The organism is Oerskovia jenensis (assembly GCF_016907235.1).
GTDB classification, from domain to species: Bacteria; Actinomycetota; Actinomycetes; order Actinomycetales; family Cellulomonadaceae; genus Oerskovia; species Oerskovia jenensis.
Genome location: NZ_JAFBBO010000001.1, coordinates 1,378,135 through 1,608,820, shown reverse-complemented (window position 1 = coordinate 1,608,820; position 230,686 = coordinate 1,378,135). Strand labels below are relative to the sequence as shown.

Here is a 230,686-nt window from a genome sequence, read left to right as displayed (position 1 = left end):
CCGCCAGGTCATGTCCAACCAGCTCGCGTGCCTGCGCGGCTGCGGGCTCGTCGAGGCGATCCCCGACGGTCGCCGTACCTGGTACCGCCTGGCCGACAGCCACCTCGCGCCCGCCCTCGACGACCTGCTCCGCCTCGTCGTCACGGTCGACCCGACGTGCTGCTCGCCCGACGGGTGCACGTGCTCATGACCTCGGTGTCGATCGGTCCTCGGCCGCCCCTAGGCCTCGCCCCCGCCCCCGCCCGCAGGGCCCTCCTCGAGCGCCGCGTGCGCTGGATCGTCTCGGCGACCATCGCCTACAACGTGGTCGAGGCGGTCGTCGCGATCACCGCCGGGCGCATCGCGTCCTCGGCCGCGCTCGTCGGGTTCGGCCTCGACTCGGTGGTCGAGGTGCTGTCCGCCGCAGCCGTGGCGTGGCAGTTCGCGGCCCCCGACCCGCACCGCCGCGAGCGGACCGCGATGCGCCTCATCGCGGTGTCGTTCTTCGGCCTCGCGGTCTTCGTGAGCGTCGACGCGGTGCGCACCCTGCTGGGAGCCTCCGAGCCCGACCACTCGACCGTCGGGATCGTGCTCGCGGCCGTGAGCCTCGCGATCATGCCGTTACTGTCCTGGTTCGAGCGTCGCACGGGCCGTGAGCTGGGCTCGGCCTCGGCCGTCGCGGACTCGCGCCAGACGCTGCTGTGCACCTACCTGTCCGCGGTGCTGCTCGTGGGCCTGCTGCTGAACTCGACCCTGGGCTGGACGTGGGCCGACCCGATCGCGGCCCTCGTCATCGCCGCCGTCGCGATCAAGGAGGGCGTCGAGGCCTGGCGCGGCGACGCGTGCTGCTCGCCCGTCGCGGCGCTGCACGCCGACGGTGCTGCGCCGCACCCCGCGCCCGACGCTCGCCACGAGCGTGGGGAGGCTGCGCCGTCGGGCACGGACGCTCGCCCGGGCAGCGCGACGCCCGACGGCGACGGCTGCTCCTGCTGCGCCGACTGACGCCCGCGCGACGGCAGGCCGCGCCCGGCTCCGATGGCGGCCCCGGACGACCCGACCTACGGTCGAGGAGGACCCGCCCGGACCGGACGGCGTCCTCCGAGTACCGACGACGGAACGAGGCGTGTGGTGGCAACACTGACCGTGTGGAAGTTCGAGACTCCCGAGGGTGCGCAGCAGGCGGAGGACGCCCTGCTGGCGCTGCAGAAGCAGGAGCTCATCCAGGTGCAGGACGCGGCGATCGTGTCGTGGGAGGAGGGGAAGAAGAAGCCCAAGACACATCAGTCGAACAACACGACGGGCATCGGCGCGCTGGGCGGCGCGTTCTGGGGCCTGCTGTTCGGGATCATCTTCTTCATCCCGCTCATCGGCGTCGCGATCGGCGCGGCGTCCGGGGCGCTCGCGGGGTCGCTGACCGACGTGGGCATCGACGACGACTTCATCGACTCGGTGCGGTCCAAGGTGACGCCGGGGACGTCGGCGCTGTTCGTCATGACGTCCGGTGGGGTCATGGACCGCGTGCACGACGCGCTCAAGGCGCAGGGCATCCACGGCGAGCTCATCCAGACGAACCTGTCGGCCGACGAGGAGGCCAAGCTCCGCGCGGCCTTCGACGACGCGGTCTGAGAACCTCCGCACCCGCGAGACGTACGGCCCCGGTCCATCGCGGACCGGGGCCGTCGTCGTGCCGCCGCCGCCACCGCCGCCGTCACCGCCGCCGCCGACGGGGCGGTGAGGCGGCCCGACCCTCACGCAACCTGCACGCCGGCGGGCCCGGCGCCCCGCCGGATCGGGCGTAGCGTCGAGACATGTCCGGAAACGCGACGCACGGACGGGCCGGGACGCTGCGCGGCAGGGGCGCGGCACCCGGGGAGGCGGGCCAGGGCCGGCCGACCTCGCGTCGGCGACGTCCCGACCGAGGACGAGGGGCGTCGTCGCCGAGCGGCGAGTGACGAGGACCCCGTGGACACCGAGCCCCCCGCCTGCCGCTGCCGGGAGCGGGGACCGGGAGGCCCGGGAGGCCGGGCCGGCCCCCGCGCTAGGAGCGCACGAGCGTGATCGCCTGCGCGCGGTCGCGGACCCCGAGCTTGGTGAAGATCGCGTTGATGTGGGTCTTGACGGTCGTCATGCCGACGACGAGCCGCTCGGCGATCTCGGTGTTGCTCAACCCCTGCCCCACCAGCTCCAGGACCTCGCGCTCCCGGGCGGTCAGGGCGGGGAACCGGCGGGACAGCGGCAGCGAGGCGGCCGGGGCCGAGACCGTCCCCACGTGACGTCCGGTCAACGACCCGACGAGCACCTCGCTGACCGCGGGGGCCAGGAGCGTCTGACCGAGCGCGACCGTGCGGATCGCGTTCGCGACCTCTGCCCGCCCGGCGTCCTTGGTGAGATAGCCGCGGGCCCCGGCACGCAGTGCGCCGAGGATCGAGGCGTCGTCGGCGTGGGTCGTCAGGACGAGCACGGCGGTGGCGGGGTGCTGGGCGAGGATCCGGGTCGTGGCCTCGACCCCGTCGACCCCCGGCATGCGCAGGTCCATGAGGATCACGTCGGGGTGCAGTGTCGCGGCGAGCCTCACGGCCTGCCCGCCGTCGGAGGCCTCGCCGACCACCTCGAAGTCGGGGACGAGCGAGAGGACCGTGACGAGGCCGTCCCGCACGATCGCCTGGTCGTCGACGACGAGGAGCCGGATGCGCTCGTCGTTCATCGCAGGGCCACGGCGACGCTGACCGTGAACGACTCGGCCCGGTCGTCGACCTGGACCGCGCCGCCGAGCGGGAGGGCGGCGACCCGGTCGCGCATCCCGGTGAGCCCGTGACCAGCACCTGTCTCGGCGAGGGACGAGCGCGGGCCGGGCGAGCGGGGAGTGGTGAGCGTGAGGTGCACGCGAGCATCGTCCCAGACGATCGTCGCCCGGACGGGCATCCCGGGGGCGTGCTTGCGCGCGTTGCTGAGCCCTTCCTGCAGCGCGCGGTGGACCACTGCGGACTGCGCGTCGTCGAGCGTGCGAGGCGCTCCCGTCTCGACCAGGCGCACGGTGCCGCCGAGGTCCCGATGATCGGCGAGGAGCGAGTCGAGGTCGTCCTCGGGACGTGCGAGGGGTGCGAGGGTGCTGACCACGGAGCGTGCCTCGCGCAGGCCCGACGCGGCCAGCCGTCGTCCGGCCGCGACGCGGGACGTCGCCCCGGCCACGTCCCCCACCTCGAGCAGGGCCTCGATCGCGTCGAGCTGCACGACGAGGCCGCCCAGGCTGTGCGCCAGGACGTCATGGATGTCCCGCGCGATCCGGGCGCGCTCCTCGAGGGCCGCGGAGCGGACGCGGTCGTGCGCGGCGACGAGCCGCTCGGCCGCGAGGAGCTGGGCGCCGGCGGCCGCGAGGCGCGACTGCCGACGGCTGAACCCCAGGGTCGCCGCGAGCACGAACACCGCGACCATCCCGAGGACGAGCACCGCGGGGACGTCGCCGCGGACGACCAGGAAGACTCCCTGGAGCACGACCGCCGTCGCGGCGATCCCGATCCCGTAGCCCAGCGGGCGGGCGGGTCGGCCGATCGACATGACGACGGCCGCGAAGGCGGGTGCGATCGTCAGGCCACCCGTGGGGACCACGACGAGCGCGCCGCAGACCGTCATCACGACCTCGGCGGCAGTGGTCGTGCCGACGCGTCGCAGCGGGACGAGCACGCGGACGACCCAGGCCGCGACCGCGACCAGCCCCAGCCACAGGACCAGGGGCGCGGGAGCCTGAGCGGGGGGCCCCACGAGCTGGGTCACCAGCACGTAGGCGACCACCGCCGCCCCGACCAGGTTGAGGATCTGCCCGGTCCGGCTGTGCCCGGTGTCGGCCGCGAGGACCTGTCGCCGGAGGGCGTCGGAGGCGGCGCCACGAGGCGCTGCGGGGGAGTCCTCGGTGAGGGGGGTCGTCGTCACGGGACCATCATGCGACCTGCGCGGGCGCGCGGAGGGGCGTGCCCAGGAGGTCGGACGGTGTGCGCTCACGAGCGAGACGACCCGCCCGGGTGGTGACGACCAGGACACGTGCCGCCCGGTTGGCCGCGAGCAGCAGCAGGATCACACCGGCCGAGGTGGCGAGGTGAGCTCCGGCGGCGCCCGCGAGCGTGCCGGTCACCAGGCGTGCCACGATCAGCGCGATCCACAGGGCGAGGGCCACCCACCCGGCACGAGCCTCGAGCGTGGCTCCCGCGGCCGACGCGCGGGCCCGACGGCGGGCCGTCACCCCCGGGGCCGGTGCGGCGGCGGGGTCGATCGTCCGGAACGAGGTCATCGCACCGATGACCGTTCCCACGCCGACCGAGACCACGAGCTCGCTCGTGACCACGACCAGGTCGAGCGCGGTCGGTCGGGCAGCGACCACCGACGAGAGGGACAGCAGGCCGACCGCACCGAGGACCGCGGGGAGCGTCCACAGGCGCGCGGAGACCGCCCGCCAGGTCGTCTGGCGGTAGCCGAGCCAGCAGAGGACGGCGACGGCGATCAGTGCGGGCTCGAGGTTCTCGGGGTTCACGGAGGGCTCCTGGGGTGAGGCGGGGACGACGTCCTCAGCCTGCTCGGGCCGAGAGTCCGTGCCCACGACCCGTGGGTGGAGATCCGGGTGGAGATCCCGGGAGCTGCCGGGTGGAGGTCGTCTCGGCGGCCGCGTCCGGGCAGAGCGAAGCCCGGTCGATCAAGGGGGGTGACCGACCGGGCTCCGCGTCCGTGGGGGCGTCAGGCCTTGAGCATGCTCGCCCGGGTGATGACGCCGTCCTGGACCTCGAAGGTGGCGATGGTCTCGCCCGACCCGTTCGAGGTCGACACGATCTCGCGTGCGACCACCCATCGCTCACCGTACGCCACGGAGGCGTCGATTGTGCAATGCACATCGCCGGTTGCAAAGCGGGGGCCGTAGAAGGCGCGCAGCGCGTCCTGGCCGACGATCGGCTCGGGTGTCACGCCCACGACCACGACGTCCTGGGCGTAGGTCGCGAGGAAGCGTTCGAGGTCGTGCGCGTTGAACGCGTCGACCTGCTCGGTGACCACGGCGTGGGCGGTCGGGTTCTGCGTCATGCGGGTCCTCGTCTCGGGTGGGGAGTCGTGCGCCGTGCGGGCGAGGGGTGCCCGACGGCGGTGCGCGCCGCGCGCGCCCAGGTCCGGCCGGCCGGGGTGCGGCCGGGGACCGGTGGGTCAGTCGATGCGGACGCCGCCGTTGATGTCGTACGTGGCGCCCGTGACGAACCCGGCCCGCGGGGAGGCGAGGGACGCGATGACCCATGCGACGTCGTCGGGCGTGCCGAACCTGCCCAGCGGGATCGAGGACGTGAGGGCCTCGCGACCCGCGTCGTCGAGCTGGTTGGTGATGTTGCTCGTGACCGGGCCGGGCGTGACCGCGTTGGCGCGGATGCCCTCGTCGGCCAGGAGGCGCGCGAAGCTGCGCGTGATCGCGAGGAGCGCGCCCTTGCTCGCGGCGTAGTGGACGCCGGTCTTGAGCGCGCCCTGCTGGCCCGCGATCGAGGCGACGTTGACGATGCTGCGGTCGACCGGCTCCTCGCCCTCGGGGGCCGCGGCCGCCCGCAGGAGGGGGAGCGCGGCTCGCGTCAGGACGAACGTGCCGCGTGCGTTGGTCTCCATGACGGCATCCCACTCGTCGAGCTCGATGTCGTCGAGCGCACGGTAGGGGCACATGCCGCCGTTGTTGACCAGGACGTGGAGCCTGCCCCACTGCCGGTCGACCCGCGTGACGAGCTTCTCGACCGACGCGACGTCGCGCAGGTCGAGGCGCGAGACGTGACAGCTCGCGCCCAGCTCGGTCGCGAGGTCCGCGGTCGTGCGGGCCCCGAGCTCGTCGTGGGCGTAGGTGAGCCAGAGGTCGTATCCGTCGCGGGCGAGCTGGAGGGCGGTCGCGGAACCGATCCCGGAGCTGGCGCCTGTGATCAGCGCAAGTCGTCGAGCCATGACTTGAACGCTATAGCAAATTACGCCGACCGCAAGCATCCTGTCCGCGGACACTGGCCGTCAGTTGCTAGATGCTATAGCATTTCGGCTCATGAACCCCGACACCGTCGTCATCACCGACTGCGACCTCCCGGGCACCGCGTGCGAAGACACCGTCACGGCCGCCGGCCTCGGTGTCGTGCGCGGGACGGCCCGCACGGAGGACGACGTCATCGCCCTCGTCCGCGACGCCGCGGCCGCAGGTGCCGCCCCGTCCGCCCTGGTCGTCCAGTGGGCGCCCCTCACCGCCCGCGTCCTCGACGAGATCGAGGGCGTGCGCTTCGTCAGCCGCATGGGCATCGGCTACGACATGGTCGACGTCGCCGCCGCGACCGAGCGCGGGATCGCCGTCGCCAACACCCCGACCTACTGCATCGAGGAGGTCGCGTCCCACACGGTCGCGATGGTCCTGGGCCTCAGCCGCGGGCTCGTCGGCTACGACCGCGCCGTGCGCGACGGCGTCTGGGCCGCGACCGCCCCGCGCCCCATGGCCGCTCGCCTGTCCGCGACCACCGTGTCCGTGATCGGGTACGGCCGGATCGGGTCGCTCGTCGCGCGCAGCTGCGCCGCGCTCGGCTACCGCGTCCTGGTCCACGACCCCTTCGTGCCCGACGTCGAGGTCGCCGCGGCCGGCTACCTGCCCGTGACCCGTGAGCAGGCCGTGACCGAGGCCGACGTGCTGAGCCTGCACGCCCCGCTCAGCGAGGCCACGCGCCACCTGCTCGACGCCGCGTCGATCGCGACCATGAAGCCCGGCGCGGTCGTGGTCAACACGTGCCGCGGCCCGCTGATCGACGAGGACGCGCTCGCCGACGCGCTCGAGGGCGGGCACCTGGGCGCCGCGGCCCTCGACGTGTTCTCGCACGAGCCGCTGCCCGCCGACTCGCGCCTGCGCACGCTCGACCAGGTGCTGCTCAGCCCGCACGCAGCGTGGTTCTCGCCCGAGGCCATGGCCGACCTGCCCGTGCACACCGCGCGCAACGCGATCGACTTCCTCGCGGATCGTCCCGTCGGCTCGATCGTCAACCCCGACTACGCGCGCGCCCTGGCACGCTGACCTTCCCGTCCTCCGACCCCTGGAGCAACCCCGTGCAGCACCTGCAGCTCATGCGCCTCGGCCTTCCCGGCCAGGAGCGCCCCGTCGTCCGCACCGCCGACGGCACCACGTACTCGCTCGACCCCCTGACCCGTGACGTCGACGGTGCGTTCCTCGCGGACGACGGCGTCGCCAGGGTCCGCGCGGCCCTCGACGCGGGCGAGCTGCCCGTCGTCGCGGACGCCGACGCGCTGCGCGTCGGGGCCCCGGTCGCCCGCCCCACGGCCGTCGTGTGCGTCGGCATGAACTACGCCGCGCACGCCGCCGAGTCCGGCTCCGAGCCGCCGACCGTCCCGATCATCTTCTGGAAGCACTCCAACACCGTCGTCGGCCCCGACGACGACGTCCTGCTTCCCCCGGGCGCGCTGAAGGTCGACTGGGAGGTCGAGCTCGCGATCGTCATCGGGAAGAAGGCCCGCTACCTCGCGTCCCCCGCGGACTCGGCCGCGCACGTCGCCGGGTACACGGTGTCCAACGACGTGTCCGAGCGTGACTACCAGATGGCCGTCTCGGGCGGCCAGTGGTCCAAGGGCAAGAGCTGCGAGACCTTCAACCCGATGGGTCCCGCGCTCGTCCCGGCCGACCAGGTCGACGCCTCGAACCTACGCCTGCGCTCGTGGGTCAACGGGGAGATCCGTCAGGACTCCTCGACGGCCGACATGATCTTCGACGTCGACTTCCTCGTGTGGCACCTGTCGCAGTACATGGTGCTCGAGCCGGGGGACGTCATCAACACCGGGACGCCCCAGGGCGTCGCGCTCTCGGGCCGTTTCCCGTACCTGGTCGACGGCGACGTCATGGCCGTCGAGATCGAGGGCCTGGGACGCTGCGAGCAGAAGGTCCGCGACGCGGTCGTGTGATCCTGTCCTGCGCCCGCCGAGATGCTGCTCGTGGTCGCCCCGCCCACCACGGCGGCGACCACGAGCAGCATCTCGGCGCGGGGATCAGCCCGCGAACGGCAGGACCGGCAGGCCCCGCACACCAGGGACGACCCGGAAGACCGACCCCGCGTCGAGCTCGGGCTCGAACGGCTCGCCGATCATGAGCCGTGACGTCGTGATGAACAGCTCGTCGAGGTCCGCACCGCCGAACGTGCACGCCGTGACGTGCGAGGCGGGCAGGTCGACCACGGTGGTCAGCGTCCCGTCCGGCGCGTAGCGGTGCACCGCGCTGCCGCCCCACAGCGCGACCCACACGCCGCCCTCGGCGTCGACCGTGAGCCCGTCGGGCAGGCCGTCCGCGCGCGGGATCTCGACCAGGACCCGCCGGTTCGCGAGGGGCTCGTCCGCGCCGGCGTCGTAGTCGAACACGTCGACCCGGGACGTGAGCGTGTCCACGTAGTACGCCAGCGTGCCGTCGGGCGAGAAGCCCAGCCCGTTCGAGCACGTGACGCCCGACAGCACGAGGCGAGCGGCGCCGTCGGGCTCGACGCGGAACAGGGCGCCCGCGCCCGACCGGTCGTCGAACGGCATGGACCCCGCGTAGAACGCGCCGTCCGGGGTGGTCGAGCCGTCGTTGAGGCGGACCGTCGGGTCGCTCCAGAGCTCGGGGAAGGGGCGCACGGGGGAGTCGGGCGCCTCGTCGTCCACGAGCGCGAGCCCACGCTCCAGCCCGACGACGTAGCCGCCCCGGGAGCGCGGGCGCACCATGGTCGCGTAGTCACCCACGTGGCGGCGGGACACCGTGGCGTCGGGCTGCAGGGTCAGGAGGTCGCCGGCCATCATGTCGACGAACCGCAGCCCGCCCCAGGTCGGGGACCACACGGGCCCCTCGCCGTGGTGGGCGACAGGACCGGTGATGTTCTCGGCACGCATGAGGCTATTGTCCCGGACCGTCGAGGGGGACGTGCGCAGCCGCCGAGGGGGACGGCCCGGGCCCCGAGGGGGACGCGAGGCGTACCCTTGGCCCCATGACAACGCGCAACTGGTGGTGGCTGCCCTCGCAGCCGTGACCAGTCGTGTCCCCGAGCTGCCCTCCGTGCAGCCCGGGTCGGCCCTCCGTCGCCTCCGGCGAACGAGGGCGGCTCCTGACCCCAGGAGCACCATGACCCTCACCAGCGCGGCCACCGCCGCAGCCACGACCCCAGCCCAGGGGACCCGCCCGCCCGAGGCGGGCTCCGCCGTCGGGACCCTCGACGCAGCCCGTGCCCGCAGCCTCGAGGTCGAGGCGCGGATCGCCGCGAACCCCGCGGAGTTCCGCGTCCTGACGGGCGAGCGCCCGACGGGCGCGCTGCACATCGGGCACTACTTCGGGACCATCGCGAACCGCGTGCGGCTCCAGCAGGCGGGCGTCGAGGTCTTCCTGATCCTCGCCGACTACCAGGTCATCACCGACCGCGACGAGGCAGGCGACCTGCGCGCGACCGTGCGCGAGATCCTGCTCGACTACCTGGCGGCCGGGATCGACCCGGACCGGACCACGGTCTTCACGCACAGCGCCGTCCCCGCGCTCAACCAGCTCCTGCTGCCGTTCCTGAGCCTCGTGAGCGTCGCCGAGCTCGACCGCAACCCGACCGTCAAGGCAGAGACCGCGGCCACGGGCGGCCGGGCCATGAGCGGGCTCATGCTCACCTACCCCGTGCACCAGGCCGCCGACATCCTGTTCTGCCACGGCAACCTCGTGCCCGTGGGGCAGGACCAGCTCCCGCACCTCGAGACGACGCGCACGATCGCGCGCCGCTTCAACCAGCGGTACGCCGCCGCGAGCCCGTACTTCCCGGAGCCCGACGCGCTGCTCGCGCCCTCGCCCACGATCCTCGGGACCGACGGGACCAAGATGAGCAAGAGCCGCGGGAACACGCTGCCGCTCGGGGCGGGCGAGGACGAGACGGCCCGGTGGGTCAAGCGGGCCAGGACCGACGCCGAGCGGGCCATCACCTACGAGCCCGAGACCCGACCCGAGGTCGCAAACCTCCTGACGATCGCGTCGCTGTGCACGGGGCGCACGCCCGAGCAGGTCGCGGACGAGGTCGGCGACGCGGGAGCCGGGAGGCTCAAGGCGCTCGTGACCGAGGCGCTCGTCGAGCACCTGCGCCCGATCCGCGCGCGGCGGGCGGCGCTCGCAGCAGGTGACGGACCCGACGTGCTCGACCTCCTCGCGCGCGGCAACGCGCGGGCCAACGAGATCGCGGACCGCACGCTCGACGACGTGCGCGAGCTCATGGGCATGGTCTACCGCCGAGGGTGACGTGGCTGGCTGCCGGGGGTGACACGAACGCTCGCCGAGGGTGACATCAGATGTCACCCTCGGCGAGCGTGTCGGTCACCCTCGGCGAGAAGGGGCTCAGCCGGGTCCTCGTCTCACTCGGCCCCGAGGCGCGACCGCAGACGCGCGAGCTGCGCCCACAGCTGGTCCGGGACCCGGTTGCCGAACGTGTCGAAGAACTCGCTCGTGAGCTCGGTCTCCGCGAGCCACGAGGCGGCGTCGACCTCGAAGAGCGCCTCCAGGTCGCCTTCCGGCAGGTCGAGCCCGTCGACGTCCAGCGCACCGGGCGCCGGCAGCAGCCCCACGGCGCTCGTGACGGCCCCCGCGTCGGTCCGCAGGCCGCGCGAGCGGTCGACCTGCTGCGCGATCCACTCGACCACCCGCGAGTTCTCCCCGAACCCGGGCCACAGGAACGAGCCCTCGGCGTCCTTGCGGAACCAGTTGACCTGGAAGATCTTGGGTCGCTTCTCCGGGTCGAGGCCCGCGCCGACGCTCAGCCAGTGCGCCCAGTGGTCGGCCATGTTGTAGCCGCAGAACGGGAGCATCGCGAACGGGTCGCGGCGCAGCTCGCCCAGGGCCCCCTCGGCGGCCGCGGTGCGCTCGGACGAGATGGTCGCGCCCATGAACACGCCGTGCTCCCAGCTGTACGCCTGCGCGACGAGCGGCACGTTGGTCGCGCGCCGACCGCCGAAGACGATCGCGTCGATCGGGACACCCGCGGGGTCCTCCCAGGAGTCCGCGATGGTCGGGCACTGCGCGGCCGCGACCGTGAAGCGCGAGTTGGGGTGCGCGGCGGGGGTGTCGGCTCCGGGGGTCCAGTCGTTGCCGAGCCAGTCCGTGAGGTGCGCGGGCGCCTCGGGGGTCAGGCCCTCCCACCAGACGTCGCCGTCGTCGGTCAGGGCGACGTTGGTGAAGATGGTGTCGCGGTCGAACGTCGCGACCGCGACGGGGTTGGTGTCGATCCCCGTGCCGGGGGCGACGCCGAAGAACCCGGCCTCGGGGTTGATCGCGCGCAGCGTCCCGTCGGGTCCGGGGCGCAGCCACGCGATGTCGTCCCCGATGGTCTCGACCTTCCACCCGGGGACGGTCGGCTGGAGCATCGCGAGGTTCGTCTTGCCGCACGCCGAGGGGAAGGCCGCGGCCAGGTGGTAGGCGCGTCCCTCGGGGGACGTGGCCCGGATGAGCAGCATGTGCTCCGCGAGCCACCCCTCGTCGCGGGCCATGGCCGAGGCGATGCGCAGCGCGAAGCACTTCTTGCCGAGCAGCGCGTTGCCGCCGTACCCGGAGCCGAAGGACCAGATCTCGCGGGTCTCGGGGAAGTGGGCGATGTACTTGGTGTCGTTGCAGGGCCAGGGCACGTCCTCGGTGACCGCGCCCGTCTCGTCGATGAGCGGTGCGCCCACGCTGTGCACGGCGGGCACGAACGGCGCCCCTGCGTCGATCAGCGCGAGGACGTCGCTGCCGACCCGTGTCATGACGCCCATGCTCACGACGACGTAGGGGGAGTCGGTGACCTGGATGCCGGCCTGCGAGAGGGGGCCGCCGACGGGGCCCATCGAGAACGGCACGACGTACATCGTGCGACCGCGCATCGACCCGTCGAACACGCCGCGGAGCTCGGTCCGCATGGCGTCGGGCTCGCGCCAGTTGTTGGTGGGGCCCGCGTCGGCCTCGTCGCGCGAGCAGATGAAGGTGCGCGACTCGACGCGGGCCACGTCGCTCGGGTTCGAGCGGGCGAGGTAGCTGCCGGGGCGCAGCTCGGGGTTGAGGGGCAGGAGCGTGCCGGCGTCGACCATGAGGTCGACGAGCCGCTGCTTCTCGGCCGCGGAGCCGTCGCACCACACGACCGCGTCGGGCTCGGTGAGCTCGGCGATCTCCCGGACCCAGGCGCGGGGGTCGCGGTCGGCGCCCCGGGAGCCGGCGCCAGGGCCGAACGCGGCACCTGCCATCGCGGTGGTGAGCACGTCGGGCAGCTCCTCGGTGAGGGCGGCGTGGCGGGTGCGGCGGGGATTGGCGGTCGCGGTCATGAGGGTCTCCGGTCCTGGGTGGTCGTCGGGTCCACCCGGTGGGTGTCGGTGCTGCTGTTTCCACCCTCGACCCGGATCACCTCGGTTTTCCACCTGAGAGGCTGTCAAGAATGGCGGATCTTGACATAGAGTCAAGGAATGGCCGTCGACGAAGACCGCAAGATCCCCACGACCCCTGAGATCGCCGCTCCGGCGGGCACCGACCTCATCACGCTCGGACGCCGGATCCGGTACTTCCGGACCGGCCGGGGGCTCACGCTCGACGCCCTCGGTGCGCGGGTGGGGACCACCGCGAGCCTCCTGTCGCTCATCGAGAACGGGAAGCGCGAACCGCGGCTCTCGCTGCTCCAGGCGCTCGCGGGCGCTCTCGACGTCGCGGTGGGGGACCTGCTCGCGGACGAGCCGCCGTCGCGCCGGGCCGCGCTCGAGATCGAGCTGGACCGTGCGCAGCGAGGCCCGCTGTTCGCGACGCTCGGCCTCCCGTCGGTCAAGGCGTCGCAGAAGCTCCCGATGCCCGTCCTGGAGAACCTCGTCGGCCTGCACGGCGAGCTCGCACGCCGCGCGTCCGAGGCCATCGCGACGCCCGAGGAGGCGCGCCGCGCCAACACCGAGCTGCGTCTCGAACGGCAGTCCCGCAACAACTACATCCCCGAGCTCGAGGACCTGGCCGAGGAGATGACACGCCGTGCGGGCTACCGGTCGGGCGCCCTGACGCACCGGACGGTCGCTCGCATGGCCGAGCAGCTCGGCTTCACGCTGCTGCACGTCGACGACCTGCCGCACTCGACCCGCACGGTCACGGACCTGCGCAACGGCCGCATCTATCTCCCGCCGGCCTCGATCCCCGGCAGTCACGGGCTGCGCTCGCTCGGCCTCCAGGCGATCGCCCACCGCGTGCTGGGGCACCAGCGCCCGACGTCCTACGCGAACTTCCTGCGCCAGCGCGTCGAGATCACCTACTTCGCGGCGTGCTGCCTCATGCCGCAGTCGGCGGCCGTCGAGTTCCTGGAGCAGCGCAAGAAGGAGAAGGACCTCGCGGTCGAGGACTTCCGCGACGCGTTCGGCGTCTCGCACGAGGCCGCGTCGCAACGCTTCACGAACCTCGCGACGTCCCGCCTGGGCATCCCGGTGCACTTCATGCGCGTCGGTGACGACGGTGCCCTGTACCGGGGATACGCGAACGACGGCCTGCCGTTCCCGGCCGACGTCACGGGCGCGATCGAGGGCCAGCTCGTGTGCCGCCGGTGGGCCGCGCGCGAGGCGTTCACGCGCCGCGACCGCGCCACGGAGTCCTACCAGTACACCGACACCCCGGCGGGCACCTTCTGGTGCAGCACCCAGACGGGCACGACGACGACCGGCGAGTTCTCGATCACGGTCGGGGTGCCGTTCGCGTCGGCCAAGTGGTTCCGGGGGCGCGAGACGACAGCGCGTCGTGCCTCGACCTGCCCCGACGAGGCCTGCTGCCGCCGGCCCGCGGCCCAGCTCGCACGCAACTGGGAGGAGGTCGCCTGGCCGAGCGCGCGCATGCACCAGTACGTCCTGTCGGCGCTGCCGTCCGGGGCGTTCCCCGGCGTGGACGCCTCGGAGGTCTACGCGTTCCTCGAGAAGCACGCGCCGCGTGAGGGGTGACCCTCCTCGTCGTGGTGCGTGACGTCGTCGGGCGCGGTGGCCGTCCGGGTCAGCTCGGCGACCTGACCGAGCACCTCGGCGGTCTCGATCTCGACGCGCAGCTCGATGCGGTCGAGTCCCAGGGCCGCGGCGTCGGCGACCGTCCCGAGCAGCACGCGCAGGTCGGCGACGGCGGCGGAGACGGCCTCGACCGTGGTCGCGCGTTCGGCCCGCGCGGTGACGAGCCCGAGGCTCAGGCCGAGGTCGTCGACGACGTCGGGGCCCGCTGACAGGAGCGTCGACGCCGCCCTGGCCAGGGCGCCGACGTGCTGCCCCAGCTCGCGGGCCGGCAACCGCGCGGAGGCGAGATCGGTCACGCGGTCGTCGAGCTCGCGTGCGACGAGGGTCGACGACGCGTCGCGCAGGTCCTCGACGTAGGTGCGGTGGCCCGTGCCCTCGGCGAGGGGGCGCTGGGTCCGGTCGAGGGCCCAGGCCGGGTCGCGCCCCGCGGCCTGCAGGAACGCGTCGAGGTCCACGGCGTCGAGCACCTCGTCGTCGTCGCCCGCGAGCCAACGTTCGACCCGGGCGAGGTGAGCAGGGTCGTCGACGTCGAGCCCGACGGTCGCCAGCACGTCGAGCCAGGTGCCGGTGATCGGGTCGTACAGCGGCACCAGGTCCTCGTCCCCGGGGCCGAAGGCCCTGACGTGGCGCCCGTGGTGCGGGTCGTGCAGGAGCACCCACTGCTCGCCGTCGATGGACACCGGGCCGGACTCGGTCATCTCGAGCGCGACGCGGGTGGCCCACTCGTCGTAGGTCTCGCCCCAGGTCTCGCCCGTCATCGGGTCGCGGAGCGTGATCGGCGACCGCAGGCGTGCGGGCAGCCACAGGAGGGGGTGCCACATCGCGGCCGGTCGCAGGCCGGGCCAGCGGCGGTGCCCGGCGGGCACGGTCCACGGCATGGGCAGCGGGCTGGCCGTGAGCGGGGAGAGCAGGAGCTCGCCGTCGTACAGGCCCGTGAAGGCGCGCCACAGGTGCAGCCGCCCCGCCGTGTCGAGCACCGACGCGGGCAGCAGGAGATGTTCCCCGGGCCCGACGTCGAGCGCTCGGCGCCTGTGCTCCACGTTCGTCCTCTCCTCGCCTGACGGTCTCGGGCTGCCTATGCCGGACGAGCACGGGCCAGCCTGCGTCGCCGGGAGGCGCGCCCTCGGAACGAGTGTGACGGACGTCACAGTGCCGAAAGGGCTCGGAGGCCCGAATTTCGCGAGCACGCCGCACACACACGTGCCATGCAGACCATCACCGTCACCGCCGACGTCGACGTCGATGTCGCCGCCGCCGTCCGAACGACCGTCCACGACCGCGCGAGCGACGAGCTCGATCGCACCACGACCGACGTCGCCCGACGGGTGCGCGCGGGGGACCTCACCGAGCGTGAGGCCCGGATGATCGTCTTCGAAGCGGTGTTCCGCACGGGCATCGTGCGCTCCGAGACCACGCGCTACTGCCATCGCCACGGCATCGCCCGCTTCCTGCACGACGACATGGTCGACGCGGCCGTGGACTTCTACACCCGCAAGATCCTCGACCTGCCGAGCGGCGACGGGACCGAGGGGGACTCCCGAGGGCGCAACGGCACCAAGTTCTTCGACCTCGAGGTCTTCGCGGGCGGTGCGAGCGCAGCCGGCTCGATCCGCCAGGCACTCGGTGACTACACGCTCATGCACCGCACCCTGCTGCGCAGCGTGCGCTCGGCCCGCAAGGTCGGACAGATCGTCTCGACCGACCTCCTGGAGGGCACGATCGACAGCGAGGGACGCCTCGCGGGGCTCGTGCACGAGCTGCCCGTGGTGCCCGACCTGGCGGTCCAGGTCCTCGACGCGGGGCGCGACGAGGACCTCGACCGTCTCTACGCCGCGCACGAGAGCGCTGCCACCCGCCAGCGCGGCGTGCTGCGCATGCACATCGACGCCGCGGCGATCCGCGACGCGTTCGACCTGCCGACGCTCGAACGTCCTCTCGACCCGGACGTCCGGGCCCGCATGCTCGCCTGGATCGAGGAGGACGAGGAGCTCGCCCTGCGTTCGGTCCTCGTGATCGGCACCTCCCCGTCGGACCCGCGCGTCACCACGCTCTCCGGCCTGTGGGCGTCCTACGAGGACGAGCACCTCGAGACGGTCGCCACGCACGAGTACGGGCAGAAGATCGCCCACCTCCTCGTGCGCGACGTCCTGGCGGACCGTGCCCGCCCCGGGCGGCCCGCACTGTCCCGCACCCGGGTCGCGGTCAAGCAGGCCGTCGCGGGGTGCGGTGTCGACGCGGCGTGGGTCACCGAGCTCACCGCGGTGTTCGTCGAGCACGAGCACGAGGCCCGTTCCGCCTGGGACCCGGACCGGGGGACCGGTGAGTCGACCCGCGACACCACGCGCTACCTGGACGCTCTCGCGGCCGCCGCCGCGCTGCCGGGTTCGCCCCTCGGTCGCACGCCCCTCGACGTCCGCAGCCTGCTCGCGGACGTCGTCGCCGCCGCACGACAGACGACGAGGATCGCCGAGGCCGGCTGACCGGCCGCCGCAGCCGCGCCGGACGACGGCCGACCTGGCTGCATAGGAAGCAGGACCGTCGACGCCTCGACAGAGGCACCGAGAGGAGCACCCCATGGCTGCGACCCCCGCACGCCCGAGACCCAAGACCATCGCCGAGCGCTGCGCTCCCCTGACCAAGGAGCTCGCGCGTCGACGCGCAGGCGCCCCTCTCTACCCCGGCGACGTCCACGAGCAGATCGCCTCGCTCGTCGACGAGCTCGTCATCCAAGGACTGACCCGTGCCGAGGCTGCGGGACTCGTGAACCGCGCGGCCCAGAAGGCCACCGCGGCATGAACCACCTGCGGCGACCGTGGGAGCCCCCGGACGCCGACCCGCACGACGCACTCGACCGGTGCGACCAGTGCGACGCGTGCGGCGCGACGGCCTGCGTCCGCGTGACCGTCGCCGGTCGGAGCCAGCTCCTCTTCTGCGACCCGCACTACCGCGCGCACGAGGGCGCGATCGTCGCCGCCGGGTACGCGGTGCGCGACGAACGACGCACCCTCGACGAGGACATCGCCCTCGCGCTCGCCCTGGCACGAGCGCTCGACAGCGCGGCCTGAGCGACACCCGGGCCGACCCGCCCGTCTCCGGGCCCGCCCGACGGCTCCCGCTCGGGACCGGACCGTGCGAGCGGGCGGGACCGTGCGAGCGGGCAGGACCCGGCGGGCACGGCTCCGGGCGCCAGGGATCACCCCCACCAACCGCACGAGCCGACCGACAGTCCCCGACGACAGCCCCGGCGGACGCGGGGGCTGGGGACCTGGGTCCCTGACGACAGGTCGCCCGAACCGGCGACGACGACGATGCCAGCGATGGCGTGGAGGTGCGGGCGTGGACGAGATGGACGAGATCGTCCACGAGTTCTTGGTCGAGTCCTACGAGAACCTCGATCAGCTGGACCAGGACCTCGTGGCGCTGGAGAGCGACCCTTCGTCGCGCGTGCTGCTCAGCAGCATCTTCCGCACCGTGCACACCATCAAGGGGACGAGCGGCTTCCTCGGGTTCGGCAACCTGGAGCGGGTCTCGCACGTCGGGGAGTCGCTGCTGTCCGAGCTGCGCGACGGCCAGCGCCTCATGGACCCGCAGGTGGCGGACGTCCTGCTCGCGCTCGTCGACACGCTCCGCGCCATCCTCGCCAAGGTCGAGGCAGGGGTCGGGGACGACGTCGACGTCGAGCCGATGGTCGACCAGATCGTGGCCGTGCAGGAGGGGACGGCGACCGCCGAGGGGCCGACGGCGGCGGGCGAGCCGGCCGTGACCGAGACGGCCGTGACCGAGCCGGTCCCGGCCGAGGCTGCTGCGACCGACCCCGGGGAGGCCGAGGCCGGAGCGCTCGAGGCCCCCGACGCCGTCGACCCGCTCCCCGCGCCGGCCCCCGCCGTGACGACACCCGCGCCCGCCGCTGCCGCCGCACCCAGGAGCGAGGAGATCGAGCTGCCCGGCCGGAACGCGGCCGACGGCTCCATCCGGGTCGACGTCGACCTCCTCGACTCCCTCGTGCGGCAGGTCGGCGAGCTCGTGCTCGTGCGCAACCAGTTCGACCGCATCGCCGGAGCGGGCGAGGACCAGGAGACCAAGCGGTCCGCGCAGCGTCTGAGCCTCATCGCCTCCGAGCTGCAGGAGGGCGTCATGCGCACCCGCATGCAGCCCATCGAGCACGTGTGGTCGAAGATGCCGCGCATCGTGCGCGACCTCGCGAAGATGCTGGGACGCGAGGTGCGCGTCGAGATGACCGGTGGCGACACCGAGCTCGACCGTTCGCTGCTCGAGGCCGTGAAGGACCCCCTGACGCACCTGGTGCGCAACGCCGTCGACCACGGGATCGAGGCGCCCGACCAGCGGCGCGCCGCGGGCAAGGCCCCGCAGGGGCTCGTGTCGTTGCGCGCGTACCACTCGAACGGGCAGGTCGTCGTCGAGATCACCGACGACGGTGCGGGCATCGACCCCGAGAAGGTGGGTCGCTCGGCGGTCTCGAAGGGGCTGCGCAGCGCCAACGAGATCGCGGCGATGTCCTCCTCCGAGGTGCTGGACCTGCTGTTCCTGGCCGGGTTCTCGACCGCCGCGAAGGTCACCAACGTCTCGGGTCGCGGCGTCGGGATGGACGTCGTACGGACCAACATCGAGGCGATCGGTGGGTCGGTCGACGTCGAGTCGACCGTCGGCAAGGGGACCACGTGGCGGATGCGCATCCCGCTCACGCTCGCGATCCTGCCCGCACTGACGGTCACGTGCTGCGGCTCGGTCTACGCGATCCCGCAGGTCAGCCTCCTCGAGCTCGTCGCACTCGGAGGGAACGACACGCGGATCGAGCACGTCGGCACCGCCCCGGTGTTCCGGCTGCGCGGGACGCTGCTCCCGCTGGTCTCGCTCGCCGAGGTCCTGGACCTGGCCGCCGAGTCGGAGGGCCGCGTCATCGCGGTCGTCGAGGCCGACGACCAGCGGTTCGGCGTGATCGTCGACCGCGTCCTCAACATGGAGGAGATCGTCGTCAAGGGACTCGCCAGCCGCCTCAAGCAGATCGGCATGTACTCGGGTGCCACGGTGCTCGGTGACGGCGGGGTCGCACTCATCCTCGACCTTCCCGCGATCGCCAGACGAGTGCTCAGCACCGAGATCGCGGACCTCGCCAAGGTACGCCGACAGACCGCGGTGCAGGCGGTGAAGGCACCCCAGCAGGTGCTCGTGGTCGCGGCCGGGGAGCGTCGCGTGGCGATCCCGCTGTCCGCGGTCACGCGGCTCGAGCGGATCCGCACGGACCGGATCGAGCAGGTGGGGACCCGAGAGGTGCTCCAATACCGGGGCGCGCTCGTCCCGCTGATCCGGCTCGACCGCGTGCTGGGTGCCGTGGGTGGCCCGACCGGTGACGAGCTCGACGTCGTCGTGTACACCCGAGGTGGCCGGAGCATCGCGATGGCCGTGTCCGAGATCCTCGACATCGTCGAGGACGACGCCCGCCTGCACAGCGACATCGACGACCACGGCCTCGTGGGATCGACCGTCCTCGACGAACGCGTCACCGAGCTGCTCGACGTCCACAGCGCCGTGCGCGCCGCCGACGCGGGATTCTTCGACGACGACCACGACACCCACCGCGACCCGGACGGCACCGCCGACCGGGCTCCCCTCGACGACGACCTCCTGGCAGGTGTGCGATGAGCACCAGACTCGTGACCTTCACGCTGGGCGACCGGCTCTGCGGCATCCCCGTCGACCGGGTCCAGGAGGTCCTCCCGAGCCGTCCCCGCACGCGGGTACCGCTCGCCCCCGACGACGTCGCCGGCCTCGTCAACCTCCGGGGACAGGTCGTGCTCACGGTCGACCTGCGTCGTCGCCTGGGGATGCCGCCGCACGACGGCGAGCAGATGATGGCCGTCGTCTTCGTGGGCGACGAGACCGTGAGCCTGCTCGTCGACCGGATCGGCGACGTCCTCGTGGTCGACGAGGACCAGTTCGAGCTCCCTCCCCAGACTCTCTCCGAGGCACTGCGTGCCGTGATCCTCGGCACGTACAAGCTCTCCGACCGGCTGCTGCTCGCTCTCGACGTCGATGCCGTCGCGTCGTAGGTCGCCATGAGCAGATCGAGCAGCGCCCCCCTCACCCACCACGCAGCACAGGAGTTCGCATGTCCACGCCCCTGACCCCCTCGGCCGCTCGTGCGCGCCGGTTCCGATTCACCGATCTCTCCGTCCGGACGAAGATCATCACGGCCCTCGGCGTGCTCGCTGCCGTCCTCCTGGGATGCGTCGGGTTCGCCGTGCAGGGCCTGCGGGCGAGCTCGAACGACATCGAGAGGGTCGAGTCCGTCGGGAGCACGAGCCTGCAGTACCTGGCCGACATCGACCACAACACCCAGGTGGCCTGGCGCCTGACCTGGCAGTACGCCATCCAGGTGCCGCTGCGCAGCGCGCTCGTCTCGCAGATGGGCGCCGTGGACGCGACCATCGACGAGGCGATCGTGAGCTACGACGACGTCCTGGGGACGAGCGTGGATCCGAACTGGGAGTCCTTCAAGACCGAGTGGGCGCAGTGGCAGGACTACCGCGACGAGACGCTCCTGCCGGGCGTGGCGTCCGGGACGGCCGCCGCCGACGTCGAGTCCCGCAACGAGGAGATGATCGAGACGTACGTCGCGTCGCTCGACCGGGCGGTCGACGCGGCCAACGCGTACGCGAAGTCGGTCGCGGACGACGCCGAGGAGCGTGCTCAGCAGACCAACCTCCTCATGATCGTGCTGACCGCGGTCGGCCTCGGGATCGCACTCGTCGTCGCACTCGTGGTCGCGAACGGGATCCGCCGCTCGGTCGAGGAGGTGCGGAGCTCGTTGGTCGCCCTCGCCGAGGGGGACCTGACGGTCCGGGCCGACGTGGACAGCCGCGACGAGATCGGCCAGATGGCGGTGTCGCTCTCCGCCGCGCAGACGAGCCTGCGCGAGCTCATCGGTTCGGTCGCCGGCACGGCCCAGGAGGTGGCCGGTGCCGCGGAGCGGCTCTCCGTCGCCGGTGCGCAGTTCTCGGCGTCGTCGGAGGAGACGGCGGCGCAGTCGGGGGTGGTGGCTGCGGCTGCTGAGCAGGTGTCGCAGAACGTGCGGACGGTGGCTGCGGGGGCGGAGCAGATGGGGGCGTCGATCCGGGAGATCGCGCAGAACTCGAACGAGGCGGCGAAGGTGGCCAATCGTGCGACGGATCGTGCGGCGTCGACGAACGTGACGGTGCAGAAGCTGGGGACGAGTTCGCAGGAGATCGGTGATGTGGTGAAGGTGATCACCTCGATCGCGGAGCAGACGAATCTGTTGGCGTTGAACGCGACGATCGAGGCGGCTCGTGCGGGGGAGGCGGGCAAGGGGTTCGCGGTGGTGGCTTCTGAGGTCAAGGAGCTGGCGCAGGAGACGGCGAAGGCGACGGAGGACATCGCTCGTCGGGTGGAGGCGATCCAGGACGACACGTCGAGTGCGGTGGGGGCGATCGGTGAGATCGCGGACATCATCGGGCGGATCAACGACTATCAGCTGACGATCGCCTCGGCGGTGGAGGAGCAGACCGCGACGACGACGGAGATGTCGCGTGGTGTGTTGGAGTCCGCGACGGGTGCTTCGGAGATCGCGGGCAACATCACGGGCATCGCGACCGCGGCGTCCTCGACCGCGGAGGCGATCCAGCAGATGAACGACTCCATCGCCGAGCTCGCCCGCATGAGCGCCGACATGCAGTCCGGCGCATCGAAGTTCGTCTACTGACGCAGGACGAGACCCCACCAGCCAGGATCTGACGGAAGGGACAGCACGTGAACCGGGAGAGCCACGCAGGCGACGACCTCGCAGGGACGATGCAGCGCGACACCACGCCACAGGGGTGGTCCGCGGTGCAGCCCGAGCCCTCCGTCGGTTCGGTCGATCTCCTGGAACCGTTGCTGGACGACGCCGCGACGGCCCCCGACGACCCCGTCGCGGAGACGGGCGAGGAGGAGCGAGCGACGGCCACCCGGCGCGGCGGCATCCGCTCCGTCCGTACCAAGATCCTCGGCCTGGTCGCCGCGCTCGTGGTGGCCATGATCGTGCTCGGCACGGTGGCGGTCTCGACCACGGTCTCGCTGCGGGACCGGGCCGAGCGGATAGCGACGATCCAGAGCACGCTCAACGCGCGCGTCATGGCCCTCCAGAGCTCCGTGTGGTCCTACCGTCTCGCGACGGGCGGGCTCGGGGACTTCATGGGGGACCCCGACGAGGCGGGTGCCCAGTTCGTGATGATCGACGGCGCTCATGGTGTCGTGCTCTCCGAGATGTCCAAGTTCAGGGCCATCTACACCGAGATCGGTGAGCCGGTCCCGGACCAGTACGGCTCGTTCGAGCTGTCCATGACCGAGTACATCTCGATCGTCGAGGACACTGCGCTCCCGGCGTTCGAGGCCGGGAACGTCACGGCCTACCGGTCGGCGGGCACGGACCTCGACAGGGTCGGGGAGCAGGTCGGGGGTGCGCTCGACCGGCTCCAGTCGTACATCGACGACATCCTCGCGGAGGAGACCGCGGGCGCCGCCCGTGAGGCGTCCACCGCGATCATCACCCTGGTCGTCGTCATCGCCGTCGGAGCGCTCGGCGGGCTCGCCCTGGGCTGGGTGGTCTCGAACCGGATCAGGGCGGGGATCGTGGGCGTCCAGCGCACCATCGAGGCGATCGCGGACGGTGACCTGACGCACGAGCCCGAGGTCACGGGCAAGGACGAGCTCCGCGACATGGCGCACGCCCTCTCGGTGGCACAGGCGTCGCTCCGCGCGACCCTGTCGGGCGTCCTCGAGTCGTCGGTGACGATCGCGTCGAGTGCTGAGTCGTTGGCGGGGGTGTCGTCGCAGTTCTCGGCGTCGTCGGAGGAGACGGCGGCGCAGTCGGGGGTGGTGGCTGCGGCTGCTGAGCAGGTGTCGCAGAACGTGCGGACGGTGGCTGCGGGGGCGGAGCAGATGGGGGCGTCGATCCGGGAGATCGCGCAGAACTCGAACGAGGCGGCGAAGGTGGCCAATCGTGCGACGGATCGTGCGGCGTCGACGAACGTGACGGTGCAGAAGCTGGGGACGAGTTCGCAGGAGATCGGTGATGTGGTGAAGGTGATCACCTCGATCGCGGAGCAGACGAATCTGTTGGCGTTGAACGCGACGATCGAGGCGGCTCGTGCGGGGGAGGCGGGCAAGGGGTTCGCGGTGGTGGCTTCTGAGGTCAAGGAGCTGGCGCAGGAGACGGCGAAGGCGACGGAGGACATCGCTCGTCGGGTGGAGGCGATCCAGGACGACACGTCGAGTGCGGTGGGGGCGATCGGTGAGATCGCGGACATCATCGGGCGGATCAACGACTATCAGCTGACGATCGCCTCGGCGGTGGAGGAGCAGACCGCGACGACGACGGAGATGTCGCGTGGTGTGTCGGAGTCCGCGACGGGTGCTTCGGAGATCGCGGGCAACATCACGGGCATCGCGACCGCGGCGCAGGAGAGCGCGGCGACCATGCAGAGGATGAGCGTCGCCGTCGACGAGCTCGCCCAGGTCTCGGTCGAGCTGCGCACCCGCGTCGCCCAGTTCCGGATCTGAGGAGAGCTCATCAGCACGCCCGTGCCCGACCTGGGACCTGCGCGGTACCAGGAGCACTACCAGCACGACCCCCGGGATACCCGTCCCGGGGAGCCCGTCTCGGGCACGCGCCTGCGTGTCCGACCCGCAGGGACACAGAGGTCCCCGCACGTACGAGAGGCGAGTCGATGAGCGAGCAGAAGAGCGCACCGCGCAGGTTGTGGGCAGACCGCCCGGTGCTGGTCAAGATCCTGGTGTCGATCCTCGTCATGGTGGCCGTGACCGTCGTGGTCACCGTGGTCGCGCTCAGCTCGATCCGGTCGCTGCGGGCGGACGCCGCCGCGATGCACAGCGGGAACGTCGTGCCCCTGCAGCAGCTCACCGAGATCCAGCGCGCCTACCAGGGCGACCGCGCCCGCGTCATCCAGTACGGCATCGCCGACGAGGAGACCCGCGCGACCCTGGTCGACGAGCTCGCCGAGCGTCACGTCGACCTCGACGCGCAGATCGACGCCTACCGGGCGAACGCGGTGAGCCAGGCCGACGTCGACGCGATGGTCGCCGCTCTGGACGCCTACTACTCCGCGGCCCAGGACGAGCTGTTCCCGCTCGCGGACGAGGGGGACGCCGAGGGCTTCGCGACCTACTTCAACGAGACCATCAGGCCCCTGACCACCGGCGTCATGGACGCCATGCAGGTGGAGACCGCGTCGCAGGGCGAGGCGGCAGCCGTTCTCGCCGAGCAGACCGACCAGCACGCGAACCAGGCCGCGGTGCTCACGATCCTGGTCGCGGTGCTCGGCACCCTCGCCGCGCTGGCGCTGGGGTACGTCGTGGCCCACGGCATCGTGCGTCGGATCGGTGCGGTGTCCTCGAGCCTGTCCGCGGCAGGCGACGGCGACCTGACCGTCTCGTCCGGCGTGACCGGGCGCGACGAGCTCGGCACCATGGCGGAAGCTCTCGAACGTACGCTCGCGGGTCTCCGTGGCCTCATCTCGGGCGTGGTCGAGTCGTCGGTGACGATCGCGTCGAGTGCTGAGTCGTTGGCGGGGGTGTCGTCGCAGTTCTCGGCGTCGTCGGAGGAGACGGCGGCGCAGTCGGGGGTGGTGGCTGCGGCTGCTGAGCAGGTGTCGCAGAACGTGCGGACGGTGGCTGCGGGGGCGGAGCAGATGGGGGCGTCGATCCGGGAGATCGCGCAGAACTCGAACGAGGCGGCGAAGGTGGCCAATCGTGCGACGGATCGTGCGGCGTCGACGAACGTGACGGTGCAGAAGCTGGGGACGAGTTCGCAGGAGATCGGTGATGTGGTGAAGGTGATCACCTCGATCGCGGAGCAGACGAATCTGTTGGCGTTGAACGCGACGATCGAGGCGGCTCGTGCGGGGGAGGCGGGCAAGGGGTTCGCGGTGGTGGCTTCTGAGGTCAAGGAGCTGGCGCAGGAGACGGCGAAGGCGACGGAGGACATCGCTCGTCGGGTGGAGGCGATCCAGGACGACACGTCGAGTGCGGTGGGGGCGATCGGTGAGATCGCGGACATCATCGGGCGGATCAACGACTATCAGCTGACGATCGCCTCGGCGGTGGAGGAGCAGACCGCGACGACGACGGAGATGTCGCGTGGTGTGTTGGAGTCCGCGACGGGTGCTTCGGAGATCGCGGGCAACATCACGGGCATCGCGACCGCGGCGCAGGAGAGCGCGGCGACCATGCAGAGGATGAGCGTCGCGGTCGACGAGCTCGCCCAGGTCTCGGTCGAGCTGCGCACCCGCGTCGCCCAGTTCCGGATCTGAGCGCCGGTGAGCGACAGCACTTCGGCCGCGCGCCCGGTCGGGCACCTCACAGGGTGCCCGACCGGGCGCGCAGCCCTGCCCTGCGCACGAGGAGGTCGCACGTGATCCGCGTGCTCGTCGTGGACGACTCGGTCGTCATCCGGCGCCTCGTCACGCAGACCCTCGAACGGGATCCCGAGATCACGGTCGTGGGGACCGCCGCCGACGGCCGCCTCGCGCTGGCCAAGGTCGAGCAGCTCGAGCCCGACCTGATCACGCTCGACATCGAGATGCCTGTGCTCGACGGCATCGAGACGGTGCGCGCGCTGCGCGCCGCGGGGCGCCGCATGCCCGTGATCATGTTCTCGACGCTCACCGAGCGCGGAGCGGGGGCGACGCTCGACGCGCTCACCGCGGGCGCGACGGACTACGTGACGAAGCCGAGCGGCACGGGCTCGGTGCAGTCCGCGCTCGAACGCGTGGGACTCGAGCTCGTCCCCAAGATCAAGGCGCTCGTGCCGCAGGCGCGCAGGCCCCTCGCGGGGCGCCTCGGTGCGCCTGCGGCCCCCGTGGTCACGACCCGTCGCGCCGCCCCCGACCGCCCGGTCCGGGCCGTGGTCGTCGGCTCCTCGACCGGGGGGCCCGACGCGTTGCGGAGGATCTTCTCGGCGATCCGGGAACCCTTGTCCGTGCCGGTCCTCCTGGTCCAGCACATGCCGCCCGTCTTCACCCGCCAGCTCGCGGAGCGTCTCGACCGCGAGGGCCCGACGACCGTGGTCGAAGCCGTCGGGGGCGAGATCCTCGCCCCGGGCCACGCCTACCTCGCGCCCGGTGGACGACACCTGGAGGTCGTGCGCCGCGGTGCGAGCCTGGCGGCCACCGTCACCGACGGACCACCCGTCAACTTCACCCGTCCGTCCGTCGACGTGCTGTTCCGGTCCGCGGTGCAGGTGCTCGGGGGCGACCTGCTCGCGCTCGTGCTGACCGGCATGGGCTCGGACGGCCGCGACGGCGCCGGAGCGGTCGCGGGGGCCGGCGGGCACGTGATCGCCCAGGACGAGCAGTCGTCCGTCGTGTGGGGGATGCCTGGTGCCGTGGTCACCGCAGGGCACGCCCACCAGGTCCTCCCGCTCGACCACCTCGCCCGCGCCGTCGTCTCGGCGACCGAAGGAGCACGCGCATGACCGTGTCCACCCAGTCGTTCGCGTTCGTGAGCGACCTGGTCCGTCGGCACAGCGCGATCCAGCTCGCGCCCGGCAAGGAGTACCTCGTCGAGTCGCGCCTCGGCCCGCTGGCCCGGGAGAAGGGCCTGCACGGGATCGACGCCGTCGAGCAGTACGTGCAGCGATACGTGCGCACCGGCTCGAGACTGGAGGTCGTGCGCGTGGTCGAGGCCATGACGACCAACGAGACGTCGTGGTTCCGCGACACGTCACCGTTCACGGCCCTGCGCCGGGTCGTCCTGCCGGCCCACGGCGACGCCGATCTCTCGATCTGGTCCGCTGCGTGCTCGACGGGCCAGGAGCCCTACAGCATCGCGATGGTCCTGGCCGAGTACGGGCACCACCGCTTCCGGATCCTCGCGACCGACATCAACGCGCAGGTGCTCGACCGTGCCCGCGGCGGCCGGTACAGCCAGCTCGAGGTCAACCGTGGCCTGCCCGCCCCGATGCTCGTCCGCCACTTCCGGCGGGCGGGCGCGGAGTGGGAGGTCGATCCCGCCCTGCGGCGGAACCTGACGTTCGAGAAGCACAACCTGCTCACGCCGCCTCCGGGCGTCGGGACGTTCGACGTGGTCTTCCTGCGCAACGTCCTCATCTACTTCGACATGCCCACCAAGCAGTCGATCCTCGCCCGGCTCCGTAGCCGGGTGAGACCTGGCGGCTACCTGATCCTGGGTGCCGCCGAGACGACCGTCGGTGTCGATCCCGCGTGGGAACGCGTCGACGGCGCACACGGCTCCATCTACCGACTCCGAGGAGGCAGCGCATGAGAGCGCTGGTGATCGACGACTCGCGCGTGATGCGCCGCATCGTCGCGTCGACGTTGAAGGGTCTCGGCTTCGAGATCGCCGAGGCGGGGGACGGGCGCGCAGCGCTCGACCTGCTCGAGGCCGGTGAACGCTTCGACCTGGCGTGCGTCGACTGGAACATGCCCGTGATGGACGGCCTGGAGCTCGTCCAGGAGGTCCGCAAGCGCCGGGACTGGCGCGACCTCACGCTCATGATGGTCACGACCGAGTCCGAGCAGAACCAGATCGTGCGCGCCCTCGCGGCCGGGGCGCACGAGTACCTCATCAAGCCGTTCACCCCTGATGCGCTCGAGGCGAAGCTCGACATGCTCGGGCTGCTGCCGCAGAAGGAGCTCGCATGACCGACACCACCTCGACGCTCGCACAGAGCGTCGTCCCGATGGCGCAGGACCTGTTCACCGCGATGGTCGACGGCGAGCCAGGGTTGCTCCTGCCCATGGAGGCCCTCGAGGAGCCGATCCTCGACCCCCTGTACGCCTGGGTCGACATCGTCGGCCCGGCGGTCTCGCGCACCCTGGTCGTCACGGCCCGCGAGACCGCGGACCGTCTGGCTCGCTCGCTCCTGCTCAAGGAGGACGACGAGCCCGTGACGCTCGAGGACGTCCAGGACGCGCTCGGGGAGGTGGCGAACGTCGTCGGCGGGAACCTCAAGGCCATGCTGCCGGAGGGGTCGTCCCTGACGCTGCCCGAGGTCGGCCACGTCGAGCCGACCGCTGCCCGACCCGCCGACCACGAGCAGGCGCTGCTCTGGTGGGGCGGCCCGATCCTCATCCAGCTCTGGACCTCGACGAACGGAGAAGACCTGTGAGAGTCCTCGTCGCCGACGACAGCCGCGTCATGCGGCAGATCGTCCTGCGCACGCTGCGTCAGGCCGGCTACGGCGACTGGGACGTCGTCCAGGCCGGGGACGGCGCGGAGGCGCTCGCGCTGACGCGCTCCGAGGAGCCCGACCTCGTCCTGTCGGACTGGAACATGCCCGAGATGAACGGGATCGACTTCCTGCGCGCCCTGCGTGCGGGAGGTTCGAGCGTCCCGTTCGGCTTCGTCACGTCGGAGGGTTCGCCGCAGATGCGCGAGCTCGCCGAGAGCGAGGGGGCGCTGTTCCTCATCGCCAAGCCCTTCGACGCCGGCACGTTCGAGTCGGCGCTGCGTCCGCACTTCCGCTGACCGCACCACCTGCGCACCCCCCCAGCGCACCACCCACCGATCGACCCCGGAGGACCGAACTCGTGACCACCACGCCCCTGCCCCAGCTCAAGGAGATCAAGGACCTGTACGCAGGGTTGGTCGGCCGTGCGTGCACGGCCGTGCCCGCCGGCGGGCTCATGACGCCCGAGACGAAGGGGCTCGTCGTGGCCACCTACCTGAGCAACCGCGGTCAGGTCGAGGCCGTGGTCGCGGTCGACGTCCCTCTGGGGGCGTACCTCGGGGCCTCGATCGGACTCATGCCCCCCGGTCCCGCGAAGGACGCCGCGGCGGACGGGAGGCTCAGCGACGTGCTGCTCGAGAACGTCTCCGAGGTCCTCAACGTCACGGCCGGGCTGTTCAACACCCAGGACGCACCGCACCTGGTCCTGGCCGACGTCTTCGACTCGACCCGGGCCGCGTTGCCGGGTACGGCCACGTCGTTCCTGCGCAGCACGGGGCGTCGCCTCGATGCCACGGTCGACGTCGCGGGCTACGGCGGGGGCGCCTACACGGTCGTCCTGCGGTAGCCGTCCACGCCTCCCGCGCGCAGAGAGGCCCGTCCGGGTGACCGGACGGGCCTCTCTGCGCGTGCGAGGAGCGTGCAGGCTGGGGTCAGAGGGGCGCGAGCTCTCGACGCAGGTCCAGGCCCTGGCCGTCGAGGATCGTCTGGATCGCGGCACCCGTGTCCGGGTGCACCAGGACCGGTGCCATGAGGTTGACGCTCACGACACCGTCGCGTGCGCTCGCGACGACGAGGACCACGGGGTCCAGGTCGGACGCCCCGATGAGTGCGAGGTCACCCGCGGGGATCGCGGGCGCGTAGCCGGGTACGAAGCGGCCCGGGTCGACGACGAGGAGCTCGACGCCGGGGACGTCGAGCGCCGCCAGCGTGAAGACGCCGTCGGACTGCTCCTCGAGCAGCTCGAAGCGACGGGCCGACAGACCCGGGGGCGAGGTGACGAAGGTGATGGTGGTCATCAGCGGAGGTAGTCCATGAGGGTGGGCTGGAGGATGTTCGAACCGATGCTCAGGGTCGCCTGGTAGGCGACCTGCTTGAGCTGGAGGTCGATCGCGATCTCGGCGATGTCGGCGTCCTCGATCCCGGCACGCTGCGTCTTGAGCGCGAGCTGGGAGTCGGCGTTGGTGTCCGTGGCGCGTTCGAGCTGGTTCTGGCGGGCGCCCACGGTGGTGTGCTGGGTCAGGACGGCGGACAGCCGGGAGTCCACGGCCCCGAGGTGGCTCCTGACGTTCGTCCCGGCCCGTAGGTCGGCCACGACCGTGTCGAGGAGGGCGAAGACGGAGTCCGGTCCGGTGCCGAAGACCGCGGTGCCGTCGATGTCGACCTGCACGGTCGAGTCGGCGCCTATGCGCCGCTCGACGGTGCTGCCGGGGACACCGGTGAAGGTGTAGTCGTCGCGGAACGCGACGCCCTCGTCGGACGTGCCGGCGAACACGCTGCGTCCCAGGAACGTGGTGTTCGACTGACGCAGCAGCTCCGAGCGCAGCTCGTCGAGCTCGATCGCGATGGCCTCGCGCGCGTCGGGCGACGCCGTGTCCGAGGCGCCCTGCATGACCAGGTCGCGCACGCGTTGGACGACGTCCGTGACGGACTTGAGCGCCGAGTCGAGCGTCGAGAGCCAGCCGTCACCGTTCTCGATGTTGCGCTGGTACTGCTTCTCGGTCGCGAGCTGGTTGCGGACGGACAGGGCGTCGGCCGCCGCGGACGGGTCGCTCGACGCGCGGACGAGCTTGCGCCCGGACGTGCCCTGCTCCTGGAGCTCGGCCATCCGGGCGAGGTTGGCCTGCATGCTTCGTGTGACGAACGAGGCCTGCATCTGGTTGGTGATGCGCACGGTTCTCCCCTAGGAGGCAGGTCGGGCGAGCGGGCTGGCTGGCCGACGAGGCGGACGGTTCTGGAGGATCACAGGCCCACGCGGCCCGTGCGGTTGATGAGCTGGTCGAGCATCTCGTCGACCGCGGTGAGAACGCGCGCGGCACCCTGGTAGGCGTGCTGGTACTGGACGAGGTTCACCGTCTCCTCGTCGAGCGAGACGGCCGAGTTCGACAGGAGGTCGGAGAACGCGGCGGTCGACGCGATGGTCGCGAGCTTCGCGTCGTACGTCGCCGAGCTCGCCTTCACCGCGATCTGCGCGACGTGTGCCGACCAGGCGGCGTCCGGACCGTCGGCCGCGACGCCCAGGCGCGAGATCTTGTCGGCGATCGACCCGTCGAGCGCGCCGTTGGTGCCACCGCCGGCGGCGATCTGGGCGGGGTCGGTGATCGCGACCTTGATACCCGAGGCCGGGGGCTTGCTCGCGTCGAACACGAAGAAGTCGCCCCCCGTCGCACCGGTCGTCGTCCGGCCCGTCGTGTGGAGCGCGTTGACCTGGGTGGCGAGCTTCGTGGCGAGGGCGTCGTAGCCTGCCGCGGCCTGCGCGTACACGCCACCGGAGGACGCGGGGGCCAGGGCTGACAGGTGTCCTGCGAGGTCCCCGCCCTCCAGGGCGACCTGCGCACCCGCACGGTGCGCCCACTCGAGCCGCACGGGATCCCCCGTGGTGCCGTCCATCGACTGGGAGCCGACCAGCTTGACCGGGTTCGCCGTGGTGCCGTCGACCAGCAGGTTGCCTCCCAGCAGGACGCTGACCGTGCCGTCCGGGCTCGTGCTCGCCTGAGCCCCGGCGAGCTGCGCGAGCGAGGCCGTCACCTGGTTGCGGTGGTCCACGAGCTCGTTGGAGGACACGCCCTGACCCGCGGAGTCGCGGATCTGCGCGTTGAGCGCCGCGACCTTGTCCGCCATCGCGTTGATCTCCGTCACGAGGGCGGACGCGCTCGCGCGGGACTGCTGCCACTGCCCGGCGACCTCGGCGCGACCCGCGACGAGGCGGTCGACGATGCCCACCGCGCGCTCGATGACCACGCGCGCCTGGGCCTCCTTCCCGGGAGAGTTCGCGACGTCCTGCCAGCCGCTCCAGAACGACTGCAGGGTCGCGGACAACCCGGTGTCCGAGGGCTCGCCGTGGATGTCCTCGACCGCGGTGAAGGCCGTGGCGCGCACCACGGAGTACCCCTCGCTCGACGCCGTCTGCCGGACGCGCGACTCGAGGAAGAGGTTCCCGAGCCGGGCGACGCCGTCGATGCTCACGCCCTGGCCGTTGCGCACGGGCTGGGCGAAGCGGGCCAGACCCATCTCGGTCAGCGGCGCGACGGACGACTGCTGGACGCGCTGACGCGTGTAGCCGTTCGTGTTGAGGTTGGCCACGTTCTGGCCGGTCACGTCGAGACCGGCCTGTGCGGCGTTCAGTCCCTGGCGGGCGGTGTTGAGGATGGCGAACGAGCTCATGGGGCGCGGTTCCTTACAGGATCGTGTCGAAGAGGCGGGCGACGGTGGACTGCGCGGTGGCGGCGCCGGTCGCGTCGTAGGTACGCGCCTCACCGCCGAGCGTCGCGAGGGTCTCCTGCGTCGAGCGCGAGGCGTGGTTGACGATCTGGGTGTTGGTGTCGCGCACGGTCTTGATGCGCACCGTCAGCTCGGTGAGCCCCGTGAGGTGTCCCTCGAAGATCTCGCGCCAGGGACCGGTGCTCGGCGCGGAGGCCGCGATCTCACGCAGCGTCGCGTCGGGCGACAACCCCCAGGAGGAGGCGACCGTCTCCGAGGCCACGGTGCGCACGAGGGTCGCCTCGCGCACCTTCTCCATGACCGTCTCGACCTCACGGTTGGCGTGCGCGAGCCAGCGGGTGCGGCCGGCCGTGAGGAGCAGCTGCTCCTCCTCGAGCTTGAAGAGCAGCATCTCCAGCAGCTCCCGCTCTCGCCACAACAGGGTCGACAGCTCCTGAGGGCCCAAGGCGGCTCTCCCTTACGTGCGCGGTGGTCGGTCGGGGCGGCAGGCGCGAAGCCCGCTCGGTGAGCACTGTCGGCCGCCGCCGCCCGGATGTGGCGACTGATCGTCGACCGATCCGCATGGGTGTTCATGACGCGGTCGTGACCGCGTGCCTCACAGCGTCCGTCCCGGGGTCCTGCCGGGTCGGACGACCGCAGGTGCCCAGCAGATGCCCAGCAGAAAGGTGCTTCGGCGTGAACCTCACCGAGCGCAACGCTCTCGTCGTCGACAACCTTGCCCTCGTCGGCTTCCTCGTGTCGGACCTGTGCGCCCGAGCGGACCATCTCTCCCGTGAAGACCTCGCATCGGTGGGTGCGATCGCCCTGACGACCGCCGCCACGGCCTACGACCCCGACCGGGGCGTGCCTTTCGGCGCCTACGCCCGGCGGCGCATCGTCGGTGCGCTCTCGGACGAGCTGCGCTCCCAGGACTGGGCACCGCGCTCGGCCCGCCGACGGATCAAGGAGCTCGGCACGGTCGAGGCGGCCCTCACCGCGTCGCTGGGACGGCCGGCCACCGACGTCCAGGTCGCCGAGGCGATGGGGGTCACGGTCGCGGACGTCCGGGGGATCCGAGACGATGCCGGACGCTCGATCGTCGCGGTCGACGACACCATGTACGAGCACGTCGTGCTCGACGCCCCGAGCCCCGAGGAGCAGGTGCTCGCGACCGAGGAGCGGCACGTCGTGCGCGAAGCCGTCGCGGCGCTCCCGGACCAGCTCCGGTACATCGTCGAGGAGGTCTACTTCGCCGGCCGCACCGTGGGGGCGCTCGCCGAGGAGCTGGGCATCGGCCACTCGACCGTGTCGCACGCGCGGATCGAGGCGGTCCGCCTGCTGCGCGAGGGCCTCGAGGCGCACTACTCGGACCGGGAGGTCCGAGGCTCCGCGGCTCCCTTGTCCGCGCGCCGCCGCGAGTACCTGGCCGAGGTGGGGGACAGGGTCGCGGGCGGAGCCACGCGCCGCGCCGCCTGGCCCACCCCCGCAGCCTCCTGACCCGGAGGACGAGCGCGACGGAGCGGGAAGAATCTCACCCGGTCGGCTCCTGACGGCCGTGCCGTGACTGCCGACAGTTCTGGTCGACCGGCCCATGGATGGGCTGGGGGACCATCTTTCTCGCCCGTCTCACGGAGGACTCATCATGGGCTTCAGCGTCAACACCAACGTCTCGGCACTGAACACGTTCCGCAACCTGACAAACACGCAGAACAGCCAGAGCAAGTCGCTCGAGAAGCTGTCGTCGGGTCTTCGTATCAACCGTGCGGCGGACGACGCCGCGGGTCTGTCGATCGCGGAGGGCCTCAAGGCTCAGGTCAACGGCTACTCGGTCGCGGCTCGTAACGCGCAGGACGGCATCAGCGTCGTGCAGGCTGCTGAAGGGGCGCTGGGCGAGTCCCAGTCGATCCTGCAGCGCATGCGTGACCTGGCCGTCCAGGCGGCGTCGGACACCAACAACGCCGACGCGCGCACGGCGATCAAGTCCGAGCTCGACGAGCTCGCGAACGAGCTCACCCGCGTCGTGCAGTCGACCAACTTCAACGGCATCAACCTGCTCACCGCAGCGGCCACGGACCTCACGGTCCAGGTCGGGGCCGAGGGCGCCGGCAGCGGCAACACCATCACGATCGCGCTCGCAGCCAACGACCTCGAGACCATCATCGGGGCCGGGATCTCCGCCGCCGGTGGTGGGTCGTCGCTGACGGTCGCCACGGCGGCGAACGGTCAGGCCGCGATCGAGACGATCGACACGGCGCTCAAGGCTGTGTCGACGGCTCGTTCGAACTTCGGTGCGACGCAGAACCGCCTCGAGTACGCGATCTCCAACATCAACGTCGCCGCGGAGAACCTGACCTCTGCGGAGTCGCGCATCCGCGACGTCGACATGGCCAAGGAGATGATGAACTACTCGCGCACCAACATCCTGTCCCAGGCCGGGACCGCGATGCTGGCCCAGGCCAACCAGTCCAACGCCGGAGTCCTGCAGCTCCTCGGCTGAGACTGACAGCCACCCGGCGGGCCCCTGAGGGGACCTTCCGACGACGGCGCCGCACCGGAGAACCGGTGCGGCGCCGTCGTGCGTCCCGGGACGGGCACGGGGGCCACTGCCGACGTGCGCGCCGGGAGCCGGACGCCGGTCCGGCGCCGATTCACCCGGGCGCCCCTCACGGCGGTGCCCGTGATGCCGACAGTGATGGATGACCGGCCCATGGATGGGCTGGGGGACCATCTTTCTCGCCCGTCTCACGGAGGACTCATCATGGGCTTCAGCGTCAACACCAACGTCTCGGCACTGAACACGTTCCGCAACCTGACGAACACGCAGAACAGCCAGAGCAAGTCGCTCGAGAAGCTGTCGTCGGGTCTTCGTATCAACCGTGCGGCGGACGACGCCGCGGGTCTGTCGATCGCGGAGGGCCTCAAGGCTCAGGTCAACGGCTACTCGGTCGCGTCGCGCAACGCGCAGGACGGCATCAGCGTCGTGCAGGCTGCTGAAGGGGCCCTGGGCGAGTCCCAGTCGATCCTGCAGCGCATGCGTGACCTCGCGGTCCAGGCGTCCTCGGACACCAACAACGCCGACGCGCGCATCGCGATCAAGTCCGAGCTCGACGAGCTCGCGAACGAGCTCACCCGCGTCGTCGACTCGACCAACTTCAACGGCATCAACCTGCTCACCGCAGCGGCCACGGACCTCACGGTCCAGGTCGGGGCCGAGGGCGTGGCCGGTGGTGGCAACACCATCACCATCGCCCTCGCGGCCAACGACCTCGAGACGATCCTCGGGGACGCGGCAGGAAGCATCTTCTTCGCCACGGGCGCCGCTGCGGGCACCGCCCCGGGGACCGGCCTGGGCGTCGACACCGCGGCCAACGCCCGGACGTCGATCGAGACGATCGACACGGCGCTCAAGGCTGTGTCGACGGCTCGTTCGAACTTCGGTGCGACGCAGAACCGCCTCGAGTACGCGATCTCCAACATCAACGTCGCCGCGGAGAACCTGACCTCTGCGGAGTCGCGCATCCGCGACGTCGACATGGCCAAGGAGATGATGAACTACTCGCGCACCAACATCCTGTCCCAGGCCGGGACCGCGATGCTGGCCCAGGCCAACCAGTCCAACGCCGGAGTCCTGCAGCTCCTCGGCTGAGACTGACAGCCACCCGGCGGGCCCCTGAAGGGACCTTCCGACGACGGCGCCGCACCGGAGAACCGGTGCGGCGCCGTCGTGCGTCCCGAAGTCACCCCCCACGGCGAGGCCCCCGCTGCCGACAGTGATGGATGACCGGCCCATGGATGGGCTGGGGGACCACCCTTTCTCGCCCGTCTCACGGAGGATTCACCATGGGCTTCAGCGTCAACACGAACGTCTCTGCACTGAACACGTTCCGGAACCTGACGAACACGCAGAACAGCCAGAGCAAGTCGCTCGAGAAGCTGTCGTCGGGTCTTCGTATCAACCGTGCGGCGGACGACGCCGCGGGTCTGTCGATCGCGGAGGGCCTCAAGGCTCAGGTCAACGGCTACTCGGTCGCGGCTCGTAACGCGCAGGACGGCATCAGCGTCGTGCAGGCTGCTGAAGGGGCGCTGGGCGAGTCCCAGTCGATCCTGCAGCGCATGCGTGACCTCGCGGTCCAGGCGGCGTCGGACACCAACAACGCCGACGCGCGCATCGCGATCGGCTCCGAGCTCGACGAGCTCTCCAACGAGCTCACCCGCATCGTGCAGTCGACCAACTTCAACGGCATCAACCTCCTCACCGAGGACGCCGACAACCTGACCGTCCAGGTCGGGGCCGAGGGTGACGGCGACGGCAACACCATCACCGTGGCCCTGGCCACGAACAACCTGCAGACCATCATCAAGGACACCATCTACGACGACGCGGGCGGCGCCGGCGGCACCGCACTGAGCGTCGTGGACTCCGCAGCCTCGCGCACGGCGATCGAGACGATCGACACCGCGCTCAAGGCCGTCTCGACGGCTCGCTCGAACCTCGGTGCGACGCAGAACCGCCTCGAGTACGCGATCTCCAACATCAACGTCGCCGCGGAGAACCTGACCTCGGCCGAGTCGCGCATCCGCGACGTCGACATGGCCAAGGAGATGATGAACTACTCGCGCACCAACATCCTGTCCCAGGCCGGGACCGCGATGCTGGCCCAGGCCAACCAGTCCAACGCCGGAGTCCTGCAGCTCCTCGGCTGAGACTGACAGCCACCCGGCGGGCGGCGGCGTCCGCACAGGTCGCCGCTCGCCGGGTGCTCTTCCGCCACCGATCTGACCCTGGCTGAACCCAGCCGACCCAACGTCCTGGAGGCACTTCCCGTGGGCATCACTCTCTCCGGTCTCACGTCGAGCGGGCTCGACGTCAAGGCCCTGGTGGCGGACCTCATGAAGGTCGAATCGATCCCTCAGCTCAACCTCCAGGCCAAGGTCAAGCTCCAGCGCACGGAGATCACCGCGCTCCAGGACCTCAACACGCGCCTCGCCGCGCTCGCGAAGTCCGCCAAGGACCTCACGTCCCCCAACGCCCTCGCCCAGTTCAAGGCGACGAGCTCGTCGGACGGCGTCGCGGTGACCGCCAAGCCGGCGGCGGGCGCCGGCACGATCGAGCTCGTCGTCGACTCGGTCGCCGCCGGGCAGAAGTCCGTGACCGGTGCCATGCTCACGGCCCCCGGCACGAAGTTCACGATCACCGACGCCAAGGGGGCGCACACCGAGATCACGTCGGCCTCCTCGTCGCTCGACGACGTCGTCACGGCCCTCAACAAGGCCGACGCGGGGGTCCGGGCGGTCAAGGTCTCCGCAGGCACCGACCCCGGCACGGGCGAGAAGCTCTACCGCCTCCAGCTCACGTCGACCGAGACCGGTGCCGAGAACGCGTTCTCGTTCCACGCGGGCACGGCGGCCGAGGTCAGCGGCGGCACCGCCACCAACCTCCTCACCGCGCCGGGCGCCGCGACCGTCACCGCGGCCGCCGACTCGTCGGTGCGTCTGTGGGCGGGCACGCCCGCCGAGCAGACCGTGACGTCGTCCACGGCCGTCCTGACCGACCTGCTCCCCGGAGTCGACGTCACGGTCGCCAAGGTCTCCACGAACCCCGTGACCATCACGGTCAACGAGGACGCCGAGGCGCGGTCCGCCACGGTCAAGGGATTCGTGGACTCGGTCCAGTCGATCCTGTCGCGCATCTCCGCACTGACCAAGGTCACGATCGCCGCCGACGGTTCGACGACGGGGGCGGCGCTGGCCGGAGAGTCCGTGGTGCGCAGCGCGCGCCAGACCCTGCTCGACGCCGCGTCCTACCCGATCGACAACGTCTCGCTCTCCTCGATCGGGATCGAGATCACGCGGTACGGCGAGGTCGTCTTCGACCCCAAGAAGCTCGACGCGGCCCTGGCCGACGACCCGGACAAGGTCACGGCCACGTTCAACAAGGTCGCAGGCCGCGTCCAGGAGGCCGCCGAGTCGTTGTCGGACAAGTACGACGGCCAGCTGACCACCTCGATCCAGAACCGCGAGACCAACGCGAAGCGCATGGACGAGCAGATCACCCGCTGGGACACCCGGCTCGAGCAGCGCTACAACCGGCTCAGCGCGCAGTTCACCTCGATGGAGGTGCAGCTCGCGAAGCTCGACTCCCAGCAGCAGTGGCTGACGGGACAGCTCAACGCCCTGAACCCGTCCAAGCGCTGACCCTCCCGCGAAGGAACCCCCGTGACACACCTCGCCCAGAGCGCCTACGGGCGTGACGCCATCCTCACCGCGTCGCCCGCCCGGTTGCTGACCATGCTCTACGACCGGCTCGTGCTCGACCTGCGCCGGGCCGAGGTCGCGCAGGGCGAGGAGCGTTGGACGGCAGCCTCCGAGCAGCTCCTGCACGCGCAGGCGATCGTCGCCGAGCTCATGGGTTCGCTCGACACCTCGGTCTGGGACGGAGGCGAGGACCTCCTGGCCGTGTACGTCTACGTGCACGAGGCCCTGGTCGCGGCCAACGTCCACCGGGACATCGCCCGCACGCACGAGGTGCTCGAGCTGGTCCTGCCCCTGCAGGAGACGTGGCGCCAGGCGGCCGAGGTGCTCCCCGCAGGGCACGACAGCGCCTCGTCCGTGCGTGGTGGCGGAGTGACCGGTGTCGCCTGACGTGCAGTCGGCGCTCGTGCTCGCGAACACGGTGACGCCGACCACGTCGACTGCGCCGACCACGTCGATCGCGCCGGCCGACCTGCCCACCGTGCCGCACGACCTGCACACCGCGCCGGGCGCGCTGGGTGCGTCAGACCTCTCGGTCACTCCCGAGGCGCGCAGCGCCCCCGGTGCACCGGGGGCCGTCGCACCGGCTCCGGACCCGGCTCCGGCTCCGGTGGATCCTCACGCCGACTGGTCCCGCGTGCTCGACGAGCTCGCCGCGATGTCGGCGCAAGCGGGCCCCGACGCGGGGATCGACGTGATGAACAGGCTCGTCCGCTGGAGCCCTCCGACGGACCTTGGACGTCTGCCCGCCGTGCTGGTGGACCGAGCGCTCGAGGTCCTCGCCGGCCACGCGCACGTCGTCGAGCACCTGCACGAGGCCGTCGCGGAGAACCGCCGACACGTCCGAGCGCTGTCCGCCGTGCCCACCGTGCACGACGCCCCGGCGGCCGCCTACCTCGACGTCCAGGCCTGACCCCCTCCGAGCGCACGCCCGGCCCGGGCGGCGACGGCTGACCTCCGACGGCCCTGCATAGGGCTCGAAGTGACACGACGACGCATCACTTCGCCCGCGAACCGGGGCGGTGTGCGCGACGCACGACGGCCGCCCGGCGGCCGAGAGTTCACGGTGAGCACGGACGGCTCACCTCGCAGGCCATGGGACGGCCGACACCTTCGACGTGGGGATACCGCGAACGTGTTCGACTCCGTGACCTCCTTGGCGCTCCAGAGCGCGCTCGACGGGCTCTCCGCCCGCCAGCGCGTGATCGCGGAGAACGTCGCCAACATCAACACCCCCGGGTACACCGCGAAGCGGGTGCAGTTCGAGGAGGCGCTGGCCGCGTCGGTCGCCTCGGGCGAGGGGCGCGTGGCGTTCAGCGTGTCGCGCTCGCTCGAGCCCACCCAGCTCAACGGTTCGAACGTCAACCTCGACACCGAGACGCTGAGCAACATCGACACCGTGCTGCGCTACCAGTTCGCGACGCAGGCCGTCGGCGGCGAGGCGAACTCGCTGCGCACGGCGATGAGGACGAGCTGAGATGACGTTCGACGCGATCGGTATCGCCAGCACCGGACTGACCGTGCACCGCAAGTGGCTCGACGCGGTCGCCGACAACCTGTCCAACGTCAACACCGTGACGTCGACCGACGACGCCGCGTTCCGCGCCCGCTACGTGACCGTCCAGGAGGGCGGGAACGACACCCCCGGCGCGTTCGTCGCGGGCGCCGCCTGGGGCAGCGAGGAGGGACGGCTCACGTACGAGCCCGACCACCCGCTCGCCGACGAGGACGGCTACGTGCGCTACCCGGACATCGACATGTCCGAGCAGATGGGCAGCCTCATCCTGGCCCAGCGCGGGTACCAGGCGAACGCGGCGGTCGTCGACCGCGCCAAGACGGCCTACGAAGCAGCACTCCAGATCGGGAAGTGAGCCCCATGCCTGTGTCTCCCATCGAGCCCACGACCGCGACCGGCTACCTGTCGGGCGCCGAGGCCGCGTCGGCGCTGTCCGCGCTGTCGCCGACGGAAGCCCCCGCGTCGACCGGACGGGTGGGCGCGAGCGCCTTCGCCGAGGTCCTCGGCGGTGCCGTCGACAACACCCAGCAGCTGCAGGCCGCCTCGAACGAGCTGACGATCGCCGCGGTCTCGGGCGACCTGGCCGACATCCACCAGGCGACGATCGCCTCGACGCGGGCGGCGGCCACCCTCGAGCTCGTCGCGACCGTGCGCAACAAGGCGGTCGACGCGTTCAACGAGATCATGAGGATGCAGGCCTGACATGCCGGAGAAGATCAAGTCGTCGTTCGGGCGCGCGTTCGGCGCCGTCCGCGACTTCACGATCGCGCAGCGCACGCTCGCGGTCCTCGCCCTCGCGATCCTCGCGGTCGCCGTGGTCGCCCTCGTGTCCTGGGTGTCGCGACCGAGCTACGCGCCCCTGTACTCGGGCATGTCGAGCGCGGACGCCTCGGCGATCGTGGACCAGCTCAGGTCCCAGGGCGTTCCCTACCAGCTGTCCGACGGCGGAGCGACGGTGCTCGTGCCCGAGGAGCAGGTCTACGAGCAGCGGCTCACGGCCGCCGCGGCGGGACTGCCCGCCGACGAGTCGACCGGCGGGTACTCGCTGCTCGACGAGATGGGCGTGACGTCGAGCGAGTTCCAGCAGGACGTGACGTACAAGCGTGCGCTCGAGGGCGAGCTGGCTCGCACGATCGGCGCCATGGACAACGTCTCGACCGCGACCGTGCAGCTCGCCATCCCGGAGGCCACGGTCTTCGCCGCGGAGAAGGGCACGCCGACCGCGTCGGTGTTCGTCGCCCCGACCCGCGGGAAGTCGCTCGCGCCCGAGCAGGTCGAGGCCATGGTCCACCTGGTGTCGGCGTCGATCGACGGCATGTCGCCCACCGACGTCGCGGTCGTGGACCAGAGCGGGGCGGTCCTCTCGGAGGTCGGTGCGGGCACCCGGTCGTCGGGCAAGCAGGCCACCGAGTACGAGGAGCGCACGGCCCGATCCGTGCAGGCCATGCTCGACCGGGTCCTGGGCGCGGGGAACTCGACCGTCGCGGTGACGGCCGAGATGGACGTGTCGAGCTCGGAGCGCCTCGAGGAGAAGTTCACCGCTCCCGAGAACGGGCCCGTGCTCAACGAGTCGACCACGACCGAGGAGTACTCCGGCACCGGCGGAGGCGGAGCAGGCGTGCTGGGGCCGGACAACATCGCGGTCCCGAACGGCGGGACCGGTGACAGCACCTACACCTCCCAGGACGCGACGCGCAACAACGCGGTCGACAAGACCACCGAGACGACGACGCGGCCCGCAGGAGCCCTGACCCGCCAGACCGTGTCGGTCGCGCTGAACGCCGACGCGGCGGGCGCGGGCAACACCGCGGCGATCACGAGCCTCGTGGCGGCCGCGGCCGGCATCAACCTCGAGCGGGGGGACGTCGTCGAGGTCGAGCGTCTCGCGTTCGACACCGGTGCGGCCGAGGCGGCCTCGGCCGCGCTCGCCGCCGCCGAGGCGGCCGCCGCCGCCGAGAAGCAGGGCCAGATGCTGCGGACCGGCGCGATCGTGACGGGCGTCCTCCTGCTCCTCGTCCTGGGGCTCGTGGTCTGGTCGAGGGCTCGCCGTCGCCGCGAGCGCCGTGAGACGGTCGACATCGCCGACCTCGAGCTGCGCCCCGTGCACGACGGCGTCGACGAGTTCGGTCCGATGCACGGTGGCCGTGACGACGGTGACGGCCTGCTCGAGCCGGTGCCCACGCGCCCCGAGATCCAGCCTCCGACGCCCCGGTTCTCGAGCCTGGACCAGCGTCGGGCCGAGGTGGACGCGCTCGCCGGGGCGGACCCCGACAAGACGGCCGAGTACCTGCGGGTGCTCCTCGCCGAGGACCGGGCGGTGCGGCGATGACGGTCACGACGAACGCGCCGGGCACCGGCGTCCAGGACACGCTCGTGGGACCGCCCGGCGGGACCGGGGCGAACGTCACGCAGACGATCACGGTCGATGCCGTGGACTCCGGGGAGTCGCGCCTGCCGGTCGAGACGATGCGCCGGATCGCGGCCATGTCCGGGGTCCAGAAGGTCGCGCTCGTGCTCATGCAGATGACGCAGGAGCGTGCCGCCACGGTCATGTCGCTGTTCTCCGAGGAGGAGACGGGCGAGGTCGCCGCGGAGATCATGCGCACCCAGGTCGTCGATCCCGACCTCGCGGTCGCGGCGCTCGACGAGTTCTACGACATGGCGTTGTCCGGCAGCCCGCGACCGCGTGGTGGCAAGGACCTCGCGGTGGGTCTGCTCGAGGCCTCGTTGGGGGCCGACAAGGCGGCCGACGTGGTCGAGCGCCTCGTGGCGAGCATGCAGGGCAAGGCCTTCGAGTACCTGGACGGGACCGAGCCGGGGCAGATCATCTCGCTGCTCGACGGCGAGCACCCGCAGACGGTGGCGCTCGTGCTCGCGCACCTGAGCGCGACCGTGGCGTCGTCGGTGCTGGCCAACCTGGCCGACGACTACCGGACCGACGTGGCGCAGGCGCTGGCCACGATGGGTACGGCGTCCCCGGAGGCGGTCAAGCTCGTCTCGGACCAGTTCCGGGCCCGCATGGGCGCGAGCATCGTGCCGCGTCAGCCGGTCGAGATCATCGGTGGGGTCCAGCCTCTCGTGGACATCATCAACCGCTCGGACGTGGCGACGGAGAAGGCGCTCCTCGAGGGCCTCGAGGCGCGCGACCCGGCCCTCGCCGACGAGGTGCGTTCGCGCATGCTGACGTTCGAGGACATCGCCTCGTTCGAGGCGCGCGACGTCCAGATCATCCTGCGCGGCGTGGAGATGGCCGTGCTCGCGCTCGCGATGAAGGGCACGACCGCGCGGGTCGTGGAGGCCGTGACGACCAACATCTCGGCGCGCAACCGCACGCTCCTCGACGAGGAGATCGCGGGGCTGGGTGGCGTGCGCGTGAGCCAGGTCGAGGAGGCGCGGGCCGAGATCGTCCGCATCGTCCGTGACCTCGAGGCCGACGAGAAGATCACGATCCACCGTACGGACGGTGACGAGCTTGTCTACTGAGGCGGCGTTCGTCCCGAACGCGGTGCCGGTGCTGCACAGCTCACGGGTCCAGGAGGTGGAGTCGTCCGCGTCCGCTCGTGGTTACGCGGCGGGGTACGCAGCGGGTGCGCGTGCCGCGCAGGAGGGGGTGGACCGGCTGCGGGCCTCCCTGGAGGAGGAGCACGCGCGCCGGGCCGCCGAGCAGGTCGAGAGCATCCGGCGCACGGTCACGCTGCTGCACGAGGCGGTCCGAGCGCTCGCCGGTCGCACCGTACCGGTCGTCGAGGCCGCCCAGGACGCCGTGCTGGGTGGGGCACTGGGTCTCGCCGAGGCGATCGTCGGCCTGCAGCTGACCGACCGGGCGCACGCGGCGCACGCGGCGCTCGCCCGGGTGACGTCGACTCTCGAGGGGGCCGTCGTCGAGGTGCGGCTGCATCCCGAGGACGTCCGGCTGCTCACCGAGGCGGGGGTCGAGGAGCCTGCGCTCGTGCCCGACGCGACGCTCCGTCGAGGGGACGCCGTCGCGGAGCTCGAGCACGGCTTCCTCGACGCCCGCATCGGGACGGCGGTCGAGCGTGCCCGGGCCGAGCTCGCGGTGCTCGTCGAGGTCGCGCAGCGCAGCGAGGGGGCGGGTCTCGACGAGGCTGCCGGGCGTCGTGCCGCCGACGCCCGACCGGACGCCCGGAGGGTGGGGGCATGACCGCGATCGACGTGGCCGAGAAGACCCCGGCCCACGCGTCGGCGGGACGCGCCGCGCCGGCCGGGTCGTCGGTGCCGGACGCGTCGTCGACGCCGGTGCAGCCGCCCGCTTCGGGGTCGCACGGGGCGCACGAGGCGCCCGGGGCCGCGGCCGACCACCCGGGGAGAGCGACGTGGCGCCCGGCCGCGCTCGACGAGCTGGCTGCGGCCGCGCGCCCCGAGCGGGTCGGCGTGGTCACGTCGGCGGTCGGTCTGAGCGTCGAGGTCGCGGGGCTGCGGTGCGCGCTGGGGGACCTGGTGCACATCGGCGAGGCGCCGCGCGTCGTCGCGGCCGAGGTCGTGGCGACGTCGCAGGGGCTGGCCCGGTGCATGCCGCTCGGCAGGCTGACCGGGGTGGGCGCGGGTGCGCCCGTGCGCACGAGCGGCACGGGCATCCTCGTCCCCACGGGACGCGGCCTGTTCGGCCGGGTCATCGACGCGCTCGGGCGGCCGGTCGACGGCCTGGGTCCTCTCGTGAGCGACGTCCGCGTACCGGTCGACAACGAGGCGCCCTCGGCCATGGACCGCGCCCGCATCGACACGCCGCTCCAGACGGGGGTCCGGGTGCTCGACTCCCTCGTGACGCTCGGTCGGGGGCAGCGCATCGGCCTGTTCGCGGGTTCGGGAGTCGGCAAGTCCTCCCTGCTGTCGATGGTGGCACGCGGGACGGACGCCGAGGTGTCGGTCATCGCCCTGGTCGGCGAGCGTGGTCGTGAGGTCCGCGAGTTCCTCGAGGACGACCTCGGCCCGGAGGGGCTGGCGCGGTCGGTCGTGGTCGTCGCGACGTCGGACGAGCCGGCCATGATGCGCCGTCGGGCCGCGTTCACGGCGACCCGGATCGCCGAGGCGTTCCGCGACGAGGGGGCCCACGTCGTCCTCATGATGGACTCGCTCACGCGCGTGTCCATGGCGCAGCGCGAGATCGGGCTGTCGGTCGGCGAGCCGCCTGCGACGCGCGGCTACCCGCCGTCGACCTTCTCGCTCATGGCGAACCTGCTCGAGCGGGCGGGCACGGGCGTGCGTGGCTCCGTGACGGGGATCTACACGGTCCTGGTCGACGGTGACGACCACAACGAGCCGATCGCCGACCAGGCGCGTTCGATCCTCGACGGGCACGTGGTGCTCGACCGGGCCATCGCGGTGTCGGGGCACTACCCGGCCGTGGACCCCCTCGGGTCGATCTCCCGCGTCGCGTCCCGCGTCACGACCCCCGAGCAGAGGTCGCTCGCGCTGACCCTGCGCAAGGTGCTCGCGGCGCGCCGCAAGGCGCAGGACATCCTCGACATCGGGGCCTACAAGAAGGGCACCGACCAGCTCGTCGACGCCGCGCTCGCCCACGAGCGCGAGATCGACGGCTTTCTCCAGCAAGCCATGACGGACGGCACACCGGCCGAGGAGTCGTGGTCGCGCCTCGCGCGACTGACCGAGGCCCTGATCGACGGGGAGGCGTGATGAACACGAAGTTCCGGCTCGCGGGGGTGCTGCGGCTGCGGCAGCTCGAGGAGGACACGGCCAAGGCGCGGCTCGCGCGCGCCCACGCGGACCTCGCGCAGACCGTGGAGGAGGCGGGCGGGCTCTCGGCGTACCTCGAGTCGTCGCCCGACCGCGCGACCACGGGGGCCTCGCTCGCCGCGATCGCGGCCTCGCGGGCCGCGACGAGCGCGATGTTCGCTGCTCTCGAGGCCGAGGCCCGTCGCAAGGCGAGCGAGGTCGACGCGGCGTTCAGCGGGCTCCAGGGGGCCCGGACCGCGCGGCTCGGGCTCGAGAAGCTGGCGGACCGTCACGACGAGGACGTCGCGCGCGCCGAGGGCCGCGCCGAGCAGGTCACGCTCGACGAGGTCGCCTCGTCGACGTGGCGACCGACCACCGGAAGGACCACCGGAGCATGAGCATGACCCAGGCCCTGACTCGCGTCGGGGAGATCCGCACCGAGATCGCGACCCTCCAGGAACCTGCTGCGGCACGCGGTGCGTCGTCGTCGGGAACGGCGGGTACCGCCGCGGGCGCGGGCGCGGCGAGCGCGACCGACTTCGCGTCGGTGCTCGCGGCCGTGGGCGCGGGGGACGCCAAGGGCTCGTCCGACCTGTTCGGCAGCCTGATGTCCTCGCTCTCCGGCACCGGCACCGGCACCGGGTCGGGGTCGCTCGATCTCGCGGGCCTGTTCTCGTCGCTCTCCGCGACGGGGAGCGCGACCGCGGTCGGGGCGGGCGCGGCGCCGTCGGCGGGCATCGCGGCCACCGGCACGACGCCCTCGGGCAGCGCCGGGGCGATCCTCGAGACCGCCAAGCAGTACCTGGGCGTGCCGTACGTCTGGGGCGGGGAGAGCCTGGCCGAGGGCGGTCTCGACTGCTCCGGGCTCGTCCAGCTCGTGTTCGGCGCGCACGGCATCGACCTGCCGCGGGTCGCGCGCGACCAGATGCGTCAGGGCACCGAGGTCGCCTCGCTCGCGCAGGCGCAGCCCGGCGACCTGATCGTGCAGCGGGGTGGCAAGCACATCGGCATCTACCTGGGCGACGGGCAGATGATCCACTCGCCCAAGCCCGGCCAGACGGTCGAGATCACGTCGGTCACCGATGCCTCCGTGACCACGATCCGTCGCGTGCTGGGCGCGGGGGTGTCGGCATGACCGCCGTGACGGCCTCGCTCGGGGCGATGCTCGCCCCGGCCGCCGCGCCGGGTGCGCGGCGTGGTGCGGGGGACTCGTCGGACGCCTTCGGTCGCTCGCTCGCCGCGGCGTCCGAGGAGGCTGCCGGGCCGGGGGACGCACCGACCTCCGGTGAGGGGTCGAGCGTCGTGGGCACCGTGCCCGACGGCGCCGCTCACCCGGTCCGGCCCGGTCGGCCCGGGACGTCGGGCGGCCAGGCGAGCCCCGGGGCGTCCCCCGAGGCGGCCGTGCCCGGTGCGGCCGTGCCCGGTGCGCCGGCGGGCGTCGTCGCGGGGACCGGTGACCCCGACGGTCCCGGTGAGAGCACCGGCGTCGAGGGGGACGTCGCGCCCGACGAGCAGCCGGTCCCCGTCGTCCCCGTCGTCCCCCCGCTCGTGCCGCCGGGCGCGGCCGAGCTGCCGGTTCCCGTCGGCCTGCCGGGGGACCCCGGTGCCGCCGGCGTCCCCGGTGCGGTGACCGACGTCGTCGGGCCGTCCCCTGCTGGTCCGGAAGAGCAGGCCGTCGTGCCCGTGCCACCGGCAGGCAGCGCGGCGCTGCCCACGGACGGGTCCGCGGAGCTCCTCGGGCACGTCACGGCGCAGGGCACCGGGCTGCGCGGGGACCCGACGGGGACGCCCGCGGCGGGCGGGACGGCGGCCTCCGCCCAGCCGGTCGGCACCGCCACCGTGCCTCCCGCCCCCGCCGGGCAGCCGTCCGGCGGGGGAGCGGGGGGCTCGTCCGACGGTGCCCGACAGTTCCCCGGCGCACCGGTGACGGCGGTGCAGGGCCCCCCGCAGGGTCCCGGAGAGGTTCCCGCCGGCACGGTCTCGGGCGCCGCGTCCGAGACCGACGGGGGAGCCGACGGCGCCCCCGCGCCGACGACGGCGCTCGGCCAGGTCGTCCCCGCTCCCGTGCCGGTGGCGCCGACCCCGGTGAGCACCGCCGTCGGGCCGGTGGTCGCGGCCACGCCGCCCAGCCCCCAGGCGGCGCCCACGCTCCACGCCCAGGTCTCCGGGCCCGTGTTCCAGCTCCTCGCCGCGGGCGACGGCGACCACGTGCTCACGTTGTCGGTGACCCCCGACAACCTGGGCCCCGTGACCGTCCGTGCCCACATCGCGGGCGGTGACCTGCGCATCGAGCTGTTCGCCCCGCACGACGCGGGCCGTGAGGCCCTGCGCGCTCTCGCGGCCGAGCTCCGCCGTGACCTCGCGGGCATCGCGCCCTCGGCGTCGCTGTCGGTCTCGGACGCGAAGGAGGCGCCGGCGCAGGGGAGCGGCCACCAGGCCGGGCCCGGCAACGGCTCCGCGGGGGACGCAGGATCCGGTACCGCCGCACGCCCCGGCGACCAGCACCCCTGGCAGTCCCGACCCGGCACCCGTCCCGGCGTGCCCGGGGCGACCACCGACCCGACCATCCAGCCGACAGTGGACGACAGGACGCCGGGGGCCGCCCGGCGCCTCGACGTCCTCGTCTGAGAGAGGAACGACGTGCCGGTCACCCCCGTCACCGGCCCGATCTCCGCCCCCGTGGAGACCGCGCCCCGCACGCAGAACGTGCGTGCCCCCAAGCAGGAGTACGACAGCGAGCTGTTCCTGGGTCTGCTCGTGACCCAGCTCCGCAACCAGGACCCGTCCAGCTCCATGGAGACCAGCGAGATCGTCGCCCAGACGACGTCGCTGGCCATGATGGAGTCCCTCAGCGCCATGCGGACCCTCGTCGAGGACTCCGCGGTGCGACAGCAGGAGGCGTTCGCGCTGCAGATGCGCGACGCGGCCGCCACCCTGCTCGGCAAGAAGGTGTCCTACCTCGACGCGGACGGCGTCGAGCACACGGGCATCGCCACGGCGGTGTCCTACAAGGACGCCGTCCCCACGGTGACGATCGGCGACAAGAGCATCGCGCTCGACAAGGTCTCGGGCGTCACCGGCACGGTCAGCACGGATGCCACCGAACCCCCACCCGCCACGGACGGCGCAACCGACAGCCAGGCCGGCGCAGCCGCCTGACCCGAAAGGACTCTCGTGCTCCGTTCTCTCAACACCGGAATCTCCGGCCTGCGTGCCCACCAGAACATGCTGGACGTGACCGGCAACAACATCGCCAACGTCAACACGACGGGCTTCAAGTCGTCCCGGACGCAGTTCCAGGACACGCTCTCGCAGCTCGTCGCCGCAGGCGTCGCCCCCGACCAGCAGGTCGGTGGCGCCAACCCGGCGCAGATCGGCCTCGGCGTCACGACCGCGGCGATCACGACGCAGTTCACCCAGGGTGCGTCCCAGCCCACGGGCGTCCCGACCGACCTCATGATCGACGGCGACGGGTTCTTCGTCGTGGAGAGCGGCGGGCAGCAGCTCTACACCCGCAACGGGGCGTTCGACTTCGACGCCAACGGTCGGATGGTCAGCGCCGACGGCGCGTTCGTCCGCGGCTGGACCGCCGTGGGCGGGGTCGTCAACACCAGCGGCCCCCTCGGCCGGCTCACGATCCCCGTGGGCGACGTCGCACCGCCCGAGGCGACGACGAGGATCGCGCTCGGCGGCAACCTGCCCGCCGACGCCAAGGACGGCACCAAGGTCGTGCGCGACATCGAGATCTTCGACGAGCTCGGCACGTCGACCAAGATGTCGCTCGAGTTCAGTGCGACCGGCGGCAAGTGGTCCGTGAGCGCGCTCGACACCGCGACGGGCACGGTCGTCGAGGGACCGCAGGCGCTGACCTTCACGGACGGTGCCCTCACGGGCGGCGGCTCGCTGACGGTCGCCGGCGTGGCCATCGACCTCGGCACCGTGACCTCCTACGCGGGCCTGTCGAACATCGCGGTCTCGGCCAAGGACGGGGCGGCGGCAGGAGCGCTCACGTCCTACTCGGTCTCGGGGAACGGCTCGATCGTCGGTACCTACTCGAACGGCAAGACGGCCGTGCTCGGACAGGTCGCGCTCGCGACGTTCACCAACATGGGCGGACTCGAGAAGGCGGGCGGCTCGACCTACGCGGCCACGCAGTACTCGGGAGACGTCCTCGTCGGCGGCGCCGGCGACCAGGGCATGGGGTCCATCCAGGCCGGCTACCTGGAGATGTCGAACGTGGACCTCTCGCAGGAGTTCACCAACCTCATCGTGTCCCAGCGCGGGTTCCAGGCGAACTCGCGCGTCATCACCACGTCCGACGAGGTACTGACCGAGCTCGTCAACCTCAAGCGGTGACGCCCACCGCGCGCGGGGCGGCGCGCGGTCACCACGGCGCCCCCGGGACAGCACGTCCCGGGGGCGCCGGCATGCTCCGGGCGGCCTGACCGGTTCAGCCACCCTGCCCGTTCACGAGAGCCCGAGGGCTGCCGAGAGTACGGATCAGCGGGGTTCGGCCGATCGGCGGCGCACCGCCCCCGAGAGGCACGGTTCGACGCCCCTCACCCTCTCCGACCGACCCGACCCGAAGGTGGAACCGTGATCGTCCTCACGCGCTTCAGCTCCGAGCGCATCGCGATCAACGCGGACCTCGTGGCCCGTGTCGAGACCAACCCGGACACCCGGGTCACGCTGATCGACGGTTCTCGATACATCGTCACCGAGTCGATGGAGGACGTGATCCGACTGGTCGAGGACCACAAGGCTCGCGTCCTCCTGCTCGCGCAGTCCATGTCCATCACCGGTGAACGGACGCCGCTCGGCATCGTGCCGACCCGGACCGAGACGGAGGCCGACGACCGCGCCCCGGTCGCCGTGACCCCGCTCCCCGCCCCGAGGAAGTAGGCCCCATGGATCCCGCAACCATCATCGGCATCCTGTTCGCGTTCGGTGCGCTCGTCGCGATGGTGCTCCTCGAGGGCGCACAGATCACGTCGATCCTGCTGCCCGCGCCGATCATCCTCGTCTTCGGCGCCAGCATCCTCGTCGCCGTGGCGTCGGGCACGGTGCGCGACGCGCTGCAGGCGATCAAGGCGCTGCCGAGGGCCTTCGTGAGCAAGCCCGCCCGTCCGGCCGCCGCGATCGAGGAAGTGGTGCGGGCGGCCGAGATCGTGCAGAACGACGGCGGCCTCCTGGCGCTCGAGGCGGAGTCCCAGAAGACCGACGACCCGTTCCAGCGCAGCGCGCTCCAGTCCTTGGCCGACGGCGCGGACGCCGACCAGCTCCGCACCCTGCTCGAGGAGAGGATCGAGACCAAGAGCCGAGAGGACGCGATCGCGTACGACTTCTACAACGCGATCGGCGGCTACGCCCCGACCATCGGCATCGTCGGGACCGTCGTGTCGCTCACGCACGTCCTGGAGAACCTGTCGGACCCGGCCGAGCTCGGCCACATGATCGCGGCGGCGTTCATCGCGACCCTGTGGGGCATCCTGTCCGCGAACTTCATCTGGCTGCCCATCGGCGCCAAGCTCAAGCGCATCTCCGACCTCGAGATCCAGCGGCTCGACGTCCTGCTCGAGGGGTACATGTCGATCCAGGCCGGTTCCCGTGCGCGCGTCATCGACGAACGCCTCAAGACCATGGTCCCCGACTGGTCGCTGCCGCCGGGCAAGGCCGCCTGATGAGCCGCCGCGGTGGGCACGGCCGGGGCAGGCGAGGCGGCGGCGGGGGCGGCGGTGGAGGGCACGACACGAGCGGCAGCGGTCGCTGGATGGTGTCCTACATGGACATGGTCACCGTCATCATGTGCCTGTTCATCGTGCTGTTCGCGATCAGCTCGGTCGACCAGGACAAGTACCAGGAGCTCAAGTCCTCCCTCGCGGCGGGATTCGGCACGATCGAGGACGCGGACGTCGTGGAGGCGGTCATCGACAACCCGGCCACCGAGCCCCCCGACGACGTCGAGACCGACCTCGAGAAGGCCATGGCGGAGGTCACGGACCTGACCGCGCTCCGCGACGCGATGGCCAGGAGCCTCGACGCCTCCGGCAAGACCGAGACGGTACGGTTCGAGATCGACGAGCGCGGCCTGACCGTCCGCCTGGTGTCCGCCGACACGTTCTTCTCTCCCGGCAGCGCCGACCTCACGGACGAGGCACGAACCGTCCTGCAGATCGTGGGCCCCGTGCTCGCCCCGACGCCCTACGAGATCCAGGTCGAGGGCAACGCCGACTACAAGGCGACGGTGGGCTCGCGGTACCCGACGAACTGGGAGCTGTCCTCCTCCCGTGCCACCGCGGTCCTGCGCCACCTCGTCGAGCAGAGCAGCCTCACCGAGCATCGCATCGCGGCCGTGGGCTTCGGGTCCGCCCGCCCGCTCGCGGCGGGGACCGAGCCCGACGCGCTCGCCGCCAACCGTCGCGTCGACATCATGGTCCTCTCGGCCCAGCCCGAGGCCGTCCGCGCGCTCATCCCCGAGGTCCTCGGCGGCACGCTCACCGCAGCGGACGTCCCGGCCGCGGAGGAGGCGCAGCGCGCGGCCCTGGCGAGCGCGGCCGAGGCAGCACGGGCGGCGGCCGAGCAGGACTGACTCTCGACCGGGCTCCGGCCGGCGCGCAGGCTCTGCGGCGCGTGCGTGCATAGGAGACCGACGTGAGCACGACGACACCCGTCAGGGTCCAGGGTCCCGCCGAACGGCGCAAGGTCGAGGTCTACGACTTCCGTCGTCCGACGACGCTCGTGCGTGAGCACCACCGCATCCTCGAGATGGCGTTCGAGAGCTTCGCGCGCCAGTGGGGCACGCAGCTCACGGCGCGCGTGCGGGTCGTCTCGCAGGTGAGCCTGGCCGCGGTGACCATGCGCACGTACGACGACTACGTCGCCGACCTGCCGGTCACGACCGCGGTCGTCGTGTGCGAGATCGACGGCATCAACCCGCGCGCCGTGCTGCAGTTCCCGCACACCGACGCCCTGACGTGGATCGCGCACATGCTCGGCGCCGGCCCCTACATCCCGGCGATCGACCGCAAGTTCACCGACGTCGAGCGCGCGCTCGTGACCTCGCTCGTCACCGAGACCCTGCGCGACCTGCGGCACTCGATGGGCCGGCTCCTGGAGACCCCGCTGAAGATCGGCTCGATCCAGCACAACTCGCAGTTCGTGCAGGCCGCGCCGACCGCCGAGCTCATGATCGTGGCGGAGTTCAACCTGCGCGTCGGGGACGGTCCGTGCACGGCGACCCTGGCCCTGCCCGCGATCGCACTGCTGCCTCATCTGGGCGAGGCGAACCCGGCCGACGACCCCGCCGACGCCGCCGCCCGCACCAGGCGGCACCTCGCCCGGTCCCTGGTCGACGTCACGGTCGAGCTGTCGAGCGCGGTCATGACTCCCGTCGAGGTCGTCGACCTCGCCGTCGGCGACGTCATCCGCCTGCCGCACAACCGCTCCCGCCCGCTCGACGTCATCGTCGACGGCCACGTCCTGGCACGCGGTGCGGTCGGCTCGTCCGGCTCGCGCCTCGCCTGCCGCATCGTCACCACCGAGGAGAACTGAAGCATGAGTACCGCCACCACCGCCGACCGCACGGCCGTCGAGGCCGCGGCGGAGGCCGCCCGGGCGCTCGTCGAGCTCATCCCGACGAGCACCCCGCTCTCCGCCGCGATCTCGGGCGGGGCACCGGTCGGCCCGCAGGCAGTGACCGCCGTCGTCGCCTCGTACGTCGGGGACACGGGCACCGACATGGCGCTCGCGCTCATCGACGAGTCCTCGCTCGCCGACGCGTCCGAGACCCCGACGCTCGACATGACCGATCTCCTGCGCCCGGCGCTCGAGGCGGCCGGCGCCACGACCGGCGTCGGGGTGCTGGGCGACGTGCGCGTCGCCGACGCGACCGAGCTCTTCGAGGACGAGGGGGCCGTCGTCTTCGAGCTCTCCGTGGGGGGCGGGCCGACCGCAGGGTGGTTCGTCGTCCGCACGCGCAAGACCCTGCGCGGCCTGCCCGACGAGGCCATGACGGGCAGCAGGCTCGCGCGCATCTCCAACGTCGAGATGAGGCTCGCGGTCGTCGTCGGGCACACCCGCATGCCCGTGCGCGAGGTGCTCAACCTCGAGCCCGGTGCCGTCGTCGAGCTCGACCGCTCGGCCGGAGCGCCCGCCGACGTCCAGCTCAACGGCCGGACCATCGCCAAGGGGGAGGTCGTGGTCGTCGACGGCGGCGACTACGGCGTGCGGATCACCAAGATCCTCGACGCGGACGACTGAGCCCGTGGACGTCACCACCGTGCTGCGGGTCGCCTTCTCGTTGGCGGTCGTCATGGGGCTGCTGTGGCTGTCGTACCGGGTCGCCGACCGGAGCAGGCGTACGGCTCCCGGGGGTCGTGGCGCGCAGCTCACCGTCGTCGCCCGCCAGGGACTGAGCCAGAAGAGTGCCGCGGTGCTGCTCGACTCGGGCGGTACCCGGTACCTGCTGGGGGTCACCGAGTCGTCGGTCACGGTGATCGACCAGGGGCCTGCCCCCGTGACCACCGCAGCGGTCGTCCCCGCGAGCCCCAAGCACGCCGTGCGCGACGTCGCGGGGGCGCGCACCGGACCGTTCAACGTGGTGAAGTCGACGACCGGGCAGCAGTCCGTGGCCGACCCGCTCGGTGGAGCCGAGGTCGCTCCCGCGGCAGGGGTGGTCCAGGCCGCCGCCGTCGGCCAGGTCGACGCCGACGGCCCGGCAGAACGGGTCCGGCGTGCCGATCCTGCCGGGCCGGGACCGACCTTCGACGAGGCCGTCCTGGCCGCGCAGGTCTGGCTCGACGAGGCGCCCGTCCCGCGGGCCGCCGCCCCGACGCTGGTCACCACCACGACCGGCGGCCCGGCCGGCACGGCCGGCATGGTGCCCGCTGTGCCCGCGTTCGCGAGGGTCGCTGCGCCGTCGGGCGTGGGCTCGGACGTGCTCGACCCGACCACGGTGCGCTCGCTCCTGGCTGTCGACACCTGGCGACAGGCCGCCCGCGCGGTGTGGGGGCCCCGGCGATGACCGTCGTCGCCCCGGCCCGCCGGGTCCCGCGCGGTGCGGTGACCCTGGCCGTCGCGCTGCTGCTCGTCGCGCTCGTCCTCGTCGCGACCGTGCTGCTCGCGCCGTCCGCGAGCGCGGCCCCGACCGACCCCACGGCACCCACGGCCCCGGTCGACCCGACCGCCCCCGACGGTGGCAGCAGCTTCTCGGTCGAGATCAACGGACCGAACGGTGAGCCGTCGTCGTCGCTCGTGACGCTCGTGGGCATCACGCTGCTGTCGCTCGCACCGACGCTGCTGCTCATGATGACGTCGTTCACGAAGGTCTTCGTGGTGCTGTCCCTGACGCGCAACGCGCTCGGCACGGGGACCGTCCCGCCCAACATGGTCCTCGCGGGGCTCGCCCTGTTCCTGTCGATGTTCATCATGTGGCCCGTGTTCGGCGACATCAACGACGCGGCCGTCCAGCCCTACCTCGAGGGCACCACGACGTTCAGCCAGGCGCTCGACGCGGGCGCGGCCCCGCTGCGCGAGTTCATGCTCGCCCACACGCGCGAGGAGGACCTCGCGCTCATGACGCGCGCGGCCGACCTCGACAACCCGGCCACCATGGCCGACGTCCCGCTGACCACGCTCGTCCCGGCGTTCGTCATCTCCGAGCTGCGCGCCGCGTTCATCATCGGCTTCGTGATCTTCGTGCCGTTCCTCGTGATCGACCTGGTCGTGGCCGCGGCGCTCATGAGCATGGGCATGATGATGCTCCCGCCCACCATGATCTCGCTGCCGTTCAAGCTCCTGCTGTTCGTCCTGGTCGACGGGTGGGCGCTCATCACGACCTCGCTCATCGGCTCCTACGGGGTGGGGTGACATGGAGACCTCGGCCGTCCTGGACATCGCCACGCAGGCGATGATCCTTGCCGCGAAGCTCGCGGCCCCCGTGCTCATCACCTCGCTCGTCGTGGGGTTCTCGATCTCGCTCGTGCAGTCCGTGACCCAGATCCAGGAGGTCACGCTCTCGTTCGTGCCCAAGGCGGCCGCGGTCGCGGTCGCGCTCATCGTGTGCGGCAACTGGATGATCGGTGAGCTCGTCTCGTTCACGCACGCGATGTTCGACCTCATCCCGTCGCTGCTGGGCGGCGGCTGACGTCTGTGACGTTCGACATCGACCAGGCGTGGCTCCAGGCGACCCTGCTCGCCGGGGTCCGCCTGGCCGCGTTCATGATGCTCGCGCCGCCGTTCTCCCACCAGGCCATCCCGCGCCAGGTCCGCGCCATCCTCGCGGTGTCCCTGGGCCTCGTGGTCTCGGGCCGGGTCGCCCCGACCTACGAGGCCGTGGGCACGGGCACGTTCTTCGCCCACCTGATCGCGGAGGCCACGACGGGGGCCATGCTGGGCGCGCTCGTCATGATCGTCTTCTCGGCCGTGACCGCGGCCGGCTCGCACCTCGACCTGTTCGGGGGCTTCTCGATCGGTATGGCCTTCGACCCGCAGACCAACGTGAGCGGCTCGCAGTTCACGCGCCTGTTCGCCCTGGCCGCGGTCGTCCTGATGTTCACCTCGGACGCCTACCAGCTCGTGATCCTCGGCCTCGCACGCTCGTACGACGTCGTGCCCGTGGGGGCGTTCGCGGAGGTGCCCGCGGAGTCCTTCATCGACGCGCTCACGGGTTCGTTCGTCGCGGGGCTCCAGATCGCCGGGCCCATCGTCGTGGTCCTCTTCCTGGCCGACGTCGGCCTCGGTCTCGTGACCCGGGTCGCGCCCGCCCTCAACGCGTTCGCGCTCGGGTTCCCGCTCAAGATCTTCCTGACCCTCTCGCTCGTCGGGACCGTCCTCATCGCACTGCCCCACGCCCTGTCCGCACTGACCGAGCAGGCCCTGAAGCTGATGGGAGGCGTGGGCTGATGGCGGACACGTCCGAGGAGAGGACCGAGCAGGCCTCCGAGCGCAAGATGAAGGAGGTCCACGAGAAGGGCCAGCTCGGCCGGTCGCAGGACCTCACGGCCTGGGTCGGCATCGCGGTCGCAGGGGCCCTGCTGCCCCTGACGCTCAGCAGGGCGGCCGGGGCGGCGACCGAGCAGGTCCTGTCGATCCGCACCGTGATCGACAACCCCGAGCCGGCCGTGGCCGTGGTGCTGCTGCAGGAGGCGCTCGGCTCGATCCTGCCCACGATCGGGGTGCTGCTCGGGGCGGTCGCGCTCGCGGCGATCATCGGCTCGGTCGTGCAGGGCGGCCTGCATCTGAAGAAGTTCCGCGGCGAGTTCCAGCAGTTCAACCCGGTCAGCGGGTTCAAGCGGATCCTCGGGCCGCAGGCGCTGTGGAACGGCGTCAAGGCCCTGCTCAAGACCACCGTCGTCGGGGTCGTGCTCTACGTCGTGATCCAGTCGCTCATGCCCGTCCTGCTGTCCGCGGGCGGGCTGCCCGTGGCGTCGCTGCTCGAGGCCGCGGGGTCGGGTGTGCGGGCGCTGCTGCTGTGGGCGACCGCGGCGGGGATCTCGCTCGCGCTGCTCGACGTGCTCGTCGTCGCCAAGCGCAACCGCAAGAAGACCCGCATGACGAAGAAGGAGCTCAAGGACGAGCACAAGAACAGCGACGGCGACCCCATGGTGAAGTCGCAGCGCCGGTCGATGGCCCGCTCGCTGTCGCGCAACCGGATGCTCGCCGCCGTGGCGGACGCCGACGTCGTCATCGTCAACCCCACGCACGTCGCGGTCGCGATCCGCTACGAGGCGGGCAAGTCCGCGCCCCGTGTCGTCGCCAAGGGTGCGGACCACCTGGCGGCGCGCATCCGCGAGAAGGCCGAGGAGGCGCGCGTGCCCATGGTCCGCGACGTCCAGCTCGCCCGCGCGCTCCACAAGGTGTGCGACGTCGGGCAGGAGGTGCCGGTCGAGCTGTACATGGCCGTCGCGCGCGTGCTCGCGTTCGTCATGGCCCTGACCCGCCGCGGTGCCGCGGTCTCCTCGGTGCCGCACCGGCTGGGTCGTCCGGCGATCGCGCCGGGGGAGTGGCCGCCCGACGACGACCCCGCGCACGCGGGCGACCCTCCGGCGACCGCACGGCCGGACGGCGCGGCCGGTGCGAGGAGCGCGGCCGGTGGACCGCCCCCCGGCGCGCGCGACGACGTCGGGCCCGGGCGTACGGCGTGACGCGTCCGAGGACGAGGTGCGCCGCGCCCTCGCCCGACCTGCGCCACCGGCGGCCCGTGCTGCCGTCGCCGCGACGTGCATAGGGCCTCGCGGCAGCACCTGCCACCGCTCCGGACCGGGAAGGACCAGGGTTCCGCGTGAAGAACCGCTCCCTCGCCGCGATCGCCGTACCTCTCGGCGTCGTCGGCATCGTGCTGCTGCTCGTCGTGCCCATCCCGGCAGGGATGCTCGACGTGCTGATCATCGTCAACATCCTGCTCTCGCTCGTGATCCTGCTGACGTCGATGTTCGTCACCAAGCCGCTCGACTTCTCGGTCTTCCCGTCGCTGCTGCTGGTCGCGACGCTGTTCCGCCTGGGCCTCAACGTCGCCTCGACCCGCCTCGTGCTGGGCAACGGGTACGCGGGCGAGGTCATCAGCGCGTTCGGCCACGTCGTGGTCAACGGCAACCTGGTCATCGGGATGGTCGTGTTCCTCATCCTGGTGGTCATCCAGTTCCTCGTGATCACCAAGGGTGCCGAGCGCGTCGCGGAGGTCGGGGCGCGATTCACGCTCGACGCGATGCCCGGCAAGCAGATGGCGATCGACGCCGACCTCAACGCGGGCCTCATCTCCGAGACGGACGCCCGCGCGCGGCGTGCCGAGGTCTCGGCCGAGGCCGACTTCTACGGCGCGATGGACGGCGCCTCGAAGTTCGTCAAGGGCGACGCGATCGCGGGGGTGGTCATCACGATCATCAACCTGGTCGGCGGGATCATCATCGGCGTCGCCATGCACGGCATGCCGATCGGCGAGTCGGTCGACACGTACTCGATCCTGACGATCGGCGACGGCCTCGTGACCCAGGTCCCGGCGCTGCTCATGGCCGTGGCCACGGGCATGATCGTGACCCGCTCGAACTCGGGCGAGGGCGACGTCGGGTCGCAGGCGTCGAGCCAGCTCGTCCAGTCGCGCCAGGCCGTGGCGATCGCAGGCGTCGCGTCGTTCGCGATGGCGTTCATCGAGGGCATGCCCAAGCTGCCGTTCATCGTGCTCGGGATCGGGCTCCTCGTCGCGGCACAGCAGATCAAGGCGCGTCAGGAGCGGGTCGAGGTCGCGCGGGCCGCAGCCGAACAGCTCGAGAAGGGCGCGGCAGCGTCGTCGGACGGCACCGAGAACCTCATCGAGCAGATGCGCGTGCACGCCCTGGAGATCCTGCTGGCACCCGACCTGGTCGACCTCGTCACGGGAGCGCACGACGACCTCCTGGGGCGCGTGCGCGCCCTGCGGCGCAAGATCGCGATGGACCTGGGGGTCGTCGTGCCGCCCGTGCGCACGCGCGACTCGATCGAGCTCGTCGCGTCGACCTACGCCGTACGCATCGCGGGGGTCGAGGCGGGCCGCGGGCAGGCGCCCGCGGGCAAGGTCCTCGCGCTGGGCGACAACCTCGCGTCGCTGCCCGGGCAGGCCACCGTCGACCCGGTGTTCGGCATGGAGGGCAAGTGGGTGCCCGTCGAGATGCGTCACAGCGCCGAGATGGCGGGCGCCACGGTCGTGGACCGCGTCTCGGTGCTCGTGACCCACCTGTCCGCGATCATCTCCGCCAACGCAGCGCGGCTGCTCTCGCGCGAGGACGTGCGCGTGCTCACCGACGAGGTCAAGCGCACCAACCCTTCGGCGGTCGACGAGCTCACACCGACCCTGCTGTCCCTCGCCGAGGTCCAGCGGGTGCTCCAGGGACTGCTCGAGGAGCGCGTCGCGATCAACGACCTGCCGCGCATCTACGAGGCGCTCGCGCTCGCGGCCAGGCGTTCCACCGACGCCGAGCACCTCGTCGAGTCGGCACGCGCCGCGCTGGGCCCCGCGATCCCCGCGCGCTACACGGTCGACGGCACGATCCGGGTCCTGACGATCGCCCCCGTGCTCGAGCAGGCCATGCTCGCGGGCCGGCAGCCGGGTGGCGAGCACGGCACCGTGATCGTCGTGGACCCGGCCAGGCTCGACGCGTTCCGCACCTCGGTCGCGGACGTCGTCGAGGCCGCCCGCGGCGCGGGCCACGACGTGGTCCTGGTGTGCGCACCGTCCTTGCGTCCGGCCGTTCGTCGCCTGGTGGCGACCCAGGTGGCCGACGTGGCGGTGCTCTCGTACACCGAGGTCACCTCGGGCAACGCCCTCATCGAGACGGTCGGGGTGGTGAACGATGCCCCGGCGATTGCGGCTCGCGGGTGACACCCTCGAGGCGATCCTCGACCAGGCGCGGCGGGAGCACGGCCCCGACGTGCGCATCGTGTCCGCAGAGCGGATCATCACCGGTGGCATCAAGGGGCTCTTCGGCCGGCAGCACTACGAGGCCGTGGTCGAGGTCGCGTCCCCGGTCCCGCCCCGCGCGACCGAGCACGCGGTCCAGTTCCCGGCCGCCCGCCGGGCGGGCATCGCCGCGCTGCTCGACGACGCCGACGACGCCGACCGGCTCGAGCCGTCCCGTCCGCAGGACCTCGAGGTGTCGACCGGGGGCGACGGGTTCGCCGCGATGCTCGACGAGCTGATCGCCGAGACCGCACTCCCCGAACCCGCCCGCGGTCCGAGGGAGACCGGTCCGTCGAGGGCCCCCGGGGACCTCGTCGCGCTCGTCGGGCTGGGTGGGGACGCCGTCGCCGTGGCGCGAGCGATGCGCGGGCGCCTCGGTCTCCTGACGGGCACGGCAGGGCTCGCGCTCGACGGCGAGTCCCCCCGGGTCGTCGACCGGCGCGGCGCGACCGAGGCACGGGCGCGCGGTGTGCACGCCGGCACCGCGACCGCGGTCGCCGTCGGCGTCGCGACCGACCTCGTCGACGGGCTCAGGGTGCTCGACGAGATCGCGCCCGAACAGGTGTGGGTCGTCGTCGACGCCTCGCGCAAGCACGCCGACACCGCGGCCTGGGTCGATGCCCTGCGCGGGGTCGTGCACGTGCACGCCATGGTCGTGGTCGGGCGATCGGCGACCCGGACCCCGGAGACCGTCCAGCTCCTCGGGCTGCTCGAGGGGTGGGACGCGGGCTGAGGGGCGGACGGCCCGCATAGGTGGTCGCGGAAGGTCAGGACGACATGCGTGAACGTCAGGAGGACGTCGATGCTGGTGCTGGGGCGCAAGGTGGGCGAGCGGATACTCGTCGGCGAGGACATCGTCCTGACGGTGGTCTCCGCAGGACGTGACGGTGTGCGGATCGGGATCGAGGCTCCCCGGGACGTGCGCATCCACCGCGCGGAGATCGTCGACCAGGTGGCCGAGGGCAACCGTGCCGCGGTCGCGGGCGACGGGAGCGCCGACGAGGTGCGCGCCCTGCTCGCGCTGCGCCCGGCCTCCTGAGCCCTCGACGCCTCCAGGGTCCTCGACGACGCGCCGCAGCACCCGCCGAGCCTCAGGAGCTCTCGGCAGCCGTGCGTGAGGCGTCGGCGCTCGTCCCGACCGGTCGTTCGCGTCGGCTAGGCGCGCGGGACCCCCGCGCCCTGGCGGCTGTGACGGCGTTCGCCGACCTTCCTGACCCGACCCCGCGACCTGTCCGACCCGTCACGCGAGCGGTGCCGGTCGCCTCGGTCGTCGTCCCGCCCCTGCCCTCGTTGCTCGTCCCGTCCGTGCCCGTCGCCGCGCCGATCGTCGTCGTCGTCCCGGTCGTCGTCCTCGTCGTCGCGCTCGTGCCACTCGCCGCGGCCCATGTCGTCGTGGTCGTGCCAGCCGCTGCCGTTGCCGTGGCGACCGCCCTCGGGCGGGGCCGGCGACCGGTTCGTCCCGGCGCCCGGGACAACGGGCGCGGCGGGCGCAGGGGGAGCCACGGGCACGGCGGGGGCGACGGGCGTCTCCTTCGCGGTGGGAGCCGGGGGCTGCTGCACCGGGGGTGCGGTGGGCGTGGGGGAGACGACGGGGACGGGGACGACCGCTTCGGGGTCCTTGACCTTGCCACCTCCGACGAGGTTGTCCCACAGACCGGCGATGGGCATCGTGAGGCGGTCGACGAACGAGACGTTCGACGTGCTCGTCCCGTCCGCGGGGCGCTCCTCCGCCGGGGCGACCGCCGCTCCGACCACGATGGTCACGGTCGACAGCAGGGCGGCGGTGCTCCACCGCAGGGAACGTCGAGGGATCTCGGCGCGGCCGAGGACCGTGACCGGTCGGCGGGCGTGTCGAGGGGGCCCCGACGGTCCGGCGTGCGTGGTGGCCACGAGCCCGGCCGGCGCCCTCACGACCCGCACCGGGGCGACGTCCTCCGGGGCGACGGCGAGCGGTGCGACGGTCGACGGAGCCCCGAGCGGGCGGACGGTGGCCGCGGTCGGTCCGGGAGCGACCGGGACGCCGGCGGTCGCGTTCTCGCGCACCGCGAGCAGGGTCGCGCGCTGCGCCGCGAGGCGCTGCCGGTAGGGGGCCACGGCGAAGACGCCCTGGGCGGCCGACCGGTGGACCGCTCGCATCGACTCCGCACGCACGGTGGGCGTCCAGCTCCGAGGATCGACGCTCCGTCGCCCCGCTGCGACGTCCCGCAGCAGGGCCTGCTGGGCGGTCGTCACGGCGTCGTGCGCTGCCGGGCGATCGGCGGGGGCCACCCGATGGGTCCGCACGACGCGTCGTGCCTCGCGGGCGAGCTCGACGGCGCGCGAGGCCACGAACTCGGCGATCGCGAGCTCACGGGCGTGTGCGGGCAGGGCGGCGAGACCGGAAAGTGCGTCGACCTCGATGGGGCGGCGCGCAGGACGGGCGTCAGACATACAGCGTTCTCTCCTGCCCACGGGCGTGCAGGCTGGTACGGCCGTGGACACGGCGGTGGTGCGGCGGTGCGGGCACACCTCGGCGCGACGTGCTCGCACCGTGGGGCGCCGTGCCCGCGCTCGAAGCAGCGGGGCACGGGCGGGGGACCGTGTTCACGCCGTCTCCAGGAGGTCGGTACCGATGCCCATCGCGCGCAGGCGGGTGGCGGCCAGCTCGCGGACCCGGTCGATGTGCGCCGCGGTGCTCCGGCGAGGCAGGCCCAGGGTCCGCGAGATCCACACGACCGTGTCCTGCCCCGGAAGCGGGCCGCTGCCGTACGCCTCGGCCATCCACAGGGCGGCGACCCTGCCCCGTGTCGGGTTCTCGGCCTGGGCCGCGTCGACCACCGAGCGCACCAGGGTGGGGGCCTCGACCGGGTGCAGCACGCAGTCGAGGTCGTCCTGGACGAGACGGTGGGAGTCGAGGTCCTCGTCGAACGAGAGCGCGCCGGACAGGGCGAGCTCGTCGGCCTCGGTGACGACCATCCCCTGACGCACGACGTCGGAACGTTGAGCGCCGAGCCGGTCGTTGGTCGCCTGCACGGCCTCCTGCACCGTCGGGACCGTGCCACGCAGGGCTGCGAGCTCGGCGCGGGTGCGGGCCAGCTCGCGGCGACGCCGCTGGGCCGAGACCATGCCCGACGCGGGCGCGGTCGTGTGATCCACGAACGACCGGACCTTGGGGCGCGCGGTGTAGACGACGATGGCCAGGAACGAGCGCATGGTGGCGAGGTAGGTCGGGTCCTGCCTCGACCGCTCGAGCATCTCCCAGACGGTCTCCGTGACGATCGCCTCGACGTCCTCGAGGTGCTGGGCGACCGGCACCGAGTTCGTGCGGCACAGCCTGGCGGCGATACGTCGCCAGTGGTCGCGGTGGCCGGCGATGAAGGTGGAGACCTCCGCGTCGTAGCGGGCGTCGTCGTCGAGCCCCACGATGCGCGCGACGTCCGAGCGCATCGCGTCGGAAGGCGCTTCGTGGTCGTCGTCGAGGGGCGGCTCCTCCGCGGCACGCAGGGAGCGCGCTTGACGTGCCCGGTCCGGGCACGTGCCGGATGGGGGCCGCACGTTCATGCCCTCAGCATGCGGCCGCTTCGCACTACTTTCACGTCTGAACACGGTTTTCACACCGGAGTTCACCCTCGCTGGTGCTATAGGTGGTGCCATGCTGGGACTTGCCGCGGCACGGGGTCCATAATTCACCCGTGCGGGCGGCGATTCGTGTCGTCCGCCCCTTCTGTGCCGGTGCCGGTGATGGATACACTTCCGCGTCGGCGATCGCTCGCCGACCTGGGCGCGGACACGCAGACGAGCAGGAGGTGGAGCATGGGCGGCTGGACCTGCGCACCGTCCTCGACGACGGGTCGTGCCTCGGACGGACGCCCGAAGGGCTCGTGCTCGTCGGACCGTCCGCGCCCCCCGGTTGACGACGGTCGACGACGCACCGAGGCGAGCCCGCGATGACGACCTCGGCCCCGTGGGACGACACCACCTGGGCGGCGTGGGCCGTCGGGCTGGTCGAACCCTTGATCGATCCGTACGACCGTGTCGCCGACCTCGAGGCGATGCGGGCCCAGGCTCTCGAGCATCGGCTGCGTGCGCTGTCGCTCCTCGCGGGGGCGCTCACGGACCTCCTCGACTCGCTCCCGGACAGCGACCCCTGGCGGCACGTCGACCCCACGACGTTCGGGACCTACCGCGACGGTCTGGACCTCGTCCCGACCGAGGCCACCGAGATCCGGGAGGACATCGGTCTCGCGGCGCTCGCCCGCCCGCTGGGGCGCGAGGGGGCACAGCTCATGAGCGACGCCGAGCACGGCTGGGAGAACGTCGCGCACCGGGCCAACGAGCTCGACGACCCGGTCCCCGTGCTGGCCCGCGTGGTCGCCTGGGCGTCCTGGCGGCGCCGCGTCTACGTCGGCGAGGACACGTACCCGGTCCTGGTCGTCTTCTCCTGGCTCCGCAGGGCGGCGCTCGTGGCGGCCGGCCTGCAGATCGACGACGGCGAGTCGCACGAACGGACGAGGGCTGCGGCCAGGATCGTCGACGACCTCGTCTGACCCGTCCGGCGCGCGGGTCGGTGGCCCTCTGCGGGGCCCACGCCCCCATGCCCCGCACCCGCGTGCCGCCCGTGCGGCGGACGCCTCCGTGGTCAGCGCAGCCGCGAACCCTCACGGCCGGCGGGTGTCACCACCGGTCGCTGCGAGCCGAGGCCGGGTCGACGTGGTCGGCCACGATGAGCCCGAGATCGATCCCCTTCGCGAGCGCGTCCTCCCGGCGACGCACCCCCAGCTTGCGGTAGACCGACCGGAGCTGGCTCTTGACGGTGTTGATCGAGACGGTCAGGCTCAGCGAGATCTCGGCCGCGGTCGCGTGCCGCCGCAGGCTGTCGAGCACCACGATCTCGCGATCCGTCAGTGCCTGCGGGAAGCCCACCATCGCGGCGAACCTCTCCGGGACGGGGCCCGCGGCCGCGAGGACCCGCTGGGCCGTCCTGTCCTTGCTGCGCGCGGCCAGGTCGACGAGGGCCCCGAGCTCCCGGCGCGGTGGGAGGACGAGGGCGAAGAGCAGCTGGCGGTCGTCGGCGACGGCCGCGAACTTCCCGAGCGCGTCGCACGCATGGGACTCGTCCGTGCCGTTCACGAGCGCGGCCGCGAGGAGCAGCGAGTGCGCGACCCGCAGGCGCGGGGACGCGTCGACCGGCGGGGTGTGCTCGACCAGGACGTCTCGCGCGACCTGCCAGGACTCGGTGAGCAGCGCGAGGTGGGCGCGCAGGAGCGGGGCGCTCTCGGACGACGGCGAAGCGCCCCGGAGGGTCGAGTGGACCGCCCCCAGGCGTCCCCGGGCGAGGTCGAGCAGACCCGCGGCATAGCCGAGCTGGTCGCTGTCCCGGACGGAGATCCGCTGCCGGCCACGCTCCGACTCGATGTACCGTCGCAGCCGCTCGGCGCCGAGCGCCGGCTCGAACGTCAGGAGGTCGACCGACGCCTGGGCCAGTGCGAACTGCGGACGAGACTCGAGGGTCGAGAGGGAGGGGCGCATCGCGTCCAGGTGGACCTGCGCGCCCCGCGCGTCGAACCGTTCGATGCGGACGAGCGCGTGTGCCAGGTGGTAGAGGTCCTGGCTGCGCCGTGGGGCGCTCTCCTCGTACCGCGACGCGTCGACGACGGCGAGGTCCCGCCGGGCCTCGGGGATGTTGCCGTGGACGGCGTGCGCGACAGCGCGCAGCGTGAGGCCGTGCAGCATGGACGGGTCACCCTGGGCGTCCCCCGAGGAGTCGGCGAGGTCGTCCAGGACCAGGAGGGACTCGCTCACGGCCCCGCCGCGGAGCATCGAGCGCGCGATCTCGGCGCGCAGCCGCGGCAGGTCGCGCGCCATGGTGCGACGTTCGGTGACCCGGAGCTCGTTCAGCATGCGGTTCGCGCGACGGGCCGGGTAGAGCGCGCGCTCGGCCGAGCCCGTCGACCGCAGCGTGAGGCTCTCGAGGACCTCGAGCGCCACGCGCTCGCCCGGGGTCGCGGGGCGCGGTGCGACCCGCAGCCCTGCGAGCGCCGCGTGGTAGAGCTCGATCGCCTCGTCCCGCCCGCCGGGGATGGCGTCGTAGTGACGGGCGAGCGCGCCGGCGAGCAGGGGCCAGGGGCGCAGCTCGGCGACCGGGACCGCCCGCAGGACGTCGAGCTGCGCGATCGTGCGTTCCTCGAAGACCTGGGTCCAGTAGCGGGACACCGCGGCCGAGGCGATCGAGAGGTCGCCTGCCGTCACCGCGTGCCGGACGGCCTCGACCGGGTAGCCGTGCTGGAGGTACCACCGAGCGGTCGCCGCTTCGACCACGCGGGACGCCTCCGGGTCCTCGACCCGGAACGTCTCCAGGAGGAGGGACCGCACGACGGGGAAGAGCACGAAGACGAGTCCCGTGGGTCGCCGTTCCCACGTGCCGAGGCCGCGTGCCTCGAGGTCCGACAGGAGCTCGGGAGCGTCCGGGTCGAGCGTCAGGGCCACCGCGAGGTCCCCGGTCAGGATCTCGGGGACGACGCACCGCGTGAGGAACGCCTCGAGCCGGTGTCGTGCAGGGCCCTGGAGCTGCTTGTCGACCGCAGCCCGGAGCAGCTCGTCGGCGACCTGCACGTGGGCCGGGGTGCCGTGCGAGCCGGCGAGCTCGGCGGCGAGCATCGCGACCCTCAGGTACAGGGGTTGTCCGCCCGTGCTCACGTGCGTCGTCGTCGGGTCGAGGTCCGCGCCGACCTGGCGCAGCATCCGCGCGGTCTCGTCGAGCGTGAGCGGGAGCTGGTCGGCGGTGATCACGGTGCGGCTCAGCTCGAGGCCCACGACGGGGGCCTCGAGCATCGAGCTCGTGGTCGTCGCGAGCGCGACCGACAGGTTCGGGCAGGCGCGCAGCAGGGTGAGGACGTCCTCGTGCACCTCGTCGTCCCGCACGTTCTGGTAGTCGTCGACGACGACGAGCACCTCGCCGCGGACCGTGAGGAACGCCTCGGCGAGCCGAACGGTCAGGGCGGCGGTCGTCAGCTCGTCGAGGCCGATCGTCGTCTCCGAGCGCAACAGCCCGGACTGGGTGGCCCGACGAGCGACGGTGCGCCAGAGCTCGGTCCGGGTCGTGCCGGGTGCCGTCGCGATCCAGACCCCTTCCGCTCCCCGCCGTCGGGCCCACTCGGCCAGGAGCGAGGTCTTCCCGCCGCCCGAGGGGCCACGGACGACTCGCAGGGCCGCGTCGGCGTCGAGCCGGTCCACGAGTCGCTCCCGCACGAGCTCGAGGTGAGGCGGGCGAGGTGCGCCGTGCAGACGGACTGGCGTCGCGCTCACTGCCCCCATGCTGCCTCCTGCCCTCTTCCGCTGAGGTGCCCGGACAGCCTGCCGTCGGCTGCGTCGCCTCTGGCACTGGAGCCGGCACCGCGCCGCTCTCCGATACGCCACTTTAGGTGACCGGGAGTGATTTCGCGGGCTACGTGGTCCGCGACACCCGGTGCGGGTCCACCCGACCTCGGGTGTCGCGTGGACGTCCTGCCCGGGAGGTCCGTCCCCTGCGGGGTGGTCCACCGCCTGGGGCTGCGGCCTCGCGGCCCCGTCCGCGGACGGACGGTTCGGAGGTCGTGCGCCCGTGGCGCGCAGGCGGGCGAGGGAGAGCGCCGGTGCCGCGAGCCGGGACGCCCGCGGTCCGGGCGCCACGACCCGGGGCCGCCGGCACGCTGCGTGGACCGGGTGCCCTGGGACCTGCTCAGACCTCCTGCCGAGGGCCACCCCATCGGTCGACCGCGGGGAGCAGCCGCTCCAGGACGTCGCCCGTGCGGAGCCCGTCGTGCTCGAACTCGTTCGTGACGAGCGCCTGCACGTTCCCCACCCGGGAGGCCGTGTCGAGCGAGAGGTGCGCGTCGACGAACATGTCGTCGTAGTAGACCGCGGCCGCGACCGGGACCTCGTTCGCCGCGAGCACGTCGAGGTCGTAGAGCTCGGTCCAGTCCTCGCGGCGCGCCAGCTCCTCGGCCGCGCCGCGGAAGTCCCGCAGTCCCGCGATCTCCTCGAACATCCAGGGGTAGATCATCTCGCCCGTGAAGAGCAGCGGCCGGGCGCTCGGGTCGAACTCCGGGTGCTCGGCGCGCACGCGCTCGGCGGCCCAGCGCGTGGCCCCGTGGCCCGACGCGTAGATCGACTCGTGCAGCACCGCGTACAGCGGGTTCGTCAGGTACGACGTCAGGTCCCTGACCTCGCTGAGGAACGTGTCGCTCAGATCGTCGTCGCCGTGGTCGAACGCCTCGTCCAGCAGCCAGTGGACGCGCTCGAAGCCCGGCTTCATGCCGAAGTCCGTCCCGAGCGTCTGGAGGCGGCGCACGGAGAGCATGTCGCCGTCGGGCAGGACGACGTCACCCACCGCGATCCGGTCCGCGATGCGCGCGAGGCGTGCGACGTCGTCGGGGAAGCGCGCCGCGAAGCGGGCGTTCTTGGCCGCGGTGCGCGGGTACGTGCGTCGGTAGACCTCGGTCGCGTCGGCGTCCAGGCCCGCGAGACCGCCCGTGACGTAGCAGGCCGTGAGACCCTCCGGTGCCCGCGAGAGGTAGGTGAGCGTGAGGAACCCGCCGTAGCTCTGGCCGAGCGAGGCCCAGCGGCGACCACCGAACAGGGTGCGGCGCAGGTGCTCGGCGTCGGCGACGATCGAGTCGGCCCGGAAGTGCGAGAGGTGCTCGGCCTGCGCGGGCGCGTCGCCGAGCGCGGCGAGCGCACGGCCCCGCACGGCCGAGCTGCGGCCCGTGCCGCGCTGGTCGAGCAGGATCACCCGGTGGGTCGCGAGCATGGTGCCGACCCAGCCCTCGGGGCCCGTGGGGCGCGGTCCCTTGCCTCCCGGGCCACCCTGGAGGAACACGAGCAGCGGCAGGTCCTCGCGCCGGCGGACCGGGTCGACGAGCTCGCGCGCGAAGATCGTGATCCGGCGCGTGTCCCGCTCGTCGAACCAGTCGAGGGGCACCTCGACCTCGTGGTCGGTCACGTGCATCCCGGGGACGGTGTAGCTCACGGAGGTCATGGCGACGAGCCTAGCCACTGGAGACCCCGGACATGTCAGAACCAGCGTGACCTCGAGGTCACGCTGGTTCTGACAGGCGGTGGAGGCGAGAGGAGCTACTTCTCGACGTCCTCGTCGACCCAGTCGAGGGTCTTGCTCACGGCCTTCTTCCAGTTGCGGTAGAGGCGCTCGCGCTCGCCCTCGTCCATGGACGGGGTCCAGCGCTTGTCCTCGGCCCAGTTGGCGATGACGTCCTGCTCGCCCTGCCAGAACCCGACCGCGATGCCCGCGGCGTACGCGGCGCCGAGCGCCGTGGTCTCCGCGACCTTGGGCCGCACGACGTCCACGCCGAGCTGGTCCGCCTGGAACTGCATGAGCAGCTCGTTCTGGACCATGCCGCCGTCGACGCGCAGCTCGGTGAGGTCCACGCCCGAGTCCGCGTTCATGGCGTCCAGGACCTCGCGGGTCTGGAACGCGACGGCCTCGAGCGCGGCGCGCGCGATGTGGTTCTTGTTGACGTAGCGCGTGAGGCCCACGAGGGCGCCACGGGCGTCGGAGCGCCAGTGCGGTGCGAACAGGCCAGAGAACGCGGGCACGAAGTACGCGCCACCGTTGTCGTCGACCTTGCGGGCGAGCCACTCGACGTCGGGCGCGTCCGAGAACATGCCCAGGTTGTCACGCAGCCACTGGATGAGCGAGCCCGTGACGGCGATCGAGCCCTCGAGCGCGTAGCGGGCAGGCTGGTCGCCGATCTTGTAGCAGACCGTGGTCAGCAGGCCGTTCTCGCTCATGACCTTCTCGGTGCCCGTGTTGAGCAGCATGAAGTTGCCCGTGCCGTACGTGTTCTTGGCCTGGCCGACCTCGAAGCACGCCTGCCCGAACGTGGCCGCCTGCTGGTCGCCCAGGATGCCCGCGATCGGGACGCCGGGGAGGAGTCCGCCGGGGCGCCCGTTCCCGTAGACCTCGGAGGACGACTTGATCTCCGGGAGCATCGAGAGCGGGATGCCCATGTCGGCCGCGATGTCCTCGCGCCAGGACAGCGTGTCGAGGTCCATGAGCATGGTGCGCGACGCGTTGGTCACGTCGGTCACGTGCACGCCGCCGTCGACGCCGCCCGTCATGTTCCACAGGACCCAGGTGTCGGTGTTGCCGAAGACGAGGTCGCCGGCGTCGGCCGCCTCGCGGGCACCCTCGACGTTGTCGAGGATCCACTTGACCTTGGGGCCGGAGAAGTAGGTCGCGAGCGGCAGGCCCACGATCGCCTTGTACTTCTCGGGGCCTGCGTCGCCGCCGAGGTCGTCGACGATCTTCTGCGTGCGGGTGTCCTGCCAGACGATCGCGTTGTAGACGGGCTTGCCCGTCCTGCGGTTCCACACGACCGCGGTCTCGCGCTGGTTGGTGATGCCGACCGCGGCGATGTCGGTGTACGTGACGTTGGCGCGGGTCAGGGCCAGGCCGACGGCCTCGCGGACGTTGTTCCAGATCTGCTCGGGGTTGTGCTCGACCCAGCCGGCCCGGGGGAAGATCTGGTCGTGCTCGAGCTGGCCGGAGGAGACGATCTCCCCGGAGTGGTTGAAGACGATGGCCCGGGAGCTGGTGGTTCCCTGGTCGATGGCGAGAACGTAGTCGGCCATGGTGTGTCAGTCCTTCACGTCGGTGTGCTTGAGCGGGTGTCGCGCGGTGCGCGACGGGTGCTGCGGGCGTCGTGCCGGGGAGTCCGAGCTCGACGGCGGGTGGTCCGCGTGACCGGGGCGGGTGGCCCCGCCCCGGTCACGCGGGGAGGAGCAGGGTCAGCCCCAGGCTGCCCCGAGGAGTCCGGCGAGCACGCCGCCGACCAGGGGGCCCGCGACCGGGACCCAGGAGTAGCCCCAGTCGCTCGAGCCCTTGCCCCTGATGGGGAGCAGGGCGTGGGCGATGCGCGGACCGAGGTCACGAGCAGGGTTGATGGCGTACCCGGTGGGCCCACCGAGGGACGCACCGATACCGACCACGACGAGCGCGACCGCGAGCGGGCCGAGCCCCGACGGGGTGTTGCCCGACGCGACGACGAAGAACACGAGCACGAACGTCGCGATGACCTCGGTGAGGAAGTTCCAGCCGTACGAGCGCAGCTCGGGGCCGGTCGAGAAGACCGCGAGCTTGGTGGCGGCGGGTGCCTCCTCGTCGAAGTGCTTCTTGTACGCGAGGAACGCGAGCACGGCACCGATGATCGCACCGATCATCTGGGCACCGAAGTAGATGAACATGTTGCTCACGGTCGGTTCGATCGTGGCGGTGATCATCCCCTCGGGCCCGGTGACCGAGTAGAAGGGGCGGTCCGCGGTGAACAGGCCGATGGTCACGGCCGGGTTGAGGTGCGCCCCGGACTTGTACGCGACGTAGACGCCGGTGAAGACGGCGAGGCCCCATCCGAAGTTGATGAGGAGCCAGCCGCCGTTGAAGCCCTTGGTCTTGGGGAGGATCACGTTGGCTACGACGCCGGCACCCAGCAGGATCAGGGTCGCGGTGCCGAGTATCTCGGACCAGAAGGCGTTGAGGATGAGTGTGTCCATCAGATTCTCTCTTTCTTGGTGGACTTCGTTGTCGCAACCACCCCGACGCATCCGTGCGGCGGGGCCCCGGAGTGCGTCGCGATGCACGCCTCCGTGAGGTTGAGGGGGGTCCGGACCCCGGCTCCGCCTCGCGCGAGTCGAGGCGGGCCGGGGGCCGGTCTATGAAGTTGTTCTCGGGGGAGCGTGCGTGGCTCCCGGTGGGCCGGGGAGGTCAGGTGGGGCCGGTCGGGTTCGTCAGGACCCGGAGAGGGGCTTGAGCGGGGCGACGTCGTCGGCGGCGAGGCGCGTGCGTTCGGCCGTGGCGTCGTCGGGCTCCTGCTCCGCGGCCTCCTCCGCGGCGGCACGCTCGGTGTAGGACGCGATCTCCGCGGCCTTGCGCTCGTCGTCCCAGCCGAGGAGCGGGGCCGCGATGTCGGCGATCTCGGGGAGGGCGCCGAGCCCGCGGTCGAGCACCTCGTAGTTCAGGCGTGTGCGGTGCAGCAGCAGGTCCTCGAGGTGCAGGGCCCCTTCGTGGGTCACGCCGTAGCTGATCTCGGCCCGCAGGTAGGCGGGGGCGTGCTCGAGCGGCGTGGCCAGCGTGGGGTCGGCCTCGCAGAGCGCGACGATGTCGCGCAGGTTGGAGCCGTAGCGGTGCAGGAGGTGGTCGACCATCTGCGGGGTCCAGCGGTACTTCGAGGCCCACGGGCGGGCCTGGCGGCGGACCGCGTCGAGGCCGACGGCGCCGACCAGCGGGATCTTGTCCGTGATCGAGGGCAGGGCCGCGGAGCGCTGGCCGATCGCGAAGTCGACCGCGTCCTTGGCCATGACCCGGTACGTCGTGAGCTTGCCGCCCGCGATGACCGTGAGACCGGGGGTCGGGGAGGCCGTGGTGTGCTCGCGCGAGACCTTCGCCGAGCTCGTGCCCTCCTTGGTCCCGGGCTGGAGCAGCGGGCGCAGTCCGGCGTAGGTGCCGATGATGTCGTCGCGCGTCAGGGGCTGGGCGAGGACGGCGTTGGCGTGCTCGAGGATGTACTCGATGTCCGCGGAGGTCGCGACGGGGTGCGTGAGCTCCTGCTCCCAGGGCGTGTCGGTCGTGCCGATGACCCAGTAGCGGGACCACGGGATGATGAACAGCACGGACTTCTCGGTCTGCAGGATCAGGCCGACCTGGCCCTTGATGCGTTCGCGGGGGACGACGATGTGGACGCCCTTGGAGGCCAGGACGCGCAGCCCGCCGTCGGTCCCGGCGAGCGCCTCGGTGTCCTCGGTCCACACGCCCGTCGCGTTGATGACGGCGCGGGCGCGGACCGTGATGCGCCGGCCCGTCTCGAGGTCCTCGAGGATCGCGCCGTTGACCGCGCCGGTCGATCCCTTGGTCAGCTCGACGACCTGGGTGCGGGAGGCGGCGTGCGCGCCGTAGGAGGTCGCGGTGCGGATGAGCGTCGAGACCAGGCGTGCGTCGTCGACCGACGCGTCCCAGTACTGGACGGCGCCGATCGCCGCGTCGTGCGCGAGGTCGGGGAACTTGCGCTCCATCTGCTTGCGCGAGAGGTGACGGTGCAGCGGGAGTGCCCGCTTTCCCGGGGCCATGCTCGCGAGCGTGTCGTACAGCGCGATGCCGGCGCCGACGTAGGCACGCTCCCACACGCGGTGCTCGAGGGGGTACAGGAAGGGGACGGGGCGCACGAGGTGCGGCGCGAGGTCCTTGATGAGGAGGTCACGCTCGGTCAGCGCCTCGTGGACCAGGTGGAAGTCGAGCATCTGGAGGTAGCGCAGACCGCCGTGGACCAGCTTGCTCGAGCGGCTCGACGTGCCCGAGGCCCAGTCCTGACCCTCGACGATCGCCGTCGAGAGTCCGCGGGTCACGGCGTCGAGGGCGATGCCGGCCCCGGTCACGCCGCCACCGATCACGAGGACGTCGAGCTCCTGGTCCGCGCTCGTGCTCGCCTCGAGCGCGTCGAGCGCCCGCTGGCGAGACTCTGCGGTGAGTCTGCTGGAAGTCATCCGATGGCCTTCTCTCGTCGTCGATCTGGTGCGTCACCGCCCAGGGGCGATGGAGGTCTCCCTCCTGTGACGTTCCCACGGCTCCGCGTCCCGCGCTAGCGGTACGTGGCGGGACCCAGGAGGGCGCCGTGCCGCGGTACAGCGCTGTCGGAACGGCGCTGCACGTATTAACGTCAACATGTCAGGAACGTACGCGCAAGCGCAGTGCACAAACGTGCACGTACGGCAGGACCAGTGGCAGGAGACCAGCAGATGGCGGATCGGGAGCAGGACGTCCTCCGGGCGGCCTCGATGTACTACCTCCAGGACATGAAGATGGAGGCGATCGCCAAGCACCTGCGCACCTCGCGCTCGACCGTGTCGCGCTTGGTCAAGAGAGCACGTGAGACGGGTCTGGTGGAGATCACGCTCCGGCCCACGCAGAGCAGGGCGCCCGGTCTCGGGGCGCACATCTCCGCCACCTACGGCATCGACGCCTACGTGGTGCCGGTCCCCGACTCGACGCAGCAGGTCGACCGGCTCGACCAGGTGGCTCTCACGACCGCGCGTCTGCTCGGGTCGTGGTTCGACTCGGACATGATCCTCGGCATCGCGTGGGGCACCACGCTCGCGGCGATCTCGCGACACCTGAGCCGCAAGCCCACACGGGGCTCGGCCGTCGTGCAGCTCAACGGGGCGGCCAACACGCGAACGTCCGGGGTGCACTACGCGGGTGACCTGATCGCCGGGTTCGGTGCGGCGTTCGACGCGCACGTGCACCATTTCCCAGTGCCCGCGTTCTTCGACTACGCCGAGACGAAGCAGGCGATGTGGCGCGAGCGGTCGGTCCGGCGGGTGCTCGACGTCCAGCGCAGGGCCGACGTCGCACTGTTCTCGGTGGGTGCCGTCTCGGGCGGGGTGCCGAGCCACGTGTACTCGGCGGGCTACCTGGAGCCCGAGGACATCGCGGTGCTGGACGCCGAGGGGGTGGTCGGCGACGTGTGCACGGTGTTCCTGCGTGCCGACGGCACCTATCGGGACATCGCGCTCAACGAGCGGGCGACGGGTCCCGGGCCCGACGAGCTCAAGCGCATCCCGCAGCGCATCTGCGCGGTCGCGGGGGACAACAAGGTCGCACCGCTGCGGGCGGCGCTGCGAGCGGGGGTCGTCACGCACCTGGTCGTCGACGAGATCACGGCCTCGCACCTGATCGAGCAGGAGACGGGGCGTATCGCGGTCGCCCGGACGCGACTCGAAAGTATGCAGTCAGGTGCATGAGTACCCATCGCCGCTCGAAGAGGCGTAGATTGTCCGCGTGACGAGCAGCCCCACGCCCACCCTGACGCTCCGCCCCGCCCTGCCGGCCGACGTGCGCGCGATCCGGTCCCTCGTCGAGCCCTACGCCGAGGAACGCATCCTGCTGGCCAAGGAGATGGTCGGCTACTACGAGGCCGTGCAGGAGTTCGTGGTCGCCGACGCCGGCGAGCCGGGCACCCCCGACGTCGTGGGCTGCGGCGCGCTGCACGTCATGTGGGACGACCTCGCCGAGATCCGCACGCTCGCGGTGGACCGCGCCCGGCTCGGCACCGGGGTGGGGCACCGCCTCGTCGTCGAGCTCCTGGAGCGAGCCCGCGCCCTGGGTCTCGAACGGGTCTTCTGCCTCACCTTCGAGGTCGACTTCTTCCGGGCGCACGGGTTCGAGGCGATCGAGGGCACCCCCGTGTCGCCCGACGTCTACGCCGAGCTCCTGCGCTCGCACGACGACGGCGTGGCCGAGTTCCTCGACCTCGCGCGCGTCAAGCCCAACACCCTGGGCAACACCCGCATGCTCATCACGCTCTGAGGCGCCCGCACCGCGTCCACGGCTCCCCGGCGGACGGCGTCACGCCGGGAGCCGGTAGACCTCGCCGTCCTGCTCGACCAGCCCGTCCTCGACCAGGCTCGCGACGCACCGCCCGAGCTGCGCCGCGTCGGGCCACAGCCCGCCGACCACGTCGCGGTGCACAGGCCCGTCCGCCCCGCGCAGCGCGGCCATGACCCGGCCCCGCGCCTGCCGGTCCGTGCCCTCCCAGGACTGGGTCCGGCGTCGGGCACCGTGCTCGTCCGGCGGGCTGCCCGCGGCGCGCCACGCGCACAGGTCCGCGACCGGGCACACCTCGCAGCGCGGCGAGCGCGCCGTGCACACGAGCGCACCCAGCTCCATCGAGGCCGCGGCCCACAGTGTCGCGTCGTCGTCGCCGGGAGGGGTGAGCGACGTCGCGAGCCGTCGCTCGGCCGCCGTGTACGACGGCGCGGGCAGCGCGGTGCCCGACACCGCGCGTGCCAGGACCCGCCGCACGTTGGTGTCGACGACGACCGCGCGACGCCGGTGCGCGAAGGCCAGGACCGCCGCGGCCGTGTACTCCCCGACCCCCGGCAGCGCGAGGAGCGCGTCGGCGTCCTCCGGGACGCGCCCCGCGTGGCGCTCGACGACCGCCCGCGCGCAGTCCTGCAGACGCAGCGCGCGCCGCGGGTACCCCAGGCTTCCCCAGGCGCGCAGGACGTCGGCCGTCGACGCCGCCGCGAGGTCCGCGGGCTCGGGCCAGCGCTCCGTCCAGGCGCGCCACGCGGGCTCGACCCGCACCACGGGCGTCTGCTGCAGCATGATCTCGCTGACCAGGACGCCCCAGGGTGAGCAGTCGTCGCGACGCCACGGCAGGTCGCGTGCGTTCGCGGTGAACCACCGCCCGACGGCGTCGCGCAGGTCCGCGTGGGGGTCCGGGCCTGCGAGGCTCGTCAGAGGTGCGTGGGGGCTGGTCGTGCGAGGACCGGCGGCGAGGGCGGCGGGGGAGAGCGACATGGTCCGACCATTCTCGCCGACGTGCGCGGCCCTGGTCGGCACCGCTGCCGCGGCGATGGACGCCTGCGCGGTGTGGCAGTGCCGGAACCGTCGCCGCGGGGACGTACCGTTGCCCCAGCGCAGGAGGCACCCGCGCCGACCGTCGAACGGAGCAGCACGTGAGCACGCCGCAGGGCACCCGGCCACCCACCGGGACGACCCCGGCCCAGGGGCGACCCTCGGACGGGCCGGGCGCCACGTCGTCGGGCAGGCCCACGTCCCGGACCCTGCGGGTCCGTCGGGTCCTGGCGCTCGTCCTGCTCGCGGTGATCGTGGTCGGTGTCGTGATGCTGGTCAGGGCTGCGATCGCCTTCGGAGCAGGGCTGCTCGCCGACGAGCCCCAGGGAAAGGTCGCGCCCCCCGCGCCTCAGGAGGCCGCCGCGACCGGGTACCGGGCCTGCCAGCCCAAGGACGTGACGCTCTGGCTCGCTGCCTCCAAGACCGGGTACGCGGACGGCGAGAAGCCCTCGTTCACCGTGACGCTCACGCACGTGGGCGCCAGGCCGTGCCTGATCGACGCCTCGACGGCGGTCCAGGAGATCACGATCACGTCGGGCACCGACCGCATCTGGTCGTCCGCGGACTGCCCGGCGGAACCGAAGGACCTGCTCATGGCACCGGGCGACGTGTGGACCGAGGTCACCACGTGGAACAGGGACCGCTCGGCCCCCGGGTGCGCGACCGGGCTGCCCGCGACGCTGGCCGGGACCTACAGCGCGGTCGCGGCGTCGAACGAGGCCGACGGTCTGACGAGCCCTGCGGTGGTCTTCACGCTCACGGCCCCCGCGCCCCCGCCCGAGGCGCCACCCGCGACCGAGGCCACCACGCAGGGCGAGCCCGCGGACGGGACCGCCGAGGTTCCCGCGGAGGGCGCGGAGCCGCCCGCGGACGGGGCCACCGCGCCCGAGGACGGGGCCGCCACGCCCGAGGGCGACGCGCCCGCCGAGGGCTGACGATCGGCGGCGGTCGCCCTGCGGTCGACGGAAGTCGGCCGGACAGGCGACCGGACCGCCTACCGGACTCAGCCCGGCGGAGCTCCTCGGAAGGGCTAGACGTACCGCTCGAGGATGCTCGACTCGGCGAGACGCGACAGGCCCTCACGGACCGCGCGTGCCCGCTGCTCGCCCACGCCGTCCACGGCCATGAGGTCGTCGATGCTCGCGGCCAGGAGCTTCTGCAGGCCGCCGAAGTGGGAGACCAGGCGGTCGATGATGGCGCCCGGGAGGCGGGGGACCTTCGACAGGAGCCGGTACCCGTGCGGAGCGACCGCGGCGTCGAGAGCCTCGCCGCCACCCGGCAGGTCGAGGACCCGGCCGATGAGCGTGAGGTCGAGGAGCTGGGTCGAGTCGAGCGCGCCGAGCGCGTTCTTGACGTCGGCGAGCGAGCGGTCCTTGCGGCCGAGCTCGACGTAGTCGCGGATGACGGACTCGCGGTCCGAGCCGATCCCCCCGATGAGCTCGTCGAGCTGGAGCGCGAGCAGTCGGCCGTCGGTGCCGAGCTCGACGACGTAGCCCGCGATCTCCTCGGAGATGCGGCCCACCATCTCGAGGCGCTGCACCACGGCGCAGACGTCGCGGACCGTGACGAGGTCCTCGATCTCGAGGGCCGACAGCGTGCCGCTGACCTCGTCGAGGCGGGCACGGTAACGCTCGAGCGTCGCGAGAGCCTGGTTCGCGCGCGAGAGGATGGTGTCCGAGTCCTCGAGCACGTAGCGCTGCCCGCCCACGTAGAGCGCGACGATCCGCATGGACTGGCTCACCGAGATGACGGGGAACCCGCACTGCTTGGCGACGCGCTCGGCCGTACGGTGGCGCGTGCCGGACTCGGTGGTCTCGATCGTCGCGTCCGGCAGGAGCTGGACCGCGGCGCGCAGGATGCGGTTGGCGTCCCGGTCGAGGACCACGGCGCCGTCCATCTTGGAGAGCTCGCGCAGGCGGGTCGCGGAGAAGCCGACGTCCAGGACGAAACCGCCCGAGCACATGGTCTCGACGACCTTGTCCAGGCCGAGGACGATCAGTGCGCCCGTCCGGCCGCGCAGGATGCGCTCGAGGCCGTCGCGGAGCTCGGTGCCCGGAGCCACTGCTGCGAGGGTCTCCCGGAGCATGTCGTCAGGGTGCACGGGGGAGTTGGCCACGTGGGCATCCTACGCTGCCGGGCCGTCCCAGGGGCGAGAAAACACCGCTCCTGGGACAACCGGAGGTCACGATGGCACAACGGTCCTCATTCGTCGAAGCGCGTGCGCTCCTGCTGCGGGGGGAGGTGGCCCCCACGGGCGAGCTCGACGGCCTCGCCGAGGTGCTGCGCGGGCAGCACGGTCATGCCCGCAGGAGGCTTGGGCGAGGAGCCGCGGGGCACCACGGCCCGCGTGAAGCCCAGCCGTGCGGCCTCGCCGAGCCTGCGGTCCAGCCCCGACACGGGACGGATGTCGCCTGCGAGCCCGACCTCCCCGATCGCGATGGTCCCGGGAGGCATGACCTGGTCCTCGCGGGCCGAGAACGTCGCGAGCGCGATCGCGAGGTCCGCGGCGGGCTCGGTCACGCGGGCGCCTCCGATCGTCGAGACGTACACGTCCTGGTCGACGAGGCGCACGCCGGCGTGCCGGTGCATCACGGCGAGGATCATCGCGAGCCTGCTCGAGTCGACACCGCTCGTGGTGCGCCGCGGGTTGGTCAGCGGACTGGGGACCACGAGCGACTGGATCTCGAGCGCGAGCGGGCGACGCCCCTCGAGGGTCACGGTGATGAACGTGCCCGGGGCGCCGGCCCCGGCGTGCGACATGAACAGGCCGCTGGGGTCCGTCAGGCCCACGATCCCGGTCTCCGACAGGTCGAAGCAGCCGACCTCGTCGGTGGGCCCGTAGCGGTTCTTGATGGCGCGCACGAGGCGCAGCCGCGAGTGCCGGTCCCCCTCGAACTGGCACACGACGTCCACGAGGTGCTCGAGCGTGCGCGGTCCCGCGACGGACCCGTCCTTGGTCACGTGCCCCACGAGGATCACGGGCAGGTCCCGCTCCTTGGCCGCGGCGATCAGGGCTGCGGCGACCTCGCGGACCTGGCTCACGCCCCCGGGGGAGCCGTCGACCTGTGCCGAGGCGATGGTCTGCACCGAGTCGACCACGAGCAGCGCGGGGTCGGTGGCCTCGATGTGCCCCAGCACGGTCGCGAGGTCCGTCTCGGCCGCGAGCAGCAGGCCCGGCGCCAGGGCCCCGACGCGCTCGGCGCGCAGCCTGACCTGCCCGGCCGACTCCTCGCCCGTGACGTACAGGACGGTGCGGGGTCTCGGCGCCGGGAGCGGAGCCTCGTCGGGGGCGGTGGCCTTGTCGCTCACGCCGGCCGCGACGTTGCTCGCGACCTTGAGCAGCAGCGTGGACTTGCCGACCCCCGGCTCGCCCGCGAGCAGCACGACGGCCCCGGGGACGAGACCGCCTCCCAGCACGCGGTCGAACTCGGCGACGCCCGTGGGGGTGGCGCGCGCGGTCTCGACGTCGATCTCCCCGATGGGACGCGCGGGGTTGCGCGTCGGGGCCACAGCTGCGGTGCGGGGGCCCGCGCTCGCCGCGGCCTCCTCCGTGACGGTGCCCCACTCCTGGCACTCGCCGCAGCGGCCGACCCACTTGGCGGTGGTCCAGCCGCACTCGCTGCACCGGTAGGCGGGCTTGGCCGGACGCTTGCTCGTGGCGCGCGAGGCGGAGGTCGATGTGGTCACGCGGTCACGCTAGCCGCCGGCACCCACACGTGACCGTGCGCGACCGCGAGGGCCGCGACGGCCGCTGCGTCGGCTCCCGGGCGGGCTCCCGGGCCGGGTCCCGATGGCGCGCGGCCGGACGCGTGCCCATCATGAACCCATGCGCAGGCTCCGGAAGGACAGCCCGTGGTGGACGGTCGTCACCACGCTCGGCTCGCTCGCGGCGTGCCTGCTCCTGTACTACGGGGTCCCGCTCGGCGACGGCGAGCGGGAGTGGGTGCAGATCCTGCTGTTCGCGGTCGGCTTCGTGGGGCTCTGCTACCTCATCAGGTTCCAGGTGCGTCGACAGCTTCGCGCGGGGCGGGAGCCGAGCGTGCGGGTCCAGTCCGTCGTCGGGCTGCTCTCTCCGATCATCGTCTTCTTCTCGATCGCCTACTACCTCCTGGCCATCAACAGCGACACCGAGTTCGTGGGGATCGAGACCCGGACCGACGCGCTGTACTTCACGGTCGTGACGCTCGGGACGGTCGGGTTCGGCGACGTCCACCCCGTGGGTCAGGCGGCGCGTGTCATCACGATGGTCCAGATCCTGTTCGACCTGGCGGTGATCGGTGTCCTGGTCGCGGTCGCGACGCAGCGGCTGAAGGAGCGCGCGGAGATGAAGCACCCGCACCGCCCCGACGGGAATTGACCCGTTCGACCCTGCGCGGCCTGCGCTGCCCGAGGGGACGTGCGCACTATTCTGGCGCGGTCACAGCGTCGCCACGAGGAGAGTGCCATGAGCCAGCAGACGGGACGCCCGCGTCAGTCGTCCCCGGACCGTCCGGGGTTGCGGGACAGCCGTCACCACCGGGCTCCCTCGTCGGCCGTCTACGCCCGACGGCGCCTCGTCGCCCTGGTCCTCCTGCTCGCCCTGGTGGGCGTCGTCGTCGCGTTCGGCGCCTTCGTCTGGCCCGGGTTCGCCGCGGGGGGCGAGACGAAGGAACCCGCCGAGGTCACCGTCACCTCTGCGCCCCCGACGCCGACGATCGCCCCGGTCGAGCGCACGGCCGGGACCGAGCTGGCCAAGGCGCTGCCCGCGAGCGTCCTGCAGTTCGCGCTCCGTGCGGAGGCGACGACCGAGGCCTTCGCGGACGCGGGCGCGGTCGAGGGGCACGAGCTGACCTACGCGGACTCGGAGGGGGACGGGGGGATCGTCGTCACGGTCCGAGCCGGTCAGTGGGGCACCGACGACGAGGCGGGGGTCGCGTACGACGAGCTGCTCGCCGCGGCCGTCGAGGCGGGTGGCGAGCCCACGTCCACGGGCGACGTCGAGGTCGACGGCGAGGTCGTGGGCACCTTCGCCATCACCCCGGTCGCCCCGGCCGAAGGGGCGGCGACGTCGTCGACCGCGACCTGGCGCAACGGCACGGTCGTGCTGCAGGCGACAGGGCCCGCTGACGAGATCGAGGCGTTCTACACCGCGTTCCCCCTCTAGTCTGCGACGAGGGGCACCGGACGGCCGGTGCCCCGGTCCGCCGGTCTCGGCGGAGGAGACGCGAGGAAGCAGGAGACGACCATGTCCACGTCGACCACGAACCAGCAGGCCGAGCGACCCGGCCCCACCCCGCGCCTCGCGGTCCTCGGGACCGGGGTGATGGGGGAGACGGTCCTCGCCGGCGCGTTGCGCGCCGGCTGGTCCCCGGCCGAGGTCGTCGCGACCGTGCGGCGCGCCGAGCGTGGCCAGGAGCTGCGTGAGCGCCACGGCGTGGACACGACGACCGACAACGTCGAGGCCGTGCGCGGCGCGGGCCTCGTCGTGGTCGCGGTCAAGCCCAAGGACGTGGCGGGGCTGCTCGCCCAGGTCTCGGAGCACCTGGCGCAGGGAGCGGTCGTGGTGAGCGTCGTCGTCGGGCTCCGGGCGCGCTTCTACGAGGACAGGCTCCCGGCCGGGACGTCGGTCGTGCGCGTCATGCCCAACACGCCGTCGGTGATCGGCGCGGGGGTCAGCGCGGTCAGCGGCGGCACCGCCGCGAGCGAGGACGACGTGAGCCTCGTCGAGCGGCTCCTGGGCGAGACGGGCCTCGTGGTGCGGGTCGCGGAGAAGGACCAGGACGCGGTCGGCGCGCTGTCGGGCTCGGGCCCCGCCTACGTCTTCTACGTCGTCGACGCGCTCGCCGAGGCCGGCGTGCTGCTCGGCCTGACGCGGGCCGTGGCGCTCGAGCTCGCGACGGCGACCGTGCTCGGCTCCGCCCGGATGCTCGACGAGACGGGCGAGCACCCCGTGATCCTGCGCGAGAAGGTCTCGTCTCCCGGCGGGACCACGGTCGCGGCCCTGCGCGCGCTCGACGAGGGCGGCGTCCGGGCCGCGTTCCTGTCCGCGCTCGAGGCCGCCCGCGACAGGTCGCAGGAGCTGGCTGCCGCCCTGGAGGCGCAGGGCTGAGCGAGGCTCGGCACCCGACGCGCAGGACGGGCGCGACACGTCCCCCGAGGGGGAGCAGAATGCGTCCTATGGGCAACAGCGAGCCCGCCGTCAGCGTCGAGGGCCTGCGCGTCGACCGCGGCGGGACCACGGTCCTGCACGCGCTCGACCTCACCGTGCCCGAGCGGCAGATCGTCGGGCTCCTCGGACCGAGCGGCAGCGGCAAGACCACGCTCCTGCGCACGCTCGTCGGGGTGCAGGTGGTCACGGCCGGGACCGTGCACGTGCTCGGGCGGCCCGCAGGGGACCCGGCGCTGCGGCGTCAGGTCGGGTACGTGACCCAGTCGCCCAGCGTCTACCCCGACCTCAGCGTGACCGAGAACCTGCGCTACTTCGCGGCGATCCTCGGGGTGGGACCCCGCGACGTCTCGCGCGTGATCGACGCCGTGGACCTCGCGCGGCACGCGCGTCGCCGGGTCGGCACGTTGTCGGGGGGCGAGCGCTCACGCGTCTCGCTCGCGGCCGCGCTCCTGGGAGACCCGCGGCTGCTCGTGCTCGACGAGCCGACCGTCGGGCTCGACCCCGTCCTGCGCCGCGACCTGTGGGACCTGTTCGCCCGGCTGCGCGACGCCGGCACGTCGCTGCTCGTGTCCTCGCACGTCATGGACGAGGCGACGCGCTGCGACCGCCTGCTGCTCCTGCGGGACGGTCGCCTGCTCGCGGACGACACCCTGCCCGGCCTGCTCGAGCGCACGGGAGCCCACGACGTCGAGCACGCGTTCCTGCGCCTCGTCGAGGACGCGTCCGTGCCCGACGGCGCCGCACCCGTCAGGAGTCCGCGTGACCTCGGAGGGGAGGAGTCATGAGCACGCACGACACCGGCGGGGCGGACACGCTCGCGACGCGCACAGGGGGCCCGCAGGGGACGGGCGAGGAGCGCGCCGCCCCGCGCACGCCGCGCGCGGTCAGCCTGCGCCTGACCCTCGCGACCGCGGGCCGGGTCCTGCGCCAGATCCGCCACGACCCGCGAACCATCGCGCTGCTCGTCGTGCTGCCGTGCGTGCTGCTGGGCCTCATCGCGTGGATGTTCGACGGCACGCCCGTGCTCGACCAGTTCGGGCCGATCCTCGTGGGCCTGTTCCCCCTCGTCATCATGTTCCTCGTCACGAGCGTCACCACCTTGCGCGAGCGCCAGTCCGGGACGCTCGAACGGCTCATGACCCTGCCGCTGGGCAAGGGCGACTTCGTGGGCGGGTACGCCCTGGCGTTCGCGCTGCTCGCGACCGTGCAGGCGCTCGTCGTCGTGGCGTTCGCGGTGTGGGTGTGCGGGATGGAGGTCGCGGGTCCGGTGGGCCTCGTGGTGCTCGTGGCCGTGCTGGACGCGATCCTCGGGTCGTGCCTGGGCCTGGCGGCCTCTGCGCTGGCCCGCTCGGAGTTCCAGGCGGTCCAGCTCATGCCCGTGATCCTCTTCCCGCAGCTCATCACGTGCGGGCTGCTCATGCCCCGCGACGAGATGCCCGCGGTGCTCGAGGCGATCAGCCGCGTGCTGCCCCTGACGTACGGCGTCTCGGCGCTGCAGGACGTCGCCGCGGGCGGGACCTTCGCGGACGTGAGCGGGGCGGTCGCCGTCATCGTGGCGTTCATCGTCGGTGCGATCGTGCTGGGCACGCTGACGCTGCGGCGCCGCACGGCCTAGCGGCCTGGCGGCCTGGCGGCCCGGACGTCGCCCTTGCCCGATTTCTCACCCGCTGCCCGCTTCCGACCGTCCGTGCCCCCGTGGGAAGATCAGCGCGCCCAGGGGTGGAAGCGACAAGGGAGTGCGTACGTGCGATTCGTGGACCCACGGGCAGCAGCGCGCCCGCTCGTCGGTACGGCCGGGGTGTCCCTGCTGGTGGTGGCGCTGCTCGTCGGCGCGGCTCCCGCCACGGCGAACCCCGCAGACCCGTCCGGCGGTGATCCGCAGGGCATCGGCCTCCAGGTGGACGTCTCCGGGGTCACCAGCCAGTCGCAGGTCGACGTCGACGCCGGGAACGCGGTCCCCGGCGGGGCGCTCGGCGTCCGTGGGTCGGGGCTCGTGCCCCTCACGCCCTACGACGTCCACCTGCACTCCGCCTACGCGCCCCCCGTCCGGCTCGCCACCGCCATCTCCCTCGCCGACGGCACGTTCGGGCTCTCGACGCTCATGCCCGACACGGTCCAGCCCGGGACGCACGTCGTGCGCGTGACCGACCCCGTGACCGGGGTCTACCTCGACACCGCGGCGTTCGAGGTGCGTGCCGCTCCGGAGCCCGGCGGCGGCCCGGGCGGGACGGATCCCACCCCGGGCGTGATCCCGGGAACGGGGGCCGGGAGCGGCTCGGGCGAGCGCGACCTCGCGGCCACGGGTCCTCTCCCGCAGCGACCTGCCACGGGGGCAGGCGTGGAGGCCGAGGGCGGGCTCGCGTTCACCGGCGCGACCCTCGTCGGCACGGTCGCTGCCGCGGGAGCGCTCGTCGTCACGGGTGCGGTGGTGGCCACGGGCGCGGCCCGACGACGGCGACGCGCGCGCACGACCTGAGCGGCGCCGTCGGGCCGCGGAACGCCCGGCGACGCGGACGCCCGGCGAGCGAAGCCCTCAGGGGCGCGCCGCGAACCGCTCCAGCAGCTCCGCGTGCCCCGAGACGATGAGCAGGTCGTTCGCCGAGATGCGCGTGCTCGGCTCGGCGTACACGAAGTCCTGGCCCGGGGACTTCACGCCGATGATCGTCACGCCGTAGCGCTCGCGGACCTTCGTCTGCGCGATCGTGAAGCCCTGCGTCTCCTTCGGGGGGCGCATCTTGACGATCGTGAAGCCGTCCTCGACCTCGATGTAGTCGAGCAGCTTGCCCGAGACCAGGTGCGCGACGCGGCTGCCGGCGTCGGCCTCCGGGAACACCACGTGGTGCGCGCCGATGCGCTGCAGGATGCGCCCGTGCTCGGCCGAGATGGCCTTGGCCCAGATCTGCGGCGTGCCCAGGTCCACCAGGTTGCCCGTGATGAGCACGCTCGCCTCGAGCGACGTGCCCACCCCGACCACGGCCACGGGGAAGTCGCGAGCGCCGAGCTGCTCGAGGGCGGTCGGGTTCGAGGCGTCGGCCTCCACGAGGGGGATCTGGCCCGACCACTGCGCGATGAGCTCGGGGGAGCGCTCGACCGCGAGCACGTCCTGACCGAGCCGGTCGAGCGTCGCCGCGATCGCGGACCCGAACCGGCCGAGGCCGATCACGAGCACGCCCGCGTTCTTCTCGGGGGCCTTCTTGTCGGGCACCTTGGGGGCCTTTCGTCGGGAGGATTCTGGGGGAGCCCGTGCAGGGCCGTGGGCCGCAGCGGGTGGTCTGGTCGGCCCGGTCAGCCGATGATCGGGCGTTCCTCGGGATAACGGATGACGCGTCGCCGGTCACGCAGCGCGAGCGCGGCCGCCAGGGTCATGGTCCCGGTACGACCGATGAACATCAACACGACGAGCACGTACTTGCCCGCCGTCGGCAGGTCGGCGGTCACGCCGGTCGACAGGCCCACGGTCGCGAACGCCGAGATGGTCTCGAAGAGGATCACGTCGAGCGTCCACCCGGTGATCTCCAGCAGGAGCAGGCTCGAGACGAGCACGGTCGTGGCCCCGATGAACGACACGGCGACCGCGAGGCGCAGGGTCTCGCGCGGGACGCGGCGCCCGAACGCCTCGAGGTCGCGGTCGCCGCGGGCCTCCGAGACGATCGCGAGCAGCATGACGGCGAGCGTCGTGACCTTGATGCCGCCCGCGGTCGAGGCGCTGCCACCTCCGACGAACATGAGCGCGTCGGTGATGAGCCAGCTCGACTCGTGCATGCCGTTGATGTCGATCGTCGAGAAGCCCGCCGACCGTGGCATGACCCCGGCGAACAGCGACGCCAGGACCTTCTCGTTGAGGCTCAGCGGGCCCAGCGTCTTCGCGTTGGTCCACTCGAACGCCGCGAACAGGACGACCGCGACGACCACGAGGATCGCGCTCGTCGAGAGGGTCAGCTTGGTGTGCAGGCTCCACTTCGAGGCGCGCCGGCGGTTGCGCATGACGTTGAGGATCACGGGGAAGCCGAGCGAGCCGATGAACACCCCGATGATGATCGGCATGAGCAGCATCCAGTCGCCCACGTAGGGGGTGAGCCCTTCGGCCGTGGGGATGAAGCCCGCGTTGTTGAACGCCGAGATCCCGTAGAACAGCCCGTGCCAGGCCGCCTCGCCGAACGACTCCTCGAGCACGATGAAGCGGGGCAGCAGCAGGAGGGCGATGGTCAGCTCGATGGTCGTCGAGGTGATGATGACGACCCGGACGAGCGAGCCGACCTCGCCGAGCCGCGTCGTCTTGGTCTCCGACGCGGTGAGCAGCTTCTGCGTCAGCCCGATGCGTCGCGAGACGGCCATGCCGAGGATCGAGGCGAGCGTCATGACGCCCAGGCCGCCGACCTTGATGCCCACGAGGATCACGACCTGCCCGTACGTGGACCAGTACGTCCCCGTCGGGACGACCACGAGGCCCGTCACGCACACGGCCGACGTCGCCGTGAAGAGCGCGTCGACGAACGGCGCCGACTTCCCGGACGTCGTGGCCCAGGGCGCCATGAGGAGCAGCGTGAACAGCGAGATCACGGCCGCGAAGACCGTCACCGCGAGGCGCGCGGGGGAGTGGCGGGCGAGGCGGTCGATCAGCTCGCGACCGGCGAAGAAACGCCCGGAGACGCCCTGGGCCATCGGTCCTCCGTCTCCCTGTCCGTGCGTCCTCGTCCGGGTGGACGGGTGGCGCCGGGGCCCCTGCGGGACCGAACCGGTCGCCGTGCGTGCCGATGTGTCGCCCAACTCTGCCACAGGACGGCCGCTGCTCACCGGCTGAACCGCGGGGCGCCGTCGGGCCGTGCGGGGGATACCGTGTCTCCTGCCCGCCAGCGTCGCCGCCACGCGCCGCGGTGCGGGACCGTGCGTCGGGCACCGACCGCACGGACCGACGAGCTGGGCGACCACCGGACCGAGGAGCGCACGTGACCGAGCCAGACACCGTGCCGTTCGCCGCCCAGGTGGTGTGGAGCCCGGACCTGCTGGGGTACGACTTCGGGCACGGGCACCCCATGTCCCCCACACGGCTCGACCTGACCATGCGCCTCGTGCGCGCCCTGGGCCTGCTCGACGCGCCCGGTGTCGAGGTCGTCGGGACCTCGCCCGCGTCGGACGCCGTGCTCGGCCTGGTCCACGACCCCGCCTACGTCGCCGCGGTCCACGCGGCCTCGGAGCACGGCGTCGAGGACCCGGCCCTGGGGCTGGGCACCGAGGACGACCCGGTCTTCGCAGGCATGCACGAGGCCGCGGCCCGCATCCTGTCCGGGTCGTACGAGGCCGCGGGGGCCGTGTGGTCGGGGCGCGCGCTGCACGCCGTCAACATCGCGGGGGGCATGCACCACGCCCAGCGCGGGGCGGCGTCGGGCTTCTGCATCTACAACGACGCCGCGGCCGCGGTCCGGCGCCTGCTCGACGACGGCGCCGAGCGCGTCGCGTACGTCGACCTCGACGCGCACCACGGCGACGGCGTCGAGTCGATGTTCTGGGACGACCCGCGGGTGCTGACCGTCTCGGTGCACCAGAGCGGTGCGACCCTGTTCCCCGGCACGGGGCACGCCACGGACACGGGCGGCGCGGGGGCGGGCGGTACGGCCGTGAACGTCGCCCTGCCGCGCCGCACCGACGGCTCGCGCTGGCTGCGGGCCGTCGACGCCGTCGTGCCGCCCGTGCTGCGGGCCTTCCGTCCGCAGGTCCTGGTGTCCCAGCACGGGTGCGACGCGCACGGCCACGACCCGCTGAGCGACCTCGACGTGAGCGTCGACGCGCAGCGCGCGGCCGTGCACTGGATCCACGAGCTCGCGCACGAGCTCGCCGGCGGCCGATGGGTCGCCCTGGGTGGCGGGGGCTACTCGGTCACGTCGGTCGTCCCGTACGCCTGGTCGAACGTCGTGGCGGAGGTCGTGCACGCGCCGGTCGCGCCCTCGACCCCCGTCCCGGGGGCGTGGCGGGACCACATCAGCGCGGTCGCGCACCGCGAGACGCCCACGCTCATGGGAGACGGCGACGTCGCCTTCACGCCGTGGGGCAAGGGCTACGACCCGGAGGACGAGGTGGACCGCGCCGTGGTCGCGACCCGCAAGGCCGTCTTCCCGCTGCTGGGACTGGACGCGCACTTCGACTGACCCGCGCCGCGCCGCGCCGGACGTGGGGTCGGGCGAGACGGCACGTCGGTCAGGGGACGGGGATTCCCGCGGCCCGACGACGTCACCCGGCGTCGATTTCGGGCCACCCGCCGGGAGCAGGTAGTCTAGGAGACGGACTTTTTCTCGTGTTGGTCGGTTCCCGATCAGCCGTGGACCACCATTGATCGGGGCGATCCCGATCGCACACCGATCCAGCATTGTGAGGACCCATGGGCTCCGTCATCAAGAAGCGCCGCAAGCGTATGGCCAAGAAGAAGCACCGCAAGCTGCTTCGCAAGACGCGCCACCAGCGTCGCAACAAGAAGTAGCAGCGCTGCGCGGTCACCGCGCAGGCTGTCGCGAGAGCCCGGTACCCCCAGGGGTGCCGGGCTCTTCGCATGCTCGCACCACCCTCGTCGGGCGGCGTGCTCGCCGAGCCGACGCCCGGGCCGGCGTCGCGGGACGGCCCGCGGCGCACGCCCGCCGGGGGTGGGCCGCCGCCAGGTGGCCGCGGCTCACGGCGGGTGGCGTCAGAGGCCCGCGCGGCCCTTGATCGAGCGGCGGATCGAACGCAGCACGAGCCCCAGGACCCACGCGGCACCGGCCCAGCTCGCGGTCTTGAGCCCTCGGCCGGCGACGCGGCGGCGCCTGCCGCGGAACTCGCGGATGGGCCAGCCCACGTCCTTGGCGTGCCGACGCAGCCGCGTGTCGGGGTTGATCGCGCACGGGTGACCCACGGCCTGCATCATGGTCACGTCGTTGAGCGAGTCGCCGTACGCGTAGGAGGCCGACAGGTCGATCCCGTGGAGCTCGGCGAGCTCGCGCACCCCCGCTGCCTTGGCCCGCCCGTGCATCATGTCGCCCACGAGCCGTCCGGTGTAGAGACCCTCCTCGTGCTCGGCGACCGTGCCGAGCGCGCCGGTCGCCCCGAGGCGGCGGGCGATGAGCTGCCCGATCTCGAGGGGGGTCGCGGACACGAGCCACACCTGGTGGCCTGCGGCGATGTGCTCGTCGAGGAGCTTCTGGGTGCCGGGGAAGATCCGCAGCGACAGGACCTGGTCGTAGACCTCCTCGCCGATCGCGACGACCTCGGCGACCGAGCGGCCCGCGACGAGGTCCAGGGCCCGGCTGCGCACCTGGTCGATCTGCCGCTTGTTCTCCCCGAGGAGGAGGTAGCGGGCCTGGTGGAGGGCGAACGTCACGAGGTCCGGCGTGGAGAAGAACCCCCGCTGGTACAGCGCACGGGCCAGATGGAACGAGCTGGCGCCGCGGATGATGGTGTTGTCGACGTCGAAGAAGGCTGCCGTGGGATGGGTGGACCCAGGAGCAGACGTCGGCATGACGTCCACTCTATCGGCGCCCGCAGCCGCCCGCCGACGGCGCTCGCCAGGTGCCGCTGCCGGACGGTCGGCGGGAGGGGGTGTCCGAGATGCGTAGGCTGGGGTCGTGAGCCCCGCAGATCCCTCCGCAGGACAGGTTCCTGAGCCCGCCGTCGGACGTGACGCAGACCAGGCCACGAGTGCGCCCGCGCGTGTCGTGCTCTACGGTCGCGTCGGGTGCCACCTGTGCGAGGCGGCTCGCGAGGTCGTGGGCGCCGTGTGCGCCGACCAGGGTGTGCGCTGGACCGAGGTCGACGTCGACTCCGACCCGTCCGGCGCGCTCGCGGCACAGTACGGTGACTACGTCCCGGTCGTGACCGTGGACGGCGTCCAGCAAGGGTTCTGGCAGGTCGACGGAGCGAGGCTGGCCCGGGCGCTCTCGCGGGGGCGCGCCACTGGCTGACGTTCCGCCGCGGGCGCCGAGCCTGGGATGATCCGAGACAGCAGGACAGCGAGATCGTCAACGATGACGACGACATGACGAAGCATGGGTGGTTCGGGTGGCAGAGACCCTGGGTGATACCGGCATTCCTGGCGCGACCGTGGCGCGGCTCCCCGCGTACCTGCGTGCGCTGCGCGACCTCGAGGGGCGGGGCGTCGAGACGACGTCGTCGACCGAGCTCGCGGAGCTCGCGGGCGTAGGGTCCGCGCAGCTGCGCAAGGACCTGTCCTTCCTGGGCTCCTACGGCACGCGAGGGGTGGGATACGTCGTCGACTCGCTCGCGACCTACATCACGTCCGCGCTGGGCGTCGAGGACGAGCACCGGATCGCGATCGTCGGCATCGGTTCCCTGGGGCACGCTCTCGCGAACTACTCGGGCTACGGCACGCGCGGGTTCGAGGTCGCGGCGCTGCTGGACGCCTCGCCGCACGTCGTGGGCACCGAGGCCGCGGGACTCGTGATCGAGCACGTCGACGCGCTCGAAGAGGTGTTCGCGCGCGAGAACGTCACGATCGTCGTCCTGGCGACCCCGGCGCACGTCGCGCAGGACGTCGCGGAGCGGGTCGTGGCCGCGGGGGTGCGGGAGATCCTGAACTTCGCGCCGCGTGCGCTCCAGCTTCCCGAGGACGTGATCGTGCGGTCGGTCGACGTCGGGAGCGAGCTGCAGATCCTGGCGTTCCACGCGCAGGCCAGGGCGCTCGCGAACCGGGGCGCCGACGGGGCGGGGCACGACCCCGGCGTCGAGGGCACCGGCGCCTAGGGCGGCTGCACGGGCCGTGACCGCACGGCCTCGGTGCGGGGCGCCGTCGGGCCGGCAGGACGCGCGCGAGCAGGCCCGAGCGGAGTCCGGGAGCGCTGCGGACGTCTGGACGGCACAGGAGCCGGCGACCCGTCACGGGTCGCCGGCTCCTGGCGTACCGGCCGCGTCAGGACGCGGGGCCGGTCGGGGGCGAGAGGCTCAGGCCTGCTTGATGGCCGAGAGGTCGAGCGCGATCTTGATCTTGTCGCCGACGAGCACGCCACCGGCCTCGAGGGCCACGTTCCAGGTCAGGCCGAACTCCTTGCGGGAGATCTCGGTCTCGGCCTCGAACCCGGCGCGCGAGTTGCCGTAGGCGTCGACGGCCGTGCCCGTGAACTCGGTCTCGAGCTTGACGGGCTTGGTCACGCCGTTGATGGTCAGGTCGCCCGCGATGACGAAGTCGTCGTCGTCGGCCTCGACCGCGGTCGAGACGAAGTTCCAGGTGGGGTTCTTCTCGGCGTCCCAGAAGTCGGCCGACTGGAGGTGGCCGTCGCGCCCCGCGTCGCCGGTGTTGACGGACTTGGCGTCGATCGCGGCGACGACGTTGGACGACTCGACGTCGTCACCGATGTTCAGCGTGCCCTCGGCGATCGCGAGCGAGCCGCGGACCTTGGAGATGCCTGCGTGGCGGACCGTGAAGGTCGCCTGCGAGTGCGAGGGGTCGATCGCGTAGGTGCCTGCGGTCAGTCCGGCGGGGAGGTTCGTGGCCATGGATGTCTCCTGAAGGGTCGAGTTGCGTTGCGTCAGGCGCGCCGTCGACGTGCCATTAGTTGAAGATTCAACTTCATACGAACGCATCAACGCAAGCCCCCGTCCCTCTATTCCCTGTCGAGCGGACGTGTTCCCGGATGGGAGACTGAGGCGTTGTTCGGACGGTGGGGGCGTGAGCGATGAAGGCGGAGATGACGGTTCAGCAGGACAGGCGCACGGTCGCGCCGCAGGACGCACCCTGGCTCGACGAGGCGCAGCAGCACTCGTGGCGCCAGTACCTCGACGGAACGGCCCGGTTCGTCGAGTCCCTGAGCAGGGACCACGAGGAGCACTCGGCGCTCACGCTCGGCGAGTACGAGCTGCTCGTGCGGCTCTCCGAGGCCGACGACCACACCATGCGCATGTCGGCCCTCGCCGACGGGCTCGCGCGGTCCCGGTCCCGCGTGACGCACACCGTCCATCGCATGGAGGCGCGGGGCCTCGTCCGGCGCTCCGCGAGCGAGACCGACCGTCGCGGTGTGAACTGCGTCATGACCGACGCGGGCTACGCCGAGCTCGTCGCCTCCGCCCCCGCGCACGTGCGGGCGGTGCGCCGCTTCATGGTCGACGTCCTGACCCCCGAGCAGTTCCGCAACCTCGGCGAGGCCATGGCCGCGATCGCCGAGGCCTGCCGCCTCGCGGACGAGGCGTCACCGCAGTAGTGGCTCCCGAGGGCCCGGGGCGGACACGCTGTGTCCGGGAGCACGCCGTCCGCGTGCACCGCGCGGGCAGAACTTTGGGACACTGGACCCCATGGTCGCAACCACGGTCCACCTCATGCGTCACGGTGAAGTCTTCAACCCGGACGGCATCCTCTACGGTCGAATCCCCGGCTACCACCTCTCGGAGCTCGGGCACACCATGGCGCGTCGCGTCGCGGGGCACCTGGCGGGCAAGCCCGCCGAGGGGGCGCCTGCGCTGCCCGACGACGTCGCTCCCGAGCCCTTCGACGTCGCCCTGGTCATCGCCTCCCCGCTCCAGCGGGCGCAGGAGACCGCGACCCCCGTTGCCGAGGCCTTCGGGCTGCCGCTCGGGACGGACGAGCGTCTCATCGAGGCGGGCAACCACTTCGAGGGGATGAAGTTCGGCGTGGGCGACGGCTCGCTGCGCCACCCGGGCCACTGGCCCTACCTCTGGAACCCCATGCGCCCCTCGTGGGGCGAGCCCTACAAGCAGCAGGTCGCGCGCATGCACGCCGCGATCCACGACGCCCGGGCCCAGGCCGAGGGGCGCGAGGTCGTGCTGGTGAGCCACCAGCTCCCCATCTGGATCTCCCGTCTGGCCTTCGAGGGCAAGCGCCTGTGGCACGACCCGCGCAACCGGCAGTGCTCGCTCGCGTCGCTCACGTCGCTGCGCTTCGACGGCGACCGCCTCGTGGGCATCCACTACACCGAGCCGGTCGCCGACCTGCTGCCCGGGGCCGCGAAGGTCTCGGGCGCGTGAGACACCAGCCGCTTCTCAGGTTGTGCACAGGCAGGTGGGAGACAGTGCTGCCATGATCCGCCCCTCCCGTGCCCGGCATGGTCGCGCCCGCGCGACCTCCGGGATCGTCGCCCTCGTCTCGATCGGCCTGGTCCTGTCCGCCTGCTCCCAGGAGTCGGGGGCCACGAGCCCCGACGACGTCGTGGGCCAGGGCTACGTCTCGGGCGACGGCTCGGTCAAGACGTGGGACGTCTCCGACCGGGACGAGCCCGTGGTCCTGACCGGCACGGACTTCGAGGGCGGCGCGGTCGACACCTCGCAGTGGCTGGGCGACGTCGTCGTCATCAACACCTGGTACGCGGCGTGCGCCCCGTGCCGGGCCGAGGCGCCGGACCTGGTCGCGCTCGCGAACGACCGCGGACCCGAGGGCGTGCACCTGCTCGGCATCAACAGCACCGACGACGCCGGGGCCGCGCTCGCGTTCGAGCGCACGTTCGAGGTGCCCTACCCCTCGATCGAGGACACGCGCGGCGAGGCCATCGCGGCGCTCGAGGGCTCCGTCCCGCTCCAGGCGGTGCCGACGACCGTCGTGCTCGACCGTGAGGGCCGGGTCGCCGCGCGCGTCATCGGGCGCGCCGAGGGCTCGACGCTCGGCGCTCTCGTCGACGACCTGCTCGCAGAGAGCGCCTGAGACATGGGCCCCCTCTCGTTCGCCGCGGACGTCGGCAGCACGTTCGCCACGACCGCGTTCTCCGGCTCGATGCTGCTCGCCGTGCCGGTCGCGATCCTCGCGGGACTCGTGTCGTTCGCCTCGCCCTGCGTCCTGCCCCTCGTGCCAGGCTACGTCGGCTACGTGAGCGGGCTCGCGGCGACCAACGCAGGGACGGTCGGCACCCGTGCGGGTGGCGGAGGCACCGCCCTGAAGACGGCCCGGACCACCGGGCGCTGGCGCGTCGTGACCGGGGTGGGCCTGTTCGTCGCGGGCTTCACGCTCGTGTTCGTGCTGCTCATGGTCGCCGCGGGCGCCATCGGGGTCCACGTCAAGGAGTGGGAGGACGTCATCACGCGCGTCCTCGGGGTCGTCGTGATCCTCATGGGCTTCGCGTTCATGGGGGCCGTGCCGTTCCTCCAGCGCGACCGCCGCCTGCACCTGAGCCCCACCGCCGGACTCTGGGGCGCCCCGCTGCTCGGCATCGTGTTCGGCCTCGGCTGGGCGCCCTGCATCGGCCCGACCCTCACGGCCGTCATGGCCCTCTCGCTCGACGAGGCCACCGTGGGACGTGGAGCGATCCTCGGGATCGCCTACAGCCTGGGCCTGGGCATCCCGTTCCTGCTCATCGGGATCGGGCTCGAGCGCTCCAAGAAGGCCGTGGCCTTCCTCCGGCGCCACCGCGTCGCGATCATGCGCATCGGCGGCGGCATGCTCATCCTCATCGGCCTGGCCCTCGTGACGGGCGTCTGGGGCACCTGGACCGCGCGCCTCAGCGGGCTCATCACCGGCTTCGAGACGGTGATCTGATGAGCGACAAGGACCTGTACCGCCCCGAGGGCATCGACGACGCCTACAGCCACCCCGAGCCCGAGGCGGGCACCCCCGAGGGAGACACCGCTCCCGGGAGCGGCGCGACGCCGTCGGGCCGCACGCGGGGGGCCACCTCCCCGGACACCGACACCCTCGCCGCGGCCACCCCGGCCCCGCAGCTCCCCGCGCTCGGCCTGCGCGGCAGCCTGCGCTGGACCTGGCGCCAGGTGACGAGCATGCGCGTCGCGCTCATGCTGCTCATGCTGCTCGCCGTCGCGGCCGTCCCCGGCTCGGTGCTGCCCCAGCGGCCCCAGGACCCCGCCGCGGTCCTGACGTACCTGCAGGACAACCCCGGCACGGGGGAGTGGCTCGACCGGCTGGGCTTCTTCGACGTCTACGCCTCGGTGTGGTTCTCGGCGATCTACATCCTGCTGTTCATCTCGCTCGTGGGCTGCATCCTGCCCCGCACCGCGGCGCACCTGCGGGCCGTGCGCAACCGCCCGCCGCGCACCCCGCGCCGGTTCGACCGCTTCCCGGCCAAGGCCGGGTCCACGAGCACCGCGACGCCCGACGAGGTCGTGGACGCGGCGACGAAGCACCTGCGCGGACGACTGCGCTGGCTGCCGACGTTCCGCGTCGACGTGGGGGTCGAGCCCGCCGACCCGGCCCGCGGCCTGCCCGAGCGGCGCACGGTCGCAGCCGAGCGCGGCTACCTGCGCGAGACCGGGAACCTCGTGTTCCACCTGTCCCTGCTCGGGCTCCTCGTGGCCGTCGCCACGGGCCAGCTCCTGCACTTCCGCGGCCAGGCGATCATCACCGAGGGGCGCGGGTTCGCGAACGCGGTCGTCGACTACGACACGTTCGAGAACGGCTCGCTGTTCAGCCCCTCCTCGCTCGTCCCGTTCTCCATGACCCTCGACTCGTTCGACGCGCAGTTCGCCATGGACGACGTGGCCTACGCCCAGTCGCGCGACTTCACGGCCAGCGTCACGGTGCGCAACCCCGACGGCACCTCCGAGCAGGAGCAGATCAAGGTCAACCACCCCATCGTCGCGGGCGGCGCCAAGATCTACCTCCAGGGCAACGGCTACGCGCCCGAGATCACGATCCACGACGCCGAGGGCCAGGTCGCGTTCGCCGGCCGGGTGCCGTTCCTGCCCGAGGACACCATGTACACCTCGCGTGGCGTCGTGAAGGTCCCGGACACGTCGCCCGGGCTCGACCAGATCGGGCTGGTCGGGTACTTCCTGCCCACGGCCGAGGTCGACGAGGTGGGGGCGCGCTCCGTCTTCCCCCAGCCCATCAACCCCCTGCTCGTCCTCGAGGTCTACCGGGGGGACCTGGGGCTCGACGAGGGCCTCCCGCAGAACGTGTACCGCCTCGACACGGACACGCTCACGCCCTCGGTCGACGCCGAGGGAGAGCGGGTCCGGGTGCTCGTCGCCCCGGGCGAGACCGTCGACCTGCCCGACGGCCTGGGCACCATCACGCTCGCCGGGGGCGAGGTCCCGCGCTACGTCGCGCTCGACCTGCGTCACGACCCGGCGCTCGTCTGGATCCTCGTCTTCGCGCTCGGCGCGCTCGGCGGGCTCGCCGTCTCGCTGTTCACACCGCGTCGCCGCATCTGGATGCGCGTGTGGAGCGAGGAGGCGTCCGACGGCGCCGCGCCCGAGCGGCGTACCGTCGTGAGCGTCGCGGGACTCGCCCGCGGCGACGACGCCGGGCTCCAGGGCGAGGTCGACCGTCTGGTCGAGTCACTGCCCGGCACACCGCCCACGACCGACCCACCCGCGGAGCGCCCCGCCGCTCCGCGCACCACGTCCTCCCCCCGCTCCACCGGTCGGGCTCGCGCCGACCGACCACGAAAGGCTGACCGATGACCGTTGCCGACCTGAGCTCCGACCTGGTGTGGGCGGCAGCGACCGCCCTCACGGTCGCGTTCGTCGCGTTCGCGATCGACCTGTCCCGGCTGGGGGCCAAGGAACCGGTCCCGGCGTCGTCCGACGCGACCGCCGACGGTGACGCACCTGTCGCCGTGGCCGTGGCCACGTCCCCCAAGCCGGCCTCGCGCAAGGCCGCGGGCATCGGCATCTCGACGGGCTGGCTCGGGACCGTCCTGCTGCTCGCCGCGATCGTGACCCGTGGCATCGCGGCGGGCCGCGCACCGTGGGCCAACATGTACGAGTTCACGCTCGTCGGCGCGTTCGTCGCGATGGCCGTCTTCCTCGGCGTGAGCCTGCGCCGAGACGTCCGGTTCCTCGGCGCGTTCGTCACCGGGCTCGCGGTGCTCTTCCTCGTCGTCGCGCAGAACTCCTTCTTCCTCGCGGCGACCGGTGTCAGCCCGGCCCTGCAGTCGTACTGGCTCGTCATCCACGTCGGCGTCGCGATCATCGCCACGGGCATCTTCACGGTCGCGTTCGTGATGTCCTCGATCCAGCTCCTGCGCGACTCCCGCGAGAACGGCAACGGGTTCCTGGGCCACCCGGCCTGGCGCTGGCTCGACACGACGCCGCGGCCCGCGCAGCTCGAGGCGCTGAGCTTCCGGCTCAACGCGGTCGCGTTCGTGCTGTGGACCTTCACGATCATCGGTGGCGCGATCTGGGCCGAGCACGCCTGGGGGCGCTACTGGGGCTGGGACCCCAAGGAGGTCTGGAGCTTCGTCGTGTGGGTCGTGTACGCGGCCTACCTGCACGCCCGCACCACGCGTGGCTGGTCCGGGCGGCGCGCGGCGTACTTCGTGCTCGTGGGCTATGCGTGCGTGCTGTTCAACTTCACGGGCGTCAACCTGATCTTCAACGGCAAGCACTCGTACTCGGGCATCACGACGCAGGAGTGAGCGTCGTGGACCGGCAGCGGTCAGCGCGCGACCTTCACAGCACTTCGACAAGTTCGCGGTGCGACGTCCCCCGGACGAGACCGTGGCCCCGCTAGCGTGGCCCCTCGTGAGAGAAGCACGAGGGGGACGCAGAGAGGTCGGCACCGACGGCGGTACGAGCGAGGACGACAGGTCGGCACCGGGCTCCGACGCGGTGCGTCACGTCCGGTCACGGCGTGAGCACCGTGTTCTCCGGGTCGTCGGGCTCGTCACGACGGCGGTGCTCGCGTTCGGGATCTCCGGTGCGGCCGCGGTCCTCGTCAAGACGCTCGGGAACGTCGAGCAGGTCGACAACAAGGAGCTCGTCGCCCCCGAGGCGGAGCGTCCCCCGGCCCCGGTGCCCGACCCCGAGGACCCGCTCGCCGGGCTGCCCGTGAACCTGGTGCTGATCGGCTCGGACGACCGGTCCGGTGCGAACGAGGCGATCGGTGGTGCCGAGGACGGCATGCGCTCGGACACGACCATGCTCCTGCACGTCTCGGCCGACCGGTCGAGGGTCGAGCTGATCTCGATCCCGCGCGACCTGAGGATCGCCATCCCGTCGTGCACGGTCACGGGCGGCGGGACGACGCAAGCATCGTCCCAGGCGACGTTCAACGAGGCGTTCTCGCGGGGATGGGTCGGGGGCAAGGACCTCGCGTCGGCCGCGACGTGCACGCAGATGACGGTCGAGAAGATGTCCGGGGTACGGACGGACGGGTTCATGGCCGTCGACTTCGCGGGCTTCCAGACCATGGTCGACGCGCTCGACGGGGTGCCGATGTGCATCCCCGAGGACATGGACGACAAGGACTCGAACCTGCACCTGGCCGCGGGCACGCAGACCCTCACGGGCGCACAGGCCCTGGCGCTCGCCCGCGCCCGCCACGGGTTGAGCGACGGGTCCGACACCTACCGCATGGGTCGCCAGCAGGCGCTGCTCGCGGCGATGACGAAGTCGGTCCTGTCCCAGAACATCCTCACGGACCTGCCCAACCTGCTCCAGTTCCTGGACGCCGCGACGAGCTCGCTCTCGATCAGCGGGGGAGTGGACCTCAAGGGGCTCGCGTTCTCGCTGCGATCGGTGCGTCCGGACGCCGTGACGTTCCTGACGATCCCGTCGGGCCCGCTGCCGTCCAACCCCAACCGGGTCGTCCTGAGCGCCGACGCGGCCGACGTGTGGGCACGAGTCCTCGCGGACCAGCCCGTCGTCCCCGAGGCGACCGCGCCCGACGCGCCGGCCGAGCCCACGACGCCCCAGTCGCCGAGCGCCCCCGCTGCCGACCCGGCGGTCCCGGCGACGCCGACGAACCCCGAGCAGGGGACGCCGGTCGACCCACTCGCGGACCGCAAGCCCGGCAAGGCGATCACCTCGGCGGACGCCAAGGCGGCGTGCTGACCGGCTGACCGGGAGCGCGACCGGCGCGCGCCTGCGGTCCAGGAGTCGGCCGCGTGCCGCGTGCCGCGTGCCGCGTGCCGCCTGACGCCTGACGGCAGGCGGTCCGAGGGGATGCCTGGACGCGGCCAGGAGGGGACGCCACCAGGAGGGCCCGCCGCCAGTTGTGCTCGCCGCTAGGAGGGTTCGCCGCTGCCCGCCGACGGCGTGCCGGGTGCCCCGTCGGTCTCCCCGGGCGAGGACTTGCGGGTGGTGTCGTCCTCCGAGGAGCCGGGTCCGGGGCCCGGCGTGCCCTCGGCGGCGGGACCCGCCGTCGGGCCGGTGTCCTCACCGCGCGCCTCACGGCGTCGCTGCTGCTCGAGCTTCCACAGGAAGTCCGGGTCGTCGTCGGGGGCCAGCGGTGCCGCGGGCCGCCGACGGGCGCCGGGACGAACCCGACCCGGGGCGGGGGAGCCGGCCGCGGTCGCGTGCCGCGCGCGTTGCGTGCGGGAGACGAGGATCCAGGCGAGCGGCCCCACGAAGGGCAGGAAGATGATCATCACGATCCACAGACCCTTGGGGATCCCGCTCCGGTCGTTCTCGTCGCTCGTGGCGCAGTCGGAGAGGGCGTAGACCGCGAGGCCTACGGCGAGCAGGGTCAGCAGGACGCGGGACATGACCCCAGCCTATGCGTCCTGGCAACCGGGCGGCACGAGAGGGGCCGGTTCGGTGCACCCAGGTCGGGCGCCTACCCTGGACGGGTGCCTATGGTCATCTACTCCGCGCTGCGCCTGGCGATCTTCGCGGTCCTCTTCGTCGTCCTGTACGCCCTGAACCTGGGTCACTGGGTCGTGTGCGCGGTCATCGCGGCCGTCCTGGCGTTCCTGGTCTCCTACCTCGCGCTGCGCGGTCCGCGCGAGCGGGCCGCCCAGTACCTCGCCGACCGCTCCGCGCGGCGCAAGGCCACGGGCGAGCAGTTCTCGCGCGAGATCGAGGACGACGCGGCGTTCGAGGACGCTGCCGTCGAGGCCGCGGACACGGCCGCGGAGCGCGCCGACCGTCCGGGGCGCACCCAGGCCCCGAACGCCTAGAGCGCGAGCCCCAGGCCCAGCAGCACCCCGTACCCGAGCTCGAACATCCCGGTCCCCGCGAGGACCGGGACGAGGAGCGGGCCACGGGCCCCGGCGATCACGGGCAGGGTCAGCAGCACCGCGGGCAGCAGCAGGAGCAGCACGAGCAGCGACCACGGCGCCGCGAACGCGCACACCAAGCCCAGCAGGAGCGGGACCCAGATCATGGCGACGTACGCGCGCCGGGCACGGAAGTCGCCGAGGCGCACGGCGACGGTGCGCTTTCCCGCGAGCACGTCCGTGGGGATGTCCCGGACGTTGTTGATCATCAGGAGCGCGCACGCGAGCAGGCCCACGGCCACGGCCCCGACCCCCGCGACCCACGTCACGCGGCCGGCCTGCGTGTAGGTGGTGCCCAGGACCGCGACGAGCCCGAAGAACACGAACACCCCGACCTCCCCGAGCCCCCGGTACCCGTAGGGGTTCTTGCCGCCCGTGTAGAACCAGGCCGCGACGATCGCGAGCGCCCCGACGGCCAGGAGCCACCAGTGCCCCGTGAGAGCCACGAGGCCCAGACCCAGCACCGCCGCGACGCCGAAGCACGCGAAGGCCGCGTTGCGCACCTGGGACGCGAGCGCCGCTCCCGACGCGGTGAGCCGCATGGGCCCGACGCGGTCGACGTCCGTCCCGCGCACCCCGTCCGAGTAGTCGTTCGCGTAGTTCACCCCGACCTGGAGCGCGAGCGCGACGCCGAGCGCCAGGAGGGCGGGCCAGAACGCGAAGGAGTCGACCTGGGCGGCAGCGCCCGAGCCGACGAGGACGGGTGCGGCAGCCGCGGGGAGGGTGCGCAGGCGTGCGCCTGCGACCCATTCGGCTGAGGTGGCCATGGTGCTCCGTTCAGTGGGTGCGTGGTGCGGTGCGGGTGGCGAGGTCGGTCACGGCCGCCCGGTCGATCTTGCCCGGCCCACGGCGAGGCAGGGCCGCGACGACGAGCACGTCGCGGGGTGCGGCGGGCGGTCCCAGCGTAGTCGTGACCGCGTCGCGGGCCCTGGCCAGCAGCGCCCCGTCCCTCGCCGGGGCGTCGTGGACGTCGCCCGCGACCTCGACGACCGCGACGATCCGTTGCCCCCACTCCGGGTCCGGCACCCCGACGACGCAGACCTCACCGAGCCGGTCGCTGCCCGTGAGCGCCGCGGCGAGCACGGCCTCGACCGCTGCCGGCGCCACGTTGACCCCGCCGGTCACGATGACGTCGTCCGCGCGTCCGATCACCGTCAGGACGCCGTCCGGGTCGAGCGAGCCCAGGTCGCTCGTCCGGAACCACGTCGACCCGTCGGGGCCGGTGCGGAAGGTCTCGGCCGTGAGCGCCTCGTCGCCGAGGTACCCCGTGGCCAGCACGGGACCCGAGATCTCCACGACCCCGACGGCCCCGGCGGGCAGCGACCGCCCGGACGACCCGTCGACGACCCGCACCCGGACGCCCGCGAGCGCGACGCCGTCGTACACGCAGCCGCCGCTCGTCTCGGTCATGCCGTAGGTCGTCACGACCCGGGCACCGGCCTCGTGCGCTCCGGCGAGGAGCACGGGCGACGCCGCTGCGCCGCCGAGGAGGATCGCGTCGAACGAGCGCAGCGCGTCGAGCGCGGCCTCGGCGCCCGGGCCGGCGTCGGGGTGGAGCAGCCGGTGGAGCTGGGTCGGGACGAGCGAGACGTACCGGCGGTCCCCGTCCATGCGGGCGGCGGCAGCGGCGAAGCCGCTCGCGGTGAACGGGACGTCGAGGTCCGCGGTGACGAGCTCGGTCCCGGCGACGACCGACCGCAGGACCACCTGGAGGCCGGCCACGTGCGTGGGGGGCAGGGTCAGGAGCCACTGAGCGTCCCCGCCGAGGCGCTCGTGCGTCGCGCGCGCCGACGCGACGAGGGCCGTCGCGCTCAGGGCGACCTCGCGGGGCAGCCCCGTCGAGCCCGAGGTCCGCAGCACGAGGGCCGTCCCCTCGGGGAGCGGCCCCGAGAACGCGAGCGGCGAGGGTGCGAACGCCGGTCCGCGCCCGGTGAGGGCGTCGGAGACCGCGGCCCTCAGGTCCGTGACGTCAGCAGGTGCGGGTCCGTCGGCGCGTGGCATCCCTCCAGCGTAGATCGAGCCGTAGTGTGACGAGGAACCAGCAGGATCGACGAGCGTGAGGGCAGGGATGAACAGGGTGAGGATGTCGCGGGCGGGGTGGGCCGCGACCGTGGTGGCAGGGCTGCTGGTGGTCGCGGGCTGCGGCAGCGGCGCGCCGACGGGTGCCCCGACGAAGACCGTCGCAGCCGCCGTCGACGCGGCCAAGGGATCCCCGCCCGCGCCCGTCGTGCCCCTCGCATGGCCGCTCACCGGGGTCCCCGCCGAGGCCGTGGACGCTCGACCGGCCGTGGCGGTCAAGATCGAGAACCTCCCTGCGGCCCGCCCCCAGACCGGTCTGGACCAGGCCGACATGGTCTGGGAGGAGGTGGTCGAGGGCGGGATCACCCGGTTCGTGGCGGTGTTCCACTCGCAGGTGCCGGAGACCGTCGGGCCCATCCGGTCCGTGCGCCCCATGGACCCGTCGATCTTCGGTCCGACAGTGGGCGTCCTGGTCTACAGCGGTGGTCAGCCGCCCTTCGTCGCGGCGGTCGGCGACGCGGGCCTCCAGTCGATCGTCCACGACGAGGGCGACGACGGGTTCTTCCTCAAGAAGGGCAAGCGCGCGCCGCACAACCTGTACGGCACCATGGACGACTTCTTGTCGCAGGTGGAGGAGGACCGCGAGGCCCCGCCCGTGCAGTTCGCGCACACCCGGAACCCGGGGCAGGGCACCGCGACGGTGGCGGGGGCGCCGTTCGCGCTGCTCGACGTCAAGCTGACGCACTCGAGCCGGGCCCAGTGGCAGTGGGGGACCGCGGAGAACGCCTTCCTCCGCAGCGAGGGCACGACCCCGGCGGTCACGCCCGAGGGCGCGCGCCTCGCCGCGGCGAACGTGGTCGTGCTGAGCGTCGAGATGGTCAACACGAAGTTCGTGGACCCGGCGGGCACCCCGGTCCCCGAGACCAAGCTCGTCGGCACGGGGGAGGGGCTCGTGGCGAGCGGTGGCAAGCAGGTCGCGGTGACGTGGTCCAAGGAGTCGGTGACCGCTCCGCTCGTCCTCACCGGGCCCGACGGCGCGCCCGTCCTGCTGGAGCAGGGCGTGACCTGGGTCGAGCTCGTCCCGCGCGGGTCCGGGAGCTACGCGGTCAGCTGAGCCGCGTTCCGGGACGCTCGACGGTCCAGCTGTCCAGGACGTCCTCGAGGGCAGGCAACCGGTCGAACCCCCCTCGTGCGACGAAGTGCCCGGCGCCCGCGACGACCGTCAGGTCGGCGTCGAGGAGGCGGGCGAGCGTCTCGGTGAGGGACCGGGGGACGACCGGGTCGTCGTCGGCGACGACGACGTGACGCCGCAGGGTGCGGGCCGCGACGGCGTCCGGGTCGAGGGGCCGCGCGACGAAGTGGTCGACCTCGGGGATGCCGGGGACCTCCTCGCAGAAGCCTGCGACCAGGGCGAGGCCGCCGAGCCGCCAGTCGTCCTGGCGGGCCGCGAGGTGCTGGAGGATGCTGACGCATCCCAAGCTGTGCCCCACGAGCACGGTGCCCTGGTCGACGGCCCCGACGGCGACCGCGAGGGTCGAGAGCCAGGTGTCGAGGTCGGGGGCCTGGGAGTCCGGCAGGTCGGGGACCACGACCTCGACGCCGCGGGGTGCGTAGCGGTCGCGGACGGCCCCGAACCAGTGGCTGGCGGCCGTGGCGCCCAGACCGTGCACGACCACGATCCGGGTCACGGGCGGGTGCGCATCGAGGGGGAGGGAGGCGGTGCGGCCGGTCGCCGCGGCGTCGTCGAGGGCGGTCATGCCCGGTACGGTATCGCCTGCCGCGAGACCCGTGCGGGCCCACGTGTCGGGGTGCTCCCCGATCCGCGTGGATGCCTCTCATCCTCCCGGGGGACGGTGCGCTCACCCCTGAGGCTGACCACGAGGGCGCGAGGTCGAGCCGCTGGGCCGATGTGGCGACCGTCGGCTCTGCGGGAACGTAGAGGCATGGCAACGATGAACCCCACCCAGAGCCCGTTCGAGCCCACGTCCACGGTGACCCCGTACCCGCCCTCGATCGCCCCCACCCGTCCCGCGCTGCGCGCCGAGGACCCGGACGACGAGACCGGGGCACGTCCGGCCGCGTCGGTCGGCCCCGTCGTCGTCTCGATCGTCCTGCTGTTCGGCCTGGCCGTCGCGGTGGCCTTCGCGGGCCGCGGCATCGTCGAGATGCTCAGCGGCTTCGCGACCGGTTCCTGACCCGTCAGAAGTAGTACGGGAAGTCGTCCCACTGCGGGTCGCGGCGTTCGAGGAACGCGTCGCGTCCCTCGACGGCCTCGTCGGTCATGTAGGCCAGGCGCGTGGCCTCGCCGGCGAAGACCTGCTGCCCCGCGAGCCCGTCGTCCGCGAGGTTGAACGCGAACTTGAGCATGCGGATCGCCTGCGGCGACTTGGTCGCGATGATCCGGGCGTACTCGAGCGCGAGGGGCTCGAGGTCCGCGTGGTCCGCGACCTCGTTCACGGCGCCCCACTCGTACGCGTCCTGGGCCGAGTACTCGCGGGCGAGGAAGAACACCTCCCGGGCGCGCTTCTGTCCGACCTGCCGGGCGAAGAGCGCCGAGCCGTAGCCCGCGTCGAACGAGCCCACGTTGGCGTCGGTCTGCTTGAACCGGGCGTGCTCGCGGCTCGCGATCGACAGGTCCGCGACGACGTGGAGCGAGTGCCCGCCGCCCGCGGCCCAGCCGTTGACGACCGCGACGACGACCTTGGGCATGGTGCGGATGAGGCGCTGCACCTCGAGGATGTGGAGCCGCCCTGCCTTGGCCGGGTCGATCGCGTCGGCCGTCTGGGCGTCCTCGCTCGTCGTGTACCGGTACCCGTCCCGGCCGCGGATGCGCTGGTCGCCGCCCGAGCAGAACGCCCAGCCGCCGTCCTTGGCCGAGGGGCCGTTGCCCGTCAGGAGGACGGTGCCGACGTCGGAGGTCATGCGCGCGTGGTCGAGGACCCGGTAGAGCTCGTCCACGGTGTGGGGACGGAACGCGTTGCGGACCTCGGGGCGGTGGAACGCGACACGGACCACGGGCAGGTCGCGCTCGTGCGCCTCGCCGTCGCGCGTGCCGCGTTCGACGCCGCGGTGGTAGGTGATGTCGGTGAGCCCCTCGAAGCCGGCGACGGTGCGCCAGGCCTGGGGGTCGAACGTCTCGGACACCTGTGCGGGGATGCTGCTCACGACCGCCACCCTAGCCGCCCGCGGGGTCACGGGCTGGGCGCGCACGGCGAGGCCCGTCCTCGTGCCCTACGGTGTGGGGGAGCAGGACCTTGGAGGTCTTGACGGTGATGCCTGCAGTCGTGTAATTCGGTGAAGCCTCATCTGTGCTCAAGATCATGTCGCTGGTCCTCGTCGTGGTGGATCGTCGGCCTCATACCGTCCCGGAGGAAGTCACTGATGGCTCCAGAGTCCGAGAAGCACGTTCCCCGCAGGCAGGCACGAGGCACGCAGCGTCGCGACCTCATCGTGTCGGCCGCCGCCGAGCTCATCCTGCGCGACGGTCCGTCGAGCGTGACGCACCGGTCCGTGGCCGCGCAGGCCGACGTCCCGCTCGCCGCGACGACCTACTACTTCTCGGGACTCGACGACCTGCTCGCCGCGGCGGGGCAGCGCATCGTCCGGGACTGGGCGGAGCGCGCGCAGGCGATCGGCCACGCGGTCGCGGACGCCGTCGCGGACGGCGGGGTCGACGCGCTCAGCACCCGCTCGCGCGCGCTCCTGCTCGTGGACGCCGTGCTCCCGCCCGGGGACCACGGTGAGCTCCTGGGCTTCTACGAGCACGTGGTCAGCGCGGGGCGCAGCCCGGTGCTCGCGTCGGCGTTCGCGCAGGGCAGGGGCGAGCTCGACGTCGTGGTCGACGCCCTGCTCGCCCAGCTCGGTCTGCGGTTCTCCGCGGTCCTGCTGATCGCGGTCGTGGACGGGGCCGCGGTCACGGCCCTGTGCGAGGGGCGCAACGTCCGTGACCTCGCGGTCGACTGCGTCACCGAGCTGCTCGGCGCCTGACGCGGGGGTTCGCACCGCTGCGCGGTGGTGGCGGAGATAGCCTGTGACCGTGCCCCCCACGCCGTCCTCGACCCCGATCCCTCCCCTCGTCGCCTGGTCCACGCCCCTGCGCACCCGCTTCCGCGGTCTCGACGTCCGCGACGGTCTGCTCGTGCGGGGTGAGGCCGGCTGGGCCGAGTTCTCGCCGTTCTGGGAGTACGACGACGCGGAGTCGGGCGCGTGGTTGCGTGCGGCGCGGGAAGCGGCGGACCACGGCTGGCCGGCGCCGGTCCGGTCGAGCGTGCCGGTCAACGTCACGGTCCCCGCGACGGACCCGCAGCGCGCGCACGGCATCGTGACGTCGTCCGACGGGTGCCGGACCGCCAAGGTCAAGGTCGCCCAGCGCGGCGCCGACGGTGTCCTGGAGACCGTCGACCAGGAGATCGCGCGCCTCGAGGCCGTCCGGGACGCCCTGGGCCACGGTGGGCGCATCCGGGTCGACGCCAACGGCGGCTGGGAGCTCGACGAGGCCCTGCGGAGACTGCCGCTGCTCGACCGCGCGGCCGGGGGCCTCGAGTACGTCGAGCAGCCGTGCGCGAGCGTGGCGGACCTCGCCGCGGTGCGACGTGCGACCTCGGTCCTGGTGGCCGCGGACGAGTCGATCCGGCGCGCCGAGGACCCGTTCGCGGTGGTGCGGGCCGAGGCCGCGGACGTCGTGGTGCTCAAGGTCCAGCCACTCGGCGGGGTGAGGGCGTGCCTCGACCTGGCCGAGCGCATCGGTCTCCCCGTGGTCGTCTCGTCGGCCCTCGAGTCCTCGGTGGGGCTCGCGGCGGGGCTCGCGCTCGCGGCCGCTCTGCCGGAGCTGCCCTTCGCGTGCGGTCTTGCGACGGCCCAGCTCCTGGAGCACGACGTGGTCGACGAGCCGTTGCTGCCCGTGGGCGGCGAGATCGCGGTGCGTCGTCCCGAGCCGTCGGCCGCGGCCCTGGGGCGAGCGTCGACCGACCCGGGCACGGCGGAGCGGTGGGCCGAGCGGTACCAGCGCGTCGGCGCACGTCTCGACGGAGCGGCGGCATGAGCGGCGGCATGAGCGCCGCCGCGCAGGCCGGTTCCCTGGTGCTGCCTCCGGCCGTCGCGGCCGCGCAGGAGATCGTCGCGGGCCTCGTCGCGGACGGCGTCACCGACGTGGTGCTCTCTCCCGGCTCGCGCAGCGCGGCCCTCGCCTACGCCCTGGCCGCGGCCGACGAGGCCGGGCTGCTCGTGCTGCACGTGCGCATCGACGAACGAGCCGCGGCGTTCCTGGCCCTGGGGCTCTCGCGTGGCTCGCAGACCGTCGACGGTGCGGGCGGCCCGCGCCCCGTCGCCGTGGTCACGACGTCGGGCACCGCAGCCGCCAACCTGCACCCCGCGGTGCTCGAGGCGCACCACGCCGGGGTCCCGCTCGTGCTGCTCACGGCCGACCGGCCGCACGAGCTGCGCGGCACGGGAGCGAACCAGACGACCGACCAGGTCGGGCTGTACGGGTCCGCGGTCCGCCAGGCGGCGGACGTCCCGGCGCCGGACGGACGACCGGGTGAGCTGCGCGACCTGCGTGCGGTGCTGGTGCGGGCGCTCGCCGGCGCCCGCGGGACCCGTTCCCGGCACCCCGGGCCGGTGCACCTCAACGTGGCGTTCCGCGAACCTCTCGTGCCCCCCGCGTCGCTGGGAGCGCTGCCGGCCGATGCCCACGAGCCCCCGGCGTCGCCCGACCGGACCCTCGTGGCCGGCGTGCGCGACGAGGTCGGGCCGTGGCCGCTCGACTCGACCCGCGCGACCGTGCTCGTCGCGGGTGACGGCGCGGGTCCGGACGCGCGACGGCTCGCCGAGAGCCGGGGCTGGCCCCTGCTCGCCGAGGCCTCGTCCGGGGCCGCCGCGGGCAGCCACGCGGTCGCCGCGCACCGGCTCGTGCTGGGTGCTCTCGGTCACCGGGTCGAGCGCGTCGTGGTCATGGGCCGGCCCACGCTCTCGCGCCCGGTCCAGCAGCTCCTCGCCCGCGACGACGTCGAGGTGCTCGTCGTCGCGCCCGGGGGAGGGCCCTGGCCCGACGCGGCCCGCTCGGCGCACGCGATCCTGCCGGGCGTCCCGGCCGGTTGGTGGTCGGGACCCACGGGCGACCGGGCATGGCTCGACGCCTGGCGCGGAGCGGGGGAGGCGGCCCGCAAGGTCGTCGCCGAGCGCGTGTCCGCTCCCGGCCCGACGACGCCCCTCGCCGTCGCTGCGGCGGTCGCCGAGGCGTCGGGACCCGAGGACGTGCTCGTGGTCGGGTCGAGCAACCCGGTGCGGGACCTCGACCTCGTGGTCGACTGGGCCGTCTCCCCGCTCGTGCTCGCCAACCGCGGCCTCGCGGGCATCGACGGGATGCTCTCGACCGCGACGGGCGTCGCGCTCGCGGCGGCGCGCGCCGGTCGGCGCACCCGCGCCCTGGTCGGCGACCTCACGTTCCTGCACGACGTGGGCGGGCTCCTGCGCGGCCCGCACGAGCCGGCGGCCGACCTCCAGGTCGTCGTGGTCAACGACGACGGCGGGTCGATCTTCGCGACGCTCGAGTACGGGGCGCTCGCCGAGGAGGCCCCCGCGACCGCGAGCGCATTCGAGCGCGTGTTCTCGACCCCGCACGGCGCCGACCTCGCCGCCCTCTGCGCGGGGTACGGCGTGCGGCACCGGGTCGTCGCGGACGTCCCGGCCCTGAGGTCCGTGCTCGCGCGCCCGCCCCACGGGGTCGAGGTCGTCGAGGTGCGCGTCGCGCGGGCGGGACGCAGGGCAGACGGCGCGGCGCTCGCGGCCGACGTCTCGGAGGCGATCCGGCGTGCTCTGCCGCGCGACCTCGACGACCTCGACGGTCCCGGGGGCGCGGGGCACGGCGCCTGAGAGGTCTCCCAGGAGTCCTGTCGAACTCGCAGCGAACTCACAGGATCGTTCAAGCGACGTTCCAGCGCCGGGGTGTGAAGTAGTCCTCAGAACGAACGAGGAGGGAACACCCCATGACCGAGAACACCCCGCAGGTCCCCGAGCACCAGGCTCCCCGCGACGGCGACACCCAGCGCATCGAGGCGCAGCCCACGCAGCAGCTCCCCGTCACCCCGACGGGCCCGACCACCCCGGCGGCCCCGCAGGCCCCCGCGCAGCAGCACTTCGCGGCCCCGCACGCGGCCCCCGTGCCCGCGCCGCCGGCGCAGCACGCGCCCTACGCCGCGCAGCCGCCGTACGCCGCGCACGCCCCGTACGCCGCGCAGGGGCAGCACGGCGCCCCGACGAGCACCCCGTACTCCGCGGCCGGCATGCCGCCCGCACCGCACGGCCCCGAGCAGGCTCCGGTCGCGACCACGCGCAGCAAGACCTGGATCCCCGTGGTCGGCGCGGCCGCCGCGGCCGCGATCCTCGCGAGCGCCGGCACCGCAGGGGTCCTCGGGCTCCTCGACGGCAACGGCTCGACGCCCAGCTCGCTGGCGTCGGTCGGTGAGACCACGGAGAACTCGACGGTCCCCGTCGCCGACTCGACGTCCGAGAACCCGGACTGGCAGGCCGTGACGAGCGCGGTCGCGCCGTCGGTCGTCTCGATCCAGGTCACCACGGCCGAGGGTGGAGCCGAGGGGTCGGGCGTCGTGATCGACACCGAGGGGCACGTCCTGACGAACAACCACGTCGTCGAGGGCGCCCAGGACGACACCGTCCAGGTCACCCTGAGCGACGGGCGCCTGTACCAGGCGAAGATCGTCGGGCTGGACCCGACGACGGACCTCGCGGTCGTCGAGCTGGTCGACCCGCCGAGCAACCTCACGCCCGCGACGTTCGGCGACTCCGACGACGTCACGGTCGGCGAGTCCGTCCTGGCGGTGGGCAACCCGCTCGGGCTGGCCAACACGGCCACGACCGGCATCGTGTCCGCGCTCGACCGCCCGGTCGCGGCGTCGGGCTCCGACGGCGGCAGCACCGTGGTCACGAACGCGATCCAGATCGACGCCGCGATCAACCCGGGCAACTCGGGCGGTCCGCTGTTCAACGCGCAGGGCGAGGTCATCGGCATCACCTCGTCGATCGCGACCACGTCGAACCAGTCCGGCTCGATCGGCCTGGGCTTCGCCATCCCGGTGAACCTCGCCAAGAACATCAGCGGGCAGCTCATCGAGAACGGCACGGCCGAGCACGCCTTCCTGGGCGTGAGCATGACGGACGCGACGGCCACGGCCGACGGCGTCACGCGTCGCGGTGCCGAGGTCAAGAGCGTCCAGGACGGCTCCCCGGCCGCCGAGGCGGGCATCAAGACCGGTGACGTGATCGTCGCGATCGACGGCAACCCCGTGAGCGGTGCCGAGTCGCTGACCGGGTTCGTGCGCGAGCGTGCGACCGGTGACGTCGCCAAGGTCACGGTGGTCCGCGACGGCAAGACGGTCGAGGTCGACGTGACGCTCGCCGCCAAGCCGACCGACACGAGCACGGACGGCCAGAGCGGCTCGGGCCAGCAGGGCTCGGGCTCCGACCAGGGTGGGTCCGGCCAGCAGGCGCCGGGCAGCGGCCAGGACGGCTCCGGTCAGGGCCAGCCCGACCAGACGAACCCCAACAACCTGCCCAACCCCTTCGACTGGTTCAACGGTCAGGGCTGAGGCAGCACGAGCCGGACCCGGTGGCGTCGGCGGTGACGGTGGGGACCTCCCCCTGTGCCCGCCGTCGGCCGACGCCACTGCGGTCCTTGTCCGTCCCGCAGGTCCGCGTTCCCCCTTGTCGACCGGCGGGACCACCGAGGTGAGGCCCTGTTCCCCTGCAGGTGCCCCTCGGCACGGATGCCCCGGTCCGTACGGTTCGCCGTACGGGCCGGGGCATCGTCGTGCGTGGGGCCGGGCCTACTGGTCGCGGACCGGGAGCGCCTCGTCGTCGGGCGTCGGCTGGGCGGGCACGGCCGGCCCGTCCCACGGCGAGGTGAGGACGGGGTCGGTGTCGAGCAGCGCCAGGGTCTTGGTCGAGCGGACCTCGGTCGTCGTGTACCCGAGGCCGTCGGCGACCTCGCGGGGCAGGACGTCGGCGAGCGTGACCCGCGTCGCGCGGAACTCCTGGCCCCAGGCCTCGACGGCCGCGACGAGGTGGGTCGCGACGGTCTCGGGGTCCGCAGCGGGGTCCACCGCGATCTCGTCGATCTCGACGACCGCTCCGTTGGCCGTGAAGGTCAGGCGCTGGCTGGCCAGGAGGTAGCCGACGACCCCGGAGCCGTCCTCGGCGACCAGGAGCAGGGTGTCGAGGGCCCGCAGGAGCGGCCCGACGACGCGGTCGTGGGTGGCCCGGTCCGGTGCGTCCGGCTGGAGGCGGACGACGAGGAGCCAGAGGTCCTCGCGGTCTGCGGTCGTGGCGCGACGTACGGTGACGTCGCTTTGCGTGGGGGCCAGAGTCATCGTCGTCGCATCGGTCACCGGGTGAACTTAACAGGCGGAACCGAACACTTCCTGGAGGTGTCCGTCGAACGGTCCATTCGTCGCGTACTTCACGAAACCACCGGTGGAGTCCGGCGTCCTGGCGCCATTCCCAGGGTGGTCACGCGTCCACCCTGCGGACGCCCGTCTCACTCCCCGAGCGCGAACCGCATGGGTTCGAGCTTGGCCTCGGACTCCGCGAGCTCGGCCGTCGGGTCCGAGGCCGCCACGATGCCGCAGCCCGCGAAGAGGCGCACGTGGTGCGGGTCCCGGGAGGACAGCTCGGCCGAGCGCAGCGCGATGCCCCACTCGCCGTCGCCGTCCGCGCCGAACCACCCCACGGGCGCGGCGTAGCGGGCCCGGTCCATGCCCTCGATCTCCCGGATCAGGTCGCGGGCCGCGAGCGTCGGCGTCCCGCACACCGCGGCCGAGGGGTGCAGCGCGGCCGCGAGGGCCAGGCTCGTGGGGGCCGGGGCGTCGGGTGTGCCCGTGGCGAGCACACCGGTGACGTCGGAGGCCAGGTGCAGCACGTTGGGCAGGTGCAGCACGAACGGTGCGTCGGGGACGTTCATGGACGAGCAGAAGGGGGCGAGCGCGTCGGCGACCGACGCGACCGCGTACTCGTGCTCCTCGAGGTCCTTCGACGAGCGGGCCAGGTGCGCGGCGCGCAGCAGCGAGTCGTCGTCGGCCTCGGCGCCGCCCGACCGGCGGATCGTCCCGGCCAGCACGCGCGAGGTCACGAGCCCCTTCTCGCTGCGCACGAGCAGCTCGGGGGTGGCGCCGACCATGCCGTCGACCGAGAACGTCCAGCACGCGTCGTAGGCCACCGCGAGGCGTCCGAGCATCCACCGGGGGTCCACGGGGCGCTCTGCCGTCGCGACCACGTCGCGCGCGAGCACGACCTTCTCGAGGTCGCCGCGTCGGATCCGCTCCACGCCCTCGGCCACGACCGCGGTCCAGTCGTCGGCGCTGAGCGAGCCGTCGACCGTGGTCACCCGGCCCGGCCCGGCCACGGGGGTGCGGTGCGCCGGGTCGAGGGCCGACGCGACGTCGTCGGGCAGGGTGTCGCCCTCCGCGATGCTGGTGACCCACGCGGTGCCGTGGGGGCCACCCCGACGCCCGACGACGACGCGCGGCACCACGATCGTCCCGCCCGGTCGGGCGTCTCCCGTGGTCCCGGACGTGTCGTCGAACGCGAACGACCCGAACGCGACGAGCCCGCTGCCGGGCAGCGACACGTCGTCGTGCACGACGGCCGCGCCCAGGACCTCCCGCCACGCCGCCTCGGCGTCCGCGAAGCGGCCCGGACCCCACGCCTCGAGGCGTAGGGCCTCGCCCCACCCGACGATGCCGTCACCGCGGCGCACCCAGGCGAGCGGCCGGGCGTCGGGCAGGAGGTCGGTCAGGGCCGTGAGGTCGTCCGGCAGCCCGTCGGGCAACCAGGTCGTGCGCACGACGAGGCGGGGGACGGCGGGGGAACCGGTCGAGGCGGTGCGGGGGGACCCTGCCGGGGGAGCGCCGAGGTCGTCGGGGCCCGCCGGGAGGTGGGAGTGCTCAGTCATCGTCTCCAGCGTAGGCGTGAAACGATGGGCGGCATGTCGCGAGCCAGCCTGGACAAGAAGCCCACCGAGGTCGCCTCCATGTTCGACGGGATCGCCCGTCGTTACGACCTCACGAACGACCTCATCTCCCTGGGGCAGGACCGCAGGTGGCGCAAGCACACGGTCGACGCCGTCGCGGCCCTCCCGGGCGAGCGCGTCCTGGACCTCGCGGCCGGCACGGGGACGTCGAGCGAGCCGTTCGCGGACGAGGGCGTCGAGGTCGTGCCCTGTGACTTCTCGGTGGGCATGCTCCAGGTCGGCAAGCGCCGCCGCCCCGACATGCCCTTCGTCGCGGGGGACGCCACCGCGCTGCCCTTCGCCGACGCGTCGTTCGACGCGGTGACCATCTCGTTCGGGCTGCGCAACGTCGTGGACACGAGCGCCGCGCTGCGCGAGATGCTGCGCGTGACACGCCCGGGCGGGCGCATCGTGATCTGCGAGTTCTCCGAGCCGACGTGGAAGCCGTTCCGCGTGCTCTACACCGACGTCTTCATGAAGCTCCTGCCCGTCGTGGCCGGGGCCGTGACCAAGGAGAAGGGCTCGTACGAGTACCTCGTCGAGTCCATCAAGACGTGGCCCACGCAGCCCGAGCTCGCGCACCTCATGCTCGACGCCGGGTGGGAGGGGGCCGCCTACCGGAACCTCTCGGGCGGCCTCGTCGCGCTGCACCGCGCGGTCCGACCGGCCTGACGCCACCTCCCGCCGACCCGCCGGGCGCGACGCGCCCGGCGGAGTCCTCGGTGTGCCCGGCGCCGCCGGGCGGGCCCGTCCCGGGGTTGCGCGGACGTGCTGCGACCAGGCTGTTCGTCCCAGCAAGGAAGGGTTGCCTTGCTACACATTCGCGAGCATGTGTGGCTAGAGTGACGATGTCCATTGTGAGCGACTTCACAAGGGTGTTCCCGAGGCATGCCCCCAGGCCGAGCGAGGTGAGAACGTGCGTGAGCGGACCGACGACGCGGACGTCATCGTCGTGGGCGCGGGCCCTGCCGGGGCCACCGCGGCCCACTACTGCGCCGCCGCCGGACTGAACGTCCTCCTCCTCGAGAAGGCCTCGTTCCCCCGGGACAAGATCTGTGGCGACGGCCTCACCCCCCGCGCCGTGGGCGAGCTCGTCCGCATGGGCGTGTCCACCCGGGCCGAGGACGGCTGGATCCGCAACAAGGGTCTGCGCGTCGTGGCGAGCGGCCGCCAGTGGGAGCTGCCCTGGCCCGAGCTCAAGGCGTACCCCTCCTACGGGCTCGCCCGCTCCCGCATGAACCTCGACCAGACGCTCGCCGAGCACGCCCAGCGCACCGGGGCCAAGCTCCTCGAACGCACCAACGTGACCGGGCCGCTCCTCGACGAGCGCACCGGCCGGGTCGTGGGCGTCACGGCTCGCCCGCTCGACGAGAACGGTCGCCGCGCAGGCGACGAGTACGAGCTGCGCGCCCCGGTCGTCATCGCCGCCGACGGCGTCTCGGCGCGCTTCGCGCTCGCGCTCGGCCTCGAGAAGCGCCAGGACCGCCCCATGGGGGTCGCGGTCCGCACCTACTTCAAGACCCCACGCCACGACGACGCCTGGATGGAGTCGCACCTCGAGCTGTGGGACGGGCCCGCCGGCAGGTCGAACCTGCTGCCCGGCTACGGCTGGATCTTCGCCCTCGGCGACGGCACCGCGAACGTGGGCCTCGGCTCGGTCAACTCGACCCCGGCCCGGCAGTCCGCCGCGAACGTCGACTACAAGGACCTGTTCGCCAGGTGGATGGCCAACGCTCCGCAGGAGTGGGAGTTCACCCCGGAGAACCAGGTGGGCCCCGTGCGCGGCGCAGCACTGCCCATGGGCTTCAACCGCAAGCCCCTCTACTCGCGCGGCGTCGTCCTCGTGGGGGACTCGGGCGGCATGGTCAGCCCTTTCAACGGCGAGGGCATCGCGTACGCCATGCAGGCCGCGCGCGTCGCGGCCGACGTCGTCGCCCAGTCCCGGGCCCGCAGCACCGACGCAGCCCGCGAGCGCACGCTCGCGACGTACCCCGAGATCATGCGCCGCGACCTGGGCGGGTACTACACGCTCGGCCGGTACTTCGTGCGGCTCATCGAGCACCCCGAGATCATGCGGCTGTGCACGAAGTACGGGCTGCCTCGACCGCTCGTCATGCGCTTCGTCCTCAAGCTGCTGTCCGACTGTTACGAACCCCGTGGTGGCGACGTCGTCGACCGGGTCATCGCAGGCCTGACGAGGGTGGTGCCATCGGCATGATCGACCATGGTGCGACGGCAAGGAAGCCGTCCTCGCTGTACCTGCAGTCACCACCCCCACCTGCGTCAGTCCCGGGTACCCGCAGCTTCGCGCGGACCCCCGGCGGCAGCACTCCCGACACGCCCCAGCGCACCCCCCGGAGAGCAGACCGATGACCAACCCGTACGTGCCCGTCCTCGTCCTGATGGGCATCGGTGCCGTCCTCGCTCTCGGCGGAGTCGCCGCGAGCGCCGTGATCGGCCCCAAGAGGTACAACCGCGCCAAGCTCGACGCGTACGAGTGCGGCATCGAGCCCACCCCGCACGCGATCGGGGGCGGGCGCTTCCCGATCAAGTACTACCTCGTCGCGATGACCTTCATCATCTTCGACATCGAGGTGGTCTTCCTCTACCCGTGGGCGGTGGACTTCACGGTCCTGGCCACCTTCGGGCTCGTCGCCATGCTGAGCTTCCTCGCCCTGATCACCGTGCCGTTCGTCTACGAATGGCGCCGTGGCGGGTTCGAGTGGGACTAGCCGGAACCAGTTAGGGAGAACGCAGATGGGGATCGAAGAGGCTCCCTCGGGCTTCTTGCTCACGAGCGTGGAGAACCTCGCGGGGTACTTCCGCAAGGCGTCGCTGTGGCCGGTGACGTTCGGCCTGGCGTGCTGCGCCATCGAGATGATGGCGGCCGGCGCGTCGCGCTACGACCTGTCGCGCTTCGGCATGGAGGTCTTCCGTGCCTCGCCGCGCCAGGCCGACCTGATGATCGTCGCGGGTCGCGTGAGCCAGAAGATGGCGCCCGTGGTGCGCCAGGTCTACGACCAGATGTCCGAGCCCAAGTGGGTGCTGTCGATGGGCGTGTGCGCGTCGAGCGGCGGCATGTTCAACAACTACGCGATCGTCCAGGGCGTCGACCACATCGTGCCGGTCGACATCTACCTGCCCGGCTGCCCGCCGCGCCCGGAGATGCTCATCAACGCGATCCTCGCGCTGCACGAGCAGATCCAGAACGAGCCGCTCGGCGTGAACCGGCGCGAGGCGGCAAAGGCCGCCGAGGCCGCGGCGCTCGAAGCGACCCCGACGTTCCAGATGAAGGGACTGCTGCGGTGACGAGCACCCACGACGGACCGGGCGGACGCCCGGCCGACGACGTCGCACGCGAGAAGGTCGCCAAGGGCGACGTGCCCGGCGAGGAGCTCGTGGCGGGGCCCGAGGCCGGCGGCCGCGAGCCGCTCGAGGTCGTCGAGGTCCGCACGGGCATGTTCGGTGCCCACGGGTCGGGGGACACCTCGGGCTACGGCGGGCTGGTCCGCCCCGTGGTCCTGCCCGGGCCGAGCGCACGCCCGTACGGAGGGTGGTTCGACGAGGTCGTCGACGTCCTGGCGGAGGTGCTCGCCGAGGCCGGGGTGCGCTTCGAGGACGCGGTCGAGCAGGTCGTCGTCGACCCCCCGGGGCGTCACGCCGAGCTCACCCTGCACGTGCGCCGCGACCACGTCGTGACGGTCGCCCGCGCGCTGCGCGACGAGCAGGACCTGCGCTTCGAGCTGAGCATGGGCGTGAGCGGCGTGCACTACCCGCACGACGTGGGCCGCGAGCTGCACGCCGTGTACCACCTGACGTCGGTGACCCACGGGCGCAGCCTGCGCCTCGAGGTCTCCGTCCCGGACGCGGACCCGCACATCCCCTCGAGCACGTCGGTGTACCCGTCCAACGACTGGCACGAGCGCGAGACGTGGGACTTCTTCGGGATCGTGTTCGACGGCCACCCGGCCCTCGCCCGCATCGAGATGCCCGACGACTGGCCCGGACACCCGCAGCGCAAGGACTACCCGCTCGGCGGCATCCCGGTCGAGTACAAGGGCGCCACGGTGCCCCCGCCGGACCAGAGGAGGTCGTACTCGTGAGCACTTCCACCCCCCACGCCACGAAGGCGCCGTACGGGGACTTCGACCCGAGCATCCCCAGCTACGAGGCTGCGGGCGGCGACTGGGCGGACATCGCCGCCGAGGCCACCCAGCTCGGCGAGGAGCGCATCGTCGTCAACATGGGCCCCCAGCACCCGTCCACGCACGGGGTGCTGCGGCTCATGCTCGAGATCGACGGCGAGACGGTCACGGAGGCCCGCTGCGGCGTCGGCTACCTGCACACGGGCATCGAGAAGAACATGGAGTACCGGACGTGGACCCAGGGGGTCACGTTCTGCACCCGCATGGACTACCTCGCCCCGCTGTTCCAGGAGACCGCGTACTGTCTCGCGGTCGAGAAGCTCCTCGGGATCACGGACGACGTGCCCGAGCGTGCGAGCATCATCCGCGTCCTGATGATGGAGCTCAACCGGATCGCGTCGCACCTGGTCTGCCTCGGCACGGGGGGCAACGAGATGGGCGCCACGACCGTCATGACCATCTCGTTCACGGCGCGCGAGGAGATCCTGCGGGTCTTCGAGGCCGTCACGGGGCTGCGCATGAACCACGCGTACGTGCGCCCGGGCGGCGTGGCCCAGGACGTCCCGCCGGACGTCGTGGCCCAGATCCGCAAGGCCGACCCGGTGATCCGCGGCTACCTCGGCCAGCTCGGCGACCTCATGCTCGCCAACCCCATCTTCAAGGCCCGGCTCCAGGGGGTCGGGCACCTCAACCTCTCGGGCTGCATGGCGCTCGCGATCACGGGCCCGGTGCTGCGCTCGACGGGCCTGCCGTACGACGTGCGCAAGGCCGCCCCGTACTGCGGCTACGAGACGTACGACTTCGACGTCCCGACCTCGGACGAGGCCGACTGCTACTCGCGCGTCGTGCTGCGCCTCGAGGAGTGCTACCAGTCGCTGCGGATCGTCGAGCAGTGCCTCGAGCGCCTCGAGGCCACGGCGGGGCAGCCCGTCATGGTCGCCGACAAGAAGATCGCGTGGCCTGCGCAGCTCGCGGTCGGCGCGGACGGCCAGGGCAACTCGCTCGACCACATCCGCGAGATCATGGGCACCTCGATGGAGGCCCTGATCCACCACTTCAAGCTGGTGACCGAGGGCTTCCGGGTCCCGGTCGGCCAGGTGTTCCAGTCGGTCGAGCACCCGCGCGGCGAGCTGGGCGTGCACCTGGTGTCCGACGGCGGCACGCGCCCCTACCGGGCCCACTTCCGTGATCCTTCGTTCAACAACCTGCAGGCGGTCGCCGTGATGTGCGAGGGCGGCCAGGTCGCCGACGTCGTCGTCGCGGTCGCCTCGCTCGACCCGGTGCTGGGAGGGGTGGACCGATGACGCTCGAGGCCAGAAGGTCCGGATACGACGAGGCGACGTACGCGCGCCTCGCCACGGACACCGCGGCGATCATCGCCCGGTACCCGGAGAAGAGGTCGGCGCTGCTGCCCATGCTGCACCTGGTGCAGTCGCAGGACGGCTACGTCTCGCGCGACGGCATCGCGTTCTGCGCCGAGCAGCTCGGCATCACTGCCGCCGAGGTGTCGGCCGTCGCGACCTTCTACACGCAGTACAAGCGCCACCCCAACGGCACCTACACCGTGGGCGTGTGCACCAACACGCTGTGCGCGATCATGGGCGGCGACGAGATCTTCGACGAGCTCTCGGAGCACCTGGGCGTCGGGCACGACGAGACGACCGAGGACGGGGCGATCACCCTCGAGCGGGTCGAGTGCAACGCGGCGTGCGACTACGCGCCGGTCGTGATGGTCAACTGGGAGTTCTTCGACAACCAGACCCCCGCGGGCGCCACGCAGCTCGCCGACCGCCTGCGGGCAGGAGAGGACGTCGCCCCCACGCGCGGCGCGGCCTCGGTCTGCACGTTCAAGCAGATGAGCCGCGTGCTCGCCGGGTTCTCGGACGGCCGCGCCGACGAGGGCGTCGGGGCCGGTGGCCCCACGCTCGCGGGGCTCCGTCTGGCCCGAGAGCACGACTGGACGGCGCCGGGCGGTCCCGCCCCCGAGCAGGCCGACGAGCCGGCCACGGACACGGGTGCGGCGGCCGCGGCGGGCGCCTCCGCCGTCGGGCAGGAGCAGTCCAGCGCCGAGCGCAAGCCCACCACGCCCGCCGATGCCACGGGCGCCACTCCCGACGCCTCGAAGGGGAAGCAGCCGTGAGCGAGCAGACGATCGACCCGCTGACCCCGATCCTCAGCGAGACCTGGGACGCGGACCGCTCCTGGACCCTCGACGCGTACGTCGCCGGCGGCGGCTGGGAGGGTCTCGCGAAGGCCCTCGCGCAGCCGCCCGCGGACGTCGTGCAGGTCGTCAAGGACTCCGGCCTGCGCGGCCGCGGCGGCGCAGGGTTCCCCACGGGCATGAAGTGGGGCTTCCTGCCCGCGCCCGACGGCGGACCCCGCTACCTCGTCGTCAACGCCGACGAGTCCGAGCCGGGCACGTGCAAGGACATCCCGCTCATGCTCGCGAGCCCCCAGCTCCTGATCGAGGGCGTGGCCATCACGTCCTACGCGATCGGCTGCGACCACGCGTTCATCTACGTACGGGGCGAGGTCCTGCACGTGTACCGCCGCCTGCTGCGGGCCGTCGAGGAGGCGTACGCGGCCGGGTACCTGGGCAAGAACATCCGGGGATCGGGCTTCGACCTCGACGTCACGGTCCACGCGGGCGCGGGGGCGTACATCTGCGGCGAGGAGACCGCGCTGCTCGACTCGCTCGAGGGCCTGCGCGGCCAGCCGCGACTCAAGCCCCCGTTCCCCGCGGTCGCGGGCCTGTACGCGCGGCCCACCGTGGTCAACAACGTCGAGTCGGTCGCGAGCGTCCCGGCGATCGTCACCCAGGGCGCCGACTGGTTCAGGTCCATGGGCACCGAGCGCTCGTCGGGCCACGGTCTGTTCTCGCTGTCGGGCCACGTGGTGCGCCCCGGACAGTACGAGGCCCCGCTCGGCATCACGCTGCGCGAGCTCCTCGACATGGCCGGCGGGGTCCGCGGCGGCAACCGCCTGAAGTTCTGGACGCCCGGCGGGTCCTCGACGCCCCTGTTCACCGACGCGCACCTCGACACCCCGCTCGACTACGAGTCGGTCGCGGCGGCGGGCTCCATGCTGGGCACGCGCGCGCTGCAGATCTTCGACGAGACGACGTGCGTGGTGCGGGCCGTGAGCCGGTGGATGGACTTCTACGCGCACGAGTCGTGCGGCAAGTGCACGCCGTGCCGGGAGGGCACGTACTGGCTCAAGCAGATCCTGCGGCGCATCGAGACCGGCACGGGCACCGAGGGCGACCTCGACGTCCTGCTCGACACGTGCGACAACATCCTCGGCCGCGCATTCTGCGCGCTCGGCGACGGCGCCACCTCGCCCGTCACGAGCAGCATCGCGCTGTTCCGTGAGGAGTACGAGGCGCACATCACCGGGCGCGGCTGCCCGTTCGACCCCTCGGCCGCCGCGCTGTTCGACTACACGCCCCGGCGTGTCCCGCAGGCCCTGACGGCAGGAGCGCACTGATGACGACCACGACGCCCGGCCCGTCGAGCGCGGTCGCGGCGGGAGGCGCGAAGCCCCCCGCCCGCCCCGACGACGTGTCGTTCACGATCGACGGCATCGAGATGGCCGTGCCCAAGGGCACCCTGGTCATCCGGGCCGCCGAGCAGGTCGGCATCCAGATCCCGCGGTTCTGCGACCACCCGCTGCTCGCCCCCGCGGGCGCGTGCCGCCAGTGCCTCGTCGAGGTCGCGACCCCGGACCGCGAGGGCAACGTCCGCCCCATGCCCAAGCCGCAGGCCTCCTGCACGCTCGAGGCCACGCCCGGCATGGTCGTCAAGACGCAGCACACGTCCGCCGTCGCCGACAAGGCGCAGCACGGCGTCATGGAGCTCCTGCTCATCAACCACCCGCTCGACTGCCCCGTGTGCGACAAGGGCGGCGAGTGCCCCCTGCAGAACCAGGCCATGAGCAACGGGCGCGCGACGAGCCGCTTCGTCGACGTCAAGCGCACCTTCCCCAAGCCCATCGCGATCTCGACCGAGATCCTCCTCGACCGCGAGCGCTGCGTCCTGTGCCAGCGCTGCACCCGGTTCTCCGCCGAGATCGCGGGGGACGCGTTCATCGACCTGCAGAAGCGCGGCGCGCAGCAGCAGATCGGCCGCTACGACGCGCGGGTCCTGGGCTTCGCCGACACGGACGGGGGCCGCACGGGCGTCCCCGCGGGCGCCCTGCCCTACGGTGCGCAGGCCGGGTTCGAGGCCCCTGTCGGGGCTGCGCTCGAGGACGAGTCGGGACGGCCTTTCGCGTCCTACTTCAGCGGCAACACCGTGCAGATCTGCCCGGTGGGCGCGCTGACGGGGGCCGCCTACCGGTTCCGGTCGCGGCCCTTCGACCTGGTCTCGACCCCGGGCGTGGGCGAGCACGACGCGTGCGGGTCCGCGATCCGCGTCGACCACCGTCGCGGCGTCGTGCTGCGGCGCCTGTCGGGCGAGGACCCGCTGGTCAACGAGGAGTGGATCACCGACAAGGACCGCTTCGCGTTCCACTGGCAGGACGCCCCGGACCGCCTGACCCACCCGCTCGTGCGCGACCGCGAGGTCGACACCGAGGGCCGGGTCACGCGCGGCGAGCTGCGCCCCGCGAGCTGGGCCGAGGCCCTCGAGGTCGCGGCCGACGGGCTGGCGCGGGCCCGGGCGGCGGGCGGCGTCGGGGTGCTCCCCGGTGGTCGCCTGACGGTCGAGGACGCCTACGCGTACGGCAAGTTCGCCCGCGTCGTCCTGGGCACCAACGACGTCGACCACCGCGCCCGCGTGCACTCGGCCGAGGAGGCCGAGTTCCTGGCCCACCGGGTCGCGGGCACCGGTCTGGGCGTGACGTTCGACGAGCTCGAGAAGGCTCCCGCCGTGCTCCTCGTGGCCCTCGAGGCAGAGGAGGAGGCGGGCGTGACGTTCCTGCGCCTGCGCAAGGGCGTGCAGAAGCGTGGCCTGCGGGTCTTCTCGATCGCCCCCTTCGCGAGCCGGGGCGTGCAGCGCCTCGACGGCACGCTCCTGCGGGCAGCGCCCGGCACCGAGCCCGAGTGGCTCGACGCGCTCGCCTCGGGAGCCCAGACCTTGTTCGGTCACGAGGGGGCCGTGGGCCCCGACGCGCCCGAGTCGGTCGACGAGCCCGCCGAGGTCTCGGCCCTGCGCGACGCGCTCGCCCAGCCGGGCGCCGTCGTCCTGGTCGGCGAGCGCCTCGCCGGGGTGCCCGGCGGCTACTCGGCGCTGCTGCGCCTGGTCGAGAGCACGGGGGCGCGCCTCGCGTGGGTCCCGCGCCGGGCGGGGGAGCGCGGCGCGGTCGAGGCCGGCACGCTGCCTGGACTCCTGCCGGGCGGACGCCCCGTGCCCGACGCCGCGGCGCGCGTCGACGTGGCCGTCGCCTGGGGCGTCGAGCACCTTCCCCAGGCGCCCGGTCGCGACACGGGGGACATCCTCGACGCGCTGTCCGTGGGGCAGCTCGGCGGGGTGCTCGTCGGCGGCCTGCACACCGACGACCTGCCCGACCCCGACCACGCGCGCCGCGCACTGGGGGCCGCGGGCTTCGTCGTGTCCCTCGAGGTCCGCGCCTCGGACGTCACGGCCCGTGCCGACGTCGTCCTGCCCGTGGCCCCACCGGTCGAGAAGGCCGGGGCGTTCGTGAGCTGGGAGGGCCGCGTGCGAACCTTCCCCGCGGCGCTCGCCACGACCGCGATGCCCGACCACCGCGTCCTGGACGCGCTCGCCGACGCCGCGGGAGTCACGCTCGGGACCCGGACGCTCGACCAGGTCCGGGCCGAGATCGACCAGCTCGGCACCTGGGACGGAGGCCGCGCCGCGGCCCCCGCTGCTCCGGCCGCCGAGCCGCCGGCCGTCGCGCCGGGCACCGCGGTGCTCGCCGGGTGGCGGCTGCTCCTCGACGCGGGACGCGGCCAGGACGGCGAGCGGTTCCTCGCCGGGACGGCCAAGCGACCCGTCGCCCGGTTGTCCGCGTCGACCGCGGCGGCGGCCGACCTGTTCGAGGGCGACGTCGTGCGGGTCTCGACCGACCGCGGGTCGATCGAGCTGCCCGTCGTGATCACCGACATGGTCGAGCACGTCGTGTGGCTCCCGCTCGGCTCGCAGGGGTCGCAGGTCCACCGCGACCTGGGCGTCGCGCCGGGCACGCTCGTGCGGGTCGAGCCCGCCGCACGGCCCACCGGGCCCGCACGGTCCACCCAGCCCACCGACGGGGGAGCATCATGACCGGCCTGCTGAACCTCGGCCTGGCCGCCGAGACCCCGGGCGTGCCCGGGATCGCGGCCGACTTCTCGCAGGACAACGGCTGGACCTACCTGGTCAAGGCCGTGCTCATCATCGTGTTCCTGCTCACGAGCGTGCTCATCGCCATCTGGTTCGAGCGCAAGGTCGTGGCCCGCATGCAGGTCCGCCCCGGGCCGAACGTGCACGGGCCCTTCGGTCTGCTCCAGTCGCTCGCGGACGCCATGAAGCTGCTGCTCAAGGAGGACCTCACGGTCTCCGCGGCGGACAAGTTCGTGTACATCCTGGCGCCCATGATCGCGGTGTTCTGCTCGCTGCTGACGTTCGCGGTCATCCCCTTCGGGCCGAACGTCACGATCCCCTTCACCGACTACTCGACCCCCGCGCAGCTCACCGACTTCCCCGTCGCGGTGCTCTACATCCTGGCGTGCGCCTCGGTGGGCGTGTACGGGATCGTCCTCGGCGGCTGGTCCTCGGGCTCCACCTACCCGCTGCTCGGCGCGGTCCGCTCGACGGCCCAGGTCATCAGCTACGAGCTCGCGATGGGCCTCGCCCTGGTCAGCGTCTTCATCATGGCCGGCTCGATGTCCACCTCGGAGATCGTCGACTCCCAGACCAAGGTCTGGTGGGCGCTCATCCTCATCCCGAGCTTCGTCATCTACATCATCGCGATGATCGGCGAGACCAACCGCCTGCCGTTCGACCTCCCCGAGGCCGAGGGCGAGCTCGTCTCGGGCTACATGACCGAGTACTCGTCCATGAAGTTCGCGTGGTTCTTCCTCGCCGAGTACATCAACATGATCAACGTCTCGGCCGTGGCGACCACGCTCTTCCTGGGTGGGTGGCGCGCCCCCTGGCCGCTGTCCGCGGTCAACGACGGCATGTTCAACGAGGGCTGGTGGCCCATCCTCTGGTTCCTCGTCAAGGTGTGGGCCTTCATGTTCGTGTTCGTGTGGGTCCGCGGCACGCTCCTGCGCCTGCGCTACGACCAGTTCATGAAGTTCGGCTGGAAGATCCTCATCCCGGCCGCGCTCGCCTGGATCGTCGTGCTCTCGGTCGTCCAGGGCATGATCCGCTTCGGCGACGTCGACAACCGCATGATCCTCGTCGTCGCCGCGGCGCTGTTCGCCGTCGCGGTCGTCGCGATCTTCCTGTGGCCCGCACGCAAGGAACCCGGAGGGGGAGCCGAGGCCGCCGGGGGAGCGACGCCGTCGGGCCCCTACCGCAAGGCCACCACCGCCTCGCCCGAGCCCTTCGACGCCTTCGCGGGCGGCTTCCCCGTCCCGCCGCTGCCCGGCCAGTCCCTGCCCAGCGCCTCGCGCCGCACCCGGCGCCTGGTCCCCGAGGGCAGCCCGCCATCCGGCGGGGGCCCCGCAGCTCCCGACGCCCAGGACGAGGAGGTCCCCCGTGGCTGACTACGAGTCGTTGATCCCCCAGAGGAAGGGGCTCGGCGGGCTGCTCGCGCCCGTCGCCGGCTTCGGGGTCACGTTCTCCTCGATGTTCAAGCCGACCGTGACCGAGCAGTACCCGTTCGAGAAGGTGCCGACCAAGCCGCGTTACCACGGTCGCCACCAGCTCAACCGGTACGAGGACGGCCTCGAGAAGTGCATCGGGTGCGAGCTGTGCGCCTGGGCGTGCCCCGCGGACGCGATCTACGTCGAGGGCGCGGACAACTCCGCGCTCCCCGACGGCGCGCACCGCTCGCCCGGCGAGCGCTACGGCAGCGTCTACCAGATCAACTACCTGCGCTGCATCTTCTGCGGGCTGTGCATCGAGGCGTGCCCCACCCGGGCCCTGACGATGACCAACGAGTACGAGCTCACCGGACCGACCCGTGAAGGGCTGATCTGGGAGAAGGAAGACCTCCTCGCGCCGCTGCGCGAGGGCATGCTCGCCGCCCCGCACCCCATGGTGCCCGGGACGACCGACACCGACTACTACCGGGGAGAGGTGACCGGGCCCGTGCCCGAGCAGATCGACTGGGTGCGTGAGCACCGGCCCGACGACCCGACCCTGCCACCCGTCGTGGACCCGGCTGCGGCCCGCCGCCCCGAGGTCCGCAAGGTGGTCCGGTGACCGTCAGCGGGGGAGAGGTCGTCCTGTTCTGGGTCCTCGCCCCGCTCATGGTGCTGGCCGCGCTCGGCCTGCTGTTCGCGCGCAAGGCCGTGCACGCCGCGATCTGCGTCGTGTTCGTCATGATCAGCCTCGCGATCCTCTACATCGCGCAGGAGGCCGCGTTCCTGGGCGTCGTGCAGATCGTGGTCTACACGGGCGCCGTCATGATGCTCTTCCTGTTCGTGCTCATGCTCGTGGGCGTCGACGCGTCCGACTCGCTCGTCGAGACCATCCGCGGCCAGCGCTTCATCGGGGTGCTGCTCGGGCTGGGACTCGGCGCGGTGCTGGTCGGGGTCGTCGCGCAGGCGACGTTCCCGCCCTCGGTCGGGCTCACGGCGGCCAACGCCGAGTCCAACCCCGTCGCGCTCGCCCGCATCCTGTTCGCCGACTACGTGTTCGCGCTCGAGGTCGTCGGCATCCTGCTCGTGACCGCGGCCATCGCGGCGCTCGTCCTGACGCACCGGCGCCGGCTGGTGCCGCGTATCGGGCAGCGGCAGGTCTCCGACGCCAAGGTCGCCGCGCTCGCCGAGGGCGGGCTCCTCACGCCGCTGCCGGCGCCCGGCGTCTACGCGCAGAACAACGCCATGGACACCCCCGCGCTCGACCCGCAGGGACGGCCCATCGAGCACTCGGTCTCGCGCATCCTGCGCATCCGTGGGCAGGAGCGCTCCGCGGGCCACATCCTCGCCCGGGAGCGGGCCGTGCTCGTCGAGCACGAGCCCGAGCTGACGGCCCGGCGCTTCCCCGAGCTCACGGCGGCCACCGACGAGGAGGCCGCCGCGGACCTGTCGGGCGGGCCCTCGGTGCCCGCGGCCGAGCCGGGAGCGTTCCCGACCGACACGACGTCCGCGCCGACGACCGAGCACGGGAAGGAGAGCTGACATGGAGCTGACCAACTACCTGGTGCTCGCCGCGATCCTCTTCGCGATCGGCGCGACGACCGTGCTGCTGCGACGCAACGCGATCATCGTGTTCATGGGCATCGAGCTCATGCTCAACGCCACCAACCTGACGTTCGTGACGTTCGCCCGCATGCACGGGGACCTCCACGGCCAGGTCATCGCCTTCTTCGTGATGGTGGTGGCGGCGGCCGAGGTCGTCGTGGGGCTCGCGATCATCGTGGCCATCTTCCGTACCCGCCGCTCGGCCTCGGTCGACGACGTCAACCTGCTGAAGAACTGAGAGGGCAGGCATGCCAACGGTGACTCTGCTTTCAGCCCTCCCGCACGTCCTGCCGGGTGCGCTGCCGGCCGCGCTGGCGACCCAGGAGGTCGTCCCGGCCTCGACCGTCGTGCCCGGGCCGTTCCTGCTGGCCCCGCTGCTGATCCTGCTGCCCCTCCTGGGGGCCGCGATCCTGCTGCTCGCGGGGCGGCGCAGCGACCGCTGGGGCGCGTGGTTCGGGGTGCTCATGTCGGGCGGGGCGTTCGTCGTCGCCCTCGTCGTGTTCTTCTCGATGCTGGGGCTGCCCGCCGACGAGCGAGTGGTCGACCACCGGCTCTTCGACTGGATCGCGGCCGGCGGGCTCGACGTGGGCGTGGGCCTTCGCCTCGACCCGCTGTCGATGACGTTCGTGCTGCTCGTGACGTTCGTCGGCACGCTCATCCACGTCTACGCGGTCGCGTACATGGAGCACGACACGGACAAGCGCCGGTTCTTCGCGTACCTCAACCTGTTCGTCGCGGCCATGCTGGTCCTGGTCCTCGCGGACTCCTACCTCGTGCTGTTCGTCGGCTGGGAGGGCGTGGGCCTGGCCTCGTACCTGCTCATCGGGTTCTGGAACCACGAGCGGGCCAACGCCGTGGCCGCCAAGAAGGCGTTCATCATGAACCGCGTGGGCGACCTCGGCCTGATCGTGGCGCTCATGCTCATGTTCGCGGGCTTCGGGGCGGTCGACTTCGCGACGGTCTTCGCCGACGCCCCGGAGGCCGGCACGGCCCTGCTGACCGCGATCGCCCTCGCGCTCCTGGTCGCCGCGTGCGGCAAGTCGGCGCAGTTCCCGCTCCAGGCCTGGCTCGGTGACGCCATGGCGGGCCCCACGCCCGTCTCGGCGCTCATCCACGCGGCCACCATGGTCACCGCGGGCGTCTACCTGGTCGTCCGCTCGGCGCCCGTCTTCGAGGGCGCCCCGACGGCGCAGCTCGTCGTGGTCCTCGTCGGTGCGGTCACGCTCCTGTTCGGGGCGATCGTCGGCTGTGCCAAGGACGACATCAAGAAGGTCCTGGCCGCCTCGACCATGTCGCAGATCGGCTACATGATGCTCGCGGCCGGGCTGGGACCCATCGGGTACGCGTTCGCGATCTTCCACCTCGTGACGCACGGCTTCTTCAAGGCGGGGATGTTCCTCGGCGCGGGCTCGGTCATGCACGGCATGGACGACGGGGTCGACATGCGGCGCTTCGGTGCGCTGTCGAGGTACATGAAGGTCACCTGGATCACGTTCGGCCTGGGGTGGCTCGCGATCCTCGGCGTCCCGCCGTTCTCCGGCTTCTGGTCCAAGGACAAGATCATCGAGGCGGCCTTCGTGCCGATCGACGGCCAGGAGTGGCGCGCGTGGGTCTTCGGCGGCGTCGCGCTGCTGGGAGCGGGCATCACGGCGTTCTACATGTCTCGCCTGTTCTTCATGACCTTCCACGGTCACAAGCGCTGGAACGACGGGTCGGGCAACCCCACGGGGCCGCTCTCGACCGACGGCCCGGTGCGGCACCCGCACGAGTCGCCCGCGCTCATGACGGCACCCATGATCGTCCTCGCGGTCGGCTCGGTGGCCCTGGGCGGGCTGCTCGCGATCGGCGACGTGTTCGTCGACTGGCTCTCGCCCGTCACGGGCCACGCCGAGCACGCCGAACCGGTGCTGCCCGTGTGGTCGCTCATCACGCTGACCCTGGTGCTCGTCCTGCTGGGCGTGCTCCTGGCCTGGCGCCAGTTCGCGGTGTCCCGCGTCCCGATCGTCCCGCCGCACGGATCGGTCCTGACCCGCGCGGCCCGCAAGGACCTCTACCAGGACCAGGTCAACGAGGCCGTGTTCATGCGGCCCGGGCAGTACCTCACGCGGTCCCTCGTCTACGGGGACCGGCAGATGGTCGACGGCGGCTGGATGGGTCTGGCCGGCCTCGTCGGCGCGACAGGGGAGAAGTTGCGCGGCATGCAGAACGGATTCGTCAGGTCGTACGCGGCGACGATGCTCGCCGGCCTGATCGTGATCGTCGCGGTGGTCCTCGCCGTGACCACCGGAACAGGGAGCTGAGGGAACGATGACCACCGAGATTCCCTGGCTGACTCTCCTGATCGTCCTGCCCCTCGTGGGGGCGGCGGCGGTCTGGGGTCTGGGTGCCACGTCGGCCCGCAAGCACCTGCGGACCGTGGCCGTCGTGTTCGCCCTCGCCGAGCTCGTGCTCCTGGGCCTCGCGATCAGCGCGTTCGACACCTCGGACGCGGGGACGTACCAGCTCGCCGAGACGCACGCGTGGATCCCGCAGCTCGGCGTGAGCTACGCCGTGGGGGCCGACGGCGTCGCGCTGCTGCTGGTCGGGCTCGCGGTCCTGCTGGTCCCGCTCGTGATCCTGGCGGCGTGGCGCGAGCAGGACGGCGACCTCGCCAAGCTGCGCCACTACCTGGGGCTCGTGCTGCTGCTCGAGGCGTTCATGGTCGCGGTCTTCGTGGCCCGTGACGTCTTCTTCTTCTACGTGCTGTTCGAGGCCATGCTCATCCCGGTCTACTTCATGATCGGCGGGTTCGGCGGCGGGGCGCAGCGGCGCTACGCGGCCGTGAAGTTCCTGCTGTTCTCGCTCGCGGGCGGGCTCGTCATGCTCGTCGCGGTCATCGCGCTGTACCTCAACGGCCCGGGCGGCGAGCAGGGCTTCCTGACGCAGAACCTGGTCGACCACTTCGCCACGACGCCACTGGCCGTGAGCACCGAGAGGTTGCTGTTCCTGGGCTTCTTCCTGGCCTTCGCGATCAAGGCTCCGCTCTTCCCGGTGCACACCTGGTTGCCCGACGCCGCCGAGCACGCCCCGGCGGGCACCTCGACGCTGCTCGTGGGCGTCCTGGACAAGGTGGGCACGTTCGGCATGCTGACGCTGTGCCTGCCCCTCTTCCCGAACGCGAGCCAGTGGGCCGCGCCCGTGGTCGTGGTGCTCGCGGTCGTCTCGATCCTGTACGGCGCGCTCATGGCGATCGGTCAGAGCGACATCATGCGGCTCATCGCGTACACGTCGGTCTCGCACTTCGGGTTCATCGTGCTCGGGATCTTCTCGTTCACGTCGCTGAGCGTCTCCGGGGCGTCGTTCTACATGTTCAACCACGGGATCTCGACGGGGGCCCTGTTCCTGCTCGCCGGGTTCCTCGTCGCGCGGCACCCGGCGCGCTCGCAGCGGCTGGCCGACTACGGCGGGCTCCAGCGGGTCACCCCGGTCCTCGCGGGGACGTTCCTCGTGGCGGGCCTCTCGGCGCTGTCGCTGCCCGGCCTGTCGACGTTCGTCTCGGAGATCATGGTGCTCGTGGGGACGTTCTCCCGCAACCACCCGGCAGCTCTCGTGGCCGTGGTCGGCGTGGTGCTCGCGGCCCTGTACGTCCTGCTGACCTACCAGAAGGTCTTCACGGGCAAGGCCCCGCACGACCTCGTGGGCACCCCGGACCTCGGCGCGCGCGAGAGGTGGGTCGTCGCACCGCTGATCGTGGCCCTGCTCGTCCTCGGCTTCTACCCGGCCCCCGCGCTCGACCTGGTGCGTGAGCCGGCGGACGCGACCATGACGGCCGTGGGGCTCGAGAACCCGCCCACCACCCCTGATCTCCTCAGCGTTGAAGGGAGCGACTCGTGAACGACGCAGCCGCCTTCGTGGCCCCCGTGATCGAGTGGGCCTACCTCGTCCCGGTCATCGTCGTCCTGGGCGCGGGCGTCGTCGGGGTGCTCGTCGAGGCCTTCGTGCCGGACCGCGCCCGTCGCGTCGTGCAGGTCGTGCTCGCGCTCGCCGCGCTGGCCGGGGCGCTCACGTCGATCGTCCTGCTCTGGCCCGACGTGGTCGCGCAGAACGGCGTGCGGGTCCTGGGCGGTTCGCTCGTGGTCGACCCGTTCGGGCTCGCGGTGCAGGGGATCGTCGTTGTCCTCGCGCTCCTGGCGACGCTCGTGATCGCCGACCGCACCTCGACCAAGCAGGACGCGTTCGCGCCCACGGCCGCGGCCGTGCCGGGCTCGGCGTACGAGGATCTCGCGCGCCGCCGCGGCCTCGAGCAGACCGAGGTGTTCCCGCTCGTGCTCTTCGCGGTCGGCGGCATGATGATCTTCCCCGCGACGGGCGACCTGCTGACGATGTTCGTCGCGCTCGAGGTGCTCTCGCTCCCGCTCTACGTGCTCACGGCGCTCGCGCGGCGCCGTCGGCTCCTGTCGCAGGAGGCGTCCTTCAAGTACTTCCTGCTGGGGGCCTTCGCGTCGGCGATCTTCATCTTCGGTGTGGCGCTCGTGTACGGCTTCGCCGGTTCGGTGCGGCTCGCGGAGGTCCGTGGAGCCCTCCTCGACGGTGGCGGCCTCGACGGGATGACCGGTCTCGTGCTCCTCGGCCTCGTCATGGTGCTCACGGGGCTGCTGTTCAAGGTGGGCGCGGCCCCGTTCCACTCGTGGACCCCTGACGTCTACCAGGGGGCTCCCACGCCCGTCACGGGCTTCATGGCGGCCTGCACCAAGGCCGCGGCCTTCGGGGCGCTCCTGCGCGTGCTGTACGTCGTCGGCTCGGCGCTGCCGCCCGACCTCCAGGAGAAGCTCGTCGTCGCGCTGTGGGTCGTCGCGATCCTCACGATGATCGTCGGCACCGTGATCGGTGTCATCCAGACCGACATGAAGCGGCTGCTCGCGTACTCGTCGATCGCGCACGCGGGCTTCCTGGTCGTGGCGCTCGTCGGGTTCGGCGAGCTGAGCGGGTTCGGCGTGCGTGCGCTGCTGTTCTACCTGCTGGCGTACGGCCTGGCGACCGTGGGTGCGTTCGCCGTCGTGACGCTCGTGCGCGAGCGTGCCCCGCAGCCTGCCGTGGTCCCGGCCGAGGCGGCGCTCGCGACGGTGGGTGCGTCGGCGGCCGCCGGGACGGGCGGCCCCGCGGAGGCGCCCGGCGCGACGCCCGACGGCGGTGCTGTCCTGGGCGAGGCCACGCACCTGACCGAGTGGGCCGGGCTGGGCAGGCGGAGCCCCTGGCTCGCGGGTGCGTTCGCGCTCTTCCTCCTGTCGATGGCGGGCATCCCGCTCACGGCGGGGTTCATCGCGAAGTTCACGGCCTTCCAGTCGGCGGTCGCGGTGGGGGCCTGGCCGCTCGCCCTGATCGGTGTGCTGGCCTCGGCCGTCGCGGTCTTCTTCTACGTGCGGGTCATCGTGCTGATGTTCTTCACGCCCTCGCCGCGGGTGGCGACGGACGGTTCGCCGGAGGCCGTCACGGAGGCCGCCACGGCGGCCGGGGCGGCCACGCCGTCCACGGCTCCGGACGGGGAGCCGGTCGACGGGTCGACGGCCGCGACCGACGGACGGGGGGCCTCCGCGGCCGCGCTCGTGAGCCGGATCACGGTCGTCCGGTCGGAGGGATTCACCACGATCGCCATCGCCATCTGTGTGATCGGCGTCATCCTTCTCGGCGTTTTGCCCTCCTCGGTTCTCGATCTTGCCTTCGAGGCGGCTAAGTTCAGACCGTGACCACTGTGCCACCCGTCTCCACGACGGCGATCCCCCTGACCGATCCGGAGCTCGCCGCGACGCTCACCGCACGCCTCACGACAGTCGAGGCGAGGCTGAGCGACGCCGTCGCGCACTCCGACGGGCTCGCGGACTCCGCGTCCCGCCACCTCGTCAACGCCGGCGGCAAGCGCCTGCGCCCGCTCCTCGCGCTGCTGTGCGCGGAGCTGGGCGACGGCGCGCGGCCCGAGGTGGTGGAGGCGGCCGTCGTCGTCGAGCTCACCCACCTGGCCTCGCTCTACCACGACGACGTCATGGACTCCGCGCCCGTGCGCCGCGGTGCTCCCTCGGCGCACGCCGTGTGGGGCAACTCCGTCGCGATCCTCATCGGTGACCTGCTCTTCGCCCGCGCGGCGTCGACGGTCGCCGCGCTGGGGCCCGAGGCCGTGCTCATCCAGGCGCGCACCTTCGAGCGGCTGTGCCTCGGCCAGCTCCACGAGACGACCGGGCCCTCGGAGTCCGACGACCCCGTCGAGCACTACCTGGGCGTCCTCGCCGACAAGACCGCGTCGCTGCTCGCGACCTCGGCGCGCCTCGGTGCGATGTTCGGCGGCTGCGACCAGACCGTCGTCGAGATCGTCGCCGAGTACGGCGAGAAGCTCGGCGTCGCCTTCCAGCTCGCCGACGACGTGCTCGACCTCGCCTCCTCGGGCGCCGAGTCCGGCAAGACCCCGGGCACGGACCTGCGGGAGAAGGTGCCGACCATGCCGGCGCTGCTGCTGCGCGCCCGTGTCGCGGCGGGAACGGGGTCGGCGGCCGACGCGGCGCTCGTCGACCTCCTGGACTCGGACCTCTCGGGGGACGAGGAGCTCGCGGCCGCGGTCGCCGCTCTCCGCGCCCACGAGGTCCTCGGCGAGACCAGGACGCTCGCCGTCGGGTGGGCGCGCGCGGCGATCGACGAGCTCGAGCCGCTGCCGGCCGGGCCGGTCAAGGAGGCGCTCGTCGCGTTCGCCCAGGCGCTGGCGGACCGCGCGGCCTGAGAGGTCTCCCTCTCCACAGCACGCAGCACGACCCTCCGAGGGCGGTGCGCAGGACCTGCGGGTCCGGCGCGCCGCCCTCGGTCGTCGCGGGTGTCGTGGGGACGCGCGGTGGCCGGTGGAGGTCGTCCCGAGACGTCTCGCCTCGTGGACGCGGCGACGTGGCCTCCGACGCGTCTCGACGGGAGCCGAGGAACCCCTGACAGGCGCTGCCGCCTGCATCGATGCCCTCAACATATCTACTGCGAGTAGAGGACGGGGGACTTCTCCCCATCCAGTGGATGACAGACCTGCCTCCGCGTGCCGCTATCCTTTCCACCGCGACGGGTAGGGGCACCTGGCACGAGGGGGCTCCGACGACACCGGTGGCACTACTCGCACCCACGGAGAATCTGTGACCTTCCTTTCCCGGCTCCACGGCAAGCGGCGTTCGATCGCCTCGGTGAGCACCGTGTCGATCTTCTCGACGCTCCTGGTCGCGTTCGCGGTGACCTACGACGGCCAGGCGACGGCCGACGTGGAGCTCAACGACTCCGGGGTGTGGGTCACCCGGACCTCGGGGGGTGCGCTGGGACGGTTCAACTCCGAGTCCCAGGCGCTCGACGGTTCGCTGCTCGCGGGCTCGGCGTCGTTCGACGTGCTCCAGAACGCGGGCAAGGTGCTCCTGGTCGACGACGGCGCGGGATCCGTGAGCCCCGTGGACGTCGCACGGCTCAAGCTCGACGGGGCGGTGCGCCCTCCGCTCGGAGCGCGCATCGCGATGGGGGGCTCCACGGTCGCGGTCCTGGACGGCAAGGAGGGCCTGTTGTGGGTCATGCCGTTCTCGGCCGCGCAGGGCTTCGACGCCGAGACCACCGAACCGACCGCGGAGGTCGGAGGTGACGGCGCGGTCCAGGTCTCCCAGGACGGCACGGCCTACGTCGTGGTCCCGGCGACGGGCAAGCTCACCAAGGTCGCGACGTCGCCTGCCGGGGAGGCGCAGGAGGTCACGACGACGAGCGTGCCGGTCAAGGACGGGGACGACGTCGAGGTCACGACCGTCGGTGCCGACGCCGTGGTGCTCGACCGGACGACCTCGAGGCTCGTGCTGCCCGGGGGAGAGACCGTCGAGGTCGCGGACGGTTCGGCCGCGCGGCTCCAGCAGCCCGGCGCGAAGACCCCGGAGGTCGCGGTCGCGACCTCGTCCGGGCTCGTGCTCCAACCGCTCGGCGGCGGCGACGCCGTGACGCGTGCGGCGTCGGGGACGCCGTCGGCACCCGTGCAGCTCGGCGGCTGCACCTACGGCGCCTGGTCGCAGACCGGTCAGGTGCTGCGTGACTGCGACGGGACGGACAACGACGTCGACCGGCGCCTCGAGGGCGTGGACCCCCAGGGTCGGCTCGAGTACCGGGTCAACCGCAAGGCCATCGTGCTGAACGACCTGTCCGCCGGCACGCTGTGGATGGCCGCGGACGAGTACGAGAAGGTCGAGGACTGGGACCTCGTCCTCCCGGAGCAGTCCGAGGGCGAGGAGTCCGACGCCGAGCTCACGACCCCGGAGCAGGTCGACCAGTTCGTGCTCGACCGCAGCCAGCCGAACCAGCCGCCGCAGCCCCAGGACGACGTGTTCGGCGTCCGCCCCGGGCGCACCACGCTCCTGCCGGTGCTGGGCAACGACATCGACCCCGACGGTGACGTCATGACGGCGACGCTCGCGGGCGAAGGCCCCGGCGACGCCGAGATCCAGTCGGTGCTGGGTGGCGCGGCCCTCCAGGCCGTCGTGGGCGCGGACGCGCAGAAGGGCCAGTCGACGTTCCGGTACTCCGTGAGCGACGGTCGTGGCGGGGTCGCTGAGGCCGGGGTGCAGCTCCAGGTCTCGCCGTGGGGCGAGAACGCCGCGCCCGTGCAGACGGGGGAGCCCGTCCTGGTCGTCGAGCAGGGCAAGTCGGCCCAGATCAAGGTGCTGCCCTTCTTCCGCGACCCCGATGGTGACGACCTCTACCTCGCGGCCGCGTCGGCCACGTCGGCGGGCGACGAGGTGCGCTCGCGGCCCGACGGGTCGGTCGAGTTCCGCGACGGCGGCACGTCGACAGGACGCAAGACCGTCAAGATCATGGTCGCCGACGGGCAGGGCGAGGTCTTCGAGGGCATCCTGCACGTCGACGTGTCGGGGGCCGGCCAGCTCGCGCCCGTGGCAGTCGCCGACCACGTGGTCGTCCCGGCCGGTCAGCCCGTGACCGTCGAACCCCTGCGCAACGACTACGACGCCAACGGGGACGAGCTGCGCCTGGCCACGGTCGCCGAGTCCGCCCCGGCGCAGATCACGCCGAACTACGACGCGGGCACGTTCCAGTTCCTCTCGAACGAGCCCCGGTCCTACGACCTGACCTACCAGGTCTCGGACGGCCCCAACGCGACGACGGGCCTCGTCCGCATCGACGTCCTGCCCGCCTCCGCGGCCGAAGGGCCGCCCATCGTGGTCTCCGACACCGCGCTGCTGCCCTCGGGCGGCAGCACCCTCGTGGACGTGCTCGCCAACGACTCGGACCCCGCAGGCGGGGTCCTGGTGGTGCAGTCGGTCAGGGTCCCCGACGACGCGGGCGTCTCGGTCGCCGTCCTGGCCCACCAGATGCTGCGGATCACCGAGATCCGACGCCTCGAGGCGCCCGTCACGGTCGAGTACACGGTGTCCAACGGCAACCAGTCCACGACCGGTCAGGTGCGGGTCGTCCCGGTCCCGGCGCCCGTCAAGCTCCAGCCGCCGAACGCGGCGGCCGACGAGGCCACGGTGCGTGTCGGTGACGTGGTGACGATCCCGGTCCTGAAGAACGACACCCACCCCGACGGCCTGGAGCTCTTCCTCCAGGACGAGCTCGAGCAGGGTGTCGCGCCCGAGCAGGGCGAGATCTTCGCGTCCGAGGGGAACCTGCGGTTCAAGGCAGGGGCCGAGGCCGGCACCGCGTACGCGATCTACCGTGTCCGGGACAAGAACGGCCAGGAGGACTCGGCCCAGGTCACGATCCACATCCGAGACGGCGCGGAGAACTCCCCGCCGCAGCCCCTGCCGGTCCAGATGCGCGTCCTGACCGGCGCGAGCGTGCGCACCGTCGTGCCGCTCGACGGGATCGACCCCGACGGCGACTCGGTCCAGCTCACCGGGATCGCCTCCCAGGCGAGCCAGGGCAGGGCCTACGTCGAGGACGGGTACCTCGTCTACGACGCCTCCGACCAGGCGACCGGTTCCGACGAGTTCACCTACTCGGTGCAGGACGCACGCGGTGCCGTCGCGACCGGGACGGCGCAGGTCGGGATCTCCCGGCCGCCCTCGGCGAACCAGCCGCCCGTCGCGATCGACGACGAGGTCACCGTCCGGCCGAGCCGGACCGTCTCCGTCGCCGCGCTCGTGAACGACACCGACCCCGACGGCGACCAGATCGCACTGCGCCCGGCCGGTCTCGAGGCGCCCGACGAGCTCGACGCGGAGGTCGCGGGGGACCGCATCGTGATCACCAGCCCTGCCGAGGCGGGCTCGACCTCCTTCTACTACGGCATCGAGGACGCCTACGGCGCCCGCGCCGCGGCCTCGGTCACGGTCAACGTGGACCAGGCAGCCCCGCTGCTGGCACCCATCGCCCGCGACGACGCCGTGCCCGTCGACTCGATCCTCGGCAAGACCAGCGCGAGCGTGCCCGTCCTGGAGAACGACGACGACCCCGACGGGTCCGGGGACGAGCTCACCGTGTCCACCGACGCCGTCGGCGTGAGCGTCGACAAGGGCGGCGTCCTGACGATCCCCCTCGCACAGGAGCGCCAGGTCGTCACGTACACCGTGACCGACGTCGACGGCCTGACGTCCAGGGCCTTCGTCAAGGTGCCCGGCCTGACCGAGCAGATCCCCCAGCTGCGGCCCGGGATCGCGCCGCTCGAGGTGCACGCCGGTGAGACCCTCCCGATCGACATCACCGACTACGTGCTCGTCATGGAAGGACGCACCCCGCGCCTGACCGAGGAGTCCAAGGTGTCGGCGCTCGAAGGCACCGTCGCGGTCACGGACCCCACGAACCTCACCTACACCCCGCGGGCGGACTACGCGGGAGACGCCGCGGTGTCGTTCGAGGTCACCGACGGCTCGGGCCCCGAGGACCCCGACGGGCACAAGGCCCTGCTCACGCTGCGGGTCGTGGTCCTCGCGCCGAAGAACCTCCCGCCGGTGCTGTCGGCCTCCAACGTGGACGTCGCCGCCGGGGAGGAGGCGACGGTCGACCTCGCCCGGTTCGTCGACGACCCGGACGGCGACCCCGTCACGTTCAAGGCGGGGGCCGTCCCGGACGGTCTCTCCCTCGCGTTCAGCGGGACGACGGCGGCGGTCCAGGCCACCCCGGCCATCCCCAAGGGCACGGTGCTCAACGTCCCGATCAGCGTGACCGACGGCGAGCACCCCCCGGTCGAGGGGCAGCTCGTGGTGAAGGTCGTGGCCTCGACCCGCCCGCTCGCCAAGGCCAACGCGGACACGGTCGACAAGGCCCACCAGGGCAAGGACGTCCCCGTGGACGTCCTGTCGAACGACTCGAACCCGTTCCCGGACACCCCGCTCAAGGTCGTCGGCGTGCCGGTCGTCGACACGGGGTCGGGCACCGCCCAGATCTCGGGCGACAAGATCGTCGTGACGCCCAGCGACACGTTCTTCGGTGTCATGGTCGTGCGCTACCGCGTCCAGGACGCCACGGGGGACCCCGACCGTGAGGTCGAGGGACGGATCCAGGTCACCGTCCAGGGACGTCCCGACGCGCCGTCGACACCGCAGGTCGTCGAGGTGCGTTCCAAGACGGTCGTCCTGACGTGGGACCCGCCCGCGAACAACGGCGCGGAGATCACCTCGTACACCGTGCGCTCGTCGGCGGGGGACGAGCGCACGTGCGGGACGACCACGTGCACCATCGACGGCCTGACCAACAACGTGACCTACACGTTCACGGTCGTCGCCACGAACGAGGTCAACGACTCGAACGCCTCACCGGCCTCGGCCGAGGCTCGTCCGGACGAGAAGCCGAACCGGCCCGCACCTCCCACGCTCGACTTCGGTGACAAGTCCATGAAGCTCGTGTGGGTCAACGAGACCTACACCGACCGCTCCCCGATCACGTGCGTCAACATCCGGATCTCCGGGCCGGGCGGGAGCGCCGAGAAGTCCTGCGTCGCCGGGACCACCTACGAGTGGACCGGGTTGCAGAACGGTGGGTCGTACACGTTCGAGATCCAGGCGGTCAACGCGGCCCCCGACCCGTCGGAGTGGTCGGGAGCGTCGCCGGCGGAGATCCCGGCGGGCAAGCCGGCCGCCCCCGCGAAGCCTTCCGCTGCCCGGAAGTCGCTCGGTGCGACGTCGCAGATGCAGGTCACCTGGACGGCGCCCGACGCCAACGGAGGGCCGATCACCAAGTACACGGTCGAGGCCCTGCGTGGGGGCACGGTCGTCGCGACGGCCACCGCCACGGCGACGAACGCCACCCTGAGCGTGCCGGCCGACAGCACCGACTACACCTTCCGGGTCAAGGCGCACAACAAGGCGACCGACAAGTTCGGCGAGGCCGAGTTCAGCCCGGAGTCCAACCCGCAGCGCGCGTTCGCCGCGCCCGGGGCCGTCACGGGACTCTCGGCCAAGGCCACGGGTGCCAACGGCACCGTCCAGCTCGCGTTCCCCAACGTGTCGGCGGCCGGCGCCCGGGACGGGGAGATCAGCTACGAGTGGAGCCACAACGGCTCCAGCTGGTCCGCCCTGGGAGCGAACAAGGTCGTCAGCGGTCTCAAGAACGGGATCGGCTACGACTTCTACGTCCGCGCCGTGGTGAAGGCCGACGGCGGTCGGGGGGACGGCGCCACCTCGAACAAGGCCAGCGCCAACCCGTACGGCCCGATCCCCACCCCGAACGTGAGCGCGTCCGGTGGGAACCAGACCGTCGGCTTCTCGTGGAGCACCTCGGGCAACGGTCGCGACTACACGACCACGGTCACGGGAGCGGTCTCGAGCGGGGCGGGAAGCGGGAACGTCAACGTCCCGGCGGGCTACTCCGAGGGCAAGGAGATCTGCGTGACGGTCCAGGACACCGAGGGGCAGAAGGCCTCCCGGTGCGCGAGCGCCGCGGCCGACCCCAAGCCGGCCCGGGACATGTGGACCTCACGAGGCAGCTCGGTCAACAACTCCCAGTGCGGCGACCCTGCGTGCGCCTACCTCGTGCTGAACATCCGCAACGCGGAGCCGAACACCTCCTTCAGCACCCAGTGCTGGTCGAGCTACGGCGGCAACCACGCCTTCAGCCCGACCTCCGGCGGGTTCTCGAGCACAGCGCTCAACGGTGCCTCGCAACGGACCGACGGGGCCGGCAACTGGTCCGGCACCATGTGGTGCTTCCACGGGAACGCCGGCACCACCATCTGGGTCAAGACGAACGTGTGGGGCGACTCGAGAGCGGCGATCTGGTGATCCGCAGCACGGCCCACGCCCTACCGACAGAACGATCGACACGACGAGGAACCCCCTGATGACCACCATGACCCCCGAGCAGGCCGCCTGGTTCGCTCAGACCTTCGACCGTCTGGTCGGCAACATCGGCCAGGCAGTCCTGGGCAAGGCGCACGTGGTGCGCCTGGTCCTGACCTGCATGCTGTCCGAGGGGCACATCCTTCTCGAGGACGCTCCGGGCACGGGCAAGACGTCGCTCGCGCGTGCTCTCGCCGCGAGCGTCCAGGGCACGCAGAACCGCATCCAGTTCACCCCGGACCTGCTGCCCTCCGACGTCACGGGTGTGACGATCTACGACCAGAAGACCGCGAAGTTCGAGTTCCACCAGGGCCCGATCTTCGCGTCGATCGTGCTCGCGGACGAGATCAACCGTGCCTCGCCCAAGACGCAGTCCGCGCTCCTGGAGGTCATGGAGGAGGGGCAGATCACGGTCGACGGCGTGACCCACTCGGTCGGGCGTCCGTTCATGGTCATCGCGACGCAGAACCCGATCGAGCAGGCCGGCACGTACCGTCTGCCCGAGGCCCAGCTCGACCGCTTCCTCATGAAGACCTCGCTCGGCTACCCGGACCACGCGGCCACGGTCGAGATCCTCCAGGGCGCCTCGGTGCGGGACCGCAGCGCGACCCTGCAGGCGCTCATCACGACCCAGGCCGTCGCCGAGATGGCCGACCTCGCGGCAGGTGTCCACGTCGACGGCGCGGTGCTCGAGTACATCTCGCGCCTGGCGGAGGAGACGCGCAACGCCGCCGAGTGCCGGGTCGGTGTCTCGGTCCGTGGCGCGCTCGCCCTGGTGCGCTGCGCCAAGGTGTGGGCCGCGGCGCACGGGCGCAACTACGTCCTGCCCGACGACATCAAGGAGCTCACGCAGCCCGCGTGGGCACACCGCCTGGTCCTCGACCCCGAGGCCGAGTTCGCCGGCGCGACCAACGAGGCCGTCCTCGCGCGCATCCTCGGTGACGTCGCAGCGCCGCAGGAACGCCGGTCGGCCTGACCCGATGACCACGACCGATTCTCCCGTCGCGGCGCGCGGCAACCCGACCGGGCCGGGCGGCCAGGGCGGCCAGGCGGGCACCCCCCAGAACGGCCCCGACCCGGCGTCACGCCCCGGCCAGGACCCGGCCCCGGCCCCGGGCACACCCTCCGGCCGCACGCCGTGGGCGCGACTCCTGGGGCGGCGCCGCCCCTCGACGGCCGCACCGGCGTCGGCGGCCTCCTCGACCGACGGCTCGGCGGCACGCGCACGCCCGACGTTCGCGACGCCGTCGGGCGGGAGCGGTGACGACGGCCCGGGCGCACGCCTGCGCAGGCTCCTCGCCCCGGTGACCGAACCGGCGGCCCAGGGCCTGTCCGTCGTGGCCTCGGTCGTGAGTCCCTTCGGCTGGGCCGTGCTCGTCGGGCTCGTCGCCGCGTGGTGGTCCGGGCTCGCCTTCTCGTGGGTCGAGCTGCTCGCGGTCGCGATCGTGGCGACCGTGGCGATGCTCGGCGCGATCGCGTTCGTCCGGGGGACGTTCCGGTACACCGTGAACCTCGACCTCGGTCAGCGACGCGTCACGGTGGGGGACCGGGCCGTCGGCACCCTCGAGGTGAGCAACGCCTCGCAGCGACCGCTGCTGCCCGCCGTGATGGAGCTGCCCGTCGGGGCGGGCGTCGCGTCGTTCCCGGTACCGCGGCTGCGGCCAGGAGCGAGCCACGAGGAGATCTTCACCATCCCGACGCACCGACGTTCGGTCATCCCTGTGGGCCCCGTGCGCTCGGTGCGCGCGGACCCGCTGGGCCTGCTGCGCCGCGAGGTCGTCTGGACGAACCCCGAGGAGCTGTTCGTGCACCCGCGGACCAAGAACCTGTCGGGGTCCTCGACGGGCTTCCTGCGCGACCTCGAGGGCCGGGTCACCCAGGACATCTCCAACTCGGACGTCTCGTTCCACGCGCTGCGCGACTACGTGCCCGGCGACGACCGTCGACACATCCACTGGAAGACCACCGCCCGTACGGGGCAGCTCATGGTCCGGCAGTTCGAGGAGACGCGGCGCTCGCACCTCGCGGTCGTGCTCTCGACACGTGCCGAGGACTACGCCGACCCCGAGGAGTTCGAGCTCGCGGTGAGCTCGTGCGGCTCGTTGGGCCTCCAGGCCATCAAGGAGGACCGCGGACTGACCGTCCTGGTGAACGACGGCAGCCTGCGCGGTGACAACCGTGTGCGGCTCCTCGACGACCTGGCGCGCGTCGAGACCAGGTCCCTGCGCACGAGCCTCGTGGACCTGGCACGCGTGGCCGGCACGAGCGTCACGGACGCGTCCGTCGTCGCGCTCGTCGTGGGGAGCGCGGTCTCGCCCACCGAGCTGCGGGCCGCCTCGGCCCGACTGCCCCAGGACGTGCGGGTCATGGCGATCCAGTGCGTTCCCGGGGCGAAGGTCAGCCGTCACCGGATCGCCGAGCTCGTCGTGCTCACCATCGGGGAGCTCGGCGACCTCCCCCTCGCACTGCGGAGGCTGAACGACTGATGTCCGAGAACGACACGCGGGGCCGCATGGCCCCGCCGACCGGTCCCGGTGCGGAACCCGGACACCACACGGGCGGGACCGGCACGCGCTCGAACCTGACGACCGCGCGCTCGTCGACCCGCCTGCGCGGGGCGGACGCGCCGCGTGCGCTGCGGATGACGGGGGCCGTCGACGCGCTCGCGCTGGTCGTGATGCTGGGGGCCGCCGTGGTCGGCTTCGGTCCGGCGTGGGGTTCGGCGGGCTATCTCCTGCCCGCGCTCGGCGGGCTGGGGCTGGGGCTGGGCGTCGCGTGGCTCGGCGCCTGGCGGCGGTGGGGCACCGTCACGGTCACCGCGGTGGCCATGGTCGTGTACGTGCTCCTCGGTGGGCCGTTCGCGCTGCCGGGGACGACCGTCGCGGGGGTCCTGCCGACCCTCGAGACGTTCCGGGGCCTGCTGCTGGGCTCCGTGACCGGCTGGAAGGAGATCGTCACCTCGGTGCCGCCGATCCAGTCCTTCCCGGAGCTGGGCGTCGTCCCCTTCCTGCTGCTCTTCCTCACCTCGCTGGCCGCGGGGACGATCGCGTGGCGAGTGCGCGCCGGGCAGTGGGCGCTGATCCCGGTCGTGGTCGTGTTCGTCGCCGTGATCCTGCTGGGGACGGTCGTCCCCGCGATCCCGGTGGTCCAGGGACTGGTGCTCGTCGTCGTCGGGCTCCTGTGGGGCGCGTGGCGCGCGACCGAGGCACGTCTGGGCGAACGCCAGGTCCTGACGGCGGCGAGCGTCGCCGCGACCCGGCGGCTCCGCTGGCACCGTGCGCGGGGCGGCGCGGCGATGCTCGCACTCGGTGCGGTCGCCGCGGTGCTGCTCGTCCCGGTCGTGACCCCGGACACCGAGCGCATGGTGCTGCGTGAGCAGATCGTGCCGCCGCTCGACCTCCACGAGTACGTGAGCCCGCTCGCGTCGTTCCGCAAGTACGCCAAGGAGATGACGGACGACGAGCTGTTCACGGTCGACGGGCTCCCCGCAGGGGCCCGTGTACGTCTCGCGACCCTCGACACGTACAACGGCGTGGTCTACGACGTCTCGAGCGGTGCAGGCTCGGGGGTCTTCACGCGCGCCGGCGACCAGATCGCGACGGTCGCGAAGGGCACCCCCACCGACCTGACGGTCACCATCGGCGACTACCGCGGCGTCTGGCTGCCCGACGTCGGCGCCCTCGCGGGCATCGAGTACACCGGAGAGCGGGGCGAGGCCCTGCGGGGGACCACGTACTACAACTCGGAGACCGGTACAGGGGTCGTGACCGCGGGGCTGCGCCCCGGCGACGCGTTCCGGCTCGACGCGATCGTCGCGCCCGCGCCGTCGGCCGAAGACCTGGAGTCGTCGCGCATCCTGGACGCGAAGCTCCCGAAGTCCCTGAACGTCCCGGACTCGGTCGGGGGCAAGGCCGCGCAGTTCATGGCCGAGGAGACCGACCCGCGCGTCCAGCTCAAGAACCTCGAGACGGGCCTCGAAGCGAGCGGGATCTTCTCGAGCGGCCTCGAGACCCAGCTCCCCTCACGACCGGGCCACTCGGCCGAGCGGATCGACACGCTCCTCGCGGCCGAGGAGATGGTCGGCGACGACGAGCAGTTCGCGGTGGCCCTCGCCCTCATGGCGCAGTCGGCCGGCATCCCCGCACGCGTCGTCATGGGCTTCTACCCGGACCCGGAGGTCTGGGAGGAGGGCACCCCGTTCGTCGCCACGGGGGCCGACGTGCACGCCTGGGTCGAGGTGCCGTTCGCGGGCTACGGCTGGGTCCCGATCGACGCGATCCCCGAGGAGGACAACAAGATCCAGCCCGAGCCCAAGAGCGACCAGGTGCCCAAGCCGCCGGTCCTCGAGGACCCCGAGCCGCCCGAGGAGCCCGCCGACGCCGAGGCCGGCACGGTCGACGACGAGGAGAAGAAGGACGACGCCGAGTCGAACGCCTTCGACTGGGGTCGCGCCGCCCTGGTCGTGGTCGCCGTGACCGTCCCGCTCCTCCTCCTCGCCCTGCCCCTGCTCCTGATCCTCCTGCTCAAGTCGCAGCGCCGGAAGCGACGTCGGTCGGCCGAGCGTCCCGTGGACCGGATCAGCGGCGGCTGGCGCGAGGTGCTCGACGCCGCCACGGACCTGGGCACGCCTGTCGCCCCGGGCGCGACGCGTCGCGAGGGCGCGGGCACGCTCGCCGGGGCCTACCCGGTGGCTGCGGCTCCCACCGTGACGCTCGCACGTTCGGCGGACGCCACGGTGTTCGGCACCGGTGACCCGAGTCCCCAGGAGATCGACGCCTTCTGGAGCGAGGTCGACTCGGTCCTGGTGGGCATGCGGTCCACCAGGCCGCGCGGACAGCGCCTCCGGGCCGCGGTGTCGCTACGATCCCTGCGGAGTGCACGACCGTCCTGGCTCCCCGCCTGGATCCCCGCACGCCGCCCCTCCGGCCGACGGGCGGCGACTCCCACGGCCGCCCCCGTCAAGAAGCCAGGAGACACGTGATGTCCGAGACGACGACCTGCAGCGCCTGCGGCACCGCACAGGCCGCGGGTTCCGCGTTCTGCGCGGTCTGCGGGACGGCGTTCCCCCGGACGGGCAGGCCGTACGAGGCAGCCACCGCCCAGGCGGCCGTGCCCTTCCGTGAGCAGGGCGTCGCGATCACGACCGAGCGGGAGATCGCCTCGTCGACCCAGCGTGCGACGGGTCCGCATCCCGTCGCGCCCGGACCGGTCGCGCCCCGGCCGCCGGGTGGGGCCCCGGTCGCGGGGGTCGGGCGTCGCTTCGTCGCGTTCCTGATCGACACCGCGGCGATCGGGCTGGTCGTCACCGGTGTGCTGCTCGGCGCGCTCGCCGCGACCGGGCTCTCGCCGACCGCGATGACCGAGGTCACCTCGCCGGCGCAGGCCCAGGAGCTCCTGGGCACGATGATGCTCGGCTACGCGCTGGCCGGTGTGGTGGGGCTCGCCTGCTGGGTCACGGTCTGGATCTGGGAGGGGCGCACCGGCAGGACGCTCGGCAACCTCGCCATGGGCCTGCGCTCGGTGCGCGCCGAGGACCGCTCACCTCTCGGCTTCGGGCGGGCAGCGCTGCGATGGATCGTCACGGGGCTCGGCGCGATCGCGTTCGGCGTCGGCGAGATCCTCGTCGCCCTGTCCCCGGCGTTCGACTCGTCGGGACGCAACCAGGGCTGGCAGGACAAGGCGGCCAAGGCTCTCGTGCTCGACGTCCGCGCGGGCACGGCCGCGAAGCAGGCCCACGTGGGCGGGCAGGGCTTCGCGGCTCCCGCCGCCACGCCCCCCGCGGGGACCTACGGACCGCCGCCCACCGCGCCGCCGCCCGCGGGGTCCTTCGGGCCGCCGCCCGCCGACCCGCCGCCCGCGGGGACCTACGGACCGCCGCCGACCGCTCCACCGCCCGCACCCGCGCCGCAGGCAGGCGGGGACCCGTGGGCCTTCCCGACCCCGGCCCCGGTCGAGCGGGGCGCGGGTCCGACCGGACTGATCACCGGCATCCCCGGATCCGCCCCCGCCGCGCCGCACCCGGGACAGGTGAGCTCCCCGGCCGTCGCGCCGTCGTCGGGCCAGGTCCCGTCCACCCCGACGGCGCCCGCGACCTCCGCGCCCTCGCCTGCCTCGGCGGTGGTGGCCCCGGGGCCGCTCGCGGCCGACGAGGACCCGGAGTGGGACTCGACGCGGCTCAGCGTGAGCGAGCTCCGACGGGGGCCGCTCGCCCCCGCGCCGGGCATCGTCCTGGAGCTCGGGTCCGGCCGGCGCGTACCCGTCTCGGCGCGCGCGCTGATCGGGCGCAACCCGCAGCCCACGGGTGACGCGGACGAGGTCCTCGTCCGCGTCGAGGACCCGACCCGTTCCGTCTCCAAGACCCACGCGGAGGTCGTCGTCGACCAGGGGACGCTCTGGCTGACGGACCGCGGGTCGACCAACGGGACCATCCTCACGCGACCCGGTTCCGCTCCTCAGGTCCTGGACGCGGGCGTCCGTGTGGAGGTACCGGTGGGTTCGGTGGTCCAGGTCGGGGACCAGCGCCTCACCGTCCGCGCGGGGGACGCGACATGACGCACCCGTCGCAGGCCGTCCACCTCGTGTGGGGGGCCAGCTCCCACCGGGGCGCGCGCCGACTCCTCAACGAGGACTGCTTCCTCGCCGACCGGTCGGTGTTCTTCGTCGCCGACGGCATGGGCGGTCACGACGCCGGGGAGGTCGCGAGCGCGGCGGCGATCGACGCCCTGCGGCCCCTCGGGGCGCTCGGCACCGTCGGTCCCGAGGACGTGAGGGAGCGGCTCGTCGTGGCGCAGGACGACGTCCGGGCGATCAGCACCGAGCCAGGTCGAGGTGCGGGGACCACGGTGACGGGCGTCGTCGTCGCCGAGCAGCACGGCGTCCCGTACTGGCTCGTGGTGAACATCGGCGACTCCCGGACCTACCAGATGTCCCGAGGAGTCCTCGAGCAGCTCAGCGTCGACCACTCGGAGGTCCAGGAGCTCGTCGACGCGGGAAGGCTCACGGCGACCGAGGCGCTCACGCACCCGCGCCGGCACGTCGTGACCCGCGCGGTGGGGGCGTCGCTGCCGCCCGAGCCCGACTTCTGCTGGATCCCGATCGAGGCGCGAGACCGCATGCTCGTGTGTTCCGACGGGCTGACGGGCGAGCTGTCGGACGAGAGGATCACCGAGATCCTGCTCGCACAGCCCGAGCCCCAGGCCGCCGCCGACCTCCTGGTCAGCGAGGCGATCATCGCCGGTGGGCGCGATAACATCACCGTGGTCGTCATCGACGCGACCGGGGCGTGGCAGGACACCAGCGACGGTTCCACGACTCCTCGGGAAGTCCCGGGTCACGCGGACGAGGACACCTTGCCACGGGAGATCCAGCTGCAGAGGGGTGACAGGTCGTGAGGCTGCGCTACGACACGGGAACGGCTTTCGGGTTCGTCCGGGGTGGCGCGATCGTCGTCCTTCCCGAGGGAGCGTCGAGCGAGCTCGTCCGCGCGCTGTGGGACGGGATCGACGCCGCGGGCGACGCCCAGGTCGAGGTCATCGAGGTGATCCAGACCCTCACGGTCGCCCTGGGGGCGACCTTGCGCACCATGCCGCCGTTCGCGATCGCCGTCGTCTCGGGACGACGCGCCCAGGTCGCGGTGCGCGGCGAGGTGTCGGTCACCCTGAGCACCGCGAGCGATCGTGTCCACATCGACGGCGACGGCGTCTCGACCTGGTCGGAGCGTCTCGTGGAGGACGTCGAGAGGGTCTCGGTCCAGCTCGGGGTCGACGAGGCGCCCGACCTGGTGGCCGGGCCGGGACAGGTGGCCCTCGCAGGTCTGCCGCTGGGAGACGGCGTCGTCCTGATGTCCCGGATCGTGCGCGAGCTCGTCGACGCGCGGGAGCCCTCACCGCGCGGACGTCAGGTCGCGACGAGCACGGCCGACCGCGTCGGACCGTCGGACTCGGCCGACGCGCCGCCGACGGTCGGGCACGACCTCGTCACGGCCGTGCCCGGTGCCGTCGCGGGGCTCTCGGCCACCTCGAGCCCCGAGGAGACCGGAGCCGCTCCGGTCCCTGCGGCAGCGACCCTCCTGGCGGGAGGAGCTGCGACCGGGAGCCTGCCCGGCGCCGTCGGCCACGCTGACTCGGAGGCCGCCGCGGCCGACGACGAGCCCGCCGCGGAGACCGCCGTCGACGCTGCGAGCGAGCCGGTGGACGGACCCCTCTCCTCCGAGACGATCGCGCCGGACGCGACGATCGCCCCCGACGCGACGATCGCACCCCCTGCGGACTCGGAGCCGACGCCACCGACGGCCGCACCCGAGCCCGAAGGCCACGCACCGGTCGAGAGCGGCTACGGGCACCTGTGGGAGTCGACGGTCCTGCGGACCGTCGAGGACGCCGCGATCCGTGTCGAGGAGAACGTCGAGCCGGACGGGGACCTTCCCGCGGGCCAGGCGGCGCCGCGGCAACCCGTCGACGACGGCCGCGCACCGGACGCGTCCGCAGGCCGGGGCCCGGCCGTGCCCGCAACCCAGGGGCCGGGTGGCGCGCCGGTGGGGCTCGACCAGGCGGCGCCCGACACCGACGCGTCGATGATCGACGGCATCCCGCGGGAGTGGACGGGCGCGACGCCCGGTGCGGTCGACCGCGCGCGGACCGTCGAGCACGACGTCGCGCACGCAGGAGCCCCCGGCCCGGGGACCTGGGTCCCAGGGGCCGTCCCGGCCCCGGACCACGTGATGGAGGACCACGACGGGCACACGGTGTTCTCGTCGGTCGTGGCCGACCTGCGGGCCCAGGTCGGCGGACGTGCCGAGCGTGCGGCCCCCCTTCCTCCCGTCCTCGCCGATCCGCCCGGGCAGGGCGTCCTCGACGGGTCGTTCTCGTCCGTCCCTCCCGTCCCGGCCGGTCCGGTCTTCGCGCCGCCTCCGCCCCCGGGCGCCCAGCAGATCCTTGCCCGGGTCTGCCCGGAAGGGCATCCGAACCCGGCGTCGAGGGACATGTGCGGGCGGTGCGGTGCGGTGCTCGCAGGCGACGCGCGCCACGTCACCCGTCCCTCGTTGGGGCGGCTCACGCTCTCGAACGGCCAGGTCGTCGAGCTCGACCGCCCCGTCGTCCTGGGGCGACGCCCGCGGACCACCCGCGCGCAGAGCAACGACCTGCCCCGACTCGTGGCGGTTCCCAGCCCCGAGCAGGACATCTCCCGTTCGCACGTCGAGATCCAGCTCGAGGACTGGCACGTCTTCGTGTGCGACCTCAACACGACCAACGGCACGACCCTGCTGCGCCCCGGGCAGCCGCCGCGGCGTCTGCACCCGGGCGAGCCCGCCATGGTCGCGTCGCGCGACGTCGTCGACGTCGGTGACGGCGTGACCTTCGAGTTCGAGGGGATTCTGTGAGCAGCAAGCGGGCGCCGTCGCCGCCGCCCCTGATCGACGGGTTCGAGTACGTCTCCGTGATCGGGTCGGGCGGGTTCTCGGACGTCTTCCTGTACCAGCAGCAGCGGCCCCGCCGTCGGGTCGCCGTCAAGGTGCTCCTGCACGAGTGGTCGAGCGAGTCGCAACGGGCCGCGTTCGACGTCGAGGCCGACCTGATGGCCACGCTCTCGACGCATCCGTCGATCGTCACGATGTACGAGGCCGACGTCGCCTCCGACGGGCGACCGTACCTCGCGATGGAGTACTGCTCCCGCCCCAACCTCGGTGCACGGTACCGGTCGGAGCGGCTCAGCGTCGCCGAGACCTTGCGCATCGCCGTGCAGATCGCCGGCGCCGTGGAGACCGCGCACCGCGCAGGCATCCTGCACCGCGACATCAAGCCGGCCAACATCCTGGTCACCGAGTACGGCCACCCCGCCCTGACCGACTTCGGCATCTCCTCGACGATGGACGACGCCTCGCGCGCCGAGGGCATGTCGATCCCCTGGTCGCCGCCCGAGTCGTTCGCGGAGAACCCGTGGGCGGGCAAGGAGACCGACGTCTGGGCGCTCGCCGCCACGACGTACACGCTTCTCGCGGGACGGGCCCCGTTCGAGCTCCCGGGCGGGTCGAACTCGAGCGCGAGCCTCATCACCCGCATCGAGTCGACGCCCCTGCTCCCCACGGGCCGCACCGACGTCCCGGCCTCGCTCGAACGGGTGCTGGGCACGGCGATGGCCAAGAACCCGGCGTCCCGGTACCCGACGATGCTGGCGTTCGCGCGGGCGCTCCAGCAGGTCCAGAACGAGCTCTCCTACGCAGTCACCCCGATCGACGTCCTCGCGGACACGGGGCTGACGCAGGAGGACGAGCCCGACGACGACGGTGGCACGCGCCTGCGCGCGATGGTCTCGATCGATCCACGAGGCACGGGTGGTGGCCAGGGGGGCCCGAAGCCCGGTTCGGCGGGCACCCCGGGCCGGACGACGACGGGCACGGCCCCGGTGGTCAGGCTCGACCCGGCCGCGGGCCACCCCGATCCGCACGCCCCCGTGACGTCGAGCGGTCGGTCGCAGGTGGCGACCGCTCCGGCGGCCGCGGCCTACCAGGGAACGCCCCCGGTCACGCCGACGTACGCCGCGCCGTCGCAGGCCCCGGCCCCGGGCGGCTACGTCCCCGCGCGTCCCGTGCCGGGCACCCGCCCCGGTGAAGGCCCCGCGCCGTCGGGGTGGGGGACTCCGGTCGAGGACACCGTGCACCGGGTGCGCCCCCAGGCCGTGGTCGAGCCGGAACCGCAGGAGCAGGTCGCTCGACGGGCGCGCTGGCCCCTGCTGGTCGCTGCCGGCGTGCTGCTGCTCGTGGTCGTCGGGATCTACTTCCTGCTCCCGGACGGGACCGCGACCGACCCGGACACGGACGCGGGCGGGGGGACGACGCAGGGGGAGGAGCCGGCGGACCTGCCGAACGACAACCTCGGCGACCTGGTGCCCCAGGTCGTCGGGATCGAGACGTGGTACGACGAGGGGCAGGGAGCGGCGACGTTCGACGTCGAGCTCCCGTCGGACTGGAAGGAGGGGACGGACACGTTGGCCGTCCGCAGGGTCGACGACCCGCTGGTGACGAACACGTACGAGGAGACCCCCTTCACGCGCATCGCGGTGGAGGCACCGGCGACCGAGCGGGTGTGCCTCGAGATCGTCGTGAAGAGGGAAGGGAAGATGTCCGAACCCACGAGAGGGTGCGTGCCGGAGTGAGCGACCTCGCGATCGAGTTCTGCGGCGAGTGGTTCCGTCCCGTACCGGGCGAGACGTTCGACATCGGCCGCGACGGTGACCTCGAGATCGAGGACAACCCGTACCTGCACCGACGGTTCCTCCGGATCACCCACGAGAGCGGGATCTGGTGGCTGGCGAACGTGGGGTCGTTGATCTCCGCGACCATCTGCGACTCCGGTGGTGGGGTGCAGTCGTGGTTGTCCCCGGGCAACCGGCTCCCGCTGGTCTTCCCCTCGACGTCGATCGTCTTCACCGCCGGACCGACCACGTACGAGGTCATGGTGCAGCTCGCGGGCGCGCCCTACCAGGAGATCCGCTCCGAGGAACCGTCCGGGGGTGCGACGACGATCGGCGTCATCTCCTTCACGGTCAGCCAGAAGCAGCTCATCATCGCGCTCGCCGAGCCCATGCTCCGGCGGGACGGGACGGGACTGTCCGAGATCCCGACCTCCGCGGACGCGGCTCGTCGGCTCGGCTGGGCCACGACACGGTTCAACCGCAAGCTCGACAACGTGTGCGACAAGCTCGACCGGATCGGGGTCAAGGGACTCAGAGGCGGTGTCGGCGCGCTCGCGACGAACCGTCGGGCCCGGCTCGTCGAGTACGCCGTGGCGTCCCGGCTCGTGACCGCCGAGGACATCCCGCTCCTCGACCTGCCCCCGGACGCCTGACCAGCCCTCTGCCGCCGTCGGTACCCACGCCGACGCCGGGGCGGACCTGCACCGCACTGCCCCCCACCGGGTGTCCCTGCCGACCGACCGAGGAACCACATCGTGCGCATCAAGCTGACCCTGCACCGGCCCGACGCGACCCTGACCAACCTCGCGGTCACGGCCGACGCGACGGCCTCCGTCCGCGACGTGGCCGAGGCGCTCTACGCCGGTGACCCGGCGCGGGCCGGCTCGCCGATCCCGGACCGGCTCTCGCTGCAGGTCACCGAGACCGGCTCGACCTCCCAGGGCCGGGTCCTGTCCCCGACGAGCGACCTCATCGAGGCCGGTCTGCGCTCGGGGTCGACGGTGTCGATCGTCCGGGTCTCCGAACAGTTCGAGGCCCCCGGACAGGACCGCGGCCCCGCGGTCGCGATCCTGCGGGTCCTCGAGGGACCTGACGCGGGGCGCGAGTTCCCGTTGCCCGTGGGCACGAGCTACCTCGGACGCGACCGTGACATGGACGTCCGTCTCGACGACCCGTTGGTCTCCAAGCGGCATGCCCGGATCACCGTGGCGGAGCAGATCGAGATCGTCGACACGAACTCCGCGAACGGGCTCGTGATGGGCGGGGAGCGGATGACGCGTTCGACGCTCACCTCGGCCGACACGGTCGACGTCGGCGGTTCGGTCATCGCGGTCGTCGCGCTCCAGCGCAGCGGCAGCCTCGCGCCGTCGAGCCCGATCGTCGAGTTCAACCGCTCGCCTCGGGTCGTGGCCAGGTTCCCCGAGCAGAAGCTCAAGCCGCCCCGGCCGCCGCAGCCCCTGCCGCCCATGAGGTTCCCGTACCTCGCGATGATGGCTCCGCTGGTCATGGGGGCCGTCTTCCTGCTCCTGGGACGTGGCGCGATGGGGCTCGTGTTCATGCTGCTCAGCCCCATCCTGCTGATCGGCAACTACGTCGACCAGAAGCTCGTCGCGAAGCGTCGGTTCAAGCTGCAGGTGGAGCAGTTCACGCAGTCGGTCGCCGCCCTGCGCGAGACGATCACGCGATCTCACGCGGTCGAGCGCGCGGTGCGTCTCACGGAGTCGCCCTCGGTCGCGGACGCGGTCGACGCGGTGCGCCGGTTCGGCGGGCTCCTGTGGACGCACCGCCCCGAGCACACCGCCTTCCTGTCCGTGCGCCTGGGCATCGGACGCGGGCTCTCCCGGACCCAGCTCGACGATCTCGGCTCGAACGACACGCTGCCCGAGTTCTGGAACGAGCTCGAGAAGCTGCAGGCCGAGTGCGCCCACGTCGACGGTGTCCCGGTCGTGGCGCACCTGCGCTCGAGCGGGGCGATGGGGATCGCGGGACCGGCCGAGCAGGCCGACGGCGTCGGTCGCGGGATCCTGGTGCAGCTCGCCGCCCTGCACTCACCGGCCGAGCTCGTGATCGCGGCGATCACGTCCCCGCGCTCGCGCGCCGGCTGGGACTGGCTCGAGTGGCTCCCGCACACGGGCTCGCCGCACAGCCCGTTGTCCGGTGACCATCTCGCGGACAACCCGGGGGCGGGCACCGCACTACTGTCCCGCCTCGAGGAGCTCGTCGAGTCCCGCGGGGCGGATCTCGACGAGCATGCCGAGCTGCGCGGTGAGGTGGACCCTGCCAAGGAGCTCGACCGTCTGCCAGCTCCCGTCCTGCCCACCGTCGTGGTGCTCGTGGAGGACGACGCCCCGGTCGACCGTGCGCGGATGACGCGCCTGGTCGAGCGGGGTGCCGACGCGGGCGTCCACGTGGTGTGGGTCGCGCCGAGCGTCGAGCAGCTCCCTGCGGCCTGCCGCACGTTCGTGCTCACCGGGGACGGCGGGTCGACCTCGGGCGAGGTGCGGGTGGGGCGACACACCTATCCCGTGGCGAGCGAGGTCGTCGACCTGGCGACGGCGCACGAGCTCGCGCGGATCCTGGCTCCCGTCGTGGACGTGGGGGCCACGGTCGACGACGACTCCGACCTGCCGCGCTCGGTCTCCTTCGTGTCGCTCGCGGGCAGGTCGCTCGTCGACGACCCGGATGCCCTCGTCGAGCGATGGCGCGAGAACACGTCGCTCACGGTGCGCGACGGTTCACCGCCCGTCCGCCGCAAGTCCGACGCGACGCTGCGCGCGCTCGTCGGGCACTCGGGGGCCGAGCCCCTGTACCTCGACCTGCGCACCCAGGGGCCGCACGCGCTCGTGGGAGGGACGACGGGAGCCGGGAAGTCCGAGTTCCTCCAGTCCTGGGTCCTGGGCATGGCGGCCGCGCACAGCCCGGACAGGGTCACGTTCCTGTTCGTCGACTACAAGGGTGGCGCGGCCTTCGCGGACTGCGTGGACCTGCCCCACACCGTGGGACTGGTCACCGATCTCTCCCCGCACCTGGTCCGGCGCGCCCTGACGTCGCTGCGGGCCGAGCTCAGGTACCGGGAGCACCTGCTCAACCGGAAGAAGGCGAAGGACCTGATGTCGCTCGAGCGCACCGGTGACCCCGAGGCGCCGCCGAGCCTGCTGATCGTGGTCGACGAGTTCGCCGCGCTGGTCAACGAGGTGCCCGAGTTCGTCGACGGCGTCGTGGACGTCGCGCAGCGTGGCAGGTCGTTGGGCCTGCACCTCATCCTCGCGACGCAGCGCCCCGCAGGAGTCATCAAGGACAACCTGCGGGCGAACACCAACCTGCGGGTCGCGCTCCGGATGGCCGACGAGGGGGACTCGACCGACATCCTCGGTATCCCGATGGCCGCGCACTTCGACCCGTCGATCCCCGGCCGTGGTGCGGTCAAGACGGGGCCGGGCCGGATCACTCCCTTCCAGACGGGATACGCGGGCGGTTGGACGACCGAGCGGCCTCAACGCCCGAGGCTCGACGTCGAGGAGATGGCCTTCGGGACCGGGACCTCGTGGGACGTCCCGGCACCGGAGGTCGCGGAGGTCGTCGACCCCGGGCCGAACGACATCGCCCGGGCGGTCGCCACCATCTCTCAGGCCGCGCGGCAGGCGGCCGTACCGGTGCCTCGCAAGCCGTGGCTCGACGAGCTCGCGACGACGTACGACCTCTCGCTCCTGCCCAACCCCCGGACCGACACGATGCTGCTGCTCGGGGTCGTCGACGATCCGACGACGCAGACGCAGCCCACGGTCTTCTACGAGCCGGACCGCGACGGGAACATGGCGATCTTCGGGACCGGTGGCTCGGGGAAGAGCGCGACGCTCCGGTCGATCGCGGTCTCGGCCGCGATCACGGCTCGTGGTGGCCCGGTCCAGGTCTACGCGATCGACTGCGGCGCGAGCGGCCTGCGGATGCTCGAGGACCTGCCGCACGTCGGTGCGGTCATCGACGGTGACGACCAGGAGCGGGTCTCCCGACTCCTGAGGAGGCTGCAGGGCATCGTCGACGAACGCTCCGCACGCTATGCGGCGGTGCGGGCCGGGACGATCGGCGAGTACCGTGCCATCGCGGGTGCCCCCGACGAGCCGCGCATCCTCCTGCTGGTGGACGCGATCGGAGCGTTCCGCGACGAGTACGAGTTCAAGGCGACCCCCGGGTTCCCCGTCTGGGCGGCGTTCGCGCAGGTCGCCACGGACGGGCGGCAGGTGGGTGTGCACGTCGTCGTGACCGGTGACCGGCCCAGCTCGGTGCCGACGTCGCTCGGCAGCACGATCCAACGGCGTCTCGTCCTGCGGCTCGCCAACCCCGACGACTACCTCATGCTGGGCGTGCCGCGGGACGTCCTGTCGGTCGCCTCGCCGCCGGGCCGCGGCGTCCTGGACCGCAACGAGGTCCAGGTCGCGGTGCTCGGCGGTGACGCGAACGTCGCGATCCAGTCGCGGGAGATCAGCCGGCTCCGTGACGCGATGGTCCACAACGGGGTCTCGGACGCTCCCGTGATCGAGCGGCTGCCCGACGCGATCCCGCTCGCCTCCCTGCCCGCGCACGTGGGCGGGGCACCCGTCGTCGGGCTCGACGACCTCGACATCGCGCCCGTCGGCCTGCCCGAGAAGGGGACCTTCCTCCTGGGCGGGCCGCCCACCGCGGGGCGGACGACGGCGCTGGTCACGATCGGCCAGGCGGTCAAGCGTGCCCGCCCGGGCGCGCACGTCGTGTACCTCTCGCCCCGGTCGACCCCGATCTCGGCGCTCCCCGTGTGGGACGCGACCGCGGTGGGTGCCGAGGAGGTGGCCCGGACGGCCGAGACTCTCCGGGCCGCGGTCGAGTCGGGGGCGTACCCGCCGGCGGGCCTCGTGGTGGTCGTCGAGAACCTCACGGAGCTCACGGGCACCCCGGGTGAGGCCCCGCTCGACAAGCTGGTCCAGGCCATGACCCGTGCCGAGCAGCTCGTGGTCGGTGAGTCGGAGACCTCGACCTGGAGCCAGGCATGGACCCTCGCCAAGCCGTTCAAGGCCGGGCGCTCGGGTCTGCTGCTGACGCCGGGCGACTCCGACGGCGACCTGCTGCTCGGCACGTCGCTCGGCAGGCTCCGGCGTGCCGACTTCCCCGCGGGACGAGGATTTCTGGTGGTGTCGGGACGGGCTCGGAAGATCCAGGTCGCGCTGCCCGAATGAGGCTCGGTCCATGGGGACAGGTCCCCATGTACCGCTACTGCTCGTTGTGGTTGAGTATCCACATCGAGAACACGCCGGTCACCCGCAGGGGGGCCTTGAACAGCAAGGAGTGACACATGAGCAACCAGCTCGGTATGGATGCAGGCGCGGTCAAGCAGCTCGCGACGGAGCTGCAGCGGTCCGCGGAGCAGATCGAGGAGCTGCGCGGTCGCCTCGACTCGCAGCTCGCCGGTGTCTGGTGGCAGGGCCAGGACGGCGACCAGTTCCGTGAGCAGTGGGCGGGAGCCCACACGGCGGCGCTGAAGACCGTCGCGCAGGCTCTCTCGGACGCGGGCCAGGCCGCGAACCGGAACGCCATCGACCAGGAGGCGACCTCCGGGGCGCTCTGACCTGTTCGACCGAGGGGCACGGGATCCAGCGGATCCCGTGCCCCTCGTGCTGTCCACCCCAGGGGGCGCTCACGCGCGGCACCCGACGGTGCCGCTGGGCCCCGTGCCGCCGAGGTACGTCGCCGCCGGGGGGCACCGGTGAGCCTGGCAGACTGGCTCTGCCGACCCGGCCACCTCCCGCCGGTACCGACGAGTCCACGAAGGATGATCCATGAGCAGCGTGCTTGCCTACCCCAGTGCCGACTTCCCCGCCACGGTCGGGGTGAGCATCGACTGCCCGGACGGATGGGTCCCGCTGCCCGAGGTCGCCCTGCCGATCGCGCTGGCCCGGGTCGCGCAGGCGGGGGAGTTCCGTCCCAACGTGATCGTCGTGGTGTCGCGGTCGCGCAAGCCGTTCACGGTGCAGCAGGCAGCCGACGAGGTCGTGTCGAAGCTGACGGGGGTCGAGGGGTTCACCGAGATGGGACGGCAGGACCTCGAGGTCGGTGGGCTTCCGGGCTTCCGGATCGAGGGAGCCTTCCCGGACGCGTCGGGCGGGACGCTCGTCCAGGCGGTCCGGACGACGGTCGTGGATCGTGGCCCGGTCGTGGATCTGGTCCAGGTGACGGGCTCGTGCGCGGGCCACCAGGCCGCGAAGGTGCTGGCGGAGATCCGCGCGATCCAGGAGAGCCTGAGGATCACGGCGTGAGAGCGGCGGTCGGCTCGCCGCAGGTCACGGACGCGGCCCCGCTCGACGTCGTCGTCGCGGCGCTCCTGGCCATCGGGTCGCAGGACCTGCCGTACTCGGCCTCGGTCGAGCCGTGGAAGCACGGTGCGCAGGTCACGCTGACCTGGACGGGCTGGGAGGCCAGGTGGGAGTCCCTGCTCGGTGCGGGGCAGGCGGCCAGGTCCTACCGGCTCGTGGTGCGGCTCGACGCCCGACGCGGGACCTACCGGTTCACCGAGATCAGCGGACGGTCCCGTCGGAGCGTGGCGGCCTCGCCGGCCGGCGTCCACGCCGAGGCGCGCTGGGACGGTCACCGCGGCAAGACCTTCGGTGCGCGGTCGGCGAGCGTGATCGTCGCGCAGCGGGTGACGTCGACGGGGGACCGGGCCTACGAGGTCTCGTATCTCTCTGCCGTGTCGGCGAGCCCGTCGACCGTCAAGGTCCCGGTCTTCTCGACGCTCCGGTCTCTCGACTGGCGGCCGCGGTTCGACAACCGTTTCCTGCGGCTCTTCGAGAACTGAGGGCATGGACGGCCCGAGCGCCGACCCGGGCGCCGACCCGGGGAGCCCCGGGCGTCGGCTCCCGGCGCCCCGGACGCCGCCCTGCTCGGCGAACCGCGTCCGCGCGAGCCGTCGGCCAGATCCGTCGGCCAGATCCGTCGGCCAGATCCGTCCGCCCGATCCGTAACATTCGGCCGGATCATGAGACGGCATTCCATCAGGCGAGACCGGCTGTCAGTGTGAAGGTTCACCTCAGTCGTACAATCGAGTGGTTCTCCCGTTGGCGGCCGCGGACTCACCCGGACAGCCCGCGTGACCGGTCCGCCCACCTCCTGCGGGCCGACCTCCCCTCCTCGACCGGAAGGCGTTCTTTCCTGTGAGCAGCTCTCGTCCGTTGCGTGTCGCCATTGTTGGCGCTGGTCCTGCTGGTATCTATGCGGCGGACATTCTGTCGAAGACGGACGTCGAGGTGAGTATCGACCTGTTCGAGCGTCTTCCTGCGCCGTTCGGGTTGGTCCGGTACGGGGTGGCGCCGGACCACCCGCGCATCAAGCAGATCATCGTGGCGTTGCACAAGGTCCTTGCCCGGGGCGATGTGCGCCTGCTCGCCAATGTCGAGTACGGGGTGGATCTGAAGCTGGATGATCTGCGGCAGTTCTATGACGCGGTGATCTTCTCGACGGGCTCGATCCGGGATGCGGCGTTGGCGATCGAGGGGATCGATCTGCCGGGTTCGTTCGGTGCGGCCGATTTCGTGTCCTGGTACGACGGTCACCCGGACGTGCCGCGCACGTGGCCGCTCGAGGCTCGGCAGGTCGCGGTGCTGGGGGCGGGGAACGTGGCGCTGGACGTGGCGCGGGTGCTGGCCAAGCATGCCGATGACCTGTTGCCGACGGAGATCCCGGAGAACGTGTACCAGGGGTTGAAGGAGTCGCCGGTGACGGACGTGCACGTGTTCGCGCGTCGTGGTCCGGCGCAGGCGAAGTTCTCCCCGCTGGAGCTGCGCGAGCTGGGGCACGTGCCGGACGTGGACGTGATCGTGTATCCGGAGGACTTCGAGTTCGACGAGGGGTCGATGGCGGCGATCAACTCCTCGAACCAGACGAAGCAGGTCGTCAAGACGTTGACGGACTGGACGTTGAAGGACCCGTCGGAGTTCACGGCTTCGCGGCGGTTGCACCTGCATTTCCTGCATGCGCCGGTCGCGGTGCTGGGGGATGGCAAGGTCGAGGGGTTGCGCACGGAGCGGACGCGGTTGAACGGGGACGGGACCGTCAGCGGGACGGGGGAGTTTGTCGAGTGGCCGGTGCAGGCGGTCTACCGCGCGGTGGGGTACTTCGGGTCGCCGTTGCCCGAGATCCCGTTCGACGATCTCAAGGGTGTGATTCCCAACCGTGAGGGTCGGGTCATCGACATCGATGGTGCGCAGATCCCGGGGGTGTATGCCACGGGGTGGATCAAGCGTGGCCCGGTCGGGCTGATCGGGCACACCAAGTCCGACGCGTCCGAGACCGTGCGCCACCTCGTCGAGGACGTCACCGGCGCCGTCGCCGCGTCCGAGGGCGCCGAGGCGGTCGAGGGTGACCTCGAGGCCGGTCGCGTCGCGCCGCACGGTTCGCCCGAGGCCGTCCTGGAGTTCCTGACCGAGCGCGGGGTCGACGTGGTCCAGTGGGCCGACTGGGAGGTCCTGGACGCCCACGAGCGCACCCTGGGGGAGCCGCACGGGCGCGAGCGCGTCAAGGTCGTGCCCCGCGAGGACATGATCCGCATCGCCCGCCGCCAGACCGAGGCAGCCACCGAGGCCTGAGGCAGCCACGCACCGCGACGGCGCCCCGCCCCACCCGGGCCGGGCGCCGTCGTCGTCCCCGGATGACCTGCGAGGCAGCAGGGCGGCCCACCACCGCTGCTCCGAGGCCGGAGGGAACCCCCCGCGTGCGCCGAGCGTTCTCCCGGTGGATGCTCGCACCACGGCATCCTGTGCTCGACGGAAGGGGCTGAGCGTGGGTCATCAGCATTTCAACGGTCTGAAGACCGCAGGGCTCTTCGGGATCATGTGGGTCGTGATCCTGGGCCTGTGGGCCGTGTTCGGACGGTCGGCCAGCACGTTGTGGATCTTCGTCGCGATCGGTCTCGTGACCACGGCGTACGGCTACTGGAACTCCGACAAGATCGCGATCCGGGCCATGCACGCACGGCCTGTGAGCGAGCTCGAGCAGCCCGCGATGTACCGGATCGTGCGCGAGCTCTCGACCGCCGCGCGGCAGCCGATGCCCAAGCTGTACGTCTCGCCCACGCAGGCGCCCAACGCCTTCGCGACGGGCCGCAACCCCAAGAACGCGGCGGTCTGCTGCACCGAGGGCATCCTGGTCCTGCTCGACGAGCGCGAGCTGCGCGGCGTCCTGGGCCACGAGCTCATGCACGTGTACAACCGCGACATCCTCACCTCGTCCGTGGCCAGCGCCATGGCCGGCGTGATCACGTCGCTGGCTCAGTTCCTGCTGATCTTCGGTGGCAACCGGGAGCGGGGCGGCAACCCGCTGGCGGCGATCGCCATGTCGCTCCTCGCCCCCGTGGCCGCGATGGTGATCCAGCTCGCGATCTCCCGGACCCGCGAGTACGACGCCGACGAGGACGGCGCCAAGCTCACGGGCGACCCGCTCGCGCTCGCCTCGGCGCTGCGCAAGCTCGAGCAGGGGACGGCGCGCGCGCCCCTGCCGCAGAACCGGGACCTGGTCGACGTGTCGCACCTCATGATCGCCAACCCGTTCCGCGGGGCGGGGGTCGCGAAGATGTTCGCGACGCACCCGCCCATGGCCGACCGTATCCAGCGTCTCGAGCGCATGGCGGGCCAGCAGGGTGGCATCACGCGCTACTGAGGCGCGGGCGCCCGAGTCTCCCGCCCCGACGGTCTCCGCCGCCCACGTAGAGCCTTGTCGTCGAGGGAGAGGTCCGAAGCCCTCTCCCTCGACGCGTGACCTCTACCTCGTGCCCGGTCCCGGCGAGCCCAGCAGCCGGCCTGCGACGACCGCAGCTCCCCATGCCAGCCCGACGACGAGCGAGGACGCAGGACGGCGCGTGATGCGGCCTGCGGGTGCACCGACACCGACGGGCGGGCGGGCGTCCACGGTCGTCACCGGCGGGACAGGACGTCGACGATCCCGGCCGGACCGCGGACCGGGAGGTCGCCGACGTACCAGTGCCCGTCCGGGCCGGCCACGGCCGCAGGGCGCCCGTCCTGCACGAGCCCGACGACCGTGACCGGGGTCGTGCGCCAGTCGGTGCAGGGGAGTCCGAACCGGAGACCGCCCTCGTCCGGGAGCGCCGGCCGGGCAGCCTCGGCGAGCAGCGCGTCGTCGTCGGACGAGACGCCGCCCGCACCCTCGTCCTGGTCGTCTCCCCACGACTCGGCCGTGTGGAGAGGCCAGGTCGGCACGGGGTGCGGGACGAGCGCGATGGGGCGCAGGTCGTCCACGGTCGCGAGCAGGATGCCCCGGTGCCCCGGGGACCAGGTCGCGACGAGCCGCAGGGGCGGTGCGCCCTGCTCGACGAGTCGGCGCACGTCGCGGCGACGGCCGGCGACCCCTGCGAGCACCACGGCTCCGGCGAGCAGGCCGCCGGCTCCAGGGATGAGTGCACCCGTCGGGTCGAACACGTCGTCGACCCGCTCCGCCCTGCCGGTGTCGCGGTCGAACCGCACCTCGACCGTGTCGCCGACGGACGGTGTCGTGACGGGCAGAGGCACCTCGAGGCGCGTGTCGTCGTCGAGCTCGACGGTCGCGACCGAGGCGCCGTCGGTGAGCCCGACGACCGTGCCCAGGCCGATGTCCGCGGTCGCGCGGAACTGGTCCGCCGCGCGCTGGTCCAGGACGGCGAACGCGACCCCCACCGCCCCGGCCAGCACGAGCAGGCTCCCGAGGACGAGCGGTGCCGGACGGAGCCGCTGCAGGTGGGCGCGGGCGTCGGGGGTCGTGTCCGGCGTCACCCGCGCACGCCCGACGCCCCAGGCGGCGGCGCCGGCGCGCTGGTGCACGGCCATGAGGGTCGACCCGGTCGCGGCCACCGCGAGCACGGCGGCCGCGGTCCGGACGTCTGCCGGCACGACGGGCGCCGGCGCCCCCGCGAGCACGGCGAGCGCAGCGGCGGCCGCCCACGTCGTGACGCGCGGTGCGGCCCAGACCAGCCCGAGCGACGCGAGCAGGACGCCCTGGGCTGAGGAGATCGCCGCTGCCCAGGGGCCCTCCACGTCGGCGAGCGTCGGCCCGGTGGCGTAGCCGTCTCCGGCCTCCAGCATCACCGCGACCGTGAAGGTGTACAGGACGACCGCGACGACGAGCAGCGGCAGCAGCGTTCGCGGTGGGCGGCGTGCCCAAGGGGCGGCTTCCGCCCCGGAGAGGACATGCGTGTCGTGGATCACGGGCGCGAGTCTAGGGCGCGGGGGAGACCCCGACCGCCGACGGGGCGACACCCCGCTCGGCCAGCCAGTCGCGCACCGCTGCCCACGCGCCCGAGCGGGGGTTCTGGGGCGACAGGTGGTCCTCGCCGGGGATCACCGCGAGCGTCACGTCGTCCCCGGCCGCCCGCGCCGCCTCGGCGTAGTCGGCCGCGACGGAGGGCAGGACGACGGCGTCCAGGTCGCCGGTCGTCACGAGCGTCGGGACGCCGAGCGGGAGTCGTGTCGTGGGGTTCGCCAGGTCGTACCGGTCGTCCGTGACCTCGGTCGTCGAACCGCCCATGAGCGCCTCGACCGGCCCGCGGGCCCCGTTCGCGGAGCGGGCGCCCAGCAGGTCGTTCACGCCCGCCTGCGTGACCACGAGGTCGGGCAGCACCCGCGGCGAGGCGCCGGGGGCGCCGTCGGGCAGGGTGTGCCGGGCCGCGAGCCACAGCGCCAGGGTCCCGCCTGCGGAGTGCCCGACGACGGCCACGCGCCCCGGCGTCAGCCCGGCGGTCCCGAGGGCCTCGGGGAGCAGGTCCAGGCCCGCTGCCACGTCCTCGAACGTGCGGGGCCAGCCGCCCTCGTCGGCGGGGTCGGCGGCGCCCACGCCGCGGTAGTCGAGGTTCCACACCACGACGCCGTCGTCGGTGAGGTCGCGGGCCACCGCAGCCTCGGACGAGCGGTCGTACTCGGCGCCCCAGCCGCCGCCGTGGACCAGGACGACGACGTCGACGGTCTCGCCCGCCTCCTCGCCACCCGTCACCTCGGACGGCGTACGCAGTTCCTCGGTGCGTCCGGCGAGCGCGGCGGGCAGGATCAGGTCGGCCGACTGGGCGGGGCGCGGGCCGTAGGAGAACGTGGTGAGCACGGCGTCGTCGGGCGCGGCGCTCGGCGAGGACGAGGTCGACGAGGGTACCCGCGGGTCGGTCGGGCCAGCGCACCCGGCGGTCGCGAGCGCGAGGGCGAGCGCGGCCGCGAGCACCGGTGCCCGCCTCCGGCCGCCCACGGTCGAGGGTGCCCGACGGGGACCGTCGACCGGTCGCACGCGCATCACCTTCCTTGCCTCTCGGTCGGCGTCGACGGGGCTGCGCCCCGGCGAGGGAACGACCCGTCGAGCAGCCTCTCCAGGGCGACCGCGACGCCGTCCTCGTCGTTCGACGCCGTGACGTGGGTCGCGGCCGCGAGCACCTCCGGGTGGGCGTTCGCTACGGCGTACGACGTTCCCGCCCAGGTGAGCATCGGCAGGTCGTTGGGCATGTCGCCGAACGCCCAGACCTCGTCGGCGCCGATGTCGTGGGACGAGGACCAGGCCGCCAGCGCGCCCGCCTTGGTCACGTCGGGAGGGAGGAGCTCGGCGAGCCCCGCGGCCCCGGAGAACGCGAGCAGGGCGCGGTCGCCCACGACGTCGAGCACCTGCTCGAAGAACTCGTCCTGGCCCAGGGCGTCGGTGCGCGCGAGCAGCTTGGCGACGGGGGAGTCGAGTGCGCGCTCGACCGGCCCGCGCCAGGAGTCCGGCATGTCCTCCTCGTGCCGGAACGTCGAGTCGAACACCGGGCCGTCGACCTGCTCGACGGCGAGCGCGACACCGGGCACCGCGGCGCGCAGGTCGCGGACCACGTCCCGCAGGGCGGGCAGTGCGAAACCGCGGGACTCGACGACTTGGCGCGTGCCGACGTCGTACACGCACGCGCCGCCCAGGCAGATGATGACGCCGTGCCCTCCGACCAGGCGCCCGACCTCGGCCAGCCAGCGGGGCGGTCGGGCCGTGACGAACACGACCTGGGTGCCGGCGTCGTCCAGAGCGGCCAGGACACGGCGGGTGCGGTCGGAGACCGTGCCGTCCGAGCGCAGCAGGGTCCCGTCGAGGTCGGTCGCGACCACCCGAGGACGAACCGGTCCGGTCATGCGAGGGCTCCTTGCCGCTCGGAGGTCGCGACACGATCGCGTCGCGTGGGTCGGCGACGAGCCCTCGACAGGATCCAGGGGCCGCCGTCGGTCCCCTGGAGTGCTGTGACCGCGGACGCGGACCGGCCGCCCACCACGAGCACGGGTTCTGCGGCCCACGTGCGCCACGGCGCTCTGCGTAGGGTGTCGGAGGAGAGGGTGCGGGAGAGCTCCTGGTCGGCGAAGCGGGCCAGGACCGTGCCGAGGACGGGGCTCCGGACGGAGGCCACGACGACGCCCGGCGCGTCGGCGGCCGCGAGATCCAGTCCCCAGCCGGCGCGAGCCGGGACGCACGTGGCGAGCAGGAGGGCTGTCGGCCCGCCCGCCCTCAGCGCGGCGGCCACGCGGCCTTCCCGCGTGCGGCGGACCCAGCCCGCGAGAAGCACGACGACGGCTGCCGCGACCACCGCGGCCACCCGCCAGGTCCAGGACAGCGGGTTCGTCGACGACGGCATCAACAGCATCGGCATCGACACACCGAGGAACGCGAGGGGCGTGAGACGCGCCCAGAGAGCCTCGCGGCGCCTGAGCAGGACCTCGACACCCGCAGCGTCCACCTCGGGGCGCAGCGTCGGCCCGCCCGTGAACCCGGCCCCCGCGGCGGCGGCGTCACCGCCGCGCGACCACGGCCCGCAGCCCGCCCAGGCGAGGGCCTCGGGCGACGAGAGCCGGTGAGTGTCCACGCCGCGAGTCTAGGTCCGCGGGGGAGCGGCACGCCCGCACGTCAGGGGCTGACACGGCGTGACCCGATACGCGGACGGGCGCGCCGCCGTCGGGCCGGAGCCCGAGCAGCGACGCGCCCGTCAGGAGCTGGTCAGCGGTAGTTCGTGAACTGCACCGCGAAGTCCAGGTCCGCGCCCTTGAGCAGCGACTGGACGGTCTGGAGGTCGTCGCGCGACTTGCTCGTCGCACGGACCTCGTCACCCGTGATCTGGGTCTTGACGCCCTTGGGGCCTTCCTCGCGGATGATCTTGGTGACCTTCTTGGCGTTCTCGCCCGCGAGGCCCTCCTTGAGCACACCCTCGAGGCGGTACTCCTTGCCCGACAGCTTGGGCTCGTTCTCGCCCGTGTCGAACGCCTTGAGGGAGATGCCGCGCTTGATGAGCTTGGTCTGGAAGACGTCGAGGATCGCGAGCACCCGCTCCTCGGAGTTCGCGACCATGACGATCTTCTCGCCGCTCCAGGCGATCGACGCGCCGATGTTCTTGAAGTCGTAGCGGGTCTGGATCTCCTTGATCGCCTGGTTGAGCGCGTTGTCGACCTCCTGGCGGTCGACCTTGCTGACGATGTCCATCGATGAATCGGCCACGGTGCTCTCCTGACACGGTAGGTGGGCTGGTCTGGGGTCAACGGTAGTGCGCGGGTGGCCGGGGCGTCGCCTCGGGTGGCCGCCCGGCGAGCCCGACGACGCCGTCGGGGCGGTCAGCGGGCCGCGAGCCGGGACGCCCGCATCGCGCGCAGCCCGTCGACGCTGAGCACGATCAGCGCGAGCCACACGAGCGAGAAGCCCGCCCAGCGCGCGGGCGGCATGGACTCGTGGAACACGAGCAGGCCGACGAGGAACTGCAGGACGGGGGCCAGGTACTGCAGCATGCCCACGAGGCTCAGGGGCAGGCGGCGGGCGGCCGAGCCGAACATCAGCAGGGGCAGGGCCGTGACGACGCCGCTCGACGCGAGCAGGAGCGCGTGCCCCGTCCCCTCGGCCGCGAACGTCCCGGTACCCGTGATCCCCAGGAACACGAGGTAGCCGAGGGCCACGGGGAACAGGAGCGTCGTCTCGACCGCGAGCCCGGGCAGGGCGTCGACGTCGCGGCCGACCCGGTTCTTGACGAGCCCGTACAGGCCGAACGACGTCGCCAGGGTCAGGGCGATCCACGGGAGCTGCCCGACGCCGATCGTGAGGATGACCACGGCCGCCGTCCCGATCCCCAGGGCGACCCACTGCGCGGGCCGGAGCCGTTCCTTGAGCACGAGCACCGCGAGCAGCACCGTGACGAGCGGGTTGATGAAGTACCCGAGGGCGGCGTCGAGGACGTGGCCCGACAGGACGCCGTAGACGTACACGGTCCAGTTGGTGGCGACGAGCACCGAGGCGATCGCGAGCAGCCCGACGGTCCGGCGCGAGCGGAACGCGGCCCGGTAGGCGGGGAACTGGCGCATCACCAGGAGCAGGAGCAGGCAGAAGAGGAGGCTCCAGACCACGCGGTGGCCGATGATCTCCAGGGGCCCGGCGGGCTGCAGGAGCGGGAAGAAGAGGGGCATCCCGCCCCACAGCACGTAGGCACCGGCGCCGAGCGTCAGGCCCAGTCGGTCGAGCGGGGCGGCGCCGCCGGGGCTGCCGGTGGCGGTCCCGCTGGGGGTGCCGGTGGTCGCCGAGAGGTCGTGCGCGGAAGGCTGGGGGGTGTGGCTCACGGTCCACTGTAAGCGGGTGCAGGGCGATCGTGAGGGGTCGATTTTCCTCCAGAGCCGGATTCGCTGTACTGTTGCCACGCTCCCGCAGTTCGGAAGCGTCCTTCGGTTGTGCCTCGGCACGGTCGGTCCGGGCGGTCCGGTGAGAGTGCACAACTCAACATGGCAGGTTGCCCGAGCGGCCAAAGGGATCTGACTGTAAATCAGACGGCATAGCCTTCGTGGGTTCGAATCCCTCACCTGCCACGCACCTGAACGAGGCGTCACCCACCGGGTGGCGCCTCGTTCGCGTTGACGGGAGGGTGTCGCCCTGGCCACGCACCGTCGGGCCCACGTGCCACCGCGCGCACGCACCGTCGGCCCCTGCGCCGTCGGCCCACGTGCCACCGCGCCCGACGGCGGAGCTCGCCACGGTCCTCCGGCCGGCGGCCACCGTCCGCGTGCGGCGTCGGGGTGCGACGTGTGGCCGTCCTTCGGGGCGTGCGTCGAGGCGAGCTGCCGAGGTGGATGCCGCCGGGCGAGTGTGACGTGCGTCGAGGTCAGGACATGTCGGTCACGTCGGGCGCCTCGGTCGGCCTCGCGGCACGGGGGTGGCCGTGCGGTGGCCAGGGTGGCGAAATCGGCCTGATCACTGGGGTTCTGGGTGGTCGCCGGAGCCGATTTCGCACCACGCCAGAACCCGTGTAATCTTCTTACCGCTGCCCCGATAGCTCAGTCGGCAGAGCGTCTCCATGGTAAGGAGAAGGTCAAGGGTTCGATTCCCTTTCGGGGCTCTGTGAAGTGACGCGGGGTCGTCTCGCTGGAATACTGGCGACACGACCCCGCGTTCATCACGCGGCGGGGTAGCTCAGCTGGTCAGAGCGCACGGCTCATAATCGTGAGGTCGCGGGTTCGAGCCCCGCCCCCGCTACCACTTCCTGACAACACACCGTACGGCGGCCGGCGCCGTGCGGCCTAGCAAGCACGTAGCGCCCTCCGGAGGCGCGAGAGGTGGCACTACCGTGGCAAGCAAGAGCTCAGACGTTCGCCCGAAGATCACGCTCGCATGCGTGGACTGCAAGGAGCGGAACTACATCACCAAGAAGAACCGCCGCAACGACCCCGACCGTCTCGAGCTGGCGAAGTTCTGCCCGCGCTGCGGCAAGCACACCGCTCACCGCGAGACCCGCTGATCCAGCGGCTCCGCTGAGCAGCTCCGCACGCATGGCGATCAACGCTGACTACGCCGGTCGTGAGTACCCGGCTACCGCCCCGTACTCGGTCGGCCGCGAGAAGATCCGCGAGTTCGCCGCTGCTGTCGGTTCGTCCCACCCCGCGCACCACGATGTGGCCACTGCGCGGGGTTTGGGCTATCCGGACCTGATCGCGCCGCCCACGTTCGCGGTGATCGTCGCGCAGCGCGCCGAGGCCCCGTTCATCCAGGACCCTGAGGCCGGCGTCGACTTCACGCGCGTCGTGCACGCCGACGAGCGGTTCGTGCACCACCGTCCGATCGTCGCCGGCGACGAGCTCGTGACCGTGTTGCACGTCGACTCGATCACGCAGCGGGCCGGCATCTCGATGGTCACCACGCGCGCCGAGATCGGCGCCCTCGCGGCAGACGGCTCCGGAACCGTCGAGCCCGTCGCGACCGTCACGTCGAGCCTCGTCGTCCGCGGGGAGGACGCATGACCGAGCACATCGTCTCCCCGGTGAGCGCCGCGCGACCGGACCTCTCCGCCCTCGCGGTGGGCGACGTCGTCGGGACGCGTGAGATCGCGGTCGACCGGGCGCGCCTCGTCCGCTACGCCGGTGCGAGCGGCGACTTCAACCCGATCCACTGGAACGACACCTTCGCGCAGAGCGTCGATCTCCCGGGTGTGATCGCGCACGGCATGTTCACCATGGGCGCGGCCGTGGCGCTGGTCGAGGACTGGGCCGGCGACCCGGGCGCGGTCGTGGACTACCAGACGCGCTTCACGCGTCCGGTCCCCGTGCCGAACCCGGGCGAGGCCGTGATCTCGGTGTCGGGCGCGATCGGTGCGGTCGACCTCGAGGCCCGGACCGTCCGCGTCGACCTCACGGTCACGTTCGAGGGGGCCAAGGTCCTCATGAAGGCTCAGGCGGTCGTCCGCCTCTAGCCCGCCGGAACACGGTTCGCAGAAGGGCGCCTCTCCCGCACGGGAGAGGCGCCCTTCGTGCGTCACGGGCCGCGCCGAGGGAGGCGGTTCAGGCGCCCGGCGCAGGCCCGGTCGTGGTGCCGACCACGAGCTCGACGTCGAGCATGACGGTCTCCGGTTCCTTCCCGGCGAGGAGCGCGACGACCGCGTTGCCCAGCTCGGAGCCCTTCTCGGCGAGGGGCTGGTGGACGCTCGTGAGGGTGTCGGGGCTGAGCCAGGGCAGGTCGAGGCCGTCGAACCCGGCGACGGACAGGTCCTCGGGGACGCGCAGCCCGAGCTCCTTGGCGCCGAGGATCGCGCCCGCGGCGAGCAGGTCGGAGTGGGCGATGATCGCGGTGGGGCGTTCGTCGGCGGGGACCCAGGTGCCGAGGATCTCGACGGCAGCCGTGTGCCCGTGCTCGACGAGCGAGGCTTCGGTCTCCCACGAGATGAGGGGTTCGGCGACGTCGCGCACCCCGGCGAGGCGGTTGAGGGTGGGGGTGCGGTCGGCCTGGGCGAGGCGTCGGGCGTCGATGACCCCGCTGCGGCGCGAGTTGTCGAGGGGGAGCGAGATCTCGGCGATGCGTGTGTGGCCGAGCTCGACGAGGTGGCGGACGGCGTCGGCCGTGCCGCGCCGGTCCTCGATGCCGACGAGCGGGGTGCCGGGGACGGGGCGGCCCTCGCCGATCACGACGGGCACGCCGCGGCGCTGGAGGGCGGCGAGCGTGGCGTCGTTCGTGCCCACGCCCCACACGAGGACCGCGACGTCCATCGCGGCGCTCTCGATGAGGGGGTCGACCGCGCGGGAGGGGTCGTCGGAGGGGATGCCGGGGATGAGGAGCACGCCGAGGCCGCTGGTCCCGAGCGTGGAGACGAGCCCGTCGAGGACCTGGACGGCGACGGGGTCGCGGAACGCGCGCTTGAGCTGGTCGCCGATCACGACGCCGACGATCCCGGACTTCCCGGAGCGCAGCTGGCGCCCGAGCGGGTTGGGGCCGGTGTAGCCGAGCTCGTCCGCCGCGGCCATGACGCGGTCGCGCGTCTCGGGGGTGATGGGGCCGGCGCCGGAGAAGGCGAGGGACGCGGTGGACACCGAGACCCCGGCGAGCGCGGCGACGCGCGCGAGGGTCGGACGGCCTGGCGGCCTGGGTGCCTGCTCGGTCTCGGTCATCGTTGCCCCTCTGCCGGTCATCTGGACGTTCTCGGATCCGGCGTGGCGCGCGGAAAGGTGTTTGACGGCGCGGCCAGACTACCCGCAGAATTGACCCCATGTCTCGAATCGTTTCGAAGGCCACTCCCGACGCAGGAATCGAATCGATTCGACCCGTGCTCGACCCTGGCCTCTCCCGCGCCCGCTGGTCCCTCCTGGGGATCTTCCTGCTCAACGGCATCACCATGTCGAGCTGGCTCGCCCGCATCCCGTCGGTCCGCGACGCGCTCGACATGACGCCCAAGGACCTGGGCTTCGTGCTGCTCGCGGGCGCGATCGGCGCCCTGATGACCGTCACGCTGGCCGGTCCGATCGTCAACCGTTTCGGCGGCAAGGCGACCATGCTCGCCTCGACGGCCTTCTTCGCCGCCGCGCTCGTGCTCCTGGGCGTCGGCCCGGCCACGGGGTCGGTCGCGCTGCTGGCCACGGGCATCTTCCTCAACGGTGTGGCCTTCTCGCTCGGCAACGTGCCCATGAACGTCGAGAGCGCGAGCGTCGAACGTCGCACCGGGCGCACGATCCTGCCGCAGTTCCATGCCGCCTTCAGCATCGGCGCGGTCGTCGGCTCGCTCGTGGGCGCGGCGAGCGCCGCGGGTGACGTCCCGGTCCTCGTGCAGTTCGCGGGCACCGCGGTCGTCGCGACGGTCTGGCGCCTCGTGAGCATCCCGATGTTCGTCCACGCGACGCTGCCCCGCCCGCGGGTCGAGGCGCGTCTGGGCGACGCCAGCCCCGACGGGGTCGAGGCTGCCGCGGTGCTGCACCCGCGCTCGCGCCGCGTGCGCCTGGGGGCGGCGCTCGGTGCCTGGCGCGAGCCGCGCACTCTGCTCATCGGCCTCGTCATCATGGCCGCGGCGCTGTCGGAGGGCTCGGCGAACGACTGGCTGTCCCTCGCGGTGGTCGACGGCTTCGACCAGACCGAGGCCGTCGGTGCCGTGGTCTTCGGTGCGTTCGTCGGGGCCATGACGATCATGCGCCTGCTGGGCACGCGCCTCATCGACCGCTACGGGCGCGTCGTCGTCCTGCGCGTGTCGGGCGTGGCCTCGATCGGCGGCCTGCTGCTCTTCGGCTTCGCCCCGAACCTGCCGCTCGCCGGGGTCGGCGTGCTCGCGTGGGGCATGGGCGCCGCGCTCGCGGTGCCCATCGGCATCGCTGCGGCGTCCGACGAGCCGCTCCAGGCCGCGAGCCGTGTCTCGGTCGTCTCGGCGTTCTCGTCGATGGCCTCGCTCGCCGCGCCGCCGTTGCTCGGTATCGCGGCGGAGACCATGGGCGCACGGCACGCGCTCGTCCTCATCGTGGTCGCGATGGTCGTCAGCGTTCTCCTGTCGACCAAGGTCGCGCCGCTCGCCCCGAGCACGTCGTCGCACCCCCTGCCCGACGGCGGAGGTCCCGTTCCCGGGCAGGGGCGCGTCGTGCGGACGGTCGGGGAGGGGGGCGACACCTCCGCCGACCAGCGAACGGAGCCTGACCGCGTGGTAAGCAATCACCCGGTACCGTCGACCGTGCGCACGCGTCGCCGCCGGTCCGTCCGGCGGCACGCCCCCGGCGACACCACCCCGACGACGCAGCCGGCCTCGACCGGCTCGACCTCCCACCGACGCGAGGAGACCTCCGCATGACCACCCCGCCCTCGCCGCTCCCCGGCGGGCAGAGCGCCGTGAGCGCCACCCGAGCCGTCCAGGCGGCCACCTGGTCCGTCTTCGCGGTGTTCTTCCTCAACGGGTTCAACTTCGCGAGCTGGGCCTCGCGCCTGCCCGCGGTACGTGACGCGCTCGGGCTCAGCGAGGGCAGCATGGGCCTTCTGCTGCTCTTCGCCGCGATCGGGTCGCTCCTCGCGCTGCCCCTCGCGGGCGTGGTCGTGCAGCGCGTCGGCGCCGCGCGCGCCGTCCTGCTCTTCGCCACGGTCAACGTCGTCGGCCTCGTCGTGGCCGTCACGGGGGTGTCCCAGGGCTCGGTCGACGTCGTGCGCGTGGGCCTGTTCCTGTTCGGCATCGGGACCGGTATCTGGGATGCCGCGATGAACATCGAGGGCGCGGCCGTCGAACAACGCCTGGGCAAGGCGATCATGCCTCGCTTCCACGCGGGCTTCTCGTTCGGCACCATGGCGGGCGCAGGCGTCGGCGCCCTGGCCGCCCTCGCGGCCGTGCCGGTCCAGTGGCACCTCGCGGTCGCGCTCGCGCTCAGCCTCCTGGGTGTCGTGTGGTGCGTCCGGTCCTTCCTGCCTGCGGGCGACGTCCACGCGGCCGGTGCGGCGCCGTCGGGCACCGACGACGCCGCGGGCGAGGACCCCGCGACCGCCGTCCACTCCTCGAAGGGCGCGCGCAGCGCGCTCGCGGCGTGGCGCGAACCGCGGACCCTGCTCATCGGCCTCGTGGTCCTGGCCGCGGCACTGACAGAGGGCGCGGCGAACGACTGGGTCGGGCTCGCGGTCGTCGACGGGTTCGGCACGTCCGACGCGATGGGCGCCGTGGGGCTCGGGATCTTCCTGACGGCCATGACGGGCATGCGACTGCTCGGCACGGGCCTGCTCGACCGCTTCGGACGCGTGGCCGTGCTGCGCATCTCGGCGGGCCTCGCGTTCGTCGGCCTGCTCGTGTTCACTCTCGTGCCCAACCTGTGGGTCGCGCTCGTCGGCGTCGTGCTGTGGGGCATGGGTGCGGCGCTCGGCTTCCCCGTCGGGATGAGCGCCGCCTCGGACGACCCCGCGCACGCCGCGGTCAGGGTCAGCGTCGTCTCGACGATCGGGTACTCGGCCTTCTTCGTCGGGCCCCCGCTCATCGGGTTCCTCGCCGAGCACATCGGCGGCTACCGTCCGGCGCTGCTCGTCATCGCGGTGCCGCTCGTGATCGGGCTGCTCGTCGTCAACGCGGCCAAGCCGCTGCCGACGGCCGCAGGCGGCGGGGGCGCCGCGGCGCACTGAGCGCCCCGGGCGGTGTCGGGGACGCTGGGCAGGGCAGGCAGGGCAGGCAGGGCAGGCAGGGCAGGCAGGGCCGGCAGGGCTCGGCGTGGTCGGGACGAGCCTCGAACTAGGCTGGACCCATGACCGCCACCTCTCCGCGCCGCGCGTCCGCCGTCGAAGCCGTCACCGAGGGCACCGCGCCCGGAACCCGCGAGGTCCTCGAGCAGCCCACCCTGGCCGAGCTCACGACGTTGCGTGTCGGGGGCCCCGCCGACGCCTACGTCGAGGCGACGACCGAGGCCGAGCTCGTCGACGCGGTCCGCGCGGCCGACGCGGCGGGCGAGCCGCTCCTCGTGATCGGCGGCGGGTCCAACCTGCTCGTGAGCGATGAGGGGTTCGGCGGGGTCGTGGTGCGCGACGTGCGCGCCGAGATCCGCATCGACGCCGAGGACACGTGCGGGGGCGGGAGCCTGACCGTGACCGCCGGCCAGGACTGGGACCAGCTCGTGGAGCGGGCCGTGGCGCAGGAGTGGGTCGGGGTCGAGGCGCTGTCCGGCATCCCCGGCACGGTCGGGGCTGCGCCGGTCCAGAACATCGGTGCGTACGGCCAGGAGGTCGCAGGGGTCGTGGCCTCGGTGCGCGTGTGGGACCGCGCGCAGTCGCGCATCCGGGTGCTGGCGCTGCTCGACCTCGACTTCGGCTACCGCACGTCGGTCCTCAAGCGCACCATGCACGCCTCGCCCGACGGCGGGGACATCTGGTACCCGTCCCCGCGCTACGTCGTGCTCGAGGTCAACCTGCAGATGCGCCTCGGGACGCTGTCCGCACCGATCGGCTACCCCGAGCTCGCTCGTCGGCTGGACGTGCAGGTCGGCGAGCGCGCGCCCAGCGTCGACGTCCGCGCCGCAGTGCTCGAGCTGCGTGGCGGCAAGGGCATGCTGCTCGACGACCCCGCGGCCCCGGACCACGACCGGTGGAGTGCCGGGTCCTTCTTCACCAACCCGGTCGTCGCCGCGGACCAGGCCGACCTCCTGCCGACCGACGCCCCGCGCTTCCCCGTCCGTTCGGCACTCCCGGCCCGCACGACCGGGCCGAGCCTCGGCGAGATCGACCCCACGCTCGTCAAGACCTCGGCGGCCTGGCTCATCGAGCACGCAGGCTTCACCAAGGGGTTCGGGGTGCACGGTCCGTCGAGCGCCGCGACGCTCTCGACCAAGCACACGCTCGCGCTCACCAACCGGGGCGGCGCGAGCGCGGCGGAGATCGTCGAGCTCGCGCGGGCCGTGCGCGACGGCGTGCTCGACACGTTCGGGATCGAGCTCGTCCCCGAGCCGGTCCTCGTGGGCGTCGCGCTCTGACGTGTCCGGCCCCGGCCGGACCGTGCCGTGGAGGAGGGCCGCCGAGGCCCCTGGGCCTTCGCCTCGCCGTGGGCGCTCGGCCCTGCGGACCGCGCCGCCCGACGCTCAGTAGACCAGCACGGTCGTGCCCGGCGGGGCACCCCACGAGTCCCAGATCCAGTTCATCGCGGCGTTGGTGACGCGCACGCACCCGTGGGACGCAGGGCTCGGCGGGACGGAGCCCGAGCCGTGCACCGCGATCCCGCCCGTGAAGAACTTGGGCCGCCACATGCTGCCCAGCTCGAGCTTCGACTCGTAGTTCGCGTCGACCTGGCGGCCCACCTGGAACGTCCCGCGCGGGGTCTTGGCGACGTACGTCCGCCCCTTGGCCTCGTACTGCTCGCCGTTGCCCGAGGAGGCGTTGAAGACCTTGGTGACCTGGCCGTCGTCGACCGCGAGCACGAGCTGGCGGGCGATGTCGATCTCGATCACGTGGCCCGACGTGCTCTGCGCGGCGGGCCGAACACCCTGGTCGAGCGCGGCCTGCGTCGCGGGACCCACGCGGCCGTCGCGACCGATGCCCGCGGCCTTCTGCAGCGCCCACACGGCCTGCTGGGTACCCGGACCGAACACGCCGTCGGGGGCCGCGCCCCAGTAGCCCAGGTCGACGAGCCGCTGCTGGAGCGCCGTGACCCGCTCGCCCGTGCTCCCGCGGACGAGCTCGACGGTCGCGGGGTCCGGCTCTGCCGGCGGCGGCGGTTCGACGGGCGGGGGCTCTGGTGCCGGTGGCGGCGCGGGCTCGACCGTGGGCGTCGGGGTGGGGACCTCGGGAGCCGGGCTCGGAGCGGGGGACTCGCTCGGTGTCGTGGAAGGTCGCGGAGTGCTGCGCGAGGACGCGCTCGGGGACGCCGACGCCGTTCCCGAGCCGCTCTCGACCCGCGGGCCGAGCGCGTCGCACCCGCCCACGAGCAGCATCGCGAGCACGGCGGCCGTCGCCGCTGCCCAGGTCTTCCTCGTCGATCGATCCGTCATGCGAGCTCCCCCTCGAGGTGGGGTCCTCCGCAGACCCCGTGTGACCACGGTCCCACGACGTACCGAGGCGTGGCGCCTCCTGGGGGCAGGGGTTGCGCAATCGTTGTGAAGCATGGGGACGGGGGCGACTGCCCCGGGACGTGCCCGCGCGGCTGCGTGAGAGGTCTCTCACGCAGCCCTCATGTCCACATCACACCAGGGCGGTGTCCTTGCTCCCATGGACACCGCTGCGCAGCTCCTCACCGGTCCCCGGGCGGGTGACCTCCTGGAGGCAGCGCTCGCCGTCGATCACGTGACCCTCGGTTCGTGGCGCGTGCACCAGGTGCACGCCCGCCCCGGCGCCGAGGTGAGCGTGGGGTACGAGGTCACGGTGCGCGGAGGGGGCGACGGTGCCCGCCCCCCAGCCGGACGACCCGAGTATCTCGTGGCCACCACCGCGGACCTCCCGCCGGACGTCGTCGAGCGGCGCGGGATCCTGCGCCTGGTGGACGGCGAGCAGACCGTCCACGTGTGGCGCCACCCCGTGGACCCCCTGCTGCCCGGTCTGGCGACGGCCTGCGACGCCGCGGCGCTCACCGACCGGTGGCGCTCGCTCGACCCGCACGCTCCCCTCGTCCTGGGGCTCGACCTCGTGACGTACCGTCCGTTGCGTCGCGCCGTGCTGCGGGCGCGGACGACCGACGGCGACGTCTATCTCAAGGTCGTCCGTCCGGACAGGGTGACGGACCTCCGCATCCGCCACGACCTCTTCCTGGTCGCGGAGGCCGCACCCATGGGCTACGCGCTCTCGGCCCCGCCCGCCGCGCCGCGCGTGCTCGCCTCGCTCGGCGAGGGCATCCTGGTGCTCGCGGCACGGCCGGAGGAGACGCTGGCCTCGGCGATCGCGTCCACCCCGAGGCACGAGCAGCCGTTCACGATCGACCCGCAGGAGCTGCTCCGCGCCCTCGGGGCTCTCCCGAGGGACGCCGTGCTGCTCGAGCGGCGGACCGCGTGGGCCGAGCGGTCCGAGCACTACGCGCGCGCCGCCGTCGGGCGCCTTCCCGGCCATGCCGCGCGCATCGAGGCGCTCGAACGCTCCCTGCGCCGGATCGTGGCCGACCGGGACCCCGGACCCGTGGTCGCGACGCACGGCGACTTCTACGAGGCGAACGTCCTGCTCGTCGGCGGAGCCGGGTGTCGACGTGTCGCCGCGGTGCTCGACGTCGACACCCTGGGACCCGGCCACCGCATCGACGACCTGGCCTGCATGACGGGCCACCTCGCGGTCCTGGAGACCCTCGCGCCCCAGGTCTACCCGGGCGTCCAGGGCCTCGTCGACCGGTGTCTCGCGGTGTTCGGCGAGGCCACCGATCCGATCGGGCTGCGTGCGCGCAGCGCGGGCGTCGTCCTGTCCCTCCTGCCGGGCGCGCCCCGCGAGGCGCTCGCGGAGGCCTGGCTCGGTGTGGCCGAGGAGCTCCTCGCGGGAGCCGAGACGCGTCTGAGAGTCCTCTCACCTCCGGCTCCTGCTCCTCTCATGCCCGGCTGTGAGCCTCGTGACGACGGGGCAGCGGTTCGGCTGCCCATCGTCTGAGGAGGTAGAACCATGGACGCACGCAAGATCTGGATCGCGACCGGCACGCTCGGAGTGCTCGGCGTCGGGCTCGGCGCGACGATGGCCGCAGCCGAAGCGCGCGCGGACGTCGATGCCCCCGCCGTCGTCGAGTCCGGCGACGCCGCGACGACGACGCCGGGCGTGGGCACGACCCCGAGTCCCTCGGACCTCGACCGGTCGAGCTCCACGACGACCGTGTCGACGAACACCGCGGGATCGGTGGTCTCCGCGCAGACCACGGCCACGGCAGCGAGCCCGGTGAGCTCCCAGAGCCCGGTCTCGGCACAGACGTCCCCGTCGGCGCCCACCCCCTAGGGCGGGCGCCCCGGCGGGGCGACTCAGCGGTCGGCGCGTCACCGACCGTACGTGAGAGGGCGGAGGCACACGGGCCTCCGCCCTCTCGTCGTCCCGTGGCCGCTGCGGTCCACGGCCGGCAGCGGCTCAGGCTGCAGGGTCCGCCAGCCGGTAGCCCATGCCACGGACCGTCACGACGCGCTCGGCACCGAGCTTGTTGCGCAGGTACCGCACGTAGACGTCGACCACGTTGGAGCCCGGGTCGAAGTCGTAGCCCCACACCCGCGACAGCAGCTGCTCACGGCTCAGGACCTGACCGGGGTTGCGCAGGAACGTCTCGGCCAGCGCGAACTCGCGGGCGGAGAGGTCGACCTCACGGTCCTCGGTACGGGCCCGGCGGGTGCGCAGGTCCAGGCTGAGCGAGCCGTGCGAGAGGACCGTGACCTCCCCGGCGGGCTCGGTCCGCAGGCGCAGCCGGATGCGCGCCAGGAGCTCCTCGAAACGGAAGGGCTTGACCATGTAGTCGTCGGCACCGCCCTCGAGCCCCGCGACGGTGTCGGTCACGGACGACCGGGCCGTGAGGATGATGACCGGGATGGTACTGCGGGAAGCGCGCAGGCGGCGCAGGACGGTGAACCCGTCCTGGTCGGGGAGGCCGAGATCGAGGATCATCAGGTCGTAGTCCCCGGTCTGGGCGAGGTCGTAACCCTCCCGGCCGGTGGTCACGGCGGCGCTCGCGTATCCGGCGGCCCGCAACCCCTTGGTCACGAACGACGAGATCCGGGTCTCGTCCTCGACGACGAGGATCTGGCTCACAACGATGTCCTTTCACCCTGACTGGCCCGAGAGATGACCGGGATCTCCATGGTGAGGGGTGTCTCGGTCGTGCTGGCGAGGGGAGACCTCGGGACGATGGAGGCCGTGCCCGGGCCACCGTGGTCCGCGGTGTCGGGGACGGCGGCCGAGGGGCCGGGGTCGAGCGGGAGGTCGAGCGTGAAGGTCGAGCCGAAGCCGCGGGTCGAGGAGACCTCGACCCGTCCTTCGTGTCCCCCGGCGATCGCGCTGACGATCGCGAGGCCGAGCCCCGCACCGTCCCGGAACGCCGGCTCGCGCTCGGCCTGCGCGAACCGGACGAAGATGCGTTCGAGCTGGTCGGGTGAGACACCGATCCCCTCGTCGCGCACCCAGAGGCGGATCCGACCGTCACGTACCGCGGAGCCCAGGGTGATCGTGGAACCGGGCGCGGAGAACTTCACGGCGTTGGACGCGAGCTGCAGCCAGGCCTGCGTGAGGCGTTGCTCGTCGACGTGAGCCGTGACCCCGGTACGCGCGTCGACGGTCCACCGACGGTCGCCCAGCAGACGGGCCTTGTCGAGGATGTCGTCCGTGAGCCGCCCGAGGTCCGTCTCCTCGAGCCGCACGAAGTCGGGGCTGCCCGCCGTGGCGAGGGTCATGAGGTCGTCGACGAGACGGTGCATCCGGTCGAGCTCGTCGAGCGCGAGGTCGCGGGTGCTCGCGGCGTCCTCGGGATCGCCGGGGTCCATGAGCTCGAGGTGCCCCCGCACGATCGTGAGAGGGGTGCGCAGCTCGTGCCCGACGTCGTCGAGGAGCTCGTGCTCGGCGTCGAAGGCGGCGGCGAGGCGGTCCAGCATCTCGTTGAACGCCTGCGTGAGGTCCGAGATGTCGTCGTTGCCCGTGACGGGGATGCGCTCGGAGGTGTGGGTGTCGCTGATGCGTCGGGCGGTCTGGCCGAGGAGCCGCACCGGTCGCAGGAGACGCCCCGCGACGAGCCAGCCCACGGCCGCGATCAGCAGCAGGGCCACGACCGCGATGATCGCGTAGGTCCGGAACACCTGGTCGAACTCGGCGTGCTCGGCGCTGCGGTCGAACGCCAGGACGAGCGCCGACGGGACGTCGCCGTCGGTCACGGGCACGACGAGGACCCGGTAGCTCGAGACCGGGGTCGTGATCTCCCGGAGCACCACGTCCCGACCCGTCGAGAGGGGTTCGAGCGCGTCCATGAGGACCTCGTCGTCCTCGAGCCGCAGGGGCACGGGCGTCGCGGCGATCCACTGCGCCCGGCCGCCGCGGAACCCGATCATGCCCTCGTGCGGGGCGGGGACGGTCTGCCGCATCGCGGTGTTCACGAGGTCGTCCGAGGACGTGAACCTCTCCCCGGTCGAGGGGTGCACCCCGTCGTGCGCGAGGGCCTCGAACTCCTCGAGCGAGCGCATGAGCGACTGGTCCATCCGGTCGTCGACGTGCGCGCGCTGGGCCGTGTAGGCGACGCCCCCCGCGATGATGAGGCCGAGAGCGGCCAGGGCGAGCACCGCCCCGAGGATCCGGGCGCGGACGGTCTGGAGCCGGGAGGGGGCACGGTGGGGCGCGGGCCCGGTGCCCGGGGTGTGCTGCGCCATCATCCGTTCCCCGTGTCTGGTGTCCACATGCCGTCGTTGTACTCGTCGGACGGGCGGTACATGCCGTCGTCGTACTGCTCGCCCGGGTGGTACATGCCGTCGTCGTAGGTCTGGTCAGGGGTCTTGCCGACCGTGTCCGTCCCGCTGCGGGGCGGGGCGGGCTGGACGGGGACCAGCGGCGAGCTCGGCGTCACCGGTTCGTCGTCGCCCTCGCTGTCGTCGTCCGGCTCGTCGTCGGTCGTCTCGTCGGGTGGCGGCGTGGGGGTCGGGGACGGCGGGGTGCTCTCCACGGGGGTGGGTGCCGGCGTCAGCACGACGAGACCCCGCAGGTCGCGGTCGGGCGGGCTCGCCGAGACGAGTGCGACCGCCCCGGCGCCCCCGCCGAGTGCGATCAGCACGAGCGCGATCACCCACACCGTCGTCCGTCGCATGGCGCGAGTATCTCGGGTGCGCATGAGAGAGGGATGAGAGCGTGTGTCACCGGTCGCCGTGGCGTCCTCGTCGACGCCCTCGCCGGTGTCCATGGCTCGGGGGGTCACCGTGCCGACCGATCGCCCTCAGGGGTGGGTGCGTCCGACGGCGCCACGGGATCCTCGGCGAGCCAGGCGTCGACGCCCGCGAGCAGCCGTGCCCGTGTCGCGGCCCCGGCACGGCTCGCCCGGATCGAGGACCTGGCCAGGTCCGCGAGCTCCACGTCGGAGAACCCGTGCTCGGTCCGCGCGGACTCGTACTGCGCCACGAGGCGCGAGCCGAAGAGCAGGGGGTCGTCGGCGCCGAGCGCGACCTGGGCCCCCGCGTCGACGAGCGCCCCGAGCGGGACCTGCGCGCCGTCGTCGTACACCCCGAGCGACACGTTCGAGGCGGGGCACACCTCGAGCGCGACCCCGCGCTCGACGACCCGCTCGAGGACCCGCGGGTCCTCGACCGAGCGCACCCCGTGCCCGATCCGGTCGGGGTCGAGATCGGTGAGCACCTCGTCCACGTGGTCGGGGCCGAGCAGCTCGCCCCCGTGCGGGACGAGCGCGAGGCCCGCCCGGCGGGCGATCGAGAAGGCCGGGGCGAAGGCCGCGGTGTCCCCGCGCCGCTCGTCGTTGCTCAGCCCGAAGCCCAGGACCTCGCCCGGGCCGTCGCCCACGTACTGGGCCGCGAGACGCGCGAGGGTCCGCGCGTCGAGCGGGTGGCGCATGCGGGAGGCCGCGACGATCACGCCGACCTCCGTCCCGGTCGCCGCACTGGCCCCCCGCGCTGCGTCGAGCACGATCTCGACGGCCGGCGAGATGCCGCCCACGAAGGGCGCGTACGAGGTCGGGTCGACCTGGATCTCGAGACGGCCCGACCCCTCGGCGGCGTCGTCCTGCGCGGCCTCGAGCACGATCCGGCGCATGTCGGCCTCGGAGCGCACGCACGCGCGCGCGGCGTCGTACAGGCGTTGGAACCGGAACCAGCCGCGCTCGGTCGCGGGCAGGCGCAGCGGGTCCCCGTCGAGCAGGGCCGACGGGAGCCGTACGCCGTACTGCGCGGCGAGGTCGTGCAGCGTCGCCGGTCGCATGGAACCGGTGAAGTGCAGGTGGAGGTGGGCCTTGGGGAGCTTCGCCAGATCACGCACAGAGGCAGTCTCGCACCCCGGCCGTCCCGGCCGAGGGCTCGCGCCACGCGACCACGGACCCGGGGGCCGCCACGGACCGGGTGAGATCACGCCCCGGGCAGGATCCCCCGCTCGATCGCGACGGTCACGGCGCGCGTGCGGTCGTCGACCCCGAGCTTGGCGAAGGCGCGCAGCAGGTGCGTCTTGACCGTGGCCTCGGAGATGAACAGCTCACGCCCGATCGCGGGGTTGCTCAGCCCGCGTGCGACGAGTGCGAGGACCTGGGCCTCACGCGCCGTCAGGCGCTCGCCCGGGGCACGCACCGACGTCACGAGCCGGGTCGCGACCGTGGGCGCCAGGACCGTCTCGCCGCGGGCCGCGGCGCGGATGCCCGCGACGAGCACGTCGCGCGGGGTGTCCTTGAGCAGGTAGCCCGTCGCGCCGGCCTCGACCGCGCGCAGGATGTCGGTGTCGGTCTCGTACGTCGTGAGCACGACGACGCGCGGGCGCCTGGCCCCCGGCGCGCAGGAGCCGAGGATCTCGGTCGTCGCGCCCACGCCGTCGAGCACGGGCATGCGCAGGTCCATGAGCACGACGTCGGGGACCAGCTCGCGCGCGAGCGTCACGCCCTCGCGGCCGTCGCCCGCCTCGCCGACGACGACGAGGTCCGGCTCGGCCATGAGCATCCCGACGAGCCCCGAGCGCACCACGGGGTGGTCGTCGACCACGAGGACGCGGACCGGGGGAGCCGACGAGGACGCACCGGTCCCGGTCGCCGAGACGGTCGTCCTGGGGCGGGAGGGCGAGGAGGACGGACGGTCGGCGGTCGAGGTCACGGGTGGCTCCGGGGGAGAGGGGTGGGCTGGGGCGGGGCGCCGGCGGGGTGGTCGGCGGGCACGGGCAGCTCGACCCGGACGCTCGTCCCACCACCCGGGGGCGACAGGACGCGCACCGTGCCCTCGCCCTCGGCGACGCGTTCACGCATGCCGCGCAGACCGAACCCTTCCACGACGCCCGGTCCGAGCCCCCGACCGTCGTCCGTGACCTCGAGGACGACCGTGGCGCCGTCGGGTGCCGACCTCTCCGGGCCGCCCGGCCCCGCCCCCTCGCCCAGGGAGACGACGACGGAGCTCGCCTGCGCGTGCCGGCGCACGTTGGCCAGGGCCTCCTGCGCGGACCGCAGCAGGACGACGTCCTCGGCGCTGCCCAGCCCCGGGACGACCGACAGCCGCAGCGTCACCGCGACCCCCGACTCGTCCTCGAAGCGGCCGGCCAGGCGCTCGATCGCCTCGACGAGCGTCGCGCCCTGCAACGGCACGGGGGAGAACGCGGTGACGAGGGACCGGGCATCGGCCAGGTTGTCGCGCGCCGTCGTCTCGACGAGCGCGAGCCGGTCCCGGGCCGCGGCGATGTCGTCGCGGTCGAGGTCGGCGCTCGCGGCCTGGGCGAGCATGACGACGCTCGTGAACCCCTGCGCCAGGGTGTCGTGGATCTCGCGGGCCATGCGCTCGCGCTCGGCCGCGACCCCGGCCGCGTGGTGGACCGTCCCGAGCTCTGCCTGCGCGGCGTGGAGGTCGTCGACGAGCTGGGCATGGCGTGCGGTCTGGAGCATCGTCTGGCCGACCCAGATCCCGAGCAGGATCGAGAAGGCGAGCGCGACCCCCATCTGCGGTGCGGCCCTCGTGAGGGCCTCGCGGGAGAACCCGGACGCGGCCGTGAGCGCGAGGGTCGTGCCGACCGCGAGCAGGGTCGAGAGCACGAGGCTGACCCACCGGCGCTCCGAGAGCATCCAGATCTGGGTGAACGCGACGAACAGCAGGAACGTCCCGAGCTGGTTCTGGATCACGGCGACGTCGGTCGCGACGATCAGGATCAGCAGGTAGGTGACCGCGAGGCGCTGGTCGCGGTTCCGCGCCGCCGGCCTGCCGAGGAACGTGTACGCGAGCAGGATCACGCCGATCGCACCCAGGGCCACGGCGAGCCGGTCGGGCTCGTTCCCGGCCAGGAGCAGCGCGACCGCGCTCAGGAGCACCACGACGTAGAAGCCCACGTCCCACCACACGACCACGTGGTCCCACGAGGACTCGAAGCGGTCCAGCGCGGAGCCGGTCGACGGGCCCTGGCCCGCGGCGGGGTGCACGGGGCGATCGCCTGCGGCGCGCTCCGTCGCCGGCCGGTCCACCGGGCTCTCAGCCGTCGTCACGCCGCCTCCACCTGAACGTCCGGACCCCTACCACGAGGCCCACGACGAGCCACGCCACCAGTACAGCAGCCGTTGCGCCGTGCTGCCACGACCCGCTCGGCTCGAGGGCCGCGGCCTCGGGCGGCAGGAACACCGAACGCATGCCCTGCGCGAGCCACTTGAGGGGGAACACCGAGGCGATCTGCTGCATCCACGAGGGGAGGGCGAAGAACGCGAAGAACACGCCCGAGATGAACTGCAGCACCAGGACGATCGGGGCCACGACGGCGCTCACGGACTTCCCGGAGCGGGGGACCGAGGAGAACGCGACGCCCAGCACCGAGCCGGTCGCGGTGCCGAGCACGAACACCCACGTGAACGTCGCCCAGGCCGCGGCGGTGGTCGGCATCGGGACGTCGAACGCCGTGGTGGCGAGCAGCAGCAGGGCGGCGGTCTGGACGATCGTGACGAGCAGGACCTGCCCGATCTTCCCCAGGAAGTAGGAGGTCGCGGGCAGGGGCGTCGCCCGCAGGCGCTTGAGCGTGCCGTCGTCGCGCTCGACCGAGATCGAGATCGCGAGGTTCTGGAAGCTCGTGAGCATGACGCCCGTGGCGACCATGCCCGGCAGGAAGTACTGCGCGTACGGCACGGATCCTGCGGCACTGCCCTGTTCCTCCTGCCCGAACACCGTCGCGAAGATCGCCATCATGATGAGCGGGTACGCCAGGATGAAGACGACCGCGTCGCGCTCGCGCAGGAACGCGAGCATCTCGATCCAGGTCCGCCGCAGCCCGATCCTCACGGTGCCGGGCAGGGGCCGCCTGGCGGGCAGCTCACGGGTGGGGGCGCTCTGGGCGCTCATCGGGAGACCTCCTGGGTGAGGGACGGGGACGAGGGGTCGGCCGGGTAGGCGTCGGGCGACGGCACGGAGGCCGGCGGGGTCGCGGACGGCGCGGACGGCCCGGTGGGCGTGGCCCCGATGAGCTCGAGGTACACGTCCTCGAGGCTCGGCTGGAGCACCCGCAGGCCGGGCACCTCGCCGTCGGGTCCGGCCAGGCGTGCCGCGAGCGAGGTGACCAGCGCGGTCGAGTGGTCGGTCCGCTCGGCGTGCGTGACGCCGTCCGCCTCCCACCGCACGACGGGGCGCAGCGCGTCCGGCCCACCCAGGTCGGCCGGCGCACCGAGCGCGACGACCTTCCCGTCCCGCACGACGGCGGCGCGGTCGGCCAGGTGCGCGGCCTCGTCGAGGTAGTGGGTCGTCAGGAGGATCGTGGTGCCGCCCGCGCGCAGGGCCAGGACGAGGTCCCAGAAGCTGCGGCGAGCCTGCGGGTCGAACCCGGTCGTGGGTTCGTCGAGGAACAGCAGCTCGGGGTCGCCCACGATCCCGAGCGCGACGTCGAGGCGGCGACGCTGCCCGCCCGAGAGCTGGCGGGCGCGCGTGGACACCTTCTCCTGCAGCCCGACGGCGGCGATCACCTCCTCGGGGTCTCGGGGGGCCGGGTAGAACGTCGCGAAGTGGTGCACGAGCTCGCGCACCGTGAGCTCGGCCTGGTCACGCGAGTCCTGCAGCACGACGCCGATCCGGCTGCGCCACTCCCGTCCGGCGAGCGCGGGGTCCTCGCCCAGCACCTGGACCTGCCCGGCGTCGCGCTTGCGGAAGCCTTCGAGGATCTCGACCGTCGTGGTCTTGCCCGCGCCGTTGGGGCCGAGGACCGCGAAGATCTCACCGCGCTCGACCGTGAGGTCCAGGCCGTCGACGGCCTGCTTCACGACGCCGCCGCGCTGCGCGTACCGCTTGGTGAGCCCCCGGACCTCGATGGCCGGGGAGCCCGTTCCTGCTCGGGGAGGAGTCCTGTCTCTGCTCATGGCTCCAGCCTTGTCGGCGGGGCCCGTGCGGCGCGACGACCGGTCGGGTGGACGGGGCGTCCACCGACCGGTGGACCCCGAGGGGGACGCCCGGGCACCGCCGAGGGCGACGCCCCGACCCGGCCCGGGGACGAGCGTGCCTGCCGCGCCCCGTCCGGTCACGGCCGCTACTGTCGGCCGCATGAGCGACGCCGCGATCACGCTGACGGTCCTCGCGGCCGCGGTGGTCCTGTTCGTGTGGAACCGGCTGCCGGTCGCGGTGGTCGCCCTGGGCGTCGCGCTCTCGCTCCACCTCACGGGAGTCCTCACGGTCGAGGAGGCGCTCGCGGGCTTCGGCACCCCGACGGTCGTCCTCATCGCTGCACTGTTCGTGGTCGCCGAGGCGCTCGACGCGGCCGGCATCACGGCCTGGGCGGGGCAGCAGCTCATCGACCGGGCCGGCACGAGCCCGGCCCGGCTCATGGTGCTCATGCTGGTGCTCTCGGCCGTGCTGTCGGCCCTCGTGACGCCCAACGGTGCGGTCGCGGCGCTGTTCCCCATGGTCGTGGTGCTCTCGACCCGTCTGGGGCGGTCGCCCTCGCAGCTTCTGCTGCCGCTCGCGTTCGGGGCGCACGCCGGGTCGCTCCTCCTGCTGACGGGCACGCCGGTCAACGTGATCGTCTCCGCGACGGCGCTCGCGGAGACGGGGACCGGCCTGGGGTTCTTCGAGTTCGCGCTGGTCGGGCTCCCGCTCCTGGCGGGCACGATCGTGGTGTGCGTGCTGTGGGGGCCGCGCCTGCTGCCCGACCGCAGCGCTCGCTCGCTGTCGCGCGACCTCACGGGGCTCCCGGCCGAGCTGCTGCGCGAGTACGCGCCGTCGGGCGTCATCGCGCGGCTCGAGGTCCCGACGGGTTCGCCGCTCGTCGGGGTCGCGACCGACGCGATCGACACGGGTGACCGGGCGGTGCACGCGGTCGCGGTCCAGGACGGCGCGGGCCGCCCGTCTGCGGGGGTCGTGGCGGGCGGCCGTCTCGTGGTGCGCGGGAGCCGTGCGGGCGTCGAGGCGTTCGCGGCGTCGCGCGGTCTCGTGGGGGCCTCGCCCGGGCCCGACGGCGAGGAGGTCGTCTGCGGTCTCGTCTCGCGTGAGCACGGGGTCGCCGAGGTCATCGTCCGCCCACGCTCGGGCCTGATCGGTGCGCGCGTCTTCCCGGGCATGATCACGGACTCGGGCGAGCTCGTGATCCTGGCCGTGAAGCGGCTCGGGGAGGTCCTCGAGCCCGCGGACGACGGGGAGAACCGCCCGGCGGCCGACCCGCACGAGCACGAGATCGTGCTGCGCCCGGGGGACGCCCTGCTGCTCCAGGGGACGTGGGAGGCGCTCGACCGGCACACCGACGACCCGGACGTCCTCGTGGTCGACACCCCCGACGCGATCCGCCGTCAGGCCGCACCCCTGGGTCGGCGCGTCGTCCCGGCCGTCGTCGTGCTCGCGCTCATGGTGGTCGGGCTCGCCACGGACGCGCTGCCCGCGGCAGTCACGGCCGTCGGCGCGGCGATCGCGATGATCCTGCTGCGCGTCGTGACGACGCGACAGGCGCAACGGTCCATCTCGCTCACGACCGTGATCCTCGTGGCGGGCATGATCCCGCTGTCGACCGCGATCACGGCGACGGGGGCCGCGGAGATCGTCGCGTCCGGGCTGATCGACCTGGTCGGTGGAGGAGGGCTGACGCTCCTGCTGCTGGGGATCTTCGTGCTGTGCGCGATCCTCGGCCAGCTCATCAGCAACATGGCCACCGCCCTCGTCATGATCCCGATCGCGGGGTCGATGGCCGCCGAGCTGGGGATCTCGCCCGTGCCGCTCCTGATGTGCGTCGCGGTCGCGTCGGCGGCGGCGCTCCTGACCCCCGTCGCGACGCCCGGCAACATGATGGTCATGGAGCCCGGTGGCTACCGGTTCGGCGACTACTGGCGGCTCGGGCTGCCCGTGCTCGTGGTGTACCTCGTGGTCGCGGTCTTCCTCGTGCCGCTGGTCTGGCGGCCGTGAGGGGAGCGTGCGTCCCGCTCCGCGCGCGCCGGCCGGTCGCGTCCCGTCACGTCGGGCGGGCGCGCCGGGGGAGCGGGGAGCCGGGCCCGACGACGCACGCTCCGCCGTCGGGCCCCGCGCCTCACTGCAGGTAGATCTCCGCCCCCGGGCCCAGCGGGAGACCCAGCAGGTACCAGCCGACCAGCAGCGCCGTCCACACGAGCAGGAGCGCGACCGTGTAGGGCAGCATGAGCGAGATGATCGATCCCACGCCGACCTTCTTGCGGTACCGCTCGGCGAAGATGACGATGAGCGCGAAGTACGGCATGAGCGGCGTGGCCACGTTGATGGGGGAGTCGCCCACGCGGTAGGCCGCGACGGCGAGGTCGGGCGAGATGCCGAGCTGGATGAACAACGGTACGAAGATCGGGGCGAAGATGGCCCACTTGGGCACGACCCCGCCGATGAAGATGTCGATCACGGCCGTCATCGCGATGAGCCCGATGATGAGGGGGACCGTCCCGAGGTTCGCCTGCTCCAGGGCGTCGGCCATGTTGACGGCAGCGACCGTGCCCAGGTTCGAGTAGTTGAAGTAGGCGATGAACTGGCTGATGATCAGCAGCAGGAAGATCAGACCGGACAGGCCCGCGATGGTCTTCGTCATGGGGTTGATGACGTCCATGCTGTTCGTGATCGTCCCCGCGCCCTTGCCGTAGCACAGGCCCATGACGAAGAAGTAGATCAGGATCAGGAAGATGATGCTGCCCATGAGGGGCGAGCCCTCGATCAGGCTGCCGGTCTCGGGGTTGCGCAACGGTCCCCAGGACGGGAGCGTCAGCAGCAGCACGAGCGCCGTGACGCCGATCAGGCCGAACCCGGACCACTTGAGCCCACGCTTCTCCGCGGTGGTCAGCTCGCCCGACGGAGCGGGCGCTGCCGCGCCGCCCGAGTCGTGGTCGTCGGCCGCCGGGGCCTCGTCCTCGCGGTAGGTGCCCAGGCGTGGCTCGACGAACTTCTCGGTCACGAGCGTCGCGACCAGGGTCACCACGAGGGTCGAGACGATCGCGAAGTAGAGGTTTCCCGTGATCGAGACGTGCTGCGCGGGGTCGGCGATCGACTCGTTGGTGATCTCGGCGAGCATCCCGTCGATCGGGGTGATGAGCAGGTTGACGCCGAACCCGCCGCCCACGCCCGCGAACGCGGCCGCCAGGCCCGCGAGCGGATGTCGGCCGAGCGTGTGGAACACCGCCGCGGCCAGCGGGATGAGGACCAGGTAGCCGGCGTCGGTCGCGATCGAGGACAGGACACCCAGGAACACCACGATGAGCGTGATGAAGCGCGCCGGGGTGACCTTGACGAGGCGCTTGATGAAGGCGCCGATCAGGCCGACCTCCTCGGCGAGGCCCACGCCGATCATGGCGACCACGATCACGCCGACGACCCCGAACCCGTTGAAGTTCTCCACGGGCGACGTGAAGATGAACCGGATCCCGTCGGCGCTCAGGAGGGACTCCACGGAGACCGTGACCTGCTCGACCTGCGGGTCCTCGCTCTGGTAGGGCGCGTCCCCGACGAGCTCCTCGCCGCTCGGCTCGACCTGCTCGGCGACCTGCGCCTGGTCGAACGTGACCGAGGTCCCGGCGAGGTAGAAGGCGTGCGAGAGCAGGATGATCAGGGCGATGAGGCCCAGGAAGATGATGGCGGGGTGCGGGACCTTGTTCCCGACCCGCTCGATCCCGTCGAGCATGCGCTCGAGGGGGGTACGGCGTACGACCGCGGCATCCGACATGTCGGCCTCTCGTCCCGATCGGCCCGCGCGGGTGCGCGAGCGCTCGGGGCAAGTATGGCGAGGAGATCGTGTGGAGGCTCGGTGAGTCTCCGGCGGAGGTGGGTGCGGTCGCGGTCGCCGGTCGCCGCGGCCACCCTCCGCTACCCTGGAGCTGAAGGAAGCTCGCCGTGCGCACCGTGCGACTCGAGGCGCGGTCCGTCCCGGATCGGGGTCGCGAGGGGTGCGGGGTGCTCACGCGGGCCCGGCCGTCGGCCGACCGGACCGGGCGGCGGACGTCGCCTCATGAGGCCGGTTCGACCACGGGGCTCGGTTCGCGTACAGTATTCCTTCGGTGGCAGGTGTCCACCCGATGTTCTCTGCCTGTACGGCAGGTTCTCGGGGTGACGCCGATCACGAAGGGCAGTGGCGCAATTGGTAGCGCAGCGGTCTCCAAAACCGCAGGTTGCAGGTTCGAGCCCTGTCTGCCCTGCAAGGCGTCGTCCCTCCCGGGGCGTGCGCGTAGTCCGGCAACGGGTTACACCACGAGAGGTCAGCATCGGTTTCGGTTTCAACGTCACGTAGTGGGGATGAACAGTGAGCGAATCGCCATCAGAGGCGTTGGGTGCTGAAGGCGTGCGCGCCGGCGGTGACAAGAAGAAGAGCGACGCGAAGAAGGGCAACATCTTCTCGCGCATCGCGCTCTTCGTCCGCCAGGTGATCGCCGAGCTCAAGAAGGTCGTCACCCCCACTCGTTCCGAGCTGATCACCTACACCACCGTCGTCCTCGTCTTCGTGGCCGTGGTCATGGCGTTCGTGACGGTGCTCGACTACGGGATCGGCCAGGCCGTCCTGTGGGTCTTCGGGGGCTGATCCCCGGAGGGCGCCCCGTGCCGCGAGCTGTTCGCGGCACCGGAGCAGTGTGCGCCCGGAGCGTATGGACCGGTACCGGTCCCGTCAGTTGCATGTTCGCGTAGTCAGCAGAAAGCAGGTTCGTTCGTGTCCCAGGAGTCGCTGGACCAGGCGGAGAACGTCGATCCCACCGAGCCCGTCGCCGAAGGCGCCGAGGCCGAGCTCGACGCGCCCGAGGCTGCCATCGACGAGGTCGAGGCGGACGTCGAGGCGCAGGACACCCCGGACACCGAGGTGCAGGACGAGGAGTCGGCCGAGGCTGACGACGAGTCCCGCGTCGACGAGGACGGCGACGTCCTCGACGACCTCGACCCGGTCGAGGAGTTCAAGAAGGACCTGCGCACCAAGCCCGGTGACTGGTTTGTCATCCACTCCTACGCGGGCTACGAGAACCGTGTGAAGGCCAACCTGGAGAACCGCATCCAGAGCCTGAACATGGAGGACTTCATCTTCCAGATCGAGGTCCCCATGGAAGAGGTCGCGGAGATCAAGAACGCGCAGAAGAAGATCGTCCGTCGCGTCCGCATCCCCGGCTACGTCCTGGTGCGCATGGACCTGACCGACGAGTCGTGGGGCGCGGTGCGCCACACGCCCGGCGTCACCGGCTTCGTGGGGCACACCCACCAGCCCGTGCCGCTGACGCACGACGAGGTCTTCTCGATGCTGGCCCCGACGATCGAGCCCAAGGCCGAGGCGGGCAAGCCTGCCGCGACCGCCCGGGCGCCGTTCGAGGTCGACTTCCAGGTCGGCGAGTCGGTCACGGTCACCGACGGCCCCTTCGACACGCTCCCCGCGACGATCTCCGAGATCAACGCCGAGGGTCAGAAGCTCAAGGTCCTCGTCTCCATCTTCGGCCGGGAGACCCCGGTCGAGCTGTCGTTCAACCAGGTCGCCAAGATCTGACCCTGCTCGACAGCACCTGCAACCGGGTCATCGCCCACGGCGTCGGCCCAGACACAGAAAGCACGGATTCTCATGCCTCCCAAGAAGAAGGTCTCTGGGCTGATCAAGCTCCAGATCAAGGCCGGCGCCGCAACTCCCGCCCCGCCGATCGGCCCCGCGCTCGGTCAGCACGGCGTCAACATCATGGAGTTCTGCAAGGCGTACAACGCCCAGACCGAGTCGCAGCGCGGCAACGTCATCCCCGTGGAGATCACGGTGTACGAGGACCGCTCGTTCACCTTCATCACCAAGACGCCCCCGGCAGCCGAGCTCATCAAGCAGGCCGCCGGCGTCGACAAGGGATCGCCCACGCCGCACACGGTCAAGGTCGCGAAGCTGACCTCCGCCCAGGTGCGCGAGATCGCTCAGACCAAGCTCGAGGACCTCAACGCGAACGACCTCGACGCCGCGGCGCTCATCATCGCGGGCACCGCCCGTTCGATGGGCATCACGGTCGAGGGCTGAGCACCACCCCCTCCGGACCGGTCCTGACCGGTCCTCCGGTCGGCCTTTTCGCCGACCAGTCATGATTCATCAGGTCCCGGCGGGTTCGCCCGCCGGGACAGTGGCAGGGTCCGCGCGGACCCGTCGACCACGACTGCTCGAGAAGGAGAAGCAGATGGCAACGCGCAGCAAGGCGTACCGCGCCGCAGCGGAGAAGATCGACCACGACGAGCTCTACTCCCCGCTCCAGGCCGTCCGCCTGGCCAAGGAGACCTCGCCCACCAAGTACGACGCGACCGTCGAGGTCGCCTTCCGTCTCGGTGTCGACCCCCGCAAGGCGGACCAGATGGTCCGTGGCACGGTCAACCTCCCCCACGGCACGGGCAAGACCGCCCGCGTCCTGGTCTTCGCGAACGGCGAGAAGGCGGAGCAGGCTCGTGCGGCCGGCGCCGACATCGTCGGTGGCGACGAGCTCATCGAGAAGGTGGCCGCAGGCTTCACGGACTTCGACTCCGCTGTCGCGACCCCGGACCTCATGGGCAAGGTCGGTCGTCTCGGTAAGGTCCTCGGCCCCCGTGGTCTGATGCCGAACCCGAAGACCGGCACCGTCACGATGGACGTCGCGAAGGCCGTCGAGGACATCAAGGGCGGAAAGATCGAGTTCCGCGTCGACAAGCACGCGAACCTCCACTTCATCATCGGCAAGGTCTCGTTCGACGAGAAGGCGCTCGTGGAGAACTACGCCGCAGCGATCGAAGAGGTCCTGCGTCTGAAGCCGTCCTCCTCGAAGGGCCGCTACATCACCAAGGCGACGCTCTCGACCACGATGGGCCCCGGCATCCCGCTGGACCAGTCGAAGGTCTCGAAGCTCCTGGAGGACGACGCGGCCTGATCGCCTCGTTCTTCTGCCCGACGGCGTCTCTCCCCTTCACGGGGAGGGGCGCCGTCGGGCTTTTGTCGTCCTGGGGTCCTGCGCGTGGTCCGCCGTGCGTCGAGGGCCTGACGTCGACGCGGCGATATGCCCTGTTCGTTCCTCCGGTGACGTGATCCGCCTGGCGCTGGCCGGAGACGTTCACTGTCCCGATCGTCCCGGTTCATCACCGGTCTGCTTGGCGCGGTCAGAGTGATGCCTGTCTGGACAAGTGAGTCTCGCGACGCCGTCCGGACATCACATCCATGACGTGCACCATGACGACTGAAGGGTTGGACATGCGCAAGATCGCACACCTGGCACTCGCCGGGAGCCTGGCGGCGGGGACGTTCCTCGTGCCGGCGGCCGCAATCGCGGCAGAGGCAGAAGCCCCCGTCCTGCAGGGAACTCGTACGGACAAGACGCTCGTGATCGGCCTGGACGGCGCACGGCTCGACAAGATCGAGGCGGCCTCGACCCCGAACCTGCACGCGCTCATGCAGCGCGGGACGTACGGGCACAGCCTCCTGTACGCCACGAGCGACGCGGCGGAGGTGAGCCAGCGCGGGGCCCAGACGGTGTCGGGCGCGGGCTGGTCGACGATCCTCACGGGCGTGTGGACGGACAAGCACAACGTCCGGGACAACTCGTTCGCCGGCAAGAACTACGCGCAGTACCCGAGCTTCCTCGACCGTCTCGAGCAGGTCGACCCGAGCATCGCGACCTTCGCGGCCTCGACCTGGGCGCCGATCACGTCGTCGGCGAGCAACGGGGACATCGTCTCGGCCGGGGTCGACCTGCGCCTCGCGACAGGCTCGGACGTCACGACCGAGCAGGCCGCGATCACCTACCTCGGGACGCAGGACCCGGACGTGAGCTTCATCCACCTCGACGACATCGACGGCGCGGGCCACGGTCACGGCGCGGACGCGGCGCAGTACACGGCCGAGCTCGAGGTGCAGGACGCCCGTATCGGGCGGATCCTCGCCGCGATCGAGGGGCGCCCCTCCCGCGCGGCCGAGAGCTGGAACGTCATCGTGACGGCCGACCACGGGCACCTTCCCACGGGTGGTCACGGCGGAAGGGCCCAGACCGAGCGTGCGACGTTCGTCGTCGCGGCGGGTGACGGCATCGAGGCGCGAGGCAGGCAGGAGAACCTCGCGATCACCGACATCGCTCCGACGGTCATCCGTCAGGCGGGTGTCGCGGTGGACCCGGCGTGGGGCCTCGACGGCACCCCCATCGGTGACGACGTCACGGACGACTTCGACAGCCTGCGCCCCGCGCTCTCGGCGCGCGTCGACGAGACGGGTGTCCCCGCGGGGACGCTCGGCTTCACGACCACGCCGCCGTCCGGCTGGAGCGTGGACAACTCGGTCATGCCGTCAGGTGGTGTGACCGAGTGGCGCGGCTGGTCGTTCACGACGCAGACCTTCTGGTCCGCGGCGGAGCCGGGGCAGGCGCGCGAGAACTTCACGCGCGGACGGGACGTGATCGCGGTCGCGGACTCGGACGAGTGGGACGACACGAGCCACGGCGCGGGGAAGTTCGACTCGACGCTCGTCACGCCGGCGTACGCGGTCGCGGGCAAGGAGCAGGCCGTGCTGAGCTTCGAGCACTCCTACCGCCACGACCGTGCGCAGGTCGCCGAGGTGCTCGTGAGCTTCGACGGCGGTGCACCCGTCCAGGTGGCTGCGTTCCCTGCGAGCGACAACGGGAAGCGCACGATCGTGACGGACGTCCCGGCCGGGACGAGGACCGTGCAGTACCGCTTCCACTACAGCGGGACCAACGACTGGTTCTGGGCCCTCGACCAGGTGCGCTTCGCAGCGCTCGGCGGGACCGACCCTGCTGGTTCGGAGGGCGTCGCGCTCCAGGCGGTCGTCGAGGAGCCCGTCGTCGAGGGCAGGCTCTCGATGACGGTGGCGAGCGACGGCGCACCCGTGACGCTCGCGGGCGGTCTCGATGGTGACCACCTGACCTACACCGCGGCTCTGCCCGTCGTGAGCGTCTCCGACACCCGCCTCGAGGCCGCGGGATGGGCCGTGTCCGGGCAGTCGACCGCGTTCTCCACGGGGGCGACGACGTTCGGTGCCGAGCAGCTCGGCTGGACGCCTCGCCTGGTGCTGGCCAAGCCGGGCGTCGTCGTCGGGCAGCGCGTCTCCTCGGCGCTGGGTGGGGGAGCGGGCCTGTCGGTCCCGCAGACCCTCGCCGGCGCCGACGCGATCGGTCGCACGGGCACGTCCGACGTCACGGCCGACCTCGCTCTCGAGCTCCCGGCCGACACGGCGCCGGGTGCGTACGGTGCGACGCTGACGATGTCGCTCTTCCCCGTCGACTGACCGCCGAGCGCGAGTGGCCCGGCCCACGGGCCAGGGCTCCGCGCGCAGCACAGAGCCGCTCGGCTCTCCACTCCCTGGGAGGAGCGGAGAGCCGAGCGGCTCTGGTCGTGCGTCGCCTGGTGGCGGTCTCAGCAGGCGCCGAGGTCCTTCCACACGCCCCAGTCGCTCGGGGTGGGGGCGTCGCCGCGGGTCCACCACTTGGCCTGCCACGTGCGGCCGTTGTGGGAGACGGTGTTGCCGCCGGTGTAGATGGTCGTCGAGCTCCAGGGGGCGGCCGCGCAGGTGGCGCCCGTCGTTCCGCCCGTGGTGCCGCCGGTGGTCCCGCCCGTGGTGCCGCCGGTGGTGCCGCCGGTGGTGCCGCCGGTGGTCCCGCCCGTGGTGCCGCCGGTGGTCCCGCCGGTCGTACCGCCGGTGGTGCCCCCGGTCGTGCCGCCCGTGGTGCCACCGGTCGTGCCACCGGTCGTGCCGCCCGTGGTCCCTCCGCCGGAGCCCGTGCCCAGACGCGCACCGACGGCCGTCGCGAGCGCGTAGTTGTTCTTCTTGTCCCAGTTGATCGACCAGGTCATGACGCCGCCGATCTTGCCGTAGGGCGTCGCGGGCTTGAAGGCGCCGCAGTTCGTGCCGGTCTCGAGGCAGTCGACGGCCTTGATGACGTTGGCGATGGGCTGGTACCCGCCGCCGGCCGCTGCCTGGACCGCGGGGACTCCGATGCCGACCTGGTCGGGGCGCAGGCCCATCTGGAGCTGGATGCAGCTGAGCGCCGTGAGGAAGTCGACGCTGCCCTGGCTGTAGACCTGCTGGTTGCAGCCCATCATCGCGCCCGAGTTGTAGTACTGGGTGTTGACGATCGTCAGGATGTCCTTGATGGCGAGCGTGAGCTGGTAGTAGCCCATCGAGGTCGCCTGGTAGTCGATGGTCTGGGGGGCCATCGCGATGATGAGGTTCGGGCCGGCCTTGGCCGAGAGCTGGTGCAGCGCGCTCGACATGTAGGTGGCGTTGATGCCGTGCTCGAGATCGATGTCGACGCCGTCGAAGCCGTACTCCTGCATGAGGGCGTACGCGGTGTCGGCGAAGTTCTTCGCCTCGGTCGCGTTGGAGACGATGACGTTCCCCTTCTCGCCGCCGACCGACAGGATGACCTTGCGGCCCTGGGCCCGGATCGCTGCGATGTCGGCCTTGAACTGGGGCACGGTGTACCCGTTCAGCTCGGCCGTCGAGAGGTTGAACGTGATGCCGCCGGGGGTGCCGGTCAGGTTGTCGGCGAACGCGACGGCGACCAGGTTGTAGGCGGGCGGGATGTCGCTGAGCGGCATGACGACCGAGCCGTTGTTGAAGTTGTGCCAGTAGCCCGTGAGCCACTGGTGGCCCGGGGCGGGCGCGGCCGCGACGGTCGTGGGCTGCGCTGCGGGCTGCGGGGCGGCCTGGGCGCTCGTGCCGGCGAGCGCGAGGCCGCCGAGGGCGACCGTGGCTGCGGTCAGGGCCGCGAGCAGGCGGGCCGGACGGCGCGTGCCGTCGGCGGGGTGACGATGGGTTCTCACGTGGTGCTCCTCTAGCAGGGGTCCGGGACGTCGTCGTCTCACCAGGACCGTCCGAGTGGCCGATCAAGGTCGGCCATGCCGACGCTACGTGAGCCACGTCACGCCTGTGATGAGGGGTTTCACCATTTCTCCGCGCGCGGGCGGTACGGGGATCCCCCTACGGGTCGCGTACCCGTACACGCGAGATCTCGCGGCCCGACGGTGTCGCCCGGGTCGCGTGCAGGAGGTCGCCGAGGTCGTCGGGGCCGATGCCCGAGAGACGTCTCGCGAGCATGTATCAAACGCGTCGCCGGTCCCTCTCTCCCGGCAGGAAGGGGTCCGGTGCACCATCGGCCCGCCGAGTCGAGCGTCTCCGAGCATGGGGTGAAGGGAGGTCCTGTCGTGGCAGAAATGCTTGTCCCACCTGGGCAGACGCCTCTAGAATCGGGTTCCCCCGATTCACCCGCGCACGACCGAGAGCAGACGGCGCACCCAGCCATGACACGGATCACCGAGGACGTCCCGGAAGTCGACGAGCCGGAGGTGAGTCTCGGAGATCGTGCCGCGGCCGCGCTGCTCGACTACCGCGAGGGCAAGCACCAGGCACTGGCCGACTTCGTGCGAGAGGCCACGCCGTTGCTGTGGCACACGGTCAGGGCTCAGGGAGTCGTCCGCGAGCAGGCCGACGACATCGTCCAGAACACCTGGATGGCCCTGGTGCGCAACGCGCACACCATCCAGGAGCCGCACGCCGTGCTCAAGTGGCTCCTCGTGACCGCCAAGCGCGGCGCCTGGGAGGCCGTCCGCAAGCAGCGTGACGACCAGAAGCGCAGGACCGAGCTGCCCGACGACATGCTCGACGGGCCCACGGGCACGCTGCCCTCTTCCGACCCCACCCCCGAGGCCCAGGTCCTCGACGTGGAGCGCGACCGCCACCTGTGGCGCGCCGTCCTCCGGCTGCCGGAGCGCTGTCAGCAGCTGCTCCGGCTGATCTCGTTGGCGGACCGACCCGACTACAAGTACATCTCGAGCGCCATCGGCATGCCGGTGGGCAGCATCGGGTCCAACCGTGGGCGGTGCTTGGCAAAGCTCCGCGACATCATCGAGAGCGAGCAGGGGGACAGGACATGGGAAACATCATGAGCGCACCGTTGGGGTACAGCCCCGAGGAACCGCTGGACGCAGTGGACCTCGAGATCCTGGCGGATCTCGCCCGCATCCACGCGACGCTCGACCCGGTGCCCGACGGGCTCGTCGAGCGGTCGCTGTTCGCGATCACGCTCGCAGGACTGGAAGCCGAGGTCATGGAGCTTGAGTACGTCCGTGTGCCGGAGATGTCGGTCCGAGGTGAGGCGCCGCCGATCGAGGCGCGCACCATCACGTTCACGGCCGAGTCGCTCACCGTCATGATCACGCTGTCCGCTCGTGACGACGGCCGGATCCGGATCGACGGCTGGGCCGCGCCGGCCGGAGAGCTGACGGTCGAGCTGCACCGACCGGACGGGATGGTCTCGACCGTCGCCGACGAGGACGGCCGGTTCGTCTTCGACGCCGTCGGGCCCGGGCCTGCGAGCCTGCTGCTCCGTGCCCCCGGCGCCGACGGCGACGCCGTGACGACGCCGATCATCGAGCTCTAGCCGTCCTTCTCGGAATTCTCGGAGCGTCGGGCCGATCGACCTGACGGCAGTCCCCTTCGTGCATTGGAGCACCGATGAGTGAGACCCCTGAGCAGTCGGCCACGCCGCCGGTCCCGCAGGGCGGGCGCCCCTTCGGCGACCGGCCGAACCGGCTGCAGTGGCGGACGCGGACGCTCGACCCGATCACCGCACCCCGGCGGGCAGGGCAGTCCTCCCCGCACCCCACCTGGTACGTGGGGGACCGGGTCCTGGTGCCCGAGTCGCCGGACGACCTGACCGGCAACCGCTCGTTGCGCTGGCTCGAGGAGGCCGCGGCGAAGTTCGACCTGACGGTCGAGGTCGAGGAGACCAGCAGGAGCGACGCCGAGCTCATCACCCGGGCAGGGCTCGACCCGGAGACGACCCGCGACCTGCGACGTGTCTTCGGGCTGTCGGCGCGGCTGCGGCAGAAGGGCGGCAGCGAGGGTGAGCTCCCCGACGCCTGGAAGGTCATCGAGAAGCTCGGTGGACGCTTGTGTCCCGACGACAAGTGCAGCCCACGGGTGGGGCTCGACCACATGATCGCGCCGGCGGCGGGTCCAGCCATCGGCGGCCAGCCGTACACGCAGCCGTTCCCCTACACGCAGCCCTTCCCGTACACCCAGCCGTTCCCCTACACCCAACCCTTCCCGTACACGCAGCCTTTCCCGTACACGCAGCCCTTCCCGGTCACGGGGACGGCCGAGTACGCGAATCCGGGCTCGGGTGGCCGGACGCCCGTGAACTGGGTCGGTCCGGTCCCCGCACGACGCCTTGCGGTCGGTGCCGACGACTTCACGGGGGCGGACGGGACCCGCCGACCCGTCGTGGCGGTCCTGGACACGGGGGTGGGCGCCCATCCCTGGTTCGACGCCGCCCCCGACTCGCGCGGGACGATCGTCGTGCGAGACCCCGAGCTCCTCGGGGAGCCGCTGTCCGTCCTCCCGGAGACCGAGTACGACTACGAGGACCCCGAGATCGGCGGTGTGTCGATCTCTCCCTTGACCGGTCCGCTGGACCCGGTCGCCGGGCACGGCACCTTCATCGCGGGCCTTGTCCACCAGAAGTGCCCCGACGCGCTCATCCTGGCCCCCCGTCTCTACGGTGGCGCCGGGGTCATCCCGGAGCGGGACCTCCTGCGCTCTCTGCGTCGCGTGCTTCTGTGGCACGTGCTCGGACTCGTCGGGCGGGACGGCTACGCTCCGATCGACGTCCTGGTCCTCTCGCTCGGGTACTACCACGAGCGCCCCGAGGACGCGGACTTCGACGCTCCCTTCGGCACGGTCCTGCGGGCGCTGCGGCGCTACGGGGTGCTGGTCGTCGTCTCGTCCGGGAACGACGGGCAGACCAGGCCGAGCTACCCCGCGGCGTTCGCGCCGCGGATCGACCGGCGGCAGACGCCGCCCGTACCGCTGCCGGGAGTCGCGCTCCTGCGCGACGAGCCGCCCGTGCTCACGGTCGGGGCGCAGAACCCGGACGGGACGACCGCCCTGTTCAGCAACGACGGGCCGTGGGTCACGTGCGTACGTCCTGGGTCGGCTCTCGTGTCCACGGCGCCGACGACCATGGACGGTGCGGTGGCCCCCAGCCGCTGGCTCAAGGAGCTCTGGTCGGAGGGCAACCGGGCCACGATCGACCCGGAGGGGTTCCAGGGTGGGTTCGCGAGCTGGAGCGGTACGTCGTTCGCGGCGCCGGTGCTGGCCGGCGAGCTCGCGTCGTACCTGCTGGACGACGCCGCAGCCGACCCGACGTCGCCGAGCGCCGTGGTGCCGGGTGAAGGAGCCCCAGGACGCTGCGCGTGGCTGTGGCAGTCCATTACCCTGGCCACTGGACTGGTCCCCACGGAGGTGACCACGAAATGAGGTGACGGCGTGGCGCGCAGCGGTGACCGGACCCTGCGCGCGCGCCTGGAGCACGCGTCGGCGACCAACGCGCGGGGCCGTCATGCCAGGGCGGCGCAGCTCTTCCGCGCCATCCTCGCGGACCTCGAGGAGCCGGCCTTCGTGGACGACCCGGACAACAGCTATGCCCACGTCCGTGGGCTGATCGGTCTGGCGATCTCCCGGTTCGAGTACGAGGGCGACGTCGATCGTTCGCTCGAGCTGCTCGAGGAGGCCCAGGCGTGGGTCGAGGCCCACGGGCCCGAGGACCTGCAGCTCGTGGTCGGCGGTCAGCGGGGCCTGCTCCGGCTGCGCACCGGGCGGGTCGTCGAGGCGGTCGAGGAGATGGACGCCGCCGCTCGGTTCATCGACGTGGCGAGGCCGCTCGACGCCGCCGTCCTCCTCCTCAACCGTGGTTCGCTGCACCTCGAGCTGGGCAACCTCGATCGGGCCGAGGCCGACCTCGCCGAGGTGGTTCGTCGCGCGGAGGTCATGGGGGACCCGCTGCTTGCGTCCAAGGCGCAGCACAACCTCGGCTACGCGAAGTACCTCGGGGGTGACCTGCCGACCGCCCTGCGGGCCATGGAGGAGGCCGAGCGTGGCGCGCCCGACCGGCACGCCTCGGTCGGCCTCATCGACAAGGCGCAGGTGCTCCTCGAGGCAGGACTGCTCTCCGACGCGGACGCGACGCTCGCCGAGGCGCGCGAGCACCTCGCCCGCAACAGGATGGTCAGGGACGTCGCCGAGGTCGAGCTGTTGCGCGCGCAGTGCCTCGTCGGGCTTCGCCGCTACAGCGAGGCGCAGCGTCAGGCCCGCGCTGCCGCGGCCCGGTTCGACCGGATCGGCAACGACCCCTGGGCCGCCCGGGCACGGGTCGCCGAGCTCCAGGCACGGCTCGCCGAGGACCGCTCGGCCGGTGTCTCGGTGGGCGTGGCACGCCGTCGGGCCGCCCGCGCGCTCGCGCTTGCGGACGTGGGGGCCGCGCTCGGCGAGGCCGGTGGACGCGGGGTGACGGTGCCGGCTCAGCTGCTCGCCGCCGAGTGGCTCCTCGCGGCGACGGACCCGGCGGGTGCGCGCGAGGTCCTCGCACGCGTTCCCGGGCACCTCGGGCGCGTGGCCCTCCCGCTCCGGCTGCAGCACCAGGCCGTGGCGGCTCAGCTCGCGTTCGACAGCGGGGACCGCGCGGCCGCGCTCCGCGCGGTGCGCAAGGGGCAGCGCATGCTGGCCGAGCACCGTGAGGGACTGGGGTCGGTCGACGCCGTGACGGCCTCCGCGGTCCACGGGGTACGTCTGGGACACGTGGACGTGGCCGCGGCCCTCCGTACGGGCCGGGCGGCGGCCCTCCTCGACGCCGTCGAGCGTGGACGCGCGACGGTCGCGGGCAGCGGCAGGGTCGTGCCGCCGTCCGACGTCGAGTCCGCCGATCTCCTCACGCGTGCGCGCAAGGAGATCGAGTCGGCGAGGCTCCTGGGAGCGAACCCCTCGGGTGAACGGCTCGAACGCCGGCGCGCGCACCTGAACGAGGCTCGACGGTTGCAGGAGGCCGCGCGGCGTCGGGCCTGGCAGGACGGCGGGGGAGCGGCGACGCCGACCGCGGTCACGGCGCGTCGACTGCGCAGTGCCCTGTCGTCGGCGAACCCGTCGACGGTCGTCGCGGACTTCGTCGTCGCCGACGAGACGCTGCGCGTCCTGCGTGCGGACGCCTCGGGGCTGAGCATGATCCGGCTGGCCCCCATGGTGGAGGTCGCCGAGCGCATCCGGCGCACGCGCGCGGACCTCGACGTCCTGTCGAACGGTCTGATCCCGGCGCCCATGCGGGCCGCCGCGCGGGCGTCGCTGGACCGGAGCCTGGCGTGGTTGGACCGTGAGGTCCTGGCGCCGATCGACGCGCAGGGTGACCTGCACGTCGCCGCACGGGACCTGCTGCTCGCCGTGCCGTGGTCCTCGCTGCCCTCGCGTGCGGGACGTCGGACGTGGGTCAACTCGTGGATCGACCTGCAGGAGGCGACGGTCGAGCAGGCCAAGCCCGACGTCGTCGTGGTGGCCGGCCCGGGACTGCGGGCCGCGGTGTCCGAGGCGGAGGCCGTCGCGCAGACGTGGGAACGCGCGACCGTCCTGTCCGGCGAGGAGGCCACGTGCTCGGCCACGGTCGAGAAGCTGCCGTCCGCGGCGGTCGTCCACCTCGCGACCCACGGACGGCACGAGACCGACAACCCGTTGTTCTCCTCGCTGCGGCTCGCGGACGGCCCGCTGTTCGCGTACGAGCTCGACGGCGTCGACCTCCGCGGCGCCGTGGTCGTCCTCTCGGCCTGCGAGGCGGGGCTGTCCACGGTCCGGATCGGTGGTGAACCCCTGGGGCTCACGAGCGTCCTGCTCCGGCTCGGGGCGGCGGCCGTGGTCTCGAGCGTCGCCCCTCTGCGGGACGACGTCGCCGCGCGCGTCATGCCCGAGTTCCACGGCAGGCTGCGGTCCGGGGCGACGCCGGGCGACGCCCTCGCGTCCGCGATCGCTCACGAGGACGAGCCCGTGCCCCTGGTCTGCTTCGGCCCGCTCGTCGTCTGAGGGCGGGTGGACCTCGGCCGAGGTTCCTCCTCCGCGACCTGGCGGCGGGTGCCGAGCGGCGCCGTCGGGCCGGATTTGGTCCACGCGCCCGCGTCACGTAACCTGTTCCAGTACCCAAGACCGCCGGTCGTACCGTCCTGCCCGCTGACTCGTCAGCTGCAGTCCGGACCGAAGTCCCGCAGAAGTGCGGAGGCCAGCGCAGGTGAGAGTTCACGGAGCGGGCGAGAGCCTGCACTTCGAGCCCCGCGCCTGCGCGGGGCTCTTCTCGTCTCCGCAGGACCTCACCCCCCAGGGCCCCCGCCCTGCGGAGACCGGTGGCACCACCACCGGAAGGATTGCCATGGCGAGGCCGGACAAGGCAGCCGCAGTCGCAGAGCTCACGGAGAACTTCCGCGAGTCGAACGCGGCCGTGCTGACCGAGTACCGCGGGCTCACCGTCGCGCAGCTCAAGCAGCTGCGTCGGTCGCTCAGCGGCAACGCAACCTACGCCGTGGTGAAGAACACGCTGACCGCCATCGCGGCCAAGGAAGCCGGCATCGAGATCGACGCCGACTTCAAGGGCCCCTCGGCCATCGCCTTCGTGACCGGTGACCCGGTCGAGGCGGCCAAGGGCCTGCGTGACTTCGCCAAGGCGAACCCCGCACTGGTCATCAAGGGCGGTGTCCTCGACGGGCGCTCCCTGACCGCTGCGGAGATCACCAAGCTCGCGGACCTCGAGTCCCGCGAGGTCCTGCTGGCCAAGCTGGCCGGCGCGTTCAAGCAGCCGCTCTACCAGGCGGCGTACCTGTTCAACGCGCCCGCTTCGCAGGCCGTCCGCACCATCGATGCCCTGCGCCTCAAGCAGGAATCGGAGAGCGCTGCCGCCTGATCCTCGTCTGAGGATCACGCAGCACGCACACACCCCCTCTGCTTCCAGCAGGGCTCTGTGGATCGTTGACAGGGCCGCTGCCGAGCACCAACCGAAAGGACCGCCATCATGGCGAAGCTCAGCACCGAAGAGCTCATCGAGCAGTTCAAGGGCCTCTCCCTCATCGAGCTCTCCGAGTTCGTGAAGGCGTTCGAGGACGCATTCGAGGTCACCGCAGCCGCTCCGGCCGCCGTCGCCGTTGCAGGCCCCGCGGCCGCTGCCGCCGAGGAGGTCGAGGAGAAGACGGAGTTCGACGTCATCCTCGAGGCTGCCGGCGACAAGAAGATCCAGGTCATCAAGGAGGTGCGTGCCCTCACGAGCCTCGGCCTGAAGGAGGCCAAGGACCTCGTTGACGGCGCCCCCAAGCCCGTCCTGGAGAACGTTGCCAAGGACGCTGCTGACAAGGCCAAGGCTGCCCTCGAGGGCGCCGGCGCAACCGTCACCGTCAAGTGATCACTGCCCCTCGGGGCGGTATCGCATGACGGGTCACCTCGCGTGACCTGACAGGTAGCACAGGCGACGAGGCCCGTATCCCTTCGGGGGTGCGGGCCTCTCGTCGCCTCTTCGTCTCCCGGCCCGACGCCCGAGCCCGCCTTCCTCGTGAAGGTGACCGGCGCCGTCGGGCAGGGAGTTTCTTCGTGTTCTTGGGCGGCATATGGCGGCCACCGAGAAGATGTCCTCACCGGCCTGGTGGGGGAGTGCAGTGGCGTGACGACGGCCTTGACAGGCCGCGATTTCGCGCGGCTGGACACGCTTGACTGGGCCGGGTATGCTAGCGCTTTGCGCTCGCGTGTGCCCTCGGCACCCTCTGACTGCCCGAACCGTCTCCGGTGTGCGTCCATCGTGCACCACGGCAGCCTCAGGGGGAAGAGGTCCTCCAGCCACGCAGCGTACAGCGTGCAATCGATCTGCAGGGAAGGACCCCTCTTGGCTGCCTCGCGCACCCCTTCTGCTCCGTCCGCCGACGCTATCGCGAACCGCACCGCTTCCCGGCGCGTATCTTTCGCCAAGATCTACGAGCCTCTCGAGGTGCCCGACCTGCTCGGGCTCCAGACCGAGAGCTTCGACTGGCTGCTGGGCAACCCGGCGTGGCGCGCGCGCGTCGACGCCGCGGCGGCTGCCGGTCGCCAGGACGTCCCCGCGACGTCGGGTCTCGAGGAGATCTTCGAGGAGATCTCCCCGATCGAGGACTTCGGCTCCTCCATGTCTCTCTCCTTCTCCAACCACCGCTTCGAGCCCCCGAAGTACTCGGCCGAGGAGTGCAAGGAGAAGGACTTCACCTTCGCCGCGCCGCTGTTCGTCACCGCGGAGTTCGTGAACTACAACACCGGTGAGATCAAGAGCCAGACGGTCTTCATGGGCGACTTCCCGCTCATGACCGCGCGCGGCACCTTCATCATCAACGGCACCGAGCGCGTCGTCGTCTCGCAGCTCGTCCGTTCGCCCGGCGTGTACTTCGAGCGCCAGGCCGACAAGACCAGCGACAAGGACATCTACTCCGCGAAGATCATCCCGTCGCGCGGTGCGTGGCTGGAGTTCGAGATCGACAAGCGCGACGCCGTCGGCGTCCGTGTCGACCGCAAGCGCAAGCAGTCCGTCACGGTGCTGCTCAAGGCCCTCGGCCTGACCGAGTCGCAGATCCGCGAGGAGTTCGCCAACTTCCCGTCGGTGCTCGACACGCTCGAGAAGGACCACGTCCACACCGAGGAAGAGGCGCTCGTCGACCTCTACCGCAAGATCCGTCCGGGCGAGCCGCCCACGGTCGAGGCCGGTCGCTCGCTCCTCGAGAACTTCTACTTCAACCCCAAGCGCTACGACTTCGCGAAGGTCGGCCGCTACAAGGCGAACAAGAAGCTCGGCGTCGACGCGCCCCTGGCCGACTCCACGCTGTCCGTCACGGACATCGTCGCGACGATCAAGTACCTCGCCGCCCTCCACGCCGAGGTCACGACGCTCCCCGGCACGCGTGCCGGCGAGCCCGTCGAGATCCGCGTCGAGACCGACGACATCGACCACTTCGGCAACCGTCGTATCCGCGCCGTGGGTGAGCTCATCCAGAACCAGGTCCGTACGGGCCTGTCCCGCATGGAGCGTGTCGTGCGCGAGCGCATGACGACCCAGGACGTCGAGGCGATCACGCCGCAGACCCTGATCAACATCCGCCCCGTGGTGGCGTCGATCAAGGAGTTCTTCGGCACCTCGCAGCTCTCGCAGTTCATGGACCAGAACAACCCGCTCGCCGGCCTGACGCACAAGCGTCGTCTGTCCGCGCTGGGCCCGGGTGGTCTGTCCCGTGACCGCGCCGGCATGGAGGTCCGTGACGTCCACCCGTCGCACTACGGCCGCATGTGCCCCATCGAGACCCCTGAAGGCCCGAACATCGGTCTGATCGGCTCGCTCGCCTCCTACGGGCGCATCAACCCGTTCGGTTTCATCGAGACGCCGTACCGCAAGGTCGAGGCGGGCAAGGTCTCCGACGAGGTCGTCTACCTGACGGCCGACGACGAGGACCGCTACGTCATCGCCCAGGCGAACACCGAGCTCAACGCCGACGGTTCGTTCCGTGCCGAGCGCGTCCTGGTCCGCACCAAGGGTGGCGAGACGGCCGACGTCCTCGGCACCGAGGTCGACTACATGGACGTCTCGCCGCGCCAGATGGTGTCGGTCGCGACCGCCCTCATCCCGTTCCTCGAGCACGACGACGCGAACCGCGCACTCATGGGTGCCAACATGCAGCGTCAGGCCGTGCCCCTGGTCCGTTCCGAGGCCCCGCTCGTGGGTACCGGCATGGAGCGTCGTGCAGCCATCGACGCCGGTGACGTCATCGTCGCCACCAAGCCCGGTGTCGTGACCGAGGTCTCCGCGGACCTGATCGTCGTCGCGAACGACGACGCGACCACGACGAGCTACCGCGCGGCGAAGTTCCGCCGTTCGAACCAGGGCACGTCGTACAACCAGCGCGTCGTCGTCGACGAGGGCGCACGCGTCGAGGTCGGCTCCGTGCTGGCGGACGGTCCCGCGACGGACGAGGGCGAGCTCTCGCTCGGCCGCAACCTGCTCGTCGCGTTCATGTCCTGGGAAGGCCACAACTACGAGGACGCGATCATCCTGTCGCAGCGCCTCGTGCAGGACGACGTCCTGTCCTCGATCCACATCGAGGAGCACGAGGTCGACGCCCGCGACACGAAGCTCGGCCCCGAGGAGATCACGCGGGACATCCCGAACGTCTCCGAGGACGTCCTGGCGGACCTCGACGAGCGCGGAGTCATCCGCATCGGTGCAGAGGTCGGCGCGGGCGACGTGCTCGTCGGCAAGGTCACGCCCAAGGGCGAGACCGAGCTGACCCCGGAGGAGCGCCTCCTGCGCGCCATCTTCGGCGAGAAGGCCCGCGAGGTCCGCGACACGTCGCTCAAGGTTCCCCACGGCGAGTCCGGCACCGTCATCGGTGTCCGCGAGTTCAACCGCGAGGACGGCGACGAGCTGCCCGCCGGTGTGAACCAGCTCGTCCGCGTGTACATCGCGCAGCGACGCAAGATCACGGACGGCGACAAGCTCGCCGGCCGTCACGGCAACAAGGGCGTCATCTCGAAGATCCTCCCCGTCGAGGACATGCCCTTCCTCGAGGACGGCACCCCCGTGGACGTCATCCTCAACCCGCTGGGTGTCCCCGGTCGTATGAACGTCGGCCAGGTCCTCGAGACCCACCTCGGGTGGGTCGCGAAGCAGGGCTGGGACATCTCGCAGACCGACGGTGCGGCCGGCGAGGGCGACCTGTCCTGGAAGGAGCACGTCCCTGCGGTCGCCGCTTCGTCCGAGCCCGGACGCCCCGTGGCGACCCCGGTCTTCGACGGGCTCGAGGAGGAGGCCCTCACGGGTCTGCTCTCCACGACGCTCCCGAACCGCGACGGCAACCGCATGGTCGGCCGCGACGGCAAGGCACGTCTGTTCGACGGCCGCTCCGGCGAGCCGTTCCCGGAGCCGGTCTCCGTGGGCTACATGTACATCCTGAAGCTCCACCACCTGGTGGACGACAAGATCCACGCCCGCTCGACCGGTCCGTACTCGATGATCACGCAGCAGCCGCTGGGTGGTAAGGCGCAGTTCGGTGGACAGCGTTTCGGCGAGATGGAGGTGTGGGCGCTCGAGGCATACGGCGCGGCGTACACCCTCCAGGAGCTGCTGACGATCAAGTCCGACGACGTCCCGGGCCGCGTGAAGGTCTACGAGGCGATCGTCAAGGGCGAGAACATCCCCGACTCGGGCATCCCGGAGTCCTTCAAGGTCCTCCTGAAGGAGATGCAGTCGCTGTGCCTGAACGTCGAGGTGCTCTCGAGCGACGGTGTCTCCATCGAGATGCGTGAGTCCGACGACGACGTGTACCGCGCTGCCGAGGAGCTCGGCATCGACCTGTCGCGTCGCCCCAACGCAGCATCCACGATCGACGAGATCTGATCTCGGAAGCGGTGGGGGCATCCGTGAACGGACGCCCCCACCGCCACCCGACACTCTGTAGCACCTCCACCGCGCCGGCCGGGACGAACCCCGGACAGGCCGGCAGACGAAGGAAGTAGGACCACCTTGCTCGACGTCAATGTCTTCGACGAGCTGCGTATCGGACTGGCCACGGCAGACGACATCCGTGACTGGTCTCACGGCGAGGTCAAGAAGCCTGAGACCATCAACTACCGCACCCTCAAGCCCGAGAAGGACGGACTCTTCTGCGAGAAGATCTTCGGCCCCACCAGGGACTGGGAGTGCTACTGCGGCAAGTACAAGCGTGTGCGCTTCAAGGGCATCATCTGCGAGCGCTGCGGCGTCGAGGTGACGCGCTCGAAGGTGCGCCGTGAGCGCATGGGCCACATCGAGCTCGCCGCACCCGTCACGCACATCTGGTTCTTCAAGGGTGTGCCCTCCCGCCTCGGTTACCTCCTCGACCTGGCGCCGAAGGACCTCGAGAAGGTCATCTACTTCGCCGCCTACATGATCACGTCGGTCGACGTCGAGGGCCGTCAGGAAGACCTCCCCAACCTCCAGAACGAGATCGACCTGGAGAAGAAGGAGATCACGGACCGTCGCGACAACGACATCAACACCCGTGCCCAGAAGCTCGAGGCCGACCTGGCCGCGCTCGAGGCCGAAGGCGCTCGCGCCGACGCCCGCCGCAAGGTCCGCGACTCGGCCGAGCGCGAGATGGCGTCGATCCGCAAGCGGGCGGACGCCGAGCTCGACCGTCTGGACCAGGTCTGGGACCGCTTCAAGAACCTCAAGGTCGCCGACCTCGAGGGCGACGAGATGCTCTACCGCGCCCTCCAGGACCGCTACGGCAACTACTTCGAGGGCTCGATGGGCGCCGCGGCGATCCAGAAGCGCCTCCAGGACTTCGACCTGGTCGCCGAGGCCGAACTCCTGCGCGAGATCATCCGCAGCGGCAAGGGCCAGAAGAAGACCCGTGCGCTCAAGCGTCTCAAGGTCGTCAACGCGTTCCTGACCACCACCAACTCGCCCACGGGCATGGTGCTGGACGCCGTCCCGGTCATCCCGCCGGACCTGCGCCCCATGGTGCAGCTCGACGGTGGCCGCTTCGCGACCTCGGACCTGAACGACCTGTACCGCCGCGTGATCAACCGGAACAACCGCCTCAAGCGTCTTCTCGACCTGGGTGCGCCGGAGATCATCGTCAACAACGAGAAGCGCATGCTGCAGGAAGCTGTGGACTCGCTCTTCGACAACGGCCGTCGTGGCCGCCCGGTCACGGGCCCCGGCAACCGTCCCCTGAAGTCGATCTCCGACATGCTCAAGGGCAAGCAGGGTCGATTCCGTCAGAACCTGCTCGGCAAGCGTGTCGACTACTCGGGCCGTTCGGTCATCGTGGTCGGCCCGCAGCTCAAGCTGCACCAGTGCGGTCTGCCCAAGCAGATGGCCCTCGAGCTCTTCAAGCCGTTCGTGATGAAGCGCCTCGTGGACCTGAACCACGCGCAGAACATCAAGAGCGCCAAGCGCATGGTCGAGCGTGCTCGCCCGGTCGTGTGGGACGTCCTCGAAGAGGTCATCACCGAGCACCCCGTGCTGCTCAACCGTGCACCCACGCTGCACCGCCTCGGCATCCAGGCCTTCGAGCCCCAGCTGGTCGAGGGCAAGGCGATCCACCTGCACCCGCTCGTGTGTGCCGCGTTCAACGCGGACTTCGACGGCGACCAGATGGCCGTGCACCTGCCGCTGTCGGCCGAGGCCCAGGCCGAGGCGCGCATCCTCATGCTCTCGAGCAACAACATCCTGAAGCCGTCGGACGGTCGTCCGGTGACCATGCCCTCGCAGGACATGATCATCGGTCTGTACCACCTGACGAACGACAAGAAGGACGCCAAGGGTGCGGGGCGTGCGTTCAGCTCGGTCGCCGAGGCCATCATGGCCTTCGACGGCGGTTCGCTGGACCTGAACGCCGAGGTCAGCATCCGCATGGACGGTCTCGTCTTCGCCGAGGGCGAGGCCCCTGAGGGCTTCGTGCCGGGGGAGCCGTTCGTCTTCGGCACCACGCTGGGTCGCGCCCTCTTCAACGAGACGCTCCCGGTCAGCTACGGCTACGTCAACGGCATCGTCGACAAGAAGAAGCTGTCGACGATCGTCAACGAGCTCGCCGAGACCTACCCCAAGGTCGAGGTGGCTGCCTCGCTCGACGCGCTCAAGGAGGCCGGCTTCCGCTGGGCCACCCGTTCGGGTGTCACCATCGCGATCTCCGACGTCGCGACGCCGAGCGAGAAGGCCGCGATCCTGGAGGAGCACGAGGCACGTGCGCTCAAGGTGCAGCAGGAGTACGAGCGTGGTCTGATCACCGACGACGAGCGCCGTCAGGAGCTCATCGAGATCTGGACGCAGGCCACCGACAAGGTCGCGACCGCGATGCGTGCGAGCTTCCCCGAGCGCAACACCGTCTACACGATGGTCGGCTCGGGTGCTCGTGGTAACTGGATGCAGGTTCGTCAGATCGCAGGTATGCGTGGTCTCGTGGCGAACCCGAAGGGTGAGATCATCCCTCGCCCGATCAAGTCCAACTACCGTGAGGGCCTCTCGGTCCTCGAGTACTTCATCGCGACGCACGGTGCCCGCAAGGGCCTCGCCGACACCGCTCTGCGCACCGCCGACTCGGGCTACCTGACCCGTCGTCTGGTCGACGTGTCGCAGGACGTCATCGTCCGCGAGGAGGACTGCGGCACCGAGCGCGGCCTGACGCTGCCCGTCGGGGAGAAGATCGGCGAGAACCTCGTCCGTCACGACAAGGTCGAGACGAGCATCTACTCCCGCACGCTGGCCTCCGACGTGGAGGACGCGGACGGCAACGTCATCGCCAAGGGTGGGGAGGACGCCGGTGACCTGGTCATCGACGCGCTCCTCGCTGCCGGCATCGACACGGTCAAGGTCCGCTCGGTCCTGACCTGCGAGTCCCGCGTCGGCACCTGCGCCAAGTGCTACGGCCGTTCGCTGGCCACGGGCAAGCTCGTCGACATCGGCGAGGCCGTCGGCATCATCGCGGCCCAGTCGATCGGTGAGCCCGGTACCCAGCTGACGATGCGTACGTTCCACACCGGTGGTGTGGCCTCCGCGGACGACATCACGCAGGGTCTGCCCCGTGTGACCGAGCTCTTCGAGGCACGTACCCCGAAGGGCGAGGGCCCCATCGCGGAGTTCTCGGGTCGCATCACGATCGACGAGGCGGAGCGCACGCGCCGCATCGTCCTGACCCCCGACGACGGCTCGGAGGAGCTCGCCTACCCGGTGACGAAGCGTTCGCGCCTCCTCGTCAGCGACGGCGACCACGTCGAGGTCGGTACCCAGCTGGTCCAGGGTGCGGTCGACCCCAAGAAGGTCCTGCGCATCCTCGGCCCCCGCGCCACCCAGAAGCACCTGGTGGACGAGGTCCAGGAGGTCTACCGCTCGCAGGGCGTGGACATCCACGACAAGCACATCGAGGTCATCGTGCGGCAGATGCTGCGTCGCGTGACCGTGCTGGACTCGGGCGACTCGCAGCTGCTCCCGGGCGAGCTGGCCGAGCGTGGACGCTTCGAGGACCTCAACCGTCGTGCCGTGGCGGAAGGCGGCCAGCCGGCCTCCGGCCGTCCCGAGCTCATGGGCATCACGAAGGCGTCGCTCGCGACCGACTCGTGGCTCTCGGCGGCCTCCTTCCAGGAGACGACGCGCGTCCTCACCGAGGCAGCGATGAGCGGTCGTCGTGACCCGCTCCTCGGCCTCAAGGAGAACGTCATCCTCGGTAAGCTCATCCCGGCCGGTACGGGTCTGCCCCGTTACCGCAACGTCGAGGTCGAGCCCACCGAGCAGGCCAAGACCGAGCTCTACCCGAGCTTCGGTTACGACGAGATCGACTTCCAGGGGCTCGGGATGGGCTCCGGCGAGGCGATCCCGCTCGAGGACCTGGACTTCGGCGACTACCGCTGATCCCGGCGTCACGGCCCCGCGACCTCGCGTCGTGGGGCCGTGACGACCCGAGTAGCACAGGGGGTGGTCTCGGCGCGCTGGACGCGCCGGGATCACCCCTTCTCTCTTTGACTACCTGCCACGTGGCAGGTATCGTTGGAGACCGTGCCCGCGCCGTCGTGCTCGCTGTGTCGTTTCCAGCGCGCCGATGTGAGTGCGCGAGCATTCCGGTGCCTGAGCTCTTCGGACGATCCTCGGATCGTGCTCGAGCCCAGCCCGGACCATCGAGCCGGTGGTACGTGGCGATTGCGACGCTCTGCGTCGCAGGTGCCGTTTGCCGTCGGCGCCCACAGCCCGTAGAGACCACCGCCGGGGAACTCCCCGGTCCAGCTCGAGAAGACACGGAGACGTAGTGCCTACGATCCAGCAGCTCGTCCGCAAGGGGCGGACCTCGAAGGTCGGGAAGTCCAAGACTCCCGCCCTCAAGGGTTCCCCGCAGCGGCGTGGTGTGTGCACCCGTGTGTACACGACCACCCCCAAGAAGCCGAACTCCGCACTGCGCAAGGTCGCACGCGTGAAGCTGTCCTCGCAGGTCGAGGTCACCGCGTACATCCCCGGCGTCGGCCACAACCTCCAGGAGCACTCCATCGTGCTCGTCCGCGGTGGTCGTGTGAAGGACCTCCCCGGTGTCCGCTACAAGATCGTCCGTGGCGCACTCGACACCCAGGGCGTCAAGAACCGCAAGCAGGCTCGCAGCCGCTACGGTGCCAAGAAGGAGAAGAGCTAATGCCTCGTAAGGGCCCCGCCCCGAAGCGGCCGCTCATCGTCGACCCTGTCTACGGTTCCCCGGTCGTCACCCAGCTCATCAACAAGGTCCTCCTGGACGGCAAGAAGTCGACCGCCGAGGCGATCGTCTACGGTGCCCTCGAGGGTGTCCGCGCGAAGACCGACGGTGACCCCGTCGTCGTCCTCAAGCGTGCTCTCGAGAACGTGCGCCCGGCCCTCGAGGTCCGCTCGCGCCGTGTCGGTGGCGCGACCTACCAGGTCCCCGTCGAGGTGCGCCCCACGCGCTCCACGACGCTCGCGCTGCGCTGGCTCACGGACTACTCGCGCGCTCGTCGCGAGAAGACCATGACCGAGCGCCTCATGAACGAGATCCTCGACGCGAGCAACGGCCTCGGTGCCGCGGTCAAGCGTCGTGAGGACATGCACAAGATGGCCGAGTCCAACAAGGCCTTCGCGCACTACCGCTGGTAGTCCGACCGACCGGCCCTGGGGGTTCACCCCCGGGGCCGTCGGCGGGTCCGGCCGGCTTCGGTAGAAGCAGCGCCCCCCGACTCAACCCACACAAAGGGGAAGTACCCGTGGCACTTGACGTGCTGACCGACCTGAACAAGGTCCGCAACATCGGCATCATGGCCCACATCGATGCCGGTAAGACCACGACCACCGAGCGCATCCTGTTCTACACCGGGGTGAACTACAAGATCGGTGAGACGCACGACGGCGCGTCGACGACCGACTGGATGGAGCAGGAGAAGGAGCGCGGCATCACGATCACGTCTGCCGCCGTGACCTGCTTCTGGAACAAGAACCAGATCAACATCATCGACACCCCTGGCCACGTGGACTTCACGGTCGAGGTCGAGCGCTCCCTGCGTGTGCTCGACGGCGCTGTCGCTGTCTTCGACGGCAAGGAGGGCGTCGAGCCCCAGTCCGAGACCGTCTGGCGCCAGGCCGACAAGTACAACGTCCCGCGCATCTGCTTCGTCAACAAGATGGACAAGCTCGGCGCGGACTTCTACTTCACGGTCGACACCATCGTGAACCGCCTCAAGGCCAAGCCGCTGGTCATCCAGCTGCCGATCGGCTCCGAGAGCGAGTTCACCGGTGTCGTCGACCTGCTCGAGATGCGTGCCCTCGTGTGGCGCGGCGAGACGAAGATGGGCGAGGCGTACGAGATCGAGGAGATCCCCGCGGACCTCCTCGAGAAGGCGCAGACCTACCGTGCCGAGCTCATCGAGAACGTCGCCGAGGCCGACGAGGAGCTTCTCGAGAAGTACCTCAACGGTGAAGAGCTGACGATCGCGGAGATCAAGTCCGCCATCCGCAAGCTCACCGTCACGGGCGAGGCCTTCCCGGTGCTCTGCGGCTCCGCGTTCAAGAACAAGGGCGTCCAGCCCATGCTCGACGCGGTCATCGACTACCTGCCCTCGCCCCTCGACGTCCCGGCCATCAACGGCCACGACGTCAAGGACGAGGAGAAGGTCGTCGAGCGCCACCCCGACGCGACCGAGCCGTTCGCGGCTCTCGCGTTCAAGGTCGCCTCGCACCCGTTCTTCGGCAAGCTGACGTACGTCCGCGTCTACTCCGGCCAGGTCACGCCGGGCACCCAGGTGCTCAACGCGACCAAGGGCAAGAAGGAGCGTCTGGGCAAGATCTTCCAGATGCACTCCAACAAGGAGAACGCGGTCGAGCTCGGCAGCGCCGGGCACATCTACGCGTTCATCGGCCTCAAGGACACGACGACCGGTGACACCCTGTGTGACATCGCGAACCCCGTCGTCCTCGAGTCGATGACCTTCCCGGAGCCCGTCATCGACGTGGCCATCGAGCCCAAGACGAAGGCCGACCAGGAGAAGCTCTCGGTCGCCATCCAGAAGCTCGCCGAGGAGGACCCGACCTTCCGCGTCAAGCTCGACGAGGAGACCGGCCAGACCGTCATCGGCGGTATGGGTGAGCTCCACCTCGACATCCTCGTCGACCGCATGCGTCGCGAGTTCAACGTCGAGGCCAACGTCGGCAAGCCGCAGGTCGCGTACCGCGAGACCATCCGCCGTGCCGCGGAGAAGATCGACTACACGCACAAGAAGCAGACCGGTGGTTCCGGGCAGTTCGCCAAGGTGCAGGTCACCTTCGAGCCGCTCGACCTGACCGAGGGCGGCGAGCTCTACGAGTTCAAGAACGCCGTCACCGGTGGCCGCATCCCGCGTGAGTACATCCCGTCGGTCGACGCCGGTATCCAGGCCGCCCTCCAGCTGGGTGTCCTCGCCGGCTTCCCGCTCGTGGGCGTGAAGGCTACGCTCATCGACGGCGCGTACCATGATGTCGACTCTTCGGAGATGGCGTTCAAGATTGCCGGCTCGATGGTCCTCAAGGAGGGCGTCAAGCGGGCGGACCCGGTTCTGCTGGAGCCGGTCATGGCGGTCGAGGTGCGTACGCCCGAGGAGTACATGGGCGACGTGATCGGTGACCTCAACTCTCGTCGCGGCATGATCCAGTCCATGGAGGACGCGACGGGTGTCAAGGTCATCCGTGCTCAAGTACCGTTGTCCGAGATGTTCGGGTACATCGGCGACCTGCGGTCCAAGACCCAGGGTCGTGCTGTGTACTCGATGTCATTCGACAGCTACGCCGAGGTTCCTCGGAACGTTGCCGAAGAGATCATCAAGAAGACCCGGGGCGAGTGAGTCCCCACAGGTCGAAGACCCTGTAACAACCATCAACCTGTAGCGACCCGCACGCCCCGCAGATGTCTTGCGCATCTGCATCGTTCGGCACAACTACCCAAGTCCCAGGAGGACCCCAGTGGCGAAGGCCAAGTTCGAGCGGACCAAGCCGCACGTCAACGTCGGAACCATCGGTCACGTCGACCACGGTAAGACCACGCTGACGGCAGCGATCTCCAAGGTGCTGCACGACAAGTACCCGGACGTGAACCCCGAGTTCAAGTTCGACGAGATCGACAAGGCTCCGGAAGAGAAGCAGCGCGGTATCACGATCAACATCGCGCACATCGAGTACGAGACGGAGAAGCGTCACTACGCTCACGTCGACGCTCCCGGTCACGCCGACTACATCAAGAACATGATCACCGGTGCCGCTCAGATGGACGGCGCGATCCTCGTGGTCGCGGCGACCGACGGCCCGATGGCCCAGACGCGTGAGCACGTTCTGCTCGCCCGCCAGGTGGGTGTCCCCTACCTGCTGGTCGCGCTGAACAAGTCCGACATGGTCGAGGACGAGGAAATCCTCGAGCTCGTCGAGATGGAGGTGCGCGAGCTCCTCTCCTCGCAGGGCTTCGACGGTGACGAGGCCCCCGTGGTCCGCGTCTCCGGTCTGAAGGCTCTCGAGGGCGACCCCGAGTGGGTCAAGTCCGTCGAGGCGCTCATGGAGGCCGTGGACGAGCACGTCCCCGAGCCCGTTCGTGAGCTCGACAAGCCCTTCCTCATGCCCGTCGAGGACGTCTTCACGATCACCGGTCGTGGCACCGTCGTCACCGGCAAGGTCGAGCGCGGCACCCTCGCGGTCAACTCCGAGGTCGAGATCGTCGGCATCCGCAACCCGCAGAAGACCACGGTCACGGGTATCGAGACGTTCCACAAGCAGATGGACGAGGCTCAGGCCGGCGACAACACCGGTCTGCTGCTCCGCGGCATCAAGCGCGAGGACGTTGAGCGCGGCCAGGTCGTCGTCAAGCCGGGTTCGATCACCCCGCACACCGACTTCGAGGCTCAGGTCTACATCCTGGGCAAGGACGAGGGTGGGCGTCACAACCCGTTCTTCTCGAACTACCGCCCGCAGTTCTACTTCCGCACCACGGACGTCACCGGCGTCATCACGCTGCCCGAGGGCACCGAGATGGTCATGCCCGGCGACAACACCGAGATGACGGTCGAGCTGATCCAGCCGATCGCCATGGAGGAGGGCCTCGGCTTCGCCATCCGTGAGGGCGGCCGTACGGTCGGATCGGGCCGTGTCACGAAGATCATCAAGTGATCTTCTGATCTCCTGATCCACCCCGGCAGCACCTGAGCCTCGCGCTCGGGGGTTCCGGGAAGGATTGACCGAAGGGCCCGGGTACCGCAAGGTACCCGGGCCCTTCGGCGTACCTGGTGGGCGTGTGGGGGAGCGCTGTCGTCCGAGGAGGTGGAGGCGCCGTGCCCCCTCCTTCGCGGGCGCAGTCGGCGACGACGTGCCGCCTGCGCGCGTCGCGCACGCGCACGGGGACGTCGTGCTCTCGCCCGAGCGTGCGGTGGGCAGGGGCGGCGGGAGCGAGCTCGCGTCACGTCGACGAGCGGGGGTGCTCGACGGCGTCGCTCACCGGGCGCGGTCGGGGCGGCCCGGTCGTCCCGCGAGCCGGGGGAGCCGGCCTCGACCTCGGCGCGGCCCTGACCTTCCCCGCGTCGGACGACGGAGTCTGCCCGGCGCGGTGGACGAGCCGGGCGAGGCGGACGTCCCCGTCCTGCGTTCCCGTGCCGAGTCCTCCGACGGCGCGGCGGCGAGGTACGGGCTCGGCGGGCGGCGAACCCGCTGGTCAGGGTCGTGCAGGCGGTGACGGCACGGGCCGCCGGCTCGCCGAGCGGTAGTCCGCGCACCGGTGGTCCTGGTCACAGAGTTCGGCGAGAACGCGCGTGGCGGTTACCCTGGAGGAAGGACGTGCCCGCTTCTTGCGTGAGCACGGAGGTCGTCGCATGACGGTCGGCCCGAGTGGCCGGTGCCTCATGTACGGCGATTGGTCTTCCACGGAATCCTGTGGCAGACTGTTCAGGTTGCCTGTTACGGGTGCGCTCTTTCATGTGTCGAACAGTGTGTTGAACCGCTAAGCATGCGGACCTCGGTGTTACGGGGTTGCCGCGGGTTGAACTCTCTGTCGACACAGATCGAGGACCCCGCGGAGCTCAGGTTCTGCACAGGCTCGACAACGTTGTGAACGGCGGTGACGCCGTCGGGCGCCAGAAGTTGGCCCGATGTGTCAGCAGTTCACATATCCAACGGCCCTGCACCGTTCTCGGTGCGTGCGCTCGGTAGGTCGCGATAGGCGACACGCCCGAGCGCGGGGGTCGGACAGCTAGCGGTTCGAGAGAGAGAGTCAGACGACGCCATGGCGGGACAGAAGATCCGCATCCGGCTCAAGTCCTACGACCACGAGGTGATTGACAGCTCGGCGCGCAAGATCGTCGACACTGTCACCCGCGCTGGTGCAACGGTCGTGGGCCCGGTGCCGCTGCCGACGGAGAAGAACGTCTTCTGCGTCATCCGGTCGCCTCACAAGTACAAGGACAGCCGCGAGCACTTCGAGATGCGCACGCACAAGCGGCTTATCGACATCATCGATCCCACTCCGAAGGCCGTCGACTCGCTCATGCGTCTCGACCTGCCTGCGGACGTGAACATCGAGATCAAGCTCTGAGGCGGGAGGACAACATGACTACGCCCCAGCAGAACGAGCGGCCCGTCACGGCCGTGCTCGGCACGAAGCTCGGCATGACCCAGCTCTGGGACGAGGCAGGCCGCCTGGTCCCCGTCACGGTCGTCGCCGTGGGCACGAACGTCGTGACCCAGGTCCGCACCGCGGACACCGACGGTTACGCCGCGGTCCAGCTGGCCGCAGGCCAGATCGACCCGCGCAAGGTCACGAAGCCCCTCAAGGGCCACTTCGAGAAGGCCGGCGTCACGCCGCGCCGTCACGTGACCGAGATCCGCACCACCGATGCCGGTGAGTACACCCTCGGCCAGGAGATCACCGCGGAGGCCTTCGAGGCCGGCGCGAAGGTCGACGTCGTGGGCACCACCAAGGGCAAGGGCACCGCCGGTGTCATGAAGCGTCACGGCTTCCACGGCGTGGGTGCCTCCCACGGTGCGCACCGCAACCACCGCAAGCCTGGTTCGATCGGTGGGGCCTCGACCCCGTCGCGAGTCTTCAAGGGCGTGCGCATGGCCGGTCGGATGGGCTTCGACCGTCAGACCACGCAGAACCTGACCGTCCACGCGGTCGACGCAGAGAAGGGTCTGCTGCTCGTCAAGGGCGCAGTGCCCGGCCCCAAGGGCGGCGTCGTCCTCGTGCGTAGCGCCGTGAAGGGAGCATGACACTCATGGCAGCTCTCACTGTTGACGTCCTCGACGCCACGGGCAAGAAGGCCGGCACCGCCGACCTTCCCGCCGAGGTGTTCGACGTCCAGACGAACGTCCCGCTGATCCACCAGGTTGTCGTCGCGCAGCTCGCTGCAGCCCGTCAGGGCACGCACGACACCAAGAGCCGCGGCGAGGTCCGCGGTGGTGGACGCAAGCCCTACAAGCAGAAGGGCACCGGCCGCGCCCGTCAGGGTTCGACCCGTGCTCCTCAGTTCGCCGGTGGTGGGGTCGTCCACGGCCCGACGCCGCGCGACTACAGCCAGCGCACCCCCAAGAAGATGAAGGCTGCTGCACTGCGCGGCGCCCTCTCCGACCGGGCTCGTGCCGGCCGTGTCCACGTCGTGACCGGCTTCGGGATCGACGGCCAGCCGTCGACCAGGGCCGCGATCAACTCGCTCGCCAACCTCTCTCCCCGCAAGCACGTGCTCGTGGTGCTGGAGCGCGGCGACGAGCTGACGAGCAAGTCCCTCCGCAACGCGGAGCAGGTGCACCTCCTGGTCGCTGACCAGCTGAACACCTACGACGTGCTCGTCTCCGACGACGTGGTCTTCACCGAGGGCGCACTCGCTGCGTTCCTCGCCGGACCCGCCACGGGCTCTTCGGTCAAGGCCGTCGCGTCCGAGTCGGAAGCAGCTGACGAGGCCGAGGAGGCCGCGAAGTGACCGCCGTGACGAAGGACCCCCGCGACATCCTGCTCGCGCCGGTGGTCTCCGAGAAGAGCTACGGGCTCCTCGACGAGGGTAAGTACACCTTCCTCGTGGACCCGCGGGCCAACAAGACCGAGATCAAGATCGCCGTCGAGCAGATCTTCTCGGTCAAGGTTGCCTCCGTGAACACGATCAACCGCAAGGGCAAGACCCGGCGGACGCGTTTCGGACTGGGCAAGCGCAAGGACACCAAGCGTGCGATCGTCACCCTCCGCGAGGGCACGATCGACATCTTCGGCGGGCCGGTCGGCTGAGGCCGGACGAGAGCAGATTGAGGACAGATCCCCATGGGAATCCGTAAGTACAAGCCGACGACGCCCGGCCGCCGCGGCTCGAGCGTTGCCGACTTCGTCGAGATCACGCGCTCGCAGCCGGAGAAGTCGCTGGTCCGTCCGCTCACCAAGAGCGGTGGCCGCAACAGCACCGGTCGCATCACCACCCGTCACAAGGGTGGTGGCCACAAGCGCGCATACCGCGTCATCGACTTCCGTCGTCACGACAAGGACGGCGTGCCCGCGAAGGTCGCTCACATCGAGTACGACCCCAACCGCACGGCACGCATCGCGCTCCTGCACTACGCGGACGGCGAGAAGCGCTACATCATCGCGCCGAACAAGCTGAAGCAGGGCGACGTCATCGAGAACGGCGCCGGCGCCGACATCAAGCCCGGCAACAACCTGCCGTTGCGCAACATCCCGACCGGTACGGTCATCCACGCCATCGAGCTCAAGCCCGGTGGCGGCGCGAAGATCGCCCGTTCGGCTGGTGCCTCCGTGCAGCTCGTCGCCAAGGACGGCCCCTACGCCCAGCTGCGTATGCCGTCCGGTGAGATCCGCAACGTCGACCTGCGCTGCCGCGCGACGGTCGGCGAGGTGGGCAACGCCGAGCAGTCGAACATCAACTGGGGCAAGGCCGGCCGTATGCGTTGGAAGGGCAAGCGCCCCTCCGTCCGTGGTGTCGCCATGAACCCGATCGACCACCCTCACGGTGGTGGTGAAGGCAAGACCTCCGGTGGACGTCACCCGGTCAGCCCCTGGGGCCAGGCCGAAGGTCGTACCCGCCGTCCCAACAAGCCGAGCGACAAGCTGATCGTGCGTCGTCGCCGTACCGGCAAGAAGCGCTGATAGGAGCCTGACAGATGCCACGCAGCCTGAAGAAGGGCCCCTTCGTGGATGGACACCTTCAGAAGAAGGTGGACGTCCAGAACGAGAAGGGGACCAAGAACGTCATCAAGACCTGGTCCCGTCGGTCGGTCATCACGCCCGACTTCCTCGGTCACACTTTTGCCGTGCACGACGGACGCAAGCACACTCCGGTGTTCGTCACCGAGTCGATGGTTGGCCACAAGCTCGGCGAGTTCGCACCCACCCGGACCTTCCGCGGCCACGTGAAGGACGACAAGAAGGGCCGTCGTCGCTGATCTGCGTGCAGACGCAGATCACGAGACGACGACTCCGAACGTCATGACGAGACAAGAAGGCAGGACAGCAATGGAAGCCAAGGCGCAGGCGCGGTTCGTCCGTGTCACGCCCCAGAAGGCCCGGCGCGTCGTGGACCTCATCCGTGGCAAGCAGGCCACCGAGGCCGTCGCGGTGCTGAAGTTCGCACCGCAGGCCGCGAGTGAGCCGATCCGCAAGGTCGTGGAGAGCGCGATCGCGAACGCACGGGTGAAGGCCGACCGCGCGAGCGTGGCATTCGACGAGCAGGAGCTCGTCGTTGCCCAGGCGTTCGTGGACGAGGGCCCGACCCTCAAGCGGTTCCGGCCTCGCGCTCAGGGGCGCGCGAGCCAGATCCTCAAGCGGACGAGCCACATCACCGTGGTCCTCGTTCCGCGCGAAGACACGAAGGGAAGGGCCCGATAGTGGGACAGAAGGTTCACCCGCACGGGTACCGCCTCGGCATCACCACCGACCACCGGTCGCGGTGGTTCGCCGACAGCACCAAGCCCGGACAGCGGTACCGCGACTACGTCCGTGAGGACGTGCAGATCCGCAAGCTCATGGCCACGGGCCTCGAGCGTGCCGGCATCTCCAAGGTCGAGATCGAGCGCACCCGCGACCGTGTTCGTGTGGACATCCACACCGCACGTCCGGGCATCGTCATCGGCCGCCGTGGCGCAGAGGCAGACCGCATCCGCGGCGAGCTCGAGAAGCTCACGGGCAAGCAGGTTCAGCTCAACATCCTCGAGGTCAAGAACGCTGAGATCGATGCTCAGCTCGTGGCCCAGGGGATCGCGGAGCAGCTCGCGAGCCGTGTGTCCTTCCGTCGTGCGATGCGCAAGGGCATGCAGTCCGCGCAGCGCGCCGGCGCCAAGGGCATCCGCGTGCAGTGCTCGGGTCGTCTCGGCGGCGCCGAGATGAGCCGTTCGGAGTTCTACCGCGAAGGCCGTGTGCCGCTGCACACGCTCCGCGCGAACATCGACTACGGCTTCTTCGAGGCCCGCACCACCTTCGGCCGTATCGGCGTCAAGGTGTGGATCTACAAGGGCGACATGACCGAGAAGGAGTTCGCTGCGCAGCAGGCGACCGCCGCTCCCCGCCAGGGCCGTGGTGGCCCCCGCGGTGGCGACCGTCCTGACCGTGGTGGAGACCGTCGCGGTGCTGGTCGTCGCAACGAGCGTCCGGCACAGTCCGAGGCACCTGCAGCCGCAGGGGCGGAGGCACCTGTCGCCGAGAAGGCTCCTGAGTCCGGAACGGAGGCCTGAGCATGCTTATCCCGCGCAGGCTGAAGCACCGTAAGCAGCACCACCCCTCGCGCTCCGGCGCCTCGAAGGGTGGCAACCAGATCGCGTTCGGCGAGTTCGGCATCCAGGCTCTCGAGCCTGCGTACGTCACGAACCGCCAGATCGAGGCTGCTCGTATCGCGATGACCCGCCACATCAAGCGAGGCGGAAAGGTCTGGATCAACATCTACCCGGACCGTCCGCTGACCAAGAAGCCGGCGGAGACCCGCATGGGTTCTGGTAAGGGTTCGCCCGAGTGGTGGATCGCCAACGTCAAGCCCGGCCGCATCATCTTCGAGCTGGCCGGTGTCCCGGAGCCTCTGGCTCGCGAGGCCATGCGCCGCGCGATCCACAAGCTCCCGATGAAGTGCCGTTTCGTGGTGCGCGAGGGTGGTGGCAACTGATGGCTATCGGAACCAAGGAACTGGCTTCGAGCGAGCTTGACACGTTCGACGACGAGAAGCTCGTCGCCGAGCTGAAGAAGGCCAAGGAGGAGCTTTTCAACCTCCGCTTCCAGTCGGCCACCGGCCAGCTGGAGAGCCACGGTCGCCTGAAGGCCGTGCGCCGCGACATCGCGCGGATCTACACGATCCTCCGCGAGCGCGAGCTCGGTATCCGTACCGCACCGAGCGTGAGTGAGTGAGGCTGGAATGAGCGAGAACGCAACGAACGCCGCACCGGTGACCGAGACGGCCGCTGAGCAGCGCGCCAACCGCAAGACGCGGCGCGGCTACGTGGTGAGCGACAAGATGGACAAGACCGTCGTGATCGAGGTCGAGGACCGGGTCAAGCACCCGCTCTACGGCAAGGTCATCCGACGCACGAGCAAGGTCAAGGTCCACGACGAGCAGAACGCTGCTGGTGTCGGAGACCTCGTCCTTATCATGGAGACCCGCCCGCTGTCCGCGACCAAGCGGTGGCGCCTGGTGGAGATCCTCGAGAAGGCCAAGTAGGCCCTGCGCCTACCAGGTCGTGACGGGCGGGGTCCCGCCCGTCACGACCGGTCTCGGCCGCACCAAGGTGCGGCAACCAGTAGACAGGGCGGCGAGACCCCGCCGCACCTGGCCGGTTCACCCGCGAGGGACCCGGCACTGACAGCTATCCGTTCGGCAAGGCTCGCTCCGCGAGAACCGGCTCGACGACAGGAGTTCACTACATGATCCAGCAGGAGTCGCGACTTCGCGTCGCCGACAACACGGGTGCCAAGGAGATTCTCTGCATCCGTGTTCTCGGCGGTTCGGGCCGTCGCTACGCCGGAATCGGCGACGTCATCGTCGCAACCGTCAAGGACGCTATCCCCGGTGGCAACGTGAAGAAGGGCGACGTCGTCAAGGCGGTCGTCGTACGCACCGCCAAGGAGCGCCGTCGTCCGGACGGTTCCTACATCAAGTTTGACGAGAACGCGGCCGTGATCCTCAAGAACGACGGCGAGCCCCGTGGTACGCGCATCTTCGGTCCCGTGGGCCGCGAGCTGCGTGACAAGCGGTTCATGAAGATCATCTCGCTGGCTCCGGAGGTGCTCTGAACATGGCGAAGATCAAGAAGGGCGACCTGGTGGTCGTCATCTCTGGCAAGGACCGCACCCAGCAGGGTCGCGTGCTCGAGGTCCTCACGGACTCCGACCGCGTGATCGTCGAGGGCATCAACCGCGTCACGAAGCACACCAAGGTGGGTCAGTCCCAGCGTGGGACGCGTACCGGTGGCATCGAGGTCGTCGAGGCGCCGATCCACGTGAGCAACGTGATGGTCGTCGACCCGGAGACCAAGAAGGGCACCCGCGTCGGGTACCGCACCGAAGAGGTCGAGCGTGACGGCCGTACGCGCAAGGTTCGCGTGCGCGTCGCCAAGCGTTCCGGTAAGGACATCTGATGAGCACTGAACTGCAAGCCCCTGAGATCGCGCGTCTCAAGCAGCGCTACCGCGACGAGATCGTCGCCGGCCTCCTCGAGGAGTTCGGCCACGAGAACGTCAACCAGGTTGCACGACTGACGAAGATCGTCGTCAACATGGGTGTCGGCGACGCGGCCAAGGACTCCAAGCTCATCGAGGGTGCCATCCGCGACCTCTCGGCCATCACCGGCCAGAAGCCGCAGGTCACGAAGGCCCGCAAGTCCATCGCTCAGTTCAAGCTGCGTGAGGGCATGCCGATCGGCGCGCACGTCACGCTGCGTGGCGACCGCATGTGGGAGTTCCTCGACCGCCTGCTGTCCATCGCTCTGCCCCGTATCCGCGACTTCCGCGGACTCTCGGCCAAGCAGTTCGACGGCCACGGCAACTACACCTTCGGTCTCACGGAGCAGTCGATGTTCCACGAGATCGACCAGGACAAGATCGATCGCGTCCGCGGTATGGACATCACGATCGTGACGACGGCGACGACCGACGACGAGGGCCGCTCCCTGCTGCGCCGTCTCGGCTTCCCCTTCAAGGAGAACTGACATGGCGAAGAAGGCCCTGGTCAACAAGGCAGCCGCAAAGCCTAAGTTCGCGGTCCGCGCCTACACTCGCTGCCAGAAGTGCGGTCGCCCGCACTCCGTGTACCGCAAGTTCGGCCTGTGCCGTATCTGCGTCCGCGAGATGGCACACCGTGGCGAGCTTCCCGGCGTCACCAAGAGCAGCTGGTAACAACTACGTCGCAGGTCTGGCACGGTTCCCCTCGGGGGACTGGCCAGATACCCCGGCGAGGAAGGGCTGAAGCCCAATGACGATGACCGACCCGATCGCAGACATGCTGACCCGTCTGCGTAACGCGAACTCGGCTTACCACGAGACGGTTCAGATGCCGTTCTCGAAGCTGAAGTCGCACATTGCTGAAATCCTGCAGGCCGAGGGCTACATCTCCGGCTGGACCGTCGAGGACGCGCCCGTGGGCAAGTACCTCACGATCCAGCTGAAGTTCGGCCCGAACCGCGAGCGCTCCCTTGCCGGGATCCGCCGCGTGTCGAAGCCCGGTCTGCGTGTGTACGCGAAGTCGACCAACCTGCCCAAGGTTCTCGGTGGCCTCGGCGTGGCGATCCTGTCCACGTCCTCCGGCCTCCTGACCGACCGTCAGGCAGCCAAGAAGGGCGTGGGCGGAGAAGTCCTCGCCTACGTCTGGTAATCGGAAAGGAGAGATACGCCATGTCTCGTATCGGCAAGATCCCCGTTCCGGTTCCCGCCGGAGTGGATGTCACGATCAGCGGCGCGCTGGTGACGGTCAAGGGCCCCAAGGGGTCGCTCGAGCACACCATCCCCGCCCCCATCGAGGTCTCCCAGGACGCTGACACCCTCGTGGTGACGCGCCCGAACGACGAGCGTGCATCGCGCGCTCTGCACGGCCTGACCCGCACCCTCCTCGCAAACCTGGTGACCGGTGTCACCCAGGGCTACGAGAAGAAGCTCGAGATCGTCGGTACCGGTTACCGCGTGACCGCGAAGGGCGCTGACCTGGAGTTCGCTCTCGGTTTCAGCCACCCCGTCGTGATCTCCGCGCCCGCCGGCATCACCTTCGCTGTCGAGTCCCCGACCAAGTTCTCGGTCGCGGGCATCGACAAGCAGCAGGTCGGCGAGGTCGCTGCGAACATCCGCAAGATCCGCAAGCCCGAGCCGTACAAGGGCAAGGGTGTGCGGTACGCCGGCGAGGTCGTCCGCCGCAAGGTCGGAAAGGCTGGTAAGTAACGATGGCTCTCAAGGTTCTCGGCAAGGGCAAGGCAGTTTCGCGCAAGCGTCGCCACCTCCGCCTGCGCAAGAAGATCGCCGGCACGGCCGCGCGTCCCCGCCTCGTCGTGACGCGCTCCGCGCGCCACATCACGGCGCAGATCGTGGACGACACGATCGGCCAGACCGTTGCTTCCGCATCGACCATCGAGGGCGACCTGCGGTCGTTCGACGGCGACAAGAGCGCGAAGGCCCGCAAGGTCGGCGAGCTCGTCGCCGAGCGTGCCAAGGCCGCTGGTGTCGACTCGGTCGTCTTCGACCGCGGTGGCAACAAGTACCACGGCCGGGTGGCTGCAGTCGCCGACGGGGCCCGCGAAGGCGGTCTGTCCCTGTGATGATGGCCGAAACCACCACCGTGTACACGGTACGGAAGCAAAGGATTCTCTGATGGCTGCAGGGCAGCGCAGCAACACCGGCGCCCCTACGGGTGCCGCCAACGAGTCGACCGACCGCAACTCCGGAGGCCGCGGCGACGCTCGTCGCGACGGCCGCCGTGGTGACGGTCGCCGTGGTGACGCCGCCGAGAAGAACGCCTTCGTCGAGCGCGTCGTCACCATCAACCGCGTGTCCAAGGTCGTCAAGGGTGGCCGCCGCTTCAGCTTCACCGCGCTCGTCGTGGTGGGCGATGGCGACGGAACCGTCGGCGTCGGCTACGGCAAGGCGAAGGAAGTCCCCGCGGCGATCGCCAAGGGTGTCGAGGAGGCCAAGAAGAACTTCTTCAAGGTCCCCCGCATCCAGGGCACCATCCCTCACCCCATCCAGGGTGAGGCAGCCGCCGGTGTCGTCTTCCTGCGTCCGGCAGCCCCGGGTACCGGTGTCATCGCCGGTGGTCCGGTGCGCGCCGTGCTGGAGTGCGCGGGCATCCACGACGTCCTGAGCAAGTCGCTCGGTTCGTCCAACGCGATCAACATCGTGCACGCGACGGTCGAGGCACTGCGCAACCTGGAGCAGCCTGAGGCTGTTGCAGCGCGTCGTGGCCTGCCGCTCGAGGCCGTGGCTCCCGCCGCGCTCCTTCGTGCACGTGCAGCTGGGGTAGGTGCGTGATGGCTCGACTCAAGGTGACCCAGACGAAGTCCGCCATCGGCGGCAAGCAGAATCAGCGCGACACGCTGCGCACTCTGGGCCTCAAGCGGATCGGCGACACCGCCGTGAAGGAGGACCGCCCGGAGATCCGCGGCATGGTCGCGACGGTGGCGCACCTCGTCGCCGTTGAGGAGGTCGAGTGATCATGGCTGAGAAGGCCAAGAAGGAGACCGCGGTCGAGGCTTCGACCGACGCTCCGAAGAAGAAGGCTCCTGCCAAGAAGGCTGCTGCGACCGAGGCTCCCAAGGCCGAGGCTCAGCAGACCGTCGGCGCTGGTGGCACCCTCAAGGTCCACCACCTCCGTCCCGCCCCCGGCGCCAAGAAGGCCAAGACCCGCGTGGGTCGTGGCGAGGCGTCGAAGGGTAAGACGGCCGGCCGTGGTACCAAGGGCCAGAAGGCTCGTTACCAGGTGCCGGAGCGCTTCGAAGGTGGTCAGATGCCGCTGCACATGCGTCTGCCCAAGCTTCGTGGCTTCAAGAACCCGTTCCGCACGGAGTACCAGGTCGTGAACCTGGACAAGCTCTCCGCGCTGTACCCCGACGGCGGCACTGTCACCGTCGAGGACCTCGTCGCCAAGGGGGCCGTCCGCAAGGGCGAGCTCGTCAAGGTGCTCGGTACGGGTGAGGTCACCGTCAAGCTCGAGATCGCGGTCGACGCGCTCTCGGCTTCCGCCAAGGACAAGATCCTTGCGGCCGGTGGCTCCGTCTCGGAGGACTGACACGTAGGACAGGGCCGATAGCGCGATGCGCTGTCGGCCCTGTCTGCGTCTGGGGGGTGGTCCGCCGGTGCCGCCGCCGCTCGGGGGAACGTAGACTCATCGCCGGTTGACTCAATTTGCCGTCCATCGCGGCGCAGCGGCTAAGGTGCCCCATGGCGTCCCGTGCCGGGTGCGTCACATCTCGCCGACCAACCGGCGACACGACATCCCGCCTCGGCGGGCCAGGAGGATAGGTGCTCAGCGCATTCGCCCGGGCTTTCCGGACACCTGACCTGCGGCGCAAGCTGCTGTTCACGATCGCCATCATGGCGATCTTCCGTGTGGGCTCGTTCATCCCGACCCCTGGTGTGGACTACGCCAACGTCCAGCAGTGCATCGACACGCAGGGCCAGAACAGCCTCCTGGGCATGGTGAACCTGTTCAGCGGTGGCGCCCTGCTCCAGCTCTCGATCTTCGCGCTCGGCATCATGCCGTACATCACCGCGAGCATCATCGTGCAGCTGCTCCGTGTGGTGATCCCTCACTTCGAGGCGCTGCACAAGGAGGGCCAGTCCGGTACCGCGAAGCTCACGCAGTACACGCGCTACCTGACGATCGCCCTCGCGGTCCTGCAGTCCACGACCGTCATCACGACGGCGCGCGGCGGCCTGCTGTTCCCGGGCTGCCCCGTCCCGGTCATCCCGGACAACAGCTTCGTGACGTCCGCGATCATGGTCATCACCATGACGGCGGGCACCGGCCTCATCATGTGGCTCGGCGAGCTGATCTCCGAGCGCGGTGTCGGCAACGGCATGTCGCTGCTCATCTTCACGTCGATCGCCGCCAGCTTCCCGCTCGCTCTCTGGTCGATCGCGGGCGGCTCGAACGGCGCGATCAACTTCACGATCATGATCGCCGTCATCGTCCTGGTCATCGGCCTGGTCGTCTTCGTCGAGCAGTCCCAGCGCCGTGTGCCCGTGCAGTACGCGAAGCGCATGGTCGGCCGCAAGATGTACGGCGGCTCGAGCACCTACATCCCGATCAAGATCAACATGTCCGGCGTCATCCCGGTCATCTTCGCGTCGTCGCTGCTCGCCGTCCCGGGGCTCATCGCCCAGTTCGGCGACACGACGGCAGGGTGGGTCCAGTGGGTCACGCGGTACCTCGCGGACCCGGCCTCGCCGATCCACATCTCGATCTACGTGGTCCTGATCGTCTTCTTCTGCTTCTTCTACACGGCCATCACGTTCAACCCGGACGAGGTCGCGGACAACATGAAGAAGTACGGCGGGTTCATCCCGGGCATCCGGGCCGGCCGCCCGACGGCCGAGTACCTCGACTACGTCATCACCCGCATCACCTCGGCGGGTGCCATCTACCTCGCGCTCGTTGCGCTCATCCCGACGCTCGTCCTGGTCCTGCTGGGGGTGAGCACCAACATCCCGTTCGGTGGTAGCTCGATCCTCATCGTGGTGGGCGTCGGTCTCGAGACGGTCAAGCAGATCGACTCGCAGCTGCAGCAGCGTCACTACGAAGGGTTCTTGCGTTGACCGACACGACTCCCGTTGCGGGCACCTCGTCCGAGGGCTCCGCGCGCTTGATCATCATGGGTCCCCAGGGGGCCGGCAAGGGCACCCAGGCGGCTCGTCTGGCGGAGCACTACGGCGTCCCGGCGATCTCCACGGGTGACATCTTCCGTGCGAACATCAAGGGCGGCACCGAGCTGGGCAAGCTGGTGCAGGAGTACACCGCCAAGGGCGACCTCGTCCCCGACTCGGTGACGAACGACATGGTCCGCGACCGCCTCTCGCAGGACGACGTGGCGCGTGGCTTCATCCTCGACGGCTACCCGCGCAACGCGGCCCAGGTCGTCGAGCTCGACGGGATCCTCGCGGACCTCGGTGTCGAGCTGGACGCCGTCCTCGAGCTCACCGCGGACCGTGACGAGCTCCTCGCCCGCCTGCGCAAGCGCGCGGAGATCGAGGGCCGTGAGGACGACACCGAAGAGGCGATCGCTCGTCGGCTCGACATCTACGCCGAGCAGACCGCGCCACTGACGTCGGCCTACGCCGAGCGGGGTCTCCTCGCTCAGGTCGACGGCATCGGCGAGATCGACGACGTGACCACGCGTCTCGTCGAGGCGCTCGCGCCTCTCGTCGGCTGACCCGGGGACGGTAGGTACGCGAAGTGTTCGGTCGCGAGAAGATCGAGTACAAGACGGTCGACCAGGTGCGCACGATGCGCCGGGCGGGACTGGTGGTCGCGGACGCGCTCGCCACGGTCCGCTCGGCGGTTCGTCCTGGCATGACGACCGCTGACCTGGACGCCCTCGCGGCGGCCGTGATCGGCGACGCCGGTGCGACGCCGTCGTTCCTGGGGTACCACGGGTACCCGGCGACGTTGTGCGTGTCGGTGAACGACGAGGTCGTGCACGGCATCCCCGGGACGCGTGAGCTGCTCCCGGGTGACGTCGTGTCGGTCGACTGCGGCGCGATCGTCGACGGGTGGCACGGGGACTCCGCGTTCTCGTTCGTCCTGCCCGAGGCGGACCCGGCAGACGTCGCGCTCGTCGAGGCGACCGAGCGGGCGCTCTGGGCCGGCATCGCCGCCCTGGCGACCGGGGAGCGCCTGGGCGACGTCGGCAACGCGGTCGAGGACTCGATCGAGGCGTCGGCGGCTGCCGACGGCGTCCCGTACGGGATCATCGAGGAGTACGTGGGGCACGGCATCGGCACGTCGATGCACCAGCCGCCGGACGTCCTGAACTACCGCACGCGGGAGCGTGGGCCACGGCTCAAGCCGGGCATGTGCCTGGCGATCGAGCCCATGGTGACCCGTGGTGAGCGCTTCACGCAGGTGCTCGAGGACGACTGGACGGTCGTGACCGACGACGGGGCGCGTGCGGCCCACTGGGAGCACAGCGTCGCGATCCTCGAGGACGGCATCTGGGTCCTGACGGCCCCTGACGGGGGCGCGGCCCGGCTCGCCGAGCTCGGCGTCACGGTCGCCCCGCTCGACTCCTGAGGTTCGCTCCCGTGACCGGCCCGTTCCCGACCCCACCAGGCCGGGAGCGGGCCGCTGGCGCGTCCGGGGCGGGTCGTCTGTCCGCGCCGGCGGGTCGCGTGGTCGGGGGCACAGTGCCCGCGGTTCCATCTCGTGATTCGATGCCGTAGGATAGTCCGCTGGGTGTAGTCCGCGTTCCCTGTTCGAGTTCAACCGACCGGGCAGCAGGGCGGAATGCACACGACGTCCACTCACCGGTCCTCGTAGAGCACGGGTGCGTGGGAAGCAGTTCGGACGAGAGTTAGCGGAGGATATGGCAAAGAAGGACGGTGTC

The 230,686-nt window shown here is 71.8% G+C and carries 215 protein-coding genes and 4 tRNA genes (2 of these 219 running past the window's edge); 168 read left to right on the top strand and 51 right to left on the bottom strand.

Annotated elements, in window-relative coordinates; translation table 11 throughout:
* From JOD49_RS07255 to JOD49_RS07245, 3 genes are all read left to right on the top strand, one after another.
* Positions 1-190 carry the 3' portion of an ArsR/SmtB family transcription factor gene (locus JOD49_RS07255; protein ID WP_056649628.1) on the top strand. 143 nt of this gene lie to the left of the window's left edge, so the window shows 190 of its 333 coding nt (coding positions 144-333); the start codon falls outside the window, past its left edge; the stop codon is at positions 188-190.
* Positions 187-981 (top strand): cation efflux transmembrane domain-containing protein, encoded by a 795-nt coding sequence (locus tag JOD49_RS07250; RefSeq protein WP_205306574.1) that lies wholly within the window; start codon positions 187-189, stop codon positions 979-981. Before JOD49_RS07255 ends, JOD49_RS07250 begins: the two co-directional genes overlap by 4 nt.
* Positions 982-1,107: 126 nt before the next feature.
* Positions 1,108-1,605 (top strand): DUF1269 domain-containing protein, encoded by a 498-nt coding sequence (locus JOD49_RS07245; protein WP_205306573.1) that lies wholly within the window; start codon positions 1,108-1,110, stop codon positions 1,603-1,605.
* A 412-nt stretch (positions 1,606-2,017) separates the two neighbouring features.
* Here the strand turns inward: JOD49_RS07245 and JOD49_RS07240 are convergent, their stop codons facing one another.
* The 5 genes from JOD49_RS07240 to JOD49_RS07220 form a co-directional block, all read right to left on the bottom strand.
* A complete protein-coding gene (locus tag JOD49_RS07240; protein ID WP_205306572.1) occupies positions 2,018-2,683 on the bottom strand; it encodes a response regulator in 666 nt (221 codons plus the stop codon).
* The gene (locus tag JOD49_RS20700) at positions 2,680-3,906 is read right to left on the bottom strand and encodes a sensor histidine kinase (RefSeq protein WP_205306571.1); all 1,227 of its coding nucleotides are present in this window, start codon (positions 3,904-3,906) and stop codon (positions 2,680-2,682) included. Before JOD49_RS20700 ends, JOD49_RS07240 begins: the two co-directional genes overlap by 4 nt.
* Before the next feature lie 7 nt (positions 3,907-3,913).
* Complete coding sequence (locus JOD49_RS07230) at positions 3,914-4,501, bottom strand: hypothetical protein (RefSeq protein WP_205306570.1); 588 nt, start codon at positions 4,499-4,501, stop codon at positions 3,914-3,916.
* Positions 4,502-4,701: 200 nt separating this feature from the next.
* The gene (locus JOD49_RS07225) at positions 4,702-5,040 is read right to left on the bottom strand and encodes a nuclear transport factor 2 family protein (RefSeq protein WP_205306569.1); all 339 of its coding nucleotides are present in this window, start codon (positions 5,038-5,040) and stop codon (positions 4,702-4,704) included.
* A 117-nt stretch (positions 5,041-5,157) separates the two neighbouring features.
* Entirely contained in the window at positions 5,158-5,925 is a 768-nt protein-coding gene (locus tag JOD49_RS07220) for an SDR family NAD(P)-dependent oxidoreductase (RefSeq protein ID WP_205306568.1), read from the bottom strand.
* A 91-nt stretch (positions 5,926-6,016) separates the two neighbouring features.
* Between JOD49_RS07220 and JOD49_RS07215 the strand changes: the two genes are divergently transcribed.
* Positions 6,017-7,021: a C-terminal binding protein gene (locus JOD49_RS07215; RefSeq protein ID WP_205306567.1), complete on the top strand. Its 1,005-nt coding sequence runs from the start codon at positions 6,017-6,019 to the stop codon at positions 7,019-7,021.
* A 41-nt stretch (positions 7,022-7,062) separates the two neighbouring features.
* Positions 7,063-7,920, top strand: coding sequence for a fumarylacetoacetate hydrolase family protein (locus JOD49_RS07210; RefSeq protein WP_205308856.1), 858 nt, complete (start codon positions 7,063-7,065; stop codon positions 7,918-7,920).
* An 84-nt stretch (positions 7,921-8,004) separates the two neighbouring features.
* Here JOD49_RS07210 and JOD49_RS07205 read toward each other — a convergent pair whose 3' ends face one another.
* Positions 8,005-8,874 carry an SMP-30/gluconolactonase/LRE family protein gene (locus JOD49_RS07205; RefSeq protein WP_205306566.1) on the bottom strand — a complete coding sequence of 290 codons (870 nt, stop codon included), beginning with the start codon at positions 8,872-8,874 and terminating at the stop codon, positions 8,005-8,007.
* A gap of 229 nt (positions 8,875-9,103) precedes the next feature.
* On the opposite strand from JOD49_RS07205, the gene trpS reads away from it, so the two are divergent.
* The gene (trpS, locus tag JOD49_RS07200; RefSeq protein ID WP_205306565.1) at positions 9,104-10,246 is read left to right on the top strand and encodes a tryptophan--tRNA ligase; all 1,143 of its coding nucleotides are present in this window, start codon (positions 9,104-9,106) and stop codon (positions 10,244-10,246) included.
* Positions 10,247-10,359: 113 nt separating this feature from the next.
* Here trpS and JOD49_RS07195 read toward each other — a convergent pair whose 3' ends face one another.
* Complete coding sequence (locus tag JOD49_RS07195; RefSeq protein ID WP_239526038.1) at positions 10,360-12,213, bottom strand: phosphoenolpyruvate carboxykinase (GTP); 1,854 nt, start codon at positions 12,211-12,213, stop codon at positions 10,360-10,362.
* Positions 12,214-12,429: 216 nt separating this feature from the next.
* Here JOD49_RS07195 and JOD49_RS07190 point away from each other — a divergent pair, with 216 nt between their 5' ends.
* Entirely contained in the window at positions 12,430-13,923 is a 1,494-nt protein-coding gene (locus JOD49_RS07190) for an XRE family transcriptional regulator (RefSeq protein WP_205306563.1), read from the top strand.
* Here the strand turns inward: JOD49_RS07190 and JOD49_RS07185 are convergent.
* Positions 13,884-15,023 carry a hypothetical protein gene (locus tag JOD49_RS07185; RefSeq protein ID WP_205306562.1) on the bottom strand — a complete coding sequence of 380 codons (1,140 nt, stop codon included), beginning with the start codon at positions 15,021-15,023 and terminating at the stop codon, positions 13,884-13,886. The two genes, JOD49_RS07190 and JOD49_RS07185, sit on opposite strands and share 40 nt — an antisense overlap.
* Before the next feature lie 165 nt (positions 15,024-15,188).
* Here JOD49_RS07185 and JOD49_RS07180 point away from each other — a divergent pair, with 165 nt between their 5' ends.
* From JOD49_RS07180 to JOD49_RS07115, 14 genes are all read left to right on the top strand, one after another.
* Complete coding sequence (locus JOD49_RS07180; RefSeq protein WP_205306561.1) at positions 15,189-16,463, top strand: hypothetical protein; 1,275 nt, start codon at positions 15,189-15,191, stop codon at positions 16,461-16,463.
* A 94-nt stretch (positions 16,464-16,557) separates the two neighbouring features.
* Entirely contained in the window at positions 16,558-16,779 is a 222-nt protein-coding gene (locus JOD49_RS07175; protein ID WP_191791882.1) for a hypothetical protein, read from the top strand.
* Positions 16,776-17,048 carry a DUF7455 domain-containing protein gene (locus tag JOD49_RS07170; RefSeq protein WP_239525158.1) on the top strand — a complete coding sequence of 91 codons (273 nt, stop codon included), beginning with the start codon at positions 16,776-16,778 and terminating at the stop codon, positions 17,046-17,048. The genes JOD49_RS07175 and JOD49_RS07170 overlap by 4 nt, the downstream gene beginning before the upstream one ends.
* Before the next feature lie 280 nt (positions 17,049-17,328).
* Positions 17,329-19,644 (top strand): chemotaxis protein CheA, encoded by a 2,316-nt coding sequence (locus JOD49_RS07165; RefSeq protein ID WP_239526037.1) that lies wholly within the window; start codon positions 17,329-17,331, stop codon positions 19,642-19,644.
* A complete protein-coding gene (locus tag JOD49_RS07160; RefSeq protein WP_205306559.1) occupies positions 19,641-20,051 on the top strand; it encodes a chemotaxis protein CheW in 411 nt (136 codons plus the stop codon). Before JOD49_RS07165 ends, JOD49_RS07160 begins: the two co-directional genes overlap by 4 nt.
* 59 nt (positions 20,052-20,110) lie before the next feature.
* Positions 20,111-21,721 (top strand): methyl-accepting chemotaxis protein, encoded by a 1,611-nt coding sequence (locus JOD49_RS07155; protein ID WP_205306558.1) that lies wholly within the window; start codon positions 20,111-20,113, stop codon positions 21,719-21,721.
* A gap of 47 nt (positions 21,722-21,768) precedes the next feature.
* Entirely contained in the window at positions 21,769-23,559 is a 1,791-nt protein-coding gene (locus JOD49_RS07150) for a methyl-accepting chemotaxis protein (protein WP_307822433.1), read from the top strand.
* 167 nt (positions 23,560-23,726) lie between these two features.
* The gene (locus JOD49_RS07145) at positions 23,727-25,328 is read left to right on the top strand and encodes a methyl-accepting chemotaxis protein (RefSeq protein ID WP_205306557.1); all 1,602 of its coding nucleotides are present in this window, start codon (positions 23,727-23,729) and stop codon (positions 25,326-25,328) included.
* 101 nt (positions 25,329-25,429) lie between these two features.
* Positions 25,430-26,491 (top strand): protein-glutamate methylesterase/protein-glutamine glutaminase, encoded by a 1,062-nt coding sequence (locus tag JOD49_RS07140; protein ID WP_205306556.1) that lies wholly within the window; start codon positions 25,430-25,432, stop codon positions 26,489-26,491.
* On the top strand, positions 26,488-27,300 hold the full coding sequence (locus JOD49_RS07135; RefSeq protein WP_205306555.1) for a CheR family methyltransferase: 813 nt from the start codon (positions 26,488-26,490) through the stop codon (positions 27,298-27,300). The genes JOD49_RS07140 and JOD49_RS07135 overlap by 4 nt, the downstream gene beginning before the upstream one ends.
* Positions 27,297-27,680, top strand: a complete 384-nt coding sequence (locus JOD49_RS07130; RefSeq protein ID WP_138825814.1) for a response regulator — start codon at positions 27,297-27,299, stop codon at positions 27,678-27,680. Before JOD49_RS07135 ends, JOD49_RS07130 begins: the two co-directional genes overlap by 4 nt.
* Positions 27,677-28,147, top strand: a complete 471-nt coding sequence (locus JOD49_RS07125) for a chemotaxis protein CheX (RefSeq protein WP_205306554.1) — start codon at positions 27,677-27,679, stop codon at positions 28,145-28,147. The genes JOD49_RS07130 and JOD49_RS07125 overlap by 4 nt, the downstream gene beginning before the upstream one ends.
* Entirely contained in the window at positions 28,144-28,506 is a 363-nt protein-coding gene (locus JOD49_RS07120; protein ID WP_205306553.1) for a response regulator, read from the top strand. Before JOD49_RS07125 ends, JOD49_RS07120 begins: the two co-directional genes overlap by 4 nt.
* A gap of 62 nt (positions 28,507-28,568) precedes the next feature.
* Complete coding sequence (locus JOD49_RS07115) at positions 28,569-29,054, top strand: hypothetical protein (RefSeq protein ID WP_205306552.1); 486 nt, start codon at positions 28,569-28,571, stop codon at positions 29,052-29,054.
* Between the two features lie 85 nt (positions 29,055-29,139).
* Here JOD49_RS07115 and fliW read toward each other — a convergent pair whose 3' ends face one another.
* From fliW to JOD49_RS07095, 4 genes are all read right to left on the bottom strand, one after another.
* Positions 29,140-29,505, bottom strand: a complete 366-nt coding sequence (gene fliW, locus JOD49_RS07110) for a flagellar assembly protein FliW (RefSeq protein ID WP_205306551.1) — start codon at positions 29,503-29,505, stop codon at positions 29,140-29,142.
* Positions 29,505-30,380 (bottom strand): flagellar hook-associated protein FlgL, encoded by an 876-nt coding sequence (flgL, locus tag JOD49_RS07105; protein WP_307822432.1) that lies wholly within the window; start codon positions 30,378-30,380, stop codon positions 29,505-29,507. The genes fliW and flgL overlap by 1 nt, the downstream gene beginning before the upstream one ends.
* A gap of 68 nt (positions 30,381-30,448) precedes the next feature.
* The gene (gene flgK / locus JOD49_RS07100; RefSeq protein WP_205306550.1) at positions 30,449-31,870 is read right to left on the bottom strand and encodes a flagellar hook-associated protein FlgK; all 1,422 of its coding nucleotides are present in this window, start codon (positions 31,868-31,870) and stop codon (positions 30,449-30,451) included.
* A 13-nt stretch (positions 31,871-31,883) separates the two neighbouring features.
* Positions 31,884-32,372, bottom strand: a complete 489-nt coding sequence (locus JOD49_RS07095) for a flagellar protein FlgN (protein WP_205306549.1) — start codon at positions 32,370-32,372, stop codon at positions 31,884-31,886.
* A gap of 230 nt (positions 32,373-32,602) precedes the next feature.
* On the opposite strand from JOD49_RS07095, the gene JOD49_RS07090 reads away from it, so the two are divergent.
* The 32 genes from JOD49_RS07090 (at position 32,603) to csrA (ending at position 60,832) form a co-directional block, all read left to right on the top strand.
* Entirely contained in the window at positions 32,603-33,403 is an 801-nt protein-coding gene (locus JOD49_RS07090) for a sigma-70 family RNA polymerase sigma factor (protein WP_205306548.1), read from the top strand.
* 145 nt (positions 33,404-33,548) lie between these two features.
* A complete protein-coding gene (locus JOD49_RS07085; protein ID WP_205306547.1) occupies positions 33,549-34,403 on the top strand; it encodes a flagellin N-terminal helical domain-containing protein in 855 nt (284 codons plus the stop codon).
* 261 nt (positions 34,404-34,664) lie between these two features.
* On the top strand, positions 34,665-35,552 hold the full coding sequence (locus tag JOD49_RS07080; protein WP_205306546.1) for a flagellin N-terminal helical domain-containing protein: 888 nt from the start codon (positions 34,665-34,667) through the stop codon (positions 35,550-35,552).
* 194 nt (positions 35,553-35,746) lie between these two features.
* Entirely contained in the window at positions 35,747-36,610 is an 864-nt protein-coding gene (locus tag JOD49_RS07075) for a flagellin N-terminal helical domain-containing protein (RefSeq protein ID WP_205306545.1), read from the top strand.
* Positions 36,611-36,730: 120 nt separating this feature from the next.
* Positions 36,731-38,101, top strand: a complete 1,371-nt coding sequence (gene fliD, locus JOD49_RS07070) for a flagellar filament capping protein FliD (RefSeq protein WP_205306544.1) — start codon at positions 36,731-36,733, stop codon at positions 38,099-38,101.
* 21 nt (positions 38,102-38,122) lie between these two features.
* Positions 38,123-38,548, top strand: coding sequence for a flagellar export chaperone FliS (gene fliS, locus JOD49_RS07065; RefSeq protein ID WP_205306543.1), 426 nt, complete (start codon positions 38,123-38,125; stop codon positions 38,546-38,548).
* Positions 38,538-39,071, top strand: coding sequence for a hypothetical protein (locus tag JOD49_RS07060; RefSeq protein ID WP_205306542.1), 534 nt, complete (start codon positions 38,538-38,540; stop codon positions 39,069-39,071). The genes fliS and JOD49_RS07060 overlap by 11 nt, the downstream gene beginning before the upstream one ends.
* A gap of 222 nt (positions 39,072-39,293) precedes the next feature.
* Positions 39,294-39,635, top strand: coding sequence for a flagellar basal body rod protein FlgB (gene flgB, locus JOD49_RS07055; protein ID WP_205306541.1), 342 nt, complete (start codon positions 39,294-39,296; stop codon positions 39,633-39,635).
* A 1-nt stretch (position 39,636) separates the two neighbouring features.
* The gene (locus JOD49_RS07050; RefSeq protein WP_205306540.1) at positions 39,637-40,029 is read left to right on the top strand and encodes a flagellar basal body rod protein FlgC; all 393 of its coding nucleotides are present in this window, start codon (positions 39,637-39,639) and stop codon (positions 40,027-40,029) included.
* A 5-nt stretch (positions 40,030-40,034) separates the two neighbouring features.
* Positions 40,035-40,376 (top strand): flagellar hook-basal body complex protein FliE, encoded by a 342-nt coding sequence (gene fliE, locus JOD49_RS07045; RefSeq protein ID WP_205306539.1) that lies wholly within the window; start codon positions 40,035-40,037, stop codon positions 40,374-40,376.
* A 1-nt stretch (position 40,377) separates the two neighbouring features.
* Complete coding sequence (fliF, locus tag JOD49_RS07040) at positions 40,378-42,003, top strand: flagellar basal-body MS-ring/collar protein FliF (protein ID WP_205306538.1); 1,626 nt, start codon at positions 40,378-40,380, stop codon at positions 42,001-42,003.
* Positions 42,000-43,157: a flagellar motor switch protein FliG gene (gene fliG / locus JOD49_RS07035; protein ID WP_239525156.1), complete on the top strand. Its 1,158-nt coding sequence runs from the start codon at positions 42,000-42,002 to the stop codon at positions 43,155-43,157. Before fliF ends, fliG begins: the two co-directional genes overlap by 4 nt.
* Positions 43,147-43,836 carry a FliH/SctL family protein gene (locus JOD49_RS07030; protein WP_205306537.1) on the top strand — a complete coding sequence of 230 codons (690 nt, stop codon included), beginning with the start codon at positions 43,147-43,149 and terminating at the stop codon, positions 43,834-43,836. Before fliG ends, JOD49_RS07030 begins: the two co-directional genes overlap by 11 nt.
* Entirely contained in the window at positions 43,833-45,326 is a 1,494-nt protein-coding gene (locus JOD49_RS07025; protein WP_205306536.1) for a FliI/YscN family ATPase, read from the top strand. Before JOD49_RS07030 ends, JOD49_RS07025 begins: the two co-directional genes overlap by 4 nt.
* Positions 45,326-45,763 (top strand): flagellar export protein FliJ, encoded by a 438-nt coding sequence (locus tag JOD49_RS07020; RefSeq protein WP_205306535.1) that lies wholly within the window; start codon positions 45,326-45,328, stop codon positions 45,761-45,763. The genes JOD49_RS07025 and JOD49_RS07020 overlap by 1 nt, the downstream gene beginning before the upstream one ends.
* The gene (locus tag JOD49_RS07015; protein ID WP_239525155.1) at positions 45,760-46,500 is read left to right on the top strand and encodes a C40 family peptidase; all 741 of its coding nucleotides are present in this window, start codon (positions 45,760-45,762) and stop codon (positions 46,498-46,500) included. Before JOD49_RS07020 ends, JOD49_RS07015 begins: the two co-directional genes overlap by 4 nt.
* Positions 46,497-47,993 carry a flagellar hook-length control protein FliK gene (locus JOD49_RS07010; RefSeq protein WP_205306534.1) on the top strand — a complete coding sequence of 499 codons (1,497 nt, stop codon included), beginning with the start codon at positions 46,497-46,499 and terminating at the stop codon, positions 47,991-47,993. Before JOD49_RS07015 ends, JOD49_RS07010 begins: the two co-directional genes overlap by 4 nt.
* 12 nt (positions 47,994-48,005) lie before the next feature.
* Positions 48,006-48,524 carry a flagellar hook assembly protein FlgD gene (locus tag JOD49_RS07005; protein WP_205306533.1) on the top strand — a complete coding sequence of 173 codons (519 nt, stop codon included), beginning with the start codon at positions 48,006-48,008 and terminating at the stop codon, positions 48,522-48,524.
* Positions 48,525-48,539: 15 nt separating this feature from the next.
* Complete coding sequence (locus JOD49_RS07000) at positions 48,540-49,721, top strand: flagellar hook protein FlgE (protein WP_205306532.1); 1,182 nt, start codon at positions 48,540-48,542, stop codon at positions 49,719-49,721.
* Between the two features lie 240 nt (positions 49,722-49,961).
* On the top strand, positions 49,962-50,267 hold the full coding sequence (locus JOD49_RS06995) for a flagellar FlbD family protein (protein ID WP_205306531.1): 306 nt from the start codon (positions 49,962-49,964) through the stop codon (positions 50,265-50,267).
* A 5-nt stretch (positions 50,268-50,272) separates the two neighbouring features.
* The gene (locus JOD49_RS06990; protein ID WP_205306530.1) at positions 50,273-51,046 is read left to right on the top strand and encodes a motility protein A; all 774 of its coding nucleotides are present in this window, start codon (positions 50,273-50,275) and stop codon (positions 51,044-51,046) included.
* Positions 51,047-51,147: 101 nt separating this feature from the next.
* A complete protein-coding gene (locus JOD49_RS06985; RefSeq protein ID WP_239525154.1) occupies positions 51,148-51,954 on the top strand; it encodes an OmpA/MotB family protein in 807 nt (268 codons plus the stop codon).
* Between the two features lie 62 nt (positions 51,955-52,016).
* The gene (locus JOD49_RS20695) at positions 52,017-52,916 is read left to right on the top strand and encodes a flagellar motor switch protein FliM (RefSeq protein ID WP_307822431.1); all 900 of its coding nucleotides are present in this window, start codon (positions 52,017-52,019) and stop codon (positions 52,914-52,916) included.
* Between the two features lie 3 nt (positions 52,917-52,919).
* Positions 52,920-53,624 carry a flagellar motor switch protein FliN gene (gene fliN / locus JOD49_RS06975; RefSeq protein ID WP_205306528.1) on the top strand — a complete coding sequence of 235 codons (705 nt, stop codon included), beginning with the start codon at positions 52,920-52,922 and terminating at the stop codon, positions 53,622-53,624.
* Between the two features lie 4 nt (positions 53,625-53,628).
* Positions 53,629-54,387, top strand: coding sequence for a FliO/MopB family protein (locus tag JOD49_RS06970; protein WP_205306527.1), 759 nt, complete (start codon positions 53,629-53,631; stop codon positions 54,385-54,387).
* Entirely contained in the window at positions 54,384-55,232 is an 849-nt protein-coding gene (fliP, locus tag JOD49_RS06965; RefSeq protein ID WP_205306526.1) for a flagellar type III secretion system pore protein FliP, read from the top strand. The genes JOD49_RS06970 and fliP overlap by 4 nt, the downstream gene beginning before the upstream one ends.
* Position 55,233: 1 nt before the next feature.
* A complete protein-coding gene (locus JOD49_RS06960) occupies positions 55,234-55,509 on the top strand; it encodes a flagellar biosynthetic protein FliQ (RefSeq protein ID WP_030152072.1) in 276 nt (91 codons plus the stop codon).
* Between the two features lie 5 nt (positions 55,510-55,514).
* A complete protein-coding gene (locus JOD49_RS06955) occupies positions 55,515-56,267 on the top strand; it encodes a flagellar biosynthetic protein FliR (protein ID WP_205306525.1) in 753 nt (250 codons plus the stop codon).
* Positions 56,267-57,508: an EscU/YscU/HrcU family type III secretion system export apparatus switch protein gene (locus JOD49_RS06950; RefSeq protein WP_205306524.1), complete on the top strand. Its 1,242-nt coding sequence runs from the start codon at positions 56,267-56,269 to the stop codon at positions 57,506-57,508. The genes JOD49_RS06955 and JOD49_RS06950 overlap by 1 nt, the downstream gene beginning before the upstream one ends.
* Positions 57,509-57,645: 137 nt before the next feature.
* On the top strand, positions 57,646-59,715 hold the full coding sequence (locus JOD49_RS06945; RefSeq protein ID WP_205306523.1) for a flagellar biosynthesis protein FlhA: 2,070 nt from the start codon (positions 57,646-57,648) through the stop codon (positions 59,713-59,715).
* Positions 59,687-60,526 carry a hypothetical protein gene (locus tag JOD49_RS06940; protein ID WP_205306522.1) on the top strand — a complete coding sequence of 280 codons (840 nt, stop codon included), beginning with the start codon at positions 59,687-59,689 and terminating at the stop codon, positions 60,524-60,526. The genes JOD49_RS06945 and JOD49_RS06940 overlap by 29 nt, the downstream gene beginning before the upstream one ends.
* A 48-nt stretch (positions 60,527-60,574) precedes the next feature.
* Positions 60,575-60,832 carry a carbon storage regulator CsrA gene (csrA, locus tag JOD49_RS06935; protein WP_307822430.1) on the top strand — a complete coding sequence of 86 codons (258 nt, stop codon included), beginning with the start codon at positions 60,575-60,577 and terminating at the stop codon, positions 60,830-60,832.
* A 116-nt stretch (positions 60,833-60,948) separates the two neighbouring features.
* On the opposite strand, the gene JOD49_RS06930 is transcribed toward csrA, so the two are convergent.
* On the bottom strand, positions 60,949-62,223 hold the full coding sequence (locus JOD49_RS06930) for a serine/threonine-protein kinase (RefSeq protein ID WP_205306521.1): 1,275 nt from the start codon (positions 62,221-62,223) through the stop codon (positions 60,949-60,951).
* Between the two features lie 153 nt (positions 62,224-62,376).
* Positions 62,377-63,333, bottom strand: coding sequence for a hypothetical protein (locus JOD49_RS06925; protein ID WP_205306520.1), 957 nt, complete (start codon positions 63,331-63,333; stop codon positions 62,377-62,379).
* 386 nt (positions 63,334-63,719) lie between these two features.
* On the opposite strand from JOD49_RS06925, the gene JOD49_RS06920 reads away from it, so the two are divergent.
* On the top strand, positions 63,720-64,319 hold the full coding sequence (locus tag JOD49_RS06920) for a hypothetical protein (protein ID WP_205306519.1): 600 nt from the start codon (positions 63,720-63,722) through the stop codon (positions 64,317-64,319).
* Positions 64,320-64,446: 127 nt separating this feature from the next.
* On the opposite strand, the gene JOD49_RS06915 is transcribed toward JOD49_RS06920, so the two are convergent.
* The 5 genes from JOD49_RS06915 to JOD49_RS06895 all read right to left on the bottom strand — a co-directional run bounded on the left by JOD49_RS06915 (position 64,447) and on the right by JOD49_RS06895 (position 73,302).
* Entirely contained in the window at positions 64,447-67,077 is a 2,631-nt protein-coding gene (locus JOD49_RS06915; protein WP_205306518.1) for an AAA family ATPase, read from the bottom strand.
* Between the two features lie 412 nt (positions 67,078-67,489).
* On the bottom strand, positions 67,490-68,788 hold the full coding sequence (locus JOD49_RS06910; RefSeq protein ID WP_205306517.1) for an alpha/beta fold hydrolase: 1,299 nt from the start codon (positions 68,786-68,788) through the stop codon (positions 67,490-67,492).
* Between the two features lie 95 nt (positions 68,789-68,883).
* Entirely contained in the window at positions 68,884-70,401 is a 1,518-nt protein-coding gene (gene glpK, locus JOD49_RS06905) for a glycerol kinase GlpK (protein WP_205306516.1), read from the bottom strand.
* A 156-nt stretch (positions 70,402-70,557) separates the two neighbouring features.
* Complete coding sequence (locus JOD49_RS06900; RefSeq protein WP_205306515.1) at positions 70,558-71,319, bottom strand: MIP/aquaporin family protein; 762 nt, start codon at positions 71,317-71,319, stop codon at positions 70,558-70,560.
* 234 nt (positions 71,320-71,553) lie between these two features.
* Positions 71,554-73,302 carry a glycerol-3-phosphate dehydrogenase/oxidase gene (locus JOD49_RS06895; RefSeq protein WP_205306514.1) on the bottom strand — a complete coding sequence of 583 codons (1,749 nt, stop codon included), beginning with the start codon at positions 73,300-73,302 and terminating at the stop codon, positions 71,554-71,556.
* A gap of 252 nt (positions 73,303-73,554) precedes the next feature.
* Here JOD49_RS06895 and JOD49_RS06890 point away from each other — a divergent pair, with 252 nt between their 5' ends.
* Both JOD49_RS06890 and JOD49_RS06885 read left to right on the top strand, forming a co-directional pair.
* Positions 73,555-74,559 carry a sugar-binding transcriptional regulator gene (locus JOD49_RS06890; protein ID WP_205306513.1) on the top strand — a complete coding sequence of 335 codons (1,005 nt, stop codon included), beginning with the start codon at positions 73,555-73,557 and terminating at the stop codon, positions 74,557-74,559.
* A gap of 37 nt (positions 74,560-74,596) precedes the next feature.
* Positions 74,597-75,124 (top strand): amino-acid N-acetyltransferase, encoded by a 528-nt coding sequence (locus JOD49_RS06885; protein ID WP_205306512.1) that lies wholly within the window; start codon positions 74,597-74,599, stop codon positions 75,122-75,124.
* Between the two features lie 39 nt (positions 75,125-75,163).
* On the opposite strand, the gene JOD49_RS06880 is transcribed toward JOD49_RS06885, so the two are convergent.
* A complete protein-coding gene (locus JOD49_RS06880; RefSeq protein WP_205306511.1) occupies positions 75,164-76,120 on the bottom strand; it encodes an iron-sulfur binding domain-containing protein in 957 nt (318 codons plus the stop codon).
* Positions 76,121-76,278: 158 nt separating this feature from the next.
* Here JOD49_RS06880 and JOD49_RS06875 point away from each other — a divergent pair, with 158 nt between their 5' ends.
* On the top strand, positions 76,279-77,112 hold the full coding sequence (locus JOD49_RS06875) for a hypothetical protein (RefSeq protein ID WP_205306510.1): 834 nt from the start codon (positions 76,279-76,281) through the stop codon (positions 77,110-77,112).
* Between the two features lie 95 nt (positions 77,113-77,207).
* Here JOD49_RS06875 and disA read toward each other — a convergent pair whose 3' ends face one another.
* Positions 77,208-78,263, bottom strand: a complete 1,056-nt coding sequence (gene disA, locus JOD49_RS06870) for a DNA integrity scanning diadenylate cyclase DisA (protein WP_191796702.1) — start codon at positions 78,261-78,263, stop codon at positions 77,208-77,210.
* Between the two features lie 116 nt (positions 78,264-78,379).
* Entirely contained in the window at positions 78,380-79,864 is a 1,485-nt protein-coding gene (radA, locus tag JOD49_RS06865) for a DNA repair protein RadA (RefSeq protein ID WP_205306509.1), read from the bottom strand.
* Between the two features lie 139 nt (positions 79,865-80,003).
* Between radA and JOD49_RS06860 the strand changes: the two genes are divergently transcribed.
* The 6 genes from JOD49_RS06860 (at position 80,004) to JOD49_RS06835 (ending at position 84,801) form a co-directional block, all read left to right on the top strand.
* Positions 80,004-80,534, top strand: a complete 531-nt coding sequence (locus JOD49_RS06860; protein WP_205306508.1) for a potassium channel family protein — start codon at positions 80,004-80,006, stop codon at positions 80,532-80,534.
* An 87-nt stretch (positions 80,535-80,621) separates the two neighbouring features.
* Entirely contained in the window at positions 80,622-81,320 is a 699-nt protein-coding gene (locus JOD49_RS06855) for a hypothetical protein (RefSeq protein WP_205306507.1), read from the top strand.
* An 81-nt stretch (positions 81,321-81,401) separates the two neighbouring features.
* The gene (gene proC / locus JOD49_RS06850; protein ID WP_205306506.1) at positions 81,402-82,265 is read left to right on the top strand and encodes a pyrroline-5-carboxylate reductase; all 864 of its coding nucleotides are present in this window, start codon (positions 81,402-81,404) and stop codon (positions 82,263-82,265) included.
* Positions 82,266-82,324: 59 nt separating this feature from the next.
* Positions 82,325-83,110: an ABC transporter ATP-binding protein gene (locus JOD49_RS06845; RefSeq protein WP_443678542.1), complete on the top strand. Its 786-nt coding sequence runs from the start codon at positions 82,325-82,327 to the stop codon at positions 83,108-83,110.
* A 104-nt stretch (positions 83,111-83,214) separates the two neighbouring features.
* Positions 83,215-83,940: an ABC transporter permease gene (locus tag JOD49_RS06840; RefSeq protein WP_239526015.1), complete on the top strand. Its 726-nt coding sequence runs from the start codon at positions 83,215-83,217 to the stop codon at positions 83,938-83,940.
* 129 nt (positions 83,941-84,069) lie between these two features.
* Complete coding sequence (locus JOD49_RS06835; RefSeq protein ID WP_205306503.1) at positions 84,070-84,801, top strand: hypothetical protein; 732 nt, start codon at positions 84,070-84,072, stop codon at positions 84,799-84,801.
* 57 nt (positions 84,802-84,858) lie between these two features.
* On the opposite strand, the gene JOD49_RS06830 is transcribed toward JOD49_RS06835, so the two are convergent.
* Both JOD49_RS06830 and JOD49_RS06825 read right to left on the bottom strand, forming a co-directional pair.
* Positions 84,859-85,530: a potassium channel family protein gene (locus JOD49_RS06830; RefSeq protein WP_205306502.1), complete on the bottom strand. Its 672-nt coding sequence runs from the start codon at positions 85,528-85,530 to the stop codon at positions 84,859-84,861.
* An 80-nt stretch (positions 85,531-85,610) separates the two neighbouring features.
* Positions 85,611-86,987 carry a TrkH family potassium uptake protein gene (locus JOD49_RS06825; protein ID WP_205306501.1) on the bottom strand — a complete coding sequence of 459 codons (1,377 nt, stop codon included), beginning with the start codon at positions 86,985-86,987 and terminating at the stop codon, positions 85,611-85,613.
* 284 nt (positions 86,988-87,271) lie between these two features.
* On the opposite strand from JOD49_RS06825, the gene JOD49_RS06820 reads away from it, so the two are divergent.
* Together JOD49_RS06820 and JOD49_RS06815 are read left to right on the top strand one after the other, a co-directional pair.
* The gene (locus JOD49_RS06820) at positions 87,272-88,468 is read left to right on the top strand and encodes an acetoin utilization protein AcuC (RefSeq protein ID WP_307822427.1); all 1,197 of its coding nucleotides are present in this window, start codon (positions 87,272-87,274) and stop codon (positions 88,466-88,468) included.
* A gap of 230 nt (positions 88,469-88,698) precedes the next feature.
* Positions 88,699-88,797 carry a 30S ribosomal protein bS22 gene (locus tag JOD49_RS06815; RefSeq protein WP_003792170.1) on the top strand — a complete coding sequence of 33 codons (99 nt, stop codon included), beginning with the start codon at positions 88,699-88,701 and terminating at the stop codon, positions 88,795-88,797.
* Positions 88,798-88,998: 201 nt separating this feature from the next.
* On the opposite strand, the gene JOD49_RS06810 is transcribed toward JOD49_RS06815, so the two are convergent.
* Positions 88,999-89,808 carry an HAD family hydrolase gene (locus tag JOD49_RS06810; protein ID WP_205306500.1) on the bottom strand — a complete coding sequence of 270 codons (810 nt, stop codon included), beginning with the start codon at positions 89,806-89,808 and terminating at the stop codon, positions 88,999-89,001.
* 106 nt (positions 89,809-89,914) lie between these two features.
* On the opposite strand from JOD49_RS06810, the gene JOD49_RS06805 reads away from it, so the two are divergent.
* Together JOD49_RS06805 and JOD49_RS06800 are read left to right on the top strand one after the other, a co-directional pair.
* Positions 89,915-90,250 (top strand): glutaredoxin family protein, encoded by a 336-nt coding sequence (locus tag JOD49_RS06805; RefSeq protein WP_307822426.1) that lies wholly within the window; start codon positions 89,915-89,917, stop codon positions 90,248-90,250.
* 97 nt (positions 90,251-90,347) lie between these two features.
* A complete protein-coding gene (locus JOD49_RS06800) occupies positions 90,348-91,049 on the top strand; it encodes a redox-sensing transcriptional repressor Rex (RefSeq protein WP_205306499.1) in 702 nt (233 codons plus the stop codon).
* A gap of 198 nt (positions 91,050-91,247) precedes the next feature.
* Here the strand turns inward: JOD49_RS06800 and JOD49_RS06795 are convergent, their stop codons facing one another.
* On the bottom strand, positions 91,248-91,799 hold the full coding sequence (locus JOD49_RS06795; RefSeq protein WP_030152037.1) for a YceI family protein: 552 nt from the start codon (positions 91,797-91,799) through the stop codon (positions 91,248-91,250).
* A 191-nt stretch (positions 91,800-91,990) separates the two neighbouring features.
* Between JOD49_RS06795 and JOD49_RS06790 the strand changes: the two genes are divergently transcribed.
* The 7 genes from JOD49_RS06790 (at position 91,991) to JOD49_RS06760 (ending at position 99,035) form a co-directional block, all read left to right on the top strand.
* Complete coding sequence (locus JOD49_RS06790) at positions 91,991-92,500, top strand: MarR family winged helix-turn-helix transcriptional regulator (RefSeq protein WP_205306498.1); 510 nt, start codon at positions 91,991-91,993, stop codon at positions 92,498-92,500.
* Between the two features lie 91 nt (positions 92,501-92,591).
* Complete coding sequence (locus JOD49_RS06785; RefSeq protein WP_205306497.1) at positions 92,592-93,281, top strand: histidine phosphatase family protein; 690 nt, start codon at positions 92,592-92,594, stop codon at positions 93,279-93,281.
* 52 nt (positions 93,282-93,333) lie between these two features.
* Positions 93,334-93,951 carry a TlpA family protein disulfide reductase gene (locus JOD49_RS06780; protein ID WP_205306496.1) on the top strand — a complete coding sequence of 206 codons (618 nt, stop codon included), beginning with the start codon at positions 93,334-93,336 and terminating at the stop codon, positions 93,949-93,951.
* A gap of 3 nt (positions 93,952-93,954) precedes the next feature.
* Positions 93,955-94,779: a cytochrome c biogenesis CcdA family protein gene (locus JOD49_RS06775; protein WP_205306495.1), complete on the top strand. Its 825-nt coding sequence runs from the start codon at positions 93,955-93,957 to the stop codon at positions 94,777-94,779.
* The gene (gene resB / locus JOD49_RS06770) at positions 94,779-96,662 is read left to right on the top strand and encodes a cytochrome c biogenesis protein ResB (RefSeq protein ID WP_205306494.1); all 1,884 of its coding nucleotides are present in this window, start codon (positions 94,779-94,781) and stop codon (positions 96,660-96,662) included. Before JOD49_RS06775 ends, resB begins: the two co-directional genes overlap by 1 nt.
* Positions 96,659-97,618 (top strand): c-type cytochrome biogenesis protein CcsB, encoded by a 960-nt coding sequence (gene ccsB, locus JOD49_RS06765; RefSeq protein WP_205306493.1) that lies wholly within the window; start codon positions 96,659-96,661, stop codon positions 97,616-97,618. Before resB ends, ccsB begins: the two co-directional genes overlap by 4 nt.
* 106 nt (positions 97,619-97,724) lie before the next feature.
* A complete protein-coding gene (locus tag JOD49_RS06760; protein ID WP_307822425.1) occupies positions 97,725-99,035 on the top strand; it encodes an LCP family protein in 1,311 nt (436 codons plus the stop codon).
* Positions 99,036-99,208: 173 nt separating this feature from the next.
* Here the strand turns inward: JOD49_RS06760 and JOD49_RS06755 are convergent, their stop codons facing one another.
* Positions 99,209-99,688 (bottom strand): PLD nuclease N-terminal domain-containing protein, encoded by a 480-nt coding sequence (locus tag JOD49_RS06755; RefSeq protein ID WP_205306492.1) that lies wholly within the window; start codon positions 99,686-99,688, stop codon positions 99,209-99,211.
* 90 nt (positions 99,689-99,778) lie between these two features.
* On the opposite strand from JOD49_RS06755, the gene JOD49_RS06750 reads away from it, so the two are divergent.
* A complete protein-coding gene (locus tag JOD49_RS06750) occupies positions 99,779-100,102 on the top strand; it encodes a DUF4229 domain-containing protein (protein ID WP_239526009.1) in 324 nt (107 codons plus the stop codon).
* Here JOD49_RS06750 and JOD49_RS06745 read toward each other — a convergent pair.
* Positions 100,099-100,968 (bottom strand): 1,4-dihydroxy-2-naphthoate polyprenyltransferase, encoded by an 870-nt coding sequence (locus JOD49_RS06745; RefSeq protein ID WP_205306490.1) that lies wholly within the window; start codon positions 100,966-100,968, stop codon positions 100,099-100,101. The two genes, JOD49_RS06750 and JOD49_RS06745, sit on opposite strands and share 4 nt — an antisense overlap.
* A gap of 10 nt (positions 100,969-100,978) precedes the next feature.
* Positions 100,979-102,202: an AMP-binding protein gene (locus JOD49_RS06740; protein WP_205306489.1), complete on the bottom strand. Its 1,224-nt coding sequence runs from the start codon at positions 102,200-102,202 to the stop codon at positions 100,979-100,981.
* Positions 102,203-102,284: 82 nt separating this feature from the next.
* On the opposite strand from JOD49_RS06740, the gene JOD49_RS06735 reads away from it, so the two are divergent.
* Positions 102,285-103,334, top strand: a complete 1,050-nt coding sequence (locus JOD49_RS06735; RefSeq protein WP_239526007.1) for a DUF3048 domain-containing protein — start codon at positions 102,285-102,287, stop codon at positions 103,332-103,334.
* Here JOD49_RS06735 and JOD49_RS06730 read toward each other — a convergent pair.
* The gene (locus JOD49_RS06730) at positions 103,327-103,977 is read right to left on the bottom strand and encodes an RBBP9/YdeN family alpha/beta hydrolase (RefSeq protein WP_205306487.1); all 651 of its coding nucleotides are present in this window, start codon (positions 103,975-103,977) and stop codon (positions 103,327-103,329) included. The two genes, JOD49_RS06735 and JOD49_RS06730, sit on opposite strands and share 8 nt — an antisense overlap.
* 186 nt (positions 103,978-104,163) lie before the next feature.
* Here JOD49_RS06730 and JOD49_RS06725 point away from each other — a divergent pair, with 186 nt between their 5' ends.
* A complete protein-coding gene (locus JOD49_RS06725; protein ID WP_205306486.1) occupies positions 104,164-104,415 on the top strand; it encodes a hypothetical protein in 252 nt (83 codons plus the stop codon).
* Between the two features lie 4 nt (positions 104,416-104,419).
* Here the strand turns inward: JOD49_RS06725 and JOD49_RS06720 are convergent, their stop codons facing one another.
* On the bottom strand, positions 104,420-105,385 hold the full coding sequence (locus tag JOD49_RS06720; RefSeq protein ID WP_205306485.1) for a 1,4-dihydroxy-2-naphthoyl-CoA synthase: 966 nt from the start codon (positions 105,383-105,385) through the stop codon (positions 104,420-104,422).
* A 216-nt stretch (positions 105,386-105,601) separates the two neighbouring features.
* On the opposite strand from JOD49_RS06720, the gene JOD49_RS06715 reads away from it, so the two are divergent.
* The 4 genes from JOD49_RS06715 to JOD49_RS06700 all read left to right on the top strand — a co-directional run bounded on the left by JOD49_RS06715 (position 105,602) and on the right by JOD49_RS06700 (position 110,823).
* The gene (locus JOD49_RS06715; protein WP_205306484.1) at positions 105,602-106,207 is read left to right on the top strand and encodes a TetR/AcrR family transcriptional regulator; all 606 of its coding nucleotides are present in this window, start codon (positions 105,602-105,604) and stop codon (positions 106,205-106,207) included.
* Between the two features lie 43 nt (positions 106,208-106,250).
* The gene (locus tag JOD49_RS06710; protein ID WP_372441238.1) at positions 106,251-107,261 is read left to right on the top strand and encodes an o-succinylbenzoate synthase; all 1,011 of its coding nucleotides are present in this window, start codon (positions 106,251-106,253) and stop codon (positions 107,259-107,261) included.
* The gene (gene menD / locus JOD49_RS06705; protein ID WP_239525152.1) at positions 107,258-109,090 is read left to right on the top strand and encodes a 2-succinyl-5-enolpyruvyl-6-hydroxy-3-cyclohexene-1-carboxylic-acid synthase; all 1,833 of its coding nucleotides are present in this window, start codon (positions 107,258-107,260) and stop codon (positions 109,088-109,090) included. Before JOD49_RS06710 ends, menD begins: the two co-directional genes overlap by 4 nt.
* 113 nt (positions 109,091-109,203) lie before the next feature.
* Positions 109,204-110,823, top strand: coding sequence for a S1C family serine protease (locus JOD49_RS06700; protein ID WP_205306482.1), 1,620 nt, complete (start codon positions 109,204-109,206; stop codon positions 110,821-110,823).
* A gap of 237 nt (positions 110,824-111,060) precedes the next feature.
* On the opposite strand, the gene JOD49_RS06695 is transcribed toward JOD49_RS06700, so the two are convergent.
* The gene (locus tag JOD49_RS06695; protein WP_205306481.1) at positions 111,061-111,603 is read right to left on the bottom strand and encodes a GNAT family N-acetyltransferase; all 543 of its coding nucleotides are present in this window, start codon (positions 111,601-111,603) and stop codon (positions 111,061-111,063) included.
* Between the two features lie 167 nt (positions 111,604-111,770).
* On the bottom strand, positions 111,771-113,183 hold the full coding sequence (locus JOD49_RS06690; RefSeq protein ID WP_205306480.1) for an isochorismate synthase: 1,413 nt from the start codon (positions 113,181-113,183) through the stop codon (positions 111,771-111,773).
* Between the two features lie 33 nt (positions 113,184-113,216).
* Here JOD49_RS06690 and JOD49_RS06685 point away from each other — a divergent pair, with 33 nt between their 5' ends.
* The 32 genes from JOD49_RS06685 (at position 113,217) to htpX (ending at position 160,804) form a co-directional block, all read left to right on the top strand.
* Complete coding sequence (locus JOD49_RS06685; protein ID WP_205306479.1) at positions 113,217-113,912, top strand: demethylmenaquinone methyltransferase; 696 nt, start codon at positions 113,217-113,219, stop codon at positions 113,910-113,912.
* Positions 113,913-114,156: 244 nt separating this feature from the next.
* A complete protein-coding gene (locus tag JOD49_RS06680; protein WP_205306478.1) occupies positions 114,157-115,458 on the top strand; it encodes a geranylgeranyl reductase family protein in 1,302 nt (433 codons plus the stop codon).
* A 151-nt stretch (positions 115,459-115,609) separates the two neighbouring features.
* A complete protein-coding gene (locus JOD49_RS06675) occupies positions 115,610-115,972 on the top strand; it encodes an NADH-quinone oxidoreductase subunit A (protein WP_056649801.1) in 363 nt (120 codons plus the stop codon).
* A 25-nt stretch (positions 115,973-115,997) separates the two neighbouring features.
* Positions 115,998-116,549 carry a NuoB/complex I 20 kDa subunit family protein gene (locus tag JOD49_RS06670; RefSeq protein WP_205306477.1) on the top strand — a complete coding sequence of 184 codons (552 nt, stop codon included), beginning with the start codon at positions 115,998-116,000 and terminating at the stop codon, positions 116,547-116,549.
* A 71-nt stretch (positions 116,550-116,620) separates the two neighbouring features.
* Complete coding sequence (locus tag JOD49_RS06665) at positions 116,621-117,343, top strand: NADH-quinone oxidoreductase subunit C (protein ID WP_307822681.1); 723 nt, start codon at positions 116,621-116,623, stop codon at positions 117,341-117,343.
* Positions 117,340-118,689 (top strand): NADH-quinone oxidoreductase subunit D, encoded by a 1,350-nt coding sequence (locus JOD49_RS06660; RefSeq protein ID WP_205306475.1) that lies wholly within the window; start codon positions 117,340-117,342, stop codon positions 118,687-118,689. Before JOD49_RS06665 ends, JOD49_RS06660 begins: the two co-directional genes overlap by 4 nt.
* Positions 118,686-119,525, top strand: a complete 840-nt coding sequence (nuoE, locus tag JOD49_RS06655; protein WP_205306474.1) for an NADH-quinone oxidoreductase subunit NuoE — start codon at positions 118,686-118,688, stop codon at positions 119,523-119,525. The genes JOD49_RS06660 and nuoE overlap by 4 nt, the downstream gene beginning before the upstream one ends.
* A gap of 11 nt (positions 119,526-119,536) precedes the next feature.
* Positions 119,537-120,871 carry an NADH-quinone oxidoreductase subunit NuoF gene (gene nuoF / locus JOD49_RS06650; protein ID WP_205308845.1) on the top strand — a complete coding sequence of 445 codons (1,335 nt, stop codon included), beginning with the start codon at positions 119,537-119,539 and terminating at the stop codon, positions 120,869-120,871.
* Entirely contained in the window at positions 120,871-123,609 is a 2,739-nt protein-coding gene (locus tag JOD49_RS06645) for an NADH-quinone oxidoreductase subunit G (RefSeq protein ID WP_205306473.1), read from the top strand. Before nuoF ends, JOD49_RS06645 begins: the two co-directional genes overlap by 1 nt.
* Positions 123,606-125,039 carry an NADH-quinone oxidoreductase subunit NuoH gene (gene nuoH / locus JOD49_RS06640; RefSeq protein WP_205306472.1) on the top strand — a complete coding sequence of 478 codons (1,434 nt, stop codon included), beginning with the start codon at positions 123,606-123,608 and terminating at the stop codon, positions 125,037-125,039. Before JOD49_RS06645 ends, nuoH begins: the two co-directional genes overlap by 4 nt.
* Positions 125,032-125,700 carry an NADH-quinone oxidoreductase subunit NuoI gene (gene nuoI, locus JOD49_RS06635; RefSeq protein WP_056649822.1) on the top strand — a complete coding sequence of 223 codons (669 nt, stop codon included), beginning with the start codon at positions 125,032-125,034 and terminating at the stop codon, positions 125,698-125,700. The genes nuoH and nuoI overlap by 8 nt, the downstream gene beginning before the upstream one ends.
* Entirely contained in the window at positions 125,697-126,620 is a 924-nt protein-coding gene (locus JOD49_RS06630) for an NADH-quinone oxidoreductase subunit J (RefSeq protein WP_205306471.1), read from the top strand. The genes nuoI and JOD49_RS06630 overlap by 4 nt, the downstream gene beginning before the upstream one ends.
* Position 126,621: 1 nt before the next feature.
* The gene (gene nuoK / locus JOD49_RS06625) at positions 126,622-126,921 is read left to right on the top strand and encodes an NADH-quinone oxidoreductase subunit NuoK (protein WP_138825647.1); all 300 of its coding nucleotides are present in this window, start codon (positions 126,622-126,624) and stop codon (positions 126,919-126,921) included.
* A 19-nt stretch (positions 126,922-126,940) separates the two neighbouring features.
* On the top strand, positions 126,941-128,983 hold the full coding sequence (nuoL, locus tag JOD49_RS06620) for an NADH-quinone oxidoreductase subunit L (protein WP_372441237.1): 2,043 nt from the start codon (positions 126,941-126,943) through the stop codon (positions 128,981-128,983).
* A gap of 7 nt (positions 128,984-128,990) precedes the next feature.
* Complete coding sequence (locus JOD49_RS06615) at positions 128,991-130,556, top strand: NADH-quinone oxidoreductase subunit M (protein ID WP_205306469.1); 1,566 nt, start codon at positions 128,991-128,993, stop codon at positions 130,554-130,556.
* Positions 130,553-132,406: an NADH-quinone oxidoreductase subunit NuoN gene (gene nuoN / locus JOD49_RS06610; RefSeq protein ID WP_205306468.1), complete on the top strand. Its 1,854-nt coding sequence runs from the start codon at positions 130,553-130,555 to the stop codon at positions 132,404-132,406. Before JOD49_RS06615 ends, nuoN begins: the two co-directional genes overlap by 4 nt.
* Positions 132,403-133,425, top strand: a complete 1,023-nt coding sequence (locus JOD49_RS06605; RefSeq protein ID WP_307822423.1) for a polyprenyl synthetase family protein — start codon at positions 132,403-132,405, stop codon at positions 133,423-133,425. The genes nuoN and JOD49_RS06605 overlap by 4 nt, the downstream gene beginning before the upstream one ends.
* Positions 133,426-133,816: 391 nt before the next feature.
* The gene (locus JOD49_RS06600) at positions 133,817-139,879 is read left to right on the top strand and encodes an Ig-like domain-containing protein (RefSeq protein ID WP_205306467.1); all 6,063 of its coding nucleotides are present in this window, start codon (positions 133,817-133,819) and stop codon (positions 139,877-139,879) included.
* 58 nt (positions 139,880-139,937) lie between these two features.
* On the top strand, positions 139,938-140,912 hold the full coding sequence (locus JOD49_RS06595; protein ID WP_205306466.1) for an AAA family ATPase: 975 nt from the start codon (positions 139,938-139,940) through the stop codon (positions 140,910-140,912).
* A gap of 4 nt (positions 140,913-140,916) precedes the next feature.
* Positions 140,917-142,422 (top strand): DUF58 domain-containing protein, encoded by a 1,506-nt coding sequence (locus tag JOD49_RS06590; protein ID WP_205306465.1) that lies wholly within the window; start codon positions 140,917-140,919, stop codon positions 142,420-142,422.
* On the top strand, positions 142,422-144,917 hold the full coding sequence (locus JOD49_RS06585) for a transglutaminase-like domain-containing protein (RefSeq protein WP_205306464.1): 2,496 nt from the start codon (positions 142,422-142,424) through the stop codon (positions 144,915-144,917). Before JOD49_RS06590 ends, JOD49_RS06585 begins: the two co-directional genes overlap by 1 nt.
* Positions 144,917-146,488 (top strand): RDD family protein, encoded by a 1,572-nt coding sequence (locus JOD49_RS06580; protein WP_205306463.1) that lies wholly within the window; start codon positions 144,917-144,919, stop codon positions 146,486-146,488. Before JOD49_RS06585 ends, JOD49_RS06580 begins: the two co-directional genes overlap by 1 nt.
* On the top strand, positions 146,485-147,327 hold the full coding sequence (locus JOD49_RS06575; RefSeq protein ID WP_205306462.1) for a PP2C family protein-serine/threonine phosphatase: 843 nt from the start codon (positions 146,485-146,487) through the stop codon (positions 147,325-147,327). Before JOD49_RS06580 ends, JOD49_RS06575 begins: the two co-directional genes overlap by 4 nt.
* Positions 147,324-149,315, top strand: coding sequence for an FHA domain-containing protein (locus tag JOD49_RS06570; protein WP_205306461.1), 1,992 nt, complete (start codon positions 147,324-147,326; stop codon positions 149,313-149,315). Before JOD49_RS06575 ends, JOD49_RS06570 begins: the two co-directional genes overlap by 4 nt.
* Positions 149,312-151,087: a serine/threonine-protein kinase gene (locus JOD49_RS06565; RefSeq protein WP_205306460.1), complete on the top strand. Its 1,776-nt coding sequence runs from the start codon at positions 149,312-149,314 to the stop codon at positions 151,085-151,087. The genes JOD49_RS06570 and JOD49_RS06565 overlap by 4 nt, the downstream gene beginning before the upstream one ends.
* The gene (locus JOD49_RS06560; protein WP_205306459.1) at positions 151,084-151,779 is read left to right on the top strand and encodes an FHA domain-containing protein; all 696 of its coding nucleotides are present in this window, start codon (positions 151,084-151,086) and stop codon (positions 151,777-151,779) included. Before JOD49_RS06565 ends, JOD49_RS06560 begins: the two co-directional genes overlap by 4 nt.
* 102 nt (positions 151,780-151,881) lie before the next feature.
* On the top strand, positions 151,882-156,333 hold the full coding sequence (locus JOD49_RS06555; protein WP_205306458.1) for a type VII secretion EssC family protein: 4,452 nt from the start codon (positions 151,882-151,884) through the stop codon (positions 156,331-156,333).
* Between the two features lie 116 nt (positions 156,334-156,449).
* Positions 156,450-156,722 (top strand): WXG100 family type VII secretion target, encoded by a 273-nt coding sequence (locus JOD49_RS06550; RefSeq protein ID WP_205306457.1) that lies wholly within the window; start codon positions 156,450-156,452, stop codon positions 156,720-156,722.
* A gap of 211 nt (positions 156,723-156,933) precedes the next feature.
* Positions 156,934-157,410, top strand: a complete 477-nt coding sequence (locus tag JOD49_RS06545; protein ID WP_205306456.1) for an LpqN/LpqT family lipoprotein — start codon at positions 156,934-156,936, stop codon at positions 157,408-157,410.
* Positions 157,407-157,949 carry a hypothetical protein gene (locus JOD49_RS06540; protein WP_205306455.1) on the top strand — a complete coding sequence of 181 codons (543 nt, stop codon included), beginning with the start codon at positions 157,407-157,409 and terminating at the stop codon, positions 157,947-157,949. Before JOD49_RS06545 ends, JOD49_RS06540 begins: the two co-directional genes overlap by 4 nt.
* Positions 157,950-158,304: 355 nt before the next feature.
* Positions 158,305-159,735: an FAD-dependent oxidoreductase gene (locus JOD49_RS06535; protein WP_205306454.1), complete on the top strand. Its 1,431-nt coding sequence runs from the start codon at positions 158,305-158,307 to the stop codon at positions 159,733-159,735.
* A gap of 193 nt (positions 159,736-159,928) precedes the next feature.
* Complete coding sequence (gene htpX, locus JOD49_RS06530) at positions 159,929-160,804, top strand: zinc metalloprotease HtpX (protein ID WP_205306453.1); 876 nt, start codon at positions 159,929-159,931, stop codon at positions 160,802-160,804.
* Positions 160,805-161,058: 254 nt separating this feature from the next.
* Here the strand turns inward: htpX and JOD49_RS06525 are convergent, their stop codons facing one another.
* The 6 genes from JOD49_RS06525 to rarD all read right to left on the bottom strand — a co-directional run bounded on the left by JOD49_RS06525 (position 161,059) and on the right by rarD (position 166,716).
* On the bottom strand, positions 161,059-162,342 hold the full coding sequence (locus JOD49_RS06525) for a hypothetical protein (RefSeq protein WP_205306452.1): 1,284 nt from the start codon (positions 162,340-162,342) through the stop codon (positions 161,059-161,061).
* 10 nt (positions 162,343-162,352) lie between these two features.
* Complete coding sequence (locus JOD49_RS06520; RefSeq protein WP_205306451.1) at positions 162,353-163,411, bottom strand: alpha/beta hydrolase family protein; 1,059 nt, start codon at positions 163,409-163,411, stop codon at positions 162,353-162,355.
* On the bottom strand, positions 163,411-164,265 hold the full coding sequence (locus tag JOD49_RS06515) for an HAD family hydrolase (RefSeq protein ID WP_205306450.1): 855 nt from the start codon (positions 164,263-164,265) through the stop codon (positions 163,411-163,413). Before JOD49_RS06515 ends, JOD49_RS06520 begins: the two co-directional genes overlap by 1 nt.
* Positions 164,262-164,987, bottom strand: a complete 726-nt coding sequence (locus JOD49_RS06510; protein WP_205306449.1) for a hypothetical protein — start codon at positions 164,985-164,987, stop codon at positions 164,262-164,264. The genes JOD49_RS06515 and JOD49_RS06510 overlap by 4 nt, the downstream gene beginning before the upstream one ends.
* A 131-nt stretch (positions 164,988-165,118) precedes the next feature.
* Positions 165,119-165,613: a YajQ family cyclic di-GMP-binding protein gene (locus JOD49_RS06505; protein WP_205306448.1), complete on the bottom strand. Its 495-nt coding sequence runs from the start codon at positions 165,611-165,613 to the stop codon at positions 165,119-165,121.
* 113 nt (positions 165,614-165,726) lie between these two features.
* Positions 165,727-166,716 (bottom strand): EamA family transporter RarD, encoded by a 990-nt coding sequence (gene rarD, locus JOD49_RS06500; RefSeq protein ID WP_205306447.1) that lies wholly within the window; start codon positions 166,714-166,716, stop codon positions 165,727-165,729.
* A 161-nt stretch (positions 166,717-166,877) separates the two neighbouring features.
* Between rarD and JOD49_RS06495 the strand changes: the two genes are divergently transcribed.
* The 6 genes from JOD49_RS06495 (at position 166,878) to JOD49_RS06470 (ending at position 168,833) form a co-directional block, all read left to right on the top strand.
* Positions 166,878-166,959 (top strand) — tRNA-Tyr (locus JOD49_RS06495).
* Positions 166,960-167,413: 454 nt separating this feature from the next.
* Positions 167,414-167,486, top strand: a tRNA-Thr gene (locus tag JOD49_RS06490).
* Positions 167,487-167,549: 63 nt separating this feature from the next.
* Positions 167,550-167,626, top strand: a tRNA-Met gene (locus JOD49_RS06485).
* Between the two features lie 88 nt (positions 167,627-167,714).
* Positions 167,715-167,885, top strand: coding sequence for a 50S ribosomal protein L33 (rpmG, locus tag JOD49_RS06480; protein ID WP_030151977.1), 171 nt, complete (start codon positions 167,715-167,717; stop codon positions 167,883-167,885).
* A gap of 31 nt (positions 167,886-167,916) precedes the next feature.
* Entirely contained in the window at positions 167,917-168,384 is a 468-nt protein-coding gene (locus tag JOD49_RS06475) for an FAS1-like dehydratase domain-containing protein (protein ID WP_205306446.1), read from the top strand.
* The gene (locus JOD49_RS06470) at positions 168,381-168,833 is read left to right on the top strand and encodes a MaoC family dehydratase (RefSeq protein ID WP_205306445.1); all 453 of its coding nucleotides are present in this window, start codon (positions 168,381-168,383) and stop codon (positions 168,831-168,833) included. Before JOD49_RS06475 ends, JOD49_RS06470 begins: the two co-directional genes overlap by 4 nt.
* Before the next feature lie 88 nt (positions 168,834-168,921).
* On the opposite strand, the gene JOD49_RS06465 is transcribed toward JOD49_RS06470, so the two are convergent.
* Positions 168,922-170,022, bottom strand: a complete 1,101-nt coding sequence (locus tag JOD49_RS06465) for a LacI family DNA-binding transcriptional regulator (RefSeq protein ID WP_205306444.1) — start codon at positions 170,020-170,022, stop codon at positions 168,922-168,924.
* A 155-nt stretch (positions 170,023-170,177) separates the two neighbouring features.
* On the opposite strand from JOD49_RS06465, the gene JOD49_RS06460 reads away from it, so the two are divergent.
* The 3 genes from JOD49_RS06460 (at position 170,178) to JOD49_RS06450 (ending at position 174,315) form a co-directional block, all read left to right on the top strand.
* Entirely contained in the window at positions 170,178-171,677 is a 1,500-nt protein-coding gene (locus tag JOD49_RS06460) for an MFS transporter (protein WP_307822422.1), read from the top strand.
* A complete protein-coding gene (locus JOD49_RS06455; RefSeq protein ID WP_205306442.1) occupies positions 171,674-172,978 on the top strand; it encodes an MFS transporter in 1,305 nt (434 codons plus the stop codon). Before JOD49_RS06460 ends, JOD49_RS06455 begins: the two co-directional genes overlap by 4 nt.
* Positions 172,979-173,097: 119 nt before the next feature.
* On the top strand, positions 173,098-174,315 hold the full coding sequence (locus tag JOD49_RS06450) for a UDP-N-acetylmuramate dehydrogenase (protein ID WP_205306441.1): 1,218 nt from the start codon (positions 173,098-173,100) through the stop codon (positions 174,313-174,315).
* 105 nt (positions 174,316-174,420) lie between these two features.
* On the opposite strand, the gene JOD49_RS06445 is transcribed toward JOD49_RS06450, so the two are convergent.
* Positions 174,421-175,326 carry a L,D-transpeptidase family protein gene (locus JOD49_RS06445; RefSeq protein WP_205306440.1) on the bottom strand — a complete coding sequence of 302 codons (906 nt, stop codon included), beginning with the start codon at positions 175,324-175,326 and terminating at the stop codon, positions 174,421-174,423.
* Between the two features lie 181 nt (positions 175,327-175,507).
* On the opposite strand from JOD49_RS06445, the gene JOD49_RS06440 reads away from it, so the two are divergent.
* Both JOD49_RS06440 and JOD49_RS06435 read left to right on the top strand, forming a co-directional pair.
* Complete coding sequence (locus JOD49_RS06440; RefSeq protein WP_205306439.1) at positions 175,508-176,896, top strand: phosphotransferase family protein; 1,389 nt, start codon at positions 175,508-175,510, stop codon at positions 176,894-176,896.
* Positions 176,897-176,908: 12 nt separating this feature from the next.
* Entirely contained in the window at positions 176,909-177,232 is a 324-nt protein-coding gene (locus JOD49_RS06435) for a hypothetical protein (protein WP_205306438.1), read from the top strand.
* Between the two features lie 126 nt (positions 177,233-177,358).
* On the opposite strand, the gene JOD49_RS06430 is transcribed toward JOD49_RS06435, so the two are convergent.
* The 8 genes from JOD49_RS06430 to JOD49_RS06395 all read right to left on the bottom strand — a co-directional run bounded on the left by JOD49_RS06430 (position 177,359) and on the right by JOD49_RS06395 (position 185,261).
* On the bottom strand, positions 177,359-178,027 hold the full coding sequence (locus tag JOD49_RS06430; RefSeq protein ID WP_191791574.1) for a response regulator transcription factor: 669 nt from the start codon (positions 178,025-178,027) through the stop codon (positions 177,359-177,361).
* Complete coding sequence (locus tag JOD49_RS06425) at positions 178,024-179,628, bottom strand: sensor histidine kinase (protein WP_205306437.1); 1,605 nt, start codon at positions 179,626-179,628, stop codon at positions 178,024-178,026. The genes JOD49_RS06430 and JOD49_RS06425 overlap by 4 nt, the downstream gene beginning before the upstream one ends.
* On the bottom strand, positions 179,628-180,059 hold the full coding sequence (locus tag JOD49_RS06420; protein ID WP_205306436.1) for a hypothetical protein: 432 nt from the start codon (positions 180,057-180,059) through the stop codon (positions 179,628-179,630). Before JOD49_RS06420 ends, JOD49_RS06425 begins: the two co-directional genes overlap by 1 nt.
* Before the next feature lie 104 nt (positions 180,060-180,163).
* Positions 180,164-181,234 carry an adenosine deaminase gene (locus tag JOD49_RS06415; protein ID WP_205306435.1) on the bottom strand — a complete coding sequence of 357 codons (1,071 nt, stop codon included), beginning with the start codon at positions 181,232-181,234 and terminating at the stop codon, positions 180,164-180,166.
* Between the two features lie 86 nt (positions 181,235-181,320).
* A complete protein-coding gene (locus JOD49_RS06410) occupies positions 181,321-181,941 on the bottom strand; it encodes a response regulator (protein ID WP_307822680.1) in 621 nt (206 codons plus the stop codon).
* Between the two features lie 104 nt (positions 181,942-182,045).
* On the bottom strand, positions 182,046-183,416 hold the full coding sequence (locus JOD49_RS06405) for a sensor histidine kinase (RefSeq protein ID WP_307822421.1): 1,371 nt from the start codon (positions 183,414-183,416) through the stop codon (positions 182,046-182,048).
* Positions 183,403-184,257 carry an ABC transporter permease gene (locus JOD49_RS06400; protein WP_205306433.1) on the bottom strand — a complete coding sequence of 285 codons (855 nt, stop codon included), beginning with the start codon at positions 184,255-184,257 and terminating at the stop codon, positions 183,403-183,405. The genes JOD49_RS06405 and JOD49_RS06400 overlap by 14 nt, the downstream gene beginning before the upstream one ends.
* Complete coding sequence (locus JOD49_RS06395) at positions 184,254-185,261, bottom strand: ABC transporter ATP-binding protein (RefSeq protein ID WP_205306432.1); 1,008 nt, start codon at positions 185,259-185,261, stop codon at positions 184,254-184,256. Before JOD49_RS06395 ends, JOD49_RS06400 begins: the two co-directional genes overlap by 4 nt.
* A 181-nt stretch (positions 185,262-185,442) precedes the next feature.
* Here JOD49_RS06395 and JOD49_RS06390 point away from each other — a divergent pair, with 181 nt between their 5' ends.
* Complete coding sequence (locus JOD49_RS06390; RefSeq protein ID WP_205306431.1) at positions 185,443-187,287, top strand: SLC13 family permease; 1,845 nt, start codon at positions 185,443-185,445, stop codon at positions 187,285-187,287.
* Between the two features lie 121 nt (positions 187,288-187,408).
* Here the strand turns inward: JOD49_RS06390 and JOD49_RS06385 are convergent, their stop codons facing one another.
* Positions 187,409-189,055, bottom strand: coding sequence for an AbgT family transporter (locus JOD49_RS06385; RefSeq protein WP_205306430.1), 1,647 nt, complete (start codon positions 189,053-189,055; stop codon positions 187,409-187,411).
* A gap of 396 nt (positions 189,056-189,451) precedes the next feature.
* On the opposite strand from JOD49_RS06385, the gene JOD49_RS06380 reads away from it, so the two are divergent.
* The 6 genes from JOD49_RS06380 (at position 189,452) to JOD49_RS06355 (ending at position 194,581) form a co-directional block, all read left to right on the top strand.
* Positions 189,452-189,524 (top strand) — tRNA-Trp (locus JOD49_RS06380).
* 143 nt (positions 189,525-189,667) lie between these two features.
* Positions 189,668-189,904 (top strand): preprotein translocase subunit SecE, encoded by a 237-nt coding sequence (gene secE / locus JOD49_RS06375; protein WP_307822420.1) that lies wholly within the window; start codon positions 189,668-189,670, stop codon positions 189,902-189,904.
* 126 nt (positions 189,905-190,030) lie between these two features.
* Positions 190,031-190,846: a transcription termination/antitermination protein NusG gene (gene nusG, locus JOD49_RS06370; RefSeq protein WP_205306428.1), complete on the top strand. Its 816-nt coding sequence runs from the start codon at positions 190,031-190,033 to the stop codon at positions 190,844-190,846.
* Between the two features lie 72 nt (positions 190,847-190,918).
* Positions 190,919-191,350: a 50S ribosomal protein L11 gene (rplK, locus tag JOD49_RS06365; protein WP_205306427.1), complete on the top strand. Its 432-nt coding sequence runs from the start codon at positions 190,919-190,921 to the stop codon at positions 191,348-191,350.
* A gap of 154 nt (positions 191,351-191,504) precedes the next feature.
* Complete coding sequence (rplA, locus tag JOD49_RS06360; protein ID WP_191791553.1) at positions 191,505-192,221, top strand: 50S ribosomal protein L1; 717 nt, start codon at positions 191,505-191,507, stop codon at positions 192,219-192,221.
* 317 nt (positions 192,222-192,538) lie between these two features.
* Complete coding sequence (locus tag JOD49_RS06355) at positions 192,539-194,581, top strand: alkaline phosphatase family protein (protein ID WP_205306426.1); 2,043 nt, start codon at positions 192,539-192,541, stop codon at positions 194,579-194,581.
* Between the two features lie 128 nt (positions 194,582-194,709).
* On the opposite strand, the gene JOD49_RS06350 is transcribed toward JOD49_RS06355, so the two are convergent.
* A complete protein-coding gene (locus JOD49_RS06350; RefSeq protein WP_205306425.1) occupies positions 194,710-196,119 on the bottom strand; it encodes a glycosyl hydrolase family 18 protein in 1,410 nt (469 codons plus the stop codon).
* A gap of 522 nt (positions 196,120-196,641) precedes the next feature.
* On the opposite strand from JOD49_RS06350, the gene JOD49_RS06345 reads away from it, so the two are divergent.
* The 37 genes from JOD49_RS06345 to infA all read left to right on the top strand — a co-directional run.
* Complete coding sequence (locus JOD49_RS06345) at positions 196,642-197,241, top strand: RNA polymerase sigma factor (RefSeq protein WP_307822419.1); 600 nt, start codon at positions 196,642-196,644, stop codon at positions 197,239-197,241.
* On the top strand, positions 197,238-197,735 hold the full coding sequence (locus JOD49_RS06340) for a peptidase associated/transthyretin-like domain-containing protein (RefSeq protein ID WP_205306423.1): 498 nt from the start codon (positions 197,238-197,240) through the stop codon (positions 197,733-197,735). Before JOD49_RS06345 ends, JOD49_RS06340 begins: the two co-directional genes overlap by 4 nt.
* 74 nt (positions 197,736-197,809) lie before the next feature.
* Positions 197,810-199,615, top strand: coding sequence for a S8/S53 family peptidase (locus tag JOD49_RS06335; protein ID WP_205306422.1), 1,806 nt, complete (start codon positions 197,810-197,812; stop codon positions 199,613-199,615).
* Positions 199,616-199,624: 9 nt separating this feature from the next.
* Positions 199,625-202,195 carry a CHAT domain-containing protein gene (locus tag JOD49_RS20690; RefSeq protein WP_205306421.1) on the top strand — a complete coding sequence of 857 codons (2,571 nt, stop codon included), beginning with the start codon at positions 199,625-199,627 and terminating at the stop codon, positions 202,193-202,195.
* A gap of 340 nt (positions 202,196-202,535) precedes the next feature.
* Positions 202,536-203,063, top strand: coding sequence for a 50S ribosomal protein L10 (rplJ, locus tag JOD49_RS06325; protein WP_191791537.1), 528 nt, complete (start codon positions 202,536-202,538; stop codon positions 203,061-203,063).
* A gap of 108 nt (positions 203,064-203,171) precedes the next feature.
* Complete coding sequence (gene rplL, locus JOD49_RS06320) at positions 203,172-203,555, top strand: 50S ribosomal protein L7/L12 (RefSeq protein ID WP_030151946.1); 384 nt, start codon at positions 203,172-203,174, stop codon at positions 203,553-203,555.
* Positions 203,556-204,029: 474 nt separating this feature from the next.
* The gene (gene rpoB / locus JOD49_RS06315) at positions 204,030-207,554 is read left to right on the top strand and encodes a DNA-directed RNA polymerase subunit beta (protein ID WP_205306420.1); all 3,525 of its coding nucleotides are present in this window, start codon (positions 204,030-204,032) and stop codon (positions 207,552-207,554) included.
* Positions 207,555-207,680: 126 nt separating this feature from the next.
* The gene (locus JOD49_RS06310) at positions 207,681-211,550 is read left to right on the top strand and encodes a DNA-directed RNA polymerase subunit beta' (RefSeq protein WP_205306419.1); all 3,870 of its coding nucleotides are present in this window, start codon (positions 207,681-207,683) and stop codon (positions 211,548-211,550) included.
* A gap of 391 nt (positions 211,551-211,941) precedes the next feature.
* On the top strand, positions 211,942-212,316 hold the full coding sequence (gene rpsL / locus JOD49_RS06305) for a 30S ribosomal protein S12 (RefSeq protein WP_021479869.1): 375 nt from the start codon (positions 211,942-211,944) through the stop codon (positions 212,314-212,316).
* Positions 212,316-212,786, top strand: a complete 471-nt coding sequence (gene rpsG / locus JOD49_RS06300; protein WP_030151942.1) for a 30S ribosomal protein S7 — start codon at positions 212,316-212,318, stop codon at positions 212,784-212,786. The genes rpsL and rpsG overlap by 1 nt, the downstream gene beginning before the upstream one ends.
* 107 nt (positions 212,787-212,893) lie before the next feature.
* Positions 212,894-214,999 (top strand): elongation factor G, encoded by a 2,106-nt coding sequence (gene fusA / locus JOD49_RS06295; RefSeq protein ID WP_205306418.1) that lies wholly within the window; start codon positions 212,894-212,896, stop codon positions 214,997-214,999.
* 118 nt (positions 215,000-215,117) lie between these two features.
* Positions 215,118-216,308 (top strand): elongation factor Tu, encoded by a 1,191-nt coding sequence (gene tuf, locus JOD49_RS06290; protein ID WP_205306417.1) that lies wholly within the window; start codon positions 215,118-215,120, stop codon positions 216,306-216,308.
* 1,105 nt (positions 216,309-217,413) lie between these two features.
* On the top strand, positions 217,414-217,722 hold the full coding sequence (rpsJ, locus tag JOD49_RS06285) for a 30S ribosomal protein S10 (protein WP_012867945.1): 309 nt from the start codon (positions 217,414-217,416) through the stop codon (positions 217,720-217,722).
* A 14-nt stretch (positions 217,723-217,736) separates the two neighbouring features.
* Entirely contained in the window at positions 217,737-218,399 is a 663-nt protein-coding gene (rplC, locus tag JOD49_RS06280) for a 50S ribosomal protein L3 (protein ID WP_191791530.1), read from the top strand.
* A gap of 5 nt (positions 218,400-218,404) precedes the next feature.
* The gene (gene rplD / locus JOD49_RS06275) at positions 218,405-219,106 is read left to right on the top strand and encodes a 50S ribosomal protein L4 (RefSeq protein ID WP_205306416.1); all 702 of its coding nucleotides are present in this window, start codon (positions 218,405-218,407) and stop codon (positions 219,104-219,106) included.
* A complete protein-coding gene (gene rplW / locus JOD49_RS06270) occupies positions 219,103-219,405 on the top strand; it encodes a 50S ribosomal protein L23 (RefSeq protein WP_030151937.1) in 303 nt (100 codons plus the stop codon). Before rplD ends, rplW begins: the two co-directional genes overlap by 4 nt.
* Before the next feature lie 33 nt (positions 219,406-219,438).
* Positions 219,439-220,275: a 50S ribosomal protein L2 gene (rplB, locus tag JOD49_RS06265; RefSeq protein ID WP_056653766.1), complete on the top strand. Its 837-nt coding sequence runs from the start codon at positions 219,439-219,441 to the stop codon at positions 220,273-220,275.
* Positions 220,276-220,289: 14 nt separating this feature from the next.
* Positions 220,290-220,571 (top strand): 30S ribosomal protein S19, encoded by a 282-nt coding sequence (gene rpsS, locus JOD49_RS06260; protein WP_012867940.1) that lies wholly within the window; start codon positions 220,290-220,292, stop codon positions 220,569-220,571.
* A gap of 70 nt (positions 220,572-220,641) precedes the next feature.
* Complete coding sequence (rplV, locus tag JOD49_RS06255; protein WP_030151935.1) at positions 220,642-221,013, top strand: 50S ribosomal protein L22; 372 nt, start codon at positions 220,642-220,644, stop codon at positions 221,011-221,013.
* On the top strand, positions 221,013-221,855 hold the full coding sequence (gene rpsC, locus JOD49_RS06250) for a 30S ribosomal protein S3 (RefSeq protein ID WP_030151934.1): 843 nt from the start codon (positions 221,013-221,015) through the stop codon (positions 221,853-221,855). The genes rplV and rpsC overlap by 1 nt, the downstream gene beginning before the upstream one ends.
* Before the next feature lie 2 nt (positions 221,856-221,857).
* A complete protein-coding gene (rplP, locus tag JOD49_RS06245) occupies positions 221,858-222,277 on the top strand; it encodes a 50S ribosomal protein L16 (RefSeq protein WP_191801409.1) in 420 nt (139 codons plus the stop codon).
* The gene (rpmC, locus tag JOD49_RS06240) at positions 222,277-222,516 is read left to right on the top strand and encodes a 50S ribosomal protein L29 (protein ID WP_030151932.1); all 240 of its coding nucleotides are present in this window, start codon (positions 222,277-222,279) and stop codon (positions 222,514-222,516) included. Before rplP ends, rpmC begins: the two co-directional genes overlap by 1 nt.
* Positions 222,517-222,523: 7 nt before the next feature.
* Complete coding sequence (gene rpsQ / locus JOD49_RS06235) at positions 222,524-222,826, top strand: 30S ribosomal protein S17 (protein WP_030151931.1); 303 nt, start codon at positions 222,524-222,526, stop codon at positions 222,824-222,826.
* Positions 222,827-223,029: 203 nt separating this feature from the next.
* Positions 223,030-223,398: a 50S ribosomal protein L14 gene (gene rplN / locus JOD49_RS06230; protein ID WP_021480431.1), complete on the top strand. Its 369-nt coding sequence runs from the start codon at positions 223,030-223,032 to the stop codon at positions 223,396-223,398.
* Positions 223,399-223,400: 2 nt separating this feature from the next.
* Positions 223,401-223,742 carry a 50S ribosomal protein L24 gene (gene rplX, locus JOD49_RS06225; RefSeq protein WP_191791527.1) on the top strand — a complete coding sequence of 114 codons (342 nt, stop codon included), beginning with the start codon at positions 223,401-223,403 and terminating at the stop codon, positions 223,740-223,742.
* Complete coding sequence (gene rplE, locus JOD49_RS06220) at positions 223,742-224,311, top strand: 50S ribosomal protein L5 (RefSeq protein WP_030151929.1); 570 nt, start codon at positions 223,742-223,744, stop codon at positions 224,309-224,311. The genes rplX and rplE overlap by 1 nt, the downstream gene beginning before the upstream one ends.
* Before the next feature lies 1 nt (position 224,312).
* Positions 224,313-224,498: a type Z 30S ribosomal protein S14 gene (locus tag JOD49_RS06215; protein ID WP_012867931.1), complete on the top strand. Its 186-nt coding sequence runs from the start codon at positions 224,313-224,315 to the stop codon at positions 224,496-224,498.
* Positions 224,499-224,574: 76 nt separating this feature from the next.
* A complete protein-coding gene (gene rpsH / locus JOD49_RS06210) occupies positions 224,575-224,973 on the top strand; it encodes a 30S ribosomal protein S8 (protein ID WP_205306415.1) in 399 nt (132 codons plus the stop codon).
* 20 nt (positions 224,974-224,993) lie between these two features.
* Positions 224,994-225,530, top strand: a complete 537-nt coding sequence (gene rplF / locus JOD49_RS06205; protein WP_205306414.1) for a 50S ribosomal protein L6 — start codon at positions 224,994-224,996, stop codon at positions 225,528-225,530.
* A gap of 2 nt (positions 225,531-225,532) precedes the next feature.
* Positions 225,533-225,904, top strand: coding sequence for a 50S ribosomal protein L18 (gene rplR, locus JOD49_RS06200; protein ID WP_030151926.1), 372 nt, complete (start codon positions 225,533-225,535; stop codon positions 225,902-225,904).
* 52 nt (positions 225,905-225,956) lie between these two features.
* Complete coding sequence (gene rpsE, locus JOD49_RS06195) at positions 225,957-226,613, top strand: 30S ribosomal protein S5 (protein WP_030151925.1); 657 nt, start codon at positions 225,957-225,959, stop codon at positions 226,611-226,613.
* The gene (gene rpmD, locus JOD49_RS06190; protein ID WP_030151924.1) at positions 226,613-226,795 is read left to right on the top strand and encodes a 50S ribosomal protein L30; all 183 of its coding nucleotides are present in this window, start codon (positions 226,613-226,615) and stop codon (positions 226,793-226,795) included. Before rpsE ends, rpmD begins: the two co-directional genes overlap by 1 nt.
* 2 nt (positions 226,796-226,797) lie before the next feature.
* Complete coding sequence (rplO, locus tag JOD49_RS06185) at positions 226,798-227,370, top strand: 50S ribosomal protein L15 (protein WP_205306413.1); 573 nt, start codon at positions 226,798-226,800, stop codon at positions 227,368-227,370.
* Positions 227,371-227,603: 233 nt separating this feature from the next.
* On the top strand, positions 227,604-228,899 hold the full coding sequence (gene secY / locus JOD49_RS06180; RefSeq protein ID WP_205306412.1) for a preprotein translocase subunit SecY: 1,296 nt from the start codon (positions 227,604-227,606) through the stop codon (positions 228,897-228,899).
* Between the two features lie 56 nt (positions 228,900-228,955).
* Positions 228,956-229,513, top strand: coding sequence for an adenylate kinase (locus JOD49_RS06175; protein WP_205308842.1), 558 nt, complete (start codon positions 228,956-228,958; stop codon positions 229,511-229,513).
* A gap of 23 nt (positions 229,514-229,536) precedes the next feature.
* Entirely contained in the window at positions 229,537-230,373 is an 837-nt protein-coding gene (gene map, locus JOD49_RS06170; protein WP_205306411.1) for a type I methionyl aminopeptidase, read from the top strand.
* A 292-nt stretch (positions 230,374-230,665) separates the two neighbouring features.
* Positions 230,666-230,686, top strand: partial view of a translation initiation factor IF-1 gene (infA, locus tag JOD49_RS06165; protein ID WP_012867920.1) — the 5' end (the start) only. The gene runs 201 nt beyond the window's last position; only the first 21 of its 222 coding nucleotides appear in the window; it begins with the start codon at positions 230,666-230,668; its stop codon lies off the right edge, out of view.

Bases quoted from the DNA above. Each gene is read 5' to 3' on its own strand.
- JOD49_RS06930 (WP_205306521.1), bottom strand. From the start codon at position 62,223: ATGTCTGACGCCCGTCCTGCGCGCCGCCCCATCGAGGTCGACGCACTT.
- JOD49_RS06340 (WP_205306423.1), top strand. From the start codon at position 197,238: ATGAGCGCACCGTTGGGGTACAGCCCCGAGGAACCGCTGGACGCAGTG.
- JOD49_RS06585 (WP_205306464.1), top strand. From the start codon at position 142,422: ATGTCCGAGAACGACACGCGGGGCCGCATGGCCCCGCCGACCGGTCCC.
- rpmC (WP_030151932.1), top strand. From the start codon at position 222,277: ATGGCTATCGGAACCAAGGAACTGGCTTCGAGCGAGCTTGACACGTTC.
- rplV (WP_030151935.1), top strand. From the start codon at position 220,642: ATGGAAGCCAAGGCGCAGGCGCGGTTCGTCCGTGTCACGCCCCAGAAG.
- menD (WP_239525152.1), top strand. From the start codon at position 107,258: ATGAGCGGCGGCATGAGCGCCGCCGCGCAGGCCGGTTCCCTGGTGCTG.
- JOD49_RS06450 (WP_205306441.1), top strand. From the start codon at position 173,098: ATGACCGCCACCTCTCCGCGCCGCGCGTCCGCCGTCGAAGCCGTCACC.
- JOD49_RS06385 (WP_205306430.1), bottom strand. From the start codon at position 189,055: ATGTCGGATGCCGCGGTCGTACGCCGTACCCCCCTCGAGCGCATGCTC.
- JOD49_RS06615 (WP_205306469.1), top strand. From the start codon at position 128,991: ATGACCACCGAGATTCCCTGGCTGACTCTCCTGATCGTCCTGCCCCTC.
- JOD49_RS06575 (WP_205306462.1), top strand. From the start codon at position 146,485: ATGACGCACCCGTCGCAGGCCGTCCACCTCGTGTGGGGGGCCAGCTCC.
- JOD49_RS07170 (WP_239525158.1), top strand. From the start codon at position 16,776: ATGAACCACCTGCGGCGACCGTGGGAGCCCCCGGACGCCGACCCGCAC.
- JOD49_RS06940 (WP_205306522.1), top strand. From the start codon at position 59,687: ATGCCCCGGCGATTGCGGCTCGCGGGTGACACCCTCGAGGCGATCCTC.
- rplP (WP_191801409.1), top strand. From the start codon at position 221,858: ATGCTTATCCCGCGCAGGCTGAAGCACCGTAAGCAGCACCACCCCTCG.
- JOD49_RS07190 (WP_205306563.1), top strand. From the start codon at position 12,430: ATGGCCGTCGACGAAGACCGCAAGATCCCCACGACCCCTGAGATCGCC.
- JOD49_RS06675 (WP_056649801.1), top strand. From the start codon at position 115,610: ATGACCAACCCGTACGTGCCCGTCCTCGTCCTGATGGGCATCGGTGCC.
- JOD49_RS07155 (WP_205306558.1), top strand. From the start codon at position 20,111: ATGTCCACGCCCCTGACCCCCTCGGCCGCTCGTGCGCGCCGGTTCCGA.
- fliE (WP_205306539.1), top strand. From the start codon at position 40,035: ATGCCTGTGTCTCCCATCGAGCCCACGACCGCGACCGGCTACCTGTCG.
- JOD49_RS07075 (WP_205306545.1), top strand. From the start codon at position 35,747: ATGGGCTTCAGCGTCAACACGAACGTCTCTGCACTGAACACGTTCCGG.
- rplN (WP_021480431.1), top strand. From the start codon at position 223,030: ATGATCCAGCAGGAGTCGCGACTTCGCGTCGCCGACAACACGGGTGCC.
- JOD49_RS07175 (WP_191791882.1), top strand. From the start codon at position 16,558: ATGGCTGCGACCCCCGCACGCCCGAGACCCAAGACCATCGCCGAGCGC.
- JOD49_RS06825 (WP_205306501.1), bottom strand. From the start codon at position 86,987: ATGGCCCAGGGCGTCTCCGGGCGTTTCTTCGCCGGTCGCGAGCTGATC.
- rplB (WP_056653766.1), top strand. From the start codon at position 219,439: ATGGGAATCCGTAAGTACAAGCCGACGACGCCCGGCCGCCGCGGCTCG.
- JOD49_RS06700 (WP_205306482.1), top strand. From the start codon at position 109,204: ATGACCGAGAACACCCCGCAGGTCCCCGAGCACCAGGCTCCCCGCGAC.
- JOD49_RS06685 (WP_205306479.1), top strand. From the start codon at position 113,217: ATGTCGCGAGCCAGCCTGGACAAGAAGCCCACCGAGGTCGCCTCCATG.
- fliG (WP_239525156.1), top strand. From the start codon at position 42,000: ATGACGGTCACGACGAACGCGCCGGGCACCGGCGTCCAGGACACGCTC.
- JOD49_RS06890 (WP_205306513.1), top strand. From the start codon at position 73,555: ATGGCGGATCGGGAGCAGGACGTCCTCCGGGCGGCCTCGATGTACTAC.
- JOD49_RS06895 (WP_205306514.1), bottom strand. From the start codon at position 73,302: ATGACTTCCAGCAGACTCACCGCAGAGTCTCGCCAGCGGGCGCTCGAC.
- JOD49_RS07135 (WP_205306555.1), top strand. From the start codon at position 26,488: ATGACCGTGTCCACCCAGTCGTTCGCGTTCGTGAGCGACCTGGTCCGT.
- JOD49_RS06420 (WP_205306436.1), bottom strand. From the start codon at position 180,059: ATGCGACGGACGACGGTGTGGGTGATCGCGCTCGTGCTGATCGCACTC.
- proC (WP_205306506.1), top strand. From the start codon at position 81,402: ATGTCCACGTCGACCACGAACCAGCAGGCCGAGCGACCCGGCCCCACC.
- JOD49_RS06795 (WP_030152037.1), bottom strand. From the start codon at position 91,799: ATGGCCACGAACCTCCCCGCCGGACTGACCGCAGGCACCTACGCGATC.
- JOD49_RS06950 (WP_205306524.1), top strand. From the start codon at position 56,267: ATGGCGGACACGTCCGAGGAGAGGACCGAGCAGGCCTCCGAGCGCAAG.
- JOD49_RS06715 (WP_205306484.1), top strand. From the start codon at position 105,602: ATGGCTCCAGAGTCCGAGAAGCACGTTCCCCGCAGGCAGGCACGAGGC.
- JOD49_RS06595 (WP_205306466.1), top strand. From the start codon at position 139,938: ATGACCACCATGACCCCCGAGCAGGCCGCCTGGTTCGCTCAGACCTTC.
- rplK (WP_205306427.1), top strand. From the start codon at position 190,919: ATGCCTCCCAAGAAGAAGGTCTCTGGGCTGATCAAGCTCCAGATCAAG.
- JOD49_RS06790 (WP_205306498.1), top strand. From the start codon at position 91,991: ATGACGGTTCAGCAGGACAGGCGCACGGTCGCGCCGCAGGACGCACCC.
- JOD49_RS07205 (WP_205306566.1), bottom strand. From the start codon at position 8,874: ATGCGTGCCGAGAACATCACCGGTCCTGTCGCCCACCACGGCGAGGGG.
- resB (WP_205306494.1), top strand. From the start codon at position 94,779: ATGAGCGACAAGGACCTGTACCGCCCCGAGGGCATCGACGACGCCTAC.
- flgK (WP_205306550.1), bottom strand. From the start codon at position 31,870: ATGAGCTCGTTCGCCATCCTCAACACCGCCCGCCAGGGACTGAACGCC.
- JOD49_RS07145 (WP_205306557.1), top strand. From the start codon at position 23,727: ATGAGCGAGCAGAAGAGCGCACCGCGCAGGTTGTGGGCAGACCGCCCG.
- JOD49_RS07180 (WP_205306561.1), top strand. From the start codon at position 15,189: ATGCAGACCATCACCGTCACCGCCGACGTCGACGTCGATGTCGCCGCC.
- JOD49_RS07125 (WP_205306554.1), top strand. From the start codon at position 27,677: ATGACCGACACCACCTCGACGCTCGCACAGAGCGTCGTCCCGATGGCG.
- JOD49_RS06175 (WP_205308842.1), top strand. From the start codon at position 228,956: ATGGGTCCCCAGGGGGCCGGCAAGGGCACCCAGGCGGCTCGTCTGGCG.
- JOD49_RS07025 (WP_205306536.1), top strand. From the start codon at position 43,833: ATGACCGCGATCGACGTGGCCGAGAAGACCCCGGCCCACGCGTCGGCG.
- JOD49_RS06920 (WP_205306519.1), top strand. From the start codon at position 63,720: ATGACGACCTCGGCCCCGTGGGACGACACCACCTGGGCGGCGTGGGCC.
- JOD49_RS06435 (WP_205306438.1), top strand. From the start codon at position 176,909: ATGGACGCACGCAAGATCTGGATCGCGACCGGCACGCTCGGAGTGCTC.
- JOD49_RS06215 (WP_012867931.1), top strand. From the start codon at position 224,313: ATGGCGAAGAAGGCCCTGGTCAACAAGGCAGCCGCAAAGCCTAAGTTC.
- JOD49_RS06780 (WP_205306496.1), top strand. From the start codon at position 93,334: ATGATCCGCCCCTCCCGTGCCCGGCATGGTCGCGCCCGCGCGACCTCC.
- JOD49_RS06755 (WP_205306492.1), bottom strand. From the start codon at position 99,688: ATGTCCCGCGTCCTGCTGACCCTGCTCGCCGTAGGCCTCGCGGTCTAC.
- JOD49_RS06810 (WP_205306500.1), bottom strand. From the start codon at position 89,808: ATGCCGACGTCTGCTCCTGGGTCCACCCATCCCACGGCAGCCTTCTTC.
- JOD49_RS07160 (WP_205306559.1), top strand. From the start codon at position 19,641: ATGAGCACCAGACTCGTGACCTTCACGCTGGGCGACCGGCTCTGCGGC.
- JOD49_RS06785 (WP_205306497.1), top strand. From the start codon at position 92,592: ATGGTCGCAACCACGGTCCACCTCATGCGTCACGGTGAAGTCTTCAAC.
- rplO (WP_205306413.1), top strand. From the start codon at position 226,798: ATGGCTGAGAAGGCCAAGAAGGAGACCGCGGTCGAGGCTTCGACCGAC.
- JOD49_RS06725 (WP_205306486.1), top strand. From the start codon at position 104,164: ATGGCAACGATGAACCCCACCCAGAGCCCGTTCGAGCCCACGTCCACG.
- JOD49_RS06880 (WP_205306511.1), bottom strand. From the start codon at position 76,120: ATGTCGCTCTCCCCCGCCGCCCTCGCCGCCGGTCCTCGCACGACCAGC.
- JOD49_RS06465 (WP_205306444.1), bottom strand. From the start codon at position 170,022: ATGACCGAGACCGAGCAGGCACCCAGGCCGCCAGGCCGTCCGACCCTC.
- nuoK (WP_138825647.1), top strand. From the start codon at position 126,622: ATGGAGCTGACCAACTACCTGGTGCTCGCCGCGATCCTCTTCGCGATC.
- rplX (WP_191791527.1), top strand. From the start codon at position 223,401: ATGGCGAAGATCAAGAAGGGCGACCTGGTGGTCGTCATCTCTGGCAAG.
- rpsE (WP_030151925.1), top strand. From the start codon at position 225,957: ATGGCTGCAGGGCAGCGCAGCAACACCGGCGCCCCTACGGGTGCCGCC.
- rpsJ (WP_012867945.1), top strand. From the start codon at position 217,414: ATGGCGGGACAGAAGATCCGCATCCGGCTCAAGTCCTACGACCACGAG.
- rplA (WP_191791553.1), top strand. From the start codon at position 191,505: ATGGCAACGCGCAGCAAGGCGTACCGCGCCGCAGCGGAGAAGATCGAC.
- JOD49_RS06985 (WP_239525154.1), top strand. From the start codon at position 51,148: ATGGACATGGTCACCGTCATCATGTGCCTGTTCATCGTGCTGTTCGCG.
- JOD49_RS06445 (WP_205306440.1), bottom strand. From the start codon at position 175,326: ATGACGGATCGATCGACGAGGAAGACCTGGGCAGCGGCGACGGCCGCC.
- rpsG (WP_030151942.1), top strand. From the start codon at position 212,316: ATGCCTCGTAAGGGCCCCGCCCCGAAGCGGCCGCTCATCGTCGACCCT.
- JOD49_RS06475 (WP_205306446.1), top strand. From the start codon at position 167,917: ATGGCGATCAACGCTGACTACGCCGGTCGTGAGTACCCGGCTACCGCC.
- JOD49_RS07240 (WP_205306572.1), bottom strand. From the start codon at position 2,683: ATGAACGACGAGCGCATCCGGCTCCTCGTCGTCGACGACCAGGCGATC.
- JOD49_RS06395 (WP_205306432.1), bottom strand. From the start codon at position 185,261: ATGAGCAGAGACAGGACTCCTCCCCGAGCAGGAACGGGCTCCCCGGCC.
- JOD49_RS07015 (WP_239525155.1), top strand. From the start codon at position 45,760: ATGAGCATGACCCAGGCCCTGACTCGCGTCGGGGAGATCCGCACCGAG.
- JOD49_RS07165 (WP_239526037.1), top strand. From the start codon at position 17,329: ATGGACGAGATCGTCCACGAGTTCTTGGTCGAGTCCTACGAGAACCTC.
- JOD49_RS07250 (WP_205306574.1), top strand. From the start codon at position 187: ATGACCTCGGTGTCGATCGGTCCTCGGCCGCCCCTAGGCCTCGCCCCC.
- JOD49_RS07020 (WP_205306535.1), top strand. From the start codon at position 45,326: ATGAACACGAAGTTCCGGCTCGCGGGGGTGCTGCGGCTGCGGCAGCTC.
- JOD49_RS06645 (WP_205306473.1), top strand. From the start codon at position 120,871: ATGACGACCACGACGCCCGGCCCGTCGAGCGCGGTCGCGGCGGGAGGC.
- rplF (WP_205306414.1), top strand. From the start codon at position 224,994: ATGTCTCGTATCGGCAAGATCCCCGTTCCGGTTCCCGCCGGAGTGGAT.
- JOD49_RS06580 (WP_205306463.1), top strand. From the start codon at position 144,917: ATGTCCGAGACGACGACCTGCAGCGCCTGCGGCACCGCACAGGCCGCG.
- rplL (WP_030151946.1), top strand. From the start codon at position 203,172: ATGGCGAAGCTCAGCACCGAAGAGCTCATCGAGCAGTTCAAGGGCCTC.
- JOD49_RS06545 (WP_205306456.1), top strand. From the start codon at position 156,934: ATGAGCAGCGTGCTTGCCTACCCCAGTGCCGACTTCCCCGCCACGGTC.
- rplD (WP_205306416.1), top strand. From the start codon at position 218,405: ATGGCAGCTCTCACTGTTGACGTCCTCGACGCCACGGGCAAGAAGGCC.
- rpmD (WP_030151924.1), top strand. From the start codon at position 226,613: ATGGCTCGACTCAAGGTGACCCAGACGAAGTCCGCCATCGGCGGCAAG.
- JOD49_RS07010 (WP_205306534.1), top strand. From the start codon at position 46,497: ATGACCGCCGTGACGGCCTCGCTCGGGGCGATGCTCGCCCCGGCCGCC.
- JOD49_RS07085 (WP_205306547.1), top strand. From the start codon at position 33,549: ATGGGCTTCAGCGTCAACACCAACGTCTCGGCACTGAACACGTTCCGC.
- JOD49_RS06775 (WP_205306495.1), top strand. From the start codon at position 93,955: ATGGGCCCCCTCTCGTTCGCCGCGGACGTCGGCAGCACGTTCGCCACG.
- fliN (WP_205306528.1), top strand. From the start codon at position 52,920: ATGAGTACCGCCACCACCGCCGACCGCACGGCCGTCGAGGCCGCGGCG.
- fliF (WP_205306538.1), top strand. From the start codon at position 40,378: ATGCCGGAGAAGATCAAGTCGTCGTTCGGGCGCGCGTTCGGCGCCGTC.
- rplE (WP_030151929.1), top strand. From the start codon at position 223,742: ATGAGCACTGAACTGCAAGCCCCTGAGATCGCGCGTCTCAAGCAGCGC.
- disA (WP_191796702.1), bottom strand. From the start codon at position 78,263: ATGCTCCGGGAGACCCTCGCAGCAGTGGCTCCGGGCACCGAGCTCCGC.
- JOD49_RS06845 (WP_443678542.1), top strand. From the start codon at position 82,325: ATGCGTCCTATGGGCAACAGCGAGCCCGCCGTCAGCGTCGAGGGCCTG.
- JOD49_RS06860 (WP_205306508.1), top strand. From the start codon at position 80,004: ATGCGCAGGCTCCGGAAGGACAGCCCGTGGTGGACGGTCGTCACCACG.
- JOD49_RS06425 (WP_205306437.1), bottom strand. From the start codon at position 179,628: ATGGCGCAGCACACCCCGGGCACCGGGCCCGCGCCCCACCGTGCCCCC.
- rpsH (WP_205306415.1), top strand. From the start codon at position 224,575: ATGACGATGACCGACCCGATCGCAGACATGCTGACCCGTCTGCGTAAC.
- JOD49_RS07220 (WP_205306568.1), bottom strand. From the start codon at position 5,925: ATGGCTCGACGACTTGCGCTGATCACAGGCGCCAGCTCCGGGATCGGT.
- nuoE (WP_205306474.1), top strand. From the start codon at position 118,686: ATGACGCTCGAGGCCAGAAGGTCCGGATACGACGAGGCGACGTACGCG.
- JOD49_RS06550 (WP_205306457.1), top strand. From the start codon at position 156,450: ATGAGCAACCAGCTCGGTATGGATGCAGGCGCGGTCAAGCAGCTCGCG.
- JOD49_RS06695 (WP_205306481.1), bottom strand. From the start codon at position 111,603: ATGACTCTGGCCCCCACGCAAAGCGACGTCACCGTACGTCGCGCCACG.
- JOD49_RS06520 (WP_205306451.1), bottom strand. From the start codon at position 163,411: ATGCGCGTGCGACCGGTCGACGGTCCCCGTCGGGCACCCTCGACCGTG.
- fliW (WP_205306551.1), bottom strand. From the start codon at position 29,505: ATGACCACCATCACCTTCGTCACCTCGCCCCCGGGTCTGTCGGCCCGT.
- JOD49_RS07225 (WP_205306569.1), bottom strand. From the start codon at position 5,040: ATGACGCAGAACCCGACCGCCCACGCCGTGGTCACCGAGCAGGTCGAC.
- JOD49_RS06730 (WP_205306487.1), bottom strand. From the start codon at position 103,977: ATGACCGCCCTCGACGACGCCGCGGCGACCGGCCGCACCGCCTCCCTC.
- JOD49_RS06750 (WP_239526009.1), top strand. From the start codon at position 99,779: ATGGTCATCTACTCCGCGCTGCGCCTGGCGATCTTCGCGGTCCTCTTC.
- JOD49_RS06515 (WP_205306450.1), bottom strand. From the start codon at position 164,265: ATGACCGGACCGGTTCGTCCTCGGGTGGTCGCGACCGACCTCGACGGG.
- JOD49_RS06960 (WP_030152072.1), top strand. From the start codon at position 55,234: ATGGAGACCTCGGCCGTCCTGGACATCGCCACGCAGGCGATGATCCTT.
- JOD49_RS07080 (WP_205306546.1), top strand. From the start codon at position 34,665: ATGGGCTTCAGCGTCAACACCAACGTCTCGGCACTGAACACGTTCCGC.
- JOD49_RS06335 (WP_205306422.1), top strand. From the start codon at position 197,810: ATGAGTGAGACCCCTGAGCAGTCGGCCACGCCGCCGGTCCCGCAGGGC.
- JOD49_RS06740 (WP_205306489.1), bottom strand. From the start codon at position 102,202: ATGCCACGCGCCGACGGACCCGCACCTGCTGACGTCACGGACCTGAGG.
- JOD49_RS06690 (WP_205306480.1), bottom strand. From the start codon at position 113,183: ATGACTGAGCACTCCCACCTCCCGGCGGGCCCCGACGACCTCGGCGCT.
- JOD49_RS06355 (WP_205306426.1), top strand. From the start codon at position 192,539: ATGCGCAAGATCGCACACCTGGCACTCGCCGGGAGCCTGGCGGCGGGG.
- trpS (WP_205306565.1), top strand. From the start codon at position 9,104: ATGACCCTCACCAGCGCGGCCACCGCCGCAGCCACGACCCCAGCCCAG.
- JOD49_RS06735 (WP_239526007.1), top strand. From the start codon at position 102,285: ATGTCGCGGGCGGGGTGGGCCGCGACCGTGGTGGCAGGGCTGCTGGTG.
- rpsS (WP_012867940.1), top strand. From the start codon at position 220,290: ATGCCACGCAGCCTGAAGAAGGGCCCCTTCGTGGATGGACACCTTCAG.
- JOD49_RS06925 (WP_205306520.1), bottom strand. From the start codon at position 63,333: ATGAACGTGCGGCCCCCATCCGGCACGTGCCCGGACCGGGCACGTCAA.
- JOD49_RS06815 (WP_003792170.1), top strand. From the start codon at position 88,699: ATGGGCTCCGTCATCAAGAAGCGCCGCAAGCGTATGGCCAAGAAGAAG.
- JOD49_RS06400 (WP_205306433.1), bottom strand. From the start codon at position 184,257: ATGAGCGCCCAGAGCGCCCCCACCCGTGAGCTGCCCGCCAGGCGGCCC.
- JOD49_RS06745 (WP_205306490.1), bottom strand. From the start codon at position 100,968: ATGGCCACCTCAGCCGAATGGGTCGCAGGCGCACGCCTGCGCACCCTC.
- rplC (WP_191791530.1), top strand. From the start codon at position 217,737: ATGACTACGCCCCAGCAGAACGAGCGGCCCGTCACGGCCGTGCTCGGC.
- JOD49_RS06900 (WP_205306515.1), bottom strand. From the start codon at position 71,319: ATGGACACACTCATCCTCAACGCCTTCTGGTCCGAGATACTCGGCACC.
- JOD49_RS07130 (WP_138825814.1), top strand. From the start codon at position 27,297: ATGAGAGCGCTGGTGATCGACGACTCGCGCGTGATGCGCCGCATCGTC.
- nuoH (WP_205306472.1), top strand. From the start codon at position 123,606: ATGACCGGCCTGCTGAACCTCGGCCTGGCCGCCGAGACCCCGGGCGTG.
- rplJ (WP_191791537.1), top strand. From the start codon at position 202,536: ATGGCGAGGCCGGACAAGGCAGCCGCAGTCGCAGAGCTCACGGAGAAC.
- JOD49_RS06670 (WP_205306477.1), top strand. From the start codon at position 115,998: ATGGGGATCGAAGAGGCTCCCTCGGGCTTCTTGCTCACGAGCGTGGAG.
- rplR (WP_030151926.1), top strand. From the start codon at position 225,533: ATGGCTCTCAAGGTTCTCGGCAAGGGCAAGGCAGTTTCGCGCAAGCGT.
- JOD49_RS06590 (WP_205306465.1), top strand. From the start codon at position 140,917: ATGACCACGACCGATTCTCCCGTCGCGGCGCGCGGCAACCCGACCGGG.
- JOD49_RS07215 (WP_205306567.1), top strand. From the start codon at position 6,017: ATGAACCCCGACACCGTCGTCATCACCGACTGCGACCTCCCGGGCACC.
- JOD49_RS06470 (WP_205306445.1), top strand. From the start codon at position 168,381: ATGACCGAGCACATCGTCTCCCCGGTGAGCGCCGCGCGACCGGACCTC.
- JOD49_RS06990 (WP_205306530.1), top strand. From the start codon at position 50,273: ATGGATCCCGCAACCATCATCGGCATCCTGTTCGCGTTCGGTGCGCTC.
- JOD49_RS07195 (WP_239526038.1), bottom strand. From the start codon at position 12,213: ATGGCAGGTGCCGCGTTCGGCCCTGGCGCCGGCTCCCGGGGCGCCGAC.
- rpsQ (WP_030151931.1), top strand. From the start codon at position 222,524: ATGAGCGAGAACGCAACGAACGCCGCACCGGTGACCGAGACGGCCGCT.
- glpK (WP_205306516.1), bottom strand. From the start codon at position 70,401: ATGGCCGACTACGTTCTCGCCATCGACCAGGGAACCACCAGCTCCCGG.
- JOD49_RS06910 (WP_205306517.1), bottom strand. From the start codon at position 68,788: ATGACCTCCGTGAGCTACACCGTCCCCGGGATGCACGTGACCGACCAC.
- fliP (WP_205306526.1), top strand. From the start codon at position 54,384: ATGACCGTCGTCGCCCCGGCCCGCCGGGTCCCGCGCGGTGCGGTGACC.
- JOD49_RS06390 (WP_205306431.1), top strand. From the start codon at position 185,443: ATGAGCGACGCCGCGATCACGCTGACGGTCCTCGCGGCCGCGGTGGTC.
- JOD49_RS07050 (WP_205306540.1), top strand. From the start codon at position 39,637: ATGACGTTCGACGCGATCGGTATCGCCAGCACCGGACTGACCGTGCAC.
- JOD49_RS06855 (WP_205306507.1), top strand. From the start codon at position 80,622: ATGAGCCAGCAGACGGGACGCCCGCGTCAGTCGTCCCCGGACCGTCCG.
- ccsB (WP_205306493.1), top strand. From the start codon at position 96,659: ATGACCGTTGCCGACCTGAGCTCCGACCTGGTGTGGGCGGCAGCGACC.
- JOD49_RS06455 (WP_205306442.1), top strand. From the start codon at position 171,674: ATGACCACCCCGCCCTCGCCGCTCCCCGGCGGGCAGAGCGCCGTGAGC.
- JOD49_RS06440 (WP_205306439.1), top strand. From the start codon at position 175,508: ATGTCCACATCACACCAGGGCGGTGTCCTTGCTCCCATGGACACCGCT.